Source organism: Nitrososphaerota archaeon (assembly GCA_029785825.1).
Lineage (GTDB): Archaea > Thermoproteota > Nitrososphaeria > Nitrososphaerales > Gagatemarchaeaceae > UBA183.
Genome location: JAFLYY010000001.1, coordinates 1,475,671 through 1,703,262 on the forward strand (window position 1 = coordinate 1,475,671; position 227,592 = coordinate 1,703,262).

Genomic DNA, 227,592 nt, shown 5'->3' on the forward strand with positions numbered 1-227,592 from the left:
GTCAAGGTCGAGGGCAGGGTTGTTGTCAACCAGCCAGTGGAGGTACCTCTCCGTCTCGCTCTTGAAACCCAGTACGTCGAAAGCCCACAGCGAACTGGCTGAATCTCTTATCCATGAAAACCTGTAGTCCCAGTTCCTGTTCCCTCCGAGCGCTTCTGGAAGGGACGTGGTGGCCGCGGCGACCACAGCGCCAGTAGGGGAGTACACCAGTAGCTTCAGCGCGAGCGCGGACCTCAGGAGCTGCGCCCTCCATCGGCCTCTGTACCTGCACTGGGACGCCCAGTCCAGCCAGAAGAGCTCGGTCCGCGCGCGCTGTCGCTCCGTATGGTAGTCGCTTATGCCGCGAGGGGCAGCCTCCCCGTAGCTCAAGACGAAGGTCATCTTCTGCCCCTGGACGATGGCGAAGGTAGAATCGACCCCGTCCTTGGAAAGCTCGAAGGGGACCGACCAGGACATGACCATCTCGTGCTTCCGATTCCGCATCGAAAGCCCCCGCTCGCTGGCCGAAAAGACCGGCGTCTGAGCGCCGTAGTCGAAGGTAGGCTTGAACAAGAACCTCAACTGGGCGGAACCGCTCATGCATGAAACGATGCGGTGTATCTCCGGAGGGGTGGACCATGCGTCTGTGGTGTGAGAGCACGGCATGAAGTCTGTCAGGTGGATGTGGGCCGTCGCCGTCCTGAACTCGGTCCGCAGGATGTTGGTGTCGTCCAGATAGGATTGGGTGGAGAGCGACGAACCCGTCGGTTGGATTAGCCAGCGACCACCCTTCCCCGGGTCCAGTATCGCAGCGAAGATGGACGGCGAGTCGAACCGAGGGAGGCAGCACCAGTCGATTGAACCGTCGTACCCGACGAGGGCCACCGTCCTGGTGTTCCCGATCACGCCATAGCCGCTGATGGGTTTGTACTCCCCAACGGGGGGGACAGAGAAACGCCTCCCAGTGGGCTTCTGGTTCGGACCTTCCCCGCTCATGTGGTGGCCTCACCAGGGATCCTCAGTGGGACGGTCAATGCCCGCCCTGCTGTAGCTGAAGCACGGTCTTCACCGAGTCCCCGCCCTTGGCCGAATAGGCGTCGCTCCATCTAGACAACGGGACCTTGTCTGTGATGAGCTGCTCGAGAAATCCAGGAAAGCGCCTCTTGATGCGAACGAGGTCTGCGGCTCCGTCCCTGAAGTAAGAGATATTGGCGTTCACCGAACCGAAGTAGACCCTGTTCCCCAGGACGAGGTTGGTGAAGACCTTGCCTGCGTCCTCGGTGCCGACTTGGGACCTGTATATCCCTATGTATGAGACGACACCGTTGGTGCCGGAAAGGTTCTGCGCTTCGAGGGCGACCGACGTGGACCCTGTAGCCTCGAGGACGACGTCGAACCTGTCTTCCATGGAAGAGAGCGGGATATCCCCGACATCAACGTAGGCCGCGCCTGTCGCCACCGCGAGCCTCGCCTTCAGGCTCCCCGGAGGCTTCCTTGCCACCGTGGTCACTTTGAGTCCCTTCATCCTGAGCAGCGCGGTCGCCAGGAGCCCCACGGGGCCGGCTCCGAGCACCAGGGCGTTCTGAGGCTTCCACTTCATCCTCCCCGCCTGGATCCCGAAGGCCTGGTTCAGCCCCTTTTCGACTATGGTCAGCGGCTCGAGGAGCACCCCCAGCTCGGACAGCGCCTCGGGGAGCTTGACAACAAAGCGCGAGTCTGTCACTGCGAGCTCGCTGGCGAACCCGTGCAGCCCCTTGATCCCGTGCTCGCTGTAGTGGCCCGTTAGACACATGTCTGACTCACCGCTCCTGCAGTTGAGGCAGTTCTCTGGGCAGTTCCTCCTGACCGTCGGGACCACAAGGTCCCCCGCCTCGAATCCTTTGGACCCCGGGCCTACCTTTTCCACCCTAGAAAGGGACTCGTGGCCGATGGTCAGATACGGCGAGCCAGCAGGAGCTTCACCGTAGAACCCAGAGATGATGTCCACGTCAGTACCACAAACCCCCACCCGATGGACGCGCAATAGGAGCTCGCCGCGCTTGGGGGAAGGCTCGGGCGCCTCCCTCATCGAGAGTGAGTTGGAAGATCCCGGGACTACGGTTATCGCTTTCACGGGCATCACTCAGTTGTAAGGGAACAGGTAGGGGAGCCCGGGCCTGTCGCTCCAGTCGACATAGCACGTCTTCAGCTGGGTGTAGAGCTCGAGCCCGTATCTCGAGCCCTCGGCCCCAAGGCCCGACATCCTGAAGCCCGTGTGCGCTCCCTGCAGCTGCTCCGGACCGACCTGGTTGACGTACGTCTCCCCGAACCTGATCTTGTGCATCGCTTTCATGACGTTCCCGTTGTCCTTGGTGAAGACATAGGAAGCGAGTCCGTATTCTGAGTCGTTCGCCATCTCGACGGCTTGGTCGAAGGACTCCACCTCCAGGACGGGCACTACTGGTCCGAATATCTCCTTCTGTACGAGAGGGGAGTCCTGCTGGACACCGTCGATCACCGTGGGTTCCAGATACCACCCCTTCTTAATCGAAGTAGGGGGGCGCCCACCGAGGACTACTCTTGACCCTTCCCCTTCGGCAAGCTCGACGAACCGCTCGCTGGTCTCCCTTTCCTTCATACTGACCATCGGCCCCAGGTCCGTCCCTTCGGCAAGAGGGTCCCCGATCCTGAGCGCCTTCGACATCTCGACGAACTTCGTGAGGAAACGCCCCTTGACCGACCGGTCGAGGTACATCCGCTCCGAGCTTATGCAGGTCTGGCCACAGTTCCAGTACCTGGCCCATACGGCGCACTTCAGCGCCCACTCCATATCCGCGTCCCGCCAAACGATGAACGGCGCCTTTCCGCCCAACTCTAGTATGAGCTTCCCCAGTTGGTTCGAAGCGCTCTGCATTATCTTGCGGCCTGCTTCAGTGCTCCCCGTCATAGTGACCAGCCCCGTGGCCTTGTTCCCGCAGAGCTCGTCGCCGACCTCCGACCCATCCCCCGTCACCAGGTTCACCACCCCCTTCGGGATGCCGGCTTCTTCGGCTATCTTCACGATCTCCACGGCGCTGAGTGGAGTATTGCTGGATGGCTTCACAACGACAGAGTTGCCGGTTATGAGGGCGGGAGCGAGTTTCCTGGCCACCATGGCCGAAGGGAAGTTCCAGGGGGTGATGGCCGCCACTACCCCTATGGGAAGCTTGAGTATCATGATGGTCTGTCGCGGATTGTCGCTTGGGAGGACATCTCCCTCTATCCTGCGGGCGAACTCGGCGAAATACTCGAAGTGAGACGCCGACCCCTCCACTTCCAGCCTAGACTCGAAAAGCGGTTTGCCCTGCTCCATCGTCAGCACCCTGGCAAGCCTCTCCTTTCGTTCCCTGATTATTCGGGCCATCTTCAGCATGAACGAAGCGCGCTCGAGCGGGGAGAGTTCCTCCCACTTCTTCTGGGCCTTCGCGGCCGAGTCCAAGGCCCTCTTCGCGTCTTCCCTCGTCCCCTTTGGAACGGTCGCGATTACGCTCTCCGTCGTCGGGCTCGCGACGCTGATGGTCTCGTCGGATGTTCCTCTGACCCATTCCCCGTCTATGTACATCAGCTCAGTACGCGGCGCGGACATGACCGTGGTATTCAAGAGGCACCTAGTGTATTTACATCTTGACTTCAGATGCCTAAAGAAGGAGGTCTCGGATTGGGCGACGCTTTCGGGGATGCGGCAGCGGGGGGTGACCTGAGGGGCGACGCCCTGGCAGCCGTCAGGGCGGCCATTGACGCGGCTGACCCCCGCCGGCTCGTTCTGAGGGAGCTTTCGGCCGAGGGGGGCGTTCTCACGGCGGGCGGGTCCAGGGGAGTGCTTGAGGGCTACCGACGGGTAGTGGTCGTAGGCGGGGGGAAGGCCTCGGCGCTGATGGCGGCGGGGGTCGAGAGGGTCCTCGGCGCCCGGGTTGACGGGGGCGTCGTGATAGTGCCCGAATACCAGCGCCCGCTCCCCAAGCTCCGCAAAGTGAAGTTCGCAGAGTCGACCCACCCTCTCCCTTCGGAGAAGGGGGCGAGGGCCGTCAGGGAGATGCTAGGGTTTCTGAGCGGCGTCGGCGCTGGGGACCTTGTCATCGTCCTGGTCTCGGGTGGAGGTTCCGCTCTCATGCCCGCCCCCATAGAAGGGGTCACACTCAAAGAGCTCGAACTCACCACGAGCCTCCTCCTGAGGGCCGGGGCGGAAATCGGGGAGGTCAACTGCGTCAGAAAGCATCTTTCTGAGATAGCAGGTGGGAGGCTGGTCGAGAAGACTAACGGCGCCGAAGTCCTGACGCTGCTCATCTCGGACGTCGTCGGGGACGATCTGAGTTCGGTAGCGTCCGGACCTACGGTCCCGGACCCCACCACGTTCTCTGGAGCCAGGCGCATACTGACTGACCGTGGGATCTGGAGCAGGGTCCCTCAGTCGGTCAGAGATGCAGTCCGGGAAGGGGCAGAAGGGTCAACCGCCGAGACCCCGAAACCAGGCGACAGGGCGTTCAGGAGGGTGACGAACGTCCTCGTCGGGTCCAACGATGTGGCTACCACAGCGGCGAGCGAAGCGCTCAGGGCCCGGGGCTACAGGGTCACCCGCGCTTCTTCGGTTATAGGGGAAGCCAGAGATGTCGGGAAGAGGCTGGCCGCGCTCGCTCGGGCGACTCCAGGCTCCGGACGGTGGGCGGCGGTGTGGGGAGGGGAGACCACCGTGACAGTCAGAGGGAATGGGATAGGAGGGAGGAACCAAGAACTGGCCCTCGCTGCTGCCATCGAGCTCAAGGGGACTTCTGGCATCGCGCTTGTCTCTTTCGGGACGGATGGGGTAGATGGGCCGACGGACGCGGCCGGGGCACTGGCTGACTCCGTCTCCTTCGACAGAGCGAGGGCCATGGGGCTCGACCCGAGGGCACTGCTGGAGAACAACGACTCCCATTCCTTCTTCAGGTCGCTGGGCGACCTAGTCGTGACGGGCCCCACTGGGACGAACGTCAATGACGTGATGTTGGCAATCCGCAGTTGACCTAGGACTTCTTCCAGGTGTCCTTGACGACCCAGACAGGCTCGTCAGGGTCGAAGGTCTCCTGCCCTTTGAAGACGTGCTCCTCTAAGATTCTCTCATCTACGTCTACGCCGATCCCGGGCTTGGAGGAAACGGCGGAGTGCCCCTTCACCACTGGGGTTCCGTTCTTCACAAGCATCCTCTTCCACTCCGGGAACACGTCATAGAACGACTCTTGTACGAGGAAGTTGGGGATGGCGGCGTCGACCTGGAGGGTGGCCGCGTTCTGGATGGGGCCGAAGGCGTTGTGGAACGCCATCTCGACGCCGTAGGCTTCGGCTATGGCGCTCATCTTTTTCGCCTGGGTTATCCCTCCTATGTTCGTGATGTCGGCCTGGAGGAAGTCGGTGAGGTGGTTCGAGCAGACGTATGCCGCGTGCTCTTTGGTGAGTATCCGTTCTCCCAGCGCCACCCTTATCCGGGTCGAAGCCCGGTACTTCCTTAGCCCTTCCACGTTGTCAGGGTGGATAGGCTCCTCTGCGAAAAGAGGCTCGAGAGGCTCGAGCTTCCTCGCAGCCGATATCGCGGAGTTAGGGTTGAACCGCCCGTGGTGCTCTATCAGCAGCTCCACCTTCCCCCTGGTGGCGTCCCTGACAGCCTCGACCCGCTCGTACGCGAGCTCCAGCCCTGGGGCGTCGATCCAGTCGTAGTACCTTCCGAAGGGGTCGAACTTCAGCGCCGTGTACCCCATGGCAGCATACTTCTTGGCCCTGGCCCCGAACTGTGCGGGGGTCACGCAGCCTGAGTACCAGCCGTTGGCGTAAAGCCTCACGGATTTCCTGAATGACCCACCGATAAGCCTGTGGACCGGCTCGCCGAGCTTCTTCCCGACGATGTCCCAGCAGGCGATGTCGAAGGCGCTCAGCGCGGTGGTCGATTCGAATGACACCGGGAGATAGAAGTCATGCTTGTGCCACTCGTGCTGGTTCAGCTCCATGTCGGCGGGGTCCTTGCCCTTGTATAGCCTCCCCACCTCTCTGAGAGACTCCACCACGGGCCTCACCCGGAGGGTCGGGACAGCCTCGCCGTAGCCGACGATTCCATCGGAGGTGGTGAGCCTGAGGATGATGGATATCCCCGCCCAGGTGGCGCCGCCAGCCTTCGTGGGCTCGCCGAGCGTGAATATCTCGAAGTCTGTTATCTTCAACCAGAGCGCCTGTCTTTTTCTCCGTTGCCCTCTATTTCAACCCAGCCTTCTCCACCAGCTCTCGGACCTTGCGCCGCTCGAGGTCAGACAGAGGGGTCTGTGGCGGTCTCACTTCGCCTACAGGGAATCCTGCTGCGCCCATAGCTGCCTTCAGCCCAGCGGGAAAGTAGCCTGTCCCGGCGGCTTCGACGAGGGGGAGCAGGGATTTCTGGGCTCCAAGGGCGTCTTCCGGCCGTCCCTTCTCGAAGAGGTCGAAGATGCTCGAGGAAGTCTTCGGGGCTATGTTGGAGATGCTGATGACCGCGCCTTTCCCTCCTGCCTCCAGGCAAGAATATGCCATGGCGTCAGACCCGGTGAACACCGCCACCTTCTGTCCGACGGCCTCGATGAAAGCCACGAGGTTGAGCATGTTGTACTCGGTGTACTTCATGCCGACGATCATTTTGTCCTCCGCGAGCCTCGACACGACAGAAAGGGGGACGAAGTTGTGGGTCCACTCTGGGATGTTGTAGAGCACCAGCGGGAGGGTTACCCCGCCGTGTATCGACGCGAAATGCCGAAAAAGGCCTTCCTCGTCAACCCTGTAGTAGTACGGAGCGGTAGCCACGACCCCGTCGGCGCCCGCGTCTGCCGCGTCCTTGGCGTATGCTATGGCGTTCTTGGGGGAAGGGTCGGATATCCCCGCCAGGACGGGAATCCTGGAGTTCGTCCTGTCGACGACGACCTCCAGCACGCGCTTCCGCTCTCTCTTGTCCAGGAGGGCGAACTCTCCGGTCGTCCCCAGCGGGAACAGTCCGTCGACCCCGCCATCGATGAGGTAGTCTGTGAGCTCACGCAGTCTATCTTCGTCCACCTCCCCGCTCTTGTCGAACGGAGTAGGCATCGGCGACCATATGCCGCGGAGCTTGAGCGCCAGCATCCATCATCTCCTATAGAGGATACGCCATGGCCCTGGCGGGGGCCCCGTCACATCCTCCGACCTTTATGGGGAGACAGACGAAGAAGACGCGCCCTCCCACCAACCCCGCCAACCCTTCGGCGAGCGACTCGACGATAGGTATCCCGTGAGACAGAAGGGCCAGGTGCGCCACGGGGCGGGGGGCGCCGAACCCTTCAACCGAAAGATAGTCGATTCCGACCGCCTTGACCCTCTTCTTCACCAGCCAGTCGGCGGCGTCCTCGCCCAGGTAGGTGTACTTCCGCCTAGCCTTGGGGTCGCGCCACCTTTTGCTGAACCCCGTGTAGATCAGGACTATGTCCCCCGCCCGGGCCGATGAAGCGTGCAGTTGGAGGTCGGAGCCGGTTATGGCGGACCCCGGGGGCACCTCTGACATGTCGACAACCTCCGCTTCCCCTACGAAGCTCTCGACCGGAAGCTCGTCCAGTGCCTTCCCTCCCTTGACGAAATGTGCGGGAGCGTCGACGTGCGTCCCCGTATGCGACCCTAGCCTCATGAGAGAAAGGTTGACTCCGTCTTTTGCGAGCGTCTTGTACTTCGAGATCTTGGGGACGGCGTCGCCCACGTAGAACGTCATGCCGTTTTCGATGGTCTGGGTGAGGTCCACCGCGCTCCCCGTGCTGACTGCCACGGACACGAAAGCGCACGCCCAGAGACGGGTAATACGCCTTTTCGCGGAACGAAATCCGTAAGAGAAGCCGAACCCCGAGTTGAGTATGGACATTACGCGGAGGTTCTCGTTCGGGGTGAACCTCGACGACACGTGGAGGTATTCTGGGGTGCCTGAGCCGAAGTCGATCATCTTCCCGCACCTGCTTTCCCTGAGCCTTAGAGAAAGAGGGAGATTCGAGAAGGTAGAGGAAGCCACCATCAAGCTGCGCAACCAGGCGATACCTCAGGACGAAGCCGACAGGGCTTCGCTTGCCCTCGCTGACAGCCTTCGGTCCATAGGCGCTGATTTCGTCAGGTGCTGGTTCCCGTGGAGGTTCTTCGAGCCGGTCCCCGTCCCCGAGGCTGACCTTGGCTCGCTGCTCGACTCGGGATACGAGAGATGGCCGACTGACGGGCTGGTCAGGGCGCTCGTTGAACAGGGCATATCTGTCCTGCCCGTCCTCGCCTGCGGCTACGAACGCATGCTGCCACACGGGATGAGCCCGGACGCGGGAGAAGAAGAGTACCTGAAGAGGGTCGAGACACATGCGAGGGTGCTGGTCAGGCACTACAGGGAGAAGGTCAGCACGTGGCAGATAGAGAACGAACCGAACTGGTGGGCGATGCACGAGGCGGGAGGGTGGCGCACAGGGGCGTCATGGCTCGAAGGGCCAAGCTTCAGGGACGTACTGCTCAAAGTCCTCAACGACGCGGTCCACGAAGAGGACCCGCAGGCCAGGACCATGACCAACCTCGAGGCTGACGAAGAGAAGCTCGACGTAGCAGAGTTCGCGAAATACTGCGACGTCGTGGGACTGGACTTCTACCCGAACTACAAGGCTTCGGAGCCGGTCGACGCGGCTGTGATCAGGAAAGCTCGGGACGTGTCCAAGGAGACCGGCAAGCCGGTGATGGTCGCGGAGACCGGCTACCCGAGCGGCCCGTCGCTGCTTGGTTACAGCAAGAAGAAACAGGCGGACTACGTCGAAAGGGCCATGAAAGAGGCATTCTCTCTGGAGGGAGTCACAGCTATAGGCGTCTGGAGGTACCTCGACACCTCCTGGTCTTCGTTCCCGCCGCAGGAAAACCATTTCGGGCTGATAGACGAGAAGGAGGGTCCCAAGGAAGCCTGGTACAGGTACGGTGAAGTGCTGAAGGAGCTGAGGGGCTAAGGGCGCCCGGGATAGGGCTTCAATTCTTTTAACTGCAGGTTCTCAGGCAGGGCCTAAGAGGGCCGGTCGTCTAGTCTGGTAGGATACAGCGGAGCGCGTCTAGTCCCTTGGCAAAGAAATCCAGACTGGGAGAGGTCGGGGGTCCAAATCCCCCCCGGTCCACCTTTCACTTTGGGTGGGACGGACCGATGATTTCTTTGTACCCTAGATAGAGGTTCCCGAACCCGATTACCCCCACCGTGAGGAGGACGAGAACTGTCGCAACGCTTACCGAATTGAGGTTAGGGATGGGGTTCCCGGTGCTCAAAGCCAGGTTGCCCAAGACGGGAAGGCCGACCACCAGTCCTCCGATTATCGCAAATGCTATTCCGCCAAGATAGAGCGTCCGAGCAGCTGCAGAGCGGCCGACATATTTGATCTGTCCAGCGGTGAGCTTCTTCAATCTCATTATGTTGGCAAAGATGGAACCCAGGATCACCTGCATCATCATGGTCCCTATCCCGAAGAAAGTCCCCACGAGGGCAGCGTAGAATATGTTCGGCATCTGGGGCGCAAGGATGAAGACGATTACGCTCGCATAGGCACCGAGCCCCCACCCAGCTATGAAGCCGTGAACGGTGGCGAGTTTCAGGGGCACGGGCTTGGGCCCGTCTTCTGACTCGTGCATTGGGACCCGCTCCGCCTGGGCCGTATGGTGCTGGTCGCCCCCCAAGAGGCGGTCCAGGGGGACATGGATGTCCGAACCTTTGAGCAGGTAATAGCCGGCTAGAAGCATCCCGATTCCTACAATCACGTAGATGTAACCTTCGAGGTTGTAGGCTTCGTATATCGCAGCTAGCCCGGTGAACCCCATCGCCGCCAGAATAGTTCGCTGGATGGTAAATCCGCCGGAGAACATGAACCCGGCCCTCATCCCTCCTCTTGAGCTGTAGCTGCCTATCGAGTAGCTGAAGGTTATCGGCCACGTGTGCTCGTCTGGGGTCAGACCGTGGAGCATCCCAAGGATCACGGCTATGCCCAAAATCGCCGGAATCGCTAGTCCAGACTCGGGGTGAAGGAGCGAGCCCAGGTCAAACATGCCTGGCACCTACCGGGATCGGCCTTCCGTGGGGGCATTTCTCTGGGTGGCTCAGGTGGGCACAGAGCTTCTCCAGGTCGGCCTCGTTGATCGGAGTCGACATGGATGATGATACCCTGCAGGCCTCCTCCAGCGGCAGGCCGTTCCTGACCAGTACCGTCTCGATGAGACGGTGGGTCCTGGTCGCCTTTTTGAAGCAGTCAGCCCCCTCCTCTGACAGCCTGTAGCCGCTCGGGCCCTTCTCGACCAGATTCATACCCATCAGTTTGTCCAGGAACTGAAGCGCGGTCGGGGGGGCTATCTTCATCGTGGCGGCGATATCTTTCACCCTGGCCGGCCAGCCGTCGGAAGACAGGGAGTGGACGGACTCCAGGCAATCCATTTCTCTTCGACTGAGGGCTGAACTCATTTTAGAGCTGACCTAACCAGGTTAGGTAGCGACTAATATAAGCGTGCCGCCGGCACACGCCGGCGGCTGAATCAGCCGACTACTCCAACGCTCCTTCTTCTGGGCTGGTGGGCGTCGGGATACGGCTCACCACCCCGACGGCCGCGAAGACGAACACTGCGGCGAGTATGAAGGTGAGGTAGTAGCCGTCGGACAGGATAGAGACGGAGATGAACCCCGAGGCGAAGGCCCCTAGCATTGCCGCTATGCCGACGACTGCAGAGTACACGCCCAGGGCAGCCCCGGCGCCCTTGCTTTGGATTGTTGTGAACATCATCGTGTTGGCGGAGGTATAGTAGACCGCGAAGGCCACGCCACTTGCCAGAGGGTAGAAGACGAGGGCAGGGAACACAAAGTACGGGTCGCGGACGAAGAGGGCCGCCGCGCCGACCGCGAGGTACATCCATCCCCGGAGCATCAGCCCCTGTATCGACGTGGTGGTCAGGCTTCGCGAACTGACGTATTTCCCAGCGACCCTGAATGCCAACGTCTGGACCGCCAACCCTGCCAGAATCACCCCGAACACCTCTGCCTTGGACGATGTGAACAGGTACATGGCTGGGACGAAGGAGGTGTTGAAGAGGCCGCTTGAGATGTAGAAGAGGATGGTCGACATGTAGAACAGGGGACGGCTCCTCGTCAGCGTCGACCTGATTCCCCTGAAGGCACGCTCGAAGTCGGAGAGGGTAGGAATCGTAACAAAGAACACCGGATTCGTCAGGAGGCGGGTGAAGAAGCTCGGTCGCCTCCTCGCCAGGGTCTCCCTTTCCAGGACGAAAAGGGGCTCTTTGATCATCAGGAGGGCGAGGACCGCCGACACCAGCGATAAGGCGCCCATGGGAACGAAGAGAATGACGAGTTGGCTCGGAAGGGCCCCAGCCCAGATGGTCCCTACGACGTATCCTCCGACGTTGCCCACGCTTGAAATCATTGAGAGCTTCGCGAAGGCGTTCGCCCATCTGGTCTTCATCTCGGTCTCCATTATCAGGAGGTTCATGGGGGTCGCCGAAGCGAAGGAGACGAACGATATCATACCATAGATTGCGATCGTCCCACCAGCCGAGCCGACGAAATAGAAGGACGCCAGGAGCGCGGCTGTCAGGGAATAGCTCAGTGCCACCAGTGCCCTTCTCTTGTGGAGTCGGTCTATGGCCACCCCCCAGAAGAGCGCAGCCGGGATGCTTATCCCGTTGAAGACCGCAGAAGCCAGGCCGCCATAGATGGTGCCAAGGGTCTGGCCGTTGAGTTCCACGAGGTAGAGTAGCACCATCGTCCCCAGCGGACCCGTGGCGAAGGAGACAGGGAAGACGCTGTACAGCCACCTGTCGTGCTTGGCTTTCGGCTCCGCCATGCCCCTCCCCTCCCCGCTTCGGTTCATCTGTTTTGCACCGAAAGGACTGCGTGGAAGACTGAATTAGCGCCCGCGGGGGCCAAGCCCTGATGGCGCGTCCTCGCAGGCTCGTGGCGGTTTCAGTGCCCGACACGGTCCTTGAAGAAAAACAGTCCCCCAGGGAGAAGACGGCGAAGCTGGGCGTGATCGCGAGGGCTTGCGCGATATACGGAGTGGACGTCATCGAGGTATTCAGGGACCCCCGCGGCAGGGGAGAAGGGACCGAGATCCGCAGAATTTTGGAGTATCTCGAAACCCCGCAGTATCTCAGGAGGAGAATCTATCCCATAGACGAGTCGCTGAAATATGCCGGCATCCTTCCTCCTCTCAGGATCCCTTCGCACAAACCGAGGGTCCCGACCGGCTCCATCTCCGTAGGCGAAACGAGAGAAGGGGTCACCAACGCAGACGGAACGGTGGACATCGGGCTCGAGGCGCCCGCGAGGTTTCTAGGAGAAGCAGTCCCCGGAAGTAGGGTGACGGTCAGGATTTCATCGGTGACTCCCCTCGAGGCAAGGATGGCGAGGGCGGATGAAGTGGAGCAATACTGGGGGTACAGAGTGGAGACAGGGTCGCTGGGCCGGGTTACGTCAGACGACAGGTTTGACGTCAAGGTGGCGACTTCGAGGCTCGGCACGCCGCTGGGGGAGGCTCTGGGTCCGCTGAAAGGCGCTCTGGGACAAGCGAAGGGAGTGAAGCTAGTTTTCGGTTCGCCGTCGAGGGGACTACCCGACATCTTCGGGGCCGAGATGTCCAAGTTCGACTTCGTGGTCAACCTCTATCCGCGTCAGGAGGTGAAGACGGTGAGGACGGAAGAGGCAATCTTCGCTGGACTAGCCCTTCTGAGCATCCTTTCAGTCGGGAAAGCTTAAGTGCGAACCGCAAAACGGGCTTCCGGAAAGGAAGGTTTAGCGTGAGTTGGGTCATAGGAAGCATTCCGCGCCCCGTAGAGGTAGCCTTGCATACAGGCCTAGAGGACGCGCCAAGAGCTTCGTCCCCAGGGTAAGGACCTGGCCTAAGGTCGAGGGAGACAAGCCGACCCTCTTAGGATTCCCGGGATACAAGGCCGGGACCGCCCACGTCATAACCGTGGATGACAGGGCGAAGACCCCCAACTTCGGCAAGCCCCTGTTCAACGTCTCGAGCGTCCTCGCGCTCCCCGACGCCCAGGTGGTCGGGTTGAGGCTCTACAGGCATGAAAATGGAGCTGACCGGGCGATAGCGGACGTAAAACAGGCCGGCCAGACTGCAGACAAGATTCCCCTGGACCGGGCCAACAAGGTCGCCGCGGTTGTCTCGTCTGTCCCCAACGACGTTGGGCTTTCCCAGAAGAAGCCCGTGGTAATGGAAGTGGGCGTGTCCGGCGGGGACCTGAAGGCGCAAGCCGAGTTCGTCCTCTCTTTGATGGGGAAGAAGGTGAAGTTCACAGATGCTTTCAAGGCGGGGATGTACGTGGACGTCCTCGGGATCACGAAGGGGAAAGGCTACGAGGGCCCCATAACCAGGTTCGGAGTCAAGAGGAAGCAGCACAAGTCCAGGAAGACCGTCAGGGCGGTGGGGGTGATAGGCCCATGGCACCCAGCGGCCGTGATGTACACTATCGCGAGGGCAGGCCAGATGGGGTTCCACCAAAGGACGGAGTCGGGCAAGAGGATTCTTCTCGTCGGGGACGCCTCGACGAGTCCCATTACCCCTGAGGGGGGTTTCGGGCACTTCGGGGTCGTGAGCGGAGACTACGCGGTAGTGAGAGGTTCGGTGCCTGGACCTGCGAGCAGGTTCGTGATGGTAAGGATGAGGGCAAGAGGGTTCACTAGGAACCAGAACCCGCCTCAGGTCATAGAAGCCAGCACCATGGCGAGGAAGCCATGAAGACCGAAGTCGTTGGCCTGAACGGGAAGCCGTCCGGCGAGGTCGAGATACCCGGGGTCTTCGCCACAGTGCTGAGGCCCGACCTGGTGAAGCGGATGTTCTGGCTCGTAGGCTCGCACGCCCTGCAACCGAAGGGGAGGGATCCCCTTGCTGGGGAGAGGACCACGGCAGAGACGCACAGTCCTCCTACAGGGACAGGGCGCTCCAGGATACCACGGGTGAAGGGAGACAGATATTCGAAGGGTGGACTGGCCGCAGGAGTGGCCAGCGTCGTGAAGGGGAGGCTCCCCCATCCTCCGAGGTCGGAGAAGGTCATCCACCTGGGAGCCAACAGGAAGGAGAACCGCCTGGCGACAGAGTCGGCGATAGCCTATACTGCTAACATTGATGCGGTGAGGGCAAGGGGCCATAAGGTGCCGAAGCTTTCGCTCCCGTTGGTCATAGCAGACGACGTTGAGACGGTGGAGAAGACTGGGGAACTAGTGTCGTTCCTCGAAAAGGTCGACCTGAAGGCTGAGCTTGAGAGAGTCGACAGGAGCACGAAGCGGAACACGGGGAAGAGGCGGCTCAGGGGGAGGGCGTACCGGACCGGGGTCGGTCCCTTGATAGTGGTCACGAACGACAGAGGGGTCGGAAAGGCAGCTGGAGGCATCCCCGGGGTCAGAGTGACGAGGGTCGACAGCCTGAGCGTCCTGGACCTCGCGCCCGGAGGGGTTCCAGGGAGGCTGACCTTGTGGACCGAGTCGGCGCTCGGGGCCCTGCAGTCGAGGACGAAGGGGGCGGCTTCCTAGTTGAGGCTGGAAGACGCGCAGAAGATTTTGAAGAGGCCGTATGTCACAGAAAGGACGTTCGACCAGATCGAGCGAGAGAACAAACTCTGTTTCATTGTAGAGGACAAAGTGACCAAGGTACAGATTGCTAACGCGGTGCAGGCACTCTACGAGGTCGAGGTCGAGGCCGTCAACACCTCCAGGACTATAAGAGGGAAAAAGGCGTTCGTGAGGCTCACTGAAACTGGAAAGGCCGCCGAGCTGGCGACGAAGATGGGGCTGGTGTAGAGCATGGGGAAGAGGATCCTACAGAGAAGGCGTGGAAAGGCAGGAATACAGTTCAGGGCTCCAAGCAGAGGGAAAGTGGCCCCCGTCAGGTATCCAAGGGCCGATTCCGACAGGTCGGCGACCGTCACCGCGATACTCGACGAGAGGGGAAGGAGCGCGCCCCTGGCCCAGTTGAAGGTCGGCCGGGACAAGTACACCTACCTCCCGGCGGTGGCGGGGATGTCGGTCGGTCAGCAGGTCTCCTTGGGGAACGTGGCAGCTGTGCACGAAGGGAACGTAATGCCTCTTTCAAAGATTCCCGAGGGGACGCGGATATGCAACGTGGAACTGAGGCCCGGAGACGGAGGGAAGCTGGTAAGAGCGTCCGGGGCATCGGCGGTCCTGTTCTCCAAGGCGGGAGGGAGAGCCATCCTAAAGCTGCCTTCGGGGAAGAACATCCAGATTCACGACACGTGCAGGGCGACCATAGGAGAGGTGGCCGGAGGCGGGAGGAAGGAGAAGCCATTCCTGACAGCTGGCGCGAGACACCACGCCATGAGAGCCGCAGGGCGTGTCTACCCGCGGATGAGGGGCATTGCGATGGCAGTAGTCTATCACCCATTCGGAGGCGGCAGGCACCAGCATCCGGGGAAGTCGACCAGTACATCAAGAAACGCTCCTCCTGGCAGGAAGGTAGGATTAATAGCGCCGAGGAAGACGGGAAGGAAGAGGTTGGCCAGAACCAGCATGGAGATATCGTAGATGCCCAAGGAGTTCAGGTACAGGGGGAAGTCGATGGAAGAACTCAACGCAATGTCTACCGAGGCCCTTCTCGAGCTTCTGCCGTCCAGGGCCAGGCGCTCCCTCAACAGGGGAGTGTCCGAAGAGAAGAGAAAGCTGCTGGAAGACGCCCGGGCCCTGAAGGATGGGAAGACGGAAGGACAGATCAAGACCCATGCGAGGGACATGATAGTACTACCGACCATGGTCGGGCTCACCATCGCCGTACACAACGGGCGGGAGTTCGTCCCGCTCGAGGTGAAGCCGGAGATGATCGGGAGGTACCTTGGGGAGTACGTGATCACCAACAAGAAGGTCGTGCACGGCACCCCCGGAATCGGCGCGAGCCGGTCAAGCCTCTACGTGCCTTTGAAGTGAGTTGTTCGACCCTGCGTCCTTTGTCAGGGTCGCTGCATTCGGGATAGTCTACGCAGGCATCGAGTACAGATATGTGAACAAATACGAGCGGGAACTGGTCGCCGCTGCGGACGGGGAGGTCGAGAAGCCGGTCCTGTGGGTCATGCTCCCGTACCACCTGTATCTCCTCCTCCCGCTGTTCGTCATCGTATCATACACTCCGTCGCTTACGGCCTGGGCTGGGAACGTGTTCTTCCTGGCGGGGCTGGAGGACATGACCTACTTCGCCTGGAGGAGGACCCTAGTCTCGAAGAGTGACTGGACCACAAAGCTGATGGGGAGCATCAGGGTCGGGCCGATGGAAATCCCCCTATGGTGGCCCCTCGTAGCCGTGGTCGCAGCCGCACTATTCTGGGTCAGGATATAGCTACCTGACATCGGTCTGGGACTGGTCCCTGAGGAAGTTGAGAAGATAGAATGGGCTTCCCATCCCCTTCCCAGTCACGCCGCTCGCCTTCCACCCCGTGAATGACTGTGCGCCGGGCCATGCCCCGGTGGTCGACCCGCCACTCCTGTTGGCGTAAGTGACGCCGAAGCCGATGGTGCCGAAGAACCTCTTGATTTCCCTGGGGTCCCTTGAGAATATCCCTGCCGTGAGGCCGTAGTCGGTGGCGTTCGCCCTGGACAAAGCCTCGTCGAGTGAACTGAACCCGTTCACTACTACGAATGGGACGAATAGTTCGTCCCTGACCAGCCTGCTGTCTTCGGGGACGTCAGCCACGACCGTGGGGGAGACGTAAAACCCCTTGGAGGCGTCCAAGACCCGGCCGCCGGCCACAGCTCTTCCTCCCAACTGTTTCGCATCCTCAACCGCCTTCCTGAAGGTCTCGACCGCCTTGGCGTTGATGACGGGGCCCATGAAGGTCTGTTTCTCCCGCGGGTCACCCACCACGACCTTCTCTACCCGCTCCTTCAGCACCTCGATGAACTTGTCCTTCACCTCTTTTTGGACATATACCCTAGAAGTGGCGCTGCACTTCTGCCCGCCGTAACCGAAAGCCGCCCGGACGGTTCCCTCCACCGCCCTGGAGATATCTGCCTTCGCCGTCACTATGGTCGGGTTCTTGCTCCCCATTTCGAGAAGAATCGGCTTCGGGTAGGGTTGCTCAGAATGGAAGCGCCTGAAAAGTCTCATCCCGACTTCCCTGGAGCCTGTGAAAGCTATACCGTCGACGTCCGGGCTAGTGACGAACTCGTCCTCGAACGCACCGCCCGGGCCGGTGACGAAGTTCACAGCGCCTTCGGAGACCCCGGCGTCCACGTACAACTGGTAGAGCATCAACCCGGTGAGCGGCGCCTCACTGGTCGGCTTGAGGACGACCGAGTTGCCGGTGATTAGGGCCCCCATTGCCATCCCGTTGGCAAGCATGAAAGGAAAGTTGAACGGGGAGATGACGGGCCAGACCCCGAAGGGCTTCAGGACGTCGAGATTCCGCTCCCCAGGGCCGCCAGGTCCCATCTTGATGCAGTACCCCTTTTCCCTCCGCATGACCCCGACGTAGTATCTTACCGCGTCCATTGCTTCCCAGCACTCGGCGAGGGCCTCGAGCCTGTTCTTCCCCACCTCGTATGTTATGGCGGCTGCGATGTCGAACTTTCTCTCGTCGATTAGCTTGGCGTACCTCTCCATGACCCTGACCCTCTCCTGCCAGGGTTTCGAACTCCAGGTCGCGAACCCCTTCCTGGCCGCCTCGATGGAGGCCTTCGCGTGCTCTCTGGTCCCCACCTGGAACCTGCCGACGACTATGGAAGTATCGATGGGGCTCCGGTGCTCGAACTCCCCGGCAGCCGACCAGACCTCCTTTCCCCCGATATACATCGGGTGTCTCTCTCCGAGGTGCGGCTCGAGGCGCCCGAGGGCCGACTCGTACCTGGGGTCAAGGCTCTCGTCTGCGAAGAGCGTTACGTAGGTGACCTTTCTGGCGGACTTCTTTGAGGAGGAACCTTTTGGCATGAAAACAGGCGTCGGTACCCCCGCTAAAATCTTGTCGCCTAACCTTCTCTCACAAGGTGCTGGTGGACCAGCTGGACCCCGAAGACGTTCGAGTATTCCCTGGCGAAGTGGGCCTTGACATCGTCCAGGGGGATTGGGTGCCCGAGGATCTTCTGCATCGAAGTCATGGTCGAGGGGTCGAGGCCACAAGGCCTGATGAGTTCGAAAAACCCGAGCTCGGTGTTGACGTTCAGCGCGAAGCCGTGGTAGGTCACCCAGTCCGTGACCGCCACCCCTATGGACGCCAGCTTCTTTCCTTCGACCCAGATACCCGGATGGCCCTCCACCCTCTCGCCGACGATCCCATAGTCTCGGACGGTGTCGATGACTGACTGCTCGATGTTGCGGACGTGCCTCCGGACATCGTGGTCCGCGAGGAGGACTATGGGATATCCCACGAGCTGGCCCGGGCCGTGATAGGTCGCGTCCCCGCCCCTTTCGACCTGGAAGACAGGGATGCTCTGGGGCTTGATGTTGGTCGGAGATGTCTTGCGACCGAGGGTTATGACATGAGGGTGCTCCACCAGGACGAGGGAGTCTGGTATCTCCCCCCTGGCTCGTTTCGCAGCGAGTTCCCTTTGAAGCTCTAGGGCCCCGCCGTACTCCATCCTCTCGAAGTCGAGGAGGTATCCGTTCATGACCTGAGCTGATGTATCGGATGGCCAGCCGCGGACTCGGACGCCTCCATTATCGCCTCTGGGAGGGTCGGGTGGGGGTGGATGGTCAGGGCGATGTCTTCGACGGTCGCCCCCATTTCGATGGCGAGGGCAGCTTCACTTATCAGGTTCGACGCCTCGGGGCCCACGATCTGGACTCCCAGCACGAGCCCGTCCTGCTCGTTGGAGACTATCTTCACGAAGCCTTCGGGTTCTCCGGCTGACAGCGCCCTTCCAAGGGCAGCGAATTGGAACCTGCTCTTCCTGACCTGATAGCCCGCCTCGACGGCCTTGGCTTCTGTCAGCCCCGCGCTGGCGACTTCTGGGTCGCAGAAGACCGCGTCAGGGACCACCTTCCAGTCCGCTGCCGAAGGGAGCCCCGCTATGCACTCGGCCGCCACGACCCCTTCCTTGGACGCCTTGTGGGCGAGGAGTGGTGGTCCCCTCACATCTCCGATAGCATAGACCCCCGGGACGTTGGTCTGCATCTTTTCGTTGGTAAGCACATACCCCCTGGAGTCGGTCTGTACCCCTATGGCCTGGAGGTTCAGCTTCTCTGTCCTAGGCTTTCGACCAACGCTCACCAGAATCCTGTCGGCAGTGGCGCTCTGCTTCCCTTCTGGGGACTCTATCTCTACTTCGGCCTCTCCTCCTTTCTTCACGATGCGTGACACCTTGGACTTCAGATGGATCTTCACCCCTTTCGACTCGAGCTTCCTGTGGACTACCCTGACCACTTCTGGGTCGCTCCCCGGGAGCAGCTGGTCCATTATCTCGACGATGGTGATGGCGCTCCCAAGTTTCTGGAACATCGAAGCGAACTCCAGGCCGATGGCACCTCCTCCTACTATCATGAGTCGGCCCGGGGCCCCTTTTAGTTCGAGGCCCTCCTTCGAACTTATGACCAGGTCGCCGTCGAATTCCAAGCCGGGGAGGCTCGATGACCTCGTCCCGGTCGCTATCACGAGATTCCTGAAGGCGACATCCTCCTTTCCCTTCGCCGTCGTTACCACAAGCCTCCCGGCGGCCGCGACCTCCGCCTCTCCGGTCAAGACGGTGGCGTGGTACCCCCTGAGGAGGCCCTCCACCCCGCTCACGAGCCTGGAGACCACCTCCCCCTTCCACTTCTGCATCTGGACGAAGTCCACGGAGATGCCTGACGACTTCACCCCGAACCTCTCGGCGTCCTTCACCCTGTCGACCAGCTTCGCGACGGTGATGAGCGACTTCGATGGAATGCACCCGTAGTTCAGACACTCCCCGCCCAGCCTGTCTGCTTCCACCACTACCGTCTTCAGTCCCAGCTGGGCGGCGCGGATGGCACAGACGTAACCCCCTGGTCCGCCGCCTATGATTGCGACATCTGCTTCGATCATGAGGACTCTGACGTCGCGACGTGCTATCGGCTTAAACGTTGCTGGTCCGTACCGGCTAGAGCACTTCGGCCAGGAGCTTCTTGGTGTCCTGGATGGTGTCTATGACCTTGGACGTGAACCTGGCGGCGTAGGCGCCGTCCATAACCCTGTGGTCGAAAGAGAGCGAGAGGTAGGTAGTGTCCCTCACTTCGATCTTCCCGTCACGGACCACCGGCCTCTTTGCAATCTTGTGGAGCCCGAGTATGGCGACCTCAGGGATGTTGATGATCGGGGTGGCGAAGAGCCCTCCTATGGCCCCGACGTTGGTTATAGTGAAGGTCGAGCCTCTGACCTCGTCCAGGGAGAGCTGGCCGCTCCTCGCCCTCTCCGAGAGATTCGAGATCTCTCCAGCCAACTCGAAGATGTCTTTCCTATCGACGTCCCTGACCACGGGGACGACAAGCCCCTGCTCGGTGTCGGTCGCTATCCCGATGTTGTAGTACTTCTTCAGGACGATGTTGCCTGCCTGCTCGTCCAGGGACGAGTTTGCGTAGGGGAATCCCTTGAGGGCCGGGACCAGCGCTTTGATGAAGAACGGAAGGAACGTCAGGTGGACTCCCCTCTTTTCCGCGCTCCCCCTGAAGGCGTCCCGCAGCTGGACGAGCTCGGTCATGTCTGCCTCGTCCACGTGGGTAACCTGGGCGGTTGTCCGGAGGGACTTTGACATCCGATCGGCGATGGTCCTCCTCAGTCCCCGTAGCGGGACCATCTCCTCCCTCGGGCCCGCCTTGACCGCCGACGGAGGCATGGGGACTGTCATGGTTGCTGTCACAGAGCCCGACGCTGACCGCTTCACATCCTCATCTGTGACCCTTCCTGCGGGTCCCGAACCGTGGAGAGCCGAGATGTCCACCCCGAGCTCTCTGGCGAGCCTGCGAGTCGCCGGGGAGGCGATGACCTGACCAGCAGAGACGAGAGGCGGAACAGCACCCTGGGCGGGTACCTGTTGAGGCTGACGGGGCTGAACGGTTGGAGCGGCCACGATCGGACCCGACTCTCCGTCGTCAATCACCATTATCGTCTGGCCGACCTTGGCGACGTCGCCCTCTTTCACAAGCAGCTTCGTGACCTTTCCGCCACGCGGGGACGGAATCTGGACGTTCACCTTGTCTGTCATGACCTCCACTATCGGCTGGTCCTCCTTGACCTGATCCCCTTCCTTCGTCATCCACTTCAGTATCTCCCCTTCGGTAATCCCTTCTCCCAGGTCTGGCAGCTTGAACTCCATTGAGGAGCGCGGCCCTCTGGAGGGTTAAAAACTCTGCATGCTTGCGATGGGGAGCCTAGTACCTGACTAGCTCGAGCGCAGCCTTCGCTATCCCTTCCTTGCTGGGAATGTAGTAGTCCTCGAGCTTCGCGAGTGGTATTGGTATGTCGAAGCCAGTCATCCTCCTGATGGGCGCCCTCAGGTAGTCCAATGCCCTCTCCGCCACTGTGGCCGCGACCTCGGCCCCGACACCGGCAGTCCGGGGCGCTTCGTGGACGACCACCAATCTGCCGGTCTTCCTGACCGAGCCAAGGACGGTGTTGAAGTCTATCGGAGAGACAGTCCGGAGGTCAACCACCTCGGCAGACACTGACTGCTCCGCCTGGAGCTCCTCCGCTGCCTGCGTAGTCGGGATCATCATCGCGCCGTAGGAGACGAGGGTGACGTCACGCCCCTCCCTCGTGACCTTCGCCTTCCCTATGGGGATCATGTACTCCTCTTCAGGGACCTCGGCCTTGGGAGAGTCGTAGATCTTCTTGGGTTCCATGAAGACGACCGGGTCGGGATCTACCAGGGCTGACGCGAGCAGCCCCTTGGCGTCATAAGGGGTCGAGGGGACGACCACCTTGAGGCCTGGAGTGTGCACGAAGTAGGCTTCGGGTGACTCGGAGTGAAGCTCGGGGGGCCTTATCCCCGCCCCGTAGGGGAACCTGATCACCCCTCTGGCTGCGAACCTTCCTCGGGTCCTGTTCCTCATCCTGGCGATGTGACTGAAGATCTGATCGAATGCCGGGAACGTGAAGCCGTCGAACTGGAACTCGGCCACGGGGACCAGGCCTCCGAGAGAGAGCCCGACGAAGATTCCGGCGATGCCCAGCTCGGCGAGCGGGGTGTCGAAGACTCTGTCGGGCCCGAACTCGTCGTAGAGCCCTCGGGTCACCTGGAAGACGCCTCCGTTCTTCGCTACGTCTTCTCCGAAGATCACCACCCTCTTGTCACGTTGCATCCCCTCTCTCAGGGCCATGTTTACCGCGTTCCTGATGTTGACCCCCTGCCTCCCTCCTGTGGCAGTCGGCTCAGGGGCGGATTCTACGGGCCTTGGCTCCGTGCCGAAACGCTCGGACTTCTCGGCGACGAGGGCCTGGGTGAGCGCAGAAAAGGTGTAGTCGAAGATCGTCGACGGCTCAGAGGGCGGGGTGTTGCGGTAGGCGGCGATGGCGTCGCTCAACCTCGCCTGTGCGGACTCGGCCACCACTTCCTTCGACCTGTCGTCCAGGAGCCCCCTGGACCTGAGGTACTTTTCGAACCTGACGATGGGGCCCCGCTTCTCCCAGTCCACGACCTCGTCAGGGGCCTTCAGCTTGTTGGAGACCAGCTCCGCGGTTGTGTGCGGCCCCATCCTGTATGTGGAGTATTCGATGAGCGTCGGGCCGCCTCCCCGGCGCGCCTTGTCGACAGCGTACTTCGTGGCCTCGTACGAAGCGATGGCGTCGTTCCCGTCGACTAGTATCCCCTCGAACCCATAGGCGACAGCCTTCTGGGCTATGGTCTTCGAAGCGGTCTGGGCGCTTCTCTTCACGGATAGGGCCCACTGGTTGTTCTCGACTCCGAAGACTACAGGGAGCTTGTTGACCCCTGCGAAGTTCAGGGCCTCGTGGAAGTCTGCCTTCGACGTTCCGCCGTCTCCGGTCACCACGTAAGCCACCGACTTCTCTCCTTCGAGGCGCTTAGCCATGGCCAGCCCTGCTGCATGTGGGAGCTGCGTCGCGACCGGGACCGCGAGAGGAAGCATGTTCAGGTTTTCGGGTATCTGCATCCCTCTTTCATCTCCCCCCCAGTACAGGAGGAGTTTGAGCGCAGGCATGCCGAATGCGAGCATCCCTGCCGAGTCCCTGTACATCGGGACGTACCAGTCCTGTTTTTCGAGCGCGTTCACAGGTCCGACCTGCGCTGCCTCCTGCCCCTTCCCCGGCGCGTAGGTCCCAATCTCTCTCAGCGTGGAGAGGTTGGTCGCCTTGTCGTCGAAAAGCCTCCCGAAGACGAGCTGCTCGTACATTCTCTTCAGGGTCTCGGATGAAAGGTTGGGGTCCTTCCCTCTGATGGTGCCGTCTGGCGTCAGCCTCTGGAACAGGAAGTCCTTGGCGTCTGTGAATCTGAAGTCCGCCTCGCTGAAAATCCTAGGGACGGCGTCAGTCCCCGCGCTCTTCAGAGAGTCTGCTTCTGTCAAGCGTGACTTTCGGCCGCGGCGCCCATATAAGATTGGTGTCCCTTCCGGTCCTTTTCGACCGCTCTTCTGACGAAGAGTTCGCCGGCCCGGTAACTGCTCCTCACAAGAGGGCCTGACGCGACATAAAGGAACCCCAGCCCCTCCCCAATGGACCTGTAGCGCTCGAACCTGTCTGGGGGAACGTACTCCTCCACCCTGACGTGCCTCGCTGACGGCCTGAGATACTGACCTACGGTGAGGAAATCGACCCCTGCCAACCTCAGGTGCGTCATGGCCTGAGCCACCTCCTCCTCAGACTCCCCCAGCCCCACCATGACGGACGACTTCGTGAAGACGCGGGGGTCGAGTTTCTTTACGTTCCTCAGGACGGAGAGGGATTGCCAGTAGGTCGCCCGTGGGTCCCTCACCTTGCCCGTGAGAGTCATTGTCGTTTCGATGTTATGGGCGATTACGTCAGGCCGTGCTTCGACCACTTTCCTCAGGTCTTGCAAGTCCCCCTGAAAGTCAGGAATCAGGACCTCGACTAGGGTCCGTGGATTCTTCTCTTTCACAAGCCTGATGGTCCTGGCGAAGTGAGAAGCACCTCCGTCAGGCAGGTCGTCCCTGTCGACGGACGTGAGAACAACGTAGGTCAGCCCCATCTGCGACAAGGCAAACGCTACGTTCTCTGGCTCTAACGCGTCGATTACCCCCTGAGGCTTCCCGGGCGTGACCATGCAGAACCTGCAGGCGCGAGAGCAGACGTCCCCCATCAGCATGAGGGTGGCGGTCCCGCCCCCCCAGCACTCATGGATGTTTGGGCAGTGTGCCTCCTCGCAGACCGTGTGGAGGTTCAGGCGCTTGAAGAGTCCCTTGAGGTCCTGGTAGGTTTCCCCGCCCGGAGGCTCTATGGTGAGCCACCTGGGTTTCGGTTCGGCTAGCAAGTTCAGCGGCCCGCGAGGAGTTTCAGCCTGTCAAAATCCTTTGCGGAGAAGGTTCCCTCGCAGGCGCAACATCCTTCGACCTTGAAGCCAGGTTCAAGGTCCCCGTGAAGTAGACACATCATCTTGTTGAACCTGATGTAATCCAGGACCTCGGTCATCGATCGGAGGGCTTCCCGGAATTCCGGCTGGTCTCGGGAGAGTTCTTTCGCTATCTCGTCCGCTGCCTTCGCGACCGTCGAGTCAGCTTCGAGATTCACCATCATCCCTCTCGTCTTCCTGGCGTAGTTGCTCACCGAGGCTTGCGTGACGCCCAGGCGCCTCGCGACCATCTGCTGGGTCATCTGATAGTCATCCTGAAGTCTCCTCGCCACCATGGCTCTGAGGGCTGGTAGAGCGGACTTCGCCACGATTTCGTATGGACTTATCAGCCGGGACATCCAGTTTCAATAACGTATGTTATAGTCTGTTATATAAGCCAATTCTCCGTTGGGAACTCACTTTCTCCACCTCAATCTTTCCAAGGCTGTGAAGCACCGCAAACTTATTGGATGGGGGTCGGCGGTTTCATATTCCTTCTTGGGTTTAGGCGCTTTCATACCCCATGAGGTAGGTTGACCGATTGCAGGGTCAGAACGCTTTCCAGCTGCTTTCTCCGCCTCTGGTCGCGGCCTTGAAGGAGAGGGGATTTGATTCCCCCACAGAGCCCCAGGAGAAGCTGATCCCCATAGTGCGCGAGGGGAAGAATGCGCTCCTGATGGCCCCCACAGGGACGGGAAAGACCGAAGCTGCGCTCCTCCCAATACTGGACGCCCTGGTGAGGGAAGGAGAGTCGAGAGAGAAAGGGACGAAGCTCCTGTACATCACGCCCCTGCGGGCCCTCAACAGAGACATGCTGGACAGGATGCAATGGTGGTGCAAGCGCTTCGACATTAGGCTGGGGGTGAGGCACGGAGACAGTTCTCAGGCGGAGAGGACGAACCTGAGTTTCGCACCCCCGGACATCTTGATTACGACTCCCGAGACGCTACAGATACTCCTCGTCGGGAGAAGGCTCAGGCAGAACCTCTCGAAACTTCGATGGGTCGTTGTGGACGAGGTGCACGAACTCTCCGAGGACAAGAGAGGGAGCCAACTGAGCGTCGCGCTGGAGAGGCTGAGAGACGCCGCCGAAAAGGAGTTCCAGATGGTGGGGCTGTCAGCTACCGTGGGGTCTCCGGAGAAGGTGGCCCAGTTCCTCGTGGGGAGCGGACGGGCCTGCGAGATCGTCCGGGTCCCAGTAGAGAAGAGCCTTTCCCTGAGCGTGTCCTCCCCGAGGCCGACCGGAGACGACAAGGTCCTGGCCGACGCCATCTACTCCTTTCCCGAGGTGGCCGCCAGGCTGAGGACTGTGAGGGATCTGGTAGAGAAGTACCGCTCGGTGCTCGTCTTCACTAATACACGTTCTGAGGCCGAGGCACTGTCAAGCAGGTTCAGGGTTTGGGACCCAGGTTTCCCGATTGCCGTGCACCACAGCTCGCTGTCCAAGGCGACCAGGGAGGCCGTGGAGAAGAGCCTGAAGGAGGGGAAGCTCCTAGGGGTCATCTGCACCAGCAGCCTTGAGCTCGGCATCGACATAGGGTTCCTTGAGTACGTGGTCCAGTACAATTCTCCGAGGCAGGTGACCAGGCTGATTCAGAGGGTGGGGCGGAGCGGCCACAAAGTTGGCGAGGTGTCCAACGGCCTCGTCATCACACAGGACTCCGACGACACCTTAGAGGCAGCGGTCCTGTGCAGGAAGTCAGCCATGGGCGAGCTGGAGCCGCTCGAGCCCGTCTTCAACCCTTACGACGTGGCCATACACCAGGTGGCCGGACTGCTAATCGAACAGAGCAGCTGGAACTTCGACGACGTCATGGCGCTCTTGAAGCGGAGCTATGCCTACGAAGACCTCGACGCCGAGCGGCTCAGGAAGGTCCTGACTTACATGAGGGAGAGATATCCAAGGCTCGCCTATTACAGTGAGTCTGACGGCAAGGTGTTCAGGGCCAGGGATGTCAAGCCTCTCTTCCAGTACTACTTCGACAACCTGTCTATGATTCCCGATGAGAAACAGTACCTGGTCATCGAAGGGGACAACTTCGTCGGCACCCTCGACGAGGCGTTTGTATCAGAGTACGGAGAGGTGGGAGTCAAGTTCGTCGAGGCGGGGAAGTGCTGGAAGATAGAGCAAATCTACGGGAACAAGGTTTACGTGAAGTCGGAAGACGACCCCACGGGCGCCGTCCCCAACTGGGTCGGGGACGAGATCCCGGTCCCCAGAGAGGTGGCGGCGGAGGTCGGGGCCGTCAGGAGGAAATATGCCGAGGAACTGGAGAAGGGGACAGAGTCAGAGTATCTCGACGCGCTGGGGAAGTCCTACCCGGTCCCGAGGGAGTCGATGCAGGAAGCTCTCAAGGAGGTAGCGGAGCAACTCGAGGCAGGGCTGCCTGTACCATCGGAGAGGTTGTTGACGGTGGAGAAATGGGACAAGTACCTTGTCATCCAGGCTGCGTTCGGGCACAGGGTGAACAGGCTGCTGGCCAGGGTCCTAGGGTACCTGATCTCCGAAAGTGTGGGCCAGTCGGTCGCCGTCCACCAAGACCCTTACAGGATTGTGATAGAGGCGGACGTATCCCCATCCGTGGTCATGTCGATGCTCAAGGAGCTGCACAAGCTGGATCTGAAGGCGGCGACCGAGAAAGCGGTGGAGAGGAGCGGGATTTTCAAGAGGCGCCTGATACATGCGGGGAAGAAGTGTGGGGCGATCGCCAAGGACGCCGACTACGCCAGTGTCTCTATCTCGGGGATCGTAGAGGCGCTGAGGGACACCCCGGTCTACGAGGAGGCCATGAGCGTGATTTTCCATGACGACTTCGACCTCCCCGCGGCTACGGACGTGGTGGAGAAGATACGTACAGGAGCGATAGAGGTGAAGCTGGTCGCGTACGAAGGTCTCACGCCCATCGCCAGAATCGGCGTGGAAGAGATAAGCAGGCGAGGAGAGATAGTGTCGCCTGAAAGGCTCAGAGCGCTCCTGAACCAGTCCACCAGGGCAAGGATCAACGAGACTTTTCTCGTCGTGGTCTGCACCGCCTGCTGGAACTTCCTGGAGCTCAGGAAGGTGTCCGACCTTGAGGGGCTTGAGTCGTGCCCTTCCTGCGGGAAGAATTCGCTCGGGCTGTCGACGGACTCGTATGAGAACGTCTTTTCGCTCGCCATGAAAGCGCGTAGCAGGGCCGAGATGAGAGGCGCCAGAGAAAAAGTGGTGGAGGGGCTGAAGAAGTCGGCCGAACTAAGAAAGGAGTACGGCCATGGAGCCGACATGCTGATGGCCGGGAGGGGGATAAGGCTCTCTGACGCGACCGCCCTAGCCGCGAAGATGAGGAAGGAGGGCGCCAACGTCATCGAGCTCGTGATGGAAGGAGAGAGGGACGCGCTGCGTAGACGCTACTTCTTCGCTCCTTCCTGAGCTCGGGAGAGTATGAGGGTCATCAGGGTCCTTTCGTCCACCTCCGCGCGGGTCCTCCAGCCGATGTGGAGCATCCCCTTGTCATCCTGCTCCAGGTATCCCCTCTTCACGTACCTGTCCAGCGAGTAGTCGACACGCCATCGCGGGAACTTTTCCCTCAGGAACTGCTCTGCCTCCCGCCTCGCCGCCCTCCCGGACTTCGAGTTCACAAAGGCGATGGTGGCCGCCAGCACCGCCAGGTCGTCAATCCTGATGCCCGAAGTCTCCGCTTCGCTCACCGTCGGGGGCTCCTTGAACCTCAGTAGGAACCTGGTCGAGTCATCCGACCCATCGGGCCCCTTCACCTCGAAGACTTCCAGGCCCATTGGAGCCACGTCCTCAGACAGCACTTCGAGGATCTTGCGGTAGTCCTTCCCCAGGTGTCGCCTCACCTCCCACCCTTTGACGCCCGGGTTCCGTCCCCGCTGGAGTACCAGGACCTGGAATGCCCTCCTTACCTTCCTCTCCAGCAGCGCCCTGTCTCCCCGCTCTGACTCCATCAACCCTCACCTGTAATCGATATCGCCACGGACCTCGGAGTGCCTTTCGCCTTCTCCGCCAGGGCCATTGTCCAAATCTTTCCTGTGAGGGGCTCGGTCTTGAGGAGCGCCCTCCCCTCGGTTATCAGGAACGCCATCAGATAGGCCCTCCTCACGCGGTCCTCGAAGGCCTCTGCGCCTACGAAATCGCGGTAGTCAACCCACTCGCCGTTAGACTTCCGGGTAAGTTCGTCGTAGAGCCGTTCGAGGCCGACTTCGAACTCCTCCTTGGTGAAGACTCCAAGGCTGACCAGGTCGGAGTACTCCACCGTCCCCGGCCTCACCCCGTAGGTCCCGAACTGGTCCTTGAACCGCTCGGACAACGGCGTCAGCTCCCTCCAATAGACGAAAGCCCTCTCGAGGCCCCTGGGAGACAGCTGGTCCACCTGGGCGACAGGGTGCCAGCTCTTCACGAATGCGTCGGTAAGCGCCTCCTTCGGAAGGAGCTTCACCTTAAGCTGTATGAGGAGCGGGTCGATGAAGAGCGCCGAAGCGCGCGATTTCAGCCATTGGTCTTGGAGCTTGACGATCTGGGCAAGCTCGAGCATCGCCTGGGAGTCGACGAGGAGTTCGTCGAGTAACTTGAGTTCCGGGAGGCGCTGCTTCAGAAGGAGTATCTTCTCTCTGATATCGACATCGAAAGGGTTGGCGGAGCTGGTCTCAACTGACCTGCAGAGTTCAATCACCCTCAGATAGTCGTCGAGCTTTGTCTGGACCAGCTCACTTCAGCTCCTTGACCTCTGACGATCCGTGGACCGCTTGGACCGTGATCACGTGAGCGCTCCTGTCGAAGACTGTGAGGATGGATGGGGTAATCACTATGTACTGGGAGGCTTCCCTCTGTTTCATCTGGGAGAGTATCATCTTGAACATGGCCTCCCTGTTCCTGGGGTCCATGTGGATGTCGAACTCGTCCATGGCCCGCAGGGGCGAGACTATCCTAGCCTGCAGCGAAAGTATGAATGCCATCAGGGCCACGGACCTCTCGCCACCGCTCTGGGTGAAAGGGTCAAGAGTCGTGGGCGCGCCTCCTCGGAACCCCACATACAGGTCCAGGCCGGCCTCTTCTATAGCGTCCGCCTGTTCGAACTTTATGAAGCCGCTGGCGTCCGCGGCCGACAGGACCGCCTGGTATGACGGGTCTACGGCCTCCACCAGGTCCTCTATGGCCCTCTTCCAGACGTCCTTCCTCGACTCGAGCTCGGAAAGCATGACCTTCTTGTTCTCCTGCAGCTTAGCCAGCTTGACCTTCAGCTCTTCTATGTTCCCGGAGTAGTCGTTGTAGATCTTCTCCGCGTCGTCTGGGACGTCTTGCATCTTTTGGATGTGGGCCGAGACCAGCTTTAGCTCTTCAGAGACCTCGTATGGCTGCCGCGAGGTCTCCATCCTTGTTCCTGCCTTCTCTAGGTCTGGGGCTAGCTTGCCGAGCTCCTCCCTGTACTCCTTCGCGCTCCGCTCGAGGTCGCGGAGGTCAGACTCCATCACCCTTATCCTGTACGACAGGACTTCGGCTTTCACTCTGAACGAGACGAAGCTCTCGATGGTCCGCCCGATTAGCTCTTCTGTCCTAGTTATCTCCGGCTGCAGCGAAGAGACCTCTCTGTCCAACTCCCCCTTCCGGCGCTGGGCGTCCTCCTCAGCCGTCCGCCCCTTTTCCCCGATGTAGTCTGCCAGCTCCTTGAGCCTCTTTGTCCCTTTGTTTGAAGGGACAATGAGCACCTCATCTATGGCGCTGGAGAGACCCGTGAGGTCTTCCTTGATCGAGCGGTAGGTGTCCCGTGCCGATTCGTCTTTCGCTTTCTCCGACTCCGCCCTCACAAGGGCATAGTACAGCTTCCTGAGTTCGACCTGCTTGTCCAGAAGGGTCTGGTGTGTCTCCTCGGCGTCCCCGGCCACCTCCGCCTGCTGCGACTTCAGGTCCTCGAGGGCCCTCGTCTTGGAAAGGATCTTCTCCTCCGCTCCCTGCAGGGCCTTCGCCAACTTGGTCTCTGAGCTCCAGAGCAGCTCCTTGCTGAGGAGGTCTCTGTGCTCCAGTAGTCCCCTCTTCTCCTGATAGCGGTCGTACACCTGCTTCCAGTATTCGAGCGCCTGGTTGGCGTTGTCGATGAGCTGCAACAGAGAGCTCTCTTCCCCCACCAGCCCGCTCAGTTCCTGCTCGGCAAGGACTATCCTCTGCCTGTATTCTGAGAACCCCACCGCCTCCTCCACCATCCTCAGCCGCTCCTGGGGCGCGACGGCCCCCAGCTCCTCAATCATACCCTGGTGCATTATGATGAGGAGGTTGTCGGGATTGATACCGAACTCTCTCAACAGTCTGACGACCTCACTCTTGTCGATTTCCTTGTAGTCGGCTTCGAACCAGTATGACCCGTCCCGCCTGAGGTACCTGCTCAGCATGAACGTGTCTGACTTCGAGTAAGGAATCGGGCGTTGGCCGCTCTTGGGTGAGTTGTCAAAGATGAGGGATACCCTGGCTATGTCTTTCCCCCTCCTGATGAGGTCTGAGAGCTTCCTAGAGCGCTCGGTGTACGCCTGGCCGAATGCCACAGATATCGCGAGTAGGACCGAGGACTTCCCCGCCCCGTTAGGGCCTACGATGAGGTTGAGCCCTTCGCGGAGTGGTATACGGGCGTACTCATAACTCATGAAGTTCTCCAGGATTATCTCCTTGACCGTCGTGAGGTGCGAAGGCCTCTCCTGGGAGACTTCTCTTACGCTTCGCGACAAAACGCAGGCCGCACAATCCCTAGACGCTTTTAGACATTGCTGACAGGAGGGGGTGGAATCACTTTCGCGATACCCTCTCCTATCACACCTTAAATCGCCGGAAGCGTCTCAGAGGCTGATGTCAGCCCATTCATTCGAGGCGCTCGCCCCGGCTGTCAGGGGGCTCCTCGCTGAGACGGGGATCACCACTCCTACCCCTCCTCAGGCCCAGGCCTGGCCCCTGATATCCAGAGGAGAGGATGCCCTGGTGGTGGCGCCCACAGGCTCCGGGAAGACCGAAGCGGCCCTGCTCCCTCTTCTCAGCAGGATTGTCTCGGAGGGGCACGGGGAAGGCATCTCTTTGCTATACATCACCCCGATGCGGGCGCTGAACCGGGACATGCTGAAGCGGCTGCAATCGTGGTGCGCCAGGCTGGGACTCACTGTAGACATCAGGCACGGTGACACTCCCCAGGCGCAGCGTGCGAAGCAGTCGGCACACCCCCCCGACGTTTTGGTGACCACCCCTGAGACCCTTCAGGCTATCCTTCCAGGAAGAAGGATGAGGGAGAACCTATCTCATCTGAAGGGTGTAGTGGTCGATGAGCTGCACAACCTCGTCGAGAGCAAGCGCGGCGTACAGCTCTGCGTGGGGCTGCAGAGGCTCAGAAAGGTTGCCCCTGGTTATCAGCTGGTCGCCCTTTCCGCCACCGTGGGCACTCCCAAGGTAGCAGCAGAGTTCCTCTTCGGTGATGGGAAGAGGACCCTGGTCGAGGCCAAGGCGCCCAAGGAGTTCGCATATGCCATCGAATACCCTGTCCCAGACCCGTCCACTCAGGCAGCCGCCAAGGAGACATATTCAGCCCCCGATCTAGCCGCGAGGCTTTCGAAGATCAATTCGCTGATAGACGCCCACACTTCGACCTTGATCTTCGTCAACAGCAGGACCGTCGCAGAGATGCTGGGAGAGAAGCTGGCCCGCCTGAGGAAGGACATAGGAGTGCACCACGGTTCGCTTCCGAGGGAAGAGCGGGAGCGGGTCGAGCAGGCGTTCAAGGCCGGAGAGCTCAGAGCCCTAGTGTGCACGAGCACCCTGGAGCTCGGGATCGACGTCGGGTCGGTGGACCTGGTCGTCCAGTACATGTCTCCCAGGCAGGTGACCAGCTTAGTCCAGAGAGTGGGGAGAAGCGGCCATAAGCTGGGGAGGGTGTCGAAGGGGATTCTCGTGGCGGTGTCAGCTGACGACATATTGGAATCGTCAGCGAGCATAAACTCGGCGGCCAGGGGGGAAATCGAGCCCACGCGCCCTTACTCGAACTCGCTCGACGTCCTCGCGCACCAAATCGCGGGATATCTGATGGACTTCGAGACGATGGATGTGGACAGCATGCTGGCGGAGCTCAGGAAGGCGGAGCCTTTCGCGCGGCTCACCGAAGACGCGTTCATGCGCACGGCCGCCTATCTCGCGGAGCTCAGGAAACTGAGGCTCGACGGAAGAATCCTGTCTAGGACGCGTCTGACCAGGGAGTACTATTACGAGAACCTGTCCATGATACCTGACGAGACGAGGTATCTCGTGGTCGACGTATCCACCAACCAGACCGTGGGCATCCTTGGCGAGGAGTTCGTCCTCCTGAGGGCGAAGGCGGGCATTCATTTCGTGATCAAGGGGAAGGTGTGGCAGGTGGAGCAGATAGCCGACGACAGAAAGATCTACGTCACCCCGGTGGAGGACCCCTTGGCCGCCGTCCCTGGTTGGGACGGAGAGATGCTCCCCATCCCCTATGAGCTGGCTTTGCAGACGGGGAAGCTCAGGCGGGAGATCTCCGCTGCTTTGGACTCCGGGCCCGAAGCGATAGAAAGCCTGGGAAGGCTGATCCCCGGGGACAGCGCAGCGAGGGCCATGGTGATTGACGAGATAGCGGAACACAAGAAGATGGGTGCGCCCGTCCCTTCGGACAGGCTCGTACTCTTCGAGGGGTTCGGCCGATACCTGATAGTACACCTGTGTTTCGGCGAGTCGGTCAACAGGACTTTCGCCTACGTCTTCGAAGAGATCCTTTCGAGGAGGGGCCTGGTGAGGGTGTGGTGGCTCGACGGCTACCGGCTGCTCATGGAGCTTACGGCAGACACCGAGGATCTGGACCTCGGTGCGATGGCGAAGGAACTGATGGGGCTGACACCGGACGAGCTCGAAAAGACCTATGCCGTCGCCGCCCAGAGGAACTTCCCCTTCCCAGCCAGGGTGAAGTTCGTCGCCGAGAGGTTCGGCGCCCTCAAGCGCGGGAAGCTGATCGCCCACCCGAACCTCTGCTCCCTCCCGACGAGGTTCGAGAAGACCCCGATCTTCGAGGAGGCCCTTCAGGAGACAGGCAGGGACCTGATAGACATGGGGAAAGGTAGGCAGATCTTGGTCGCCGTGGCGGCGGGGGAGGTGGCGGTCGAGACATTCCACGCCGGAGAGAGGCCAACCCCCATCGCATACGGCCTCCTTTACAGGTACCTGGAGGTGCCAGAGGCGGTCGCACCGGACTCCCTGGGGAAATCGTCGTACCAGCGGATGAAAGCAAGCATCTTCGGCACTGGGGTGAGCCTCCTATGTGTAAAGTGTGGGAGAGACCAAGAGGAGTCAACCGTCGGGGAGCTCCCGGAGGAACCCCGCTGCGCCGGCTGCGGGTCCGGGCTCCTAGTCCCCTGTTACTGGGGGACCGCTAAGCTGGCAGACTTGGTGAAGAGGCGGGAAGCGAAGTCACCCCTCACCGAAGAGGAACGCTCGGAGCTCTCCCGGGCGAGGAGGGGGGCAGACTTGGTGCTCTCTTATGGCAAGAAGGCCGTGGTGGCGCAGACCGTGTATGGGATAGGACCCCAGACCGCTTCAAGGATACTCGCTGAGATGCACGACGACGAGGAGGCGTTCTACAGGGACCTCCTAGAGGCGAAAATCCGCTTCGTAACGACGCGGCAGTACTGGGGGAGCTGAAAAAGCAATTAACGTGAGGCCGGGGGGCAAGACGGGTTGGTCCTAGCAGGGAAGGTCTTCCTCGTGAGGGAGAACTATGACATAGGCACCCTCACAGAGAAGCTGAAGTCGTTCAGGATAGAAACAGAGACGAGCGTCGAGGGGAAGGACTTCAAACTGGTGACGGAGATAACCGACCTCAGCGTGGGCAAGGAGACCCTGGAGGGGAAGTTCTCCTTCGACTCAGTGTTCGTCGTCCCCCACAGGGGGGAGCCCCTGCCCGTCCCGCGCACCTACGAAGCTCCTTTCACGTTCAACATGTATAATGACAGGATGTTCCTTGCGGTCTATGACAAGAAGAACAGGGCGAACAGCATCGCCAACGAGATGAGCAAAGCTGTGTTCATGAGTCTGGGCCAAATCGTGGAGGCCAGGATAGACCCGGAGACTCTGAGGAAGTTCCACGAAGCGAACTTCGAAGACACCAAGGTCATATTCTACTCGGATGTGGACCTACCGAACATTACCAAGTTGTCTCTATATGGAGCAGAGCTGGGCAACACGAGCCTCTATAGCGACTACCTGACCCACGGGAAACTCTGGTACATAGTGTTCAAGAGCAAGGCATACGGGTACGTGTTCGGGCTCACGCGAAACTGCATCCTGACGGGGTTCAGCAAGATGGAGCTGTCGGAGTTCAAGAACTTCCTGGACGGTCAGGTCCTCCCGCTGATCGCATAGTTTGCTGAAGATAATCCCCGGCGAGGCTGCGTTGGTCTTCTCGAAGGAAGATTCGAGGACACTCCTCATATCAGATCTGCACCTCGGGCTCGAGAAGGAGTTGGCGAAGAAGGGGTTCCGACTACCAGCCTACTCGGTGAGAATGGTGGAGAGGTTGAAGATAATCGCGGACGACCACGGGATCGAGCGGTTGGTGGTGCTCGGGGACGTGAAGCACACCGTGGGGAAGGTGGAAGACATCGACTGGGGGGTAGTCCCCTGGTTCTTCGACACCATGCTCGACCTGTTCGAGGCCGTTGAGGTTGTGCCGGGGAACCACGACGGCAACATCAGGACGGTCCTCCCACAGCGGATCCTGTTGCACCCGTCCCATGGGACGGTCATCGGGAGAGGCAGGGGGAGGATCGGGGTAGCCCATGGACATGCCTGGCCCTCGGAAGAGGCCATAGCGACGAGGAACTTGGTGATAGGGCACTCCCACTTTACCTATGAGATGCGCGACGCACTTGGCTCAAGGACAAGGGAATCCGTCTGGGTGACTGCGGAGTACGACGTGGCGGACCTGATGATGGGAGCCGGCTACGAATCGACGCTCGGTGGGAAAGGGAAGCTCATCGTGATGCCGCCCTTCAACAGGCTGGTGGGAGGACAGCCAATAAACAGAAACAGGTCGTTCGAATTCGGTCCCATCCTCTCTTCAAGGTCGTTGAGCCTTTCTCAGGCTGACATATTCTTGATGGACGGGACGCGTGTCACCTGAGGTTTAACCGCCGATGGCGCTCGTGATCAGTCGCTCGAGTGACGCTTCTCCGACCGCGCCGATGACCGCGTCCATGGGCTTCCCCTCCTTGAAGACCATGAAGGTCGGGATGGAGAAGACCTGGTATCGCGATGAGATGCTCATCTCATCGTCTACGTTCAGCTTCCCAAACGTGACCTTCCCAGAATACTTGGTGGCCAATTTCTCTACCACTGGCTCCATGATTTTGCACGGCCCACACCATGCAGCCCAATAGTCCACTAGGACGGGCGTGGGTCCCGACACAACCCTGTCGAAGTTCTCTTCCGTGAGCTTCATAATCCGGTCTGCATGACTATGCCCCTGCGACATATCAGATTCGCCTCAGCGGACCTTAGTGGATATTTAAAATTGGGGCCAGGTCGCAAAGATTTGACTTGACAGAAAGAACCGTCGAGAAGGTCGCAAGGAGGCTGTCAGCTGCAGAGCCGGCATCGGTCGGATTACGGCTTGCCGCCGTGTCGATGATCTTCCGCAACCCCAAACACCCCGAGGTGTTACTGATCAAAAGAGCCGAGAGGACTGGAGATCCCTGGTCGGGCCAAATAGCGTTCCCAGGGGGGAAGATGCAGTCGGGAGACGGCACCGCCAGGAACACCGCAGTCCGAGAGACCCTTGAAGAAATAGGAGTGGACCTCAACAGGTCGGCGAAGTTTCTTGGCTATGGTGAGCTGACCACCACTCATACCGGGACAATGGAAGTCGTCCCGTCCATTTTCCTCCTCAGAGACGAGGTCGCAGTCAGACCAAACAGCGAAGTGGCTTCGTTCCGCTGGATTGGCATCGACGAGATGCTGTCGCCGAAGTCGCGGTCAAGCCATAGCCTGGAGGTCGGCGGAAGGTCGGTAGACATGCCCGCAGTCCTCGTGGAAGACTATCTGATCTGGGGGCTGACACATCGGATCGTCATGTCAGTATTGAGCCCACCCTGAGGCCGCTCCTGATGTCAGCCCGGAAGGCGGGGGTTCAGTCCCGGGTTGTTTTCGCTTCAGCCGAAGCCCCTATCAGTCCTTGGAATATTCACGGATTTCCGTCAGTATCTTCGGGTTGTCTTGCAGGAACTCGGCCAAACGCTCGAACATCCGCAGGGTGCTTGGATGGACGTGGTGCTCTATCCCCTCGGTGTCAACGTAAGCTGTCGTGTCATCCACGCCCAGCATGGAGATCAAGGTCGAAATGACCTCGTGCCTCTTGATGACCGAGCGCGCGACCTTCTCTCCGGAGGATGTGAGTCTCATCCCCCTGTACCTCTTGTGCTCGAGAAACCCCTTGTCAGCTAAGCTCTTTATCATGTTTGAGACGGTAGGCGGCTTTACTGCGAGTCTATCGGAGATGTCGGCAGCGCTGACGTAGCCTTTCTCTTCGTTGAGGTTGTAGATTGCCTCCAGGTAGTCCTCGACGCGCGAAATATCCCTTCTCGATTGGGTGAGCGCGGCCATGCTCACTGGTGCGAACCCCCGCCATCTGATAAAAGGGTTCCGAGCGCCGCAGGTTTGGGGACCGAGTGTTCTAAGACTGACAAACCTATGTTTTGTCTATCTAACTTATATACGAATGGCTAAAATGTGACCGCGCTTGAGACGGACGTGGAGGAGGGCCCCGAACGACCAAGGGGGACCCCCCATAGGGGAAGAGCAGCGGGTTTCGGGGAGCAGGCGCCCGCCGTTGCGGTTCCTGCTCTGGGCGGGGCCCGCCCTCATGGTGTCCATCGCATATATGGACCCAGGGAATTACGGGACCGACATCGTCGCGGGGGCCGGTTATCAGTACACCCTCCTTTGGGCGGGGTGGCTGGCTTCGGGGATGGCCATGCTCCTGCAGTATCTTTCGGGGAAGCTTGGTATTGCCTCGGGCCGCTCGCTCCCCGAGCTGGTCAGGTCATCGCTCAGGCAGAGGAGATACGTCATACCGTTCTGGTTGGCGTCGGAGGCGGCTGCAGCAGCCACGGACCTGGCGGAGTACCTTGGCACCGTCCTGGGGCTGAACATCCTGAGCGGCTTCATGGGGCACCCAATCCCGCTGATTTACTGCGCCATCTTCGGAGCCCTTGACGTCATCCTTCTGCTCACGATGATGACCAGGCGGTTCCGCCTGGTTGAGCAGTACTTCGCCCTGCTCATCAGCATCTTGGTCGTCGGAATCTTCTACAATCTGTTCGTCGTGAAACCAGACCTGACCCGGGCGGTGATAGGGTCAGTCATTCCTCTGGCGCCTGACAACGCCGCCCTCCTGATAGTGGTCGGGATGATCGGGGCCACGGTTATGCCTCATGCCCTCTTCGTCCACTCGTGGCTAACCAAGAACAAGATGGACATGATGGGAGGTGGAATCGACGGCGCGCCCGCCCTTTCAATCACCGACTCTCTGGGGAGCGGCGGGCCGACGCCCAGGGCCCACCCGTTGGAAGAGAAGAGGAAGACCAACAGGCTTCACAGGAACGAGACGATAGTCGCGCTCACCGTAGCCGGGGCCGTAAACGCGGGGATCCTGCTGGTGGCTGTTCCCCTGTTTCATGGGACAGGGGTGAACGTGGACCTGACTGTCGGGGGTTTCATCTCCAGCCTGGCCCAGATCTACGGCCCCCTCATCGGGATACTTTTCGCCCTCACCCTCCTGGCCTCGGGATTGTCATCCTCCGCCCTCGGGACGATTGCAGGACAGGTCATAATGGAAGGGCTCATCGGAAAGAGGTGGAACGTCTGGGCCAGGAGGCTTATCACGAGATTCGTGAACGTGTTCCCCACGACCGTAGCCATAATCCTTGGGCTTAGCCCTCTCCTGCTCCTCGTCTACAGCCAGGTCATCCTCAGCCTGATGATCCCGCTCCCGATGATTCCTCTCGTGTACTACACATCCAAGAGCAAGTTCATGGGGGAGCTCGTGAACGGCAAGGCGATGGTGGTTCTTGCGATAGTCACCGTCGCCGTCATACTGGGGTTCAACGGATACCTGGTCACCGCGTTCTTCTGATGGGACCCGCCACTTCTGTCATCGCTTCGGAGACTCATCCAGGGCCGCCCTCTGTCGCCCGACTTCTCCTAACTCGAATGGGAAGACAACCCACTCCGAGACCGTTTCTAAGAAATAGTCCGGTTCCTCCCTGCTCCAGGGCTTCCTGAACATCACCGCAGTCTCCAGAGACTTTGGACCCTGAGCGAAAAGGTACTTCCTCATGAATGCCAAGGTGTCACCCTCGTCGACCAGGTCGTCGACCAACAGGACGTCCTTCCCGGCGACGCCCTCAGTAAGGGTCGAGAGGATCTTTGGAGGAGTCCTCTTCCCGATGTCGTTATAGGACTTCACGTTCACGAAATCAATCTTCACGTTCAGATGGTCTGAGACCACCATAGCCACGGGGATCCCTCCCCTCGCGATTCCCACCACTAGGTCGTAGTGCCTGCCGTTGGCGCGCACCTTCTCGGCGAGAGCCTCGGCAAGGTTACCGTACTCTGACCAGCCGATGTACCTGAAGTTGGGCATCCGTCGGTGTCGCCCTCCTTACGTAGTTAACTGTTAGAAAGAAACTTCACGGGATGATGTGAAGGCGTGGGCCGGGGCGGAGTCGGACCGCCGACTTTGGCGCGCGGATCGCTTCGCCGTGTAAGGGCGACGTCATAACCAGGCTAGACCACCGGCCCGAAGGGCGCGACCGTCCATCAGTAATAAGGCTTGGAGCGGCGAGGAGGCGAATCAGATTTTAACAGCCAACCAGAGGCAGAACACGGGATGACCAAGCCAGCGAAGATTGTCTCCGTGACCGCGAGGGAGGTGCTCGACTCGAGAGGGAACCCGACCGTGGAGGTAGAGGTGTGGACTAACGTAACCAGCGGCCGGGCAAGCGTCCCGTCCGGGGCGTCGACCGGAAGGCACGAAGCGCTCGAGCTGAGAGACGGGGACCCGGAGCGGTTCCACGGGAAAGGGGTGTCCAAAGCGGTGTACAACGCGGCGCATATCCTGGGTCCCAGGCTCAGGGGGCTTGACCCTACCAAGCAGAGGGTGGTTGACGACACGATGATCCGACTTGACGGGACATCGAACAAGGGAAAGCTGGGGGCCAACTCGATACTCGCCGTTTCCATGGCCACCGCCAGAGCCGCGGCAAACGGGGAGGGGGTCAGCCTGTTCGAGAAGCTCAGAAGAGCGAAGTCGTACACCCTCCCAGTTCCCATGATGAACGTCATCAACGGTGGGGAGCATGCGGGCAACGAACTTGCGGTCCAGGAGTTCCTCATCGAGCCGGTGCACGCGGGCTCGTGCTCAGAAGCGATACGGGTAGGTTCGGAAGTCTATCAGTCACTGAAGTCTGTCCTTACGGAGAAGTATGGGAGAGGAGCCATAAATGTAGGCGACGAGGGAGGGTTTGCACCCCCTCTGAGGTCGACCCGCGATGCCCTTGGGGCCATACGCGAAGCCATAACCAAGTCAGGGCACGGGGAAGCGGACGTGCGGCTAGGCATAGATGCCGCGGCCTCGGAGTTCTTCAATGAAAGGACGGGGAGGTATAGTATTGACGGGAAAACCTTGGAACAGGACGCGTTGGAAGACTTCTACTCGTCCTTGCGCGACGAGTTCGGACTGCTCACCCTGGAGGATCCCTTTGATGAAGAGGCTTTCGACTCGTTTTCTTCGATAACCAAGAGGCTCGGCACCAGAACGAGAGTGATTGGGGATGACATATATGTCACGAATGTACAGCGAATCAAGAAAGGAATCCAGACTGGGGCGACCAACGCCGTCCTCATCAAGTTGAACCAGATTGGCACCTTGTCGGAGACGGAAGACGCTGTCGAACTTGCGCGAGGTGCTGGTTGGACCGTAGTGGTCTCCCATCGGTCAGGAGAGACCGAGGATCCGTTCATAGCGCATCTGGCGACGGCCTTCGAATCGGATTTCATCAAGACCGGCGCTCCCGCAAGAGGAGAGAGGGTCGCCAAGTACAACGAACTCCTCCGGATAGAAGAAGGGCTCGGTTCAAAGGCCAGGTACGCTGGGAAGAAGTTCTAGACAGGCGCAGGGGGTGGGACGCTCGCCCGTCCTTGTCGGACGGGTTTCGAACCCACGAGTCCCGTTAGAGACACAGGCTTAGCAAGCTTGCGCCCGCGCGGCTGCGCCTTACCAGGCTCCCCGTCTAGGACTCTAGGCTACCCCTGCGCGAGAGCCAGCCGATTTCTGGACGATAAAAACTTGAGCGGCGGTAGCTCCTCCGGAGTTCTCCACCGCTCTCCGCCCCCATCTCACCAGGCTGGGAATCCCCCACGTAGACGAGGCAGCGTGGCCACGTCGCCATAGGGCTGCTCCCTCCCGGACCTCGCCCGGTTCGGCAATCAAGAGTCAAGCCCTCTCCTTCGAGAGGGCTGCCCCTCATGACCGCCCACCCCGGCGTGAGTTCGTCTTCCCTGCCCGGCGCGGGTGACGAGGAAGATGGCTTTACCCGGAGGTTACTGGCCTCTGCGTGAAGCCGGTTTCAGCACTCTCGAGGACGGCTACCCCTCGGACCCTACCCACCGCCGAACAGGTCGCCTGTAAGGGCTCGCTTTAAGTTTACCACACATGTCGAGTGGAACCTTCGAGACGGCTCGTGGCGCCGTGCAGGAGTGGGTCAGACCTCAGCGGGTAGCGACTTATGGCAGACGTGTGTGCTCCGCAATCGTGGCTTTCATCCTGCAGACGCTGCAGAGGCCGCCTGAAGATGGCTTTCCACACCGGGAACAGGGGACGGATTCCTTCTCCGGAGCACGGGCATAGTGAGAAACCACGTCCAAGCTCGACCTGAACATTACGTTCTTGATCCCTGGGTGTTTGGACTCCAATACGTTGAGGTGGTCCCTGACCTCGCTCCTCAGCCCTTCGTGCATATAGGGACAGCTAACGCTCTGGAACGGGACCCCTGCCTGATAGGCAAAGAGGGCGACCTCGGCCTCGTATATCTCCATGAATGGCTTAACCCTCCTCACAGGGAAGCTGTCATCAGCATAGGCCGGGTCGAGCCACCCGAGGCGGGCTACATCTCCGTGCATCAGGTTCAACATGAAGGTCTGGACGTAATCGTCCAAGTTGTGGGCAGTGGCCACCAACGAAGCCCTGACTCGGGTGGCTGCTTCGTCGATAGCCCTCCTTCTGAAGACACCACAGAAGCTGCATGACGAGACGTCCCGCTCCTCTTTCCAGTCGAGGGCCTCGTCGAGCGAGAAACCGAACAACTCCTTATAGGACAAGGTTACGTGTTCGATTCCCAGCTCTCGGGTCATGCGTTCGGCGTGCTCTATAGCCTCATCTCTGTAGCCCGCGACCCCTTCGTCTATCGATATCGCGACCAGGGGGTTCCTCCGTCCGGCGTAGAGCTCCGCGAGGACCTTGAGCAGCGAAAGGCTGTCCTTCCCCCCCGACACTGCCACTGCCACCTTTTCCCTCGGCCCAATCATCTTATACCTGGAGATTGTCCGCCGCGTCTTCTCGACTATTGACTCCATGAAGCACGACTTGCAGAGGGTCTCTCCAGAGTACTGCTTGGTATAGAACCCGCTCCCCCTGCAGCGTACGCATTCCATCTGCCGCCGTATGAGTGAAGGTCAGTATAAAGTCCCAACGCTTAAAGCGATAACGGCTTCCAGCCGACTTTGTGCAGCCTGAGAAGTACAAGAAAATCGAGTTCCAGTGGGGCCTGGTCCTTCTCAGGACCAAGCGATTCCAGTCCATCATGGATAGGCTGGGTTCTAGTAGGATTTCAAAGCCGACCGGGTGGCTCCTACTCTATGCGATGCCTGCCGCTGCCGCCTCGGGGTTCTATCTTTTCTTGAGCGAGTTGGGTATCCTGCTTTCCCCACGTGGGCAGGAGGTAGCGTCATTCGTGAGGACCCTGGGACCTCTGGCGAACATCGGAATACCCGGGATCAACCCCTACCTCCCTCTAGTCTACGGTTGGGTCGCTCTTGTTGTTGCAATGGTCGTCCACGAAGGAGCCCATGGCGTGATAGCCCGGAGCCTAGGCCTCCCGGTGAAGTCTTCTGGGCTGCTCTTCTTCCTCTTCGTCCCCGTCGGGGCATTCGTAGAAGTAGACGAGGGAGCGATGAAAGCCGCGCCCCACTCGCATTCGGGGAGGGTACTCGGGGCGGGCGCAGGAATCAACGTGCTCGTGGCGCTGCTGTGCCTCATCCTCCTCTTCGGCGTCACATCGACTATGCATCCAAAGGTAGACGGAGTAGCCATCGTCGGGGTCACTCAGGGATACCCAGCCCAGAAAGCGGGCATGACAGCGGGAGAGTTCATCCTGGCGGTCGACGGCGTTCACTACAGCGAACCTTCACAGCTGTCGAGTGCCTCATGGTACAAGATAGGAGAGAACGTTACGATGACAATATGGCACGGAGGGGCCATCAGTAACTACAGCCTGACCGTAGCGTCCCTCGAACTTAACAACACCCAGACGGGCCAGATCAGCGTCGTCCCGTACATCGGAGTGCAGATTATAGGGTACTCCGGACTGCAGCAGACGGCTTCTACCTACGCAGGGTCGTTCTTCACGAGGCCGGCTCTGTACTTGTGTATCCCCACGATACCCAACTGCGAGTCTGTCGTCCCGTTCTCCGGGAGCTTGGCACCCTACTATTCGTCGGCCCTGGGGGCAGGGTTGGTCCCTGTCGCTTCCCTGCTCTACTGGCTCTTCTTCATAGACTTCAACCTGGCCATATTCAACGCGCTCCCGATATACCCCCTGGACGGCGGGCAGGCCTTCTTGGTCGGGGTGAGGGCGCTGGGACGAGGGAAGTGGAGTGAAACGACCCTCATGCGGATAACCACTCTGGCCACCGTGGTCGTGGTCGCAGTCCTCTTCGGGGTCATCGCGGGGCCCTACTTCTTCTAGGGCGACCCGGCACGCCGACGGGGTGGCTCGTTAAATATCGGACGGGCGTTGACCGGTGATGTCGAGCATTCCACCTCCGCCGGGGGTCGAGAACCAGATTCAACAGTTCGCTCAGCAGTTCGTGACTACGACTACGTTCCTCCTCGGCGTCATAGATAACACCGTAATTGACGTCATGAGGGTGGCTTATGTTTCGCTGCTGATAGTCGGTATACTCCTGTATTACACCCACTCGGCTCAGAGGCTGGGGAAAGATCTGATAAAGGGTGGAGTGGCTTTGGCCATAATCTCAGAGTTCCTTGTCCCCTGGCTCGTCAAGCTCTGAGAGAGTATCTCAGCAACGCCACGATTCCTCCAAAGGAGGACACCTGCTTGCCGAACTCCATGGAAGAGTCGGCCAAGTACACGTTCCCCCCTTTCCCCTCAATAGTGTTCAGTGTGTCGACGAGCTGCGCCTCGTCCACCCCCGAAGCGAACACGTCGTCAGAAACCGCGCAGGCCTCCACGGCGCCTGTCGGAGCTGCCTCGGCGACCCTGGGAAGGGTGTAGGTAACCTTCGGATCTCCTGTTGAGACCCGTTTCACCACTTCCGCGACGAGCCGCTGCATCTCGACCATGACCGAGTCTCTGGCCAGCGACTGGAAGCCAGGGGTCTTGATGAGGGCCCGGACACCGTCGGAGCCTGTGATGTCCATCCCCTCTATTATCGCTACTTCTTTGCCCTTCAGCCTCTCCCTGACCTGGTTGGCCACGGCGTTCTTGAAGTTCCCGGGTCCGGCCAAGACGATTTTGTCTCCATCCTGGTAGACTTGGGCGACCGTCTCGGCGACCTTAGACAGGTAGGGTCGAGGACTCTGCTCTTCACCCATCTTCCCCCCGAGGCCTGACTCTGTCGTGGCCACGACTGACAGGTGCGAGCCGCTGAGCGTGCCAATCCCTGCATCCCTCCTGTCAACGGCGACGAGGATGAACCTCGCTGTGGAGCCTTCTGGCTGTCTGACGAGCCGGATGTCCAGCGGGGTCCACGTGCGCTTCCGAATCGTCAGGGCATGTCCAGGCGAGAGGGTAACTGAGTGGGACCCTGCCTTCGTCACGGTCTCGTCGCTGGCTTCGACTATTGTCCCCCTTACCCTGATCCTTTCGATGCTGCTGTCAAGGTGGATTTGATTCACGGAAAGAGCCAGAGCCACTTTGACCCTCTCGCCTCTGTCCGGCCTGGAGTACTCGTCCTCATTCTTGATGACCCGCGAGCTTCTGGTGACAATCACATCCCCCTTTGCGATCAGGCGCCGCAGGACCCAGAGGTCTTCCGCTGACTCGATTGTAAGAGAGCAGTAGCCGTGCTTCGGGTTGAACTCGTTTACAATCATTCTTGTCGCCCACCCGTGATCCCTATGTGGCGTGTCGTCACTATCCTGCGCCTCCCGTCAAGCTCTTCGGTCAGCTGCGCTACGGAACTCCATACGAAGCGCTTCCATGGGTCGTCGCCCTGCGCCGAGTCCCTAGTCAAGGCTGAGGAAGCCCTGCCCCCCCTCCTGAAGACGAATGCTTTCACACCCCTCCCGACCAACCTGATTACCTGCTGCTTATCAGTGAGAGGGCCATAAAACCTGCAGCACCTTTCGAGGAGTTGTCTATTGGAAGGATCACGACGCTCCGGCCACGGCGGCCCGGTTACTCGAGCCCGAGGTCTCTGAAAGTCCCGATTCTGACATCGTCTGGGACCGAGTTCAGTTCGCCAGTCCGATGGCCGATTATCCCCTTCACACCAACTCTAGCAGCCGACTCCACCAGCCTCTGGGTCACAATTCCGTCGAAGATCAGGTACTGGGCACCGCCAGTCCCTTCCATCTTCTGGACGAGCTCGCTAATGGGGAACCTCCCGATTTCCTGGAGCCCGGTATCGAGGAGTACGGCTTCCAGTGTCCCGTTGAGGTTCGGATAGATTTCGCGCGTCTTGACCACTACCGGCTCGTCAGGCTCTTCTTGGGCCTTCGAGGGCGGGGCTTCTGTCGTTCCTCCCCTCTGCCTTCTCTGGGGAGCTTGCGGCTCGACCTTTTCCGCCTTTAGGAGGTTGATTACGTCAATAGGAGTGAGATCCTCGACCTCTTTCCCTGTGGGGGCGTGTAGGACTTTCTCTACATGCATGACCTGGGCGAGCTCCTTCTCAATGAGCTCCCCTCCCCTGTCGCCGTCGAGCACCGCTATCAGCCTCTTCTTCTTCCCCAGTTCGATAATCGAGTCTGGGACGCTGGTACCCTCCAGTGCCACGACGTTCTCTATCCCAGCCCTCAGGAAAAGAACTACGTCCGCCCGTCCCTCCACTAGGTAGACCAACTCGGAGGAGTAGACCCCTGGTCCGGCTGGTAGGTTCTCCAGCCCGTAGTTAATGACCTTAGCCCTCTTGGTGGACTCCGTGACGTCCTTCAGAAGGTTCTCCCCCTCGCTGGAGGTCTTGGAGCTCCAGTCTCTAACTATGAGCTTGGCCCTGTCCACTATTTGCTTCCTCTTGACGGCTCTCACGTCCTCGATGTTCCCGACGGTGAAATGAGCGCTGCAGGGTCCGACCTTATCTACGCTCTCCACCGCCGCCGCGATGAGAGCAGCCGTTCCTATGTCGGTTGACATCGGGATTATGACCTCTCCCCTGGTCCTGTCGTTCTTGGACTCGAGGTTAATTTCTATTCTGCCGACCTTCCAGCTCTTCTGGAGCTCGTTGAGGTTCATCTCAGGGCCGAAGAGACCTTCAGTCTGGCCGAAAATCGCGCCGATTACGTCGGCCCTTTCTACGACCCCGTCTACTTCAAACCTGAGTCTGACTAGATACTTTACTATACCTGAATCTGGCAACTCCCTTCTCTCCGTTCACTTTCTGTTTCACTCGTGCTTAACGGTGTTAATCGTTAATTGAATCACACCGATTTTATCGGGGATATAAACTTCGTGTTTTCTTTGCGTGCCATTAATGAAATGGTCGAGTCAGCCGTTGTCCCCTCCGCTGCGGGACCGCGTCTCTCCCAGCCCATATAGGCCGCCGGACGCTTCGTTCCAACCAATGTCGTCGGCCTTCACGAACCTCTCGAGGTTCTCGATGTGGAGGAAGACGCCTCTTGAAGCCGTCTCCAGCCTTTTGCGCTCGCTCAGGGAGGTAGCCACCCCCTCGCGACCCAGTTTCTTCGTATATTTCGATGCCAGCCTTGCGCCCTCGCTGTCCAGGTCTGTTAGTATGATGACCTTCGTTGAGCCTTTCAGGGCCCACGGCCCGCTTCTGCCAAGGAGGGAGACGGTGACCATCTGGCCGCGGTACCCCAGCTTCCTCAGCGCCCTGCTGTCCCTCTGCCCCTCTACCAGGACGGCCCACCCCTCTTCAGATCTGTCGTTGAGGGACCTGACAAACTCCGAGAGGAAGGCTTTGAAGGCCTGGTAGACCCTTTCTCGCCTGTCGATCACCCGGTCCACCTTTTGGAGAGTGTTGCCCGTCTCTGACGAGCCCGGATCATGTCCCAGCTTTCAGCGGGGAGCATCACCGAGCCTCTTCAACGGGCAAACGGCTCCCGTCTGTCGCGCGGCTGGGTAAACCATCCGCTCATCAAAGCGTCTCCGCCTTCGCAGGTGGCCGTTTGCCGCGCTTTAGAACGAAAGCCGTCTGCGGCGGAAGCTCCCCGGCGCTATTTTAGGAGTTCGTACAGCACCGAAAGGTCTAGCTCGAACCCTGAGACTGGGACCCCCATCCCGAAGGCTTCGATGGCTTCGGGTTTCAGCTCCCCTACGAAACCGAGCTCCGTCTCTCCCACTCTGATTCCAGCGCACCTTCCCTGGGTGAAGGCCCAGTGGTCTACTGCGGGAGTCGCGATTTCCTCCTCTGAGACAAGGCGGCAGAGCGCGTCCAGGTACATCTTTGCTTCGGTGAATGACGACTGAGAGTGCGCCACCAGGCATCCCAGGTGCCAGGACTCGGCTACACCGCTTTCGGACCTTGAATAGGTTCTGCCGACTTCGTAGACCTTCTGAGGATAGTCGGACTTCACATTCCCAGTGAGCGCGGCCATGAGCGAAGGGATGAGCGAGTCCCTTAGCAGGGAATGATCCAAGCTCTTAGGGTCCTGGACCGCCACCCTGTCTGACGAAGGTCGCCGGAACAAGGAGTAAAGTGACTTCTCGTCGACCAACTCGTAGGTCATGAGCTCTACCATCCCTTCCTCCGCCATGACAGTGGACACCAAGTCGAGGAATTCTTCGAAGGGGTTGAAGGCACCTGGTTGCCCGCTCGGCGGATACACCGGTGCTATCTTGTCCAACCCATAGCCAAGGGCGACCTCTTCGGCAACATCTACCCGGTGCAGGAGATCGACTCTGTACCTCGGCCCCAAGGCTTTCCCTCCGCTCACGCCCATCCTGCTCTTCGCCAGAGCGCGAAGAACCTCCTTGCGAGACAGGTCGAGGCCCAGGACCGACCTGACCAGACCCAGGTCCAGGGGGATCCCTATGGGGGTGAGGTCGGGGGTAGCTCTCGCTCCGCTCTCATACTTCACCAAGACCGTCTTCAGGTTTCCGCCTGCCTCCGCCAGCGTGGTCGCCATGACAGCTAGCACGTCGTCCCCCGCAGCCAGATCCGTGCTCGTGACGTCCACGAAAAGGCGTTTCGTCTTCGTCGTCACCCTCGTCGCGTTTCCATTGATAATCGGCGGGAAGGATAGAACCGTCCCCTTCGAGTCACAAATTACTGGGAAGATCGTCCCCCCCGGGAGGGTTGGCCCATATGCCCGCCCCTCACTGGTGCTTGTCAGTATCGAGGCCATCGAGGAAGGCTCTTTCGCTCCCAGGGGGACGAACTCGAACGAAGCCGGCACCCCCCTGTAATACAATGGCGGGGAGATTGCGTCCATGTCGTGGAGGCCGATGGCTACCCTCTTCCGCTTCCTCCCGAGGCCGTTGTGTAGGTCCTCCTGGAGCGAGATCACCTGCCTGACATCTTCGTCGTCTAGTTCCAGACCCGCAACGACACAACAAGCGATGTATGGTCTTACGGACGAGAGTCTCCGGTCTACGCTCACGAACACCCCAGACGGCTTGGTGCGGAACATAGGTAGCCCCACTTCCTTACCAAGCAGCCCCCTCATGGCCCGCGCGATGCCGTAGTCCGTACCCAAGTCGGGCCTGTTTGGGCTGTACTCCACCCTGATGAAGTCAGTCCCGACCTCTTCGATATCCAGGCCGATGTAGGGGAGACGGTCGACTATCTTCCTCCGATTCCCCCCGACCATCTTCGTAAAGCGAGGGAACTCTAATCTAACTACCGGCAAGCTCTCTCCTGTTCCTGAGCCACGAGAGGTCAGACCCGTATAGGGCCCTCATATCGTCCAGGCCATACCTCATCAACATCAGCCGTTCTATCCCAGGTCCCCAGGCCAAGACCGGCACCCTTACCCCCAGAGGGACTGTGACCTCCGGGCGGAAGACCCCAGATCCTCCCAATTCAATCCAGCTTTTGAAAGCCCTTGAGTATCCCATCACCTGCAACGAGGGTTCAGTGTAGGGGAAGTATGTGGGCCATAGCTTCACGTCGGCCATCCCCAGCTTCTTGTAGAACTCTGTGAGGAACCCCATCAGATGCCTGACGTTGAGCCCGTTGCCTACCATGATCCCGTCCATGTGGTGGAACTCGGCGAGGTGTTTGTAGTCGAGGTTTTCATTTCTGTAAACCTTTGAAACGGCGAAGACCCGAGTCTCTCTTTCCTTCGACTCCGAAAGGGCCTTGACAGTCAGAACCGTGTTGTGAGTCCTGAGGACGAGGCGCCTCGCCTCGTCAATGCGCCAACTGTAGCCCCAGCCCCTGCTCCCCGTCTTCCATCCATCTTCGTGTGTAGCCGCGACGTTAGCGACGAGCCCCTTCCTAGCGAGACCCTTGTCAGACAGCCCAGCGAGGTAGAAGGTATCCTGCATCTCCCTGCCTGGGTGGTCCTGCGGGATGAAGAGGGCATCGAAGTTCCAGAAAGCCGGATAGACGCTCCCTCCCTCGAGCTCGGTGAACCCCATCGAGATGTAAGTCTCCCTGACCTCCTTGATGAAGTCCCTTACGGGGTGCCTCCGGCCCGGGTAGAATCGGGGTGCCTTGGCTTCCACGTCGATAGGCCTGAGCTTACTCTTCTTCCAGGACCCCGTGGTCAGGGCTTCTGTGGTCAGCCGGTCTAAGAACTCGCCCCCAGCGTCGGTTGCGGAGGCGCGCCTGCCATCGTCGGTGATGACTACCGTCGTGCTTCGGTTCTCCACCCGCCTGACTATCCCGCGCTTGAGCATGTCGGGAAGGAGGGAAGCCTGATCCGGCGGAAGCTCCCCCTCAGGCCTCCCGTCCTTCAACGACCCCAAAAGGGAACGGAGAGCCTTGGGTCCCTCTGCATTTCCGATCCTCACGGCAGGGACCGATTCTCCGTCCACCCTGACCCATCCGCTCCCCCTGGCCCTTCCTAGAGCGGCCGAGAACTCTTCAGGGGAGGCGAAGGCACCCTTGAGGTCCTCGACGGTTAGCAGACTCGTAGACTCGCTCACCTTGCGGACGAGCTCGAGTTCCGGGGGCTCTTTTTCGACCTCCAGCCTCCGTTCAACCGTGTTCCCGATGGTGATCAATCCCTTGGAAGAGAGCCACTGGAGGGCTCTCCTCACCTGGTCCTCGTTCAGTGAGGTGGCGCTGACAATCACTTCGAAGGGAGCCGACGAGAGGGGAGCCAGTACGGACAGAACCTTCCTCTCGAGGGGGTGGAGGGCGCTGGGCATGTATTGTTACCTTCCCTTCGAAGATAAGTAGTTCCTGCTCTTCGCTAGGAGGTCCTCGGCGTCCTTCGTCATGGCGTCTCGCTTCCTGCGGTGCTCTTCTAGGTATGTCTTGACGAGCCCGGTGACCTCCTGCTTGCACCCTCCGCAGAGCCGAGTCCCTCTGGTACACTCCTGGTTGACGATCTCCACGTGATGGTCATCCTTTGCGAAGTGGAAGCGGTAAAGGTCATAGACCGGGCAGATGTCAGGCCTACCGCCCAGGCGGCGCTGCTCCTCGACTGTGTCCCTCCCGCCAGTGAACGCGGTCGAGATTTTCTTGGAGGCGTCCTTCGACCCGCTTTCCAGCGTGATGAGGGAGTCGGCCGCCCTCTTGGACATCTTGTCGGAGCCGTTAAGGCTCAGCATAAGGCGGTGATAGATCGAAGAAGGAGGGACGAAGCCATACTCCTCGTGATACCTCGCAGCAAGGTCCCTCGAGAGCCTGATGTGAGGGTCCTGGTCAGCCCCGACCGGGACCAGCACCGGCTTGGGCCCGCCCAGCTCGGGGAGCTGCGGCATCAAGATGTCTCCCGCTTGGTACAGCGCTGACATGTAGAGTCCTATCTGCCTCTCGCCGTAGATGGCCCTGAGCATATTGTTGGTGACCCCCTTCGAGAACACGGTCCCGAGTTGCAACACTTTCAGGTTCTCGCTCTGGAGATAGACCACCGCCCTGTCGGGGTCTAGGCCGAGTGCGAGTATGTCGGCCACGTTCCTGATAGCGATCTTGGAGGTCTGCTGGAACGAAAGCCCGTTGTCTGCGTAGGCTTCGACGTCGGCGATGGCGTAGTAGACCGTCGCTTTTTCCGACAAGGACTGAAAATACACCATGTCGTCGGCTGTCATCTTCGTTCCGAGATGGAAATCCCCCGTGGGCTTAATGCCGCTCATTACGGCGTAGGGCCTATGGGCGTCGATGGCGTCGAGGACTCTACCAAGGTCCCGCTGACCGAAGTCGATTCCGCGGCTGAGGTGAGGGCTGGGGGTCCTGAAGCGCGAGAGGAGTGAGGCTACTGGCTCGATTCCGAACTCAGACTGGAGTCTGGCATAATCCTTGACCGAACTGGTCCCCCATGGGTCGAGCCTTTCCTTCTCCACACTACTTTCGCCTGGCCGCCTTCGGATATAACCACTCCTCGAGGGCCTCCTTCAGCCGGTTAGGTTCCCAATGACCCTTCCCTGCGGGTCGATCTCGCCCTTCCTTATCCTCGTTGAAGATATCGGCTCGGAGTCTTCAGCCAGCACGTAATTCACGACCACCACCTTGAGGGGAGGGAACCCCTTCTTCCTGCGAAGGGCGTTTGCCAAGGAGACCCTCTTGGCGGTCTCTCTGCTGACCACGATTGCCTCCACCTCGGGGGATGCTATCCCCGGCCCGAAGTAGTCGTCAAGCTTCGCTACCAGATGCTGCCTTCCAGGGAACCTCTCGCTGATGAGCGCCTCTAGCGCCATCACCCTTTCCTTGTAGCCCTGGTCAGGGGTTTTCCCCTCACTTCGGGCGAATTCATCTGAGGTCACCCCAATGACCACGCGCTCCCCTACCTCGAAGCTCTTGGTGATCAGGGCCAGGTGACCCAGATGGAGATGGTCGAACGTCCCTCCGGTAGCCACCGTCTTGAACTTCAATGCCTCCGCCACTCTCCACAAATCAGTTGAAATAGCACAGGCGCTGCAGGTGGCACAAACACCATAAAGGATTTGTGAAAGAATGATACTAGTCCCCGAAGAGTACAGGAAATCTGGCCAGATCACGAACCAAGTGAAGGCTGTGGTCAGGTCGGCTGTGAAGCCCGGGGTGGGTCTTCTTGAGATCTGCGACTTGGTGAAGACAGAGGTCGAGTCGAGAGGAGGGAGCCTGGCTTTCCCCACTGGGGTAGGAGTCAACGAGATGACAGCCCACTACGCGCCCCAGAACGGAGACGCCACGACCGTCAGGGAGGGGGATCTGGTCAAGGTGGACTTCGGCGTCCACATAGACGGTTACGTGACCGACACGTCTGTGAGTGTGACTTTCAACCCAGAGTACAACCTCCTCCTGGAAGCGACTGAGAGATCTCTCGAGGCGGCCGTGGCCACCGCGAGGCGGGAGCCGAGGACGGGGGAGATAGGGAGAGAGATTCACCGAGAGGCTGCCAGGTTCGGGTTCAAGACCATAGAGAACCTGACAGGACACACTGTGGACAGATGGGTGGTCCACGCGGGGAAGAGCATCCCTAACCTGTACATGCCAGGTATGCAGTCCCTCAAGAAGGGCGACGTCTTCGCCATCGAGCCATTCCTTACGTTGGGCTCGGCGGCGGGGTACGTGGTCGATGGAGATTCGAGGACGATTTTCTCGATAGTGGCAAGGAAGAAGACCGGAGTGCCTGAGCTCGACGGGTTCGCCGATAGGGTCTGGGCTGAGCGCAAGACGCTCCCCTTCACCCCCCGCTGGTATGCCGAAGAATACGGGAGCAGGAGGCTCCCGGAAATCATCGACCGGCTGGTGGCCAAGAGGATTGCCAAGGCTTATCCCGTTCTGGTGGAGGCTTCAGGGAGTCCCGTGGCGCAGTTCGAGCACACCATGGCCCTCGACGACGGGGGCCTTACAGTCCTAACCTGATGGCTTCTGACCTTCGGCGTAGACCAAGCTGACCCTGGTCGAGTTACCGCACTTCGAGCATTTCGCCGCCTCCTTGGTGACGTAGTCGCCGACAGCGAAGGCCCTCTTGGTCTTCTGACCGCAGGCGGGACACTCTTCAATTGTGTAGACTAAGAGCTTGGTCTTTTTGTCAGGACCGGGAACGGAGCTCATCATTGTGCCACACCGAGGGTGTTGCCTATGCCTGCGACGACGACGTCGTCCCCTTCCTTCGTCTTCTCCTCTATCACCCTGTTGAGGACCTGGGTGACCTTGTCGGCCGCTTCTGCTATCTCCTTCCTCATTACGGTGATCGCTTCAAGTAGGCTCTGTTTCACGAGGATGGCATATAGGGGAACCTTCGCCTTGGTGGCAGCCTCTTCAATCTGGAACTTCTCGACCCCGATGCCTCCGATTGCAGCACCCACCCCTTCCGCTATCTCGCCTGTCTTCTCCCCTTCCAGCTTCAGAGCCGCGTCAATCATCACTATGGCGCTCGGCTTCACTCCCATCTCACCGACAATCTTCTGTATGGCCACCCCGGGCTGGCCCACATAGGCCATGGGTCCGTCCGCCTTCAGCACGTAGAGGTTCCTCCCTTTGTACTCGGTGACCGCCATCACAGTGTCCTTGGCAACGACTCTCTTGTCCTTGCCGGCCATTAGCCTGGAGACAACGACTGGCCCGATGCCATCACCGACCGGCTGCCCCATCTTGAACGAGTCGGTGGCGTTGAGCAGTGCGTCAGCTTCTTGGATTATCATCGGCATCAGCATCTGGAGCTGTACGAGTGTGAAGTACGAGTTGGTCTTCTTCCCAAGCAGATAGAAGTGGCGGACAATCTTGTGTATCTGGTTCAGTGACGTAGCGACCTCGAGGAGGTTCTCCGAAATAGATACGGTCACCGGATTGTTCTGGTTCAGAAGCGCCCCCACCTCTGCCCTGACCCGGTCGTTGTTGGTAGTGACTATGTGGTCTACCTTGCCGACAAGGCCGTTCGGGTCCATGTCCACCGGCATTATCGTGACGTAGTCCAAGAACTGGTCGACCCTCTGGGTCGGGTCGTTGGGAGCCTTTCCCACATTCACCAAGTAGTCGATGGCGTCCTTCCTCGCCTTGTCTTTCATCACCTTGAGCTTATTCAGCCCCCTGCTGATTTCGCTGAGTGCCAGATATGACTGAATCCTGGTCTGGTAGAGGAACGTCAGTGCGAAGAAGGCAATCCAGATCAGAGTGACCAGAGACGAGGTGTCGAACCCTGGGACCGCCTGTAGAACGTTACTGGAAGGGACAAACACTAGACTTTCAAAAATTGAAGCCGCGAACCCGGACTTAAATGTTCTGTATGAATGACTCGATTCTTTGATTGTGAAAGGCGCCGGCACCTCGGCTTCCCGACTCCTCTCGGAAGTCAGTAGCACCGGGGCGACGCGCGGTTTGACTTCTCCCCCTCTTGCGAGTCTGGGTTCGGAACGAGTCCAGGTCGGACCCACGCGCTATGGCCGGCTGAATGGCTCTTTTTTCGCAGGGGATTTAACTGTTTCAGCCGTCCCGTGCAAGATACCATGATTTGAGAGAGAATTGCCTCCTCCGTGATCGTGGAAACGGGTTCGCCGCGGACCTAGGCGCAGGATGGTTCGGCCTCATCGAGTGATGCTTTCTGGGAAGATACAGTCGCCGATGAAGCCCTTAAGAAAACGCGCGATAGGCCCAGAGAACCGTGCAGAGGAAGCTCCTGGACATCCTAGCCTGCCCCATAGACAAGCATTATCCGCTTGATATGCTCGAGTTCAGCCTTAGGGGCGGAGACGTGATTGTCGAGGGCGTCCTCGTCTGTTCCAAGTGCGGGAGGTACTACCCCATAATAGACGAAATCCCAGTCATGCTCCCAGACAGCCTGAGGAACAGGGAGGAAGACCTCGCGTTCCTAGAGAGGTGGAACCTGAAGCTCCCGGAGAAGGTGGTCCATGGGGGCAAGCCCTGGAGCCTATGACTCCTCCCGAAAACACCCACGAAACCCTAAAGCCACCAGTGGGTCGCCCCGGGGGCCGTGATGGGGGTATAGCCCAGATGGTATCCATGCGAATGGTTACTCGGGCAGCCAGGCAGGGCGACAGGCTCCAGTGAGACCAATGGCTGACACGGAAACGTGGATGACTTGACATTGGAGCTGCCGAAGAGACCTGTAGACCGTCGGTTCAAATCCGACTACCCCCACCACCCAACGTGCGCGTCGAAGGGATATTCAGCCGGGAAAAGAACAGCTGGGGCTAGGTTACGCCACCCAGTTTGAGGCCCGCCGCTAGGTTCTCGGCCTGGATCGCCGTTTGCCTCGCCACTTTGCTTCTTACGGCGCCTAACTTCCCCAGCCTGCTTGGGCAGTCACTCGGGGACACCTTCGGCAGCGTCTTCCCCGCCATCCCCTTCGCTGCACTCTTACTCCTCATCCTCGCCCTAAGGTGGGGAGAGCTACGGGACCTCCTCCTGAAGGAGGAAGGATGGAAGTCCGAGCCTACGACAAGGGTGATTGGAGTGGGAACCATCGTCGCGCTCGCCCTCTTGGAGCCCGTCACAGGCCAGAATGTGGCAGCGGCAGGAATAGCGGTAGTCCTTACCGTCTATGCGGCATCTTTGGCCGTCAACCCTCTCACGAAACGGTTCCTCCTCCCCTACGCCGCGATATATGCTACCGGAGTAGGTGCCCCCACTGTCCTCCAGTGGGCCTTCGGAGAGCCGCTCGCCTATCTATCTTCAGCCATCTCTTCGAGGCTCATCGACGTCTTGGGTTTCCCTGTCGCGTGGCATGGGACAGAGTTTCAGTTCGTCTCCAGAACCGGGGGTGTGATAAGCGGGGTCGTTGCCCCCGGCTGCTCCAGTATCATCTCCGTCACTACCTTCCTGGGGCTGCTGGCTCTCATGCACCTGGACATGAAGAAGGATTTCCGCTCTACGGCGACCCTGGCCCTCGCAGGGATAGCGGCGCTGACCATACTCAACGCTGTCAGGATAATGGTGTTGTTGTGGGTCGGTTACGTGGACGGTTCGGCCGCGTTCTGGGGGGTGCACAACTGGGTGGGATATGCGTTCTTCCTCGGGTTCTATCTCGCGGTGCTCCCCGTCTACTCCAAGATGGGGAGGGGACCGCGGGCATTTCCCCCGATGCCGGAAATGCCGTACACGCCCTAAATCAGATCCGGTTACTTGCCGTCCGAGCGTTTCGTATCTTACGGAGGTCGTGCCAGAATGCGCCTTTGAGGCCGGGGTTACGGAGGACCGCTGCCGGATGGTAGGCGCTGAGGTATCTCCTCCCTTGCATCTTTACGACCTTTCCTCTGACGCTCCCCAGGGAATCAACCCCCAACAGGGTTCTTGATGCGGTCCTCCCCAGAAGGACAACAAAGTCAGGGTCAACGAGCTCCAGCTCTCGGGAGAGATACGCGCCTCTGCAGATGTCGATTTCGTTCCTGGTCGGAAGCCTATTCTTCGGAGGCCTGCACTTCACGACGTTCGAGATGTAAGCCTGCTCACTCGCCACCCCGACCGAGTCGAGGGCCGAACGCAATATCCTTCCCCCTCTACCCACGAACGGCCTGCCGCTGAGGTCTTCTTCCCTCCCCGGCGCCTCCCCCACCAAGACTATCTTGGACCGTCCGGATCCCTCGCCGGGAACCGCGTTGGTCCTTCCTTTTGCCAGAGGGCAGAGGTGGCAGTTCCTCACCTCGACTGCCAGTGCCTCGAGCGTGTCGGTCTTCAACGGCGGTTCGACCGTGGTTCTCCTTCTCCGGTTAATTAATGGAGCCCGACGTGTAACCTCACCTTCGGTGGAACCTTGGGACGCATAGGACGAAAGTTCTTCCAGCGGTACACTCCGACTGTGGCGAAAGAGCTGATAGGGTCGCTGCTCGTAAGGAGGATAGACGGAGAGACCCTTTCAGGCGTAATCGTCGAAACGGAAGCTTACCGAGGACGGGAAGACCCCGCGAGCCACGCCTATAGAGGCAAGACCCCCAGAAACGAAGTCATGTTCGGGCCGCCCGGTCATGCCTACGTCTATTTCACGATGGGGATGCATTACTGCCTCAACGTAACCACGGAACCGGTGGGAAATGCGGCAGCTGTCCTCCTGAGGGCGATCGAGCCCGCCAAAGGTATGGGACTTATGTCTAAGAACAGGGGGATCGCGGACGTCCAGAGGCTCGCCTCTGGGCCTGGCAACCTGACCAAGGCGATGGCGATCGACAGGAGCCTCAATGGGGAAGACCTAGTGACGTCTGACAGGCTGTTCCTCGAGAGCGGCAGGCCGGAGGCGTCCATACTGGCGACTTCCAGGGTCGGCGTGTCGGCGGGGAGGTCGAACCCCTGGCGGTTCTTCTTGGAGGGGAGCAGGTTCGTCTCAAGAGCGCGGCCGGCGGCCGCCCCCAGAACCCATAACTAACTCAGGCTTGGACCGAAAAATGTGGGGTCGTCGGCTAGTCTGGTCTAGGCTTCAAGCCTTGGGTGCCCCCGCGGGCCGAGTTCGCTTGAGATCCCCGGTTCAAATCCGGGCGACCCCACTAAAACACAATCAAAGCTTCGACATTCCTCGTATCGCCGGGGACCTGCCGGCTAACCCTACGCCTTCCGCGAGCCAAATAGTCTGCACCTTCGGCTGGGTCTCCCCGGACTTTACCGACCATGTCGTCGCATGTGTTGATGTCAGACAGAAGACTTTGATTGCAGAAGTCGGCGTGGCATCGGCTGGGCACGTCCGCCTAGCAGCAGAAAATCTTTTGACTATCTGTCCACATAGGTTGATATAGTTACTCTAGCCAAGCTGAATGGGTTGCAGGCTGCGCCCCGCCGGGTCAAGACCATTTACAGCGTGATCGCTTCTCCACAGAGACTTGAGATTCTGAGGATTCTCAACATCAAAGGGCCCCTGACCTACAGCGCCCTGAAGACCCTGGCCGGGTTCAAATCGAAAAAGGAGTCGGGGAAATTCGCGTATCACCTCAGGAAGCTAGTGAAACAGCTGCTCATCCAGTTGAACCGGCAGGAACGCAAATACACGGTCACCAACCTAGGGAGGCTGGTCCTTAACCTGACAAGGCAGATAGAGGAGCAATCGCTGGTAGAAAGCGGCAAGCTCTATGTCAGGACATCCCATCAGACCATGGAAGAGTTCAACGCAAACAAGATACTCCAGTCGCTGGTGAAGGAGGCCGGGATGCCGGTGGAGCTGGCCCAGAAGATAACCAGCGAAACCGAGTCGAGGCTCTACAAGTTCCAGACCCAGTACCTTACGGCCCCCCTCATCCGCGAGATAGTCAACGCTCTTCTGGTCGAGCATAGCATGGAGGAGTACAGGCACAAGCTCACCAGGCTCGGGATGCCGATCTATGACGTCACCCAGCTCCTGGGGAAGGTGGGAGACGACGGCGGGAACGTGGAGGCGCTAGTCCATCAGACGGGGAAGCAGGTCTTCTCAGAATACCTTCTGCTGGAGCAGCTTCCCAGAGACGTGGCCGACGCTCACCTTTCAGGGGACATTCATATCACGAATGCGGGTTCCTGGGGGCTCACTCCCGACACAGTCTTCGTAGACCTCCTTTCGATGAAGCCAGCTGGGCTTAACCCCAAGGGGAAGATTGCTAATGCTTCGATGATTCCTGGCCCAGAGAATGCCGAGAGGGCCCTGGGGATAGTCCTCAACCTCGCCTCCATGCTCACCAGGGAGGTCTCCGATGAAGTGGCCTTCAGGAACTTCATCCAGTATGTGGGTCCGTTCTGCAAGTCGAGGGGGAAGAGGGAACTGGAATCGCTGCTGCTGCGGTTCTTCGAGACGGTCGGGTCTCCGGTGGCGGGCGCCGTCGGTCCAGCCATCAGCCTTGACCTGAACCCCTACAAGCACGACGATGTGGGCCGGGAAGTCCTGGACAAGGTCGTGGATGCGGCTTTGGGCGCCTATAGGACCTACGTCGAAGAGACCCCCAGGCCAGAAGTCAGGCTCCTGCTTGCCAAGCCGAACAGGGTCGACGAGACCCAGACCCTGAAGGATGCCGCTTCGATAATCTTCAACGGCGGGAGGATAGCTTTCTTCTCCACCGACCAGAGGAGGAGCTTTCTAGGACTGAACGCCAATGTCCTGTCCCCGGAATCTCAGGCGGACAACGTAAGCGTCCTGTATGGGCTCAGCCTGAACCTCCCAAGGCTCGCCTACGACTCCAACCAGGACGAGACATACTTCAGGGCGAAGCTCGCCCTTCTCATCGGGGTGGCGTCAGATGCCTTGTCAACGAGGAGGAGGCTGATTGAGAGGACTCTCAAGAGGGGACTCCTGCCTTCGCTCGCGTCGGGATCCGACGGGGTCACCTCCGACACCATGCCCCTCATCATGAACATGGTAGGGCTCGACGAGACCCTGGCCAGTTTGATACGGGACCCGACTACGGCTTCAAGGTACGACCTTGCCGAGAAAATAGTTGGGACGGCAACACAGGTTGCAGAAGACAAGTCCACCAAGATAGACAGGCTCGGGGTGGCCATGCTTGATCTGGATGGAGCGTCTAGGCTCGCGAGCTTAGACGCGGAGAAGTATGGGAAAGCCAACATTCAGCCCCTCATGAAAGGAGCATACACCCAGGCTCCTAGGCTCCAACTAGCGGACCTGGAGGTCCCAGAGAAAGTAGACTATATGGCAAAGTTAGCCGCGGGCCTTCACGGCGGCATGTCAGTGGCACTCGACGGATCAGCGGAAGAAGTCAGAGGGATTTACAACCTGATACTCAACGCGACCCCCAAACTCCCCTACTTCAAAGTGGACAGGACGATTTCGGTCTGCAGGAACTGCGGAGCGAAGCTCCCGCAAGGCGCAACCAGGTGTCCCCATTGCAGGTCGGTTGCCATGTCGCAGTATTCGACCGCGTCCTAGGGCCGCGAACGTGCTTTACTTTTTGTCAACAAGAGTTTACCGCTGAGCACTTCATGTCAGTCCCCGACGCCGTGACCCTCCAGTTCGAAGGTCAACTAAGAGTCAGCCAAGCCTGAAATATATGCTATGGGCGATGGGTGGGAGGCAGAAGTTATGACGTCAATCGTTGAGAATCCACGAGACTCTCCGGATGTAGGAGAGGAAGTCAAGGGGGAGGTCAAAATCCCGGTGGAGACCCTAGCTGCGTTCGGAGGAGACGAACTGCGAGCTCGGGTCTTCTATGAGAAGTATGCGTTGAGAGACGCGTCGGGCAGGCAGACCGAGAAGGTTCCAGCCGACATGTGGCGGAGGGTAGCCCAGGAACTTGCTTCTGTCGAGAAAGATGAGGCAACGAAGAAGGAGTGGGCAGGTAGGTTCTACTGGTTGCTTGAGAACTACCGGTTCGTCCCGGGAGGGAGGGTTCTGTTCGGGGCTGGACAGACGCGCAAGTCCACGCTGTTGAACTGTTACTTCTTCAAAATCCGTGAAGATTCGATTGAAGCCATCTTTGACTGGTGCAAGGAGGCGGCCAGGACCTACAGCTTCGGTGGCGGGGTGGGGACAGACATCTCCGTCCTGCGGCCCAGAGGGGCCCCAGTGAACAACTCGGCCATCTATAGTTCCGGGTCGGTCTCATTCATGGAGCTCCTCTCCACCACCACGGGGACCATCGGCCAGGCCGGGAGGCGCGGAGCCCTGATGATCACTATCCGGGTGGACCACCCGGACGTGATGGACTTCATCAACGTGAAGAAGGACCTCAAGAGAGTCAACTACGCCAACATTTCAGTGAAGATAAGCGACGACTTCATGAGGGCCGTGGAGACAGACGGGGACTTCCTCCTCCATTTCAAGAACGAGAAGGTAGAAGTGAACCGGACCGTGAGGGCGAGGGAAGTCTGGAAGTCCCTCATCAAGGGGTCCTGGCAGTCTGCCGAGCCCGGGGTCCTGTTCTGGGACGCCATCAAACGGGAGTCGACCACAGAGTACAACGGCATGGAGGTCCAGGGGGTAAACCCGTGCAGCGAGCAGACCCTTGAGAGCTATGGGTGTTGCTGCCTCGGGTCGGTCAACCTCAGCGCTTTCGTGAAGGACCCGTTCACTGAGAGGGCGAGCATAGACTGGGACCAGCTCACTAGGGCCGCCCAGTACGGCGTGAGGTTCCTGGACAATGTCCTCGACTACAACGCGGAGAGGCACCCCCTAAGCCAGCAGAAGGACGCATCCCTCTGGAGCAGGAGGATTGGGGTGGGAATAACGGGGCTGGGAGACATGCTGATCAAGCTCGGCCTGAAGTACGACGACGACTCAACCATTGAGTTCGTCGACCACCTGTTCGAGAAGATCAAGAACGTCTTCTACGGTTACTCCACTGAGCTTGCGAAGGAGAAGGGGAGCTTTCCCGCCTTCGACGCGGCCAAGCACCTAGCGCAGCCATTCATCTCCAGACTTGATGAGAACGTCAAGGAGAAGATCAAAGCCCAAGGGATAAGGAATGCCGCCGTCACGACAATCCCTCCGGTGGGGTCTGGGTCGATACTGGCGGGGACAAGCAGTGGTGTGGAACCGGTGTTCGCCCTCTTCTACACGAGGAGGAGCAAGTCCCTCAGTGAGGGGGAGTTCAAGGTCTTCCACCCACTGGTGAGGGAGTACACAGCCGCGACCGGGGCGAAGGAAGAAGGCCAGCTCCCGAACTACTTCGTCACCGCCCACGAAATCAGGCCCGAGATGAGAGTGAAGATGCAGGCCACCATCCAGAAGCACATCGACACGGCCATATCGAGCACTGTGAACCTTCCTGAGGAAATCACCCCCGAAGAGGTCGAGAAGATCTACCTGCTCGCCTGGAAGATGGGGTGCAAGGGCATAACCGTGTACAGGGAAGGGAGCAGGGAAGGAATCCTGGAGACCGAGAAGGTGGCAAAGAAGACCGAAGTACCGAGGGCGGCGGCTGCCTTCGAAAGGCCCAAGGTGATGGAGGGAAAGACCATGAAGTTGAAGCTCCCCCAGGGGAGCATCTACCTCACGGCAAATCTCGAGGACGGAGAAATCAGGGAGGTCTTCGTCACCCTAGGCAAGTCGGGAGCCGACGAGAATGCCGACGCTGCCGCGTTGGGCCGCCTGATCAGCCTCTACCTCCAGCACGGAGGGGACATCAGGAACGTAATCTCCACCCTGAAGGGGATCAAGGGGAAGTACGTTTCCTGGGATGGTGGGACTCAGCTCCAGTCAATCCCTGACGCTATCGCGAAGGCTCTGGAAATCCTGACCCTGAACCACGTGGTGAAGGAGTCCGGGTTCGTGGCCGAGCCGAAGCATGGAGCGGGACCTAGCACGGGAACCTGTCCAGACTGTCATGAAAGCACTCTCGTGTTTGAGAACGGGTGTTACCACTGCAACACGTGCGGCTACAGCAAATGTGAGTGAGCCCCTGAGCGAGGGGCTCTCACCCCCGCCCGACTGAGACGGTGAAAATGCGGCTAACCTCGGCCATTAGGTCTGTAGTCGCTCTGGGCGTAGACAGAAGTCACGAAGTCAGCTTCAGTATCGCCCTGGCGACTTCGCCGTCAGACTGCTCGAGGGCCGCCACTGCCTTTTCCTTTGACGCCCCCGTCTGCTGCTGGACCAGAAGGATGTCCTCCTCGTTGAACGTCTTCTTCTCTAATTCGACCTCCTCGACCTCCCCCATGACTTGGAACACCCGCTGCCCCTGGGCGTTGACCTCCGACACCGATGCCGCAGTGATGTGCAACTCCTTGTCGGGGGTCCTGATAACGACCTCCTGGACGTTCGGAATCTCTTTCATATTGATTCCGAGACGATCCATCATGCGCCGCGCGTTCCTGTTGTCCATCTTCATTGCTCTAGGCCTGCTCTGACCTTGACGGCGACCCCCGACTTAAACAATGCCATGTGAGCCCCTGAAAGCACGGCCGTGCCGACCCCCACTACCCTACCTTTTCCGTCGACCACCGCGACCTCCCCCCTCGGCCTGACGTCCTTCCCGACGCGGCTGACGAATTTGCAGAACACGGATTTCCCTCCCTTCACGAATTGGACGGCGTCGTCGGAGACATGGACGCAGTTCTGGCGGAAGCGGGGGCTTCTGGAGAGCATCGCGGCGCCGTAAACGGTGAGGGCAAAGGCTCCATTGGCCTTAACGGTGGCGAAGAGCATCCCTTCGTGGTGCACGAGCTTCACTCTCCCAGACCTCCGTGAGAAATACAAGCGAAAGCCCTGGCGTGGTAGGACTCGGCTCACCCCCTCCCCGAACAGGTAGTCTACCATGAGGGATAGCCTCCTAATATCAGAGGGTAGGCTCAACGCGGGAGCCGGGCAGCGGGACAATAAAAGCGCGGTCGCATCCTCGTAAGCGTTCATCTAGGCATTTGGCGCGGGGCAAGGCGATGACCCCCATGAGCATCAAAGTGCTGCGGCTCGGTCAGAGGTATGTCCGGGACGACAGGACCCTCACCCACCTGTGCCTCGTCTCAAGAGCCATGGGGGCGGAGTGCATCTACCTCGAAGATGCTGAGAAGGACGTCACGGCCACCCTTGAGGAAGTGAACAGGACCTGGGGAGGCGACTTCCGGGCGGTGTTGGGGAGGCCATGGAGAGAGGTAATCAAGGAGGCAAAGAGGGAAGGCAGACGTGTGGTCCACCTCACCATGTACGGGATACCCATACAGGAAGCAGTCGTACAGCTGAGGGGTCTGGACAAGGTCCTGCTGGTAGTCGGGGGACCCAAGGTCCCTGGGAAGATGTATCACGAGGCTGACTTCAACGTCGCCGTGACCTCCCAACCCCACTCTGAGGTCGCGGCCCTGGCTATAGCCCTGCATGAGATGCAGTCCGGAGAAGAGCTTAAGAGGACGTTTGAAAAAAGTAAACTAAGAATCTTGCCAACCCCTCGGGGCAAGAAGGTTGTAGAAAATTGAAAATCGAATATGAAGATACCTTTGTGAAGGTAGCGGGACTCATCGGGGGTCCTGATTACATCAGGGTGGCTAGGGCGCTGCTCAACAATGAGAACGCGACCGACGAAGAGATCGCGTCGGCTACGGGGCTCAAGATAAAGACGGTCAGGAAGGCGCTCTATGATCTATTCGGCCGCAGCCTGATCACGGGCGTCAGGGTGAGGGACCCGAAGAGGGGATGGTTCGTCTACAGGTGGAAGGCCCAGAGAGACCAGACTGATGGCTTCATCCAGACCCAGAGGAGAAAGGTGCTGAACAGGCTGAGGCAGCGGCTCGAGTACGAAGAGCTGCACGAGTTCTACCATTGCGGGACGCCCACCTGCCTGACCAGGACCTTCGAGGACGCCATGGAGAACTTCTTCAAGTGTCCCACCTGCGGGAAAGCGCTCAACAGGCTGGACAACACGGAGCTAAAGGACGCCCTTCGGTGGAAGATCAACCAACTGGATGAGGAACTGTCCAAGTGATCCCCTCCGAAGAGGAGGCGGTCGCGCTTCACAGGAAGCACGGCAGCGACGAGAGAATAATCCGCCATTGCGAAGCGGTGGCCTGGGTCGCCAGGGTTCTCGCCGAAGAGTTCGAGCGCGGCGGGAGGAAGGTCGACGGGAAGGCGGTAATCGCCGCTGCGGCGCTGCATGATATCGGCAGGTCTCAAGTCCAGACAGTCAGACATGGGGTCGAAGGCGCTGAAATCGCGAAGAACGAGGGAGTCGACGCCAGAGTGGTGGAGATTATTAGGAGACATGTGGGGGCAGGAATCTCGGCCGAGGAAGCGAAGGACTTGGGGCTCCCGGACTTCGACTACATCCCGAGGACCGTGGAGGAGAGGATAGTCTGCTTCGCGGACAAGCTGGTAGATGGGGACAAGGTGAGGCCGTTCGAGGCGGAGGTGCACAGGTTCGTCGCCAAGAAGCACGATGTAGCCAGGCTCATGAGACTGAAACGAGAGCTCCAAGAAGAGCTAGGCGAAGACCCGGAAAAGGTCGTGTTCGACAAGATAAAATAATCATGGGCGATACGGCCGAAGGTTGGCCTCATGCGTCTGCAAGGTTTGCAGGCACAAAGACTACGAAAGCTGTTCGAAGTGCACGTGCTGCAAGTACCAGCGGGCGGCCTGCATACAGGTGCAGGTCTAGCGACCTGCAGGCAAGACTTAAGGGATAACCGTTAGGAGGCTTCTTTAGCGAGGTGGGGAAGCCAGACCCCCTGTGGGGGTAAGGATCATCCCGGCGGGCTCATAACCCGCAGAGCGGAGATCGGGCGAGAGCTCGACCGTGCGTTCAAAAGGGGAGTGATCCCCTGAAATTCCTCCCCTCGCTATCTCTCACCACTCTCGCTACGCATTTTACAACCCCTTTCGAGGGTGGATATGTTTGACCGGCGATTCTACGAAGTCAGTCCATGGAGGGGAACGCCTCGACCCTCAGACAGGCTCGCTGACCGTCCCGATCTATGAGACATCCACCTTCGGATTTTCGAGGGCCGAAGACGTCCCCGTGGCCGTCGCCGGCTCAGGAGAGAAGGGGTACACCTACTCCAGGTGGGACAATCCGACGGTGGTGGCTCTGGAGAAGAAACTGGCCGTCTTCGAGCGCGGTGGCGCCGGCGCTGCCTTCTCGTCCGGGATGGCCGCCATTACCACTGCTGTCTTCGCATTCTTGAAGAAGGGGGCGCACATCCTGGCGATAAGAGACCTCTATGGCGGCACCTTCGGACTCCTCAACGACATCCTCCCTGAGCTCGGCTTCCAAACCGACTTGGTGGACACCACCGACCATGGGGCCCTCGAAAGGGGGCTGAAGAAGAGCACCAGGATCGTCTACATCGAAAGTCCGACCAACCCAACGCTGAAGGTGGTCGACATTGCGAAGGCTGCGAAACTGGCGCACTCCAACGGAGCGCTCCTCATGGTGGACAACACCTTCGCGTCTCCCATCAACCAGAACCCCTTAGACCTGGGGGCTGACGTGGTGCTGCACAGTGCCACCAAGTATCTGAACGGCCATGCGGACCTTATCGCGGGCGCCGCTGTAGCAAGCAAGGGTGACATACAGAGAATTAAGACGATGAGGCGCGATTTCGGCGGGACCCTTGACCCCCTCCCGGCCTGGCTCATCCTCCGAGGGATGAAGACCATGGCAATCAGGGTGAGACAACAGAACGCGAACGCTATGGCGCTGGCCGAGTTTCTGTCGAACCATAGAAAGGTCGAGGCCGTGCACTACCCGGGCCTCCGGAACCACCCCCAGCACCTGCTGGCGAAGAAGCAGATGAGGGGGTTCGGCGGGATGCTGAGCTTCGTGATCAAGGGGACCACGAGAGATGCAATGCGTTTCACAGAGTCGGTGAAGGTCGCGACGCTAGCCGCGAGCCTTGGCGGGGTGGAGACCCTGGTCTCTCAGCCCTACAACATGACGCATACTCAGATGTCAGCCAAGGAAAGGGCGAAGACCGGTATCCCCGACACGCTGGTCAGGGTCTCCGTAGGGATAGAGGATTTGGACGACCTGATTGGGGACTTCAGACAGGCGCTGGCTGCATCGGGGTCCTGAGCCATCCTCCGACCGCTTCCGACTCCCTATACGCCTCGCGACCGTACCTGATTAGGGGCTTCGTCAGGTGCCTGTTCGCTCTGGGGGAAGATATGTAGGTCCCCTCCGGCAGCCCGCAGCTCGCCGAGGTCACCTCGAGTTTCTCCAGATTGAGGACCCTCGGGTGCAGGGATGTGGGCCTCCTGACACCGCCGTAGGCGCGGACCCTGTCCCCCGGCTTTAGAAGCCTGACGGATCGCCTGAGGTCCCCTGTGGGCTCGTAGGCAGCAGCCAGACGCCGTTCCCCTTCCACGTCCAGCGTGACATATGTATGGCCCCCCTGACCAACCTCCACCCGCTCGACTTTCCCTTCTGCCCACCCCGACGAATAGGCCTTCCAGTTGAGGGGCTTCCCCAAGTGCGCGTCAGTGTGCTGGTTGGACGCATACACCATGTGGCCCTCGAGCGGCTCCCCGGAGACCAGCGCCTCGAGGGCCCTTAACACGTTCGTCGGCGAGTCCCCCCTCACCCCGGCGAAGACAGGATCTGGGCCATGGGGGGCCACTAGGGCCTTCTTCTTCTGGTGGTCGTAACTGTTGAAGGTGTGCGGAAACATCCGGATGTCCATCTCCTTCACCGACGAGCTGTCGATGAGGCGTCTGGTCCCCCAGTGGTCCCTCCTGCGGTAGGCGATGCATTCGTAGGTGTGGTCGAAGCGCTCGTCGAACCCGAAAGACGCTGCAGCCCCGACGAGCCCCATCCCGTTCCCAAGCTCGAAAGACCTCGCTCCGACCTCCTTCAGGAGCTTCCTCACTCTGCAGGGGTTGACGACGCCCGTTAGAGCGTCGAGGTAGAGCGGCTCGAACGATTTCGCCTTCGAAGGGTCGTCTAGGAAGACCATCCCCGAGTTCGCCCCACCTTCGACGTCTGAGAACTCCTCCACCTTCGCAGACAGCGCGGCGAAGGCGACTTCGGCGTCGGAAGCTTCCACCGTAAAACAGACAGCGGCGTTCCCTCGGGTCTTGAAAGGGATGTTGGGGTTGAGCCTGACCAGCCTTGGATACGGCAGAACGGTGACGGCAGGTGGGAGATCGACGGCGATGCGGTAGGCAAGGTATGTAGTGCAGTAACCCCGCGAGGAATCAGTGTCGTCGATGCCTACTAGGAACCGCATGCCCGTCGGACCATATCTCACGATTATTTGAGGATAGGATAATCGCGCTACGCGTCGACGACGATCATGGTGAGGGTGCTCCTCACTTTGTCAAGGCGGCGTATGCTCCAAGTGATGGTCTCCTTGACCTTCTCCATAGTATCGGCCTCGACCCGGGCGACAATGTCGTAGACCCCGTAGACGACGTAAACCTCTTTGACGTTGGGGATCTCGCGGAGCTTCTTGAGGAGGTCCTCCTCAGCCCCAAGGTCGGCGTTTACTAGCACAAAAGCCTGGGGGATTTTCGGTCACTTCCTCTGCCTCCCCTTGTACCGTGTGCCGTAATAACCATTTGCCCCCTTATCAAGTCCCAGAGCGTAGCTGTATCTGCAGAGTAGTCCCTAGCTACGAGTTGCAGACCATCTCTACGAGGATGGTACCGCTAACTTCTCGGACACCCCTTCAACCGTGTTCTTCACCATGTCGGGCGCGGTGAGCGACAGAAGGTCGGTCAACGACATGCACGTGACCAGTTCTGTCAGGTTTTCCATTGCGAGTGCCTAGTGGGCAGCGATGCAAGGAAGGCGCGAATATCAACGCGTCGTGGCTTATCAGCTTCATCCCTGGAGGGGCGCTGCTCTCTCACCGACACCACCTTAAGGGGGCAACATCTGGCCTGAAGTGGACATGCTCGGGGTTTTCGCTCTTGAGATGGGCCAGGACGACCCCACCAAGTGCACAGCGCGGAAGATGATCAATATGGATTTGGCGAGGGCGGTGAGCAGGAAGTTCCACGCGTCAGACAAGACCATTGTCCTCAACCCCTTCGCCCACCGGGTACTCTCCCCACCTGACAGGGTGGCCAAGAGCGTACTTGTGGTGGACGCGTCGTGGAACCAAGCCCAGGAGGTCTTCTTCAGGAAGCTCGGAGGGAAGCATAGGAGGCTCCCCATCCTCCTGGCAGGGAACCCGACCAATTATTCGAGGGCCGGAGTGCTGAGCTCACTCGAGGCCGTGGCGGCGACCATGTACATCCTCGGAGAAGTGGAAGAGGCATCACGATACCTGAGCATCTACAAATGGGGCCCCACCTTTCTGGCCCTGAATGAGGAGCCGCTGGAGGAGTACCGAAAGTCGCGGACCGAAGGGAAAGTCATTAGGGCACAAAGGGAGTACTTCCCTCAACTCTTCGAGCCCGAGTCGTTTCGCCAGGCGGATTGAGTCTTCTCGTAATCCCCGTTCGATTGTGGTACCTCTACACCTCCCCGATAAATGCACCAGCCGCGTCTAGGCCTGTATTCATCTGAGTCCCGACCGCGCGGGTGCCCACGCCGTGGAAGTGCGGGAGTTCAGCGCTATGGAACGTCAGGAAATGGTTATCAGGCGCCAGGCTGACGGACAGTTGACGCGAGCCGGTGGACGGGCCACGGGGATCTCCTGGGGAAGTTCCTCCCTCGCAGCAGGATGCACGGCGCCAGGAGGCGCGACCAGAGATGGTCGGCTCCAGAACAGAAACGGGACCCGGCCCATCAAGCGCGATGATAGGGCGACCTTGAGGTCGATGGGACACGGGATGAAACGGCTGACCCGTGCAGAGCAAGGCCAAACATGGCCGATGAGATGCCTGCAAGAGGCCAGGGTAGGCCGCTGAGCGGAATCCCGTCTAGAACAGAAGGAGGACTACGGCCGGCACGGGTCGAAGTGGCCCCGGGCGAGGGAAACCCGCTCGGGGTTGCCGATTAAAACCTCGATGAGACACCGCGCCCTTTGTATTCTACTTCGGGAGGCAACCTTCGGGTATCAAATCCCCTAATCTGAGGCGCAAAACATCTTGAAGCTCGCGGCGAACTCATGTGAAGGCTTCGCGGGGGTGCTAGCCGCGCGTAGAAGCCGCCGACGCTATTCAACTGGCGAGGAGGGCGCGGGTGGACGAGCGAGGTTCTACAACGCAGCAGAGTCATCAAGCGGTCGCATAGGCCAGGAAATACATCCAGAAGATTATGCGGGTGAGCCTCCTCAGTGGCTTCTTAGGATCACGCGTCGCGAAGACATCAGATTGCGAGTACCACATCACGCTGAACAACTGTTACTTCTGCAGGACCCTGACTTACGCCGATTTGTTCAGGCGTCTCCGGGGGCCTCGACGGTGTCTGCGGGACCGTCTTCAAGCTCAAGGCTGACTGCGCCGAAGTGGGGTGCAGGAGTATGGAGACAGGAATTGCGAGTTCAGGCTACACATGATTGATTGAAGGCCCGAAAGGCAGCCAAGTAGCACCAGAGCTCATGTAGACGCAGCGTCCGTAACGCGCTTAAACTCGGAGTAAGGGAGAAAGACGTTGCACAGATTCGCGCATGTAGCTGACGTCCATCTTGGAGCCCACCGGGAGCCGGCACTCCAGAAACTCGAGCTGCAGATTTTTGACGCCACCATGATGAAATGCATCGAGCTCGGGATGGACTTCGTTCTGATCTGCGGGGACCTGTTCCATGTCGGGATTCCAGACCTAGAGGTGGTCGACGCGGCACTGAAGAGCATGATCGCAGTGAAGAATCAGGGCATTCCCATCTACGCCGTATATGGAAGCCACGACTATACTCCCAACGGTACGTCAGTCATCGATATACTGAACACGGCCGGGGTGCTGACCAACGTGTTCAAACCGAGCTTCGAGGGTGAGGCCCTAAGGCTCGGGGTCACGGTAGACGAGAAGACGGGGGCTAAAATCGCAGGAATCTCCGCGCGCAAGATCGGGCTCGAAAGCCGATACTTCCAAGCCCTGGATAGAGCGGCTCTTGAGAGGGAGCTGGGACTCAAAATATTCGCATTCCACAGCGGGCTCACGGAGTTGAAGCCGGACCATCTGAATGCCATGGACACCGTGGATGCGGAGCTCCTGCCGAGGGGCTTCGATTACTATGCGGGCGGCCACATACATGAGAGGGGAGAGTACAGCCTCCCTGGGATGGAGAATATTGTGTTCCCCGGCCCGCTGTTTACGGGCTATGGTAAGGACCTAGAGGCGACGGCGAAGGGTGAAAGGCGGGGGTTCTACATCGTCGAGTTCGACGCGCATGTCACAGCCAAGACGTTCGTCCCCATGGACTCTTTTGAAGGAGTCTTCAGGGAGTACGACCTCGGCGGCCTGAACGCCCCTGAGGCGGGCGCCATGATCTTGGAGGACGTCAAGGGGATAGACGTGGGAGGCAAACTGGTGGTCATAAGAACCCATGGAGAGCTCATAGGAGGGAAGCCGTCCGAGGTCGGGTTAGCGCGTGTCAAGGCCGTCCTCTCCGAGCGAGGTGCCCTTCACGTCTACCTCAACAGGAGCGGACTGAGTTCGAGGGAGCAGACAGGCCCTGTTTTCTCCGGGGAGGAGCCTGCGTCCATCGAGAAGAAACTGCTCGAGGGAGAGGCAGCCAAGGTCCAGGTCGGAGACGAACACCTTCGCGGTCAGTCCGGGGCAGCCGTCGGGATGGAGCTCCTGAGGCTCTGGCGTCAGCCCCCGAAACTGGGGGAGGCCAAGAAGGACTACACCGCGAGGATGGTCAGGGAGGGGATGCACACCCTGACACGGGAGGAGCAGAAGTGATAGTCAAAGAGCTCGAGCTCACGAACATCAGGAGTCATGGGCACTCCATAATCCGGTTCCCTCTCGGCAGGACCTTGCTTGAAGGAGACATAGGCTCGGGAAAGTCCAGCATCCTAGTAGCCATGGAGTTCGCCCTGTTCGGCCTTGGTTCGGATTCGGGGGCTTCGGTGCTGAGGCTCGGCCAGGACAGCGGGGAGGTGAGGATGGCCTTCGACGTGGACGGCTCGGAGTATGAGGTCACCAGGAGGCTTCAGAGGAAGGCGGGGAGGATTCAGCAGTCAGATGGAGTGCTCAAAACACCCGGCGAGACTCTGAACCTTTCTCCGAGCGAGCTGAAGGAGAAGATACTTGAGATTCTCGAGTTCAACGAGGCGCCTGACCCGAAGGCCCAGAGCTGGGTCTACAGATATGCGGTTTATACCCCCCAGGAAGAGATGAAGAGCATCCTCGCTCTCGCCTCTGAGCAGAGGCTGCAAGTCCTAAGGAGGGCGTTCAGGGTGGAAGACTACAAGGTTGCAGTGACCAACGCGGAAGATGCTTCCAAGCAGATCAGGATAGACGCAAGCAAGCAGGATGGAATAGCGATGGGGATGACCGAGCTCCGGGAAGTGGTCGAGAGGCTCCAGAAAGAGGAGGAGAAGCGCAGAACCGGTCTCTCGGAGCTGGAGGGAGAGGAGACGCGCATCGAAGAAGAAGTCCGTCTCGTGAAGGACGAGCGGGAGGCGCTGCAGAAACGCGAACTGAACCTCCAAGGAGTCAAGGCAGAGAAGGAGTATTACGAACGGCTTGAATCCGAAGCGGCTGCCGACTTTGCCGCGGCGAAGGTCGAAGCCGCCGAACTGAAAGGGGCCCTCAAGGCCATCGACGTCGAGCTGGCCAGCTCCGAGCTCGAGCGACCGCCTTCGGCAGACTCGCTCCCTGATTTGAAGCGGAGAGAACGTGCCTTCGAAGTGAAGGAGAAGAAGCTGACCGAGCTGAAGGCCGCAGCAGAGACAAAGTTGTCCGATTATGAATCGGTGATGAGGAGTGGTGTCTGCCCGGTGTGCGACAGGCCGGTGGAGGCCCATGACTTCGATGAAAGGAGATCGGAGAAGGGCGCCGAGAGGGACCACTTCGCCGGGGAGCTCCGGGCGGTCGAGAGCGAAATCAAGGCGCTCCGTGAGAGGATAGAGCGCGTCGAGTCATATAAGGAGGCCTCGAGAGAGTTGGCCCAGAGGAAAGCCGAGCGCTCGCGATTGAAGGCCGACCTGGAGAAGAAGGCACAGGCCATGCACAAGTTCGAAAAACGGGTCAACTTCGCGAAGAATTCGCTTCGACAGGTCGCGGAGCAGTTGAGAGAACTGCATGGGGTCGAAGAGGGCATCCAAACGGCAGAGAAGAATCTGACCAAGACGGAGGAGAAGCTCAGAGACGTTAGAGATAGGCTCGTAAAGACCAGGGGTCTGCTCGAGGAAGCCCAGAAGAGACAGACGGAGATCGCCATCGAAGTGGTGGCTAAGGAGGAGGCGTCGAACAGAGGAAGGAGGCTCAGGGAAAGAGAGGTCTGGCTGAGCGACTATTTCGTGCCTACTGTGAAGATCATCGAGAAGTCGGTTTTGGCCACCGTCAATCAGGAGTTCGACGCCCTATTCAAGAAGTGGTTCGGGCTGCTTGTGGACGAGCCCGAGAAGGAGGTCAGGGTGGACGAGGACTTCGCTCCGGTGGTCACTCAGGCCGGCTACGAACAGGACGTCAGGTACCTCAGTGGCGGAGAAAGGACGAGCGTCGCTCTCGCCTACAGGCTCGCTCTCAACGTCCTCGCCCAGAGGATGTCCATCGGGATGAAGTCGAACCTCCTGATCCTGGACGAGCCCACTGACGGGTTCAGCCAAGCGCAGCTCGGGACAGTGAGAGAGGTGCTGGACGACGTGGGGTGCCTGCAGATGATAATCGTCTCCCACGACAAGGAACTGGAGAGTTTCGCAGATCAGATATTCAAGGTCGAGAAGATGGCGGGCGAGTCGACGGTCAGGATGCCGTAAGCGGAGCCTGAGCCTTGAAAGGACGCGGACCGTCAGCTAAATAGACAGTGGGAGAACACTCACCCTGTTGCGAGCTGTCGTCTACGACGGGGCCCTTTCCTGCAGGGACATCCCGCCTCCTCGCGGGACAGGAGAGGCGGTCATGGCTGTGAGAAGTGCCGGGATTTGCGGGACCGACTTGGCAATAAAGTCGGGAAAACTCTCGGTTCCGACCCCGCTGGTGCTTGGGCATGAGATTCTTGGGACCGTCGTCAGCGCGCCCGGCGGGAAGCCCGAATTAGTCGGCAAGAGGGCCGTGACAGAGATCAACGTTTCCTGCGGAAAGTGTGCTTATTGCAGAATGGGCCTGAGGACTCATTGCGAGAGGGTCGAGGCGCTCGGGATACGCAGGGACGGCGGCTTCGCCGAACAGGTGTCCACCCCGGCTGAAAACATCCACCTCGTCCCCGACTCCGTAAGCGACGACGAAGCCGTCTTCGTCGAGCCCCTCGCAGCTTGCGTCCAGATGACCAAGGTGACACAGATAGATCGTGGGTCGACCATCGTAGTGGTAGGCGTCGGGAGGATGGGGCTCCTTGCCCTACAGGTCCTCAAGCTCAGCGCCCCACAGGTCCTGGTCGCCATCGGCCACAAAGGGGTGAAACTTGAGATGGCGCGCCGGCTGGGCGTTCACGCGTTCGACTCGGAGGAAACCGCGAGGGTCTTCGACCTGACAGGCGGGATAAAGTTCGACAACGTAGTCGAAGCGACCGGGACTCCGGAGGGTCTGTCCCTGGCGATGGACCTAGTGAGGCCCCGGGGGACCCTCCACCTCAAGAGCACCCATGGGGTCCCGGTGAAGTTTGATGCGACCAAGGTTGCGGTAGACGAACTCAGAGTCCAGGGATCTAGGTGCGGGCCCTTCGAGGAGGCGATAGAACTCATATGCCAGGGAGACGTCAAAGTGGAGGAGATGATAACCCATAGGTTCCCCCTGGATAAGTGTGAGGAAGCGTTCGAGTCCGCCGCTTCAAGCTCGGGCATCAAGACCGTCTTCGAAGTCTAAGAGCTTCGTCGGGCTCGACCGGGAGCGACCAGTACGGGTTTAAGAGCGGAAGCGTCCATTCCCAAGTCCTTTGCCGAAGAGAATCGCTTGGCTCTCGAACGTGATGGCACCGTCCGTGACCGGGCTAGAGGAGGACGAGGCGAAGTCCATCGAGGTCGTGGAGAGCCCTCCCGCCTGGATGTGCTTAGCGTGCCGGGGAGCGAATCTCCTCTGCGGCAAGCCCAGGTGCCCTGTCATCGTGAAAGCCCAGGCGCTGGCCAGGCAGGGCCCATCGATGGCTACAAACGAGATCCTCGGCTCCTCTCCACCTGGCGTGTTTGTGGGGAGGCTCGGGTACCCGAAGGTCTCCATAGGTCCGATGGTCCCGCCGCAATTCGGGGACACCGCGGTGCTGGACACCCCGGAGGAGTGGCTAGGGAGGCCCATAGACCAGATCGTGGGCTACAGGTACTCCCTCGTCAGGGGGAACTCCAGGGCGAGCGTGGAAGACGCTCAGGACCCGGGGAGGTTCCTGTCCTCCCTCCAGGAGCTGGCCATGGCCGCGAGACCCGTTGACACAGAGCTCAGACTGACGAAGGCGCCCAGAAGGATCCTGACCCTCAGTGAGGACACACAGCCCTACGGTCCGTCAGGCCCACTCGACAGGTTCAAGATTGACAACCCGTCAGTCGACAGGCGGGTCCAGAAGGCCTACTATGACAGAGACCTAGACGCGACCGGAGCCATAGGCGAGCTGTACAGGAAGGGGGTACTGATCACCAGAATACAGAAGGCGTTCTCTCTTGGGATGTTCGGATTCGGCACCAGGAGGAAGATAGTCCCCACCAGATGGAGCATCACCGCGGTAGACAGCTCAATAAGCTTAGATTTGGTAGAGAAAGTCAAGCGCCATCCTACCATCGACGAGTACAGAGTCTACAGCTTCGGCGTCTACGACAACCAGTACGTCGCCATGCTCCTCCCCGAGCCCTGGAGATTCGAATGGATGGAGGCCTGGTTTCCAAACACCACCTGGAATCAGTTCACCACCGCCCCTTACATGATAGGCGACCACGAAGAGTACTTCGGCAGGACGAAGTATGCACGAGTGGGGGGGTGCTACTATTCGACGCGGCTTGCGGTGACGGAAGCCCTAGAAAGGGAGGGGAAGCAAGCGGCCGCCATAGTCCTACGAGAGACGTATCCCGGGTTCATCATGCCACTTGGGGTGTGGAACGTGAGGGAGAGCATAAGGGCCCTCATGAGGCAGCCGTTCGAAAAGCACGAGACGTTCAGAGGTGCGATGGACTCGGCGCTGTCGAAGATGAGGATACCCAAAGCGAAGTGGAAGCGGGAGAGCACGCTTATCTCCCGCGAGCTGACCCAGACTAAAATCAATGCCTATTGAGAACGAATGTTAATCTGGCCCTGCCGGTGGGCAGTTATGATGACCAGGAAGCTGTACTGGGAAGATATGTATCTGCGCGAATTCGAAGCGGAAGCCGAGTTGGTTGATGGCAACAGGGTCATCCTGGATTCGACTGCGTTCAGTCCCAGGGGCGGTGGACTGGTCTCCGACGTGGGGAGCCTGAATGGGGCGAGAGTAATGGAGGCCATAAAGGAGGGGGATAACATCATCCACCTGCTCGAGGAACCTGCGGAACTGCGAGTGGGGGACAAGGTTCACGGCGCCCTGGACTGGAATAGGAGGCACAGGATCATGAGGATGCACACGTCGGCGCACATACTCAGCGCGATAGTCAACGGAGAGGCTGGGGCGCTCATCACTGGCAACCAGATAAGCCCAGACAAGTCGCGGGTCGACTTTAACCTCGAAAATTTTGACAGAGGCAAGATGTCCCACTACATCGACAGGGTCAACGAAGCGGTGAGGAGGGAGCTTGACGTCACGACATTCTTCATGAAAAGGGAGGAAGCCCTGGCCAACCCGGGCTTCGTCAAGCTCGCCAACGCTATGCCTCCGTCGCTGGAGGAACTCCGCATCGTTCAGATAGGCGACGTAGACACACAAGCCGACGGCGGGGTCCATGTGAAGAACACCCGGGAAATCGGGAAGGTAGTCGGCCTTGAAATCGACAACAAGGGGAAAAACAACAGGCGGCTTTACTTCGGGGTAGAGCCCTGACAATCGAGAACCACTCGCCGGATTGGTGTCTCATGGCATTCTCTGAGACACCTAGCGCCGGAGTTCTCATATTGGAACTCGGAACCGACTAGCGGGTACAGCACGCCGACTGAGCCGATGGTTCTGAGTTCTTCCCGAACACTATCTACGCCGCGAAACCCACACGGGCATCCTCTTCGCAGTACAGTTACCGCAGTAGGTCTTCATGGCCCTGCTAGCCTCGTCGAAAATTGTCGTAGAATGCGACATGCACACCTGCGCCCGGCATTCTGCGCATGTAGCTACCGCGTGGCCCTTGCATACCGAACATCTTGCCATTCGTTCACCCCCAATTTCTCTGCGTCATACGGGCACGCCCCCTTGCTTCGTCGAGCTGCAAAGAGTTCGTCGGAGTTTGGGCGGTGCAGGTAAGACGCAGTGCTCCAGAACCTTAACCTGTTAATAAAGAGGAGGGTCAGATTGGTAGCTTCACGTCTCCCGGATAGATGTGAACGCCCCTGAGCTCCAGGGCCCTCGAGAACTCTTTCGCCCTGTCGGCCGGAACGAACGCGCTCATTGACTTCGAATTCCCTTCGCCGTCGCAGACAACGAGTGCTGCGGTCTTGTTCTTCCCCTGGACCACCTTCTGGAGCATCTCTTCCCCCACCGGGGTCCACTCGGAGGCCCCGAGCTTGAGGAAGAGCATGGGATAGCAGGGGCCTGCGACTGCCTCTAGCGTCGCGACGGCCCTGTCCACCCTCTTCCTGCCCGTGCTGACCGCCATGAAATAGTCCACCCTCTCAACCTCCAAAGTAAAGAAGCGCGAAGACACCTGCGATTGCGAGGATCCCAGCCAACTGGTCAAGCTCAAGGCGTTCCCTCAGGAGTACTAGCCCATACCCCGCGGCTACGGCCCCGCCCATTCCCGAAAGGGCAGCAACCATCGGGAGAAAGCCGGTCCCTGTGATGATCCCATAAGTGAAGGAGAGGAATCGGGCGGCTTCCAGGATACCCATGGCGAGTACGGTGCCCGAGAAGTCAACCAGGCTGGGCTTGATGTCCTGACCGAGTACAGGAGCGAGGGCGGACCCAGCAGACTCTGCAACACCCCGCAGCATCAGGGCCAGCAGGACGACGAGGGTGACCACGTGCGAGTGAGCGACGGTCTTGTAGGACCCCAACTTCTCCGACTGGCTTCTCGACAGGTAGTCGGAAGTCCCCCAACAGAGGGCCGCGACTAGGCCTGCTGCCATTGGGATGTATGCCAAGTGGACAGACCATTCCCCTCCTCGCTCGACTTTAAGAGCCATCTGCCTTCTGGGCGCCGCGGTTGAAGATAGACGCCGAGGTGCAAGTAGGGGCGCCCTCGGAGGCAGCAGAGCTGTCGAAGAGGGCTGAGGAGTACGGATTCGATTGCTTCTGGGTGAACGAGACGAAGCACGACCCGTTCATCCAGCTCTCGCTCGCTGCCCAGTCGACTCGGAGGATTTCCCTCGGGACCTCCATAGCCCTCGCCTTCACGAGGAGCCCCACCACCCTGGCATACACCGCCTGGGACCTCCAGAGCTTGTCGGCCGGGAGGCTGATACTGGGACTTGGTAGTCAGGTGAAGGGACATATCGAAAGGAGGTTCGGGATGAAGTGGGATGCTCCCGCCCCGAAAATGAAAGACGAAGTCCTCGCAATGAAGGCGGTTTGGGAGAGTTGGCAGGAAGGGAAGACGCTCGGTTACCACGGCAGATACTTCAGGCTAGATCTGATGACCCCTTTCTTCAACCCCGGCCCGGTGGAGCACCCCGAGATACCTGTCTACGTCGCAGGGGTCAACCCGGTGATGTGCAGGATCGCAGGGGAGATTGCGGAGGGGCTCCACGTGCATCCTCTGCACACCGTAAGATACCTGAACGAGGTGGTGAGTCCCGCGCTGGAGGCCGGGGCGGCCAAGACAGGACGGAGAGGGCGGGCCGCGGCTGCGGCTTCGGTGTTCGCTGCAGTAGGTGAAACAAGAGAAGAGATACGGAGTGTCAGGGAAGCATACAGAGGACAGATATCATTCTATGCGTCAACGCGGAGCTACAGGCGCGTCATGGAACTGCACGGGTGGGGAGACGTCTGCGACAGACTCCATGGGCTTTCGACCAGGGGGGATTGGGGTAAGATGCCGTCAGAAATCACGGATGACATCCTGAACGAGTTCGTGGTGGAAGGAACATGGGACGACATCGGGAGGACGGTTAGAGGCAGATATGAGAACATCCTAGACAGGGTTAGGCTATACCTTCCCTTCGACGGAAGCGAAAACTGGAAGCGGGTGGTACGGGGGTTCAGAGCCTGACGCTGATTTCCACGGCGTCCCCGGCGTCGGTTCCCCAGTTAGACGGCGCCTCCCTGTAGGCGCTCCTGTATTGTCCCGACTCCCTTACGTACTCCAGATAGGGTCCGACCTCGGCGGCGTGGGACTTCACGTTATCGGCGACCACCACGCTCCCCTTGTGCAGCAGTCGTTCAACAGAATTCAAGTAAGTGAGATAGTCCTCCTTTACTGCGTCGAGAAAGACCATGTCGAGCCTCCCATCCAGCGTTGGGAGTACCCTCAGTGCATCGCCTACGACCACCTCGATTCTGTCAGAGAGTCCTGCATTCTCGAAGTTGGACCGCGCGGCCCTAGCCATGTCTTCCCGGATTTCTACGCAGGTGAGCTTGCCCCTTGCGTCTAGGTGCCTCGCCATCCTGACTGCGCTGTAGCCTACGTTGGTGCCGACCTCCAGTATGGAGGACGGCCTGTGAGCCGCGACTACCTCGTCGAGCAGAATGCCCCTCTTCGGGCCTATGATGGGCCACCCCTTTACAGGGGCAGCATCTTCAATGGACTTCAGGAGCTGCTCTGGCGTCACGGGTGCGGTCAGCCTTCTCCGAAGTGTAAACCTACCGGTGGCCCTCATTTCCGGGACAAGCTTTTAGTAGCGGAAAGCAGTCTTTCGGAATCGGATGTCTTCAGAGCAGGTTGACGTGAAGGAACTGCAGCGTCAGATTTCGAAGATCGTTGACCCCGAGATAGGCATGCCCATAGTCGAGATGAACCTCATTGACAAGCTGGACGTCAAGGAGGGAGAGGTGGACGTCGAATATCATGCGACCACCCAGTTCTGCCCCCCCGTGTTCGCTCTAAAGATTTCTCAGGATTTGAAAGACAGTCTGACGCAAGTGAAGGGAGTGAAGTCTGTGAGGGTCGTGGTCACAGGGCACTACTTCGCTGACGCCATCAATAGACAGGTGAACAAACCGCTCACCGGCGCTGAGCCCAATCCCACAGAACAGGCCCCGAAACAATAGTCAGAGTAGGGTAAGGGCGGCGGACAGGGCCCCGAGTTTCGCCGTCACCTCGTCAGATGCCCCCGAGAGGACCACTGCGTCTCCGTTGGCCAGCTTCAGGTGCTCGCGGAGCGAGCCCCATGAAGGACCGGGGAAGTCTCTTTCGCAGTCAGCGGAGCCACTAGGGATGGTGAACCTCCCCTCCTTGATCACAAGGGTGGTCGCACCGGCTGCCCCTACCCCTATAGCCGCGTCCCTCTGCTCAAGCCCGCCCCTTACCGCCCGCCCCCCTTCCTTCACAGCCAGGCCGACTTGGATGGATCCCATGGTGATAGCGGACCGTTCAACTGTGACGAGTGGGGAGAACTTGGCTGCGAGCGACTGGAGGGCGCTCATCCCGGGCTTCGTCAGGTAGCACCCTGATGCGTTTGCCCCCGCGTATCCACCCTCGCGGAGCTTCTTGATGATCGTGCGAGCAGGCCCTTCCTTGAGGCCGGCCTTGGTGGCGAGGGCCTGTCGGCCGATAAGCCCGCTTTCTCCTATGGTCAAAAAAGCCAGAACCACGTGGGCCTTCCCATAAGAAGGAGAAGGCCCAATAGAAGGCCGAACTGCCAACCGAAGCAGACCACGGAACGACTGCAACGCCGCCGACTTTCGTTCGGTCTCTTTATCATGTTTCGTCAGGGAGGAGAAGGCCTCGCGAACCCTTTTTATGCTGGATGGATTATCCATCCAAGATGCGAGGAGCCAGTGACGTGGCAGTCGTCGCGGCGTTCTCGGCACTGATTATAGGGTCAGACCTCGCGCTTTCGGGCCCGGAATTCTCCAACATCAAGCTCCTAGACACGTTGGTCTTCGTCTCCGCTTACCTGTTCGGGTTCCGGGTCGGGGCGGCGGTTGCAGTGGTCTCCGAGACAGCGTGGAGTTTCGTCAGCCCCATAGGGATGGCGGGGGCCATAACACCCTTCCTGGTCACCGGCGAACTCCTCTTCGCGCTAGCAGGGTGGGCCGCTTCGCGCGCCTGGGGTAAGAAGGTGGGGGTCCTGTCGGTCAACTCCGTCTTCATCGGGGCGTCCCTCGCCATCTGTGCGTTCCTCTGGGACCTTGAGACCAACGCCGCCACCGCACTGATTTCCTACTGGCCCTCCCTTGGGATTCCTCAACTCCTGGGGACGATGTTCAATCCGTTTACCCTGCTCTTCTCAATCGCCCATGAGGGGAGCGACTTCGCCTTTGGGATTCTCGTCGCACCTGCGCTCATTACCGTCATTCCCAGGGCCCTGGGGAGGCACCCCTGATGCCTGCCAAGGGGACGTTCTGGGGGGTCGTCGCAGTCCTTGCAGCCCTCCTGATACTGAGCTCAACCGCGACCGTGGTCTATTACGGGAGATACGAGGCCGCTGCTTCCCAGAACCAGACCTATGCAGGGGAGCTAAAGACTGCGCTCGCGAGCTACAGGACTCTCGAGGGCTCCTATGACAGCAGCCTGTCAGACTTCAACGAGACGATATCGTTACTAGCGACTGCGGTCGCCAATCTCAACACCAGCACCCCGGCCTATCAGGAGGCGAGCGTCGCCTTGTCCACCCTGTGGGGCGAGTATCAGGCACTTGCGAGCTCGGTCGGGGAAACCCATTTGATCTATGGAGTGCACATGCTGGTTGACTACGGGAATGGGACGAGGGTCTGGTACAACGACACGGCGGCCCAACCCGGGTGGAACGCCTATGTCGTCGCCCTAGTCCTTCTCGACGGACGAGTGCAGGCCACGTGGTACCCCCAGTACGGCGAGCACTATGTGACCGGAATCGGAGGGGTGTCCGACTCGCAGTCTGAGTACTGGTTCCTCCTTACCTACAACAGCTCCTCATCCTGGCAGGTGGCCCAAGCAGGAGCAGATGCGATACCTGCGGTCAACGGGACAACATTCGCCTGGATCTACTGCACAGAGAATTCAGACTACCTCCCCACCTGCCCGCTCCCCTAAGTCGGGGAGGATGTCAGCAAAGCAGAAGCCGTCTCAAGATTACCTCTCCTCTCTTCACGCCAATCTCTCCGCCGAATATCGGTCCACCGTAGACAAACATGCAGAACTCTCCATTCTCATCGCGTGGGTCAACACCTGTGGGGAATTCGGAGTGGAATGATTCGAAGTCCATTCCACAGAGCCTGCCGTCGAGGACCTTGGAATCCAAGGCGCAGACGATGGCTTTGAACCGAAGGCGGAGGAATATGTGGGCCAGTTTCCGGGTGTCCTTCATCCAGAGGGGAAATATCCCGGCCATGTCGAGCTTCGAGGGCAGCTTCTCGTGGTAGTCCCTGACGTCCTTGAGAAACAGAGCGCCGGACGGCAAGGGCGTCGGAGATGCGCCTCTCGTACTCGGCATTTGAAGCGCTTTTCGATATCCAGACCTCGTCGAAGGGGAGGCGTAGCCTATCCGCCTGGGCATTCAAGAGGGCCGCCCTGACCCCGTGCATGCTTATCCTGTCGAAACCCCTGGTCAGTGTGGTCATGAGAGGTGTTATCTCGAAGTCCTTGGACTTGGCCATCATAGAGCGCGAGCGCGCTGTCTTTTCCCCCACTCCAGGAAAGTACAGCGGCAGGAGATAACCGCCGTTTGCCGGCAGATTCTGGCCATAAGGCTCCCATTCGACGAAAGGTCAAGGGTTGCGGCGCTGAGTTCGGGGATTGTCGCCACGGCGGAGAAGTTCCCTCGGGCGAACTAGGTTAGGCGTAAAGATCACAATTGTTGCGTCTGCTGCGACCAAGTATGGCTATGACGGCCATGGCAAGCCATTCTGGTCATTCGCGATACTGAGGTTTCAGAACCACTGGTTGTAACCCTGTTCCACAGGAACCGCCACGGGGTTCCCTGGCTGCTACTCTGCGGTTGACTCTCGCTCGTTCGCGCTCAGCCGACGGCAAACAAGGATGGAGGCCCCCTGAACCTCATCCCCTTTGGACCGTCGATCCTGATGTGTCTGCGCCTGTTCATGAGGAAGATGCGAGCGCCTTCGCCAGTTGAACAGGGGAATCAATGTTTGATGACAAGGGGCTAAAACGCCAACCACCTGCGCGACTGCTTAAGTGCCTGGATGGACGGCTCGGTCCGTTGAACCCGTCGCAGGGGAAGATGCGTGCTGAGGTCGTCGCGCTCATCCTGGACTCCAAGCCCGAGGAGGCGATAAGAGTCCTCAGCCGCTGGTACAGGATTTCAGAACCTAGGCTCGGGGTGGGAGTCTTCGAAGGGAAGACAAAGGGGGTGGCTGCGGTGTATTCGCCGAGGAGGAAGGAGATTCTGGCCGCGAATAGAGAGTTCTTGTATGACCCCTTCGTCATAATACATGAGTTCTACCATCACCTCAGGTCCGTCAGTGGGAAGCACAGGGGGACCGAAAAGCAGGCTGACAGGTTCGCCCTGGAGTTCATCGCCGCCTACCGGCTGACGGTGCTCGGGACCGTATAGGGGCCGGCCGCGGACGGTCTCTCGTCGTCTTTCGTAGTCCCGATATAGCCGCGCCATCTCACCTTTCCCATTGGGTTACAGCGTCCCTTCTGTTTTTCCTACGCTCCTCTCGTACTCGACCATCTGTCCTGCATGGCACCCTTCGCAGACTAGTCGACTCGGTCGGCAAACCCAGAGTGTTAGGGTCCCGGGCAAAAGGTTTAGAGAACTGCGCCGACTAACCACACTGCTGGTTTGTCTAGACGGCTACCTGTGGCTACGCAGGTCGGGGGGGCTGGAAGCTGCATTTTTTGTCAAATCGCGTCCAAGCGGTCTCCTTCGAATATCGTGTATGAGGACGAGAGATATATCGCCTTTCTCGACATATTTCCCTTCTCCAGGGGCCACACGCTAGTCTGTCCCAAGGAGCACGGCGAGACAATCTGGGACATGAAGGAGGGCGATATCGCAGAGCTGTTCCAGGTCGCGTCAAAGATCTCGAAGGCCGCGGTGGCGGCCATGGAGGCTGACGGGTTCAGGTTCGTCCAGAACAACGGCGAGGCGGCCAACCAAGTGGTCGCCCATGTGCACGTGCACGTGATCCCAGTCAAGATGGCGGACAAAGGGAGGTTCTCAGGAAGGCAGCGCTTCACGGCTGCCGAGATGGATGAGGTGGCGCGGTCGATTCGGGCCGAGATGGCGAAGGTCTAGGTAATGAAGAGGGATATCGTGGTGAGTGAATAGTCGGTGTTCGGCCCCGTTATCAGGTAGAGCGTGTAGACCCCGGGCCCGTAGTCGTTGACGAGCTGTTCCAGTGGGAACGCTATATCGACGGCGCCGGAGTTGAAGGTCCATTTGTCTGCACAGACCGTGGTACCGCTGAGGAACTGGCTACAGGTACCAAGGACGTTGCGGGGAAGGACTCCGCCTATGAACGTCCCAGGAGTGTATTCGTGGGGCCCGGCGTTCAGCTGGGACCTAGTCTGTGCCGCCGGAGGGCTGTCGTAAAAGACATAGACCGAGCCGGGGACGGGGCTCCCGGATACCGGGGTACCCTGCATCGATACGTAGTAAGGAGATGGGGCGCTAGATCCGCTCATGGTCAGATTCAGGTTGATGTAATAATTCTGGAACTCCTCGTCGAAGAAGACGTAGGTGCTGTTGTATGAAATTCCTATCGAGACGTAGTTGTGGAGGGGGTTCAGGATGTTGTCCCTATGCCCGTTGTTGCAACAGGCTGCGTCGTTGTACACCATTAGGTGCTCCAGGTTGTTGATGGCGCCCTCCAGAGCCGAGAGCTGACCGAAGGGGCTCGGGCCGTATGTCTGGTACGCTATGTTCTCGTAGTCGGCGCCGGTCCCCCCCAAGAGGGTGTAGCGCATGTAGGGCTTGTACCCCTGCGTGTCGAAATGGCTGAAGTACTGGTAGTAGATCATGGAGTCGGCGTGCTGCTGGGCGGCCTGGTTGAAGTCGAGCGCCACCGGACCAGTTCCATTGGCAGCCCTGTCGGTGTTGATGAGAGAGAGGGCGTACTGGACGAGCGTGCAGTAGTCGGGAGGGTAAGCCACGTCGGCGGACCCGTTTATGATGTCTGGCGCAGCCAAAGGCTTGATTGCCACGACACTGGAGCAGTTGCCGACCGAGGTCGCGGTCGTGACCCCTCCCGCTATCGTGGACACTCCGGGGCTGGCGAACGTGAGCTGGGAGAACACCGAGTATCCCTGTTTGAGCGTTGTCGACAGATAGGGAGCGACTATTATGAACCCTGCCATAAGGATCAGGGCGACGAGTATTAGGCCCGCGGCCCTCCAACCGTTCCGCTGCGGAGCTGGGGGGACCGAGGGCTGGCCTCCAGGCGGAAACGAGCGGAGGTATTCTTGCCCTATCTTCAAGTTAGGGGAGAAGACATCCCGTCAGGGTATTAAACGAAATGGGATTCAAAACCGTTCAACGGTATTGAATGTCAGAAGGGGGAGGTCGTGGTCTAAGCCGCAGTTTGATTTCGGACCGCTGAGCTATGCGGTGAGCCCTTCCCCTTCGTCCTGGACGAACACACCTGCTGGTATCTCTGGGAAGCTCTCTCGCATCCTCTGCTCTGCGACGGCCGAGGCTTCCTCGAGGACCTTCTGGGCGTCTTCGTTCGCTGCGTCGAAGTTGAGTGATATCCCGCCGGTGGTGCTCGCATCGACTAGTACGCTGCTGAGCAGGCTGGAGATTTCGCTGATTTCCTTGTCCGCTTCGGGGAGCGCGCTGGTCAGACCCTCCTTCATGTTCTTGATGACCGACACGGCAGGAGCGAGCGTGTTCGCGATTTCGCCCAAGTCCGTGATTGTTCCCAGTCTCAGCGATATCTGCTCCATGGCGAGTTGGGCCTGAGTGACCATCTTCCCCATCTTCCTCACTTCCGCGAGCTCGTTGGCATAGACCGCCGCGTGCTGCGCGTCGTGCTTTGCCAGCGACGAAACCACGTTCTTGAAGATGGTCGAATCCCGCTGCTTAATCTTGCTCACAGTGCCGTCGAGCTGTGAAATCAGGAGTCGAATCTGCCGGTTAGCTTGCTCTATCTGCGACTTCAGTGGCGTCGGCGGCCTCACTGTCCCCCTGAGTCTATCTACTAGGCCAGGGCTCTGGTCCCTCTTTTGCCACTTGGATGAAAAGCTCATGCTTGCCTACAAAGGAGCCCGGGGATGCAATATACCGGGGGCTCTAATCCACATGCCATTTTGAAGAAATAAAGTTGACAGCACTGTCGTGTCGGCTGATGCATATTCGTCGGACGTGACTTTAACATCACGTGAGTGCTGTTTAGCCTAGCAAGCGGTCTAGGTCAGACACGATGCTTGGCCGTTGTTCAGAAACAGACATACGTGCGTTCCAGCGGCAAGAACCGGAACAACGGAACGTGACAGAGGCTGGGCCCCCAAGCTCGCCCTGCGTGGAGAAATCATGCCGACGTCGAGAAGGTTCCGGGAACCCCGACCGTGGAAATCCGGTAGCCTGGCGCAAGGGTGAATTCCCAGAGAGCCAATGCTTTTGAACTTCCCCGCCGTTACGCCTCCTGATGAAACCACAGAGCGACGAGATGCGGTGCCCGAAGTGTGGGAGGCCCGACCTACGCGATACTGGCCAGAAGATTGTGTGCATGGTATGTGGATATGCACTTTCGCCGGGAGAGAGCGACAAGTACAGACTCTACAAGCTTCTGAAGGAAGAGGAGAAGGGAAGTCGTGGCAAAGGCTCCGGCAGAGCCTGAAGCGTCGACCAACCGTTTAACTCTAGGCGCAGAGTCGAGGAAAAGCATGGCGGTCAAGGCGAGCCCGATTTCGAAGACAGCGGCGGTCCTCATTATACTGATGGGTGCCTTCGTCCTGTTCACAGGGCTGGTGGCCGGGGACCTTGCCAGTGACGTCGCTGGAACTGCGTTCATCGTCCTTGGGGTCGCCCTCTATGGCCTCCTGTCCAGGTTCACGAGGAAGTTGAAAGGGGAAGTCGTCGACGCCGGCCGTTGACTATCGAAAGCTGCGCGGGTGATAGTCTCCGCTCCAGGTCCTCCGTCCAAATCTTGGCGCCGAGGAGCCTAGATTTCCTTGCACACCACGGCCCGTCGTTTATCACCGAGGCCCTGCCATGGCTGGAGGGAAGGCTCAGGTTGGCAGAGGAAAGAATTGACTCTTAGCCAGGAGGTAAGACCGCCGTCGGCGAACTATCGCCCCCGTAGCCGCTGGGACGTGATCGTAGTCGGATGTGGCATAATGGGTGCAGCGGCGAGCTACAACATCGCGACGAAGGGTTTCAGAGTTCTCAACATCGAAAGATTTGGGGTGAACCATGAGCACGGTTCGTCGCACGGGAGGACACGGATTTTCAGGACGGCCTACTATGAAGACCCACGATACGTACCGCTCCTCCGGCGAGCCTTCGAGGCGTGGAAGGGGTTAGAGTTGAAGTCAGGTAAGACGCTGCTGAAAATGACAGGGGGCCTTATGATAGGGAGGCCAGGCGGGGAGTTGGTGGCTGGGACGCTGAAGGCAGCCCGGACCCATGGGATACCCTACGAACTCATGACGGCGTCGGAGGCGGAGGGGCGCTTCGGGGCGTTCAGGCTAGATGAAGGATTTGTGGCCGTGCACGAGCAGAGGGCGGGGGTCCTGCTTGCTGAGGAGTGTGTCCGTGCATTCGTGGGGCTGGGGAGCGAGGCGGGGTGCGAATACAGGTTCTCTGAGGAGGTCAGGGGGTGGAGGGCACGAACGCATGGTGTGGAGGTCGAGACCCAGTTCGGGACCCAGTCGGCCGACAGGCTCGTCTTCTGCGCCGGGGCTTGGAGCGGCCCCTTGCTCAAGGGGGTAGTCCCCCTTGGGGTGGAGAGGCAGGTCCCTCTCTGGTTCTCATCAGGAGGAGAGGAGAAGTTCACTTCGCAGAAGATGCCTGTCTTCATAGCGGAGGAGAGCGATGGCGTCGTCTACTATGGAGTCCCGGACTTGGGGCACGGAGTCAAGGTGGCCAGGCATCATGGCGGCAAGGTGGGGGAACCAGACAAAGTGAGGAGAGAAGTGACTGAGGAAGACATAACCCCCGTAAGGTCCTTCGCGTCACGCAGGCTGAAGGGGCTGGATGGTCCCCCAATATCATCTACGACTTGCCTCTACACCAACACGCCGGACTTCAACTTCGCTGTAGGTCCCTATCCAGACGACGGCAGGGTCTTGGTCGTGAGTGGAGGCTCGGGGCACGGGTTCAAGTTCGCCAGCGTCATAGGCGAAGTGGTGTCGAGCCTGGTCTCGGAGGAGAAGCTTGACTACGACATCTCGTTCCTCAGCCTGGCCAGGTTCGGCCAGAAGGGCTCAGACTGAACTGGAAGCGGCACCTTCCTTAAAATGGCCGACCTAGTCCTTCGTGTTGAATCCTGACGACCGCCCCGAGAGGCGGATGAAAATCAGGCGTTGCGCGTGGACTGGGTCACCGGGGCCTCACGCTAGGGGCGAGGCCGCCTGTGACGACTGGCCTGCACCCGGAGACTCGGTCTTGACGCGACCGTCGAGGGCCCAGAGGTTTTTCATAAGGGCGAAGACAGCTGCGGAGATGACCATGAGGACCCCGACCACCTCGTACATCCTTGCGACCCCAAAGGTCGCGATGAGGATCCCACCGGTCGCGATAGAAGGCGGCCCGCCTATGAAGCTCAACAGGCCGTCCACTGCGAAGTAACGCCCACGCATGGCGGTCGGCACCAGGCCCTGGGCCGATGACAACCAGACGTTCCCGCTGAAGCTGATGGCGAAGCCGACGGCTACGATGGCCGCCATAGCGACCGGGGTGGCGGGGAAGGCACCCATCAAGAGTGTAAGCATGCCGACACCTCCTCCATAGCAGAGGACCCATACCTTGCCCGCGTGCCTGATAGCCCCGGTCTTCCCCACGAGCAGAGATCCGGTCGCGTTCCCAACCACAAAGGCGGCGAGCACGACGCCAAAGAGGATGGCGCCCCCTCCCAGGGCAAAGACGACATAAAGCACCAGGAAGGCATTGGCCATGCCGAACAGGAAGTTGAAGACCAGCGCTGAGACAGAGAGTTGCAGCAGGCCCCGCTGGGTGACGAGCCAGCTGAACCCCTCTTTGATTTCCGTTCCCATCTTTCGCTCCCTGTCGACCGTGCGCTTCTGCTTGGCTGCGTAGCGGAGTATGAGTAGGGAGAAGACAAGGGCTGCTGAATATCCCACGAATCCGTATCCGAAAGCCAGAGCAGCCCCTGCCACGGCCATCATGGCCCCGCCCAACGCGTTGGAAGCAGATCCTACGAGGTTGAAGCCCGCCATCGTCACCCCGTTGGCGTCGGCGATCGCATCCGCGCTCACCAGGTCCGGGAGGACCGAGTAGGACGTCGACCTGTTCAGTTCCCCGGCCGAGTTCCAGACTACGGCCACAGCCACGACTGCTAAGAGCTGGAACCCATAGAGAGCTGTGACCACTGCGAGCAGGCCGAAGCTCGCCGCCCTGACGGAGTTCGCTAACACTAGGAGTTTCCTACGGTCATGGCGGTCCACCAGGACACCTGCCGGCAGGGTGGTGACCACGGCAGCTAGGGTCTCCGCCACTCCGACAATCGTGACATAGAACGCTGACTGGCTCAGGCTGTTGGCTGATTTGGCCACCAGTAGGAGGATGGCCACGTTGACCACCGCGCTGGCGGTCCGTCCAGAGAGGTTCATCCCAAAGTAGCTGAGGAAGCTCCGAGTTTTGAGGAATCCCCGCGACGCGGTACCCATTATTCCCGTTTATCCCGTTAGGGGGGCGGATAACTCTTCGAGTGCCGGGCGAGCATGGGGCGGACTAGGGTCCCGCCCAGTCGTCCAGCTTCGAGGGCCCGGAGACGGAGCGCTGGATGTCAGCCACGCGGACGCCTATGAGCCTGACTGGCTTCCCGTTCGTCTCGAACTCGTCGAGAAGCGCATCGACGGCCTCGATGAGGGGGGCGTCGCTGTCTGTGTGACTGACCAAAGTCTTCTCCCGAGTGTGGGTCTCGAAGCCCCTGCCGAACCTTATCTTGATTCCGGCGACCTTGTAGGAGTACCCCGCAGACCTGACCCGTCTCATGAGCTCGGCCACGCCGTCGGCGGCCTCCCGCCTGACCTCCCGGAACTCCCTGACGTCGTCTTTGAACGTCCTCTCGACACTGAGGGACTTCGGTATCTCTTGCTGTCTCACATCCACTCTCTCCAGTCCGTGAATCACTCCCCAGAGCCAGACACCGTTCTTGCCGAACCAAGAAGTGAGCTGCTTCCCCTCAAGTTGCTGCAGCTGGGCTATCGTGGAGACCCCCTTCTCGGAGAGGAATTCCCTTGTCTTCGTGCCGATTCCAGGGACCACAGACACTTGGAGGGGCGCAAGGAAGCGAGCAACGCCGTCGAAAGGTACTACCGTCAGGCCATCGGGCTTGTTTCTGTCGGACGCGATTTTGGCTGACGATTTGTTGGGAGCGACCCCGATGGAACAGGACAGCCCGTGCCTCTCTTTCACCGCCTTCTTGACCTCCACGGCCACCCTCCTGCCCGACTCTTCGTCAGTCGCCCTGCTAGTGACGTCGAGGTAAGCCTCGTCAACGCTACCCTGTTCGAACTTGTCGGCGAACCCCTTGAGGGTGGACATGACCTCCTCCGACGTGCGCTCGTAGAGCTCCCAGTCTGGCGGTATGTATCTCGCCTGGGGGCAGAACCTGTATGCCTGTGAAATCGGCATTCCTGACCTGAGGCCGAACTTGCGCGCCTCGTATGAGCAGGCTACCACGACACCTCTCCCCTTCCCGCCTTCGGGGTCCGCTCCGACCACGACAGGGAGTCCTTTCAGCTCAGGGTGCTCCCTGACCTCGGCTGACACGTAGAAGGCGTCCAGGTCAACATGAAGGATAGTCCGGTGCGGGGGTTGCAACTGTCAGCTACGTCCCGAAGAGTGTCTGCTGCTCGGCTCCCTGGCCCTTCCAGTCGAGCTCCATCAGGCCTAGAAGCCTGCGGAACTCGTTCGCTGACTCCGGGCTGAAGCCGGCGAAATGATTGTTGAAGAAGACGTACCCCGACTCGAACTTCTTGGAGTTCTCTTTGACGGCGGCGGCCCAGCGCTTCAGGTCGCCAGACCTGTCCTTCTGAATCCCGTTGAACTCGGTGATCTCCCTGTCCCCCACCATCCTCAGGTAGACGAAGTCTGCCGTGACTTCCGGGGGGGACTCCACAAACTGGTTCAGGGTCCACACCATCGCGATGTTGCTCGTCCTGAGAAGGGAATAGACTTCTGGGTTGAACCAAGACTTGTGTCGGAACTCAATAGCGTGCCTGAACTCGGGGCTGAGCTGGGAAACGAACCCCTTGAGGGCCCCCTCGTGGGTGCTGAGCTTGATGGAAGGTGGGAGCTGGATCACTATGGGTCCCAGCTTGTCCTTCAGCTTGCTGAGAACGCCATAGAAGTAGACAAGGGTCGACTCAGAGTCTTTGAGTTTCCTCTCGTGGGTTATCTTTTTCGGGAGCTTCGGGGAAAAGAGGAACCCCGAAGGCGTGCCGCTCCTCCATTGGTTGACCATAAGGTGGTTAGGTATCCTGTAGAAACTGGAGTCGATTTCGACGCAGTTGAACACCTTGGAGTAGTAGGAGAGGTAGTCCTTCGGAGGCACCCCCTTGGGGTAGAAAATCCCCTGCCAGTCCTTGTAAGACCAGCCGCTACAGCCTATCCTGAGGTTCTCGAGGTCCAACCAGGGGAAGCCCTTCCCAGTAGCGCAGAGCGTTCGCCATATTTATTTAGATGGAACCAAGGTCGCGCTCGTACTCCCTTGTCTCAGGGGAACCCCGACATCAGGCAGCAGGTTGACGCCAACAGAGGAATAGCGAAGAAGCTGGAGTTGCTCATCCCAGGCCTCAGAGGATACAGGAGCAAGGAAGACCTTAGGGCGTCCGACGCGCTCCTTCGGAATCAGGTAGCGGACAGACTGGACAAGGTAAAGGATAACCTGCAACAGCTCAGGAAGCAGGTCGCCGCGGCAGGTGACTTCAACAACCTCACGACGGTCGGGTCGCTGATATCTCAGGTGCAGGGGCTCAGCGGAGAGGTGAGGCACTCAGGGCAAGGGTACTCCGGGTGGGTGGCCCCAATTCAGATCAATGATGACAAGCTGAACAGGCTATACGACTACGACTACGCCTTCGTGAGCCTGGTCTTCCAGTTCGATGACGCCACGTCCCCTGGGAAGCTCAGCTACGACAGCTCAGCCCCGAACACGGTCCAGACGGTGATGGGCGGGTTCGCGAGGACCGTGGCTGACATCAAGCAGAAGTGGTCTCAGAGGATGGAGGCAATAGAGGGCATAGCCCTCGGACAGTGATTGTGATGGTGTTCGGAAAGAAGAGCGACGCTGTCCCAGCGACCGGAGGGAGCGTGTTCGGCTCCACCACATTCGCCTGGGATGACAAGGACAAACAGCCTGCGCCCGGCGTCTACAACGTCCTCTGGAAGGCGCCACGCCAAATCAGGCTAAACGACAACGTAGTGGTGAGGGAGGACGAGATTGCTGTGTTCTACAGGGACGGGAAGGCGCTGACCTACTTCGACCAGCCCAACAGATACGCTCTGACGGACTTCAACGCTCCGGTGGTCGGGAAGTTGCTGAAGTTCTTCAGTGGTGTCACCCAATGGGCAGAAGTCTATTTCGTGCCGAAGAGGTATCTCGACGGGAAATACGGGAGCACCCAGCCCTACCAGTTCACAGACCCGACCTTTGGGATAATCAACCTCCGCGTGTTCGGTGAGTACAGGTGGAAGATATCCTCGCCCGAGCTCTTCATCAACCAGTTTGTCGGGACGTTCGGAGCGGACACCTCCGACGACGTCGAAGGGAGGGTGAAGGAGCAGGTCGTCATCCTGATCTACAACGCCCTCGGGAAGATGAAGCAACAGGGGCTGAAGGTGACCGACCTGGCCGCCAGCCTCACCAACATAGAACAGGAGGTCCTGGCCGCGGCACCCGACCACCTTGGACAGTATGGGATTGAGATCAACAAGATTTCGGGGCTGACAATAAGCCTCCCCGACGAGGTGCAGAAAGCCATCGACACGCGGTCCGAGATGCAGGTCCTGGGGGTGAACTATATGCAATATCAGACAGGGAAGGCGATAGACGACGCCGCGAAGAACCCCAGCGGAGGCGCAGGGGTCTTCGCAGGACTCGGGGCCGGCATTGGTGCTGGTTCTGCCATTGGCGGGCAGATGGCCCAGGGGATGAACCAGAACGTACAGTCCCGGAGCTGCCCCAACTGCGGGTCCATCATCTCTGCTACAGCGAAGTTCTGTCCCAACTGTGGAGTGACCATGCCCTCCCAGCAGGGTCCCCAGGCCCCGGCGGGGGCGAGCAAGTTCTGTCCCAACTGTGGGAGCCCTGTCGCAGCCGGGTCGAAGTTCTGCAACAGCTGTGGGACCAAGCTCTAGGTGGTTATGGTGTTCTGCCCAAAGTGCGGCGCGCAACTTCCCGATGACGCGGGATTCTGCTATAAGTGTGGAGCCAAGGTGGGGCTTGTGACCCAGCAGGCTCCCAAGCAGAGCCAGGACGTGATTGCCCCCATGGGTGCCAAGAGCCTAAAGTGCCCGAGCTGCGGAGCGCCAATCAGCCCCGCGTTCGGAGAGATGTTCATAACCTGTCAGTACTGCGGGAGCAGCGTTTCGCTCGGAGACGGGGGGTGGAAGAGCATCGACAAGCACACCATGCTCCCTGTCAAGATTTCTCAGGAGGACGATGTCCTGAAGGAGGTCCGCGGGTTGATGGACAAGGGGCTGCTCCACAGGCATCTGCAGGAGTCTTCGACCCTGGAAGAGGCGAACCTTGCCATGGTCCCATACTGGCTCATGCCGGTCTCTGCTAGGACGTCCCTGGTCGCGGTCGACATGGCTGCCGAGGCCGGTCAGATTGCCACCACGGCGGCGCTGGCTGGGATCCTGGGAGGGGCCATGAGCAACAACAGAGGATGGGGTGGGGGAGGAGGCGGATTGATGGGAGGAATGCTTCTAGGGACCATGATGGGGGGTGGAGGCTTCGGCGGCGGAGGCCAGGGGACTAAGCGCGCCTATGAGATGGACAACGACTACAACTTTCCCATAGTGGGGATGAAAGCCCTGACCGATTACCAGCCCAAGGACTACCAGTTCAAGCTGGAGGACAGGGTGATTTTCGATCAGAGCAAGGTTAAGGGGATTAAGGTGCTCAACGGAGATGTGGGCGAAGAGGTTGCGAAGACCCAAGCCAAAACCCTCGTCGACCAGCTCCAGTCGGATAAAGCTCACGCCGCCCATCACATGATACAACAGCTCTCGACCCAGTCTGACGTGGGGGAAGCCGAGCTCCTTCACGCCCCCGTGTGGTTCGTCAGATACCAGCACAAGAACGGGAAAATCGTGCTTGTGATTGACGCCAACTCCGGCGGCGTCATAAACAGCATAGGTCTTTAGAGCGCCGAACCCAGAAATAACGGGGCGTCAGCCGGTTCGCCATGGCTGAACGAAGGCAGAAAGTGCCCATAAACATCCCAAGTGACGTCTGGCAGCCCCTCATGGAGATCAGGGCCCAGTTGGACTCCGAATGTCCGGGGAAGCCCACCCCCATCGAAGAGCTCCTGCGGGAAGTTGTGGGCCACTATGAGCGGTGCGACAGGGCCGCCGAAGAAGTCGAGGATTTCTGCAAGAGGGCCCAGACCTGGAAGAAACGCTGAGCCGCAGACGGCAACGATGCGAGTCTTCGCCCGGCCGGGATCTACCTGTTGAGCGGCCTGAACTCGAAACCGCATTTGACGCACACCCTCATCCCGGGTGCGTCGGTGATTACCTGCCTCGTCATACACCTGGGACACTCGACTGACATGCTTGCGTGCTTGATTGAACCGGAATGCTCCGCTCGGACCTTGTTTATGGCGTCGCTGTAGGCGTCACGCCTGAATCCCCTAGCCATGGAATATGTAGGACCTCCCCCCAGAAAAAGTTGTCCTATTTGACCTCGTCCAGTGTGAAGGTGAACCTGGCCCCCGCAAACTCGCCTGTGCTCACCCTTTCCCAAGTCACCTTGTAGGTCTTGGTGACGTTAGCACCCACGATGCTGATTTGTTTGGGGACATCCGAGAAGAGCCTCTCCACCTTGGCAGGGTCCTTGGTGAAGATGAGGCTCCTCCTCCGCTTCATCAGGTACTTTACTGCCACATTCTGGTGGGCGTGCCCCTCGACAGGAATCTTCTCTGTCCCAATGTCTATGGTGAAGGCTCTTTTCGCCATTTCCTGGGTTCGAGTCAGTGTCTTCCGTGGTAAATAGCTCTGGGGTCAAGGCGAATACACCAGTAACTCGAATGGGTGGAAGCGGCACCGAGGCTCCGATGCCTAGGGTTTCTTGATATTCGTGACCAGGAGCTTGAACTGCAGTGTCTTCCCTGCCATTGGGTGCTTCCCCGCCCTACCGTAGGCCTTCTCGGGCGGGAGAGTGACTTCCTTGGTCTCGTTGACTTTCATCCCGAGCAGGGCCTCCTCGAACCCGCTGATCACCTGGTGTCGCCCCAGGACCACCTGCAGAGGTCTGTAGTCGCGGGCCGGGCTGAACAACCCTGACTTCATGGCTTCGGGCTTCATGCTGGTGTCGAAGACCTTCCCTCCAGGGAACCTCCCCACGTAGTGAACGGACACCGTGTCCCCTACCTGGGCGCTTGCTTCGCTCATAGGACTTGAGCTGGCTGCAGGATGTAGTTAAGGAATGAGCCGCCCCTCGCTGTTTTCGTCTGCCAGCCAGCGTCGGTGGGAGTCCTCCTTCCCCGTCCTGTTCCGGCTTCGAGTCGCATTTGGGCGTTGGCTCGCGTTCAGGCGTCGGTGCGCCTTCAGGCTTCGGGCGCTTCGTCGGTCGAGTCTGGTGCTAAGCATGGAGCTCCACACCGCGCTCGGTCGAAGAAGGGCCCTCAGCCCTCTTTCGTACCTCGGCCTTCGTGCGTTCCAACCCCCACCTGCGCTTCTCTGCCATCCCAGGACGTGGTCGTCGGACCACACCGGGCTCTGGCGAGCACAAGGCTCTGCTTCTGATCCAGGGGCAGCCCGGAATATTCCCGGCCTCGCGCGTTGCAGGCGTCGACTCGGACTGCGCCCCAGGCCATCGGCGAAGCCAACAGCGAGAGAGCTACCAGCATACTAGTTCGTGAACCTGTTATCCATGTTTGACTCTTGTTGCTGACAAAGAACGAATTTTCTGTTGACCAGGTTATCACGGCCGAGGGGTGCCCAGTGGAGCAGAGCACCGAGTTGTGCGTTTGGCCATGAGCGGGCAGCCGTAGATGTAGACTGCTCATCCCAAGGAAGAAATCGGGTGGCGACCGAGGGGGCCGTGGCCGAATCTGAAGTCCACAGCACGATGAAGTCTGTGGTGAGGCTCGAACTCGAACGGGATGGGTACGCCGTGGTAGAGGAGCCGACGGTCGCTCCGGGCGAGAAGGTGCACTGGACCTCCTACAGACCAGACCTTCTGGGTTACAGGACAAAGGGCGACGAGGAGGAGCTGATGATAGTAGAGTGCGAAACTCGGCCAAACATGAAGCGGCTCGGGGCCAAGAACTTCTCCAGCGTGTGGTTCGAGGCACATCTCTATGGCCAGGGGACGCTGAGGAAGATACTGGTCGTGCCGCAGGGTAGGCTGCGCGCAGTAGACATGCCAGTCAAGGGAGGGTGGGAGGTCTGGGTCGTGGGGCGGCGCACAATTATGGCTAGGTTCCCGAAGCCGGATATGGCGCCTGCGGCCGACGTTTCTCGAAATCGATAACTGTAGCAATTGATTTATAGTCCTCGCGCGATTAAATCAATCACTCGTCCGGCCAGGAAAAGGATGGATTCGCGGGGACGATGAGGCGCCTGGGAAAGCCTTGGCGCCTGGGACGACCCCGCGAGCGGGATGGTGGCGCGTAGAGCCGGGGTCACCCGGACTTCACGGAAGCCAGACCGAGGGCGAACCGGGGCGGCGGCAATGAAGGAACGCTACGGGGCCGCCGTCGGAGGAAAGCCACATCCCTCCTGAAAGCCGGGCGAGTCAGCCAAATATCGCGTAGGGGATACCCCGAAGCGGGGACCGATGGTGCTCTTCCGGGACAGGGTCGAGGCGGGGAGGAAGCTCGGGCAAGCTCTAGCATACTGCAAAGGGGAAGGCGTCGTGGTGTTGGGGATACCCAGGGGAGGGGTCGTTGTTGCCAACGAGGTAGCTCGAACGCTCGGAGCCCCTCTCGACGTCGTGGTCACGAGGAAGATTGAAGCGCCCGGGGAGCCAGAATATGCCCTTGGGGCTGTCACACAGGAGGGGGAAGTGTTGATGGACAGGCGGGCGAGCGAGTCTCTGGGAGCGACGGTGTCATACCTCGACGCGCAGATTCGCCTGAAAAGGGAAGAGGTCCGGAATCGGATGCGGAGGTTGCGAGGCAACGCGCCCTACCCCGCGCTCGGTGGGAAGACCGTGGTGATAGTTGATGACGGCATAGCGACTGGGAGCTCGGTCAGCGCAGCTGTGATGTCGGTGAAGAAGAGAAAGCCGAAGGAGGTCGTGGTCGCCGTCCCGGTCGCCCCGGAGGACGCCGTCCAGTCGTTGTCGGAGGACGGAACGAGGGTGGTTTGCCTCTCAACCCCCGGGCCGTTTCTGGCGATAGGGGAGTTCTATGCAGACTTCGGTCAGGTGGAGGATCTCGAAGTGAAGCGCATCCTCGACGAGAGTGCGGCCAGGCGCCGCTGAGAGAAAGTTTGCCGATGCACTCTAGGCGACCTGGGACGAAGGAAGACGTGGCCAGGTTCAGGGACGACCTCCATCGGCTGACAGCGCGGGCCTGCGAACATGACGATCAGACAGTACGGGCGAAGGTGCTCGAGACTGCAGACATGCTGGTGGGACTCTACAAGAAGAACCTGGTTAAGATCAACCACTCCGCACTTGAGCTGGTCTGCGCCAGGAGCCTGATCAAGGAGGGGTACGATGTGAGGGTGGAACAGAGGCTCGACAGGGCGCTGGTCTGCGACGTAGTGGGGAAAAGAGGGGACGGGGAGCTTGTTGTGGAGATCGAGACCGGGTTCATCCCCCCCGAGGCTGCATTGGATCCGTCAGCCTACGCCCGGAGCAGAATATCCAGCAAGATAGCTAGGTATAGCAAGTTCGCTGGGAAGTTCGCCCTGGGGACCACCCCCTCGTACGTTCTGGACCTCCCCGAGTTCTTCGTCAAGCCTCCCCGTAGCAGGACCGTGGAGGAGGCGGCTGAAATCAAGGCGCTCACTGATGTTACGTACCACAAGCCTGAAATCTCGATTGACGAATTGATGCAGGCCAGGTTGCATGCAATCTTCCTGATAGACGTTGATTCTGCTACCACTAGAGAGGTCGACCCCGACACCTATGCCAGGAGTGCCCTGGTCCTTCTCGACTGGCACCGGATTGTTCAAGGCTTAAATCCGCGCTGATTCGCAATCAGGCGCGGGTTCAATTTTCGCAGAAATCGGCAGAATGAAAGGACCCGGCTTTAGGAGTGTCACTCATTATGGCTGAGCGTTCGAGTGGGAGGGCCGCTCTTGCCGAGGCGCTCTTCCGCATTGGGGCCCTTAGATTCGGCAAGTTCACGCTCGCCAGCGGAAAGACCAGCTCCTACTATCTCGACCTGAGGGTGGTACCCAGCGACCCCCAGGCTTACGGGTTGGCGATTGGGGCCTATCTGGCGATGGTTCGTGAGATGGCGGAGCGGAGCTTCGACGTCGTGGGTGGGGTGGCTACCGCCGGGATAGCCATCTCCTCGCCCATGGCTTACGTCCTCAAGAAACCTATGGTCTACGTTCGGAGCGAGCAGAAGGCGCATGGCCTGGGGAAGCTCGTCGAGGGTGCTGTCAGGCCCGGATGGAAAGCACTGGTGGTCGACGATCTGATCACCGACGGAGGAAGCAAGGTCGTAGCGGTCGAGGCCCTGAGGAAGGCAGGGTGTGTGGTCAATGACGTGATGGTACTGGTCGACAGGCTCGAAGGCGGCAAGACGACCCTGGATAGGGTCGGGGTGAAGCTTAGGTCGTTCACCGACATCAAGGATCTGGTGGGGACGCTGTACGCCCAGGAGAAGGTTACCAAGGCGGACTATGAAGCCGTGCTGAAACAGATGGGGACGAAGTAGCCTGGAAGCGCTTGCAATAGAGGTGAAAATGGGGAATTTGCATCTCGCTAACCCCACGGTGCTTGCATCAGGCGTGCATGGGAGCTCCCTCGAGAAGGTCATCCGCGCCTTGAGGGTAGGTGCTGGCGCCGCGGTCACGAAGTCAATCGGCCAGGCGCCGAGGGAAGGGTATCCAGAGCCTATCCTGGTAGATGTGGAAGGGGGCGTGGTGAACGCGGCCGGGCTCCCAAATCCAGGTGCCGAGAAGTTCTCGGAGCAGCTGGCGCAGGTCAAAGGGAAGGGACTGCCGATTTTCGTCTCGGTGTTCGGAGGGGACGAGGAGGAGTTCGCCAATGTGGTAAGAGCTCTGGACGGGAATGACTTCGCTGGCTTCGAGTTGAACCTCAGCTGCCCTCATGTGTCTGGGGTGGGGACCGAGGTTGGGCATCGCCCTGACCTGGTTGGCAGGGTGACCAAGGCAGTAAAAGCGGCGACGGCGAAGCCGGTCTTCGCGAAGCTCTCTCCCAACACGGAGAGGCTGACCGAGGTGGCGAGCGCCGCCATAGATGCTGGGATTGACGGACTGACCGCCATCAACACGGTGAAGGCTTACCCCATCGACGTGGAAAGTGGGGGGGCTGCCCTCTCGAACGGCTTCGGAGGGCTCTCCGGGCCCGCCATAGGCCCCATCGCCCTGCGCTGTGTCTACGAGCTCAGGGAAGAGTTCGGCGTGCCTATAATGGGGTGCGGAGGGGTGGCCACCTGGGAGGACGCGGTGCGGTTTTTCATAGCAGGGGCTGACGCGGTGCAGTTGGGGACCTCGACAATCAGCAGGTTCGACCGGTTCAACGATGTGAACCTCGGGATTATATCGTATCTCGAGCGCAAAGGATTCCGGAGCCTGGCCGACTTGGTCGGAGGGGCTCATCCGGGGGGGCGACGGACGTGAGTTTCAAAGGGCGGATTCTCGACTCCGCGAGCAGGAGGCGGTCCAGACTGGTGCTCGCACTTGACTTCGCCGGTTCCTACGACGCGAGACTGGCCAAGGCTGAACACGTGCTTGGCCTCGTAAAGGAACATGTCGCCGCCGTGAAAGTCAACCACCATCTGCTCCTCCCCTATGGGCTAGACGGCCTCGGGAGGATCGTCGACGTCTGCCGAGCGGGAGGGATTCCGCTCGTCGCTGACCTGAAGATGAATGACATCGAAGCGACCAACCTGAACATGTTCGACTCTCTGTTAGCCTACGGCTTCGACGCGGTCATCGCCAACCCCTTCGTCGGGAGGGAAGAGGGATTGGGGAAGGTGGTGGAGCGTGCCCATGCGAACAAGGGCGGCGTCATCTTCCTTGTCTACATGAGCCACAGCGGGGCATCCGAAGGGTACGGCCTCCGCCTCGAAGGAGGGGAGCCTCTCTACCGGGTGTTCGCACAGAGGGCGAGGGAGTGGGGAGCAGACGGGGTGGTGGTGTCGGCGAAGTCGGCCGAAAAGATAGCCGAAACCAGAGAGATAGTGGGGAAGGGATGTCTGATCTTCTCCCCGGGGGTGGGCGCCCAGGGAGGGGATGCCTCTGCCGCGACGGGAGCTGACTTTACCATCGTCGGGAGGTCCATCACAGAGTCCTCTGACCCGGGGAAGGTAGCCCGGAAATTGAAGTCGCCCTAGCAACTGATCTATGGCTGGGCCGTGTAATAGTCCCAGATCTTCTGTTGCGCTTCCTTGACGTAGTTGATCTCGTCTGCCGAGAGATTCGGGTCTGCAGCCCTAGAGAAGGGCCGTCTGAGGCCTGCGGGAAGGTCGTCATCGCAGAAGAAGCCTCCTCCTGGGAACCCCGTGTCCTTCCTGACTATGATGGCGGCGAACCCCGGGGCCCCTTTAGCGTACTCGTCTCTGTCAACGGCGACGATCGAATCGAAGAGGGGTCGCCCCCTGGAGACACCTAAGATATTCATCAGTTGGCCGTAGGTGAGGGTACTCCGGGCCCTGGCTGCCTTCACAAGCTCCTGCCTCAGCTCATCAAGCCCTGGTAAGGTGTGCTCACCGCAACCGCCGTTTGGAAGGCGCCTCAGGGTTGAAGGGCTCCTCAGAAAGGGTACTCTGGAGGGTGTTTCCGAGGCAGATGAGCGGGACGGCAGGCATAGATGTGTCTCCGGTCTCCCTCGTTATAATAGCCATCTTAGACGGCGTCAGGAATCCAGGAGTTTGGCCACTTTGAACTGGTCCCCGACGATGGACCTCATGTTCAGGAGGCCGTAGGGTTTACCCCCGTCAGTCACGAAGATGGTCCTGATCCGGTGCTTCGCCATCAGTTTGACCCCTTCTGACAGAGGTGAGTCGGCGTCTATGGACACCATGGGCGAGGTCATGATCTTCCTCACGGGGATGGTCGAGGAGATGAGGTCGTCAGCAGCTACCCTGTAGAGAACGTCTCGCTCGGTGAGGATTCCTTTCGGTTCACCTTTGATGAGGATCAGTATGTTTCCAGCCCCCTTCTCTCGCATCATCTGGGCGGCCCTCAGGACAGACTCGTTGGCGTCTATCGTCAGAGGATCCGTCTTGACGAAACTCCTCACGGTGGGCGCCTTAGTCTCGGCGGCCTCAATCCAGAAGGCCAGGGAGTAGTGGCAGCTCGGGCACTCTTCCGGCGTGTTTTCCCCCTCGAAGACGTATCCGCAGCGGTAGCACTGCCATTTCGTCATCCCATGTGAAATCAGGTCCGTAGTATATTAAGAACTCGCGGCCTAACTGGTTGGGGGAAACGGTTGGCCGGTCGCGGGACCGCTCCCTGGGACGGTCGCGATCAGCCTCCTGGCCTTCTGCTGGCAGAGTGATGCCTTGTCAGTGTATCCCCTCCAGGCGGTGTAGTTCTGCTCGACCTTAGCGAGAAGCAATAGGATGTCGGCTGCCTGGAGGTAGCGGCTCACGGCCGTCTCCCCGTTCCCCGACTTCGCGTCAGCTTCCGCATCCTTGACCAACTGATCCGCGTACCACCCAAGTTTCTGGGCACGGGACATTGGCGGCCTCGGAGCTGACTGCATGATTTGCAGGCTGCGCCTTAGGGCAAAAGAATGGGTGGTCGAAATTCCTAGACGGTTTTGAGAAGGGCCAGAAGCGGGGGCGGGAGCGAGCCGAATCGGACCGTGGTGCCGACATTGATGTCACTTGTGGACGCGAAACCTGCTTTAGCCTCGATTACAAAGTTTGCCGCAGATGTGGGGGTGTACTTTGGGCACTGGTCTCCCAGGAGGAAGCATGGCTGGGCCCCCGTCACGACGTATACAACGCGCCCCGTCCCACCAGTGACGTTGAGCCAGATCATGTCAAGGCTGGTGTTGGTGTCATACATCCAGAACGACCACACACCGTAACCGGGGAAGGCGAAAAGCATGGTTGTGGTGTTTGTCACCTTCTTGTTCATCAACCCGGCCGCTCGCTCGGCCGGAGTGGTGGCAGTGTAGTTGAAGAACCACGTCCTGCCATCAACCGTGAAAGAGCTAGGGACGGCCGTCGTCATGCTCCCGGGCCCCACGCTGGACAGATAGGCGTCGTTGACCACGAGAAGAGCGGCCACTAGCACCACCGCAGCCACGGCCATGCCTGCGACATTCCCTCTGGGGGTCATAGATCTAGGTCCGCCGGGGCGGTATTTCTGGAAGATGCGTAAAGCCCATTCAGCCGCTGACCGCCATCGGCAAAGGGGGAATCAAAGACGACGCGGGACCTTCGCGCACGTCAGAACTATCGAGACAATCAGGTAACAATTCTGAGACTCTCGGACCGGGGGCTGAGACTTTGTTATCAGCCCAGCTAATAGTGACGCCATCTTGTCACTGACTTCGGTCTCGGGGGACAAAGCTACGACCCTGTCGGAGGCGATAGGCGGTGACCAGCGCGAGGGCGAATGTGACCGCGCTTGTTTTAAAAGGAGGAAGCGGTGAAAGAGAATCGGATTATCTTTGGTGAGCCGCGAGAGTAGTTTCGGAGGCGACGGCGGATCAGGCATGAGTGCGAGGGACGCCGAAGTCGTACGAGCGATAGCGGAAGAAGAGCTGTCGGTCTTCACATTCGACGGGCTGAGACGCATTACAGGTACTCATCCCGAAACGCTGTCAAGGACGCTGGAACGGCTCGAAGACGACGGCATGGTGGTCAAGTCCCCTGGTGGGTACAGCCTCACAGGCAGGGCCAGGGAGACACTCGAACTCAGCCCGGTCGGGACTGGACCCAAGAGCGTCTCAATCCTCCACACTTACCTTCCCTATGCGGCCAGCGCCGGCAAGATCGTTGGAGCTCTGAAGGGGAGATGGTTCGACAATGTCAGATGGGTCGGCATGTCAGAGGGAGAGGATGGACCCATCATGAAGTGGGTCACAGAAGACGGCTCTGCGCTGATAGACGTGAAGTTCGGCTCCGGCCAGCTTGACATCGAAGCGAAGGTCGCCAGCGAGGCCGACCTCTCCAAAGCCGTCAGAGGAGCCCACCAACTCATGGGGAAGATATCGAAACTCTATGCCAGCCCGAGGAGCGGGAAACCAACCTTGATGCGCATGGGGTATTCCACTCCTTACGCGATGTGAGCAGCTAGTTCCCGAACCCGCTCAACAAGTAGCTGCCGGAGCGCACCTCTGATGGTGAATCTGACAGGATGACAGGAGCAGAAGGTGTGCAGCTGCTACGGTCTTTTTCAAACGCTGTAGCTGAACTGGCAGACAACGTCTCGCCTTCGGTGGTGAGAGTAAGCGCCGGTAGGAGGAGTGGAACCGGCGTCGTCTGGTCCGGAGATGGTCTCATCGTGACAGCTTTCCATGTGGTCGGGCAGTCCGAGTCTCCCTCGGTCGTCCTGGGTGACGGAAGGGAACTCGAAGCGAAGGTGGTAGGCAGGGACCAGTATGCTGACGTGGCCCTGTTGAAGGTCGACGCGTTGGGGCTCTCGCCGTTGAGCCTTCGGACCGCTGACCGCGTCAGGGTGGGTGAGTTCGTGCTCGCGTTGGCGAACGCCATGGACAAGAAGCCGTCCGCAACGTCTGGAATAGTCACAGGGGCTAGTAGGAGGATGAGGGGGTTGTGGGGCGTGATGATCGAAGATGCAGTGGTCACCGACGCCAAGTTGAACCCAGGGTACTCGGGTGGCCCGCTGGTAGACGCTTCTGGACGGATGGTCGGGATGAATGTAGCTTACTTTGCAGGGAGGGGGGCGGCTGTGTCCGTCGAGGTGTTGAAAGAGACCGTGGAGAGGCTGTCCAGAGACGGGAGGGTGAAGAAGGGATTCCTGGGGGTCGTGGTCGAACCCATCGAGCTCCCAGAGGAGTTGGCGAAATCTCCCGATGTGAGCCAGGGAACAGGGCTCCTCGTGAGAGCCGTCGACCCGGGGTCCCCTGCAAGAGCGGCTGGGGTCGCTATCGGTGACATAATCCTGAAGCTGGGAGAGGCGCAGGCCATAGACGAGTATGAGCTCCACAAGGCCCTGGCCTCAGATGTAGTCGGCAAGCTGGTCACCCTGAAGGTCCTCAGGGGCGAGAAGGCCACGGAGTTCGGCGTGACCCCGAGGGAGGTCGAGGGGTAGATGCGCAGGCAGCGGGCTTCGTTTCCCAGGGAACCGGGTTTCCCCCATCCTGGAGGACCGAGAGAACCTCTCCCTCCAATCCGCCCGCCTCCCTTCTAGGCAGGGCCTGGCTGGGTTGATTAGGGCGGGCCCGGAGGCTCCGGACGTGAGCGAAATCAAGGCGAAGACCCGCCATGGCGAGATGAGCGTCGACCAGCTGGCTGAAATCCAGCCCGGAATGGCGGCAGTCATGAAAGAGGTCGGAGACAGGTTCACTCAGACCTACTACGCGGCCAAGGGCGGCAACTGGAAGCTGGCCGCACACCACCTGAACCAAGTCAGGGCAGAGTTCAGGAAGGCCAAAGTCACGAGGCCGAAGTTCGCTGACGACCTAGATGCATATGATAAGGAGTTCCTGCTACCCCTCTTCGAGTCAATCCGCGACCAGGAGTGGATAAAGTTCGAGTCGGCGTTCAAGAATGGAGAGGCTGGATCTGACCTCTACCACGACAAGAGAGGATACCCGCACATCAGGTATGTCCTATCAAAGGAGCCTCGATCGAACCTATTCCTTGGCTCCCCTGAGAAGTTCGTCAGGGAGTCCGGTACGGGTGTCTAGCGCCTCGACTGTCTCCGGCTCTTTGCTCGGGGACGGACCAAGATTTTTTTCGGCCTCGGCCCCAACCCCAGTATTGTCTTCTCGTAGTCGGCCCAACTCACTCCGAGCTTCTGGGCCACCATCCTCTCGATAATCGTGGCGAACTCGTGCTCGCTCCTGTATGGGGCCTTGGGGTGGTCCCCTGGTTCCGCGTCGACCGGGTGGAGGTTCATCCTCCTTTCGGCCTCGAAGTTCACGTCGAAGGCGACCACCTCCCTGTCAGTTATTCCGTGAGCTCTGCATAGCTCGTACTCTACCATCTCGTGGAGCGCTACCAGAAAGACATACCTCTGGTCCCTCATCTTGCTCACCCTTATCTCAGCCGGTTTGCCCGGAATCCAGTCCCCGACAGTCTCGTACCTCTGCTTCCTGTGAGGCACCTGGGCGACTGTGAAGATGGGTTTGATGTCTGCCCGTCTGACCATCCCTCTGGGACGGAGCAGGTTGGAGTGCGCCCTGGGGAAGCCGGTGCCGGGTCTGAGGGGGACGCGCCTGAAGCTCTGAGATGACATAAGTCGAGTGCCTGCCCGGCCAGGGGCCCCTAAGGGATAGGCTGTCAAAACGGCGCTCCTCTTTAGTAAACCAAAGTTAAGCGCCCTACTTGACGGCGTCTCTTTGTGTCCGCATCGTCGACCGTCGATGGCGTCTAGCATAGTTATTCGCCAATCGACTAACGAGTCGACCCCTTGTTGAGGCTATAATCCGACTAGGAGTCCGGTACAGATGAAGCGGACAGATGGTTTGCCTCTTGAGTACCGGCTCTGTAGCGTATACGAAGTCCCGAAGGTACCATGGGAAGCATTCGCTCGAGTCACAAGAGAAAGATAGGCGACAGAGTGAAAACCAGAGCCGTTGATCCGCTTCCGCCTCCACTCATTGGGGCTCCTTGAGCCTGCGGGGTTCGTCGATCTCTGTCGCGCGAAGGCGAAGCCGGTGCTGGCTCTGGACGGGGCTAATCCCTCTTGAATTCGAGGGCGGCCGAGTTGATGCAATAGCGGAGCCCTGTGGGCTTCGGGCCGTCGTCGAAGACGTGCCCGAGATGGACGCCGCACGCCCTGCATGACACCTCGGTCCTGACCATCCCCAGGCTGCGGTCAGCCTCCTCGTTGATTGCTTCCTTCGAGACAGGCTGGAAGAAGCTAGGCCACCCGGTCCCTGACTCGAACTTGGTGCCTGAGTTGAAGAGGGGGACGCCACAGACCACGCATGTGTAAGTACCCTTTTCGTGGTTGTCCCAGTACTTGCCCGTGAATGGTGCCTCGGTTCCCTTGAGGAAACAGACGTTCACCGCCTCCCTATCCAACTGTGCCTTCTTCTTCGCCATCTCTTCCTTACTGAGCATTACTTCGAAACTGCCGGAAGACGAGTATAAAGTTTCGATTGGTGAAACTTCAGAACGGCCCGGATAGTTTTAAGAGTCTCTCCATATGGTATATCCCAGGAATCCTTGGCCAAGTTCTCCTCTGCGCAACAGGGGTGGAAGGAGCAGACCGGGAGCATCATGGCCGTAGAGACTTCGAAGCTTTTCGTCGGGAAGACGAATGCCAGGAAATCCCCCGGAGACGTTGGAGACCTTGTCGACTCCATTAAGGAGAAAGGGATACTCGAACCCGTCCTCGTCAGGCCCATAGGCGGTAGGTACGAGCTGGTTGTCGGGTCGAGAAGGTTCGAGGCCGCCAAGATTGTGGGGCTGAAGAAGATGCCCGCCATAGTCAGGCCTATGACTGACGAGGAGGCAATCGTAGTCTCCCTCGTGGAGAACATTCAGAGGAGAGACATCGAGCCCGAGGAAGAGTACGACGCCATCATAGCCCTAAGGAAGGTCAATCCGCGTGCCTATGGTTCGTCGGATCAGATAGCAAAGGCGCTGGGAAAGTCGAGGAGGTACGTTGACGACAGAATAAACGCCGTCGAGGCGATCCGCACGATAAGGAAGGAGACAAGAGCAGACATAGCAGTAAAACATGCGCCGCTCCAGAGCGAGAGGAAGGAGGGAGTCCTCCCGGTCAGGCATGCGACGTTCCTGCATCGGGCTGAGGAAGCGCCCACGGTCCAGGAGCTTCCCAAGAGGGAGAGGGCCACCCAGTTGAAGGAGTTGGCTGAGACCATTGCGCCGCTACCGACCCCCGAGGCTGAGAATGTGGTGAGCCATTTCGTGATGGCCCCCCAGCGCCCTGTGGAGGACATCAAGAAAGAGGCGTCGTATCTCCACGCCGTCAAGCTTGAGATATTGTTGGATCCTAGGGTGGCAGACGGCCTGAGGAAGGCCGCTGAGGAAAGGAACACCACCATGGAAGCGGTCGCCTCGCTGGCCATTCACTCATGGCTGAGGCAGCAGCGCTACGCGTAGGAGCACTACAAGAAACCGTCGCACGTGGAGCCTGGGAGGACTGGAGCCTGGTATCGGTAGTCGGCTTGGGGTCGCGCTGCCTGAGATTCGTGTTGTATCGCATGTGGCGATTCACAGCTGCCACCGGGGAAAGGGGATGCCACCTAGGCGTTCTAATCGAGATGAGGAAGGCCGAATCGCTTGTGCAGGGGTTCGAACCCACTATCTGATTCCGGAAAGGAAGACTGGGTCCGCGTTCTCGTGGGCGTTCGGCCTTACCGCCGCTGCTTCATGAGCTCGCCAATCTCCCTGTCTAGCCTGACCACCTCGCTCTGGTAACGCTCCATCTCCGACTGGTCCCTGTCTATGCTCTGTCTCTTGCTGGTAATCTTCGCCTTCAGGTCGGTGAGGGACCTGTTCGCGGCGTCCATGGACGAGTTGAGCGTCCGCATCTTGCCGTCCATGTCTGTCTTCTGCGCCTGGAGGTCAGCGTACTGCTTCTCCGTGTTAGCAAGCTGAGCCTGGAGACCACGGAGCTCCTGCTCCTGCTTCCTGACACGTTCGTAGTACTCGTTCGCCTTGGTCTCGTTATTCCTTCTCCGTTCCTGGGCGCCTGTAAGCTGGTAGCTCACGGGCACGACCTGCCAACTTCGATATTTATCCCTGACAAGAAGGGCTCGGGCTGGAAGTTGACCCCAAGAGCGAAGCTGTTGGTCGCGCTCCCCGTGATTGCGGCCCTGGTAATCGTTCTCGTCTATTTCAGGCTCTTCGACGACCCCGTCATCATCGTGGTCATCTTTGTCCTCTACGTCGCCGTGAGCCTGTGGAACAGGCGGAAGTTCGGGAAGCAGGCACCTAGGAGCTGATGCGGTCCCGCTCCTATGGGAGACGAAACCTGTCGTAGGGCTCGATGAGGTCGAGCTCCCTTTCCCTTTCTCTGGAGTCGGGGCACACCGCTTCCAACTTCTTTTTGAACGCGCGGGAGTGGTTGAACTCTACCAAGTGCGTTAGCTCGTGGAGGATGACATATTCCCGGAGCCGCTCCGGGAGCGCGGCCAGTTGCCAGCTGAACGACAATCTGCCGCTGCGGGTGCAATACCCCCACTTGTTGATTTCCCTCACATCCACTCTTGTGGGTTTGGCGCCGACCTTCGGAGCCAGCTCCGCCACCCTACGGACGACATATGCCGAGCTCTCCCGGAGAAACCACCTGCGGACCAGCTCCCTTAGCGCCCGACTGTCGCTGGTCTGCACTTCGACGACCCCCCTCGCGGGATCGGGAACGAAGCGGTCGGAAGCGCCGTCCCTGTACACCACCCGGAGCAGCTCCCCGCTGAGCATAACCATGTTCCCGTCGAGGACCCTCTTGGTCCGTGACACACGCACATACTCCCTTCGCAACCATGGCGCCTTTTCCCTGATCGCCGCCTCGACGTCGACCCGCCGTCCCCGTGGGAGGGTCACCTCCAGCGTCAGGTCGGGGAGGAAGCGGAAGTAGGTGTACCTCCGGCTCGTCCCTTTGACGACAGAATACACCACTCTCCAGGGGCGGAGGTCGAAGGATGGCACGGCCGTGTCTCCTCTGTGACTGTAGTTAACTCTGGGGCGCTCCGGTTCTGTCTAACTGACGGTTGACGTGCGACCTACATCATGAGGACTCCCCTTCTCAGCGCAGATATCGAGTGTCTTCTTCTCCCCTAGCCCGGGGAAGCATCGCCATGAGTTGCCCCAGTTGGAAGCTCGCCGAACCGTGGCGACCTGTTTTCGGGGCGAGCGACGTCGTTTAAGTGTGGATAGTCCCGCAGCCATGAAAGGCATGAAGCTCCCAGGGCTAACCAAGCCCCCCAGGGTCTTCGTCGACGCTAAGATACTGAACATGCACGACCCATCCCTCCCGAAAGAAGCATACGTCGGCTACGTCGTCGAAGGAAAGGGGAGGCGCAATGTCAGGAAGGTAGTGGCGAAAGAGAGTGACGACGCAGAAGTGCTCGCGATAATGTTCGCCATTGAGGAACTGAAGGGCTCGTTGGGGAGGTTCACCGTGGTGTGCGACCATGAGTCGGTCGTTTCAGAAGCGAGAAGGGACTCGGTTAAGAAGCCGAGTGACCTGCTGAAATCCCTCCGGGAGGTGCTCCGTGCCAATCCGAAGATACGGCTCGAAGCGCTCCTGTCGAACCCGGCGCACCAGGTAGTCACGGAGTATGTCAACGCCTTGAAGGCAGGGACTACGAGGTAGCCTGGTTCCGGGCATGGGTCCGGCTCCTGAAGTACCCGACAAGAGAGATTGCCCCTCTCGTCAGGCGGAAGTTGATCCGCCACCACTCCACGCCGGCATCATCCGCGAGAGAGCCGCGGGTCGGCATCCATGTGTAAGAATCCGCGCTTCTCTTTTCCGAGCCTGATGAGCACCCCTCGCTAGGTCTCCTGATCTTCCTTCGTCATGCGCCCCACAGAAGTCCTCTATGACTAGGGCGTTTCCAAAGCCTGAAAAGTGGTCCGGGTCGACCCTTTGCCGACCGAGGTTGGCTAACCCTGTTGTGCGTGACATTCTGAAACGGCATATGCAGGTCTGGGCGCTTGGGCACTCGATGGCAGTGCTCGGATGGGACACTGAGACGCATATGCCAGAGGCAGGGTCGAAGCCTAGGGGAATAGCGTCCGGTCAGCTGGCGGTCCTGGCACAGAAGGCGACGGTGAGCCTCGAGCCACTGGTGAAGAAGGCCGAGAAGGCGAGGGATCTGGACGACAGGGAGAAAGGGATCGTAAGGGTGCTTCGGAGAAGCCTCGACTATTACCTGAAGGTTCCTCCCGAACTCGTGGACGAGATTCAACGAGTGACCACGGAAGCCACCGTGGTGTGGAGGACTGCTCGCAAGAAGTCTGACTTTCGGCTGTTCAGGCCGCACTTGGAGAGAATCGTAGGGCTGGAGAGAGAGGTAGCTGACAGGCTGGGGTACTCGGGGCACCCCTACAACGCTCTGCTAGACCTCTTCGAGGAAGGATTCACGGTAAATGACGCCGATGGGGTCTACGCGGCTCTGATTCCAAAGAGCAGACGCATTCTCGATAAGGTGACGGCCGAAGGGATTTACCCACCGAAGCACCCGTTGGAGTCGGTGGCTTATGATACAGACGCCATGATTCGGGTGAACGAGGACGTAGTCAAGCTCCTGAAGATGCCTGCCGACAGGTTCAGGGTAGATGTTTCCACCCACCCGTTCACCACCCAGATAGCGTCGGACGACGTGAGGATTACCACTAGGTACGAGGGGAAATCATTCAAGGAATCCCTTTTCAGCACGATTCACGAAAGTGGGCACGCAATCTACGGCCTTGGAATCGGCGCAAAACTGGCGTATACGCCACTCGCCGACGGTGCCTCCTACGGAGTCCACGAGTCACAATCGCGATTCTGGGAGAACGTGGTCGGCAGAAGCAGAGAATTCGTCAGGCTCCTCCGCCCGACGCTCGGAACGAACCTCCCGTTCGTCAGGCGCTACGACGATGAACAGCTCTACCTCTATTTCAACACAGTAAGGAAGAGTTTCATCAGAGTGGAAGCCGACGAGTTGACCTACAACTTCCACACCGCCGTGAGATATGACGTCGAGAAGAAGATAATCGCAGGCGAGGTGAAGGTAGGCGAAGTGCCGGAAATCTGGAACGACACCTTCGATGAATATCTGGGAGTCAGGCCGGGGAACGACGCCGAGGGGGCATTGCAGGACGTCCACTGGAGCGGAGGTTCCTTCGGGTACTTCGCGACGTACACGCTGGGGAACATAGTGGCCGCTATGATTTGGCACAAGATGAAGGATGGAGGAACGATACGCGAGTCCTTGGATAAGGGCGACGTAGTCAGCCTCAAGCAATGGTTAGGAACGAACATCCACAGGTACGGCGCCACGTACCCTCCCAAAGCATTCCAGACCAAAGTCTTCGGAGAGGCGTACAACCCCAACAGACTGTTAGCGTATTTCGAAAAGAAGTTCCTGGCGTAACACAACGACCGGCACGAACTTAGTGTCTACTGGATGGAAGAAGAAGCACTAATTTTAAATAGTATATCACTTAGAGTGATATACTAGGTGACATGAACATGGCAGACAAGACATGGAAGGAAAGTCCCCGTGAAGACGAGGAACAAGAATCGAAGTCGCTGGCGCTGCCCGGTTTCGGGGCCGGCGTGCTATTCGAAGACTTCATGAGACCGTTCGACGAACTCGTGCGGCCGCTGTTCCCGAGCTCTTTCGGCTCTCTCTGGACTGAGTTCGGAGGGAAAGAGCCTAGCATTGACGTACAAGACAGAGGAGACCACTACGTACTGACAGCGGAACTCCCTGGCTTCGACCGGAAGGATGTCGAGGTCGAAGTCAGCGACAGGGTGCTCGAGTTGAAAGGCGAGAAGAAGACGGACAAAGAGAGCGAGGACGGCACCCAGATACGGAGTTCAAAGTCCTACGTCCAGAGGTCCCTGACCCTCCCTGAGGAGATCGTCTCTCAGAAGGTCACCGGGGCTATGAAGAACGGTGTCCTCGAGCTCAAGCTCCCCAAGAAGGAGCCGGGGCTCGCTGACCGGTACAGGAAGGTGGACCTGAAGTAGGGGAGACCCTACTTCTTTTTTGCTAAAGGGAACCCAAGATGGAGAGCGAAGAACTGAACAGGATACTCCAGGTAGTCGAGAACCCGGTTAGAAAGAAGATCATCAAGCGGCTGAGTCAGGAGCCCGCCTACCAGCTGCAGCTCTCCAAGGAGCTAGGCCTAGGTCAGTCTCTGGTGGCCAAGCACCTGAAGATTATGAGTAATGCCGGCCTGGTTACCAGGTCGCAGGAGGATAGCGAGAGCGGCGGACCGAAGACGTGGAAGTACTCCCTGGTGAAGGGCGTCTCGATAACAATGGACCTCGGTCCCAATCTTTTCATCGAAAGGGGATCTTTGTTCGGACTGGGGCCGAAAAGGAAGAGGTCGGAAGCAGTCCAGAGATTCAGGGACCGCGTTGAAGAGGCCGTCTCCAGTGCGGACGACGCAAAAAAGCTCGTCAAGCTCTCGGGAGTCCTGGACGACGTGGACGGCAGGATGGAAGAGATCGAAGATGAGAGGACAGAGCTGCTTGCCGTGAGGAACCTTGCCATGAGCGAGGCCGCCAGGGTGGCCAGCAGGTTCGAAGAGGTGGACACCCGGAAGGTGCTTCTTCACGTGCTCGACGAGCATGACCGCGAGGTAGGACGCATTTCCGAAGCGCTGAACCTCAGGGAGTTCTCCGTAAGGTCGATTCTGCGAGAGTTGGAGGATTTCCTTGAATGAGTGCCGGCAGGCGCCGGCCATATCCCTAAATGCGTCAGTACTGCCCTTGATAGCTGGTGTCTAACATGCCGTATGATGAAGAAGTGAAGAAGATCAACGAAAAGAAGTTCGAAGAGATGCTTAAGCAGCAAAAGCCTCAGAAGAGCAGTCAGGAGCCCTCCGGGAAGCCCGTAGAGTTGACAGATGCCAACTTCGTCCGGGTAGTCAAGAGCCACCCGTTGGTGGTGGTCGACTTCTGGGCACCCTGGTGCGGACCCTGCAGGATGGTGTCTCCGGTGCTCGAAGAACTCGCCTCGGAGATGGTCGGCCTAGCGACCTTCGGGAAGCTCAATGTTGACGATAACCCGGCTATCTCGCAGCAGTTCGAGATTCAGGGAATCCCCACCATCATGGTCTTCAAGGACGGAGAGCCGGTGGATGGGCTGGTGGGAGCGGCGCCGAAGCAAATGATCGAGGCCAAGATAAGGCCATATGTATCTGGAGCCAAAGGCTCACCTTACCAGTAGAATCAGGGACTTTCCTTTGACGTGACGTAGGCGAGGCGGGCGTATGGCCTCACGGCCTGAAGTATCTTCAGTTCTGCCTTCCGCAGATGCTCCTCATAGGTGGACCGCTTCATCCCCTGTTTGAGGGCGATTTCGTCTATGGTAGCGCCTTTGGGCATCTCGTAGTATCCCATCTGGAGGGCCGAAATGAACGCAGACAGTTGCTTCTTGGTCAGAGTACCGAGAAACTCATCCACGGGGACCGTGATGGCCCCTCTCGCCGACTCCCTGGCGACCACTGATTTCCGCTCCACTTCCACCTTGGACACCTTCGAAAGGGCGGCCATCGCCTCGCTCAGCGCGTCGTTGGTGAAGGCCAGCAGGCGACAGTATTCGAACCCGCCATGATAGCTGACCGGCATCACAGAGATGCACCCTGCCCACTCTATCTTGGCTACAGTAGAGTTGTCAGTGGCGCACTTGCAGCTGATGACAGCCTCCAAGTTCCTAGGCGAGTACCTGTTGAACCTGATGAGGCGCGCCCCGAGCCCCTTCAGCATCTCCCTCAGGGCTGAGTCGAGCTTCTCGGCGTCATCAACCTTGGATGCCTGGAACTCCAAGATATCGACCTGGAGATTGCACCACCTCTGGAAGGTCACGGATGGGAACATCTTGGAGAGGCCGCAGAACGGGAGGGTGTGATCGAGCCTGAGATCGACGTCGAACACGCCTCAGCCGACTTGGATGCCCCGCTTAACGCTTTCCGAGGTTCCGAAGAGACATCCGAGAGGCAGGCGTCAGAAGACTCTTCCTCTCCCGTTCCACTGCGGCTTGTCTTGCGCGCGTATTCACATTTGTTCGTGGACAAGATGACGCTCCGCAAATCGACGTCGTGAACTCGGTGCCTTTACTTATCTGAAGGGAAGAGTTCCTCGTACAACGAGACGTCGGAGAAGATAGGGCTCGATGCCATGCCACTCTGCTCCCAAAGGGCCTCGGGAGAGATGGGCTTCATTTCAAGCCCAGCCAAGGTCATCACAAGCCAGTGGAATGGCATCTGCTGCCCCTGGTACCGTCCCTCGTGTTGTATGGCAGCCCTCATCACGCCCCTGTAGTACTCCCTGAGGTCCACGTCGTTTGAATCGGGGTAACTTTTCGGAAAGCCGGTAGCGAACAGGACGGTCGAATCAGAGGGGAGCTCTGTGGTCTCTTCAGACTCGAACTCCTGGTCGACGGCCCAGTCGGTTTCGACGTCGGGGATTCCAAACCTCTTCTTCAGGCCTTCAATCAACAATGAGGAGTCCCTGCGGCCACTTAATCAAACGTCATTTTTGAAAACGGATGAAGAGAGCGTTCATCGGCGTTGAACGGCACTAAAGGGCCGAATGAAAAAGCGTCAGGAGAGATACGGCGCCGTCAGTTGGGCCACGAGGTCTACGGATTCCAGAACATAGGAGCCGTCGCTCCCGATGCCCTCTACTGTGACGTGGTAGGTCTGCCCCGGCGAGACAGAGGCCGTAGACTGGAGGGTGATGTTCGCTATGCTGTCCAGTCCGGGTGCGAAGGGCCCAGGGACTCTCCCCGCCGAGGCGTTCCCCACGAAGAGACGGATGCTCGAGAGAGGTGTGGACCCCTGCACGTCCAGTTTCAGCGTGAGGTAGTCCGGGGTAGCCACCCCAAGCTGATCCGTGGTGTTCATCGTGACGAGCTCCGCGGAGACTATTGAGAAGTGCGGGCATGTGGTTTGTAAGGGTGTGCACGAGGTCGGAGAGGCAGGGAGCGACTGAATCTGGTACCCCACAGTAGTGGCTTCATAGTTGAGCACCAACCCCACCCCAATCACCAGGGCAGTGCAGAGCGCGAAGACCACCAAGCCTCTGGCGTACACAAAGTGCGGTCAGGCGAACCGGGATATCTCCCTTACGATTGCTGTGAGGGTGGCGGCTCCAGGATCTTCCTCAACAGTTCCAGAGATATGTTCCCGCCGGAGACAACCAAGACCACCCTGTCTCCTAGGCCGGGCGCCTTGGCCAGAAGGGGGGCGAGCGGCGCGGAACCCGACGGCTCAGCGACAATCCGGGCTGTGTTGACCATGGCCTTGGTGGCAGCGAGTAACCACTCTTCTGAAACTGCTATGGCGGAGTCGACGTACCTTGAACAAGCCTGAAGGGCGAGTGACCCCAGAGCTTGGGGTATGAGGCCATCTGCCAAGGAAGGTTGGGAAGGGACATTCACCACCTTGTTCGCCTTCAGGGCGGCAGTGAGCTTCGGGGCGTTTTTTGGCTCGACGCCGATTACCCTCGCGCTAACACCTCTCTCCTTGAGGGCGGTCGCGACCCCCGAGATGAGGCCACCTCCTCCCACTGGTACGAGGACCGAGTCGAAGTCGCTGAGTTGCTCGGAAATCTCCATCCCGCAGGTTCCCTGCCCGGCGACCACCTCTGGGTCGTCGAAGGGATGAATGAAAGCCGCTCCGGTAGCCCTAGCTATCTCCTTCGCCTTCGCTTCGCGTTCCTCGCTGAACCGCCCCGCCCTCACCACGTCTGCTCCGTAGTCCTGGATTGCCTCTACCTTTTCCCTCACCGCCGTCTCGGGGACTACGATGGTGCATCTCTTCCCGAGCAGTTTTGAGGAATAGGCTACTGCGATGCCGTGATTCCCTGAAGAGGCTGCGACAACATCACTTTCTTTTACCTCAGAGATCTTGTTGTAAGCTCCCCTGATCTTGAAGACCTTAATGGGCTGAAAGCACTCCAACTTGAGGTACACCTCTCGCCCCGTAAGGCGTGAGAGCGAAGGAGATTCGACCAGAGGGGTCCTGCTGGCGACTCCCGCGATCCTTTCGGCGGCTGCCTCTATCTCCCTAAGGTGGGGGAACGTTCCCTGCTCCATCTGCCTCCCCTCCTCGCCCGGGCTAGAAAAGCGGGTTCGCCAGAGCACCGTATGTGTTGGATGGATTCGCCGTCTGTGAGGACCCACTCTGCGAGACCGGAAAGCGTAGAGGGCCTGCGCTTCACAGTGCTTTAACCAGGACTTTCGCTGATTTCCGACTCTGAGTATCCTAGGACGTCGGTAGATCCGGCGTCAATCTTGACCTGGATTAGATGCCGCTTGATCAGGAGGACCCCAGCCGCCAGCTTCACGTCGGCCTTCACACTCCAGATGCCATTGTCGCTCATCACCTCGACGAACTTCACCCTGCCGAGCCTCTTGCCGTATCGTTTCTCCATCCATGACTTCGCCACCTGCTCGGCGTCGTCCGTGGTTGCAAGCAGAGACACAACCTCCACATAGTCACTCTCGCTATATCGCCGCGGGCGTGATTCGTTTGAACAACAGGTTAGGAAAACTGAACTGAGAAGAGTCTAGCCACCCTTAATGGGTCCGATAAAGACCCCCATCAGTTAGGGCAATCTGACCCGTCCCTTGGAACATTATGTTTCCAACGGGCCGTTGGCGGCATGTTCCGTCTCGCTGGCGCATCCACTTCGGTGCGGACTAGCACATAAGAGGAGGAAACGAACCCTCCAGGGGGCCGCACCAGCCACGGTGGACATCATGTCAAATCCGATCTTCTGTTTCAGGAAGTATATGATGTCGTTGTGGGGGTTGTGGTGGGTATTTCGCGCGGAGGTCGACACTGTCGGAGAGCCGCCCTGTCGGACCTTGATTTTTTGGTGCCGGCCGAGTATAAGTGGAGGCTAACCAGCTTGGTGCAGGAAAAACGGGCTGGTCAGCTCAACCTCTGATGGATGAGCTGACCTTCTGCGCCACGTCAGGCGGAATCGACTGCATGCCGTGCGTCAGCTTAGCGTGCACCGCCGCCAGTTGCGTCACTTCATCCCTGGAGGAGGCACCTTTCACTTCGAAGCCACACTTCATGCCGATGTCCTTGCATTTGAACTCGTAAGCTGCCAAGTTCTAGTCGGACTTTTTGCTCGCTGAAGTGGTAAAAGGATTCAGCCGGCGGGCGCCGGCTAGTGGCGGAGCGGAATCGCCCGGGCCACGGCCGATGCTACTTCGGTTCATGCTCGTCCTTCCTTCTTTTCTCGTCGCTTTCCTTCAACTTACGCTATGCGAACGTCTGGCGGGCCCAGATAGTCAGGGCACCTTCGGTAATCACCAGACGTGAGTCGTCAATATATCGACCGGGGAGGCGAGGTCCGGACGTGAGCGACTTCGCACTGAGAGTCGAGCGTGGGCAGTCGGTTACACTATCAGACGTCGACGGCGACCTCGTCCTAGAAGGGGGGGTCGTCGTCCCGGCCGCAGGGGTCGTGACAGTCCGGGGTGACGTCCATGTAAGGCAGAGGTCGGTTGTGAAAGGGAGCCTGGAGGCCGAGTCGGTCATGGGGGACGGCGACCTGCAAGTGGAAGGAGACTTTGAAGCGGAGGAGGTTAGGCTGGGCGACGGTGCGAGCTTGGAGGTGAGAGGGAACCTGAAATCGGAGAGCGTTGACGTGCCCAACCAGCTGGAGGTCGGAGGAAGAACCGACGTCAGTGACATGCGCGTCGGAGGGACCGCCATCTTGTCAGGAGAAGCTGCGGCTGAGAATGTGAAGGTCGGAGGGACGCTGAAAGCTAGCTCAACGCTGAAGGCTGAAGACGTCAAAGTAGGAGGGACTCTTGAGGTGAAGGCTCTGGTCTGTGAAGATGTGACCGTCGGAGGGAGCCTGAAGGCAGAGACCATAGACGCGGAGGGGGTGAAAGTGGGCGGAACTGCCCAGATAACGGGAGAGACGAGAATCGAAGACCTGGTGGTCGGGGGGACGGCTGAGGTCGGAAGCGGCACCATAGAGGACGCCAGGGTCGGAGGAACCCTGAGCTCGTCAGGTGGAATCTCGTTCGAAGATGTGGACGTCGGCGGGCGCGTGTCGCTGGCGTCAGGGAAGGGCGGGAGCATATCGGTGGGAGGGACTCTGGAGGTCAGCCGCGACCTCGTCTTGGATGAGGACCTTGACGTGGGCGGCACGGTCAAGATAGGAGGAGACTTGAAGGCCGAAGACATCTCCGTCGGAGGGGGGCTCGAAGCCGCGAGCGCCCTCGCAGAAGGGAAACTTGAGACGGGACGAGACCTCCTCACAATCAGGGGGTCGAAGGCAGAGGATGTGGAGATAGGAAGGCGCGGGAAGGTGAAGGGACCGATAGTGGGCGGGAGGGTCAGGATCAGGGACAACGCGATAGCCGAGGACATTCATGCGGAGGACCTGTGGTTGGGAGACAAATGCTCTGCCCGGGACATCTACATCCGACGGGGCGAAATCGGGAACGGCTGCGTCGTGTCCGGGAGGGTGCTGTATACTGAGGCTCTTAGGCTTGGAAGAGGCGTAAGCCTGACCATTCAGCCTGAGAAGGTGACGGAACTCCCGAATCCGCCGCTATGAGCAAGGTCAAGAGGTCGAAGCTTGACATATATTGTTCGTTGCTCCGCGCGATAGACTCCTACGGCGGGTCGGGGCGCATCACGCACCTCTCTTACGCATCCAACACCCCCTTGGACAGGACGAGGAAATACCTGCAGTTTCTCGCCGGCAGGGGGTTGCTTAGGGCCGACGAAGGGGAAGATGGCACTGACTACGTTATGACTCCGAGAGGCTACGAGTTCATGAGGGCCTATGCTGTGGTGGGCGCAATAATCGACGCCGACAAGGGCGACTAAGCGCGGTTGACCGAGTGTGCCAGGCTATGAAACGGTTTGAGACGCGGCATCCCGCCTAGCTCTGGCGGGCAGGCGCAGTGGAGAGTCTGGAGGACTTCAAGGCCGCGATTATCTCCTTGCAGAACGCCGGTAGGTCCGCGGGGGACCGCGAGGTAATGATGTTCCTGTCGTTCACCACGGGTCGGTCGACGTATCTGGCGCCGGCGTTGACCACGTCCTCCTTGATTGAGCTGAAGCAGGTCATAGAAAGATCCTTGGCCAGCCCGGCTGACGCGAGGACCCACCCAGCGTGGCAGATGGCCGCTACCACCTTCCCTCTGGCGTGCATCTCCTTCACAAAACCGAGGAGCGAAGGATAGCGCCTCATGTAGTCAGGGGCGTAGCCTCCGGGGATGATTACGGCGTCGAAGGCGTCGGGCTTTGCTTGGTCGACAGGCATGTCAGGTTTCGCTTCCAGGCCGTGTTTCCCTCTGTAAAGCACGCCCGAGCCTGTCCCCAGCACGGTAATCTCCGCGTCCGCCTCCTTCAGCCGGTAGTAAGGGTACCAGAACTCGAGGTCCTCGTAGAGGCTTTCCACCAAGATGGCTACTTTTCTGCCTGACAGCGACATGACCTGCAGATACCGTTCTGCCGATATAAGGGGTTGCGATCAGGAAGGGCAACGGAGTCTGCGGGCGTCCTCGGGGTCTCCGTTCTCCCATATGGGGGCGGGACTCCTGATTCGAGCGGCTTCACGTGGGCCGATGTTATGGAATGCCCACCCTAAGCCCGGTTGAATTGGTGGAGAGAGTCGAGGTCTCAGAACGGGCGGCGACATTGTGAGAATCGAGATATGGAAACGGTTCTTCAGCAGAATCGCCGGTGACCGCCTCGCCGGCATCTACCGCGCCTCCACCAGTGGATATGGCTGGAGGCGGCAGAGAGGAACATAACGGACTTCTTCGGGGTCCCCAATTCGCGCTCCGAATCTCCGGGGCGCTGCCCTTCGCGTCTACGTAACTTTCCCATTCCCTTTTGTCGTGGGTCAGAGACGGAAGGTAACGTTACATGCAGCCGTGGGTGGATCGTTGTTCTTGTTGGCTGCGTAGTCCATGGATGTGCCGTGGGCGTGCATGTGGACTGTGGGGTGCTGCGCTTCACCGCCCTAATCGCGATGCGACCGTTAGGCGCTTATCGGCCCGGCGGCTGCGACACCCCCCGTTGTTGTTTTGGAATATCATCGCTGAGGTCTTCAGCAGCCGGCGACGTTAGTGGGAGTCACGAAAATGAGTCGTCTGCTGCGAGCGACAGATGTATTACATAACACTCAGCGCTGTAGTCAGCCGTGCAGACTCCGGACATCGTTCGGTGGCTGAAGGACTATATCGGACCCGTCAATTCGGCCCTCGAAGAGTTGTGCCCGCCTGGAGGCGCCACCCCACTTGAGAGGGCAGCCTTCGACGCACTGTCCGTAGGCGGTAAGAGGGTCCGCGGTACCCTGGCGCTGCTCTGGTGCGAGATGTACTCGGGGGACTATAAGCCGGCTATCAACCTCGCGGCGGCCTATGAGCTCGCCCACGCAAGCGCCCTCATCCAAGATGACATCATCGACCGCTCCGAGATGCGGAGGGGGGAGAAATCGATAGGGGCGAGATATGGCCTTGCCACTGCGCTGCTTGCATCAGACCTGCTACTCTTCAACGTCCCGAAGATGGTCGCCAGGTATGAGAACCTAGAGAGCAGGAGGCTCGCGAGAGTCCTCGACCTGCTCGGAGAGGCGTGCAGGGCGACCACCTGGGGGGAGTTCATAGACATGGAGATGGCCGGCGACGGGGAGGCCTCGGAAGGGCGCTATGAAGAGATGATCAGGCTCAAGACATCCAGCCTGCTGAGCGCTCCCTGCGCCAGCGGGGCGCTGGTAGGAGGGGCGTCTGACGAGGGAGCGGCGCTAGCAGAGAGGTTCGGGGAGGAGGTGGGGATGGCCTACCAAATCCAGGACGATGCCCTTGACCTTGTTGGCGACGAGTCGGAGCTCGGGAAGCCTGTGTTTACGGACATGAGGGGCGGAAAGAAGAGCGTGGTCCTAATGCACTGCATGGATCGATGTGGGAGCGAGGACAAGGCGTTCATACGTGGCCTCATGAACCGGACAGGGGCCTACGGCAAGCCAGAGATAGAGAGACTGAGGCGACTTATCAGAGAGCGAGGTTCCCTCGCCTATGCACGGAAGGAGGTCGAGCGCCACACAGAAGAGGCGAAGCGCATCCTCGGCCCCACCCCAGAAGGCACCGTGAGGTCGCGCCTCCTTGAGCTGACGGACTACTTGGCAGCGAGATACTACTGACCAGCAACGGCGAATAGAAACCTTCCTTCTTGGACGTCCCATGCTCATCCGTTCGGGGGAAAGCCATTGTGGTTTTCGGAGGACGCCCCGTGGTCTCCGCCGACGCCGACAACAGGACTCTCGAAGGGGATGCGGAATGTGCCGGCGAGGCGGGGGCCCACGTGGGCGACCTTATGAGGCGGAAGTATAGGGTCGGGATGCTCGAGGGCTCGGCGAATGTGACCGGGGCGGCTGGCGTGCCGCTAATAAGCCCCCAAAGCCGGCTTCGACCGTTGGCCAAGAGTTTAGGGTCGCCGGAGGAAATTGCCCAGACGATAAAGAGGCTTTACGAGCGCGGGCTTGTCTCTGGCGTAGGCGGGAACGCCAGCGTGATTGTCCGGCCGAAGGAGCAGGTCTTGATCACCCCAGCAGGGTTCTTCAAGGGCGGGGTCGCAAGTGGTGACATTGTAAAGGTGAACTTAGACGGGAAGGTGTCCGGAGGCGGCACCCCTTCGAGCGAACTTCCCACCCACCTCTTGGCCTACAGGCTGAGGGGCGACATCTGCGCCATCGTCCATGCCCACCCACCAGCCGCAGTGGGGCTCGTCACAGCTGGACTTCAGATACCGGTCATGACCCCCGAGCACGCAGTCATGGTCAGACGTCTGGAGACTGTTGACTTCGCCACCCCAGGAGCGGCTGGCGCGGCGGCCGTGGCCGAGAGCTTGAAGGTATGCGACGTGGTGGGGGTACGGAACCATGGCTTCTTCTCGCTCGGAAAAGACCTGCACGAAGCGGCGTCCAGGCTCGAGGTCCTCGAAGAGAGCGCCAGGGTTTACCTCGCGGGGAAGCTGGCCGGAGGCGTCACCGGGTTGACAGAGGTGGAGCAGAAGAGAATCAGAGGGGCGTACGGCCGCGAGTAGCCAAGCAGGCGTCGATACTTCCCGTCTGGGCAGGGCTAGAGCCCTAGCGTTCACCTCCCTCGGCCATTTCATAAACGACGGCTCGGTCTTCCTCCTTCCTCTGATCGTCGATCTTCTTGGAAGCCAGCACGGAGCCACACACTTTGAACAGGCAATTCTGCTCTTCTTGTTCTACTTCAGCTCGATGGCGTCCAGTGTTTTTGTCGGCAGGCGGGCAGACAAGACAGGGGCGCCCGGGATGTTGATGGCAGTCGGGATTGCGTGTCTGGGGGTGGGGCTGATCGGGTTCTTTGCTACAATGATCTACACGGCAGGCACCGAGCTCTTCACCCTGGCCCTGCTCTTCGACTCCGTCATGGGGTTCGGGAGCGCGTTCTATCATCCCCTAGGAGGGAGCATCCTGCAGTCCTCGTTCGACCGCGACAACACTGGAAGGGCCCTGGGCTTGAACGGGGCCCTGGGGAGCGTCGGCAGAGCGCTGTACCCGCTGATTTACGGGGCAGCAGTCTTGATGGTCACGATACCCGACTCGGTGGCGGCCTTTGGGCTTGTCGGTGTCGTTGCGGCGGTTCTCATATGGGTCGGACTCGGGGCGGCCAGGACGGGCAGGAAGCAGGAGGGACGAGAAGGTCAACCTCTCCGGAGGTCGCTCACCAGGCCGATGGTAATCCTGATGATAATCACCTTCATCAGGTCGGCGGCGATATTCGGGGTTGCCGCGTACGTACAGATATTCCTCACCGCCCAGAGGGGAGTGGGAGTAGGGTCCCTTCTTGGAGTCCTGACGGCTATCTACTTCGCTCCAGCCATCGTGGGGCAGCCTCTGTTCGGATGGCTCATGGACAGAGTCGACCATAGGCTGATTATGGCTGTATCAGCGGCCGGCGCCTCCACATCCATTGTGGGCTTCGTCAGCGCGGGTGGAGCCATGAGCTACGCCTTCCTCTCCCTCTTCGGATTCTTCGCGTACACAGGGTTTCCAGTACTGCTGTCCCTCGCGGCGGACTATGCGCCTGCTGGAGCCTCGAGCCTGGGCAACTCACTGGTCTGGGGGTTGGGGACCACAGGGGGGAATGCGCTGGGTCCCCTGATGGTATACGCGTTGGTGCTCAACGACTACGGCAGGCTCGGCGCTACCTTCGAGTATATGGCTGTCTTGGCGCTGGTTTCCGCTGTAGGCGCGGTTCTGATTCCGAAACCCAAGGAGAGAAAAAGCGATCCCGGGACAGAGGTGAGGCTCGTCGAGAGGACCGCGTGATAAGACAATCCCGAAATCGTCAAAGCGCCTTCGGGGGCTTCAGATGCTTCCGTAAGAGGTACGGAGCGACGTGCGTCCCGTACTTCTCCTTCAGGCTCTTCGGAAGAAAACGGTATGCTCTGACCACCTTCCTGCATTTCGGTGCGCCGCACCTGCACTTCATCCTGAAACCGGGCCAGTCCACGTCGGTGGAGTAGTCAAATGTCAGTTCCTCCCACTTCCGGATATCCCTGGCGGCTATGACTGACATGCCCGAGACCACACAGGTGGGCTCGCAGGAGTGGTTCAGATACCATTCGATTCCGTTCTTCTTCGGCACGATGTATCTGTCGTAGTCGACCTGTATAGTGTATGGCCACACGTCATGTGGTATGTTCCAAATCCACTTCGTCTTCCCCTGGAACCTGACCACCACCTCCGAACGCCTGATGGCTCGCGCCGCGAAAATCCCCTTTCCTTTGGGCCCCGCGTCTCCCACCTTGAAGCGAGTCAAGGACCTTTACCTCCTCGAATGGGCACTCTCGGGCGCTCAGGGAGGAACCGGAACATCAACGCGACGCAGACCAGCGTCCCGACGAGACTTGCCAATATGGGGGCATCGTAGCCCAGATACTGGTAGAGGAACCCCCCGATTATCGGCGCTGGGAAGGCGACCAGCCCCCTAAAGGCTGCCACCTTCCCCCCAACCCCTCCTCGAGTCTTCGGTGGGGCGTGGGTCATCAGGAGGGAGGAGACCCCCGGGACCCAGGTGGTGACCGAGACCCCGAAGACGACGGAGAAGACTAGGAACTCGGAAAGGCTGTTCGAGAACATCCAGCCAGTCATCAGCACGGTTCCAAGGGCTTCGGAGGCTATCAGAGTCTTCTTCGGCCCGAGCCGGATCAGGAGCCGAGTGGCAGGGTATTGTGAAGCCAGCATGGCCAGGTACCACACTGCCACCAGGAGACCTATCTCTTGTGGGGAGAAGTGGAACTGATCTTGGGCCATGGCATAGATGATGTTGGAGCTGATGCCGAAGGCGAAGGCATCGGTTGCGAGCGCGCCGTAGTATCCCCATGCCGACCTTGGGAACGTGAACGCCTCTCTGAGCGAGAATCTCGGACCCTGTTCGGGCTCAGCGGTCATGGTGTGCTTCGTCTCCGAGAGTTCCCTCCAGTAGAGAAAAAGGTCCAGTGACTCGAGAAGCGCGGCCGCGGCGAAGATTGCCAGGTAACCAGTGGTTCCAGCCACCGAGCCCGCCAGGGCAGGGGACACCACGCCGGGGACAGTCCCCAGGAAGAACACCAAGCTGTAGGCGACGTCCATCTTGTGGGGGTCGAGGGCGACCGACTCTGCAACCATGGCCTGTGATGCGGGGCTTCCCATAATCGACACGCCGTAGAGGATGAACGCAACGAGGACCAGATACCGGTTCCCAGTTAACGCGGTCCCCACGAAGCATAGCATGGATGCTACTGTAGTCGCGCTTCCCAGCATAATCGAGCCCTTTCTGCTGTGGAGGTCAGAGTAGTGGCCGGCGAGAGGCTGGATGAAAGTTGCACCTGCGCCCGAGAAGCGGCTTCCCACAGCCTGGAGAATCCCAATGGCTGGAATTCCGAGCCCGATGGATAGGGGGAAGAGCTGGAGGGCAAAGTTGAGCATGCCGATGTAGACCCCAGAGACTAGACCGGTGACCGCGATTACCCTGATGTTCCTGTTCAGCAACAGCACACGGGAGACGCCGAGCACGCCCTGCTTCTGGTTGTCCACTTGGAAGCCGCCGCGAAGGGCGGTCAAGAGCCCGGGTTATCCTTTGCAGCTCATAGCACACAAGACGCCCATGTCGGTCTGCGCCGCGGCGCCTGCGATTCGGTCGGGGGTTCGGCTCTCCAGGGCGGATGTCCAATGCGAAGTACTCCAGCCGGGGAGCGCAAGGGGGGAGAGGGACGTGCACATCCTGGTCAAGAGTACGTCGGGATGGCGGAGACGTTCCCCAGCGGCTAGAACCGGCTCGCTAGGAACGGCTGATGTCGGGAGCGTAGTCCAGCTCAGGGTTATCTGAGACTTCATGGTGACTTGTTTCGCGGCCTTAAGGCCGCGCTCTTCTGGCGTATGTCAGTACGGTGCCGTCCGCTTCCCCCAAGTATATAACAGGCCTCGGAAGGCGCTTCTCGAAACCGCATCCGAGAAATGCCCCATGACTGTGAAAATCGATGAAAACAAGGTATTCAGGATAATCGAGACCAAGAATCCCAAGGTGATTCTGGTCAACGCCCCCGGGGGTCTGCTGAGGCAGACCAAGGAGCTGATGGAGCGGGTGAGAGAGAGATATGGTGTGACTGCCATTCTGTCGGGAGACAGCTGTTTCGGCATCTGTGACACTGTCGACGATGAAGTGGGAAAACTTCAAGCGGATTTGGCGTTACATATTGGGCACAACGCGGCTATCGAACGGGCCGGCGAGTACACTTACCTGATTGATGCCGTTGACGACGTGGAGTTCGCTGGAGTGATAGAGAAGGCCACGAAAGCTCTCGCCCCCTACAGGCGCGTAGGGCTAGCCACGTTCAGCCAGCACCTCCATCAGCTCCGCCCCGTGAGGGAGGCCCTGGAGGCCAGGGGATTCCAGGTCAGGGTAGGGAAGGGCAACAAGCTAATGCTTGAAGGGCAAGTCTTCGGCTGCGACTTCTCCACCGCATTCCCGATCCGGGACGAAGTGGACGCGTTCGCCCTCCTAGGGGAGAGCGAATTCCACGCGGTGGGGCTGGCGCTGGCGACAGGGAAACCCACCTTCATGCTGGACCCATACATGGAAGAGGTGACCGACATGAAGGAGGCTGCAGAGGAGAGGTTGAAGAAGGCGATACTCGCAGTTTACAAGGCCAGGGACGCGAGGGTCTTCGGAGTCATCACCGGGCTGAAGGAGGGACAGAAGATGCTCGGGAGGAGCAGGTGGATATCAAAGCGACTCGAAATGAACGGGAGAAAGGTAATCCAATTAGCTATGAGCGAGGTGACCGCCGAGCGACTTGCACCGCACCGGGAGATAGAGGCGTTCGTCCAGACAGCGTGCCCGCGGATTTCCATTGATGGGTTCACCTTCGACAGGCCGGTCCTTTCGATCCCCCAGGCGGACGCACTAGTTGCGCTTATTGAGGGGAGGGAAATGGGGGAGTTCCTTGAGCGCGCGAAGTGGATTGAGCTCACGGTGGGGCTGATTAAGAAATGAAAGAGGCAAAGAGGGTCCAGGGGGTCCTCCCGGGAGACAGGCTGGCGGTGTCTGAGGAGTTCCTCCCAGGCTCCCACACCTACGACTCTTCGGGGCTAATCAGATCCTTGACGGCGGGGTCTGTGGTGAAGGACGCAAAGAGCATGGAGATATCGGTTAAGCCGGCAGCGGAGCCCGAACTGTTCAGGGTGGACGATTGGGTCACCGGACAGGTAGAGGCAACCCAGGCGAACTCGGCCAATGTGCATATCTTCTTCCATAACGGAAAGCCCAACCACAAGGACTTCTCCGGGATGCTCTCGCTCAGGGGGTTGTCTGGGGGCGGGAGGGGGGAGAGAGGGGCAAGGAGGACGACCCCGGTGAAGTCGGGGGACATAGTCAGGTGCAGGGTGTTCAGCCTGGTCAATGGTATCATCCACCTCAACATCGACGAGCCAGACATGGGGGTGGTGTCAGCGCTCTGCGGCATCTGTGGGAAGCCCCTCCAAAGGGGGAGCGCGACGAAGGTGAAGTGCGACGAGTGCGGCAACGTCGAGGATAGGAAGCGGACAAGGGATTTCGGGACCGTTCCGATAGAGCCTTAGTCGGAAGCCGACCTACTTGAGACGAGTGTTCCTATTTCCTTAAAAGCTCGAGACAGGGGGCCCGTCAGGCAAAATGCAGGTCCAGACCATCAGTGAAGACGAGAAGGGGCTTACGGTCGAGATCACAGGGGAGGACTACTCACTCGCGGAAATCGTCCACCATGAGCTCCTAGAGGAGAAGAGCGTCACCTTCGCAGGGGTAATCCCTCCGCACCCATTGATCAAGAAGCTGGTACTGAAGGTCAGGGCCCAGAGGATGAAGCCCGAGAAGGCTTTCGCAAACAGTGTCGAAAGGGCGATGGAGACCACCAAGGAGCTCTACGGCGGAGTGAAGAAAGCACTCGGTGGTGGATCTTCGTGACGCTGAAGTTCTGTCCCAAATGCGGAACCAGACTCAAGCTCAAGGAAGACAAGAGCGCTAAAGGTGTAAAGACGCTAACGTTTCTCTGCGAGAATTGTGGTTGGAAAGACCCGAAAGCCGGTAAGACCGTGACCCAGGCGACCGAGGAAGAACTGTCAGCCACGCCGCAGATTAAGGTGGTCGGGGAGAGAGAGGAGAAGCTCAACTCTCTTCCCACGACAAAGATAGAGTGCCCGAAGTGCGGTCACAACGAAGCGTTCTGGTGGTTCCTTCAGACGAGGAGCGGAGACGAACCTCCGACCCAGTTCTACCGCTGTGTGAAATGCAACCACACGTGGAGATCATACAGCTGACTTTCGTCCTTTGGCGCCGAATCAAACTAGGCTCCAACGTTCACTGACTCGTTATTGTGGGATGGAGAAGGCGAGAGTCGGCGTCGGGTACAAGTCGCTGACCGGCAGTGAAACAGCCTTCGTGAGACCCGACGCCAGGTTCTCGACTGCGAGCGTCTTCAAGATCTTCGTCTTGGTCGACTTCTTCCGGCGCTGCTTGGAGCGTAATCTCGACCCTGACACCCGCGTCCCCCTCAAGGACGCTGACAGGTCCCCCGGCTCGGGGGTCCTGCAGTACCTGGGAGAAGGCGCTGCGCTCCGGCTCCGGGACTATGGCAGACTGATGATGATAATCAGTGACAACACGGCAGCGGATGTCCTCTTCGATTATCTGGGCCCAGACAGCGTGGCTGACACGGTCTCGTGGCTCGGGCTCGAGAATACTGTCGTGAAGTCTGGCTGCAAGGACATCCTAACCTACGAACAGGGCACTGCTGAAGTGAAGCGCAAACTCGGGCTTCTTGGGCTGGACTCAAGGAGGCTCGACCGTCAGGAGGCTCTTGCCCTCCTCAGGAAGAACATCCACAGACTCTCTGGGGTCCGCCCCCTAAAGGAGCTCGAAGCGTCCCTCTCCGACGAAGAGAGAAAGGCCCCCTCAAACAAGTTCTGTGAGGACGACCTTACCTCTCCCAGGGACCTGATTACGACTCTGGAGCGGGTCTACAGCGAACGGGTTCTCGGGAAGTTCACTGGGGAGTTCCTCGATATCATGGCCATGTGCGAGACGGGTCTGAACAGAATAAGGCGGGGCATTCCCCGGGACGCGATGCTGGCTCACAAGACCGGGACGGTAAGGGGGGTGGTCAACGATGCCGGCATAGTGATCAGGGGCCGGGAAGCCTACGCCCTAGTGGTCCTGGTGAATGGGATTCAGGCAGGTGCAAGTGGAGGCTGCGTGAGGAAGGGAGAGAAGATCATAGCCGACATCTCCGCAATGGCGTGGAAGGCGGAGAAGGCGCGGAGTTAGAAACCATCAAGCGGATTGCACCGCCGTTCAGACGTCGTCTCTGGTAAGGATTTCCACGGCGTCTCCTCCCGCTATCAGGATGTCGGCACTGGCCGCGGGGATGGAAGCCACGTCTTCTGCGTCGAAGGGCCCGTAGCGTCTCATGTCGAGACCCACCAGCTCGTTGACGTGTCTGACGAACCTCACGGTTACGTTCCTCTGGTTCTCGGTCGCGTGAGCGAACTCGACGAAGGACGGCTGGCCGGAAGAGACGGCATCTACCAGGGTCTGGAAACGCCTCTGGAATCTCTGCTCTGCTGAGCACACATACCTCTCCTCGGGGAGGAGCTGCAGGACTGCGTTCTGTTTCATAGCCTTTCTCGTCCTCACCTTTAGGAGCTGGCTCACCATCGACTCGATGAGCCTAGTCTGGGTGGCGGCCAGCCTGACGGCGACCTCGGAGGCCCCCGCCCCCGCCGACCTCTTGAGCTTCTGGCTGTACTCGGAGACCTCTGAGTAGAAGTCCCCGGAGAGGGGTAAGAGCCCAGTCGACTGGTTCTCCGAGTCGAGGGTCCTTCTCAGACGGTCGAGGGTGGCCTCAGGCATCTGGAACGACCTCCCCTAGGCCTCTTGTTAAAATCTGAACGGCGGCGTAGGTCGGTAGTTCGACGGTCGAGGACCTGAACGGCCCAAACTCCTTGTGTCTGACGCTAAACCGTGGATAGAATGACACCGTAACTGTCACGGGCTTCTGTGTGAGGACGACCGGGTCTGTCTGAGGGTCGAACTCTTCCATTGATCCCACCCTCATCTTCGACATCCCCGTGTTCCCGTGGAGGGTTCCTGCCAGCCTGAATACCCTGTGAATGTCGGTAGTCACAGAGGAATCCACCAAGGCGCGCTGAGACGATATCGCTTCTGACACGAGCTTCTGGAAGGTTCCCTGGTACACCTCCCTCCGCTTGTCGACGTACCCTGTTATCCTCTTGGTCCATCCTGCGCCCTGGAGGCCGGGCTGCGCCCGCCGCCGGAGGGTCGACGCTATCGTCTGGGTTAGGGGAAGCGAAGACCCCCTAACGTACTCGGCAACTTCTCCCCGCGCCACCTGATCGAGCTGGTCGAATCTGGCGTCGAACACATGGAGGTGGTATCCTCTGTTCCCGGAAAAGTAGACTCTGACCGCCCCTGGGTCGACTCCAAAGTCGTCGGTGAGGAAACCCACGACTCGTCGGGTGTGGTCCGCGGCGGCCTCGAGGCAGGTCTGACAGGTTCCGTGGAACTCGGCCGTGGGTCCTCCGCACTTCGAGCACCTCGCGGCCCGGGGAAGCTTCCCTGAAGTGAAACATTTCTCGCAGTACCAGACGTCGTGCCCTCTCTTACACGCAGTGGGGATGTCTGTGGCGTCGATGTCGAAAATCAGCTCCGCCCCCAGCCATCCCTTCTCCTCAATGGGTCTAGTTGGGAGCTCATAGCGGGCATTGGAACAGTAAACCGACGATGGAGAGTGCTTCACAATCTCCGCAAGCGCTTCCCCTTCGCTCTTGAATGAGAGGTGCCTTATCATCCCTCCCCCGAATAGGATGTAGCCGAACTCCCTGGATGCAATCTCCCCCGGGAATTCAATGGTCGACCGGCCTTTCTCGAAGTAGAACTGCTTGTAGGCCATGCGCAGGAAGGCGGAAGTCTTTTCGTTCATCCGAAACGACTGCATCATCAGGCGCGGAAGATAAAGAATCCGTGTCGCCGGGGACAGGCGTGGAGAGCCACAGGGTCGGAAGAGACAAGGTCCACTATCTCTGGAGCCGAGATCACAGACCGGTCCTCCGGATTGTCCCCGGGGATGAGGTCGCCTTCGAGATAAACGACGTCAGCTCCTGGCAGGTGACCAGGGACTCCGTCGCCGAAAGACCAAGGTTCGACCAGTCCAAGCTCTATCCCCTGTCAGGACCAGTGCACGTCGAGGGGGCTGAGCCCGGGGACACCCTCCTGGTGGACGTTCTTGGGGTAGAGAACGACGACTTTGGGTGGTCCATCATACTTCCCGGGGAAGGACTCCTCGAGGAGTTCCAGGAACCGTACCTGTACAAATGGAATCTCGTCCGGAAAGACTATGCCCTCTTCGAGAAAGGGATCAAGGTCCCCCTGCGTCCTTTCTGTGGCGTGATGGGGGTGGCACCCCCGGAGCATGGCGCCTGGGCCGTGATGCCTCCAGGAAAACATGGTGGGAATTTGGACATCAAACACCTTACAACAGGGAGCAGGCTGGAGCTCCCTGTCTGGGTGGACGGGGCGCTTTTCTCCACTGGGGACCTGCACGCAGCCATGGGAGATGGCGAGGTCTGCGTGAGTGCCATCGAATCCGCCGGGAGAGCCAGGTTCAGGTTCGGCTTGGCGAAGGAAACCGGACTGCGGTGGCCGAGGTACTATTCAAAGGGGGAGCAGCAGTCGAAGAGAGGGTACTATGTGACCACCGGCATCGGCCCTGACCTCATGACGGCCTCCAAGTCTGCCGTCCGAGGAATGATTGACCATCTAATTGGGGCCTATGACATTAGGCGGGAAGAGGCGTATATCCTCTGCAGCGTCGCGGCAGACCTCAAGATACACGAGGTGGTAGACGCCCCCAACTGGGTCGTAGGTGCCTCCATCCCGCTGGACATCTTCCCCTGAAGAGAAACTCATTCCCCTGTAGGGCCTTCGTGCCGTCACCCTACCCGGGCTGTTATATCGGGCGCGGGGCCCTTAGCGGTCGCCTTGAGGATCCCCCTTGAGTCGTACCTGAAGTATGGGGCCATGAAGGTGTACTCGCTGGTGGTCGGCCTTCCTTTCTCTCCTCTCGACTTCGACCTCGGTCGGCTCGCCCGGGGCGAGTGGAATGCGTCGGTGGACAGGTTCCGACTCTGGTATCTTCCTTCGGAGAGTGATGCTGAAAGCCCTCAGTGCTATCTGATGGTCCGCAAGCTCGATCCGCGGGATGGCGTACTGCTCTACTGTCATGCGGTGGTCAACCTGAGCGGGGACGGTTCATCGAACTTCGACCTCGGGATTATGAGCAATGATGAGGTGAGAGCCAATGCCATGCTCAGGTCGGTGCTAGGCGTCCCACCTTCCTATCATAGGAGGAAACATGTCCGGGTCATCGAAGATAGATGGAGGGGCGACAAAGCGACGGTTATGCGGTTCCTGGCCAACGTCCACTCTGCGTTGGCGAGCGGTAACCCAGACTTACGAGGGAAGGATCGTCCTCTGGAAATCCGGCCTTCTCCCGAGATGATGGGCGAGCTGAAGCGCGGTATGGCCGCCTGGTGGGGCCGGCCGGGCGATGGGGTTGGATACCCCTAAAAGACCGACCTCACTGCATGAGCATCTTGACCGTGGGGGGGAGCCGATGCATCTCGCTTCTGCTCCTTCCCCTCCTCTTGCATGTCCCCGTCCTTGCCCCGCCAGTGCTACCATCAGGATTGACCGAGAGCCCGGTCATCCTTTCCTCCGGGTACTATGTCTACTTCCCCATAGATGCCTACATGAACGGGACCGTGGTCAGCTATTCTCTGACGAGCAACGCGAGCGTCACCACTGCCTTCTTGACGTCTACTCAGCTCGCTGAGTTCGGTTCCGGGCAGGTCTTCAGCTCCATGGCCTATCATAACGGCTCGAGCGACTCCCAGACTTTACAGGTCACCGCCGGCTCCTATGACATACTCGTCTATGCGTATGACGACGGCGTCAACGCGACCCTGTCGCTGACGGTCTACCCCAACAACCCGTTGGGGCTCGGGCCCCTCGCTCCTCCAGAGCCATCGGGTATAGCGACTTACGGGATTGCGAACCAGTCGGGGACCGACACACCCTATGCAGTAGCCTCGACCGATGTGGTGGGGGTCGCTGTCGTATCCGCCCTGGATGCGTACAACGCCACGGCCGGGTCCGTAGGAGCGAACCCGTCGGGAGCGACTTTGCAATTGAACTCGATGCTGGTCGTGGACGAACGGGGAGGCGGGAGCCAGGTCTACTGGTGCCAGAATACCCCAGACTTCGTTACTGCGACGTCACAGGTAGCTCTTGCCGACAATGTCTGGAACTCCAGCGTCAGCGGCTTTCTCTCGAATGAATCCGTCACATCGGAGGGAGGGGGCGGGTATGTGTCGGTACTCCAGCAGCAGGGAGCCACTGAATACTACTACGCCTATGAGAAATCCAACTATACTTACTCGCTCCCACTAGCGATTGCGCTCTTCGTAAACGCGACTGCCGTTCCGGGGACCGGGGTCCTAGTGCAGTTTGGGGCGCAGATGAGTGGTGTGGTGAGGACAGACTGGTTCGATAACGTCACGATTCACGACCCATCGGTCACCGACGCCTACTTCTTCACTGCCGGAAACTACACAACCCCAACCGGCACCTTCTACGATACGGAGTTGGTCTTTGGGGGAGAGGGAGGAGGAGAGTCTACCATGTTCACCCGGTTGTCGGCGGGCCTCGGGCTGTACTATGCTAACGGCACCTCCACATACCTGAACGCGTTCCCATCGTATTTCAGCTTCGGCCAAGACACAGCCGAGTCCGCGGGGGACATCGCTGTTCAGTACCTGGGAGAAGGCAGGGCAGAGGTATCTGTGGGGACCCCCGATTATACCTACCTTGGGGCGGCTTCGGGGACGTTCTCCCTCCAGGCGGTGGAGGCGCTCCTCGCGTCTCCGGGGACCAATTCTACCGTGTTGTCGGAGTCGAGTTCTTCCACCGTAGGAAGTGGAATCCCCGAGTTCCCCTACCAACTCGCGGGCGTCGCGATATTCGCAGCCCTGGTTTCCCTCTCCTATCTCAGAGCCAGGAGGAAAATCATCTACTCGCCAAACGGCCTCCGGACTTCCAACCAGAAGGAGGTTCATCAAGGGACATGAAGCCGTCGCGGTGGGGGTATCCGTGTCGTTGGCCATGGCCCTTGTTGCCCTGGCGCCTTGGGAGGAAGGGGCACGTCTACTTGGGTTCTTCTTCCTCGTAGACTGACTCGTACTTCTCTGTCTTGGGGACAATGCAGAGGAACTCTGCGTCCCCCTTCCCGGTGTTCCTGTACCAATGAAAGACCCCCTTTGGGATGAAGACCGAGTCCCCGGCCTTCACTTCGTGGACTTCGTTCCCAATCCCCACTTCGTATCTCCCCCTCAGGACGTACTGTTCGTGTTCGATGTCAGGGTGGTAATGCCTTGGGATGCTCCCTCCGGACTCGATGGTGAACTTCCGCATCTCGAAGTTGGGGACCCCATCGCGCCGGTCTAGGAGCCATTCTATCTCCGTTTTCACCGCCTTCTGCACCTTCTCTGGCCTGACGGTCCCCGCTGGTTTAACAGTCGTGGTTCTTCTGAGTCACATCCTGATTTTTTAACGTGCCGTCGTACGCCTGTGACAGTAAAGCTTGAGACGCGACTACGACAAACGGGTCCTCTGTGACCCTGAGTCGTCGACCCGGGGGCGGACCGAGGCCGGGCTTTGGAAGATCGGTGTCACTCCGCTCCTTTCCTGGCTCTCTGGGGGATTCACACCCGCGACCTCGAAGCCAGTGGGGGTGAAGGCCTCTCCACTCGGCAAGGATGACCTGTCTGGTTGAAGAGAGGTCGGCTAAGCAGTGCTAGCCGGGTCCTTCCGGTCCGTTCGTGCATCCGGGATTTTTTCTGGTCCCCTCACTACTGGGACAGGGGTGACGGGCCGCGTGATGCCTCTCCGACGCCCAAGCACTGAAGGACTAACCAAGATTGTTAGGCTCGTGAACATAAGCCCGAGGACGGAAGCCAGGAACATAGCGACGTAAGCAGACTGCGCCAGCAAGTTCGCAGATACTTCGCCGATTCCGACCGCTGACACGAAGAGTGTTGATATGAAGAGCACTGACCAGTGATAGGGGGTCAAGTTGCTTCCGCTAGTCCGATGAGTTGTAATGAGCCGGCCCCGAAGGTTGACCCTTCTCCGAGGGCGTTCATGACAAGGGAAAAATTGCTCCGCTGATAATAACTGAGATGGACCCGGAATCCATAGGCTATCGGTGACCCTCTAGAGGAACTTCCCTGCTTTCATCACCCTGACGACTGCCTCCGGGGACAGAGCTCGGATGTCCTTCAGGGGATTCCCCTTGACCAACACCAAGTCCGCCCGGTACCCTGGTTTGAGCACCCCCGCGTCCTCCAGCCCCATGCACTCGGCCGCCCTCGACGTTGCCGCCACCAGGGCTTCCCTGTTCCCAAGGAACTTCGCCTCCTCGGCGATTTCCTCGAAGTTCCGCCCGTGCGGTCTCGCCGCGTCCCCCACTATGTCAGACCCCATCACGACCTTCACCCCCTTCTCCTTGGCGACCGTCATGTCGTCGGACAGGTGCCTTTTCACCATCTCGTTGTACTTGTTCTTGTAGGCGGGATTGGAGTAGGTCACCAGCGTAGGGACGTAGTAAGTCCCCTTCCTGCTCATCTCCGAGGCGAGTGCTTCCGTAAGCCCTAGCCCGTGCTCGATGGAATCGACCCCGCAGGCGACCGCCCTCTCTATCGCCTCCTCCCCGTAAGCGTGGGCCGCGACCTTGAGCCCAAGCCGCTTCGACTCGTCTACGATGGCGCGGGTCTCTTCTTCTGTGAAGTTCGGCTTGACTTTCACTCCGCGGGAGAAGGCTCCCGACGCATAGAACTTCACGACCTTCCCACCGTCCCTCGCCACCATCCTGACCGCCCTCCGGCACTCCCAGGGGCCGTCGCAGAAATATGAGTACGACGCGAGCTCCTGTGCCAGTTTCAGAGGAAAAGCAGGCGGGTCGTCGTCCCCTCCTGTCAGAGCCAGCGCCCTGGAGCAGGACACGACTTCAGGGCCCTCGATAGATCCCTCTGCCACCGCCTGCGCCAGATAGACCCCTCCCTTCGTTCCCAGATCGCGGACGGCTGTAAAACCGGCATGCAGGAGCCTCTTTAGGTCTCCTGCCCCCCGGAGGACGGCGAGCGCGTCGGGGACCATCGCCCAGTCGTTGACCCCCTGGCCTTTGGAGGAGTAGAAGTGGACGTGGGCGTCCATCAGCCCCGGTATGATGGTGATGTCTTCTATCTCCATCTTCTTCGCACCTCTGGGCTCCTCCACCGAACCCCTCTCTCCGAACTCGAGCACCACCCCTTTCTCTGTGTCTACCTTGACCTCGATGTGGGGATGGAGAACCTTCCCATCGAACGCCCTCCCCTTGATGATGAGGATCGACAAGCCCCGAAGGCCGCACCCGGCATGGGCACCCAATAACATCTGCGCCGGCATCATGCAGGACAGTCTGAGGCGTCAGACGCCCGGTTCGGCTTATGCCGGGCCACAACCCTTCTTCGCGCAAGACTTCTCAGCATAAATGCAGATCACGGCACGGTTCCTATCGATACCCATCTCTCGTACTTCTCGCGGCTGCTTGGCTCTCGACTGGCGGAAGCCGGTCAGGGACGCCCCAGAAGAACGAGAAGCGTTGAAGAGAAGACGATAAGACCAAAGGGCCCGCGCGTGCCCCTTCCTGTATGCCCCCGCCAAGGGACAGGTGGATTGAAAACCGCCGCCACGTCAGGAACTACCCTCATCGCAGGTCGGTCCACATCCCGCGGTCGACCTTGAAATCGCTTCCGAGGGTCTGTGCGGCCTGCGGCCAATCAGACGAGGGGCAGTTGGTGGTAGACCACGTCAATAGAGACTCTCTCGACAACAGACGGCGGAACCTCCGGGTCCTTTGCCGGAGTTGCCATAGAGACAAGACGCCAGTTGATTCTCCATTCAGAGGGTTTGTCGAATACGACGCCCGGAGGGCTGACCAAGCGAAGCGCTCTTGCTTCGTACTGGGATGACCAGCGCGTGATAATCTTCAGGCATGTTTACTGGCCAGGTCGGCCGATGTCAGGCGTTACGGAGTGCCGGAACGTCATCTTTGGAGACTTGAGAGCTTGCCCTTCACCTTGCCTAGCGAGGCCGCGTCCCGGGCGGTGACCCCTCGCGTGACTGGGGGTGTGTAGTCGTTTCTCAATAGCAGCATGGCTCTAGTTGAACTCTCCGAGCCTCTTCATGACCGTCATCGCCCTGAGGGTAATCATCTTGCTCGAATGCCCGGGCCGCTCCAGAGAGAACGGAGTGTAGTGCTTCTCGTACTTGGACCGCCACCGGGGCCACCTCTCGTCGTGGAAGTCCGGATGCACCGCATCCAATGCCCACCTGCCATCCTCCCCCCGCTTCCGCTCCAGCCGTGATATCGCAGGCTTCATGCGGCGGTCGTCGCCATACCCCAGCGCCGTCATGAATTCGAGGCCAACGAGGACGTCATAGTAATAGTGGTAGGGGAAATGGAACCGGAGCCATGGTTCGTAGCGGGATCCCTGCTTAGACAACCTCCTCTCCAAGAAGAATGCGGCCCCTCTCTCCACGGCCGCCTTCATCCCTCTGCTCCACCTCTGTTTCGGGTACGCCGCGAAGGCGCTCATCCCCTCCCAGGCGTCGATGGTCCCGGTCTTCGATGGGAAGCAGTGCCATCCACCGTCTGGCTTTTGCCTCCTGACTAGGAGGTCGAGGGCGCTCCTCACCCTCGGGTCGTCGATGTAGCCGAACTTGATTAGGGCCCTTGCGGTGTTCCCTATCAGACAGTGCTCGCTCTCCTTCGCCCCCGGGGTGTCGAACCCTCCATCGTCCCTCGCGTACGTCTCCGCCCAGAGCGAGCAAGATTTCGCGACTCTCGGGTCGTCCCGCGTAACTCCCAAGTCAGACAGCGTCAGGAGCATCCAGTTGGTGGAGATGTACTTTGGGAGGTAGAGGTTGTTCTCATCTCCGAGCCAGCGGCCGTCAGGCCGCTGCTTAGAGAGTATCTCGGCCGCCCACCCCGCTTTCGTGGCCCTCGCCCTCGCCTCCTCGACGTCCTTCGAACTCGCCCCGTCTACCAAATCCCTCATCGCCAAGTATCGAACCGCCGGCTGGGACGGTTCGAGCAGCCAGTCCAATGCGTTCTTCAACGCGCGACATCGGCGAACGGGTTTTATGAATTGACCGATTGCGAAGTGGGAGCCTCGTGAGGTTCGCGGTGTCTCTGAAATCCTGTTAGTGAGCCCATCGATTCTCTCTGCCCGATGTCGGTCCGCCCGCCTCCTCCTTGAAGCCGGGGGGCCCGGAGACAGCAGCCAACATCGATAGTGCGAGGAAGATCACCCCCGCCGCCAGAAGGACCACAGCGGCGATGCGATTCTCAATCGCGACGACTGCCGTTATCAGGAACACGAGCCCGATTGAAAGAGAGTACTCCCTCATCCAGTTTGGAAACTTCGACCGACTTCGCCCTTCCAGCCTGTCGCGCGGTCCCCATATTGGCTTTCGTCAGTCAAGGCTCCGGCACGGACGAGTCAGGCTTAGCCATTTTGGGTTTAACCAGATGCCGGACCTAGATGCGTTGTGCGTAAGAAGTGGCATAGCCGGCGCGATCGTCTTAGTCGGCGTCGTCATGGTCGAAGTAGACCTGCGCCGCTTCGGAGTCCAGCACTAACGCGCTCGCGCCGGAGGAACAGAACTTCTTAATCGGTCGGGGGCGGTAGCCCCCTCGTTGCGCTTCGAGGTCTCGCTGGTCGTCCGAACATCCCGGAACAGGGCCTATGCCGCATACACCGACTTCGAAGCCATGCCGAAGTGGTCGAAGCAGATGAGAGCGGTGACGGTGACAAGGAATGAGGGAGGGCGGGTCACCATAGGTATCACTATGGCGTCAGGCAAGCGGGCATCCAGGGACATACGACTCGTCACCCCTGCAAGGGTCGAGTCTGATGGGGAGACTAGGTTCACTTTGGCCAAAAGCACAGTGGAATTTGAAGAAACGACCGGGGGGACCAGGGTGACTGCTCTACTGGAGGTCAGATTCAAGGGGCACTGGGGGTGGATTTTGAAGACCAGAGGGAAGATGGAGGCCGAGGCGTCGGCCATGGAAGAGTTGGAGGCGTTTGCCAAGTACGCAGAAAGCACCCTCTAACGTGCCCGTGGGTCGCTCAGGAAATGGTTTCAAAGAGCGGGCATATGCTTCGGGGCGACTGACTGCCGGACATCGGTAAAGCGACGTCGAGATGCCTGTGAAGGAACTGGCTGAGGGGCGCCGCTGGACGGGCGGTTACTTGGAAGGAGTCCTGGCCCCGAATCCGTGCTTGGAGTCGTGTAGGTTCAAGTCGGGTCGGACATGTAGCTTGGGTGGCGGAAATCAAGAGGAGCGAGACCGGCCAAGCCCTTCGCACGGGTGAAAGGCGTCGCCGAGGAGCAGAAAGGGGTCGGTGTTCTGGGCGTCACGAAAACTGATCTAGTAAACGGTTCTAGACTCGCCGACTTCTCCGGGTTCGACGGCTTCGGTGACGGATGGGCTTTGGCCAGCTCCCTCGGCGACCGTCAGGTCCTGTTGAAGAACTTAGAGAGCTCTTCCAGCCCGAGAACCAAGGTTTCTTCGTCGACTGTGAAGCAGAGCCGGAACGTCTTGGGAGCGCCGAAGAAGTCACCGGGCGAGACGAGGACCCCTGTCTTGGCGAAGAGCTCCCTCGCCAAGGTAACCGAACCAGGGCCATTCCTGTAGCGAACTAAGCAGAACGGTGTCACCCCGATCTCGGCAGAAACTCCTTCGGTTTCGGCCAGGAACTTCCTTACGAGCCTCGTGTTGGCCGAGAGCAACTTGCGCGCGCGGTCCGCGAACCTTTGCCTGTTCTTGAGGACCTGGGTCGCAATCCACAGCGAATACTCGGAGTCGTGGCCACTCACCGACCATTTCGCGTACAACAGCCTCTTGGAACTTCGTTTGTCAGCTACTACCCACCCGACCCGGAGCCTTCCCAGGCCGAAGAACTTCGTCATGGTGCTGCAAACGACCGCGCCAGGGATCTTTCCGAAGACTGTCGCCTGCGGACCAGAAGAAGCGAATCCTTTGTAGGTCTCGTTGACGAAGACAACTGTTCCCTTCGATGCTATCCAGTCCGTGTAGCTTCCGTCCAGCAGTCGTCCCGTGGGATTATTGGGATCAGTTAGGCCGACAATCACCCCGCCCCCGCGAGAGGACGCGAGGCTGCTTGACACCTCCAGTCCGAGGGCTTTCGGCACTGTGAACATGGCGGGATAGTTAGGCCGGGGGACCAGCGCCTTGCGACCGGCGCCAAGGGTGGAATAGACAAGGAAGATGGCCTCGGAAGCGCCTGCCGTGGGCACGACGTTTTCGGGTTCGACCCCGTAGAGGGTCGCGACCTCCTCGGCAAACTCCAGCTCGCGGAAGTGGTCGTTCTTCTCGAGACCGTAGTCGTGGTAGGCAGTGTCCACTCCCATCTCCGACAGGTCGGGCTCGCTCAGGCCGCTTGAAGAAAGATTGTACTTCGCTTTCGGCCCCAGGCCGAGCACCCAACTGAACAGTCTGTCTTCTGTGGGGTTCAAGTGACCACCGTCAGTGGACCTGTGGCGGCTGGCTGCGCATCCCGTACTTGAGCTTCACGGCGAGCAGGAGGCTGAGGAGGACGAAGTTGGTCGCATTCCAGACCGTCACCGATAGGAGCTGGAGGTAGAACCCATAGGCGAGCCAGAGGACGGTGCCTCCCAGAGAGAAGAAGTTGAAGGTCAGGCTAATCTCCTGGGCGTCCTTGAGCTTCCAGACCCTGAAGATCTGGGGGACATAGCCGGTCGCGACCATGAACCCCGCCACGAGGCCGACGAGTTCGATGCTGGAAACCAATCAGTGGAGGCGCTCCAGGGTCGAGCCAAAAACATTAGGGTTCAGGGAGCGGTGTTCGATGGCGCGAACCGGAACGAGCGGCGGTCGGTGGCTCTGGCGGGCGAACTCTTCGTTTTTCGGTCTGTTTGGTGGGTTCGTCCCCCAGGTCGCTCGCTCTCTTGTACTCGGAGCAGCCAGGGTTTTCCTGCTCTTCCTCAGACGGCTTCGGGCGAGGTATTCCAGGTCGGCCACTGTCGTCTGACGAAACAGGTTTTCAACCCAAACCCTGGTGGGCTGTCTTCCTTGGAGCTCTCAACGCAGGGACGGAACCTCACCGCTGCCGTCGTCGGCGGGCTGGTGGTCGGGACGGCCCTGGCCTTTGTAACATTAGACGGCATTCCCCTGACCGTACTCCTCCTCCAGTACAATGGGCTGGTGGCGGCGGGATGGGTGTGGCAGCTGGTCACGTCGATAATCGTGGCACCCCCGACATGGCAGGGCGCGGTCGACGTGGGGTTCAACGCCATGGCGCTGCTCTGGCTCGACGGGTTCTTTTCTCTGGCATATAGCAAGAACCAGTACTACGGCGTCTTCTTATTGACAGCCGTCGCGGGGAACATTGCGAGTCTGGCTAACGGGCCCAGAGAGCTCAGCTTCGGAGCTTCGGGCGGGATCTTCGGGCTCCTCGCAGGAGTCATAACGTTCGACCTGGCCACAAACCGGAGGCTCAACCTCGCTCTCATCGCCTGGTTCACAGTCGTCTTCGTCTTCAGCAGTTTTCTTTTCGCGCGCGTGGACTGGCTCGCCCACGTCGGAGGGGCGCTCGTCGGCCTGGCGTTAGGATATGCGGTGGGTGTCCGGAGAAGATCGGAAGAGACGAGTTCTCAGTAGCCGGCACTGGTGGGGGCTGGCCCCCCTTCATCCGAGGTCGGGTTCTAATCGGTTCAGACGTTGAACCGTGCTTTCGTTAGAGCCTCGCCGATTCTTATCGCGGCCCTCTGGCAAGGCAGTCAGGGGTCGAACGTTTGGCGGTCCGCTTCTCGCGGACGCCTGCCGGAGAACACCGCTGTTCGGCCGGGTGGGTGCTTGAGTCTTCCACCTCGCCTTCGACTATGTTTGAAGAGACAAGACGTGGTTGAAGTCAACAATGGCGTTGAACGATGCGTTCGGATTTTGTTCTGTAGACCGTCTGTCGAGCGACGGTTCGGCGACCACTCGGGCCCTTGGGTACCATGTACAACTTAGCCTGATCTCCTTTTCGAGCCATTCTATCTTCTCGCGTTTCCTCCTCCAGAAGAGGTTCTCCCAGCGATAGTGGAAAGCGAGGTCCCCATACCCTGGATAACTTGCATTGAAGAAACCGAGCACCCTCTCGGCCGGGACCAGGCGCCTATCGAACAGCAGGCGCGACATGATCTTCCTCTCCCAGGGAGGGACAAGCTCGAGCGCATCGAAGAAATAGAAGTTCTCGTACAGGATTCCCTGTAGTGAGGCCGATGCCGTATAGTTTGTCTAGCTCCTTCGCGACGGCCTGTCCGGGGTAGCCCCTCAGTGCGACCTCATCGACTGCCCCATCAGCGAACTGCTCGGATATCTTCGTGACCGATTTCGCCCGGCACCCCACCTTTAGGAGCCTGAGCTCGTCTACCTTCGATTTGGCGACGGTGCCTGGAGGCCAGAAGACTGAGTGGGTGCGCCCGTCGAACGACATTCTCTGGCCGAAGCTGAAGAACAGGTTCTCCAACATCTGTGCTGCCCTCCGGATGGTCGCGTTCTGGAGGGCGATGTATATCATCAAAGACTCGTAGAGGGAGTTTGCTGCGCGGGGTTCATCCCCCTCCATCGCCTGATGGGACCCCGAAGACGCTCGTCGCCAGCGTATCTCGTCGTGAACTCCGAGATATCCTAATCGAAGTTGAACATCCAGCGGACCTCCGCCACTAGTTCGTCGAAGTACTCCTGGTTCAGGCTGTCTCTCGAAAAGACAGCCAACCTCGCGCTAGGCCTGCTGGTCGTCCCTTCGTTCCTGAACTTGAGGCCTGGGGCTTCCCCCTTCCAAAGCATGGTCGCCCAACAGCGCCCCTCCTCCCATGTGGTGTTGGAAGAAGGGAAGTGTGAGGGTTTGTGGAAGTTGGCGCCGAAGTTGTATGGGGGACGAGGCATCAGGAGGAGGGACTTGTTCTCGGAAAGGTTCGTCAAGAGATGATTGTCTGTCCGAGTTCGCTCGCCGAACCGCACAGTTTCGAACCCACCAGGGACTGCTCGATCATCAGGTTGACCCGGCTTCCGAGGTCCCCCAGCGTCCTTGTGTCAGTCCGCAGACCAAACACCGGCTTGTACTTTGAGTATGCATAACCGCAGTCCCAGGCGAGCTCGCTGTTACAGTCAGAGCCCTCCAGCAGGGCGACCAAGGCATCGCATTCGTTCAGGGACCGAACCTTCTCCCTGAAAAGGGCCGGCCAAACATCTTCTCGCCCCGACGTGAGATTCTCCCTGACACCTTTCGCCCCTGGAGGGAACTTGACGTCGAGACCCAGGGCGGAGAGGTTTCGCTTGAGTTCTTTGGTGGACTTCCACTCTGTAGCCGTGAAGTATGGTGCTGTAAGGTGCACCTTGTGTATGCTTCTCCGCAAGGTGGGAGGTGCGTAGTAGGTCTTGGTAACACCCGATTCGTCAATCTTTGCTATGGCACGGGCCACCTGGTTCCGAAGGGCACCGAAATCGCCGCACGTTGTGCTTTCGAACAGGCACTCCTTCAGAAGGGGGTTCAGCGAGCCCCGGATGTCCGTCCTCAGGCACAGGACGAGCTTGTCCCTCGCATAGGCGTATCCTGTCTCCCAGGCCGTCCCCGAACTCACTTCCCCAGCCGCACCCTCGCCAAGCATGACGACCCCCTGAGAGATATCGACGCCCTCTCTGTCGGAGATGAAGACCGCCTTCCGCAGGTCGCCTCCCGGAGGGTTGGCCCGCAGGGCCCCCTCCGACTCATGCCCTGGGTTGTAGACACCGGCCCCCGCTTCGCTGAGAAGAGACTCCACCTGCTCGTCCCACCATCTGCCTTGGACTGTGAACAAACCACCCCCGTTCAGGTAGAACCTAACCTTGCTTGGCACCGATAGTTCACGACTCGAAGATTATTTCAGTATTGCCGCGGGCTGCCCTGGCATAACCCGGCTGAAGACCGTCGGCCAGGCACGTTCTTCATGCTGGCCCCGAGGAAGCCGAGGTGCTCTGAAACTCCTTCTCCTCCCACATGTCATACGCTGTCGCCGAAGACGATGCCTGGGTGACGATAGCCAAAGCGGTCGCAACGTGCATGAGGCTTAGTGCACCCACGAAAGCGCCACCCCAAGAGAGCATCAACCCGACTCCAAGGACTATCCCTAGAGCCACTTGGAAGAGGGCCAGATACCATGTCGCCCTCGTGATTCGTTTGATCCTGCTGGGGCATGACGAGCGGGCAGCACCTCTGTAGACCTCAAAGGCCAGGCCGAGGATCACCAGAGCTGTGCTGACATGGACAGCGAGGTTCACCTCGTCCCCCAGCGGCGAAAAGAGGATGAAAATTATCTGGAAGAAAGCGACCCAGATTATCAGGTACATCGGCTTCCAGAGCTCCATGGCGTAGGAGATGCGTGCTTCGTGCTTTAAAGGCGAAAGGGCCAGCGACTCCCGCTCGTCTTGGTTATCGAAGGCGTGATGTTCGCTTTCACCTTTGGACTTCCACTGCAACTTTCGTCAGCTCCGACCGTTGGGAGCTGCCGGGCCGTTGCTCCAGCCGTGGCGCTCGCTTTTTCTATGGCCCGGAGCCGGTTTCTTGGAGATGCGGTTCGAAGAGACGAAGGAGTTCGAAGGAGACGCGACAGAAGTCTGGAAGCGGGCTTCTGCCGTCACCGAGATCCCAAAGTATTGGCGTGGGACTCGGACGCTTGAGGTGACGGGCGAGAGCCGAGGCGCGGCGCGCGTCAAGATCAGATTCGCATTCGGCGGATCAGGAGAGGCAGACATCTCCACTGACGAAGCGAAGCGGGTGCTTACGATCGACTACACGGCAGGTCCATTCACAGGGAAGCAGACGGTCGAAGTAGCCGACAGAAAAATAATCACCGTGTGGGATGTGAAGTTCAGGGGAGCCTTTCGCCTCGTGTCGAGATGGAACGAAAAGCACTTCAAGTCGGGAACGGCGCATGCTTTGGAGAGGCTTACGAATCCTGGGAACCAGGCCTGACGGTCGACTGGTTGCGCCCCTTCCTGTGAAACCGCGAGCTGATTGTATGGATACCTTCACCAAAGACCTGACCTGTTCAAGAACGAAACGCCCAACGCTTAATATCCAACCCGGAAGAGCCTCCGCGAAGGCTGCCATCGATTGTTCCTGGCCAAAAGCGCAAGCACAACCGAATGGAGAGCCATCTCCGCTGCCGTCAAGACCCTAGTCGAGGAGGCAACCTTCGACGCGACAAGCGAAGGTTTGACATTCAGGGCCATGGACCCGTCTCATGTAGCTCTGGTCGACCTCACCCTACCTAATTCGTCTTTTTCCTCTTACTCTTGCCAGAAACCCACCAAGTTCAGCGTCAGGGTCGAAGACCTAGTGAAGCTCGTCGGAAGAGGCGATTCTAGAGACAGTCTCGAGATTCGTGATACCGAAGAAGACAGCCTGGCTTTCACCTTTCAGAACGGATACAAGCGCGAGTTCACTATCCACCTGATAGAAAGCACTGCTGCCTCTGCCCCTCTGCCAAAGCTCGAGTTGGAGACAAAAGCCACCCTCACGAAGTCGATACTAGACAAGATCCTCGCAGATATGTCAGTGGTGGCCGACCAGGTCACGATTCAGGCGACCAAGGACAAACTCACTTTCAGTGGCAAGTCTGACATTGGAAAAGCCGATGTGTCTTTGAGTAAGAACGATGCGGACGTGCTGAAACTTGAGTCTTCTGCAGACAGCAAAGCGTCGTTCAGCATCGAATATATTCAAAGCATCTTGAAAGCGCTTTCCAGTATCGCAGATACCGTGGACTTGGCGTACAGCTCGAAGAAACCGCTCGTGCTAACCTTCGCCCTCAATTCACAGGGAGCTAAGCTTCTTTTCTATCTGGCTCCCAGAGTTAGCAGCGACTAACTGCCATTCTGGCCGCACTCCAGCCGCTTGGGGAAGCCTGAGCCCCAGATCAGGACGACGCTGCCTTTTCGGTTCCTTCACTGAATTCCCGCTCGTGGGGTCAGGCAAGCTTCAGCGGGGGCCGGCGGAGGAGGAGCCCCTTTGCATCCTCCTAGCCAGTGCGTAAGCCACGGCGACCATCGCGGTCAAAACCGCTATCGCCAGGGTCGAGAACGGGAACTCTGATATCCCATGGCCGCTCGTGGCGCTCGCGGTCGAGCTGCTCGTCGTGGACGAGCGCACGGTCGTGGTATGACTGGTCGTCGTCTGGGTTGACGAAGTCGATGTGCTGGTGGTAACCGAGCTCGAGGTCGATGTCGTTATCGTGGAAGTCGTGGAGAGGGTGGTCGACGTGGTACTGGTCGAAGACGTAGTAACCGAAGTGGTACTCGTCGAAGATGTGGTGATCGTCCCGGATACTGTGCTCCCTGAGGTGTAATTGACACCGCCGTTTACTATCCAAAGGTTCTGCCCCCCTCCTGCGACAGGTGGGACGGTCACCGTAGTATTCCAGAAGCCCTCGGCGTTGGCGGTGGTGCCGCTACCCATCTCGACCGCGGTGGAGAGGCGCGTCCCTATCCAGAAAGTGACAGTAGAACCTGCGTATGAGTTGTTCCCCGCGATGTAAAGCGTCCCGCCGACCTGGGCCTTGACTGGGGGAAGATCCTTCACGGTAATCGAGCCGACTGTCCCAGTGGTCCCCGTGTCGTTGCCGTAAAGCTGGCCTTTGACTAAAGCCCCATCCGTGGTGTCGACCGGCTTCCCCGAGGAACTGTAAGACACGATTTCAGCTATCCCACGGCTGAACTCCTTGAACACCGGTGAGTTCAGGGCCTCCTGGTTGGCGTTGATGACGGTACCTGGGTGGCTGGCGTTGACCGCGAAGAGGAGAATGGGGATGGCGACATATGGACCGTAGGGCGCGGAGGGATTGATCACCTGCCTAGTGTCGACCATGGGGCATGTCCCGGAGGCGTAGAGTCCATGGGCGGTACATCCGGCGGTGAACGAACCACTCCCTGTTGGGACGCTCTTGATCCACATGACTGTGGTGGTTGTGTTGACCCCGAGCCACGGATGAGTCGTGTAGGTGGCGTTGATGTCCACATAGCTGTTGGCCGGGAACCCTCCCCCACTCACGGTGACTGCAGCCCCGGCAGGCCCCATCGTAGTGCTGAAGAATACAGCGACAAGCCCCGGCTGAGGATTGACGGTGCCGAGGGTTGAAGCCACGGCCCCTGTGGAGCCATCGTAGATTTTGACGAAGTGGTACGAGCCGCTGATGGCTATGGCGATGGGTCCCGCGACGACTGGGACCCCGGACCTCGTGGAGCCGATGTAGAAGGTCTCTGTCTTGCCCAGCCCGACGCTCCCAGAGACCGCCTTCCAGGCATCGGTGGTATTGCTGAAATCGGCGGTGTTGAAAGTGGGCCCGTACTGGACATCATTGGTCCCGATATCGGCGAACCCGTTGGTGCTCATGTAGAGCTGGAACTGGGCGCCCGAGAAGGTCACGCCCGCCAGGTCGATGGCGAAGACCCCGGCTGGCGAGAGAGCGACGCCGTCCTTAGAGGTCACCAGGCTGCTACCGGCTATCACCGACTCGTTGGATGAAGCGATGTTGAGCGCCGAGGGACGGGGAACGGAATTCACGTCCCCTATCTGGGCGTTTCCAGTGGACGCATGGGTGGTGCCTGCGGAGATAGCAGGCAGAAGGGCAGAGAAGACAAGGATGAGTGCGATGGATGACCCCGACAGGCGAAGCCGCCCGGCGGTCGGGCCGTTCATGTAGAGATGTGAGAAGCAGGCGTCCTTTAACGCTTGTCTTCGACGCTTATCTTGGGAACGGCTATGCCGGAAGCTCTGAGGTCGTCTTCGGCCGAGCCAAGCTTAAATGCACGGGAGGAAACGGGGGCAATCCGCTTCAGTGAGAAGTTGAAGTTTCCAAAAGAGATTCGCAGGAACTGCCCTTGGTGCAACAAGCACACCATACATTCCGTGTCGCTCTACAAGAGAGGGAAGGAACGCGCAGGATCGTGGGGTGCCAGGAGGCAGGCCGGCAGGAAGCGCGGTTACGGTGGACAAAAGTTCCCCGAACTGATACGCACGGCCAAAACCACCAAGAAGGCGACTTTGAGGCTGAAATGCCGGGAGTGCAACCGCGAGATGATGACCGATGGAATCAGGCTGAGGAAGGCGGAGATAGCGGCGTGAAGCGCGACAGGGAGCCCATCCCCAAGACGAGGAGTGCCTTCCTGCTCGTCAAGTGCCCTGACTGTGGAGAGGAGAGGATACTCTTCTCGAACGCGGCAAAGGATGTGGGATGCCAAGGGTGCGGGAGGAAACTCGCCGAGAGCCGTGGCGGCAAGTCTGTGGTCCTTGCCACTATCGTGAAGCGACTGGGTTAAGCCAGCCGCCCAGTTCTAGGCATCGAAGAACTTCAATCAGCAATGCGCCGTGGCGTATCCTGAGGACGCAAGTATGCCCTGGGACTGCTCCCAGAGGGTCGGACGGATTGTAGCACTTTATGATTTAGACGATGATGGTGCGGCAGGGGGCCATCTCGGACCAAAACGACAAATACCACTAAAATCCTCGACTTCACATGAGCCAGGAGAGGCCCCTTCCGGACCCGGGCGAGATTGTCGTCTGCACGGTCAGGGAGATTACGTCTCATGGTATCTACGTCAACCTAGACCAGTATGATGGCACCAATGGGTTCCTCCACGTCTCCGAGATATCTACCGGGTGGGTCAGAAACATCGACAGAGTGGCGAAGGTCTCTCAGAAGCTCATATTGAAGGTCGTCAGGATCAACAGGATGAGGAGGGAGATCGACCTCTCGCTTAGGCAGGTCACCAATGAGGAAAGGCGCCAGAAGGTCATAGACTGGAAGAGGGAGGAGAGGGCGCTGACCATCGTCCAGGCGGCAGGAAAGAAGCTAGGAGTAGACGAGCCGGGAGAGAGGCAACTGAGACGCAAGCTGGAGGAGGGGTTCGGGACCCTATACGTGTCTCTTGAGACCGCCGCAAAAAGAGGGGCGGAGGCGCTAGCGCCTGCAGGGCTGTCGGACAGGGAGGCGAAGGCGGTGGCTGAGCTAGCTGCGGAGAAGATAATCCCCCCGAAGTACGAGGTTGGGGCGCTCGTAGAGGTGTCATCGAGGTCCCCTGAGGGGATAGAACAAGTCAAGAAGACGCTGGTTGCGGCCGCCAGCGGACAGTCGGCGGAGGTCCATATCACCTACGCCGGCGCGCCACACTATAGAATCAGAATAACGGCGGACGACTACAAGCAGGCTGAGAAGGTCATGGACTCGGTTCTCGAGAAGATCAAGGATGGGGTCGGGAAGCATGATGCCTTCAGCTTCAAGCGCGAGATATCAAGGAAGTATGGCGGTAGTTAATGAAGAGCTTGATGCTGAAGTGTGGCAGGTGCGGCAGATACACTCTGGCTGAGCAGTGCCGGAGCTGTGGAGAGAGGACTGTCACGGTCCACCCGGCGAGATACTCGCCTGACGACAGATATGCGAGATATCGGACCCAACTGGCGTATGCAGACAGAGCCGACCCAACGGTTGCCGTCTGACGGGGCGGTCGGTGGCCCACTAAGTGTAGTTGCCTGGTACGAGCTGGTAGAGCAGGATTGTGTTAAAGCATTGGAGGCTCGCGTCTCCAGGACATGGGTTGCCGGCCGAGGTCCCGTTGATTCCGGATTCAGCCGCCCCAAAGCTGGGTGAGACGTAAGCCAGTCTGAAAGGTCCCGAGCTGTCAGAGGGGAAGTTGAACGTACCTGGGTAGGAGAAGGCCTCGTAGGGGGGCGCACCGTTGCTCGCCTGCTGGTAGGACTGCGAGAAGGAGCAATAGAACACTTGAGCGCAGATGGTCCCGGTGTTGGCCGAACTGGGAACGATCCATCCGGCGAGGTTGAACGGCAGTAGCTGGCCGAAGAGGCTGTCCTGCATTGCGTAGGGGGTCAGGTTGAAGTCGTCAGTCCCGATGCATGTGCTCGTCCCGGCCGAGGGGCATTCGAGGTAGAGCGACTCGTTCAGACCACCGATGCGTATGAACCATTGCTTCTTGCTTTCGTCCCCGCCACCCGCGGTGAAGCCTCCGCTGGCGGGAACCTGCAGGATGAAGAAGTTTGTTGTCCCAGTAGTTTGAGATACGACCGGCATGATGCTCCCAGTGATGAAGATGGCGACGTAGGTTGGCCTACCACCCCCCATCTTTTCGGCCATAGCCGCTGCCTGGGTGACGTTGGACATCAGGAGCCGGCCGACCTGTGCTATCTGGGTGCTGTTGATGGTGGCGTTGTCCACCACGGTAGTCCTGTTCCCCATGACCGCAAACCAGTAACCGTAGTCCCACCAAGCGATTATGACGGAATTTGTTGGGGTGTTCTGTCTCGTCCACTGGAGGGTTTGGATCCAATCGTTGAACGCTGCCCTAGAGTAGATAGTGGCCCCGTTGACCAGACTCACTCCGGAGTCGGCTGGACTGTTGTCACAGAAGAGTTGGCCGCTGGTGGTGCAGGGGATGGGGTTGGGAATCCAATAGGAACCGGCTGGGAGGACGAGGAGTGCTATCACGGCTATCGAAAAGACCACCTTCATCTCGCTGCGCGAGGTCGGGGCCTGCTTCTTCTTGACCAGGGCGATGGTGTTCGGTTTGGCTATGGCGAAGGCGAGCTCGGCGAATCCTATTCCACCGAGTATTCCTAGTGCTATAGAGGAGTAAACGAGGAGGCGGGAGAAAGCTGCGGAGAAATAGATCCCGGACAGCCCAAAGACCAGGGCGTAAACCATCGGCAGCCCCTTCCGCCTGAATGCCACCAGGGCCCCGGCGATAGCGAAGGCCATGATTATAGCATATGAGGTGAAGTAGTCGCCACCGGTAGGGACGGCCTGTTCAGCCACAGACTGGAGCAAGGGGCTGGAAGTCCGCGACCAGGGGGCGATGACTGCCAGGTACCTTCCCGAGAGGCTGCCGACGGCGCCGAAGCTTAGCAGTGCGACGCCGGCTAGGACAAAAGCGAACAGGAATTTGATGAGCGTCGACCGGTACTCGGTGGGTTTCGTCCAGGTCTTAATCCACTGGGCAACCAGTAGGAAGGCCGTTCCTCCGATCAGACCGAGTCCGACAGGGTTGGTGACTATCTCCACCCCCGGCCTGGGGAATATGGCGCTGAAGAAGAGGGCCGAGGCCGTGAACGATAGCGCGGGGAGGGTGTACTGAGAAAGGTCGAGGTCCAGGAAGGGAAGGACCATGAAGACGAGTGCGAAGCCGTCGGTGAAGAAGTCGCCTCCGCCCCAGGCTGTGTTCGCGTATCCTATCATGATGCCCGCGGCCAGGGCGCGGAGCACCTTGCTCCGGGCACCCCTCTCCTTATCGAAGACCGTGAGCATGAAGTAACTCGCGGCGACGAATAGGAGTATTGCCAGCGGTTCTGACTTGAACCACCCCAAGTTCCCTCTCTCAATCAGGGGCGGAGAAACGGCGAAGACGAGGGCGGCGAAGAGGCCTGCCGCGTCCCCTGCGATTTTCCTCACTAGAAAATAGAAGAGGACGGCGGTGAGCGCCCCGAAGAAGACCGGCAGAACTATCAAGAGATTGTAAAGCGTTATCGGGACTCCGAAGACATCGTGGACCAGGAGGTAGAGCATGGCTCCGGCGACCTGGAGCCCTCCCTGCGAGGTAGCGGCCACGTTCCGTCCCCATGGGAACCAGGTCTGGATGTCGTGCCAGAAGAAGTAACCCTGCAAATTGTGGCAGGCGGTGTAGACCGTCGGGCCGCAGTTGGGGGGGTTGGCAAAGAAAGCTGCGTAAAGCCCCTCTTGATGAGCGAGGTTGACTATGTGCTGGGCCGCGTAGTAGTCATAGTAGGGGTCGAATTCGTTCAGATAGAACCCGTACTTCGCCGCGTAGGCTCTTATGAGGACGGCGATGGTGAACACGATTGAGAGTACCATGGACAGCATGATAGCCCGGCGCGAAATGGTCGGGCGCCTCAGCGTTGCGCGCAGGGCGTCAGAGGTACCCAAATCTGGGGGTGCGAGTCTGTTTGGGCTATTTTAACCGTCTCTTTTTTGGACTCGGCAGCTTGGGTCGCAGGCCCGTATAGTTTTCCCTGACGTGGGTCCCGGCGCGTTCTCTTAGGTAGAATTATCTAGCTCTGTGGCTTCCTTCTGGTCCCGAAGGGCAGTTGGTCTGTTTCTACTGCTTTTTCAACAGCTTCTCTAGAAAAGCGGCGTATGACTTCGCGTCGAGGAGCGACGTCCTCTCGACGGCAAGGTTCAAGGGTTCCACCTCCACCAGCCACCCATCCCCATAGGGGGACTTGTTCACCAGCTCGGGGTGGGTGTCGAGGCTGTCGTTGGCCTTCGTTACTTTGCCTGATATGGGAGAATAGACTTCTGAGACAGCCTTTATCGACTCCACTGTTCCCATGGATTTGCTCTGTTGCACGTTACCCCCTGGCTTCGGAATGGTGACGTAGACTATATCATTCAGGGTCTTGGCCGCGTAGTCGGTGATCCCAACCCTCACGGTCCCGCCCTCGACCTTAGCCCATTCGTGCTCTTCTGTATAGAACAGGTCTTCGGGGACGCGGTAGCCCTGGACGTCCAACGGGCAAGCGCCACCCCGTGGGTCTAATTACGTTTCTCCCTCTTCCATCCGTAGAGTCTCTCGTCATAGAAGGGGGGCTTGACGGTCATCCCAGGCTGGCCCGTGCCCCTGATGATGACGCTCACTCTCGAGCCGGGCTCGGTCCTGTCGGTCTCCACCCTACAGAGTGCCACCCCTTTGCGGAGGATGGGGGAGAAGGTGCCGCTGGTAACTGTCCCTAATCTCTCGGAGCCATTGACCACGTCGAACCCGTGCCTTGGAATGCCCGAATCGAGGACGAGCCCTCTCCTGACCAAGTGGGGGGGCGACCTGGCGCGTTCTTTCAGCGCCTCTGAGCCGACATACCCCTCCTTTCCGGTGGTGAGAACCCAGGCCAGATCGGCTTCGAACGGATCGGTGTCTTGGTCGATGTCGGAGCCATGAAGCGGTAAACCTGCCTCCAGCCTAAGAGAGTCCCGGGCGCTGAGACCACATGGGACCGAAGTCTCGGCGAGCTTCTCCCAGACCTTCATCGCCCCTTCAGGCCTCTCGGCGGTGGCACCGTAAACGATGACTTCGAACCCGTCCTCCCCCGTGTAGCCCGTCCTGGAGACAATCGCCTTTGACCCTGCGACCTCGGTCTCCGCACACCTGAAGCGTTTGACCTGGGTGAGGTCGAGGAAAGTAAGCGGTTGGAGGGAGGAAATAGCCTGCGGGCCCTGGATGGCGATCATGGCAGTAGACCCGGTTCTGTCGTCGATGGAGAAGTCCCGAGGAGCACGAGACTCCATGTGTTTGATGTCAGCCGTGGCGTTGGCAGCGTTCACCACGACGATGTACCTGTCGTCGGCCAGCTTCTCGATTATCAGATCGTCGATGATTCCGCCCTGGTCGTTAAGAAAGAGGGTGTAGAATGCCTTCCCCGGAGGCTGGGAAGCGACAGCGGTAGGGACGAGCCCTTCGAGGAACCTAGTCGCGGCGGGCCCCCCGATGCTGAGCCTCGCCATGTGCGATACGTCGAATATCCCTGAGGTGTTCCTGACGGCGAGGTGTTCGTCAATGGTCGCAGAGTACCACAGCGGCATATCATAGCCTGCGAACTCGGCGAGCTTGGCATGCTTTGAGTGGTAGCCGTAGAGCTGGGTAGTCCTGAGCATGGCGGCCCGCGGACCCCCGACTCTATTTAAGGGGGGAGAGCCCGACGGCCTCGGACTTGATTTCTCTGGTCCCCGTGAAAGTCCCAGTCAGGAAGACTAGGTTCAATCTGACGGCTCTGATAGACGGGAAGGTCGGGGACGAGCTTAGGGACGGCGACGTGTTGGTGATCTCGAGCAAGTTCGTCGCCATGGCGGAAGGGAGGGTGGTGAAGCTGAAGACGGTGAATCCAGGGGCGGCTGCGAGGGAGCTGGCGGAGAAGTACATGATGGACCCGAGGCTCTGTGAAGTAGTCGTCCGTGAATCGGACAGGCTCCTCGGGGGGATTCCGGGATTCCTTCTCGCAAGCAAGGACGGGCTTCTGACCCCCAACGCAGGGATTGACAAGTCGAACGTCGCCCACGGCGCTATCATCCTCTACCCTCGGAGGCCCGAGGAGTCAGCTAGGACCATCAGAGAGGCGCTGAGGTTCTCCAAGGGGGTATCGATCGGGGTCGTAATCTGCGACAGTAGGCTCTCCCCTACACGGAGGGGGACCACCGGGGTCGCTGTCGCCGCGTCGGGAATAGAGGCCGTACAAGACATGAGGGGGAGGACTGACCTGTTCGGCAATGTCCTCAAGGTGACATCGCAGGCGGTGGCCGACGACCTGAGCTCAGCGGCGGAGGTGCTGATGGGGGAGTCGGACGAGTCTACGCCAATCATACTTGTCAGGGGTCTGAAGAGGAGCATCAGGAAGGACGCCGAGTATGGGGGCCGCGGATTCGCCATTTCGGTTGATGATGATGTCTTTCTCCGGAGCCTGGGGTATTCGGGGCGCGAATACGCCTAAATGCACGTCTCGGCGCGGTGGGGCGTTGACTTACGAGATTGCTTGCAACGCCTGTGGAGCGCCGTTGTATTCTGGTTTCGATCTGAGGTCCCCAGCCGACGTCCTGAAGGCGTCGGAGTTCCGGTGCAGGAAGTGCGGCGTGAAGCTTGCTACCGTGAAGTTCGCGGTCGAAGTCAGGAAGATAGACGGCTCTTTCGATTAGGCAGAGCAGGCGCGCCTTTCGTTTTGGGGGGCCGGTAGAAATGGGCCCGGGGTACACTCTGGTAATCTGTGAGAAGCCCGACGCCGCCCGGAGGGTGGCCGATGCTCTCTCTGGGGGAAGGAGCCGGCCTGAGACGGTTGGAGGAACCACGGCATTCAGGTTCGTCCGGAAAGGAGAAGAGTTTGTGGTCTGCGCCGCCCAAGGACACCTCTATGGAGTCTCTGATCCCTGTGAAGAGAGAGTGGTCTATCCCGTCTTCGACGTAGAGTGGTACATCCTGGACCAGCTGGATAAGGACAGCACTGGGGCAGAGAGAAGAATCGCTGCTGTGAGGAGGCTGGCAACGGGGGCGACCAGGTTCGTCAACGCCTGTGACTTCGACGTTGAGGGAGAGACCATAGGGTTCAACCTGTTGAAGTACGCCTGCGGGGGGAAGGAGAGGGACGCGCTGAGGGCGAAGTTCTCGACTCTCACGGAAGAAGACTTGGTGAGGGCCTTTGATGGACTGGAGCATCAGTGGTCCCAAGGGCTAGCGAAGGCAGGGAGGGCGAGGCACGCCATAGACTTCCTGTGGGGAATTAACCTTTCCAGAGCGTTGTCGCAGTCACCGCTGGGAGGCGGGACGCAGTACAGGACAATCAGTGTTGGGAGGGTGCAGGGACCGACCCTCGGGTTCATTGTGGAGCGGGAACGGGAGATACTCGGGTTCGTGCCTGTCCCATACTGGAAGGTTATGGGGACATTCGAGAAGAAAGGAAAGAGGATTGTGGCGCCCTATGCCGAAGAGAGGGTTCCCGTACGGGCTGTTGCGGAGCGGGCGCAGCGTGATTGCCTTGGAGGAGTCGGGGTGGTGGAGTGGGTGAGGAAGAGTTTGACCCTGGCGAATCCGCCAGTCCTGTTTAACATAGGCGACCTGCAGAAGGAGGCATACAGGGCGTTCGGGTTCCCGCCCGGGAGGACGATGCGGATTGCCGAGCGGCTGTACCTTGATGCGTTGATATCGTATCCGCGAACCGGCAGCCAAAAGCTCCCCCCGTCCATCGACTGCCGAAAGATAGTCAGAGGGATAGAGAGGATGCCCGAATATGCAACCGTGGCCTCGGAGGTCCTGAAGTCGGGGGCGAGGCCGGCGGAGGGAAGCAAATCTGACCCAGCTCACCCCGCAATCCACCCGACCGGAGAGAAACCGAGGCACGCCCTGGGCGCTGCGGAATCATCACTCCTGGACCTAATCATCCGGAGGTTCCTAGCCGCCTTCGGCCCCCCTGCCAGGAAAGAGACGGTCGAAGCATCGCTGGCTGTTGGGGTGCATAGATTCAGGGCGGCAGGGAGCAGGACGCTGTCCGCAGGTTGGATGAAGCAATATGGAAGATATGCGGCATCCAGGGACGTCGAGCTCCCACAGATAGAGGAGGGGGAGAGGTTCAGAGTAGGGGATGTGAAGGTGGAGGAGAAGTTCGGGCAAAGGCCGCCGAGGTACAGCCAGAGCACTCTCCTGGAGAAGATGGAAAGGGAGGGGATAGGGACGAAGGCGACGCGGGCGGACATCGTCGGGACTGTGCTTGGAAGGGGATATGCGTCAGGGGAGTGGCTCGAAGTGACAGAGCTCGGATTCGCTGTGGCGGAGGCTATCGAAAAATACGCCCCTTCGATCGCAGGAACGGGGCTGACTAGAGAGATAGAAGAGAGGCTCGCCGCCGTAGAGGAGGGGAAGGAAACCGAAGCATCCCTGGTCAGGGAGACAATCAGAGCCCTATCGGAGCAGCTGGCGGAGCTAAGCGCCAATGAGGAGTGGGTCGGGAGAGAGCTTGGGTCGGCCCTCTCCGCCGTGGCCCCAAAACAGACGGCCCTGGGGATATGCCCGGTCTGCAAGACGGGGGAACTGAAGGTCGTACGTTCCAGGACAACGAAGAAACGGTTCGCAGGATGCTCGAACTACCCGTCGAGGTGTAGGGCGTCAGCCCCTCTTCCGCAGAGGGGGAGCATTAGGGCCACGGCGAAACCGTGCGAGCGTTGCTCTTGGCCCGTCGTATATGTGGCTGGAGGGAGGCACCCTTGGAAGCTCTGTGTCAACCCTGCCTGTCCGGGGAGGAACAAGTCATGAAATGCGACGTCTGTGGGCGGGAGGGGGTGTCGGACCTCTGCGCCGGCCATGGCGCCGCGAGGGAGAACCTGAAGGCAGCCTATCCTCTATGGGTTAGGGCGTATGGGGGGATGGAATGGAAGGACTATTTGGATAACGTTATACATAACGTTCAAACGGGCCGATGGGTAAAAGAGGTAGCAGTGCTACTGCGTGGTGGTTAGATGCTAAGAGAAGCGATTCGGCTGGCGTACAGGAAGAGCGTGGGGACCCTAAAGGACGGGGTAGAGGGGCTCAGCTCTTCGGTCACCCAGGGAGGCGGCATGGTCCCGATTCTCTACGTGGTGTTCCTGGTCTGCCTGATGTCGGGGTTCATCGATGCGCTGGCATATCCTGTCCCCAATCAGAGCTACATTCCCCTCCCGAGCACGGTCGCCATGACAATACCAGAGGCCGTGGTAGACGCCATGATCATACTGCTGGGAGGCGCAGGTATCTATCTGACGTACATGAGCGGGAGGCAGACGGCGAAGTCCAGGGCGGTCAACCTCTACCTTGGGCTGGCGCTGTTAATGCTCGTAGTTTCGCTCTTCGCCGGCATACAGATGGCTATACTGAAAGGGTTCGGATAGATAGAGTTCCTCCTGGCCAGGCGGACCCCCTAACGGCCCTGACAATGAGCGTCGCTCCATCGGATTGGGCGGAAGCTGTCACGTCAGAGAGCCCGGAGATGGGCCTTGCAGAGCCTGTCTTGGGGAGCCCCTCCCGCCTGTACATGCTCAGAAGGACCACCTTTGAGTTGGTCCGGGCAAAGTAGGAGAGACTTGCCAGGGTGAAAGCCGCCTTCCTCCCCCGGGAACTCCCGTCCTCGGCTGCGAGGAGGTGATATAGGCTGTTCAGGCTATCCACGATTATCACGTCCTGGTGGAAGCCGAAAAGTCCGGAGAGGTCGTCTTCGATGGGGAGGCCGGGGCTAGGTACCCTGAGAACAGATGTGCGAGCGCCGTTCCCGAGGGGAGAGAGGACATAATCGGCATTGGAGGCATAGAAGGCGTCGAGGTCAAGGATGGCGCAGGTGGACCCTGTGGCGGCGACGAGCCCGAGCGTAGTTCGGGCGAACTCGAGGTTGGGACGTCTCCCGTCGAGGAGGAATGTCACGGTCTTCCCTACAAGCGGCCCAAAAAAGGACCGTGACTGCTCAGCGCTAAAGCTCAATAGAGTAACAGGGGATATCTAAGTTCATATTTGAAACTGGGCCGTATCTGCGTGGTGACGTCGAAGGCAAACGCCTACTTCGCCCTGGCGACGCGACTAAGGAAGGCTGGGCTCCCCTTCTCGAGCGCCCTTCCTGACTCGGACCTCGAGGACTGCGATCTGGTGCTCACTACCGCGGGGGAAGCAGGAGGGTTCGGGGGAAGGGGTATGTCGTTGGAGAGCCTGGATGCGGACCCGGGAGTATTCAAGGGGCAAGTTCTTTCTCGTCTCAAAGAAGAAAGGGAGGTGGTCCTGGTTGGGGTCGACCCAGGGGAAAGGATTGGTCTTGCTGCCTTCTATGGTCAGACTGAGCTGGCTTTCGACACCCTTGGTTCACGAGCGGCGGTCTGCTCCAGGGTGAAGGCATTCGCCAAAGGGATCCCAAGGAGCAGGTTGCTGGTGAGGGTTGGGGACGGCGACAGGCGCCTGGCGGGGAAACTAGTGGAAGAACTCGTGGGGGAGGTCCCTGAAGCCACCGTAGAGCTCGTGGATGAGTCTGGAACCTCTGCGGGAGGCTCGAAAACTCGTGGGATGCAGCGGGATGAAATCGCGGCTGCGAGGATAGCATTCAGGAAGGGAGAGGTCGTCAGTCCCGGGACCAGAAACCGCGGCTAAGTGATTCGATGGACCCCGGGGTCATGTCCCCCACGACCAAGTCTTTGCTGAGCCATGACGGCATCAGCTCCTTCGCCGCCGGGCTCCCGAACCTTTCGTCCAAGAAGAAGACCAGTCCCCTCTTCCCTGGGTTCCGGACGTGCCTGCCGGCGGCCTGGTAGGCTCGGCGCAGCGCCGGGAGCCGGGACAACATGAGAAAAGAGTCCCGCTCCCCGACCCTCTTCAGGCAGGCGTACTCGGCGTACATCACTGGTGAGGGTGGAGGGAGGGCGAGCCCCACCACCACGATTGACCCCATGAGCCCGCCTTCGAAGTCTTCCCCCTCAGAGAAACGCCCCCCTTGGACGGCAAAGAGAACGGAGTCGGCCGAAGACCTGAAGGAATCGAATATGTCGGTGGCCTGGGCGTTGGAGAGGCCTGGGGCCTCGGTCACCATGTTCCTCCCCACCACCCTCTTCTTGACCAGGTCGAATACGGCACCCAGGACGGCATAGGATGGGGCGAACACGCCGACCCCGGAAGCAGTGGACCTGATTACAGCCGCCACGCGATCCGCTATCTTCGAGTACATCTGTGGAGTCCTTTGTTTGTAACGGGTGGAGGTCCCGGTGTCGACGGCTGTCTTCACGGTGACTAATGGTTCGGTTGACGCGTGATAGGTCCTGACAGACCCGGGATTGAGGCCAATAGACCTGGCAAAGACTGCAGATGGGCTGACTGTGGCCGAGAGGAGGACTGCGCTCCTGAACTCCCTGAGATAGTCTGAGGTATCTCTGACAGGGTCCGGATCAATGAGGCCGAAAGACTCCTCCCACTTCACCAAGATGGACTGCCCTGACGACGAGAGTTTGGAGAGGAACTCGCCGACCCGAAGGATGAGGGAAGGAAGTCTCCGCTCGTAGACAACGGAACTCCAGGCTGTCCCCGAGCTCGCGCTCAACTCGTAGGCGAGGTTTTGTAACCAAGCGACTCCCCGATCGTGGCGGAACCTGGCCAGGACGTCATCCCTGTCGAGCATCCACCCCGTCCGCTCCTTCGCTACCTCCGAAAAGATGTGCAGTAGCGACGTCAGCGACGACGCAGCTTCTTCCATCAGCATGGCCTTCGCCTCTCGGATAGCTCCCTCGACCTGGTCCATGGTGAGAGTCGCAGAACTTAGGCCCCTGTAGAACTCCCTGAGGTTATGCGCTTCATCTACCGCCAGTATGACCTTCTTCCTCTCCAGCGAGTTGCGGTCGAAGAGGAGTGGGGATGCCTTGGGGTCGAAGGCATATTGATAGGGGACCACAGCCACGACGGCCTGGGCGACAGCGAGTCTCGCCACCTCGTAGGGGCAGACATAGGCTGCCTCGGACCGACGTATCAACTCGGTCTGGCTCGGAGCCAGGAGGAGGACGTCTTTCACCAAGGCGTCGAACCCATTCGTGAGTGTGACGTTCATGAAATAAGAGCAGAGGTTGTTGCTCACGTTGAATGTGCAGTACCATCCGAAGGACTCCTGAGGGACCGCCCTCCCCCGCCTGAGGAGGCAGTAATCATACTTGGAAAGCATGCAAGCCCCAGCGAAGGGGTGCTTCGGCTGGAGTCGAGAGATCTCCTCAACCACCCTGTTGACTTGGCGCTTGGTCCTGCAGGCGTAGACCACCTTGCACCCCGTCTCCTCGGCCGCAGCCAGGGCTCCGGCGAGGACGGCCGCGGTCTTGCCGAAACCGCTCATCGCCTCGGCCACCAAGACCTCACCGTCGAGGCATGCACTATAGACCCGCTGAGCCAACTCCTTTTGGCCCGGTCGGTATGACGGGTAGGCGAACCTCCCTTCTATTCCCACGCGATATAGGGGGCCCTGCCTATTTAGCGCCCAACATCGTCGGCGATGGTGGCGAGAAACCGGGGGTCATTGAAAAGCCTGACTGACGCCCTCGCCACTGCGTCCCTCCTCTCCGTTGAGGTGTAAACTCTTAGGATGTCCATGAACCCGGCTATGGACCCGACTAGGGAGAGGTCGGTCAGTGGTATCGCCCTGAGAACTCGCTTCCTCCCTTCGGCCCTGAGCAGACCAATGGTCTTGAGGACCTCCTTCGAGTATGTGTAGGGGACCGATGGGGTCGTCGGGACGTCGAGGAAGAGGTCCCCCGGGTTTGTCCCCGCTGCCCTAGCGATTCCGGAGACCGCCCGGCCCCTGGCTTCTTCGTCGGAGAACACGCTCCCAACCTTTACCTCCCTCCTCTGGATGACTCGTTCGAAGGCGCACTTCACCAAGCGCCTGTCGCGGAAGCCGAGGGCTAACCGCCTCGCTTCTCGTAGGGTCGAGTTGGAGGGCTCGAGGGTGACCAGTTTGTGGAGGACCACCTCGTCTGTGAGATCAAGGTAGCTTTCCATGTCTGTTAGGTCGGTCAACCCGAGCACTTCGTCGGCGAGCTTCATGGCGCGGATGAGCATTAGCTCAGCAGCCCGGACTGTCCTGTGGAAGTAGACGGCCTTGAACATCTCGTAGCGGGCGAGCAGGAGCGCCTCGTAGGCGTATAGGGCCGCATCGTCAATCACCAGATGCCCCCCGGCTACGTGGAGAGAATCAATCACCCGCTGAGTGTCGACCTTGCCGTACTCAACTCCGGTAAAGTAAGAGTCGCGAGGGAGATAGTCCATCATGTCGGCACTGAGGCTTCCTGCGATCATCTCGTTCATGAATGGCGGCTTGGATCTCAGCTGCCCTACGGCGAACTCAGACATACTCTTCGGAGAGAACCCGTTCCTGCGGAGAATGTCGCCGACCGAGGTCTTGAGTATCACCCGTTGGGAGATGTCCTCGTGCGACCTGATCTTCCCCCCAGAGAGGACTTCCTCGTACATGTGTGAGAAGGGGCCGTGCCCCACGTCGTGGAGAAGCGCCGCTACTCTCACTTCCTGCACCTCGTCCCCCTCCAACTGAGAGGTGCGCACCAGCGACTCTGCGATCTGACCGGCGACGTGCATCGTCCCCACCACGTGCTCGAACCTGGTGTGGGTGGCGCCTGGGTAGACGAGGTAGGACCCCGCAAGTTGATGGATCCGCCGGAGACGCTGGACGAAGGGAGAGTCGATGAGTTCCTTCTCTACGGCGGTCATCCTGACATACCCGTGGACCGGATCCCTGATTTCTGCAACGGGGCGCGGCTTCAACCGGCCTTGGAGCCGCCCGGCCGTCTTAAATGGTTCTACGCTTCACTTCCATGACCGTTGAGACGATGGAGGCGATCGACTTCCCAACGTCTTCGATGTCCCTGTCGGCGTCGATGACAGTCCACCCGAACTTCGCGGCCAGTCTGAGATAGGCACCGCGTGCCTTCTCCTGGAGCTGCCGGTTGCTCTCATAGGAGTCCTTTCCCCTTCCCCTCCGGGGCATGACATTTTCCAAGGGTGCGTCGAGAACGAGGGTGACGTCAGGCTCAGGGAGGCCCGACTCGAGAGACATCAGCCATTTCAAGTCGAGACCTATTGAAATCCCGTATGCCAGGTTAGATCCGCTGTATCTGTCGACTATGACTGCGTCGGTTTTCGAGATGAATTCCTGCAGCTCTGCCTTCTTCTCCCATCTGTTGGCCGCGTAGAGCATGGCCCTTGCCTGCGGGGGGTAGGACACCCTCCCAGCTAGGAACCTGCGGATCTCCTTCCCGATGGCCGTCTCATAGGCGGGGAATGACAGGGCGCGGCTTGAGAGCCCTTCGGCCCGAAGGTGCGACAACAGGAGGGATGTCTGCGTCATCTTGCCGACGGCGTCTACCCCCTCAATGGCCACGAAAGCGCCAAGAGGACGGCTCATGAACCGGGGCGCTCCCAGAGCCCCTAAATCCGTTTTGTTCATGCGATCATCGATAGGACCAACAGGGCCGCAATTGCGGCCACCGCAAACCGGAAGTACCTGCTGGAAAACCTCGAACTCGACTGCGTTATGGCTGCGAACTCCTCCAGTGCCTTCGACCCGAACACGTTGACCCTGCTGGTCTTCTTTACGGAGCCGTACTCGGCTGGAGCGAGTCTTGAGTCGGCGAGCTTCGCGAGCTTCACTCCGAGCTCTGCGATGGAAGCGACGGGTGTTGCCTCGCCTAGGGCCTCGTATCCCCTCTCCACAGTCAGTCCTCTTGCTGCGAGGTTGTGGCTGTCAGAGGTACAGAGTTCGACGAGTGTGTATCCGGCAGACTCGAGGGCTGTGGCCACCTGAGCCCTGAGTGTTGGGACTGCGTTGTTGGCGTCAGCGAGTATCAACGCGAACTTTGAACCTCTTGACCGCAGCATGAAGAGGGCAATGCCATTCTCTGTGATGTCACTGTGCGCCGAGAACCCCACCTCGCTCGAATGGGCATATGCAACGTCGAAGGCCTCGGGGGTGGCCCTCTTCATTTCCCTGAAGAGCTCTTTCCAACCGGGGTCCGTGGTCTCGGGAGTCTCCAGGTCGCGGGCAATCGAATTGTGGGCGTCCACCACAGATGCGTCGAATCCCGCTTCCAATGCCTGGCGAGAAAGGTCTGTCTCGACTCTGGTATCAAGGTCGTCGGAACCGAAGGGGGCGAAGGAGATGGTTAGGAGCATGTCGTCGGAGAAGGATGAAGCACTGACGGTGGCCTTGCCGACCCGGGAGTGGATGGGTCCACGCAGGAGCGAGTCGCTGGCCGACGGGATGGACTTCGCTAGCTCCTTGAGTTCAGAGGCGTACTTCTGTGTGTCTGCCCTAGTAGCAAGATTCCGCTCGTGCCCTCCGGGGCGGTGCAGCGTCATGGTTCTCCCAAGGTCGCGGAACTCCCTGGAGATGACCCCCGGGAGGTCGTAGCTGCCGACGGGATGGAAGGGACCGGGGTGGACACCGGGAAACACGAGGAACGTGTCCCCCGTGCTGGTCCTGAACCGGAAGACCTCCGTTTCCACCTCCACCACCTCCGAGTGGGCGGCGATAATCTCCTCCAAGTCGCTGGCGTCTCCGGCGGTCCAGGTCTTCATGAACGCCTGGAAGAGGTGAAGGGCACCGTAACCGAGGCTTGTCTTTGATCTCTTCAGAAGAAGAGGAAAAGCGAAGATGACTCCTAGAGAAAGCGCCCCTGAGATTAGTGCAATTGTGTCCAAGTGGGCGGAGAGCTCGGTATACCTGAGGATGAAGAGGGTGGAAGCCGGATGGATGGCCGCCAGGGCGAGGGAGAGGGCGCTTTTCCTAGTGAAGACCCCATAGATGATGAGATATTCCAGCCCGGTGCAGACGAAAGCGCCATACAGATAGATGTTGGTGAGTGGGTCCGAGGACCGGACTGCCCAGGCGTAGGTTGCGCCTACTAGGATGAGGATAAGCCAGAGGACTCCGCCGGCGAGGACCAGGGCCAGCGTCCGGCGGAAGCTCGCGAAGCTCCGCTTGTCTTCAAGGCGAAGGGCGCCCGAGACGACGGCAGCGGAGAGTACGGCAGCGGAAAGCGACAAAGCGAAGGTTATGGCGGCGCCTGACCAACTGGAGAGGAGCGAGATGGTTAGCGAGACTGCTCCGACGTACACAAGAAGGCGTGGGGCCGAAGGGAGGACAAAGAGGTGCCTGTATCTGCTTGCTAGGGCTTCGGTGGCCGCGTTTCGGCTCGAGTCACGCGAAGAAGGCGTTGAGGACAATCGAGACCGCTATCAAGGCAATCGACCCGATGAGGACTATCTCCGGCCTGATCTTCACGCCCTGGGTTTCTTCGTTGAAGAAGGTGAGAAGACCTGCGCTAGATGCCGGCATCGGGGCGTTGTCTTTCTTGCTCATCGAAGGGCTCGACTCCTCCGACGCTTCTTAAGCCTAACGCCTCGTCTCAGACGAACCCGGTTTCAGTGAGCCGGGTGACTACCTTGCCCCAAAACCTCCCGCTCATGGTTATGGCGGCAGCCAGCATGATGAGAATGGCCCCGCCCTCGAATGCGATCGCGGGCAAGACGGTGGCGATGGAGACCAGGATGAAGACCGCAACAAATGGGAGTACGGTGGACGTCTGTCTGATGCTGAACTGTGCGGCCATCGTCAGGTCGTCCCCCTTGACCTGGATTGGGGCGACGTAGGCGGCCCAAAGTATCTCCAAGACGAAGGACCCAGGGACGACGGCCACAACTACCGCGAGGGCTCCGAGTGCCTCGCCATGTCCTAGCATGTAGAGAGCCGCGTCCGCCACCGCGAAGGGGACGAGGATGAGCATTAGGGATGCCACTCTTGACATTATCAAGTGCCTGAAGTAGGTGGCGGCCGGAAGGGACGTCAGAGAGAGCCAAATCCGCTCGTTGGTTATGGCAGACTGTGATAGGAAAAACGATAGGAATGCCAAGGCGATGGACACGCCGATGGCGGCCGGGACCGAGTCGGAGCCCCCTGTGAACGGCTGCGGAGACCCGGTGTAGAAGAACACAAAAACAAAGTAGGCAGCCGCCGCCGCGCAAGTGGTGATGATGACCCAGCGGAGTCTTACCCGCCTCGAGACGTACCTTGAACTTCCGGCCATGTTCATCCTGCCTGCGAGGGAGATCGAGGAGAGGTTCATCGAATATATCGCACCTATAGGGCTCGTTCCTGCGTAGCTCGTCGGTGACTTCACGTCGGTGGAAGTCGACCTCACCAGGCTCCGCATCATGTCGAGCTCTATCCTGGACAGCCCCCTGAAGGCGGACGCTGTGGTCACTACCGCAAGTGCGACCAGAGTAGCCGTCCCGCCCAATATGTTTCCGTTGAAGGCCGAACCAGGGGTCAATGGAAAGCCCGTGAAGGCGAAGAGGGTCCAGATGGCGAGGGCCGCCGAGAGCCCCGCCCTCACCCTGGCGGTCATGGCTGGGGCGATCACTCCCAGTGAAGTAGCCGTCAACGCCAGAGCCATCAGGTCGACCAGTATGAGAGCGGAGTGGAATGACTCGTAGAAGTAGCCGAACATGAGCAGTATAGTAACTCCGAATGTGATGAACTGCGAGAAGAAGATGGATGCTGACAGGTCCCTCGTCGAGAGAGGGAGAGTGAAAAGATAGTCCCGGTCTGACTTCAGAACCATCACGCCTCCGGTGGCCAAGGCCATCGCGAGGAAGAGGGCGATTATCGCAGTCCCATAGTAGCTGAGGATGATGCCTCCAGTCTGGGCCGGGATGGCTCGAGAGACCCCGACATAGTACACCAAGAGGACCGCCATCAGTATTAGGAACGGTCTGGAGTAGCGGGTCCGGATGATGAACTTCAGGAGGCTAAGCTGCACCGGTCATCATCCTCGCCACCACCTTCTCTATGGGCTCCTCTGGCGTCCCCTTCTTCCTGAGCTCCTCAATGGTCCCCTCCCACAGGAACATCCCCTTCGATATCATCACGACGCTGTCTGTCAGTCTGTTGGCGATAGACATTATGTGAGTGGAGATGAGGTGTGTCCCCTCCAGCCTGTCGAGGAGGCCAATCACCGTCTCCTGGGTGGGGATGTCGAGGTAGTTGAGAGGCTCATCGAGTAGGAGGACCTTGGGAGAGTGAATCAGAGAAAGGGCGATGGCAAGTTTCTGTGTGTTACCTCTCGAAAGCCTCCCCACGTTCGACCGCTCGTACTGCCTGAGGTCGAGCTCGTCCAAAAGGAAGTCAGTCCGTCCCCTGACGTCTGTGACACCCCTGAGGGCACCGATGTATTCTAGGTTCTCCCTCACCGAAAGCATCCTGTAGGGGAGCGCGTCCTCGGGAAGGTACCCCACCGCCGACTTCGCCGCCCTGCTGTCGGGAGGAGAACCGAGGATTTTGACGGAACCCGAGTCCGGGCGCAGAGAGCCGATGAGCAGTTTGAGCGTGGTCGACTTCCCGGCGCCGTTAGGTCCCAGCAGCGCGAACCTCCCTCCTATTGGGATTTCGAAGCTCAAGTCGTTCAGAGCCGGGATTGAGCCGTAAGCCTTGCTGACGTGGGAGAGCTGGATACAGAGCCCGTTCGACGTGGCCATTGGCGTTTCACCTTCGCGAGCTCGGCGTATAAACAGACGGGCTGAGTTCCTCCAAATGTATAATTAACGTGAGAAATCTTCACGCCCCATGTCGTCGTATGAGTCAGAGTTCAATTCGGTGACCGACGAAATCCGCGCCCACGAACGGTGGTTCTCACAGAGCCTCCCGATGATAGCCAGTGAGAACCTCGCCTCCGAGCCGGTGCGAAAGGTCCTGTCCTCGGATCTGGGCCACAGGTACGCCGAAGGGTGGCCCGGGGAGAGGGTCTACGCTGGATGCAAATACATCGACCAGATTGAGCTTCGGGCAATCGCCCTCGGAAAGAAGCTGTTCAGGGCGGAGCACCTCGACGTCAGGCCGGTGTCCGGAGTCAACGCGAACTTGGCCGTCTACTCGGCACTCACGTCTGCAGGAGACATGATGGTGGCTATGTCTGTACCCAACGGAGGACACATCTCTCATGGGAAGAAGGATTTCGGTGGGACGGCCGGGTTGGTTCACTCCCTCGATGTGTCATATTTCGCGTTCGACAAGGAAGCGATGAACATAGATGTGGACGCGACGAAGAAACGTATCGCCGCTCTTCCATCGCTTAAGCTAGCGATGTTTGGGTGTAGCCTGTTCCTGTTCCCGCACCCAGTCAAAGAACTCGCACAAGCCATCCACGACAAGGGAGGGTCCATCTGCTACGATGCGGCTCACGTAGCCGGGCTCATAGCGGGCGGAGAGTTTCAGGACCCACTCAGGGAAGGGGCCCAGGTGATGACGATGAGCACCCACAAAGTCCTCTTCGGGCCTCAGGGAGGAGCCATAGCGTCGACCGCGGAGTTGGCAGAGCCGCTGAAGAAGGCGGTCTTCCCAGGGACGACGAGTAGCCACCACCTCAATAACGTGGCGGCCAAGGCCATGGTCTTCGCGGAGTTCCTTCAGTTCGGCCAGAAGTACGCCAAAGACGTCGTAGCAAACGCCCAGACATTGGCGGGGAGACTCGCCGAGCTTGGCGAGAAGGTGCTGGGAGAGAAGGGCGGCTACACCATGTCACACCAAGTGGCACTCGACGTGATGCGGTATACTGATGGCGGGGTCATTGAGAAACGTTTAGAGGATCAGAACATCATCTGCAACCGAGAGCCCATCCCCGGCGACCTGCAGGCGGGAAGGCACTACATGAACCCGGGGGGAATCAGGCTGGGTGTCTCCGAACTGACGAGGCTGGGGATGGGGAGGTCCGAGATGAAGGAAGTTGCAGAGTTGGTGCACCTGGGCCTGGGCGGGGCGAAGAAGGAGGAGGTCGTTGAGAGGATAAAGGAGCTCAGGAAGGGGTTCCAGAAGGTCAAGTATTCTTTCAGGGACACACCTGCTTATTCATTCGGCTAGAGCGGGCTTCAAGAAGTCGGTCAACTCGAGCTGATCAGCCTTCCTCGGACCCTGGAAGAGCTGGTCCAACTCCCTCTGGAGCATATCCAGCCGGCTCCTGAGATATGAGTCGACGTCGTAGTCGCGGGCGAGCTTCTGGGCGATGTAGAGGTATTTTTCGACCGATGCCCGGGTGAGCGTCCCTTTGATTTCCCCACCGCAGCTTGGGCACTTGGCCGCGAGAGGCGGGCGTCGCAGGGTCAAGCCGCAGCTCCTGCATTTGAAGGCCTGGGTGGCGTACTTCTTCGCGTTCCCCATGATGTCCCTGATGAGGTGGGTCTTGATGATGGATTCCACCACGTCCCGGGTCGACACCGCTTCCACCAGGGAAGCGACTTCTATCTGCTTCGCGATTTTCTCGTTGAGCGTCCGAAGGGTGGAGTAGGACGCCCTGGGGCGCTTAATCGTTATAGAGCTGGTGGGGTGGGTGAATCTGTAGCCGTAGAACTGCGTGTCGCTCTCAAGGCGCGACCCGATGCTCTCTATCATAGCAGCGACCGAAGCCGCCGGCGGGGATTCTAGGGTCTTCTCGTAGAACTCGAGGGGATAGGATGCAACGATGTCGAAGTTGTGGGCCTGCTCGTCGACTTCGGCAGGGAGAATCACCGGTTGGATGAGCAGTGGTGTATCCATGTACCCACCGATTTGCGCCGGGACGTACTGGAGCGAGAAGTTCAGCAACGCGTCGAGCAGCAGGAGGAGAGAGTCCCCGTCCCCGTCGCAGTCCCGCCTCTTCGCCGAGTGCCAGTAGGGGTTGGCGAGGCAGACCTCCGTGGCGGAGAAACCGACGATCCTTCCTACGACTCCCACAGACGTATGAGGCGCGAGCCCGATGATGAGCTTCCCCAGCAAGTCGTCAGGCTTTGCCACGTGGTAGAATGTGTCGAGACCGTAGAGACTCTGCAGCTCGTCGTCGACGCACTGAGCCATTTTGACAAGGTCGTTCCCGATGTCGGCTGGGACGATGATGTCCTGGGGCTTTAGTTCAAGGACTTGGTCGTCTCGTTGAAGCGGTGCTCCGTCGGTGTCGCGCTCGTATCCGAGGCGGAAGAGGGTCCCCAAATCCCCCTTTACGTCCCTGGGCCTGAAATGCGTAAGGGGCTCGTTAGTCGCGTCAATCCGCAGGGTGCCGTCCTTGTAGACGAACACCCCGTGCCTGCTCCTGATGATTCCCTTTTCCAGGGCCTCGGGGACCTTCGAGACGCTCGTCAGTCCCCTCACACACTTCACCGGTTTGGTAGACGAGTAGGGGATTTTCGCCCTGATGCCTTCTAGTTTCGAGCGGAAATCGAAGTCGAACTTGGAGTAGGGGAGGGTCTTCGTCTTGCAGTTCGGGCACGCTATATCCTGAGTGGCGGCGCTGCACCTTGGGCAGGCCATGTAAGGCTCGGTCTCCTCTCCGCAGACCTGACATCTCGCGTCGAGCCGCCTCTCTCCGCATTTCCGGCAGTACAGGTTGATGACCTCGATTTCTACCCGGCCTACCTTGGCGGCTGAGAAGACATCCCTCATCGACCCCCCCTCGTATCCGACCGGGAAGAGCGCGTGCACCGGAGGCTTCATCCGCCTCATCATGGCCTTCTCTGGTCTCCCCACCCTGATACCAATGGTGGTGGTGCTCTGGCGCCCCAGCTGTATCCCTGAGAGGTGCCTTACGTAATCGGGGTCTTCGACGGGGATCATGAGATCGGGTTCGTCGAGCCTGAGGAGGGTCCGGAGGACGAGTGCAGCATCCCCTCGTACCACGGCTGTGCCCCCTTCCATTGTGTGTTCGATTAAACATGTATTGAGGACCCAGCGTGTGTGGGGGACCTCGGCGTCGATGACGACGGTATGGCCTTCCAACTTTGCGCTCTTCCTCAGTCCGGCTAGGTCGGATGATCCCACCCGGTCTAAGCGAGGGGTGTGGAAGGGATGGAGTGGTATGCCGAGCGACCTGGAGATTGCGATAGCCTCTGCGGCCGTGGGGAACGTTGTCGGGGAAGCCGCGAGCGCTCGCGCTCTTTCCAGCGCCAGGCCTGTGGCTGCGAGGAGATTATCGGCTCCTGGAATCCCGGCTAGCGCCTTCGCTAGGTCTTGAGCCCACCACTCGGGAACGTAGGGCGATGGTTGGAGTGGCTTGTTGTTTTCTAGAAAGTCCCCGTAGCTGATGAGGACGTCACCGAGGTCGATAACCTTGGACAGGGCGTCGTGTATCTCTTCCGCTTGGGCCACGGTGTTCACCCTGACCACGCTTCCGTCTTTTGTCAGGATGGTGGGCCCCTCGATTGAGTCGACGAAAGCTATGGTCGCCGCCTTTCCTGGTAGGTCGACCTTCACTTGGGTCCCGGTGACCACCGGATAGTCGAGCAGGGTCGCCACCGCGGGATGAATCCCAATGGTCGAGAGACCGGTGTTAATCGACCTGCCGTAACGGAGCCTAAATCCCCCCTTGCTTCTCGGCATGGACAGGACGGCCCTTCCTGAGATTACCTCTTCAAAATGGGCGCCCGCCTTCTCCGTCTCGTTCGTGGTCTGCTGTGTCCCCCCCTTAATCTGCGCGAGGAACTCCCAGCCCGTGATGTTGAGGCTCGAGAGCTTCTTTGAAAGCTTGTGGGCGCGGCCGATTACCCCGTCGTTGAGCACTCTGAGGGCTCCGCCGCGCAACCTGTCTGTGGCGACCCGCTTTAGGTTCCGATGGACCACCACCTCGACGGGATCTGTCTCTATTCCGTCGATTTCTACCGGGAGGTTCGATATGGCGCGCCGGATGTCTTCGTCGGTGACCTTATACTGGAAGTTGCCGACGTCGCGCTCGTATATTCTGAGCTCTTCGGCGAAACGGTCAATCTCTTCCTGGCGGGCGCGGTAGTTGCTCAGGCCGAGCTTCTTGGCCGTCGCGTCCGCTATCACCAGTGAGAAGCCGGCTTCGGTCCCGCCCGCTGACCTCATCGGCCCTGCGTAGGAGACTGACGCGTAGTCGCTGTTGTCGTCGTTCTGTTTTATCGTGACTCCTGAGATCCCTTCCAGGGGCGCAACGGTGACCCCGTCGGTCATCACAGCGAGGCCGGCCCTGACGCCATAGCTGAGCGCTTCGTGCCTCTCGAGAGCCCCGAACTTCCCTAGCGCGATTTCCTGTGATATGGTGAGGGCCGCCCTCTCCTTGGATGTGGTATGGAGGAGCTCGCGGAGCCGATCAACCAGACCCTCGAATTGGTCCAGGCGGAGCATTTGATTGACCCGGTCTGCTAGGTCGAAGACGGTTTTGCTTTCCACCACCCCGACTGGATCGTGCCCCATCAGCCTCGCGGTCGAGGCCGTGCTGTGAGCCGCTTCGTATTGCGAGAGGATGTCGCGGTAGTACGAATCGAGGTGGCTAGGGAACGGGGCGAGGGTCCTGACTCGGTCCCAGGCGAGGTCGGCAGAGAAAGACATCCGTCGTGCGGGACACCAAGATGGTCTTAAGGACTGCGCGCCATGGCGTTGTCTACTTGACGGCTGGTGGAGGTTGGTCGTTTCGACGCAAGAAGCGCGCCGACCACCAGTTAGACAGGGCCGTGGCTTTCGTGGTCGAGGACCATGTACGGCCTATAGGGCTGCTTTAGCCTTCTGAAGACTCCTCGATGGGTTCGAACTGTAGCGGAGCCCGGGGCGGATGAGAGTCTCCTATTCTGGGAATCGTGTTTGCGAAGCCGGTCAGTTGGTGAGCGACAGACTCTTGTCCCTCTCGTAGAGGGACAGGAGTCCCTCTGAGGTGCATCGCCTATCGAAGGGCTCCAGTACCGACGAGCACGTCTCAGCCAGGAGCCTGATGTAGCGCCAGGCGTCATATCTCGCCTGGTCGTCGAGCATAACGAGGGGGGTCGCCCTCTTCGAGTCCTTCCCCCTGTAATCCGTTATGACGTATCGTATCCCCTCGCCGGCGTGCAGCGACGCCCCCGCGGCGACCAATTGCTTGAGCGCCGCCTGCTGGACCGTCAGTGTGTTGTACTCCCCCGGTGCTTTCGAGAGGTTCGAGGTGAAGGCGAGGTCTGAGGCTGGCGTTTCGTGCCTCTCGAAGGCCCTGGCGTACCCTAGGAAGATTTCGATGCACTCGGGAATGCTGTCTTTGGCCCCGGCCACGGAACCGGCGTGGGCCAAGACCCCCAGGATGCTCATCTGGCACTCCCTGAACGCCTGTGGTGTGTCGTGGCGGCGGGCCTCGACCCCCCTGACCTTCAGTTCGCCGTTCTTGTGGGCGCCAAAATATCTGTTTAGGGTGGGGAGCCCGGCATCGACCTTCGACGGGAGGAAGGCCACCCATTTGTAGATTCCTTCGAATGAGGTGGCGAAGCCTGTCCCTGTCTCAACCGCCTCCTTGAGATCGAGGAAATCGGCCTCCTCGGCCCCGCCCTTCCGGACCCACAGAGAGTCTATGATGCCGTGTATCACCTCGAAGCCTCTGCCCTCTGCAATCCTGGCCGCGTCCATCAGGATTTTCCTATCCCAAGCGCATACTGCGATATGGGCGTCTATGCGCCCGAACTTTGCGTTGCTGAAGCCAAGATACCCGAATGTGGTCACCCCCAGCCATTTGAGGGCGACCTGTCGGGCATTGTACATTTCGCGGACCCTTTTGTCCGGCTCGGCGTCTCTGAGTTCCTTGTAGCGGAGCCTCTTCTTTACTATGATTTCTATCGCGAGTGGGACAATTCCCTTCTTTCTGCACACGTTCCACCCGAGCTCGGGGACTCGGTTATTGGAATCAGGGCAGCAGGCGCATCTGACCGTCTCGGCCGAGATGTTTTTCCTGTACATTATGTTCGGATAGAGGGCAGAAAAGTCCAGCTCCCCGACGCCTTCGTACACGCCCACCCTCGGCTCGAAGATAAAGCCCCCACGATCGGCGGTCAGCAGTTCGCTCCTGTCCTTGAAGCGCTCCGCCAGTGTGGGCTTCCAGGGGACGAGGAGCCCCATCTTGAACGCGTGGTAGAGCTGCAGGCTGGAGAGGGCCCTCCCGATGCTGGCCCTGCTTGAGGTGTGGAGGGGCATGCGGCATATCCTGCTGAGCTCGAAGAGCCCTTCGAACCCAGCTTCCGAGTAGACGAAGGATGTGTTGGTGTCGATGTGGATCCGGCCCCGGAGTTTTATGGCCGAAGGCTTGTAATGGATTTGGCCGTAGCTGAAGTAGGAGGTGCCTGCCTTGAAAGGAAGCTTCATGACCGTGTCATCCCTGCCCAGTGTGAAGTCGGCGGCGACGCCGACGGTTTTGGCCTTCCTAATCAGATATGGGAACAGGAATGTGTCTCCGTCGTTGGTCAGGATAAAATCCGGGTCGGCTTCGCGCACAGCCCTCGCCAGTGCGAGAAGACTGTCGGCCTCATTCCTGTCATCTATTATGGTAGTGCCTTCGTCGTTCGTCAGTACCATTGATTCGATTCTGTCTGTGAGTCTTGGTAGCTTCCCCTTCTTGGCCACTTCCACCTTGAGTTCGACCTTCCTCAGGGGAGGAATGGGATAGTCGTAGGCCCAGATGTCGTCTTCGGGCGTCCATTCCAGTGTGCCGCCCCTTTGCTCCACCTCACAGAGGGCGAGGGGGAAGAGACCCTTCTCGTAGAGATAGCTCTGGGCGGGGGGGACGTCTGCGTTGTAGAGCCTGAACGTCCCGAATGGTCCGAGCCGCTCTATCCGGCCGGCGACATGCTGGGCCCTCTTGGCGTCCCTGAGCTTCGCCTCCAAGACCTCGGTTGTCGTGTTGTCGGTCACCCGCTCGCGCCTCTGGACGAGCCTAGTCCATGCTAGTTCATCGCGGAGGGTGTGGGCCGGGACTGTGAAGTCGGACCTGTTATCTGTCCCTATGAAAATTGACGGGGCCCAGCTGTCGACCAGTCTGACTGCTTCGCCGTCTTCCCGCTTCAGCCAGACGACCATCTCCCCAGGGCCGTCGGGGTAGAGGTCAAGTATCCAGCCGCGCGTCTTTCGTCACCTTCAGTCTCTCTACCTCGGCCGCCAGCCAGACTATTGTCTTGTGCTGCATGAGCAGGAGGCTCATGAATAGGGCCTCGGCAGGGAAAGGAGAATCTCTGGCCTGGATGGCTGGGAAATACTCGTAGCTGAGACCGAGCATCTCCTTGAAGAGTGTTCTGTCGTCTGCCCGGAGCGCGTCGGCGAAGCGCTGCCAGCTGTCCATCTCGTCGGTAATTTCGTCGTCGGAGAGGGTCAAGGGACAGCCTCCCTTCTGACCTCCGCTGCGGTTCGGCTGAGGGTCCTGTAGTGATGGAATATGATTGCCATGACCATACCTTCGAACCTCGATGTCCTGACCGCTGCTGACGAGGCCGACGTGTATAGCCTCGCAGAGCTGAGCATCTCGTCGAAGGCCGTCTTGTCCTCCTTCGGGAGCGCCTTTTTGAACGACCTCCATTCAGCCGCCTCCTGGGCTTCTGCTATCCGAAACGAGGGGACGGTGCGGCCCATCAGTGGAAGGCCCCCTTCCTCGTAGCCTTCAGTAACTGGCTCAATTTGAAGGTGGAAGACTCGGGAAGTTTGTTCCTGTGCTCGAGCCTCTCTGCCCTGATGTTGTCCCCATCGGCGGACATGGCGATTGTGGCGTCAGCCCATGACATGACGGTGACGTCATGTGTGTTTGGCCTAGCCAAGGTCGCGAATACCAGGGCGTGATTCTTCGTCTCCTCCAGCCCCGCCTGGACGGCGTCTAGAACCCGCCTCGCTTCCCTTTCTTCCATCCCGGGCTCGTTGAAAGTGCCAAGGATGTCAGATACGACCACGAGCTTCGCTCCATAGTCTTCGACCACGTGTGCCAGGTGCTCTGAGACGAGCGAAGCGAGTTGATAGAAGGTGAAGACGCGGCAGGAGGCCACCCTCCTCATGGCAGAGGTGGGCCTGAGGCCCTGCTGCCTCGCGAAGGATGAAAAGAGATACGGGTCGGACTGATTGCCTCCGTCTATGAAAACGGCGGCAGAGTCGAGCCCTCCTGACTCAACTGGGAGTTGGGCCCTGAACGCGACAAGTTCTGCCACGGCTGACGATGGGGCCCCGCTGAGCACGACCAGCCTCTTCTCTGACAGGGGCCTCAGGAGCGAATCGAACCCAGGGAGGCCGAGAGAGAAGTGGGGAATTGAGGATGCACGCCTGAAGAATGGCTCGGCCTGCCGCACTCCCGCGGCCTCCACGACCGCGCCAGACCACTCCTCAGGGATGGGGACGAGTGTGCGTTCAGCGTTCTCTTCGAGAGGCCTGCCGCACTCCCTGCAGAGCCCGACGGGGAGCGTGTCCGGCCCCGAGCTCCGCCTTATCTCGAAGACGTGGCATCTAGAACAGTGGTAGACGAAGCGCTCTCTGTTTCCGGTCTCCTGCTCATAGAGATATCGCAGCCCGGTCATTGCGTGCACATCAAACGTCACGTGGAATTTAACGTGGAACTGGTGCGGCGTCCACTTTGGACAGAGGGAGGCCGGCGAAAGTGACCGGGACTGATTCAATGTTATAAAGCGAAGTTGGGGCTCGCCGTGCCCATGCGGGGGTCGCCCAGCCTGGTCAACGGCGTGAGGCTCAGGACCTCATCCCTTAGGGGTTCGAGGGTTCGAATCCCTCCCCCCGCACTAAATTCAGAAGTACGACCTTTTCATATTGCTTCGAGAACGGTTGGGGACCCGCTATGCTGCCATCTGGGATGGAATGTTGGGCTTATCAGAATGCCCTATCTTGCTACCTGACTGATACCACTCTAGAAGGCCGACGCTTGGGCTCTGCTGAGAGAGCTATGTTGGATGTTGCCTCTCGCCTTCCGTTAAAAGAGGGGCATGCAAGGGGAAAAGCAGATGGGAAAGCGCGGGAACGCGGGGACTTTTGCGGCGACGCTGGTCCGGGACAGCCTCGGGCTGCCTTCGGGCTCGCTGGAAGGATCGGATGTGCCTCGGAGACTCGTCTCCGAAGTCGAATCAATCATGCTAGGAGGAGAGCCCAGAGACATGGAACGGCTCTTGCTGGAGGAGAAGATTGCGGCCCTCTTGCCGAGAATCGAACGCGACTCCCTTGAGTCGAATGGGTACTTCGTCAGGAAGGAGCGGTGGCCGTCAGGAGCGGAGTTCGCCGTCGCCCTTACCCATGACGTCGACAACATCAGCAGGCCCTGGGAGCACATACTGAAGGTACAGGATAGGTTCGACCTACGCGACGTGAATCTGGCACGACGGGGTCGCCTCTCTCTCTACAACAACCTGCACTACATTGCAGAGAAGGAGAGGGAGGCCGGGTTCAGGTCGAGCTTCTACCTGATGTCCGCCAACTATCCTCTCGGTGAACTGAAGGGGGAAATGGAACGCCTGTTGGCCGGAGGATGGGACGTCGGCCTCCATGGCGACTTTGGGACGCATGATTCCCTAGCGCAGATGAAGCGAGCAGTAGCCAGCTTCCGGAGCGAGCTCGGGTTCAGGCCAGTCGGGGTAAGAGAGCATTATCTGAAGTTCGACTACGCGAGGTCGTGGCATGTGATGGATGCGGCGGGGTTCGATTACGACACCACGGTGGGCAATACCGACAGGCTTGGGTTCAGGCTCGGGCTGGCGACTCCGTTCCACCCTCCCGATGCTGGGTGGCGGCCGTTGAGACTTTTGGAGCTCCCCCTTTCGCTAATGGACACGACACTTTGGGGGTATCTTCGCAGGTCTGAGGAGGGAGGGATGCGGGACGTGCTCCGCTCCCTGGGGATGGTCAGCCGCGTCGGCGGTCTGTTCACCCTTCTTTGGCACCAAGAGGCGGTGCGGATGAAGGGAGGGAGGATGTATTGGAAAGTGCTCGAGATTCTGAGTGGGATGCGTAAGAGGTGTTTTGTGGGGTCGGGGGCAGATATCGCGCGGTGGTGGAAGGAGCGAGAAGTAGCGCTAAGGACCACCGGCAGCCTGATTACTCTTGGTTCTCGGCCCCCCAGAGGGTTGACGTTGAGCCTCGGAGTGAAGAGGGGGCAGGGGATTAAGGTCGTCCATGGTTCTTTCATGAAAGTGAAGGGGCAGCCGGGAGAGCCCTTCGACAGGTACCGGGTGTTGCCCGCGGATGAGGGGTTCGGGCTCGAGGTGGCAAAGTGATCAAGCGCGTTCTGGTGACCGGGGCCGGAGGGCTTGCAGGAGTGAACTTCGCCCGGGCCCTCCGTATCTCGTCGATGCGTTACTACCTCGTGGGGACAGACTTCAACAGGTACCATGTGCTCTACCCTGACGTCGACGCCAGGTATCTCACGCCCCGGCACAGTGACAGGTTGTTCGTTTCCCGCCTAGCTGAGATAGCGAAGAAAGAACGAGTCGATTTCGTGCACCCCCAGCCGTCGAGCGAGGCATATGTCGTATCGTCGAAGCGGAGGTTCATCCCGTGTCGGACTCTCCTTCCTCCGGCTAGCGTGATGAGAGTCGGCCAAGACAAGTTGCTCTCTCAGGAGAAGTTGGAGGCGGCGGGTATCCCCGTAGCCAAGACGGCTGAAGTCTCAGGGCGCCATGATGTAAAGCGGGCCTTCTCGAAGATGCCCTCGCCCCTCTGGGTGAGAGCCAGACATGGAGCAGGGGGGAGGTTGAGCCTGCTCTGCAGGAGTGCCGCCGAAGCTCAGCTTTGGATCGACCTCTGGGTCGCCCGCGGAAACAGGTATGACGAGTTCGTCGTGCAAGAGTACCTCCCTGGCAGGAACATCGCCTGGGACAGCGTCTGGTATGAAGGCAATCTTGTCACTTCCTACTCCCGTGAACGCCTCGAGTATCCCTTCAAACATGTATCCCCTTCGGGAATCACTGGGACCCCCTCGGTGTCCAGGACTGTCCACGACAGGGCGGTGAACGAAGTGGGGGAGCTAGCGGTCAGAGTGATAGACCCTTCCCCTAGTGGGGCATACTCGGTCGACATCAAGGAGTCGGCGAGTGGGCGGCCCTGTGTGACAGAAGTCGATCCCGGTAAGTTCCATTCTACTATGCCGCTGTGGGGCTACATCGCGGTCAAGCACCTGCACCTCCCGGAGTACGCGAACCTTGCAGATGTCTATGTGAGGCTCGGCCTCGGAGAGGAGCTCGGAGACGTCCCTCCCAAGACCGACCTTATTCCTGACGGCTACTACCTCCTCAGGGACATGGATGTGGGGGCGTACTTGTGGAGAGAGGAAGACGGGATGAAGAAAGAGAAAATCCTCTGAGGAGGCAGCATCCCTCGACGGGGGTTCTTCTGCGTCGTGCTAGTCTTTCGCCGCTCGGAGAGGGGCGGGATGCGTTGCCCACTCCAGCGGTTTCGTTTAGCAATGGAGGGGGAAACCCCGTTAGTGATAAGAGACAAAGACCGGGTTCTTACCGAATCATGCGGCCCTGGAGGCGGCTGGTGGCGATTGTGGGGTCTGGGTGGACGGGTGAGGCTTGGGGGCGGGTTTCCCTGTTATGGCCGAATAGGCTGCCCAGCCTTGGTCCGTCAAGTGGTACCTTGCCGGGTTCCCGAAGAGATCAACCTTGTATTCCACGAAGCCGAGTGATGTGAGCTGCCTAACCACCCAGAGTGTGGTCCATTCAGAACTTTCGTTGATGGCGTCGTCTAGCTCTGGGTTGCTCATCCCGTTTTTGCTCTTGGTCATGGCGCCCAAGGCGTTCATAAGGTGGGGTGAAGACGCCACCCTCCCCAGCACCTTCCGCTGACCATCGGGGTCGGCGGGCCAAACCCATAGGCCCTTCGGCATGGAGGTAGCCGATTGGGCGTCGGTTCATAAATCCTGCGCGGTGCGATTTAATTGCGTTCACGAGCTTATCAACTGTTTTTAGTTTTGTCAAAGAAGTAAACCGTTGAATGTTGTGATGGTGGAAACCATGGAAGTGGTAACTGAATACGCTGACCAGAGGACAGAGCTCGAGGAGAAGATCAGGTCTCTCGAGGCCGAAAAGGCCTCGCTCCTTGCCGACGTCGCCTCCCTGAAGGAGAAGATAGCCGCCTTCGAGTTGGAGAAGTCTGCCAACGCCCTAGAAAGCGAGGTGCAGGCGCTCCGGACGGAGAAGGCGGTCCTGGAAGAGAAGGCGGCGTCATATGAGGCGGAGGCTGGATACACTCTCCCGCCCATCGGGACCGAAGGAATCTAGGCTATCTCAGCCTGGATGCCTTCTGCTCGAGTTCGCCCTTTTCTTTTCTGAGGTAACGGACGAACTCTTCGAGGTCGGCGAGTTTTTCCTGCATGTGCCTCACGTCGTTTTCCTTAGCAGTCCGGTCCATTGAAGCTTCTAACTCTCTCTGCTGCTGTTCCATGTCGGCGACCTTCGAGGTGAGTGATTCGTTCCCCTTTTTGACAGCGGTTAGCTCGTCCTGTATCGACCGTAGTTGCTCCTCGGCTACAATTAGGTACCTCTGCTTGCTGATGACGGTAGGGAACTTGGTCCCGCATTTGGAACAGGTATACATGCCCACTCGTCGCTCGGTCATGCCGCGCTCTCCCTTCACCGGCTCTACGATGACGTTGAAGGTGCGCGTCGGGATGGATTCCTTGTTCCCGCATTTCGGGCAGCTGGGCAATCGGCCGTCTAGTGGCTGAGAATGTGTTAAAGCTTTGCCTGGCGACTGGCCCTATGACTCTCTGATTGATTCGAGTTCGGAGACTGCGGACCAGAGGGTCACCCTGGCGAAAGAAGGCATGTTTGGGTCCTGCGCTACCTCGTCGAGGAGGCTGATGGCGTTCGCTGCCCTTACCGCTACGCTCTGTTTGGCGTCCTGCAGCATCAATATGGAGTCCTTGACAATCTTCCTGATGTTGCGCGGGGTGATGCTGGAGTCTGAAATCTGCTGAAGGCTCACCACTGCCTTCGAGAGTTTTGCCTCGTTCTCTTGCTGCTTTTTCATCTTGGCGCTCAACACGGTTACCTCTTAGGTCGGGTCGGGGCACGGTTCGGTGGGATTAAGTGCTTTTCGAACTGCCGCCTTTAATACGCACTAGTGGGGCGTCGCTGTATTGAGCGGGGCATCCAGAGACAAGATGAAAGTGGCCGCGAATCTCGTAAGCCGAGGCGCCACGATGCTCGCAGAGCCGTGCCCCCAGGACGGGGGAATACAGGTCCGCTACCGCGGTAAGGTGTACTGCGCGGTCCATGATGATCTTTCTCTGATATCCAAAGCGGCTGCTGTGTCCTATGACACGGTGGTGGCCCAGATGAGAGAGGTACTCCTAGGAAGGCTGAACGAAGTCACATCGGCATTGGGAGTCGAGGAGGACCCGTCGAAACAGGAACGGTTGGTGTCTCTCGCGGCAAAGCTGTTCGAACTACTGCAGAAGCTCCCGAAGTAGTTAAATCAGAACCTGCTTCGTTTATGGAGGCCGTGGCGCTCAGGCTGGGCCAGAAGGCACCGGAGTTTTCCCTCCCGGACGCAGACAGGAACAATAGGTCCCTGGGTGAGTTCAAGAAGGAAGGCGTTGTGATTGTTGCCTTCTTCCCCTTCGCCTTCTCAGGCGTATGCGATAGGGAGATGTGCACATTCAGAGATGGATTAGGCCGACTGCAGGCGGCCGGCGCGCGGTTGGTAGGCGTGAGCGTGGACAGCTCCTACTCCCTGAAGGCATTCGCCCAGACCTACAACCTGCAGTTTCCCCTACTAAGCGATTTCAATAGGAGGGTCGTCAGGCTCTATGGAGTCCTACAGGACCCCTGGGTGGGCCTCGGCTACAAGGGGGTGTCCAAGCGCGCTGTGTTCATCATAGACAAGAGGGGGATGCTGAAATACAGATGGGTGACGGACACCCCCTCGGATGAACCTCCGTACGCTGAAGTGATGAAAGTGGCTCAGAAACTGGCCGCGTGAGAGCCGGGTTTTTATACGGGAAGGCGTCTTCTTCGATTGTCTTGAGCCAGGGCACGGAGATCAAGCCGATTGTGCAGCTAACCGCGAAAGCCAGTGAAGAGTTGAAGCTCTATCTCCAGAGGCAAGGGAGGCCGGGCGCGGCGCTGAGGATATTCGTGACCGCGGGCGGGTGCTCGGGGCTCTCCTATGGGATGGTTGTGGACGAGAAGCTCTCCGACGACGATTATGTAATTGATGTAGGCGGCGCCAAGGTCGCAGTAGATAGGTCCAGCGCTCCTTTTATCGCCGGGTCGACCGTAGACTACAGGTCGGAGAAGCTGATGGGAGGAGGCTTCGTGGTCGACAACCCCAACGCTGTCTCGACCTGTGGATGCGGCGAGTCGTTCAAGACCGTGTAGGTCTCTTTCCGCGACCCTCTGTGGTTCGGCAGATTTGCGGCGATGGCTGCTAGACCTAGTAATCTCGTGATTGCCCACCCATGAACTGTGGTTCAATCGGGTAAGCAGGACGTCCCTAGCTTGTTGCGAGCACCCCAGGTAGCTGGGAGCCGTAAGATTGTTGGCCCAGAGTCGGGGCTTTAACGCCGATGATGGCTAGACCGTCCATCCCGACTTGCAGCCGACCAGGTAACTTGACCTGTGTGCCATTTAGCTTAGGCGCCGGGTGTAGGATTCGAACCCACGCGACCCGAAGGTCACGGGCTGACTGGTCTTTGATCTCGAGTTGCGGACCCGCTTAGGCCTGGCGGGTTGCCCGCGCATTAACCACTCTGCCAACCCGGCGCGGAGGAAGCCTGACATCAACCACTATTATTTCTTTGAGAGGGGAGTTTCGCCACCAGCGCTCTCCTCAGGAACCAGATTGTGGTCTCCCATGCCTCCTCTGCGGCGACCCGGTTGTAGCGATCTTTCAAGTTCTCGTTGAAGAAGTCGTGGTGGGTGTTCGGGATTGTCTTGACCAGCAGGTCGATTCCGTGCGTCAGGGCGGCGTCCATGAAGGCGGGCATAAGTGGATTCATGAGCTCGTCGTGGCTGGCACAGATCACCAGTGTTGGGATTGCTGCCCCTCGGAAGGCAGATAGATTCGGCGGCTCTGCGCAGTACGCAACCGCGGCATCTGGGTGTCCCGGCTTAGTCGCTGCCATTAGTGAGAGCCCCCCGCCGAGGGAGAACCCGAGGGTGGCTACCCTCTCGTGTTTCGCCTTTGCGTCCCTGATTGCGTCGATGACGATTTCCAGCATCCCATCCCTGAATCCCTGATCGTACAAGAGCGACAAGACATCCTGGACTTCGGGGCCGACGCCCTTCCTCGCGATTTCGCGAGCCACTTTCCTCTTGTCGCGTCGCTCCTCCAGCGACAAACCCCACACGACGTCCATGGCTCTCTGGATGTTAGGGGGTGTAAGAAGAGACTCATACCCTTTGTAGAGAGACGGGGCGATGGCTGTAAATCCAGATTTACGGAGGCGTTTACAGACATTCCTGATGTGCGCGTCGGCCCCCCAGACCTCGTGCAGGACGATGACACAAGGTCGACTCCCAAGATAGGAACCTTGTGGACCCAACAAGCGACCGCTGGGGAGGCTCTTGTTTAAATCGAATGCCGGCTCGGGAGTGTTTCCGTGATGAAGGTTTCTCTCGTTTGGGCAAGCCCTTCTCCGGAAAGGACTATTGCGATTGCCATGAGGAGATGTTACAGCACGAAACCCATAGAAGACATCGAGGCGGAGCTCGAGCTGAGAGGGGCAGAATACTGGAAGTACCTCCTTACGAAGGCCCTCCAGGATAAATCCTTGGATGTCCTTGAGCATTTTACTATGACCCTGCTTGTCGAGGAAACCGGGGACGCCGAGGTCGGGGGGCTCCTCCAAGGTTTCCCGTACTTACGCGCGACCCACCTCAAAGACTCCGACTGGCTCGTGTCGTTGAACTCCAGGACGCTGGTCGAGTTGTGGCGGAACCCGATTGGGAAGCAGTTCGCTGGCCTAGTCGTGTCAGAACTTGACACCAGGTCCGTCTGTCCGGTCTTCAATGAAGTCGCTTTTGGAGGGCACACCCGTGCGGGTTAAGCTCCTATACAGTACCGATCTGGCCGCCCTCAAGAGGGCCGTGTCTCAGAAGGGCGTGGCCTTCGACTCTGGGGTTATGTTGGACCACGTCGTGTACATGTTCGAGATAGAGGATTGCAGCAGAGTGACGACCCATCAATTGGTCCGTCACAGGGCAGCTTCATACGATCAGGAGTCGCAGCGGTTCTCGGCCGCCACCAGAGAGGGGGTGATTACTCCACCGACCATCCAGTCCAACGAGGTTGCGTACAAGGCCTATGACGAGGCCCTCAGGGGTGTCTACTCCGCCTATGAGAAGATGGTAGCAGCAGGGGTCCCTAAGGAAGACGCCAGGTACATCCTCCCCAGTGCCATCAAGACGAAGCTAATCGTTACACTAAGTGCACGGAGTTTGATGCACATGGTTTGGCAGCGGACCGCCCTCCAGGCCCAGTGGGAGATTAGGGAACTCGCCACGGTTCTGCACCGCCTTGCCAAGGAAGCCACCCCTGAACTCTGGACAAAGATCATAGAGAGATAGCGATGGTCAAGACGTTCGGCACTGCGGGAGTCAGGGGAGTGTTCAACTCCACTCAGACCCCGGAACAAGTATACAGGCTTGCTGAAACAATTGCCTTTGCGTCTGGAAGAGGGAGATATGGTGTGGGGTGGGATGGGCGGAAGACGTCCGCCCTCCTCGCGAGGACCGTCCTGGCTGCCGTCAGTGCCGCCGGGAGTGACGCTGATGTGTTCGGCCTCGTACCCACTCCAGTCCTCGCATATGGGACCAGGTCGCGATCGTGTGTGGCGGGCTTCGCCGTCACAGCTTCCCATAACCCCCCTGAATTCTCCGGTGTGAAGGTCTTCAACCGTTATGGTATGGAACTCCCGAAGTCTGACGAGGAGAGGATAGAGCGGGCCATGGCCGTGGAGGTGATGAAGGCAGGGGGGACGTTCGGTGAGTTGGTCCCTGACGAGGAAGTGATTGACGATTATGTCGATGCGATGACGTCTCGTTATCCGCGGGCCGCCCAGCCCCTGCGCGTCGCCGTGGACTGCGCCAGTGGCCCGGGAGGGCTTGTCACCCCTCTCGTAATGAAGGCGTTGGGGCACGAGGTGGTGCCGGTGAACGCCCAAGTCTCCTGGCGCTTCCCTGCGAGGCCCCCGGAGCCCACTGCGACCAACCTTGTGGATTTCGCTGCGATGGTCCCGACCCTAGGGGTCGACTTCGGGTTCGCCCATGACGGAGACGCCGACAGACTCGTCATGGTTGATGCCATGGGTAACGTGGTTCCTGATTCGATTCTCAACGTGCTAGCGCTACGCGGACTCGGGTTGGCCAACGGCACGGCGGTCATATCTGAGAACACTTCGAACGCCGTCGCCGACGAAGCCGAGAAGCTCGGTTTGCGGGTGCTCAGGAGCTGTGTGGGGAAGACCTTCGCCGTATTAGCAGCTGAAGGCGGGGTCTTCGCAGCCGAACCGAGCAAGATCGTGGACCCGAAATGGGGACTTTGGGAAGATGGGATTAATGCGTCGGCCCTAATCGCGACCCTGCTCTCCTCTAACCGGGGGCTCCTTGGGAGCGTGACCCAGGAAGTCAAGTGGAAGTATCGGCAGATGAACCTCCGAGTCCCGGTGAGAATGGATTTCCTGGCCGCCGAGGCGAAGGAGTCGTTCAGGCGGCTCGGCATAGCCGAAGAGAGGACTCTGGATGGATTGAAGCTTGTGCTCGAAGATGGTTCCTGGGTGATGTTCAGACCGTCAGGGACCGAGCCGATAACCCGGCTCTATTGCGAGTCGCGCGACGTGCAGGTGCTAGATGCGCTGGTCCAGCTTGGGACACAGTGCGTGGAGTCGTCGAGAGACACCCGTATCGCTGCATAGGCCTACGGCCTCCTTGCGTGATGAGGGACTCGATAAATACGCCTGAGGTGTGCGCCGTTTTGTGTCGGAGCCCAAGGCTATAGCGAAAGTGCTGGCGTCAGGGTACATGCTTGACGCCAGGGCCTTCGATATGATTAGTTCGCTCCCGGCGGGGACCGACGCCGATGGTCTGGTGGAGAAGCTCCTTGAGCAGAAGGCGGCGATGCCAACAGAAGCGAGAGTCATCACTGAGGACGACGTTGCGAGATTAATCCCCCGCGAGGCACCGCCAGTCCGCGAGGCACCCGAAGAACGCGCTCCGGCAGAGCTCGAGGTCCTTTCCGACCCGACGCAGGCCATAGCACCCGCTGAGGGAGCTGAGGGTTTCGGCAAGCTCTTCCATGACAGATATCGTCGGCTCTTTTCCATAGTACAAGAGCGACTCGACACCCGGGAGAGCGCGACCGTGGCGACCACCAAGAACCTGGCACCAGGAAAGAAGGTCATGGTAGCCGGATTACTGGCAGACCGTTCGAGCAGGAGAGGAAGCGTTGAGATCAGGGTCGACGACCCGACGGGCACCCTGAAAGCGGCCTGCCAAGACGCGCTGGTGGAGAAGGCGGCTTTGGAGGCTCCCTTGGACAGCATGGTGGTGGTTGAAGTTGCGCGCGCGAAGTCTGGGTCATTGTTCGTCGATTCCCTTGTTCTTCCCGACGTCCCTGGGCACCGGGTCGTCTCCGCCTCTCACCGCGTCTATGCGGTCCTTCTCTCAGACCTGCACATAGGGAGCAGGATGTTCCTGGCTGACGACTTCCACCGTTTCATTCAGTGGCTCAATGGGAACCTAGGAGACAGGGATATAGTCGGCCGCATCAAGTATCTGGTAGTAGCCGGGGACTTGATCGATGGGGTCGGGGTCTACCCAGGCCAGGAGTTCCAGCTCGCGGAAAGGGATCCGAAGAAGCAGTACGAAATGGCTGGTGAGCTCCTCGCTCGGGTGCCCAACCACATCCAGATTGTCCTCTCCCCCGGCAACCATGACACTGTGAGGCAGGCCCTTCCGCAGCCTGCGGTCCCCATAGACATGGCCGAGTCGCTCTATGCGATGGACAACGTCAGATGGGTCGGAGATCCCGCCTATGTCAAACTACATGGGGTGAGCTTTCTGCTCTACCATGGAAAGAGCCTAGATGACGTCATAGCTACGACGCCGAACCTGGCCTACGACAGGCCGACAGACGCCATGAAGCTCCTCCTCAGGGCGAGGCACCTCGCGCCCACCTATGGGAAGAGAACCGCCCTCTCGCCCGAGGTTCGGGACTACATGGTAGTGGACCGGGTCCCTGATGTCTTTCATGCAGGACATGTGCACACCTATGGGGAGCTCACCTACAGGGGGACGTTGTTAGTTAATTCAGGGACGTGGCAGGCACAGACCAATTTCCAGATGAATATGGGGCTCGAGCCCACGCCCAGCGTCGTCCCTGTGGTGGACCTTTCCCGGCTCGAAGTGGTGCGACGCAACTTCGGCGCAGCAGGGTTTGCTTCCTAGCTGGTGGCGCCGAATGTCGGGTCTTCCGACAGCGTCTTCTCGAGCGTTTCTTCGTCTATCAGGAGCTGAATTTTCTTCGTCCTACCCCGCCTCCCCTTGCTGACCACCGAGGCCTCAACGAGCCCCAGGAGATCGAGGTCCCCGAGTATCCCACTAAGCCTTCGTTGTGTCAGGACCTCCAGCCCGAGCTTCTTGCAGAGGTTACTGTAGGCAAGATAGAGTTCTCCGGTGTTCGTCCCTCCTTTGAATCTAGAGACCGCGAGGAGTATTGCTTTGTTCTGGACCGGGAGGGACCTGATCGCTTCGTCTATCCTGTCGACTTCCATCTTATCGGAGGCCTTTTTGATGCAGGTATCGTCAATCTCTTTGAGACCCTCGCGTTCCGCTACCTCCCCCGCTATCCTCAGGAGGTCGATGGCCCGCCTCGCGTCGCCATGCTCCGATCCTGCCATGGCAGCACACAGATTGATGGCTGCGGGAGAGGCGACTCCTGGCCTGAATGCCACGCCCGCCCTCTCTGTAAGTATCTCCCTGAGCTCTTCGACGGCATATGGTGGGAAGACGAGCTCTTCTTCGCTGAGGCTGCTCAGGACCCGGGGGTCGAGCCCTTCTTTGAACTTCAGGTCGTTCGAAATCCCTACCATTGCGAGAAACCCGGGTGACAGTTTGTTTCCAGAGCGGGTGAAGGCATAGAGTATGTCATCGCCAAAGAGCTTCACAAGATAATCTATCTCGTCGAGGACCAGGACCACTTTCTTCTTGTTGGTCCTTATGTTCTCCGAAATCCTGTCTATGACCTCCCCTATCGCAAGGCCTGTGAGTGGTATCTGTTTGTCCTTACTCAGATTGAGTGCGCGTGCGAAATCTGCAAGTGTTCTGTACTCGCCGTCTGCCAGACGGGTGTTGACATAAGCGAGGACCAGGTTTGGGTTGTTGGCTTCGGCCTTGAGCTTCGCAAGGACATAGTTGGTGACTGCTGTCTTTCCAGTCCCGGTCTTTCCGTAGAGTAGGAGGTTCGAGGGCTTCGAGCCTCTGAGGATTGGCGCGAGGATTTGGGCGACGGCCCTAGTCTGGGGGTCGCGGAACGGGAGATGGACGGGGACATAATCGGGACTGAGGGCGTCCCTGTTGACGAAAAGTGGCTTACCTTCCTTCGCCCTGCGAAAAATCTCGTCGATGGCCTCGGACAATTGTGAACAGTGGAAACACTGGTCTAGATAGGTGTTTTTGGTTTGCCACCGTACGCCCCCATCGTGGTTAGGGGTTGCGCGCCCAATAACTAGCTAGAAGCATGATATATATCACCATAGTTAATGGAAAAGAGAAATTAGTCCTGCCCCGTCGGTTGGGTGAACACGGCTGTCGACGCCAAGATCGGACTTGGTTTGTTCTTCGTCTCGGCGGCCCTTTCTGTATTCGCGACCCCGGCCGCGGTGTGTGGCATCTACGTGGGCGCCTCGGGCCCTATTGGCGGCGGCCCCTCTTAACCGGGAGCGCCCTCGCCCTATTTTTGGAACGGAATGGCGGAAGCTTTCTGAAGCGCCCGCTCTATTTGTCTCGCGTTGAATTTCCATTCGCCGTTCTGGCGCATGTTGTAGGGTATAGTGAACCAAAACGCTTCTGTGGGTTTGACGAAGCTCAACTCCGGCTTTGATGGTAGGTTTGGGGCGGCCAGGTCGATGTAGCTTGACATATTGACCATGTCAGCCACTGGCACGTAAAGCATTGTGACGTAGTCTCCGTTTCGGAGCAGGTCTTCCACCCAGAGAAAGGGTATCTTGCTTACCGCCGCCTGTACCTCTTTGAACTCCTGCCTGCCGAGCCCTCTGAAGGCCAATCGGGTGATGACTGTGGAGTGGACTGGTCTTTTGACTAGGTCTTGGGCCCACCGGATACGATAGGACGGAACCAGGTTCCATTTCTGTATGTGCGTGCGATAGTGATATTCAAGGGTCTTCTGGTGCAGCTTGAGTTTCCTGGCAATATCCGTGAGGTGCTGGAGCGAGTCTTTTTGGAGCTCCTTTATCACGAGAAGGTCGTAGAGGTCGAAGTCGGCAATCCTGGGTTTGGGCTCGGCAGGAAACAGGGATGGTGGCTGGTCAGCTACCTTGTCCCATTCGACTTCCCACCTCCCTGATCTGAAGTTGAAGAACCGGGGGTCCATGGCCTTGTGCTTGCTGGCCGCGACTTGCTCCAAGTCGAACCCTCTGAGGATGCCTTTGGCCACGAGGTCGGAGAGGAAGCCCCTGTATTGCTCCGTCGTTCCTTCAGGAAGGGCGAAGAGTGTGACGTAGTTCCCTTGCGGTACGAGTTTGCCAAAGTATGTGAGATACCCTACCTCGTTCATCGCCTTGAGTATCTGGGGGGCCACACCATAGTACGGCTTCGTGAAGTCGAGGGAGCCCCAGTGAAGAGAAAGTCCGAGTTTGTCGAAGTCGACTTCTGCGTGGAATTTGAACCCTAGGCGCCCGAAGCGCTTCTTGATTTTGTACCTTATGGTCTCTTGGTGCGCGCCCGTCATGCGGGAGATTTGGGCTACGTTCCTGGGTCCTGCCTGGCCGATGGCGGCGATGATCTTTGCTTCGAGATTGGGTGATTCATCTCTGAGTTTCTGAATTGACTTCGCACGAGACAACGGTGTTTTAGTTAGTCTACGATTGAGTAATTAAATGTGCTATGCTTTGTGCTTGGTAAAACCCGGGGGGCACCCCCAGCCATGCCCCTCGTGGTTCGAGGGACTCATCCGTCTCGGGGCCGGCGCTTATCTTGGTCCTCGTGTCCCCTGGGCGCGCTTTCCCTTCCTGAAGACGCCGTCTGGATCTGTGGTGCCGTTATGAAGTGGCCGCGTCTACCTTTCGGCGATTTGGGCGGGCTTCAGGTACACCCGTCGGTACACCCAGGAGTTCCCGAATTTCTCCCGTCTGATCTGTTGTCTGTCCGCTAGGCGAGACAGATAGGTAGAGATGGTGCTCAGTTTCACGGGCTGGCCGTATTTCTCTTCGATCTCCCTAGCCACGTCGGATGACGAAAAGTCTCCTGTCGCGAACGTGGTTTCCAGGAGCGTCTGCACTCTGCCGAAGAACGTCAGTTGGTCGGGGGCCTGAACCCGTGGTTCGGCAGCAAGGTCCATCATTTCGAGAGCGTCCATTGTCCGCATCAGGTCGCTCCTTGTTACTGGTCCTTCGATGGTGTGAAAGGTCTTGCGTCTGTGGTCGTCCTCTAGTTCGAACTTTACCCGTCTAATCAAACCCAGTATGCTTGCCACTTGGGGTGCCCCATTTAGCGCTGGCTGGTGTGAACTTGTGAACTGCGTAGTCAGTTAGTTTGACTTCGGTATGATAGCAGCAGGTGGGTTCACAGCGGTTCACAGCGGCCTCGCTGAAGGCTGGGAGAAAAGGGCTCTGAACTGGTTCCATTGGAAACAGAGGGGTCGGAATCGGGCCGTTCACAGGTTCTAAGACTGGAATGGCTCCAGTGGAAACACTGGGCTCCAGGGCGGGGTGACTTGCCGTCGTCCCTCGCCTTTGTTCACAGTCGCCCCCCCACCCCGCCGTTTCCAATGGAGTTTGGTTCCTGAGCGGGTCGGCGGTCGGTGTGGTTACTGTCGAGTTCTTGTGATTACGTATTAGACCCCAAGGCATATCTGTCGTGACCGGCAATCGAGAGCGGGCTCCTTTACTTACGTAATGACATCACATCCCTGGGGCCCCTTTACAATGGAAACAAACGAAAAAGAGGGGAGGGAGGGACTTCTTTGAAAGCCGGCCCTCAACAGGACTTCCACGCCGAGCCTTCGCAAACTCTGCCTGGGGCGTCCCCGAGGACGACGATCCTAACAACAGCCAAGAAGAAACCGTCATAAACGGAGGCATCCACTCGTAGCAGCCAGTTCGAACGCACGGGGGTACAACCCCCTCACACAATCAAAACAAGCAGCACGATTCAAAGGCCCCGAAACACCACCTGGTCCCTCTAGCATCGAACCAAACGAGTGGCCTTTACCCGAGCGAGTTTCCCCTCTTTGACCACACGCCCAGCAGAAGCACGCCCCTCACGGCGCTTCCTCCACTTGCCCCAACCCCATTTGTTGACGAACCTCGCCAGCAAGGACGGGTCAACGCCCCGCATAAGAGACTTGGGGCCCACAGGAGAAAAACAACACTCGTCAGCGCCTATCTCCGAGCCGTCGCCGTTACTATCTCTCGGAGGGTCGTCTCATATCCGCTCGATTGGAGAAGGTTACCAACGACGAGCAGGTCGGCGCCGGCCCCTGCAGCTCTGCTAGCGGCCTCGGCATCTGTGATGCCGCCTCCTACAATCAGAATCCCATCATAAGCCCTCCTAACCGCGTCGATGGTCTCTCCTGGTATCGGCGTGCCAGCGCCGCTTCCTGCCTCGAGATACAACGTTCTCATACCAAGGTACTTGGCAGCTAATGCATAGATGACAGCCAGCCCCGGCTTGGTTGGAGGCATGTTGTTGACCTGACCGATGAATGCAGTCGTACTGTTGTTGCCGAAAACGAGGTACCCCATAGGGATGCTCTCAATCCTGCTTTTATGGACTTCAACGGCCCCAATCGCCTGTGCCCCTATGATGAAGTAGGGGTTAGTAGAGTTGAGCAGCGAACTGAAGAGGATCGCATCTGCGTGCCGGGAGACACCCGTGATGTTACCAGGGAAAAGAACCACAGGAACTCGGCGTGATTTGGTGTGACTAGGATGTGACCCCACGTGATTCTTAATCGCCTTCACGACCCCATCAACCTTGCTCTGGTTAGCAAGGGTCGACCCTCCGACCAGAATTAATGAAGCGCCCGCCTCTATCGCCTTACCTGCGGTATCAGCCGCCTGTTTAGGCGTAAAATTTTCAGGATCTAAAAGCGCAGCGACGGCCGGTCCATTCCTGGTTTTGTCAAGGAGATAACGCTCAACGGGTCCGACGGCTATCAAATCATGCCCCAGCTTTGGCATAGTCGTCTACAAAGGTGTTGTAGACGTCTATGTCTGCCCTCTTCGCCTGGTATCTCAGTTCTCTACCCGCATGCAGAGGACAAGTTGGGTTGCCACATGTGACGCGAAATACATAGTCCTGTGATGCTTCGTCCTGATCCGACGTGATACGGATGGAGATTAGACCACATCTGGGACACGCGAACACCTTCGGCAATGTCTTGTGCACTATACGAAGGGTCTTCTTCCGTCTCCTACCCATTTCCCGCTCGCCCACCCGTCTACCAACTGAAGTAGATAAGGTAACATCAAACGGCCATTTCCCACAAGCTACAAATATTTCATGGTGGCTACAGTAATCCACACATTTTTCTGTTTCCCTCCATAATACTACACATTACTGCACATGCGCAGCCTGGATGTTTTAATACATATTTAGCGGACAGAGGAAATAATGAGCCTGCCACAATCACTAATCGAGCAGTCTACGCTGACACCCAGGCAACTTGAGAGCCTGCAGCTCTATGTCAGAGTCGCCTTGGGTGAAATGAAGTACAGAGACGCGGCCTCTTTAGCGACCAAGAGCCGAACGCGCGGAGCGAGAGATAAACCCCTAACCATCGGATCTTACTTTCGCACGGTCCAACAAGCCCGGGAGAACGTTAGGAGGTCCATAATCACACTACTAATCGGGGTTTGGACCGGAGTAGTTAGGCCAGAGGATGTCCGTCGACTGTTGGACATCGCCGGGACTGGATTCAGAGAGCTCTCCGAGGAAGAAAGCGAGAAATTGGCCAGGGTGTTGCACGCCCTTGTGAGAAACATTGTGATGTGATTACGTGACGAATCACACGTCTCTCAGTTCGCGACCAGTGCCTTGCTGCCGAACGCTCGCAGACGCCAGACGCACGGCGCCGTAGGCACAAGGATTAGGAGAAAGACACCCTCACGAACTCCGGGCCGATCAGACTTGCCTCCCTCCATCGTCCCCATGAATGGAACAATGAGACTGCCAGATTACTCAGCACTAGGGTCTCTGCGGTCTGGAATGTTAACGCATCACCACTGCCTTAGGCTGCAATCATTCCACCTTCTTGTCGCCCACGCCTAGAACACCACTCCACGGTAAACGTCACACTTATATCACAACTACCCATCACGAACATCACACATGGTCGACTACGCGACTTACGGACTCCTGACCGCCTCGTTCTTCTTCGTGGCCCTGTCATTCGCTTTGCTCTTCCGATATAGACAGCTGTCACAGAGGATAAACACCTCTACTGAAATCGGCCAAGACCTTTGGTCCTCACTAGAGCAACGTCTCAAGAAGCAAGACGAGCGAATACTCGACGTCGTGACAAGGATGGAGGTGATTCAGGCTAGGGTGATGTCCGCCGCCGCATCTTCTGCAGCGCTCTCTCCGCTCCCACAAGTCGTCCCGCACAAGGCACTGACGCACGAGAAATCCGAGCCCGAAGCAACTTTCATCACAAGACAGCCAAAGTCACAGGGGTCACAGGCATCACAAGATCTTCCTAACGCTCACATGGCCCCCAAAGTACCAGACGAAACGCAATTAGCCGTACTTCGACTTCTTCGTGATGGTCCTAAGAACACCAGGACGCTCACGGACGAGGTGCAGAAGTCCCGAGAGCACACCGCACGTATAATGAAAGAGCTGTTTGGCGCGGGCCTAGTGACTCGGAACAACACCTCGAAGCCGTTCATCTACCAGCTGACCGAGGAGGGGCGCCGCTACATTTCTAACGCGCCGACTGACAACCGACAACCGACAACCGATTCACGCCCTCTGTGAATCCCTCGACTCTCAGAAACCACCGGGCTTTCACACGGTTGGATAATCACGCGCGGCTTGCACCTTCTTGAACGCGGACTACACGTATTATCCTGGGTTGGGGTGTTTAGACACGACGGCCCGACTCCGCGCTTCTTTACGCATGACTGCCACATACAGAGGGCCGCCCTTCGACACGAACAGACGGTCGACCCGCCACCCCGTCCCCTCGGACAGCTCCCTCATCTCCTTGGGGGACACTAGGAGGTAGTCGAACCACTTCCCCACATATGTGCGGTACCTTGCCCTGATCCTGACTTGCCCTGACATCCTTCCCTTTGCCCTGTTCTGCTCCTGGTACTTGATATGAACTGGGTCGTCTGACTTGTAGGGATCGACACTCGAGCAGACAATCGTCGCTTCGGCTGTGGTCATCCTATGCAGCCTCTTCAGGAGGCGTCTCGCTCTCGCCCTACTTCCAAACAGTCCGAAGTTGTTCCCATACATGACGACGGAATCAAACGACCGCGGTGGGAAGCCGATATCCCCGAAAGCAAGCAGGCGCGCCTTCCGGAGGCCTCTGGCTCTGGCTACCTTCAAAGCCAGAGGAGAAGTGTCGATGCCAGTGACGTCGAAGCCCTGGCGCCGCTGGAGATAGATCCCCACCCTACCGGCCCCGCAACCTACATCCAACACCCGCCCCTTCATGAAGGCCACCCCCTTCCGCTCTACTGCGGGCCAATCCTTCAGGGGCGCGAAGTACATGGCTGGCGCCTCAGCGGAGGGATCCACCAGACCATCGTCTCTCTCAATGACCTCGTTTCCCAGGCGCCCCACGAAGTAGTCCCACACCTCATGACCATACGCATCCGAGTCGCCCGCGCGCAAGGGCATAGCAAGGCCAACAGGGCTCTATCAGCATTGCACACACATCGTCTGTGTCAAACGGATGCCCCTCTTTACCTGCCCTCGCCCCGACGTCTATAGCAACGCCGAGGAATTGGAGGGTAGCCTGAACCCAGAAAGGACGCTCTGAAGCCGCGAACAGTTAAGAATCGAGTTCGGTCGGTGGCGGCCGAGTGCCACGGTGGCTCAGTGGCTAGAGCGCCACCTTGGTATGCAATACCCAAAGAGGTGGATGTCGTGGGTCCGAATCCCACCCGTGGCTCTCATATCCGGCCTTTCAACCTTGGACTATGGTGCCGAGGGAGGGAGCCGCGCCGCAGAGAGGCTTCGCGCCCTCGACCCCCAGATTTCACATCCCAGCCCAGGATTATGAGTTTCACCCTCTCGGGTGTAGCCTGGTGCCATAACTAGGCTAGGCCACCTCGGCACACGCACGCCGTCGAAGCATGGAGATAAAAGCCTCATCATGGAAAAACAGATACATCCCAGCAACGCTTAATATCAGACTCGGGGTCGCAGCTTCCAAGTTGTTCCCACTTCTAACCTTGAACGGTTACTACAGCTTCATCAGTACGACCATGATCGTCCTCTTCGTCGCCGCCTTGGTGATAATCTTCGTCTACGAATACGAAATGCTGAGACGCTCGAAGACCTAGGTTCGGCCCCCGAGCCTTTCTATTACGCTTAGGCTGGAGAGCTGAAGGACCCACGAACCCATCTTGGTCGGCTTCGGCGCCACCCCAACCAGCCTGAGTCTCTCTCCGGCTTGGATACCAGAGACCCTCCCTGAAAGGTCTCTCCAGGCCACCAGTTTGATGTCACCTGCATCGTCTCCTACAACCAGCTCTCCCTTCCTGACCATGGTCCCATCCCTCAGTTTGACGTCGTCTACGCTCCCATGCGAAAGCGCAATCACCTCGAACATCAACTGAGCGTCCTCTTCCTTCGCCTTCAGCAGCTTGGTTACGAGCTCATCGAATCCTGGGAACTCATCGTCGTCAAATGCCCGAAGCGACTCTGTGGTCCTGCAGTAGAGCCTCCCCTCGACGACCTCGTCGGGGACCACCTCGATCAAGTCCCCTTGGACAGGCTCTTTGACCCCCTTCCCAAGCTCCACCATCCTGACCTTCCTGTCTCTGCCCACGCCCAAAATCACCTTGGCCGTGGAAGTGGAGGTTGTGGCGGCTACTCTCAGCTCCAATCTCGGGGCGTGTTCACCCACTAGAATCTCGCTCCCGGCATCGCCGTGGATTTCGAAGTCCCCGCCGTTGGAGCGCCTCGCTCTGACGTTGGTGATCAATATTTTCTGACCACGTTTTAGTTCGGGCCGCGACGTCGGGCTCCAGATGACTACACGCGTCTCTTTGGCGCCCTCCCGGCCCAGCCCGAACTGGAAGAGGGATCCCTCGGACCCGTCAGACCGCACGAATTCACTATAGCGCGGTTCCGAGCCGACCGCACCCTCCAGAGCGACAAACGACTCTTCCTTCACAAGGGCGGGGAGCTTCTGGACCAGGCTTGAAATCGAAGGGAGCTTCGCCAGTACCTTCTCGTCTGTCACGACTTCCACTCTTCCTCGCTTCCCGAGATTGAGGTTAGGTTTGCCATCTAGCCCTTGTTTGACATACGCGCTCGCCACCCTGACTGGTGTATCCGCCCTGAGGCTCAATCTCCCAATGGCTTCCAGCCCCTCCTCCCAAACCGTAAGGCGGACCGAGCCCTGGCCGTCGAACAACACGAGTCGCCTATACTTCCCGGTTCCGCCGTCTTTCTTGTTAAACACCGCTTCAGGATAGACCGCCAGGACTCTGGCCACAACAGTCACGTCGTTCGCTCCGATGTAGAGATCCTTGATGGCAAGGTCAGCCGAGATGCTTTCTTTGCGTAGTGATACACCGAGCTCCCCAGCCACGAGGAAGAGCGCGCCCTGGTCGGTGAGATACCCTGCTCCTACGGTTCGCTTCTTCTCTTCGACGCGGCGCACGACCTCGTCCCGGCTGAATTCAGGTTTCTTTTGTAGAAGGTCAGCCATCAGCATCTCGAAGTCGTACATGCCTAGGCTTTCGTAGCAGCCGAGTTGACGGCGGCTACGGCCTCTTCCACGATGTCAAGGCCTTCATCCATCACGTCTTCGGCGATATTCAGGGGAGGTACCAGCCGAAGCGTGTTCCGTCCTGCCGTGATGACAAGGACGCCGCGCTGGAAGCAGTAGTCGACAATACGTTTGACCTCGGCTTCACCTCGTGCCTTGCTCTTCTTGTCCTTAACGATCTCCACTCCCAGGAACAACCCCTTCCCTCTCACATCCCCGACGATTTCATATTTCTCCTTCATTTCTAACAGACGTTTCTTTGCCCTCCCACCGACGCGATTCGCATTCTCCATCAGCTTCTCCGACTTCATCACATCGAGGGTAGCCAAGGCCGCCTGGACGGCTACCGGGTTCGCCCCGAACGTAGACGCATGCTGGCCTGGCTTCCAAGTCTCCATAACCTCAGCCCTGGCTATGGTCGCGCTGAGCGGCAGTCCCGACGCTATCCCCTTCGCGATGGTGACCACATCCGGAATGATGCCATAATGTTCTATGCCGAGGAACTTCCCTGTTCTCCCGACACCTGTCTGAATCTCGTCTGAGACGAACAGGACACCCTCCTTACGGAGGAACTCCATCTTCTTGAAGTAGTCAGGGGGGGCTGGTACGTACCCTCCCTCGCCCTGTATCGACTCGAAGAAGTATGCTGCCACATCATCGACATTGACGAACTTCTCTAGATATTGCTCTTTGAAATAGTCAACGCAATAGTAATCGCACTCGGGGAAAGTCTGCTTCCAGGGGCACCGATAACAATACGGGAACGGGAAGTGCACCACGTCAGGGATCAAGGGTAGCGAGCCTTTTCGTTGCATGGGTTTGCTTGCCGTAAGGCTGAGGGCGCCCATGGTCCTACCATGGAATGCTCCCGAATGCGCCAGGAAGAGAGGACGCTTCGTCGCATTCCTGGTCAGCTTCATAGCGGCTTCGATGGCCTCGGCGCCGCTGTTGCCGTAGTAGACCATCTTCCGGCCATCCCCAGGTATGAGGGGGAGGAGTTTCTCCGAGAGCTCAACGAGGTTGCTGTAGTAGAAGTCGGTGTAGGAGAAGTGGATGAACTTCTCAGCCTGGTCCTTGATGGCCTGAACCACCTCCGGGTGGGTCGACCCGGTGCTGAGGACCGCAATACCTGCCGCGAAGTCGATGAATTGGTTCCCATCGACGTCCTTCACTAGTGATCCGTGGGCAGATTCCACGACAAGGGGATAGAACCTTGAGATGGACGGCGACACAAACTTGGCTGTGTTCTTTACCACCAGACTGGCTTTGGGACCCGGGAGCTTCCCTTCGACCCTTGCAAACTTTCTCGACTTCAAAGAAACCAACATTTTTCGCCTGCTTAGTGGGTCTAAAACCCTTTACCCAAATTCCAGCATAAAAGAAGACCCCGGAGTCGAAACTGACTACACAGGGATTGAAAGCTCTATCTCCAGCACGGGGAGGTTGAGCTGTCTCCCATCCCTCGACGTAACACTCTCACCATCGATGGTGATGTTGGAAATCTGGACGTTACTCATGAAGCGCTTCCTCAGCACTTGGGCGACCTCCACTGACATGTTGATGGCTTCTCCCCTGGCTCTGAGGACAACCTGTCTCGCACCGCCGTTGAACATGGTGATGCAGGCAGTCACGTAATTGAGAAGAGGCTTGCTTTGGCCGACGATTACCGTCTTCCTCTCTTCTGACACTAGTCTTCAGGGCCGCGACTCAGCCTATAAATGCTCCCCTGGTTGGTCTTGTTCCGCTCTTTGCCTCAGCAGCACATCGCTGACATCCTACAGACTAGCCCGCCGCGACTATCGACCGAGGCACCACGATAGCATATAAACGGACGTGGAACGGGCCGCAGACAGGGGTCGTCGGCTAGTCTGGTCTAGGCTTCAAGCCTCGGGTAGATTCGGGCTTTTAGCCCGCCTCGAGACCGCTTGAGATCGCTGGTTCAAATCCGGCCGACCCCATCCTAATCACCCGGCAATCCGCCAAGGAAACAATGTGAGTCGAAGCGTAACTCGTAGCTGGCGCAACGCCAATCGATAGAGGAGCATTTCGAGGGGCGCCTTACCTGTTGCCGAAGAACCGATCAGATGATCCAGGCTTCTGGCTCGACGTCTCTCCGCTCGAATCCCAGCTTGGAGGCCTTGTATCTCACGTCGCCATAGAGAGAGGCGTCCCCCTCTTCCCGGTAGACAGAGTCTACCACCCTCCCCAGCGAGTCCCCCTTCATGATACCGCTCCCACTGTCCCCTCCGACAACGATCAGGTTCTGACTCCTGAACACGAACGGGAGACGATCCAACGTGTTGTAGGCATAGAGCCCTGCCCACATCGCCTTGAGCGCGGCCCCCTGAAAGCCAGGAAAGTAGGCAGATAGGACGGGAAGCACGTCATGGCGATAGTACTCCGTTTCCGCTTGGTATTTCTCAAGGTCGTGCGCCGGTACGTCGATGAACTGGCGGTTAATTTCATCCTCACACCCGACCCAAAAGCAGCCTTCTTCGCTAACCGGCTTGAAATGCACCCCAGCCTTCGGAAGGATGATCATGGGCGCCAGGCCAAGAGAGTTGAAACCCTTGGCATGAAACAGTCGCTCCACGTCTGGTCCCTTCGCATGGACGCTGAACAACTGCCTTTTCTTCGCTTTCACATGGCCGTCTATGCCTACCGGTTCCAGCAACTCGTTCAACCACGCACCTCCGGCGAGGACGACCGAGTCGGCAAGAATAGGCGCCTCGGCGCCTGAGATGGCGACCCCGTCGATCTTTGTCTCTTGCCAGACGTGCGGTTCTCCCTCAATCCCTAGCCTCTTGGTCGGACCCACCATCAACGCCCCCACATCCGAGTTGAGGAGGAACTTTCCCCCAGCTTTCGCAAAACCGTCAGCGTAGAACCCTGCGAGCTTCTCCGGGTCGACCCTCCCACACTTTGGGCCGAAGACGGCACCATCGATGCTCGGGAGAGTCATCATCCTTGCATCCTCGTTTGCCCCGAACTGGGTCACCATTCCCGGTAACATGCGTCCAAGGGACTCTCGATCATACTTGGTGGTTTCGACCCCGTTGGATCTCATCCTCTTCAGGAACGGCTCGCTTTTTTCCAACTGTGTCTGGTCCATCAGCCAAAGGTATCCAATCTTCTGCAGACCAACGTCCACTTTGAGCTCCTCCTGTAGGTGGAGATAGAACTCAATGGAACTGTCTGCTAGCACTTGGTTGTCAGAGGAAGAAAACGTGTTCCGAAACATGGAGTTGCTCCTCCCCGTGTTCCCTTGAGCCACCGCGCCAAACCTATCTACGACTACCATCTTCTTGCTCGGATTATTCTTCTGGAGGTGGTAGGCTGAGGCGAGCCCCATTATCCCTGCCCCCACTATGACGACATCATAACGCGTGGGCATCCACGGCTTGGTCTTGGGTTTGTTAAAAAAGCCCTTCGCAGGCGCGGCATGCCTGATGGATGGGAAGGGGCCGACAGAAAGTTTCTTCGGGGTTCACGCCGGAGGCTACACCAAGAGCCAAAGCCATGCCCATGGCGAGGACCTAGCGACACTCGTGGACGCGCTGAAACCTAAGCCAACCGAACTCGTACTGGACGTGGCTACCGGGACCGGGTTCACGGCGATGGCCCTAGCACCCTACGTCAGCCATGTGACAGGAATCGACGTGACCGCCGAGATGTTGGACGAGGCCAGAAAACTGGCCCACAACGGGGGAGTGCTGAATGTCAGCTTCGAACTTGGCGATGCCCAAGCGACCAAGTTCGCCGACTGGACGTACGACATCGTCACAACGCGCAGGGCCGCACATCATTTCCAAGACGTGCCCCGATTCCTCCGGGAAGCTTACAGGGTTCTCAGGCCGAAGGGAAGACTCGGCATCGTGGACATGTCTCCACCTGAAGGAACGGAGGCGTTCTGCAACCAAATCGAGAGGCTCCGGGACGGCAGCCACATCGAAGCCTTCACGCCGAACGCGTGGAAATCGATGGTAGCGGAGGCCGGTTTTCAAACGCAATTTTCCGAAGTCGTTGGAGAGCAGGTGACCTTCGAGCGGTGGCTCTATCCCATCGAACTAGGTGGGAAGGAAGAGGTTGCCGTCCGCACGGCTTGGCGCTCAGCCAGGCAGGAGACAAGACTCCAACTGAACGCCGACTATTCCAACGAGGTCAAAAGCTGGACGAAATCTCGGATTGTCTTGGTAGCGGTGAAATGAGCTGACAGGAACTGGGCCACCCAAGCCGCCCGTGACCCGAGTCATAGGTCACATCGATCTCGACTACTTTTACGCTCAGGTCGAGGAGGTAGAGGACCCCTCGCTCAAGCAGAGACCAGTGATGGTTTGCGTCTTCTCAGGAAGAACCGAAGACAGCGGTGTAGTTGCGACGGCGAACTATAGGGCTAGGGAGTTCGGGGTTCACTCTGCGATGCCAATCGTCCAAGCGAAGAAGAAGCTCGAGGGGAGGGATCCGGCGATAATCAGGATGGATCACGAGAAGTACGAAGTCATCTCGGTTAGGATAATGGACGCGCTGGAGAACATGGTGGACACCCTCGAGCCCACAGGCATCGACGAGGCCTTCTTCGAGCTGACTTCTTCTACCGCCGGCGACTACGCCCAGGCACGGGAGAGGGCCGGAGCCATAAAGAAAGCGATATTCGACGGCGAGCATCTTACTAGCTCTGTGGGACTGGGTCGGAGCAAGGCCGTAGCCAAACTCGGGTCTGATATGTCGAAACCGAACGGACTGACCGTCGTCCTTCCCGAGGATACCGCGAAGTTCCTCGCGCCGATTCCGGCGTCTAAACTCTATGGCGTGGGACCGAAGACGTCCGCATCCCTCGCGGAAATGGGGATTTCGACCGTGGCCGAGCTCGTAACGGCCGAGCCCGCGGAGCTCGAGAAGAGGTTCGGTAGGAAATTCAGGGGCTACCTCCTCGCCGCTGCGACCGGGACAGACGACAGCGAAGTAGTGGAGGGGCTCGAGCCGACCCAGTTCAGTCGGATCGTCACACTGAAGCATGACACCAGGGACCTCAACGAGATTCTCGACCAGTTGTCCAGTGGCATCGACTATGTCCACGAAAAACTCGTCACTACGTCGAAGTCGTTCAAAACCATCACCGCGATAGGCATCCTGACCGACCTGTCTACTAGGACGAAGAGCAGGTCGTTGGAGGTCTCCCTCGACGACCCCACGACTCTGAGGGGTTCCATCCTTTCGCTCTTCGAGGAGCTCGGAAAATCGACAGGAACGGACTTCCGGAGGGTCGGAATACGCGTTTCTGGCCTCTCCACCACAGGGATTCAGGGCTCGCTCAACGAATTCCTCCGCCCAGCCAGATGACACACATGTCTGATCAAAGAGACTCTCTAAGGCGAGGACTCCCCGAACTCGAGGGGTACGGACCGAAACTCGACAGGGCGATAGATGCCGTCCTCTCTGGGAGCATCAAGGAGGCGCGCTTCTTGCCTAGCGGAAGGAAGGTGATAACGGTAGTGGGGAGGCTCGGCGACGAGTTCCTCGACCCAGAGAAGCCATACTGCTCTTGCAGCAACTTCTTCTTCCGCGTGCTGGGCGGGAGCGAAGCGACATGCTACCATCTCTTAGGATACGTGGTGGCCGCGAAAGCCGGGAAGATAGACGTGACCGAGTTCGGCGATGACGAGTATGGGGATTATCTCTCGGCCACAGTCCACGACGTCTTCGAGGTCCTGCGCAGAAGCGGCAGCTAAAAGGGCAGGGAAGAGCCAGCGGCGAGATTCGATCTCGCGACCCCCTGCTCTCTCACATGAGATACAAGGCAGGTGCTGGAGTCGGTTTCCCTCTAACCAGGCTGAGCTACGCTGGCCCGACAGCGCTCGCCCCGAGCTCTCTTTATCATCTTTGTTACCCGCAATACAACTTAAACTACCCGGGTCCTCAAACCCCACATGGAGTATCACAGGCTAGGAAGTACGGGGGAGAAAATATCCACCATAGGGATGGGGACCTGGAGGATAGGCTCCTATGCCACCCCAGACGAGAGGGCGAACCAGGTGAATGCCCTAAAGAGAGGGGTTGAGCTGGGCATAACACACATCGACACCGCCGAGATGTATCACTCGGGACGGTCCGAGGAGGTTGTCGGGGAAGCAGTCAAAGACATCCGCAAGGATGTCTTCATAGCTTCGAAGGTAGCTCCCGGGCACCTCCACCACGACGACGTGATTGCCGCATGTAAAGGGAGCTTGAAGAGGCTTGGGATCAGTTATGTGGACCTGTACATGGTCCATTGGCCCGACTCCAAAGTCCCAATCAAGGAGACGATGTCGGCGATGGAGAAACTCGTGGAGGACGGACTGACCAGGTTCATCGGCGTGAGCAACTTCAGCGTGGCTGAGACCGAAGCGGCAAGGACAGCCCTGTCGAAGAGCGAACTCGTCTCCAACCAAGTCGAGTATTCACTGGCAACCCGCACCGTCGAGGCGGACATGCTCCCTTATTGCTCAAAGGAAAAACTAACGCTCATAGCCTACAGCCCACTCGCCCGGGGGAACATAACAAACTCGATCCCCGAAGCGCTACTCCGGAAGTACAAAATGACTCCCGCACAGGTGATGCTCAACTGGGTCACCCGGAACGAAAACGTCGTGGCGATACCCAAGGCAACCAAGACTGCCCACCTAGAAGAGAACGCGGCGTCGGTGTCAAGGAGGTTTGCACCCAACGAGTACGAACAATTGTCGAAGATATAGGGTCTTATTCTGTTGGCAGCGGGAACAGACATCTGGAACAGCAGTTGTACGCCATCTCCAGGCTGCTTTCAGAGTCGATGTAACCGTCGCACCACACGCAGCGGTTACGGACAAGGACTGCCTGCATGGTAACTAACGCCGCGGCCCTGATATATAAAATACCACAAACGCCGTGCGGCGATTCTACGTTAAGCGAACTATTTCGTAATATGGTGCATCCGCACCAGATCCTTTTCGAATTGCTTCAGGTTCGCGGGGATTTTGGTGGCGATGGAGTCCTTGAGGGCCATCCCCTTGTCCTTCTTCGACTTCCAGACTTGGGCGTTGAACTCGATTATGCTCTGGCTCACCTTCTCGCTCACATCGAACCTCTGAGGTTTGGGGAACCTCTCTAGATGAATGCTCTGGGCTCCGTAGAGCTTCCTCCAGACCGAGTCCGTGATGTACGGGGTGATTGGTGCAACGAGGAGCAGCATGCTCCTAACTACGGTGTGCAAGGTATACCACGCGGCTTCCTGCTCCTCTTTGGTCGCCCCGTCACCATAGGCCCTCCCCTTGGCCATCTCAAGGTAATGCGACGCGAAGACGTTCCAGAGGAACTCTCTCACCTTGGTTGAGACAGTGAACACATCAAAGCGGCCATAGGCCTCGACACAGTCCTCGGTCAGCTTTCCGAGCTCGTTGAGCACCCACTTGTCCGTCCAAGTCAAATCTGCTTTTTCGGGGATGGGGAATGAACTGATGAACCGGCACGTGTTCCAGAGCTTAGTCAGAAACTTCCCCGCCCCCAGAATCCTCTCCTCGCTGAATCTGAAGTCGTATCCGAGGCCTGCTTCCGATGCGCCCCAGAACCTGAAGGCGTCCGCTCCAGATCTAGCCAAGAGGGGTTCCACGTCCAAGAAGTTGCCGAGGCTCTTGCTCATCTTCCTTCCTTGGGAGTCCTGCCCCATACCCCCTATCCAAGCGTGCTCAAACGGCTCTTTTCCTGTAAGTTGGTAGGATTTCAGCAGGCTGTAGTAGAGCCACGTCCTCACGATGTCCTTCCCCTGCATCCTAACGGTGGCGGGAAAGGTCAGGCTGTGGAACCTGCCGCTCTTGAGGCGCTTCGAAATGTACAGTGGCGAGAGGCTCGAATCCATCCAGGTGTCGAACGTCCTAGTCTCACCCACGAACTTCAAGTTCCCACACTTCTTGCACTTCTTGAAGGGTGCCTCGTCTCTCCAGGGCCTATAGTAGACCCCTGGCTTGGGGAGGTGTGGCGTGCCGCACTTGCTACAGTACCAGACAGGTATTTCGGTTGCGTAGTATCTGCGCCTGGAGATAGGATAGTCTGTGGTCAGCACATCTATCCAGTCATAGAGGATCTGGCGATGCATGGCCGGATGGAATTCTATCTTCTTGGCAAGCTTCTTCAGCGCAGGCTTGAACTCTAACTGCTTAAGATAATACTCCTCCATAGGGATTATCTCTATGGGCGTCTTGCTCCGGTCGCAGAGTGGGGTTCTGTGCTGGATTTGCTCCACTTTTGTGGCCACACCCGCATCCTGCAGGTCTTGGATTATCTGAGACCTGGCGTCCTTTATCGAAGTCCCGGTGTACTTGCCCGTCACGGCTGTCATCTTGCCATCCATGTCGACGGCCACGATCTCCTTCAGCTTGAATTCCCTGACGAGCATAACGTCGTTGTAGTCGCCGTAACTGCAGACCATCACCACCCCACTTCCGAATTTGGGGTCCACGCTCTTATGCGCCTTGATGGGAACCTCCCGGTTGTAAATCGGGACGATGGCTGTCTTCCCGACGAATTTCTTGTACCGGGCGTCAGACGGGTTGACCACCAGCATCTGGCAGGCGGCCAGCAGCTCGGGTCTTGTAGTGGCCACCGACAACTCTGCCTTGCCGTCTTTCACCCTGAAGGCGTTAGTGACCAGGAAAGTCGGGAGCTCCTCATATTCAATCTCCGCATCCGCGATGGTCGTGGCGCAGTCGGGGCAATAGTTGTTCGGCCTGTTTGCCACATAAATCAGCCCCTTTTTCCAGAGCTCAATGAAAGACCACTGGGTGAGCTTTCGATATTCCTCCGAGTCCGTCCTATACTTGTTGTAGTAATCCCCGGAAATCCCCAACGTCTTGAGGAGGCCTATCATGTACGCCTCTAGGTCGTCCAGCGCGTGTTTGCAGAGGTTGATGAACTCCTCCCGCGGGGTCTTCCTCATCTGGACTCTGTACTTCCTTTCGGCGAAGATTTCCACCGGGAGGCCGTTCCGGTCGATTCCGATGGGGTAGAGCACGTTCAACCCCCGCATCCGGGCTGACCGCGCAACCATGTCAATCTGGGTGTATTGAGTCAGGGCCCCGGGATGCCATGGCTTCCCGGAAGGATACGGCGGCGGTGTATCCATAATGAAGTTAAGATTCTTATTGTTTGATGGTTTAAATTCAAAAATTCTTTCATATTCCCAAGTTTGCCTCATTTCAGCCTCCAGCTTCGGGTCCCACGAAGTGGCCTCAAGCTTCGCCGAGAACTGTGGCTGCAAACGAATGCAGGCTGTCCTATGAGAGAGTATATGAACTTAGGACAGATCTCTTACGATTCTGATCTGGAACGTCCTTCTACTGGGCGTAGATTGAGGGGTCATTCACCCCCGCATCCTTGAAAGCGAGCTTTCTCCTACGGCAGTTTGAACAACGCCCGCAATGGACAGGGAGTTTTCGCCCCTTTACACTCTTGAAACCATACCCTGCGTAGCAGCTGTAGGTGTACTCCCAAGGGATTCCGAGTTTTTCGCCCAATTCAACCACCCTGTCTTTGTCATAGGAGATCAGCGGTGCAAGCAGCTTGTATCCTCCATGGTGGGTCGCGCGCTCCGCGGCCTGGTTCATCTCTGCCAAGAACTCGGGGGTGTTGTCCTTCATCGCAACCGGAGTCTCCCTGCGGATCCCGATGTAGACGTCATATCGTTCTCCTTTCGAGATGTAGAACGACTCGGCGTGGGAAAGGCCCACGAACAGCAGAATCGCATTGCGGCACGGGTCCCACCACTTCAGGATTCTCTGTCTGGCCTTCTCAGGATCCCACAAATCGGCATCGGCAGTCTCTGCGATTTCCTTTTCCGGGTGAGTCAGAACCGACGTACTGATGTCTCCGAGCCACTGCAGGTCGATCAACTTCAGAGGGACATCGAGCTGTTTGGAAATCTGCTTGATGCAGAACGCCTCATACTCATATGTCCGCTGCTTGTAGTTGGCGAATATCAGGAGCTGGTTCTTCGGCTTCAGCACTTTATTGACGTAGTATGTGGTGGTGACAGAGTCTACTCCGCCTGAAATCATGTTCACCGCGCTCCTATGCTGGCTCAAGCTATGCGCCCACCCTCCGCTGCGGAATCTTAAGCTTAACCAAAGAACGATACAAGATATAGGGAAGTATGAGGTCGCTGATGGTCACTCCCACCAGCAGTAACGGCAAAAGCCCAAGGAAAGTCACTCCGGGCGTCGCGAAGGCTATCAGCCATGCAAGGTAGGTGCCAAGCAGGAGGGCATTGATGGCCAGCCCCACAAAAAAAGACTTCTTGCCGACGACATAGGCGACGGCTAGGAGCGCCGTGGAAACAATTGGGGAGAGAATCACATCGGGAAGTCCGATGGGAGAAAACAGGTAATTCCCGACCGTCACCGCGACGAAGTTGCCCAGCAAGGTCCCGGCGGGCCAGTGCTTCGTCATCCCTTTGAGGACGTTCGCCACCCTGACGTTCAGTTGCAGGAATGAAAGGTATGGGAAGACCACAATCAAAGCCACATACAGCGCGGCATAAACTGCCGCCAGTGATAACTCAGCTGTTCTTTTCACTATCTATCTCCCCCAACACCGGGATTTGTATGGCGGATCGGGTTGAGGTCACTCACCCGCCGTATCCGGCGCGCACCGGGATCAATTTAAGCGATTTATCGGAATTTCTGGTCCAGTTCCGCCCTCTCGCTGTCGGGGAGTTCCCAATCTCCCGCAGCCGCGTTTTCCCTGACATGTTCAGCCCTCGACGCCCGCGGGATAGGGAAAACACTAGGTTTCCCTACGAGCCACTGAAGCGCAACTTGTGCCTTGGTCTTGTTGTGGTTCAAACTGACAGAATCCAGTCTGGAGTCGGGCAAGAGCTTCCCGTGCCCTAGAGGATAGTACGCCAGGAGAGCTATTTTCTGCGCCTCACAATACTGCAGTATGCCCGATTCAACATTTCGGTGAATCAGGCTGTAGTCGAGCTGGACGGCGCTCAACTCCGACTTCGGAAGGGCCGATTGGGCCTCCCTGATCTGGTCCAAGGTGAAGTTGCTGACTCCCACATGCATAAGTTTCCCGTCTTCGATCAGCGTCTCCATCGCCCCCATCGTTTCGGCTAGGGGGACCTTCGGATTGGGCCAGTGGATTTGATACAAGTCAACATACGTCGTCCCCAGCCGTTTGAGGCTCTTATCGAACGCTCTGATCAGAGCGTCCCGGCGGAGGTGGTTTGGCAACACCTTTGTCGCCAGGAAGATGCTTTCTCTCTTTCTGCCTGCAAGGGCCTTCGCGACCAGCTGTTCCGACTGGTATAATTCAGCAGTGTCTACAAGAGTGATGCCTGCGTCCAGCCCGGCCGCAATCGCCTCGACCTTGGCCTGTACGCCTCTCCTCCACCCAAGGAACCCTGTCATAATCCAGAGTGGGTCATAATAGGTACCCATCCCTATAGCCGACACCTTCCTGCCTGTCCCGGCGAACTCCTTCAGCTTCACTTTCCCAACTGCCGCCGCCGCCTACAGATAAAGAAGAAATCGGGCCCGGCTACTTGCCAAGCCCAAGGTTGAGGCCGTGTTTCACGGCCACGCTGGCTCCGCCCGCGCCCGCCGTCCCTACGGTCCCGGTCCCAGCATAGAGGGAGAGGTGTGCTTTCAGCACCTCGTAGGCATGAGAGGCATTTGGCACATGAGCCATGGCCACGTGCAAGCCTGGTGGGACCGTCTGAGCCGCGTGGGCCAGTACGGAGGCGTCACCTGTAGCCGCGGCAGTGCTGGCTGTTGCGGCCAGTCCGCCGAGCAACGCGACGACCAAAGTCGATACCATGTTTCTTCGATGACCGCTGTTCCGCGGCCGAGTTATTCCATCGGTTTTGAAAGGCTGTACAACTGTTTGCTACGTGGATGATCTCGCGTCCTCGGATGCCAGCACCTCCTTTGGGAGGAGCGAATAGAGGTCAGGATGCTCCGCCTTCAGCTTCGAGAAAGTCGGGGGGAAAAGCCCGTTCCGGCGGGCCCGCCGGACGTTGTACTCAACGAACCTCCTCATGGCGCTCGTCTCGCCCGCTACGGCTACGAAAGCCCTGATCTTCTCGATTGCGGCATCGTCGTCGAGCTTCTTGACGTTCACCAAGAATGGGGCGAGGACTAGCCACGTAAGGCGATGCCTCCCGTCGGCCACAGGGTGCGCGAGGAGGTCCTCGACGTAGAGATATCCCTTGTTGGTCCTCGGCCTGGGGGATGGCACATACCGCAGGACCTCGTCCTTCACTTCGCTGAGCTGTTTAGGCAGCGGTGCCCTCCTCAGGTTCCTCACCCCTTCGGCTATGGCCGCCAGCGCGCATCCCGCAAAGAGGTCATTGAGCAGGTTGTCACTTATCATGACCACCCCTCCACCGAGTTCTTGTCTGGCGAGCTTCCACTTGGGTTCCCTGGATAGCCCGTACTTCGAGACCAACGAAAGGTATACCTCAAACGGGACCGAGTAATTCGGCCGGCTGGTTCCGTTCCCTGCCTCAGGGACGACCGCGCCGAAGCACTCCGACATGACCGCGACCTTGTTCCCGGGGCCCTCTTTGACGAAGAACTCCCTGGCGCGCTCTGCCTCCTTCTTGGAAAAACGCGATGTCAGAACGGGGTCTTGGCTGGCGACAAAGGCGGAGGCGAAGAAACTGGAGAACTCAACCAGTTCGGAGATGCTGGGCTCGTACTTGACCCTGCCAAGTGAGCTGAGGAGCCTATGCTGGGCGTGATAGACGACGTCTCGGCTTGCGAGGCTGTCCTCCATCGGGATGAAACCGAAGAACTTCCTCGACTTGGGTGCGAAAGGGTACCTCAACTCAAGGTCAGAGAGGAGGGGGGTCCCGTAGGGCAACCTGTCGTACCAGCCCCCTGGCGGCTTTAAGGCCTCGCTACTCTTGTTTCGCCGTCGACACTATCGAAAGCACGTCCCTGTCTCTGAGGACATAATTTGTGGGGAGGTGCAACCCCGTCCTTACATCTATGGCATAGAGGAGTCCCTTGACCAGGTCGGAGTGTATGTCCCTGGCCAAATCCTCAACCGTGGATCCGCTGGGGAGAAGGTAGACGTCCGGGAGTATCCTCCCATTCTTGTCGGACAGTTTCTGCGGGTCGTGGACGGGATAGACCGCGTTTTCCCTGAGTAGCTTGAAGATGACCGAGTTAAGCGCGAACTGCACCCCTGTCCGCAGATACTCTCCGAAGACCTTGCGCTTGATGTAGGCGAGAGCGGTCCTCTGAGCGTCGTTGAGGTCCTGGGGTCTCAGTATCTCGAACCTTTCCTCTCCTGGGACGTATCTGATCAGCCCCTTGGATTCCGCCCGCCGCAGGGTGAGCTCAGCCTCTCCACTGGTGGGGACGACGATGAGTCCTTTGTACTTCTCTCTGATTTTCTTGAAGTTCTCTGCGGCATAAGGGAGATCCATCTTGTTGGCTATCAGCAGGGTAGGTTTGGAGTATTCCCTCAGGGCCCAGCAGAAGTCCTTGGTCTCACTCTCGCTCCACGAATCGAATGCCTTCTCTTCGATCATCGCCTCTCTCATGGCCGCGATTACGTGTTCCTTCCTCACTCCAATCCCATGCATGACCTCTTCCACGGCCGCTGGTACCCCGTAGCCGGGGGTCTTCGACAACTTCGATATCTTCGGCAGATTCTGGGCGAAGAGCTTGTTGTACCATAGCACCAGCTCCAACTCGACGTCGGCGAAATCAGCCATGGGGTCCCCTGTCCCCGGCTCGCTAATCTTCCCGTCCTTGTCCACGCTCCCGGATGCATCAACGACGTGAAGGAGCGCGTCAGACTGGGCGGCCACGCTGAGGAACTGGTTTCCGAGCCCCTTCCCCATCCAGGCCCCCTTTATCAGGCCCGGAAGGTCCGTCACCTCCACCGGGATAAATCGCCAGCCGTCTTCGCACTTTGAATTGGCTGGGTTGTCCGCCACACCAAACTCCTTATGGACGCAGAGGGTGACGACGCTCGCCACTCCGGTCTCGGGCACCTTCGTGGTGAACGGGTAGTTGGAGACCTCCCCTGCAAGCAACGTCATGGAGTTGAACAGTGTCGTCTTCCCCGCGTTGGTCTTCCCGATCAGCCCTATCCTGATGGGCGTTTATCTCACCTGCCCCAAGGGATGTATCTCCGGATAAAACCGTTTGTGCGGGACCCGAATCACGTAGAAGGAGCCGATAGCCAAGCCCTTACAGCCTCGTACCAGAATACTGCGGCAGCCGCGGCAAGCACTATGGCGAACCATCCCAGCACACGTATCAGCCCGAAGTACGGGACACTGTCGAAGGCCAAGTATCCGGCGAAAACGGTGAAGATCACCGCGTAAAAGACGAATCTGGGCACTATCAGCGTACCGAGTCTCAAGAAGTCCCGCATCACATCCACTCTTACCTCTCCGATGACCTCGTATTCGCCATTGTTCTCTGAGACGAGGCCGAGCTCTTTTAGCTTGTTGAGGTGATACTGGGCAAGAGAGGGGTTAGACATCAGGAGAGCCCTCTGCACCTCCCTTACGCCTACTTTGCGGTTCTTGATGGCGTAGATGTACACTCTCAGAGTGTTGCCTTTGAGTTCGGCGTCCACCACCCCGGGAGCACGCTTCTCAGTGGGCGGGGACTTCGACCCTTGACTCGCTGGCTTACTCAAGTATCGACCCACCAGGAACCTACTTCTATCTCCACGTTCAAAAACGTTGGTTGATAATGCCGTGCCGGGGCATCTCTCACGTGAGCAGCAAGGCGGACCAAGAATGAAACTGAAGACGAAGGCGATGACCTACGGTGTAGCTGGACTGGCCCTGGCGAGTGCAATCATCTTCTCGGGTTCGTCACTGGGGCTCCTGGGCGTCGGCACATCTGGAGTTCTCTCGGTCCTCCTCACGGATCCCCCGTCAGTCCCTCCCGGAGTCACGGCCATCTACATCACCTACTCTAACGTGGCGGTCCACGCCGAAGGCTTCGGCAACTCGGGCTGGATTGCCATGTCTGGCCACGGGACCATCGACACGATGAAGTTGGGTACATTAAACCTGAGCGAGACGATATCGAGCGGCGCGATTCCTTCCTTCGTCTACAACCAGGTGGCTTTCACAATCGCCGGCGCGGCGGTCGAGTTCTATCATCAAAACTATTCCGCCACGGTGACCTCAGGGAGGCTCACAATCCCATTTGTAGGAGGGCTGAGGATTAACTCTTCAAACCCTGCTGCTGCACTCGTCGACATCCAGCCGACCGTCCTCAACCTCGGGGGAAGGTCGAACCCCTCGTTCACTCTCACCGCAGGCGCGAAGGCGCTTCAAGTGCCCTCGAACGAAGTGAGCATGTCAACGAGGGTCGTGGGACACGAGTTCGCTCTAGATGGTCACGGCTGGTTCACCGCCTTCAGAGCGACTCACACGGACAGCCTGAACAGCTCGAGCGCGGTGCTGACTCCCACCTCCCTGTCGCTTCAGCTCATGAACACGGGACAAGACCCGGTAACCTTCCGTACGGTCATGGTGGCGTCCAACACAAACGCCTCTGAGGGCGACGACAGCTACCTGAGCTCAATCGTCAGCAACGTGCTCTTCGTCGTCCAACCCAACGGCTCACTACAGCTACTCACCGGTCCTCCTGGGCAGGTCCAGGCGTCTTTCGAAGGCCCTGGCTTCACCCTCGCCCCAGGAGCGACGCAGGTGCTCTCTTACTCTGGAAGCCTGGCGACCCTCCTCGGAGGGCAGATTGTCTCAGGAGATACCTACTATGTAGTGGTGGTGGGGGCCGGCATCATCAGCGTCCAGGCCGTGGTCGCGTCCTAACTCCTGTAGCGGAGGATCGCAGCTATCCCGCCGAAGCTCTTGAACATGCTCCCTTCTTCCGTCCCCGAAGAGATCACTTCAACTTTCGAGCCCACTTGGAACGCCATCTCCTCGAGCACGTCGACCAGGTCCCGCTCTGTCACATCGTAGTCAGTCGCTCTGCAGTTGGCGCAAGGAGCCGCTGCCATTTCTTGGCGTTCCAGGACCTTCCTAGACGCCTGGACGGTCTGGGTGTTCACCGTGCCACATTTCTTGCAGGTCGCATCGAGCCTGATCATGTCGAGGTCGTCGGAGACCATGACTACTTCGGTGCTGGCCTTCTGAAGTGCATCGATTACTCTTGGGAGCCCGTAGACGGCCAGCCCCCCCTGCCGGTTGACCTCGCCCAGGAACTTCTGGACGAGTCGCTTTTCTTCCACAAGCCTGACGTCCTTCAGGATGTCCGTCGACTTCTCGACCAGCTCTCTGATCCCCTCCCTTCCCGAATAGCCGAGGTCTAGGACCCCCAGAATCTTCTTCTGCAGCTCATAGTGCAGATACCCTCCCTTCAGGAACTCGTCTTTCGTGGGCCCGGGACCGCCAACTATGAGCCCAGTGACCTTGTTGTTGTTCAAGAACGCCTGCGTTGCGTGCTCACCGACTCTGTTGAAGAAGTATGTCAGCTCCATCTCCCTCCCTCTCTCGTAGCGCCTGGCCGACTGACCTCCCTTGCGGGTCTTGCCTGAAATCCCCGAGGTCATAACGTCGATTATCTCGAGGCTTCCTCCGCTCAGTATCCCCATGCCTACATCGCTCGTGTCCAGCGCGAGGAGTCCGTACACCTTGTCCTCCCTGAGCATTTCCTTGAGGTACTCCACCCTGAAATGATCGTCGCAGGCGTAGAGGTATTGGATTACCGGCTTGGGTGGGATGATTTCCCACACGTTAACCACTTCGCTCCCAGGGCCGTTGGTCGGAAGCGCTCCTGCGAAGATTACGAGCCCCGTTTCCGGGGCTGTCCTGTAGAGTTTCAGCCTCTGCATCGTCTTGGTCAGAGCATCTTGGACGTGGTTCCTCGTTGTGTCGGACTTGATGTTGCCAGCGGTCCCCCATTCCTCTCTCAGGTTGGCTATCGCTTCGTGGATGGCCTTCTTCGAAGGGATGTAGAGTGACACCAACTCCGTCCCCCTCCCTTCCTTGCTGCTCAGCTCCGAGATGAGCTTCCTTACCTTGTATAGCCTAACAGAGTCCGTCTTAGACAACGCAGAACTTCCTCTAAGTCAGGCCACGGCGGGCACGTAAACCGAGGGAGTTGGCATTGTAATGACCAAAATCTCCCTTACCCATTTATAAAACCTACCAACCACCAACTACCCCGAAAGGAGGAACAGAAAGTGAAAATCGTGTTGCGGATCGGCGGATCTGTCCTGGGAGCTCCTCCGTCTGCCGGGCTCGTGAACGGCTACTCCGAAGTCGTGTCAGACCTCAACTATGAAGGGAATTACGTGGCAGTGGTAGTCGGGGGCGGAGGGATTGCCCGGGAGTACATCAAGTCGGCGGCCCAGATGGGGCTTTCGCCCTACCAGCAAGACACGGTGGCGATACACGCTTCGAGGCTCAACGCGAGGCTGGTGGCCATGAAGCTCGGGGGGGTGAGCAGCGTCCCCACGTCCATCGATGGAATGCTGCAGCGCTTGGCTCGCAACAGGGTGGCTGTGATGGGGGGGTTGAAACCGGGCATCACCACCGACACAGTAGCGGCCATAGTGGCGGAAAGATGGAGGGCCGACCTCCTTGTCAAAGCGTCAGATCAGAGCGGAATCTACACCGAGGACCCGAGGGTCAACAAGAAGGCGAAGAAGCTCGATAGAATCAACTACGAGAAGGCTAAGCAGATACTCGGGGGCGCGCATCGGCCGGGGATACACAGCATAGTGGACCCGGTGGCGGTTGACCGGCTCCTCGAATCGAGGGTGAAGCTGATAGTACTCAACGGCGCAGAACCCAAGGGGGTCATCAGGGCGGTCCACGGTGAGAGGGTAGGCACCCTGGTGACTTGAAGGAGTGAACAGCCGCCGAAATTGGTAGCGGACATAGTTTACGTCACACTCGCAGCCGCGGTCTTCGTTTCGTTCTGGTCCTCGCTGGTCGAAGCGACATATCTCACCTTGAGGCCCTTCTCGCTGAGCTCGGCCATAGGGGGCAGTTCGTCAGGGCCGGCTAAGGCGCTCGCCATAGCGAACGAAAAGACGAAACTAGTGAGTGTCACCACCTTCACAGACACCATTTCGAGCGTAGTGCTCGCGACCACGATGGGCCTGATTCTCTCCGGCTATTTCGGCCCCGTCGGGTGGGTGTACAGCACGATAGGAGGCTCTTTCGTCATCATGGTGCTGCTCTATCTGTTGCCGAAAGCGATAGGCATCGAAAACGCACTGAAGATGTCAGTCGTCCTCGCTCCTACCACAAAGGTGGTGGTCGACACGCTGTCTCCGTTTGCCGTCCCCCTGACAAAGGTTGCCCGTAAGCTGTCAGAGAAGCTCGTCGGAATGCCCGGTTACAGAGAAGTGGACCTGGCCGACGAGTTCGAGGATGTCGTCACCATGCTGGAGAAGGCGGGGCACATAGAACCGAACTCGGGGAGGCTCCTGCGGACTGCTCTGGCTTCGTCGAGGAGAACCGACGCCGTCGACGCAATGACGCCCGAGAAGGAGATCATCTCCATCCCGAAAAGCGCCACGGTCTTCGACGCGCTCAAAGCCATGAGCGAGACGCAACATCCGCGCATGCCCGTCTTCGACAATGACAGGAACGAGTACATAGGTGCCGTGACCTTCAGGACCATCTCGAAGGCGATATCCCGGGACCTGATCGATTCGAACATCAGAGACTACATCATCCAGCCGGCCCACGTTCTGAAGGACGACGCCCTCGCGACGGTGATTGAGAAGATGCAGGACGCCGGAACGACCATCGCCTTCGTCTATGACAGAGACGAGACGATAGGGATGATTACCCTGTCCGACATACTCGAACGCCTGCTCGGCGTTAAGGTCTAACGGGATTCCTCGGGACCGCTAGCGAGTTGAGTTCGTCGAAGTCTATCGCGCCTTCTGTCAGCGTGTCATAGGTCCCTTTTTCGAGCACTTCCCGGGACGCCTGTTTCACGAGCCCCATGGCGGCATAGGACGCTGTGGGGCCGAAGCTCACCCTGGCGACTCCGAGCTTTCTGAGCTCAGGCACAGGAGGGAGCCCTTTGGCACCATGGATGTAATCTTCGATGTTTATCCCGACCGCACCAGCTTCAACCACGGCCCTCGCGCTCTTGGCCACTTCCTCAGGGTTGTCCCCGAACCCCCCCACCAGGTCGGCGCTCAAGGGGACGGTGAGGACACCCGAGATTCTTCTTATGGCGGCGACGAAGTCGCCGCGCGGAATCCCTTCGGCGTCTGGATGGCCCAACGAGACGAGCATCCCGGCACTCGAAGTCGCAACTACCGGAAACCCTTCATTTTCGAAGACCCACGAGCTGGGCACGTCGCACGCGTTGGGAAGCACGAGCACGTCCTTCCTGTCATGAAGCCCGCGGAACGCCTCGGCTTTCTCGGCCTGGTCCATCTCACGAGGGTGACGGCAGGCGTCCTAAACCGTTCTGATGGACTCGATGGGTCGCCGTCGTCGAGGATACGTGCACCTTCCCATGCTCGGCCAGCTTCTCCTCAGAGTCGAATTCGGCTCCGCAGGTCGCGCCTGACCTCCCAATCAACCATCGAATGTCCCGGGAGAGACAAGCCTCACTTCAGGCTTGCAGGCCTTGCACCTCTTCGCCTCGAACTCACGCGCCGCCGTGGCGACACTATCGACCCAGAAGTAACTTCCCTGCTTGCGTCCTTTTATGACGACCTTATCATTGAACCTGTCGGTCGTGATGCACTTGGCGTTGACCTTGTGCACGAGGGGGTCGCGCGCAGAGTCAGTTATGACGATGTATCCTTCATCTGCGAGCCTGACCTTCCGGAGCTCGTCGACGCTCTCTATCTCCTTCGATTGGACCATGCCTAGTTCCTAACGGCACCCATTGAAATAGCTGTCTCGGTTATTGGATCTAGCGGGATAGGGGAACGCGTCTACCCCACAATGGACAAAGCGGACGGGATGCTTACTCCCCGCTACGACTACAAAACATCATCGCTTACAGTTCTTAGTGGCTCTCCCGAGAGGCACGCACCACTCCTCATTTCTGCTTCGCATCAAACGCGGCGGAAATCGCTTTCGCCACCAACCCCTGTCCCTAACCAGGAAGACCACCTTCTTGTGCGTCTCGCTGTCTAACGTTACCGCGACATACTCGTCGTGGTCGTGCTCCTCGAAGGCTTGTCTCTTGGCAGAACCCGCGACAGGAAACGATGACGCCCTCGACGACTTTCGGTAAGCCCGCCCACATCCACCGCTAGACCATTAATGGGCCGGCGTTGGCTGAAGTTCTTAAGATGTGGAGGAGTGTCGAGCGCATATCACACTGCACGATGACTCTGCATATAGTATTATGCGAGGACAATGGGAATGGACACGGGGCTACGCGACTGTGGACCTATGTCCGAGTCCATACCCACTTGTCCTAGTCGGCTATTAAATCGGCCAACTCCCCGAAGAACTTCTCGCATTCGTCGAAACTCCCGACCTTCATTAGCACCAAGTCGTCAGGATTGACATGCAAGATATCCCCCACGAAGTTGGTCTCCCCTGCAATTCGCCCATTGTCACCCATGAAGAAGTTGGAGTAGGTGCCATTTCTTACTCTCCTCTCGGCCTCAGCCTTGTTCTTGCTTGGTATCTTGACTGCCATCACTCTGCCGCCCGACCCGAGCGAGCTTGCAATCACCCCTTCTTTCGTGTTGGCAAAGGCCCCGCTCACATCCACCACATAGAAACTTCCGAGCTTCGAAGGGTACTTCGGGAGATATGTGCCGCCAATCCTGTCGCGACTCTGAATAACAAGCCCGACCGTTACAAGGATGGCGATGAGCACATAGTAGGGCTGCACCACCTCGCCGAGGAGGATGTTTGCTAGGAGCAAGCTAATGAAAGGCGAAGAGAAATAGACGTTGGTTACTACCGTTGTCTTGAGCAGCCTGAAGGCGTAGAAGTACATGAAGAATCCGACGATGTTGTCTGCTGAGATGAAGAGGATGACTCCGATGTCGGCGAGGCTGAGCGCCCTGAACTGGGCACCCATGCTGAGAAACGCGACGGCGAAGACCACGAAGAGGGCGACATTGAATATCAGTAACTCGCTCGAAAGGTCAAAGACATATCTTTTCATCAGTAGTGACGACAATGCGTACGCAAACGCCGCAAGGAGAAGGAGGAGTATGATAGGAAGGTCTGGAGCGCCAAAAAACCCGAGGGGGTTTCCACCCGTGAGTGCCACGAATATGCCGAAGAACGCAAGGGCAAGGGCGACAACCTGATTTCTGGTGAGCCTCTCTCGTAGTAGTGTAGGAATCAAGGCCAGCATAAGCAAAGGCGAAGTCCTGAAGACCACTGTGGCGAGCGCGGCCGTCACATAGTGTTCGGCATAGAGTACCACCACCTCGAACGGCAGGTAGACAAGCAGTCCGACGAAAGCTACGAGGGCCAGTCTCCTGGGTTGTGTGAAGTAGGATGCCGCCTCCTTCCGCTTTCCTGCAACTAGGGTGGTTGTCGCTGCGACGACGATGCCAAGGAGATATGTGAGGAAGAAGAACTCGACAAGGTTCGCTTCCTTCGCCCATGATAGGACCACCGGCACCAGGGCTCCGGTGAACAGCGAAGTCACAAGGCAGAAGTAGCCGACCGTCTTGATTCTCAATCGGCGGGCCCGCGCTGGACGTGAGGTCCTCTTAAGGGCAGAGGCAGGTAGAGCAGACGCTCCCATGTTTGCATCAGCAATGGGATACTTCCGTCACGACGTTCGCCAAAGCGAGGGGCTTGTACCTTGCCATCTCCACACCTGTTCATTGTCCTCTTCGTGCAGTCTACGAACGAATGCTCTTCAGGACTGTTGTTGTGCTCATCCCCATGACCATCCAGCCGGCCCAACCCGAAGGTCTCAGGGGTCATGTCTCAACATCAGAACCTTCCCCCTATACTGGACGAAGAAGCAACTTGGAACCTGAAGCGCCCTCATGATCGGGTCCACGTCGTGGTTGCCTCATGAAGAATCTCCCGCCATTCTCGCTTACCGGGAGGATGCCACTCGGTGTATCTACAAGGGCTGTCACACACCTTAGCTTCTTGACCAAGCGCTATAGCCAAGTGACGGCGTGATAAAAGAGACCCAGACGATTCGACGGGGGTTGGCCGATGCGATTCATCCAATCACACACAATCCTTCGTCCATGAAAGCATCCCCATCAAGTTAGGGGGTCCGCCATACACAAAATCTTCCGGCCCCGTCGATTTCCGGGTAAACAACGGGGCGATTTCTGGCTTATTTCGGTCAGGAGACCCTCAAATTGAGCTGGAAATGGGGATGCGGGGGGTGGGATTCGAACAAGCCTACCCCCGACAGTGGACATGATTGATGGGGATTAGCCCGCTCCTACATACATTCAACACTCTGCGTATAGAGCAGAATCGGGTCCACTCCGAGCCTGTCTGACGGGCCAAACGGGCTCCGTTGTCGCCGGACCCTGGAGACGTCAGGTGATGGGATTGCAGTCACGGCGCCTATCGATCACAATTCCCACGAAGGCATCTATCACAATTCCGGGTCCCGTCCTTAATCAGTATCCACCCGGTCTGCCTTCCGACCCTCTTCACTTTGCTCACCGATAGACCTGGCAATCAGGAGGCGTTCGCACTCATCAAGGTAGGATTGATGCTGGGTTATCTTCAGTTCATTTGAGATAAGCTCCTCAGGAGCCGCTACAAGTAACCGAACTACGCGAGCGCTTGAACCGGCGGTTTTCAACCCTTAAATCCAAAGGTCGCACATGGTTTGATGAGAAATGTTCGTCGAAATCATGAACATCATCGCAGGACTAGTCTTGGCTGCGGGCATCGTCACAAGCCTGCCTGCCGTGGGACCAAGCATCGGAAAGGTCGCGAAATGGCTAGGCGGCTTTCAGACAATCATCGGAATCATAGCCATCATCGTCGGAATCCTGTACTTCGGACTACAAGGGATCGTGGCCATAGTTGCTGGACTGATACTGGCTCTTGGAATCCTGCCGAGCATACCAGCCGTGGGGAAGAGCCTCGAAAAGCTCGCGAAGTGGCTAGGTAGATTCCAAACAATCATCGGCATCATAGCACTCGTCATCGGCATCTGGGGACTAGTCTAGCCTGCACTCGAGGAGCTCTAGGCGGGAGCCCCTCGAATCCCATCTTTGTGATGGTCGAATCGGTCCTGCCGTCGAGAGGTTCATCTGCGCGGCTGCGGGGAGTTCATTTCGCGATTCCTCTCACGCGAGGTCAGGAACATGAAGAACCGAAGTCACCATGAAGAGGCCAGTCTCCTTTCATATGCGTGCGCCCTCTCCGTCTCTCACACGCGCACACGTGGGCACAAACAGACAGGCATGAAGCCACGAACTAACGGAATCGAACGCAACGGCAAAGAAAAGAGAGGGATATTGGTGCGGGGGGTGGGATTCGAACCCACGAACCCCTGAGGGACGGGATGCCCCATCCGAAGCGAGGCCGGATCTTGAGTCGGGCTATCGTGTCCCGCACATTTAGCCAAGCTTTGTTACCCCCGCGCCGGTGGCGCTCCGCAGGGTTCCGATAAAGAGTCACTGCTGGACGGCCGCGACCCTGCTCGTCTTCCTCAACAGGCGGTGCGAGGAAATCTCGATTATGATGTTGCAGTACCTCGCCAGCTGACCGAAGTAAGACACCAGGACCCTGGTGTACCCCAACCCTCCAGTGGCCAGCATCTCCTCGGTCACCTGCTTCTCTAGCTGCATCGCCTCCTCAACAAGGGCTGACGACTCTCCGATGAGCTTGATGTCAGCGGTCAGAAAACTCTCTATCGTGGTGTTGAAAGCCTCCCGGGTCTTTCTAGCCAACCTCTGGAGGCTTGCGACCACCTTGGGATTCATCTTCGTCCCCAGCCCCCGGAGCCTCACCAACTCCTCTGCGACGTCCTGTATTATCCCCCCGATTTCATCCAAGGTTTTTGCCGATACCCTGTCCCCAGACGCATGGAGAGGCGATTCGATGCCTATCTCCGAGGCCAGTTCTCTCCTGTTGAGCGCGACCAGAAGCTGCCTCAATATCAGCCAGTAGAGCTCCTCTATCTCTTCCTGTGCCCTTCCCACCTCATTGAGTTTTCCGGTCTGCCTCAGGTCCAGGCTGTCCATAACATGGTCCAGGCTCTGGGACACCAATATCTGGAGCCGCTTGATTAGATAGTCCACCGGGAATCTCGTGGGGTCGATGAGGCTCTGCGAGACGATGCGCTTGTCGTCTGATTCGACGACCTCCAGCCCTCTGAGGCGCCTGACGGTCTCAACGACTCTGTCTGCCGTCTTCTGTCCTAGGGGTTCCTTCCCAACCACCTCAATGGTGTCGAATCCCAACGCGTACGCGCCGACGACCAGCTTTGCTAGCATTTCGTCGCCTCCTGCTTGTTCCACCCTGATGACGGCCCTTGTTGCCTCTTTGCCGCGCCCGGCTGGGATCAACCTCAACGTTCCGTCGACTTCCTCCCGGAACAGGATGCTGTCGCCCAGCTTCAGGCCCATCCGTCGTGCATAGTCTTTAGGGATAGACACCGAGAACGAGAAATCGCCAACTCTCTGGACCTTCCTGAGCTCGTCCATCTGCAAATACTAACTACTAGTAAGTATCTTAAATACTATACTCTTAAACAGCCAACTCGCCGCCTCGCCTATCAGGCAGAAACCGGATGAAGCGGGACGATTTCTCATGGATGATAGGCGGCGTCCAAGGAAGTGGCGTAGACACGTCGGCGAACATCTTCGCGAGGGCCGCGGCTGAAGGAGGGCTCTTCGTCTTCGGCAAGAGAGAGTATTACTCTAACATCAAAGGGGAGCACAGTTACTTCCAGGTCAGGGTCTCCGGGACTCCAATCAGATCACACGTCGACACGGTCGACATGCTGGCTACATTCGAAGAGGAGACAATCTTCAGGCACGCCCTCGAGGTCAGAAAGGAGGGGGGGATAATCTACGATCCTGACCAGGATTCGAAGCGGCTGGACCAGATGCCCACCATCGAAGCTAACGTCAAACAGACGCTCGTCGCCGAGCTCTCAAAGGCGGGGCTTTCGCTTGATGTCAGTGGGGTTATCGAGCTTGCGAGAAGGCGGGGCGTCCATATTTATCCGGTCCCCTATACCAGCATCCTGAAGGAGGTCGGAGCGAAGCACGGAGAGACCTCCCTCAGCACCCTCCAGAGGATGCTCAACGTAATGGCCGTTGCTTCATCCTTCGCCATACTGTCCTTCGACGAAGACCTCGTGAAAAACTCGGTCAGGAAGTGGTTCAAATCCAAACCCAAGGTCGCCGAGATGAACGCAGACGCCGTGGGGGCGGCCTACGACCACGTCGAGCAAAAGTACGCCGGGAGCTTCGCCTACAGGCTATCTCCAGTCAAGGCCGACGGGGACAGACTGTTCATCCGGGGGAATTCGGTGGTCGCCATGGCCAAGGAGCTCGCTGGGTGCAGGCTCCAGACCTACTATCCTATCACGCCAGCCAGCGACGAGAGCGAGTACCTCGAGGCCCATTCTGAGATACCGCTTGACGGCTCTGCAGCCCAGGACAACCCCCAGATGGGCGAGGCGGCGGCCATGAAGAAAGGGAGCATCGCCGTCGTCCAGTCGGAGGACGAGATTGCGGCCGTGACCATGGCCATAGGCGGAGGGCTGGCCGGGGTACGCTCCTCCACCTCCACCTCGGGTCCGGGATTCTCTCTGATGGCCGAAGGCCTGGGCTACGCCGGGATGAACGAAGTTCCTATTGTCGTCACGCTCTATTCACGTGGGGGCCCGAGCACGGGCCTCCCCACGCGCCACGAGCAGGGAGACCTCAGGTTTGCTCTTCATGCGGGCCACGGGGAGTTCCCAAGGCTGGTCCTCGCCAGTGGGGACCTGGAAGAAGCGTTCTACGACACCGTGCGGGCCTTCAACTACTCTGAGATATATCAGACGCCTGTTATCCACATAGTCGACAAGGCCCTCGCCAACTCCGATGGCACCATCCCCATGCTTGACGTGAACAGGATCAAAATCAACAGGGGGCTTTACCTCAAGGAGATTACCAACGCGGTCAACGGCGAGTTCGAACGCTTCGCACACACCGCGAACGGCATCTCTCCTCGTCCCCCAATAGGGACTAAAGGCGGGGTCTATTGGCACACAGGTGACGAGCACGACGTGCACGGCCACATCAGCGAAGACCCGACCAACCGTGACCTCATGATGGAGAAGAGGATGGGGAAGCTCGTCCTGGCCGACAGGGAGATTCCGATTTCTGAGAGGCTCAACTTTTTCGGCCCGGAAAAGGCAGACATCACAGTGGTAAGCTGGGGGTCCACCAAAGGCGCCATACTCGACGCTATGGATTGGCTGGAGCAGGACGGCATCAGCGTCAACTTCATTCAGATCAAGCTCATCAACCCCTTCCCCACAGAATACATGACCAACGTCCTCTCTAGGGCGAAGAAGGTGGTGGGCATCGAGATGAACTACTCTGCGCAGCTGATCGGGGTGGTCCGCGAGCAGACCTGCATCCCCATCGAACAACTGGTCGTCAAATACAACGGAAGGCCGATGTCGTCAGAGGAGGTATACGATGCCTTGAAGGCGATTCAAGAAGGGACGGCTCCGACAAAGGTGGTCCTGAGGCATGGCGCTTAAGCTCTCGGACCTTAAGACGACGGCGCACAACGACTGGTGCCCTGGCTGCGGCGACTTTGGAATCCTAAACGCCGTCCAGATGGCCTTGGCCGAGATGAACGCGGACCCGAACAACACGGTAGTGGTCTCTGGGGTGGGGTGCTCCTCCAAGTCGCCCCATTTCATCAAGACATACGGTGTCCACACTCTTCATGGCCGCGCCGTCCCATTCGCAACTGGGATAAAACTCGCCAACCCGAACCTCGAAGTCGTGGTCGAAGGTGGGGACGGCGACGGCATGGGAATTGGGGCTGGTCACTTCGTTAATTCGGGGAGGAGGAACCTCGATATGCTTTACATCGTCCACGACAACGAGGTCTACGGCCTCACCAAGGGGCAGGCGTCCCCCACCCTCGGACTGGGGAAGAAGACCAAGTCTCTCTACTCACCGAACGTCAACCAGGCGATCAACCCCCTGATGCTCGCCATCGCTTCGGGTTACACTTGGGTGGCCAGGGGATATTCCTACGACGTCCGCCACCTGAAGGACCTGATCATCAAGGGGATCAGGCACAAGGGGTACGCGTTCCTCGATGTGCTGCAGCCCTGCCCGACCTATAACGACCTCCTCACCAAGGAATACTGGGCTGGAGAAGGGAATCTGGATACTATGGGGAAACAGCAGCCGAGGACCTACAAGCTGGAGGAAACCGGGTACGACGGCATAGTCCACAACGGCGACGAGGCAGAGATGGAGAAGAAAGTCCAGCAGGCAATCTTGAAGGCATTCGAGTTCGGGGACCACACTCCCATCGGGGTCTTCTACCAGAACGAGTTCGTGTCCACCTATGAGGAGCGCCTCGCAGCACGCAGCCCATCCTACAAGACAAACCCACCAGCGGCCCAGGATATCGCCCGGCCTGACGGGACGCCACTGGCTAACATCAACAGGCTCATCGACGACCTAAGGATTTAGGACAGCCTCTGAGATTCAAGGGAGGGAAGGTTGGCCCTCCACTTGCCAGTTCTATGTTGGTCGAGCTGCGCCTCGCCTCAACCGCCTTTCGAGACCACTTGCGTCTCACGGTTAAATCGTCCAGGAATCGCGCTCCCCTTCCATGATAGTGGCGGTAGGCACGAAGAACCCTGCTAAGGTCGAAGGAATCAGGAGGGGGTTCTCGAAGTACTACCCGGACGCCGAACTCACTCCCGTCGACGCTTCCAGGGTGACCAAAGCCCAGCCCAGGGGGCTCGAGGAGATGGTGGTGGGAGCCACCGCCCGGGCTAAGTTCGCCCTTTCGAAGGCTGGCGGCGTCTTCGGGGTCGGGGTCGAGGCGGGGATATTCACAATCGGGGGCGTCTACTTTGACAACCAATTCGCGGCAATAGTCGACCCTTCGGGGAGGGTGTCCCTCGGCCACTCGGCTGGCTACTCCCTTCCGAGAGAGGCGATGAACTCTCTTTTTGAAAAGGGGTCAGAGCTCGAGCGCTGGGCAGAGGAGGTCAGCGGCATCGGCGAGATTGGAGACAAAGGCGGGTTAGTGAGGTTCCTGACCAAAGGGGAGATATCAAGGGCGGACCTGACGGAACAGTGCGTCGTCACCGCCCTGATTCCACGGCTCAACCAAGGGATCTACGGGCTCTGAAGCACCCCTCGATGTAGGGGCCGGATTAATAACCACCCGTCAAGGCCGGGGCCCATGCGTATCTCTCCCGCAGCCGTCAGGGCCCTCCCAAAGGCCGATCTCCACAGCCACATCGACGGGTCCATCTCTCCGAGAGAGCTCTTCCGCATAGCAAGAAAGCACCACAGGAAGATAATCACCCCCGAGGGCGCGGAGCTGGAAAGTGTCTCCGCTTTCATGAGACACATCAAGGGAGACGGGTACGTCTCGATGCTCGACGACATCATCCGCCGCTTTTATCCCGTAACCAGACTGCTGCAGACGGAGGAAGCGATCCGCGAGGCGGGGATCTCATATTTGAAGGGGCAGAACGACGACGGGGTCGTCTACGCCGAGGGGAGGTTCGCGCCACAGTACCATACCATCGAGGGGCTCTCTCTGGGTAACGTCATCTCCAGCATGGCCGAAGGGCTCGCCGAAGGCGCTGAGCGGTACGGAGTGGAGACCTCTCTGATAGTCGCCATAGGAAGGGAGTCGCCTCCCGGGCTGGGCGAAGAGGTGGCTAAGGCTGCAGCCAAGAGTGGCGTTGCTGTCGCCCTGGACCTCGGCGGACCCGAAGCGGGGAACCCGCCGGAAAAGTTCGAAAGGGCTTTCAGGCTCGCCGCTTCGTCGGGGCTGAAGGTGACGATACACGCAGGCGAGGATGCGGGGTCCCGGAAGCAGGACGTCGCGAACATGAAGACCGCACTGGCGATGGGAGCCGACAGGCTGGGTCACGCCGTCCGTCTGTCGCATGAAAGGAGTCTGATTTCGACAGTCTTGGAGAGGTCGGCCGGAATCGAGATGAACCCGGTCTCAAATCTGGTCCTCGGCAAAATCAAGACCACGAGGGACCTAGGCATAGACCGGCTCCTAAAGGAGGGAGTGTCGGTCTCTCTCAACTCCGACGATCCTTCCCTTTGGACGGGGGGAAACCTCTCGGAGGTGTACTCGAGGGTTTGCCTGGAGTACGGATTCGGGATGGACCAGGTCGACACCCTCGCTGAGAACGCCTTCAGGTCCTCCTTCGCAAGCAGGCGAGTCAAGGAACAACTGATCGAGCGCTACCGTGAGGCGAGACGGCACATCCGTTGAGCCAGCGGAGAACCCATCTCACCCTTAAGAACGGTCTGTCCGGGAGCGTCCCCACTCCTAGAAATGCAGCCCAGCAGCGAGTCGCAGGAACTGGCGACAGGTTCGCTCATCGGTCAGATCGAGTCAGGCCGCATCACTTGGTCCCACATCAAGGTCCTCGTCCTGTCAGGAGCAGGGGTCTTCATGGACGGCTACGACCTGTTCATCATAGGGGTCGCCATCCTGTTCATACCATACGTCAGTGGCGCGTTCGACACAGCCCTGATAACGTCGGCCGCCCTTTTGGGCGCCGTCTTCGGGGCGGTGCTCTTTGGGAACCTCGCCGACAGACTCGGCAGGAAGAAGCTCTACGTCGCCGACCTACTGTTCTTCGTCGTCTTCGCAGCGGCCTCCGCGTTCTCTCAGAACCTGTGGGAGCTCTATCTCTTTAGGTTCCTCCTGGGGATTGGAATAGGCGCCGATTATCCCATCAGCGCCTCATACGTCACCGAGTTCGTAAGCAACAGGCATCGCGGGAAGCTGATCGCCTCGGTCTTCTCGTTCCAGGGCCTTGGTCTAATCAGCGCAGTAGTCGTCAGTGTAGTCCTGGTCCAGGCGCACCTCGGCCCCGACGTCTGGCGATGGATGCTCCTCTCTGGGGTTATCCCCGCCCTGGTCGCGCTAACGGCCAGGACCAAGATGCCTGAGACCCCACGCTGGTATCTCTCTCGTGGCCGGGCGGACGAGGCGCGGAAGGTGATGTCTGGATTCTTCGGATACCAGGTCCCTGAAGAGACTCTCGAGGCCATCAACGAAAGGGTCTCGGTCAGAGAGCTACTCCTCTCTCCCTACTCGCGGCGGGTCTTTTTCACCTCGGCGAGCTGGTTCCTCGTAGACGTGGGGGTCTACGGCATAGGAATACTCACCCCATTCCTGATTGCTGACATCTACGGACCGACCCGTCCTCTCCTGGCTTCGGTGGTCACGTCGGGCGAGCTGTTCGTCTTTGCGGGGATCGGTTACCTCTGCGCCATCGCATTAGCGGACGTTGTCGGCCGCAAGCCTCTGCAGACGGTAGGGTTCTTCGGGATGGCCATCCCTCTGCTCGCTGCAGCCATCCTTCACGCTTCCACTCTCCTCCTGCTGGCGATTCCCATCGCGGTGTTCTACATCTTCGAAAACGCCGGTCCGAACACGACCACATGGATCTATCCGGTGGAACTCTTCCCGACGAGACTCAGGGGAACGGGCCACGGCCTGGCGGCCACGGTGGGGAAGATTGGCGCCGTGGTAGCGACCTTCTTCCTTCCACTGATCTACGCAGCTCTTGGCCGGGATGCGATGCTCGCATTTGTCGGCGTGGCCTGCCTCGCTGGCGGGGTGCTGACCTACTTCATGGGGATAGAGACCAAGCGGCTCTCCCTGGACGACGTTTCCGAGATCTTCAAGTCGTTCTATGACACCTTCGACAGGATTTCGGCCAACCTTCTAGCCGCCGCCGAACTCCTCCACGACAGACTAGCTGCGATGTCCAGTCCCGGCGCAACCGTCGACATCGCGAGCCTCGCGGCAGGAATCAAGGAGCTAGAGCACACCGGAGACGAACTGATACACGAGGCCTTCGTCAAACTCGACAAAAAGTTCGTGGCCCCCATAGACAGGGACGACATCACGAAGCTACTCAAGACCCTGGACGACACGCTCGATTTCATCGACGCCTCCACATCGAGGATGGAAGTGTACAAGGTCGACCATGTCACCCCCGAGACGCTGAAGTTTTCAGAACTCATCCTCGGCCAGGTCAGGGAGATCAGGAAGGCCATCACCTCGCTAAAAGGGAGTGGGGCGACCGCCGTCATAGACGGAGCCGCCATCAAGATGCACGAGCTGGAGAATGAGGCTGACGACCTTCTCCACAGATGCCTGAGGTCCTTGTTTGCCTCCCCGGAGCCCGGCACATCGCCCTTCGACATCATCAAACAGAAGGAGGTCTACGAGTACCTCGAGAGCACGACTGACAAATCCGAAGACGTAGCAGACGTCCTACGGAGCCTCTTGGTCAAGTACTCCCTGTGACCTCCCCGGCCCGTAAGCCGGACCGTGCTCCTCGACCCAGACTGACACGAAGGCCTATCAGTCGGCCGCCCGGACATGCCAGGCATGAGCAAACCCGAAGGGAAGTTGGAGCTCGTGGGTGCGGTGGCCTTCCTGATCTTGGTCGGCCTGGTGGCCTTCCTCTTCCCTGCATATGCCCTGGCCTTATTCGCACCGGTCGCCGGATGGGTTGTCTATCGGGATCATGAGAAAATCTCCCGACTTGAGAAGGAACTAGCAGGCAAAGGGTCCGAGACGAAGCCCTAGCCTTCCCCGCTTGGCCGCCCGGGGAGTTGCCGAACCCCTGAGAATCTACCGCGGCACCTCGGAGGAAGGTTGGCTGGAATGGCGCATTTTCACATGGGAATGCATATATACGAACCCCTGACCGTGGGCGTTTCTGCGCATTAATTGGCGGCGTCTGCCTCGAGCAAAAGGGCCGAGCCCTGACGCGGTGAAACGCACGACCTCCAGGTGC

Annotated in this window: 243 protein-coding genes, 13 tRNA genes, 1 rRNA gene and 2 other RNA genes (1 of these 259 only partly in view); 126 read left to right on the plus strand and 133 right to left on the minus strand. The window is 59.0% G+C overall.

Annotated elements, in window-relative coordinates; translation table 11 throughout:
- The 3 genes in view from JRN21_07880 to aldA are tightly spaced (at most 34 nt apart) and all read right to left on the minus strand, a layout consistent with a single transcriptional unit that may run on beyond the window.
- Positions 1-975: the 5' portion of a glycoside hydrolase family 15 protein gene (locus JRN21_07880; GenBank protein MDG6989226.1), read on the minus strand. Its footprint begins 912 nt before the window's first position; only the first 975 of its 1,887 coding nucleotides appear in the window; the start codon lies at positions 973-975; its stop codon lies off the left edge, out of view.
- 34 nt (positions 976-1,009) lie between these two features.
- Positions 1,010-2,092, minus strand: coding sequence for a glucose 1-dehydrogenase (locus JRN21_07885; GenBank protein ID MDG6989227.1), 1,083 nt, complete (start codon positions 2,090-2,092; stop codon positions 1,010-1,012).
- Positions 2,093-2,101: 9 nt separating this feature from the next.
- A complete protein-coding gene (gene aldA, locus JRN21_07890) occupies positions 2,102-3,583 on the minus strand; it encodes an aldehyde dehydrogenase (protein ID MDG6989228.1) in 1,482 nt (493 codons plus the stop codon).
- Between the two features lie 72 nt (positions 3,584-3,655).
- Here aldA and JRN21_07895 point away from each other — a divergent pair, with 72 nt between their 5' ends.
- Positions 3,656-4,996 carry a glycerate kinase gene (locus JRN21_07895; GenBank protein MDG6989229.1) on the plus strand — a complete coding sequence of 447 codons (1,341 nt, stop codon included), beginning with the start codon at positions 3,656-3,658 and terminating at the stop codon, positions 4,994-4,996.
- 1 nt (position 4,997) lies between these two features.
- Here JRN21_07895 and JRN21_07900 read toward each other — a convergent pair whose 3' ends face one another.
- From JRN21_07900 to JRN21_07910, 3 genes are read right to left on the minus strand one after another with little or no spacing between them, the layout of a single operon-like run.
- Positions 4,998-6,182 carry a mandelate racemase/muconate lactonizing enzyme family protein gene (locus JRN21_07900; GenBank protein ID MDG6989230.1) on the minus strand — a complete coding sequence of 395 codons (1,185 nt, stop codon included), beginning with the start codon at positions 6,180-6,182 and terminating at the stop codon, positions 4,998-5,000.
- A gap of 31 nt (positions 6,183-6,213) precedes the next feature.
- Positions 6,214-7,101: a dihydrodipicolinate synthase family protein gene (locus JRN21_07905; GenBank protein ID MDG6989231.1), complete on the minus strand. Its 888-nt coding sequence runs from the start codon at positions 7,099-7,101 to the stop codon at positions 6,214-6,216.
- Positions 7,102-7,111: 10 nt separating this feature from the next.
- Entirely contained in the window at positions 7,112-7,777 is a 666-nt protein-coding gene (locus JRN21_07910; protein MDG6989232.1) for a cyclase family protein, read from the minus strand.
- A 73-nt stretch (positions 7,778-7,850) separates the two neighbouring features.
- Here JRN21_07910 and JRN21_07915 point away from each other — a divergent pair, with 73 nt between their 5' ends.
- Together JRN21_07915 and JRN21_07920 are read left to right on the plus strand one after the other, a co-directional pair.
- Positions 7,851-8,963 carry a hypothetical protein gene (locus tag JRN21_07915; GenBank protein MDG6989233.1) on the plus strand — a complete coding sequence of 371 codons (1,113 nt, stop codon included), beginning with the start codon at positions 7,851-7,853 and terminating at the stop codon, positions 8,961-8,963.
- A gap of 59 nt (positions 8,964-9,022) precedes the next feature.
- Positions 9,023-9,125 (plus strand) — tRNA-Ala (locus JRN21_07920).
- A 4-nt stretch (positions 9,126-9,129) separates the two neighbouring features.
- Here the strand turns inward: JRN21_07920 and JRN21_07925 are convergent.
- From JRN21_07925 to JRN21_07935, 3 genes are all read right to left on the minus strand, one after another.
- On the minus strand, positions 9,130-10,041 hold the full coding sequence (locus JRN21_07925) for a hypothetical protein (protein MDG6989234.1): 912 nt from the start codon (positions 10,039-10,041) through the stop codon (positions 9,130-9,132).
- Entirely contained in the window at positions 10,034-10,423 is a 390-nt protein-coding gene (locus JRN21_07930; GenBank protein MDG6989235.1) for a metal-dependent transcriptional regulator, read from the minus strand. The genes JRN21_07925 and JRN21_07930 overlap by 8 nt, the downstream gene beginning before the upstream one ends.
- Positions 10,424-10,529: 106 nt before the next feature.
- Complete coding sequence (locus JRN21_07935) at positions 10,530-11,840, minus strand: hypothetical protein (protein ID MDG6989236.1); 1,311 nt, start codon at positions 11,838-11,840, stop codon at positions 10,530-10,532.
- 89 nt (positions 11,841-11,929) lie between these two features.
- Here JRN21_07935 and JRN21_07940 point away from each other — a divergent pair, with 89 nt between their 5' ends.
- The 7 genes from JRN21_07940 to JRN21_07970 are packed head-to-tail and all read left to right on the plus strand — an operon-like array spanning position 11,930 to position 16,349.
- Positions 11,930-12,751: a methylase gene (locus JRN21_07940; protein MDG6989237.1), complete on the plus strand. Its 822-nt coding sequence runs from the start codon at positions 11,930-11,932 to the stop codon at positions 12,749-12,751.
- A 46-nt stretch (positions 12,752-12,797) separates the two neighbouring features.
- Positions 12,798-13,748 carry a 50S ribosomal protein L3 gene (gene rplC / locus JRN21_07945; protein ID MDG6989238.1) on the plus strand — a complete coding sequence of 317 codons (951 nt, stop codon included), beginning with the start codon at positions 12,798-12,800 and terminating at the stop codon, positions 13,746-13,748.
- The gene (locus tag JRN21_07950; protein MDG6989239.1) at positions 13,745-14,539 is read left to right on the plus strand and encodes a 50S ribosomal protein L4; all 795 of its coding nucleotides are present in this window, start codon (positions 13,745-13,747) and stop codon (positions 14,537-14,539) included. Before rplC ends, JRN21_07950 begins: the two co-directional genes overlap by 4 nt.
- On the plus strand, positions 14,540-14,806 hold the full coding sequence (locus JRN21_07955; protein MDG6989240.1) for a 50S ribosomal protein L23: 267 nt from the start codon (positions 14,540-14,542) through the stop codon (positions 14,804-14,806). It begins immediately after the preceding gene.
- Between the two features lie 3 nt (positions 14,807-14,809).
- Positions 14,810-15,547, plus strand: a complete 738-nt coding sequence (locus JRN21_07960; GenBank protein MDG6989241.1) for a 50S ribosomal protein L2 — start codon at positions 14,810-14,812, stop codon at positions 15,545-15,547.
- On the plus strand, positions 15,548-15,943 hold the full coding sequence (locus JRN21_07965) for a 30S ribosomal protein S19 (GenBank protein ID MDG6989242.1): 396 nt from the start codon (positions 15,548-15,550) through the stop codon (positions 15,941-15,943).
- A 1-nt stretch (position 15,944) separates the two neighbouring features.
- A complete protein-coding gene (locus JRN21_07970) occupies positions 15,945-16,349 on the plus strand; it encodes a hypothetical protein (protein ID MDG6989243.1) in 405 nt (134 codons plus the stop codon).
- On the opposite strand, the gene JRN21_07975 is transcribed toward JRN21_07970, so the two are convergent.
- From JRN21_07975 to JRN21_08005, 7 genes are read right to left on the minus strand one after another with little or no spacing between them, the layout of a single operon-like run.
- Complete coding sequence (locus tag JRN21_07975) at positions 16,350-17,936, minus strand: aldehyde dehydrogenase family protein (protein MDG6989244.1); 1,587 nt, start codon at positions 17,934-17,936, stop codon at positions 16,350-16,352.
- Between the two features lie 38 nt (positions 17,937-17,974).
- The gene (lipB, locus tag JRN21_07980) at positions 17,975-18,613 is read right to left on the minus strand and encodes a lipoyl(octanoyl) transferase LipB (protein ID MDG6989245.1); all 639 of its coding nucleotides are present in this window, start codon (positions 18,611-18,613) and stop codon (positions 17,975-17,977) included.
- Complete coding sequence (gene lpdA, locus JRN21_07985) at positions 18,610-20,007, minus strand: dihydrolipoyl dehydrogenase (protein ID MDG6989246.1); 1,398 nt, start codon at positions 20,005-20,007, stop codon at positions 18,610-18,612. Before lpdA ends, lipB begins: the two co-directional genes overlap by 4 nt.
- A 55-nt stretch (positions 20,008-20,062) precedes the next feature.
- Positions 20,063-21,274, minus strand: coding sequence for a 2-oxo acid dehydrogenase subunit E2 (locus JRN21_07990; GenBank protein MDG6989247.1), 1,212 nt, complete (start codon positions 21,272-21,274; stop codon positions 20,063-20,065).
- 55 nt (positions 21,275-21,329) lie between these two features.
- A complete protein-coding gene (locus tag JRN21_07995; protein MDG6989248.1) occupies positions 21,330-23,480 on the minus strand; it encodes a pyruvate dehydrogenase (acetyl-transferring) E1 component subunit alpha in 2,151 nt (716 codons plus the stop codon).
- Entirely contained in the window at positions 23,477-24,409 is a 933-nt protein-coding gene (gene lipA, locus JRN21_08000) for a lipoyl synthase (GenBank protein MDG6989249.1), read from the minus strand. The genes JRN21_07995 and lipA overlap by 4 nt, the downstream gene beginning before the upstream one ends.
- Positions 24,406-24,840: a hypothetical protein gene (locus JRN21_08005; protein MDG6989250.1), complete on the minus strand. Its 435-nt coding sequence runs from the start codon at positions 24,838-24,840 to the stop codon at positions 24,406-24,408. Before JRN21_08005 ends, lipA begins: the two co-directional genes overlap by 4 nt.
- 182 nt (positions 24,841-25,022) lie before the next feature.
- Here JRN21_08005 and JRN21_08010 point away from each other — a divergent pair, with 182 nt between their 5' ends.
- Complete coding sequence (locus JRN21_08010) at positions 25,023-27,890, plus strand: DEAD/DEAH box helicase (GenBank protein ID MDG6989251.1); 2,868 nt, start codon at positions 25,023-25,025, stop codon at positions 27,888-27,890.
- Here the strand turns inward: JRN21_08010 and JRN21_08015 are convergent.
- From JRN21_08015 to JRN21_08025, 3 genes are read right to left on the minus strand one after another with little or no spacing between them, the layout of a single operon-like run.
- On the minus strand, positions 27,869-28,429 hold the full coding sequence (locus JRN21_08015; GenBank protein ID MDG6989252.1) for a hypothetical protein: 561 nt from the start codon (positions 28,427-28,429) through the stop codon (positions 27,869-27,871). The two genes, JRN21_08010 and JRN21_08015, sit on opposite strands and share 22 nt — an antisense overlap.
- Positions 28,429-29,154: a hypothetical protein gene (locus JRN21_08020; GenBank protein MDG6989253.1), complete on the minus strand. Its 726-nt coding sequence runs from the start codon at positions 29,152-29,154 to the stop codon at positions 28,429-28,431. The genes JRN21_08015 and JRN21_08020 overlap by 1 nt, the downstream gene beginning before the upstream one ends.
- A gap of 34 nt (positions 29,155-29,188) precedes the next feature.
- Positions 29,189-31,195 carry an AAA family ATPase gene (locus JRN21_08025; protein MDG6989254.1) on the minus strand — a complete coding sequence of 669 codons (2,007 nt, stop codon included), beginning with the start codon at positions 31,193-31,195 and terminating at the stop codon, positions 29,189-29,191.
- Between the two features lie 118 nt (positions 31,196-31,313).
- On the opposite strand from JRN21_08025, the gene JRN21_08030 reads away from it, so the two are divergent.
- Genes JRN21_08030 through JRN21_08040 form a run of 3 tightly spaced genes read left to right on the plus strand, consistent with a single transcriptional unit; the run spans position 31,314 to position 35,634 of the window.
- Positions 31,314-34,154 carry a DEAD/DEAH box helicase gene (locus JRN21_08030; protein MDG6989255.1) on the plus strand — a complete coding sequence of 947 codons (2,841 nt, stop codon included), beginning with the start codon at positions 31,314-31,316 and terminating at the stop codon, positions 34,152-34,154.
- Positions 34,155-34,190: 36 nt separating this feature from the next.
- Entirely contained in the window at positions 34,191-34,874 is a 684-nt protein-coding gene (locus JRN21_08035) for a hypothetical protein (GenBank protein ID MDG6989256.1), read from the plus strand.
- Position 34,875: 1 nt separating this feature from the next.
- Positions 34,876-35,634, plus strand: coding sequence for a metallophosphoesterase family protein (locus JRN21_08040; GenBank protein MDG6989257.1), 759 nt, complete (start codon positions 34,876-34,878; stop codon positions 35,632-35,634).
- 3 nt (positions 35,635-35,637) lie between these two features.
- Here JRN21_08040 and trxA (JRN21_08045) read toward each other — a convergent pair whose 3' ends face one another.
- Positions 35,638-35,985, minus strand: a complete 348-nt coding sequence (gene trxA / locus JRN21_08045; GenBank protein ID MDG6989258.1) for a thioredoxin — start codon at positions 35,983-35,985, stop codon at positions 35,638-35,640.
- A 65-nt stretch (positions 35,986-36,050) separates the two neighbouring features.
- Here trxA (JRN21_08045) and JRN21_08050 point away from each other — a divergent pair, with 65 nt between their 5' ends.
- Positions 36,051-36,605, plus strand: coding sequence for a CoA pyrophosphatase (locus JRN21_08050; protein ID MDG6989259.1), 555 nt, complete (start codon positions 36,051-36,053; stop codon positions 36,603-36,605).
- Positions 36,606-36,677: 72 nt separating this feature from the next.
- Here JRN21_08050 and JRN21_08055 read toward each other — a convergent pair whose 3' ends face one another.
- Complete coding sequence (locus JRN21_08055) at positions 36,678-37,118, minus strand: MarR family transcriptional regulator (protein MDG6989260.1); 441 nt, start codon at positions 37,116-37,118, stop codon at positions 36,678-36,680.
- A 130-nt stretch (positions 37,119-37,248) separates the two neighbouring features.
- Here JRN21_08055 and JRN21_08060 point away from each other — a divergent pair, with 130 nt between their 5' ends.
- Positions 37,249-38,643, plus strand: a complete 1,395-nt coding sequence (locus JRN21_08060; GenBank protein ID MDG6989261.1) for an Nramp family divalent metal transporter — start codon at positions 37,249-37,251, stop codon at positions 38,641-38,643.
- Between the two features lie 18 nt (positions 38,644-38,661).
- Here the strand turns inward: JRN21_08060 and JRN21_08065 are convergent, their stop codons facing one another.
- Positions 38,662-39,153 (minus strand): phosphoribosyltransferase, encoded by a 492-nt coding sequence (locus JRN21_08065; GenBank protein ID MDG6989262.1) that lies wholly within the window; start codon positions 39,151-39,153, stop codon positions 38,662-38,664.
- Positions 39,154-39,220: 67 nt separating this feature from the next.
- A tRNA-Val gene (locus JRN21_08070) sits at positions 39,221-39,311 on the minus strand.
- Positions 39,312-39,399: 88 nt separating this feature from the next.
- On the opposite strand from JRN21_08070, the gene eno reads away from it, so the two are divergent.
- On the plus strand, positions 39,400-40,677 hold the full coding sequence (gene eno / locus JRN21_08075) for a phosphopyruvate hydratase (GenBank protein ID MDG6989263.1): 1,278 nt from the start codon (positions 39,400-39,402) through the stop codon (positions 40,675-40,677).
- Positions 40,678-40,682: 5 nt separating this feature from the next.
- Here eno and JRN21_08080 read toward each other — a convergent pair.
- The 3 genes from JRN21_08080 to JRN21_08090 form a co-directional block, all read right to left on the minus strand.
- Positions 40,683-40,824: transfer RNA gene (locus JRN21_08080), tRNA-Ser, on the minus strand.
- Between the two features lie 41 nt (positions 40,825-40,865).
- Positions 40,866-41,180: signal recognition particle sRNA (ffs, locus tag JRN21_08085), an RNA gene on the minus strand.
- A 114-nt stretch (positions 41,181-41,294) separates the two neighbouring features.
- Positions 41,295-42,221 (minus strand): TIGR00269 family protein, encoded by a 927-nt coding sequence (locus JRN21_08090; protein ID MDG6989264.1) that lies wholly within the window; start codon positions 42,219-42,221, stop codon positions 41,295-41,297.
- A gap of 71 nt (positions 42,222-42,292) precedes the next feature.
- On the opposite strand from JRN21_08090, the gene JRN21_08095 reads away from it, so the two are divergent.
- On the plus strand, positions 42,293-43,534 hold the full coding sequence (locus JRN21_08095; GenBank protein ID MDG6989265.1) for a site-2 protease family protein: 1,242 nt from the start codon (positions 42,293-42,295) through the stop codon (positions 43,532-43,534).
- 58 nt (positions 43,535-43,592) lie between these two features.
- Positions 43,593-43,859 (plus strand): hypothetical protein, encoded by a 267-nt coding sequence (locus tag JRN21_08100; protein MDG6989266.1) that lies wholly within the window; start codon positions 43,593-43,595, stop codon positions 43,857-43,859.
- Here the strand turns inward: JRN21_08100 and JRN21_08105 are convergent.
- The 8 genes from JRN21_08105 to JRN21_08140 form a co-directional block, all read right to left on the minus strand.
- Positions 43,849-44,904 (minus strand): pelota family protein, encoded by a 1,056-nt coding sequence (locus JRN21_08105; GenBank protein ID MDG6989267.1) that lies wholly within the window; start codon positions 44,902-44,904, stop codon positions 43,849-43,851. The two genes, JRN21_08100 and JRN21_08105, sit on opposite strands and share 11 nt — an antisense overlap.
- Positions 44,901-45,104: a hypothetical protein gene (locus tag JRN21_08110; protein MDG6989268.1), complete on the minus strand. Its 204-nt coding sequence runs from the start codon at positions 45,102-45,104 to the stop codon at positions 44,901-44,903. Before JRN21_08110 ends, JRN21_08105 begins: the two co-directional genes overlap by 4 nt.
- 104 nt (positions 45,105-45,208) lie before the next feature.
- The gene (locus tag JRN21_08115) at positions 45,209-46,384 is read right to left on the minus strand and encodes a DNA primase (GenBank protein MDG6989269.1); all 1,176 of its coding nucleotides are present in this window, start codon (positions 46,382-46,384) and stop codon (positions 45,209-45,211) included.
- Positions 46,385-46,513: 129 nt separating this feature from the next.
- Positions 46,514-46,984 carry a hypothetical protein gene (locus JRN21_08120; protein ID MDG6989270.1) on the minus strand — a complete coding sequence of 157 codons (471 nt, stop codon included), beginning with the start codon at positions 46,982-46,984 and terminating at the stop codon, positions 46,514-46,516.
- 218 nt (positions 46,985-47,202) lie between these two features.
- Complete coding sequence (locus JRN21_08125) at positions 47,203-48,798, minus strand: phenylalanine--tRNA ligase subunit beta (protein MDG6989271.1); 1,596 nt, start codon at positions 48,796-48,798, stop codon at positions 47,203-47,205.
- 25 nt (positions 48,799-48,823) lie between these two features.
- Positions 48,824-50,305 (minus strand): phenylalanine--tRNA ligase subunit alpha, encoded by a 1,482-nt coding sequence (locus JRN21_08130; protein ID MDG6989272.1) that lies wholly within the window; start codon positions 50,303-50,305, stop codon positions 48,824-48,826.
- A gap of 6 nt (positions 50,306-50,311) precedes the next feature.
- Positions 50,312-51,442 carry a tryptophan--tRNA ligase gene (trpS, locus tag JRN21_08135; protein ID MDG6989273.1) on the minus strand — a complete coding sequence of 377 codons (1,131 nt, stop codon included), beginning with the start codon at positions 51,440-51,442 and terminating at the stop codon, positions 50,312-50,314.
- Positions 51,443-51,493: 51 nt separating this feature from the next.
- Positions 51,494-51,970 carry a pantetheine-phosphate adenylyltransferase gene (locus tag JRN21_08140; GenBank protein MDG6989274.1) on the minus strand — a complete coding sequence of 159 codons (477 nt, stop codon included), beginning with the start codon at positions 51,968-51,970 and terminating at the stop codon, positions 51,494-51,496.
- Positions 51,971-52,052: 82 nt separating this feature from the next.
- Here JRN21_08140 and JRN21_08145 point away from each other — a divergent pair, with 82 nt between their 5' ends.
- A complete protein-coding gene (locus tag JRN21_08145; protein MDG6989275.1) occupies positions 52,053-52,946 on the plus strand; it encodes a type II methionyl aminopeptidase in 894 nt (297 codons plus the stop codon).
- On the opposite strand, the gene JRN21_08150 is transcribed toward JRN21_08145, so the two are convergent.
- The 3 genes from JRN21_08150 to rrf all read right to left on the minus strand — a co-directional run bounded on the left by JRN21_08150 (position 52,938) and on the right by rrf (position 54,474).
- Entirely contained in the window at positions 52,938-53,138 is a 201-nt protein-coding gene (locus JRN21_08150; protein MDG6989276.1) for a hypothetical protein, read from the minus strand. The genes JRN21_08145 and JRN21_08150 overlap by 9 nt on opposite strands.
- Positions 53,138-54,205: a DUF1512 domain-containing protein gene (locus tag JRN21_08155; protein ID MDG6989277.1), complete on the minus strand. Its 1,068-nt coding sequence runs from the start codon at positions 54,203-54,205 to the stop codon at positions 53,138-53,140. Before JRN21_08155 ends, JRN21_08150 begins: the two co-directional genes overlap by 1 nt.
- Before the next feature lie 132 nt (positions 54,206-54,337).
- Positions 54,338-54,474 (minus strand): 5S ribosomal RNA (gene rrf / locus JRN21_08160).
- A gap of 210 nt (positions 54,475-54,684) precedes the next feature.
- Between rrf and JRN21_08165 the strand changes: the two genes are divergently transcribed.
- The 3 genes from JRN21_08165 (at position 54,685) to JRN21_08175 (ending at position 56,150) form a co-directional block, all read left to right on the plus strand.
- Entirely contained in the window at positions 54,685-54,957 is a 273-nt protein-coding gene (locus JRN21_08165; protein ID MDG6989278.1) for a Trm112 family protein, read from the plus strand.
- A gap of 102 nt (positions 54,958-55,059) precedes the next feature.
- Positions 55,060-55,184, plus strand: a tRNA-Trp gene (locus JRN21_08170).
- Positions 55,185-55,304: 120 nt separating this feature from the next.
- The gene (locus JRN21_08175; GenBank protein MDG6989279.1) at positions 55,305-56,150 is read left to right on the plus strand and encodes an exosortase/archaeosortase family protein; all 846 of its coding nucleotides are present in this window, start codon (positions 55,305-55,307) and stop codon (positions 56,148-56,150) included.
- A 1-nt stretch (position 56,151) separates the two neighbouring features.
- Here JRN21_08175 and JRN21_08180 read toward each other — a convergent pair whose 3' ends face one another.
- Positions 56,152-56,718: a uracil-DNA glycosylase gene (locus JRN21_08180; GenBank protein MDG6989280.1), complete on the minus strand. Its 567-nt coding sequence runs from the start codon at positions 56,716-56,718 to the stop codon at positions 56,152-56,154.
- Between the two features lie 84 nt (positions 56,719-56,802).
- Between JRN21_08180 and JRN21_08185 the strand changes: the two genes are divergently transcribed.
- The 4 genes from JRN21_08185 to JRN21_08200 all read left to right on the plus strand — a co-directional run bounded on the left by JRN21_08185 (position 56,803) and on the right by JRN21_08200 (position 62,340).
- On the plus strand, positions 56,803-57,399 hold the full coding sequence (locus JRN21_08185) for a DNA-3-methyladenine glycosylase (protein MDG6989281.1): 597 nt from the start codon (positions 56,803-56,805) through the stop codon (positions 57,397-57,399).
- Between the two features lie 23 nt (positions 57,400-57,422).
- Positions 57,423-57,517 (plus strand) — tRNA-Pro (locus tag JRN21_08190).
- A gap of 269 nt (positions 57,518-57,786) precedes the next feature.
- Positions 57,787-59,874, plus strand: coding sequence for an ArsR family transcriptional regulator (locus tag JRN21_08195; GenBank protein MDG6989282.1), 2,088 nt, complete (start codon positions 57,787-57,789; stop codon positions 59,872-59,874).
- Between the two features lie 153 nt (positions 59,875-60,027).
- Positions 60,028-62,340 carry an adenosylcobalamin-dependent ribonucleoside-diphosphate reductase gene (locus JRN21_08200; protein ID MDG6989283.1) on the plus strand — a complete coding sequence of 771 codons (2,313 nt, stop codon included), beginning with the start codon at positions 60,028-60,030 and terminating at the stop codon, positions 62,338-62,340.
- Between the two features lie 100 nt (positions 62,341-62,440).
- On the opposite strand, the gene JRN21_08205 is transcribed toward JRN21_08200, so the two are convergent.
- Both JRN21_08205 and JRN21_08210 read right to left on the minus strand, forming a co-directional pair.
- Positions 62,441-62,773, minus strand: a complete 333-nt coding sequence (locus JRN21_08205; protein MDG6989284.1) for a transcription factor — start codon at positions 62,771-62,773, stop codon at positions 62,441-62,443.
- Complete coding sequence (locus JRN21_08210; GenBank protein ID MDG6989285.1) at positions 62,770-63,114, minus strand: queuine tRNA-ribosyltransferase; 345 nt, start codon at positions 63,112-63,114, stop codon at positions 62,770-62,772. Before JRN21_08210 ends, JRN21_08205 begins: the two co-directional genes overlap by 4 nt.
- A 206-nt stretch (positions 63,115-63,320) precedes the next feature.
- On the opposite strand from JRN21_08210, the gene JRN21_08215 reads away from it, so the two are divergent.
- The 5 genes from JRN21_08215 (at position 63,321) to JRN21_08235 (ending at position 66,442) form a co-directional block, all read left to right on the plus strand.
- Positions 63,321-63,851 carry a tRNA (cytidine(56)-2'-O)-methyltransferase gene (locus JRN21_08215; GenBank protein ID MDG6989286.1) on the plus strand — a complete coding sequence of 177 codons (531 nt, stop codon included), beginning with the start codon at positions 63,321-63,323 and terminating at the stop codon, positions 63,849-63,851.
- Entirely contained in the window at positions 63,848-64,357 is a 510-nt protein-coding gene (locus JRN21_08220) for a transcription factor (GenBank protein ID MDG6989287.1), read from the plus strand. Before JRN21_08215 ends, JRN21_08220 begins: the two co-directional genes overlap by 4 nt.
- Positions 64,354-64,896, plus strand: coding sequence for an HDIG domain-containing protein (locus JRN21_08225; GenBank protein ID MDG6989288.1), 543 nt, complete (start codon positions 64,354-64,356; stop codon positions 64,894-64,896). The genes JRN21_08220 and JRN21_08225 overlap by 4 nt, the downstream gene beginning before the upstream one ends.
- A gap of 176 nt (positions 64,897-65,072) precedes the next feature.
- A tRNA-Met gene (locus JRN21_08230) sits at positions 65,073-65,210 on the plus strand.
- A 53-nt stretch (positions 65,211-65,263) separates the two neighbouring features.
- On the plus strand, positions 65,264-66,442 hold the full coding sequence (locus tag JRN21_08235; protein MDG6989289.1) for a PLP-dependent transferase: 1,179 nt from the start codon (positions 65,264-65,266) through the stop codon (positions 66,440-66,442).
- On the opposite strand, the gene JRN21_08240 is transcribed toward JRN21_08235, so the two are convergent.
- Positions 66,411-67,595: a DUF1743 domain-containing protein gene (locus tag JRN21_08240; GenBank protein MDG6989290.1), complete on the minus strand. Its 1,185-nt coding sequence runs from the start codon at positions 67,593-67,595 to the stop codon at positions 66,411-66,413. The genes JRN21_08235 and JRN21_08240 overlap by 32 nt on opposite strands.
- 47 nt (positions 67,596-67,642) lie before the next feature.
- Complete coding sequence (locus JRN21_08245) at positions 67,643-67,876, minus strand: Lrp/AsnC ligand binding domain-containing protein (protein MDG6989291.1); 234 nt, start codon at positions 67,874-67,876, stop codon at positions 67,643-67,645.
- Positions 67,877-68,261: 385 nt separating this feature from the next.
- Between JRN21_08245 and JRN21_08250 the strand changes: the two genes are divergently transcribed.
- From JRN21_08250 to JRN21_08280, 7 genes are all read left to right on the plus strand, one after another.
- Positions 68,262-68,795, plus strand: coding sequence for a DUF367 family protein (locus tag JRN21_08250; protein MDG6989292.1), 534 nt, complete (start codon positions 68,262-68,264; stop codon positions 68,793-68,795).
- Between the two features lie 186 nt (positions 68,796-68,981).
- An RNA gene (gene rnpB, locus JRN21_08255) (RNase P RNA component) lies at positions 68,982-69,269 on the plus strand.
- Positions 69,270-69,910: 641 nt separating this feature from the next.
- Positions 69,911-71,164: a DNA repair exonuclease gene (locus tag JRN21_08260; protein MDG6989293.1), complete on the plus strand. Its 1,254-nt coding sequence runs from the start codon at positions 69,911-69,913 to the stop codon at positions 71,162-71,164.
- Positions 71,161-73,185 (plus strand): hypothetical protein, encoded by a 2,025-nt coding sequence (locus JRN21_08265; GenBank protein ID MDG6989294.1) that lies wholly within the window; start codon positions 71,161-71,163, stop codon positions 73,183-73,185. The genes JRN21_08260 and JRN21_08265 overlap by 4 nt, the downstream gene beginning before the upstream one ends.
- A gap of 67 nt (positions 73,186-73,252) precedes the next feature.
- Positions 73,253-74,230, plus strand: coding sequence for an alcohol dehydrogenase catalytic domain-containing protein (locus tag JRN21_08270; protein ID MDG6989295.1), 978 nt, complete (start codon positions 73,253-73,255; stop codon positions 74,228-74,230).
- A 70-nt stretch (positions 74,231-74,300) separates the two neighbouring features.
- The gene (locus JRN21_08275) at positions 74,301-75,617 is read left to right on the plus strand and encodes a hypothetical protein (protein MDG6989296.1); all 1,317 of its coding nucleotides are present in this window, start codon (positions 74,301-74,303) and stop codon (positions 75,615-75,617) included.
- A 36-nt stretch (positions 75,618-75,653) separates the two neighbouring features.
- Complete coding sequence (locus JRN21_08280) at positions 75,654-76,355, plus strand: alanyl-tRNA editing protein (protein ID MDG6989297.1); 702 nt, start codon at positions 75,654-75,656, stop codon at positions 76,353-76,355.
- Between the two features lie 454 nt (positions 76,356-76,809).
- Here the strand turns inward: JRN21_08280 and JRN21_08285 are convergent, their stop codons facing one another.
- The gene (locus tag JRN21_08285; protein MDG6989298.1) at positions 76,810-77,130 is read right to left on the minus strand and encodes a hypothetical protein; all 321 of its coding nucleotides are present in this window, start codon (positions 77,128-77,130) and stop codon (positions 76,810-76,812) included.
- 4 nt (positions 77,131-77,134) lie between these two features.
- Entirely contained in the window at positions 77,135-77,602 is a 468-nt protein-coding gene (locus JRN21_08290; protein MDG6989299.1) for a hypothetical protein, read from the minus strand.
- Positions 77,603-77,664: 62 nt separating this feature from the next.
- On the opposite strand from JRN21_08290, the gene JRN21_08295 reads away from it, so the two are divergent.
- Positions 77,665-78,669: a TIGR03617 family F420-dependent LLM class oxidoreductase gene (locus JRN21_08295; protein ID MDG6989300.1), complete on the plus strand. Its 1,005-nt coding sequence runs from the start codon at positions 77,665-77,667 to the stop codon at positions 78,667-78,669.
- On the opposite strand, the gene JRN21_08300 is transcribed toward JRN21_08295, so the two are convergent.
- Positions 78,659-79,228, minus strand: a complete 570-nt coding sequence (locus JRN21_08300; protein MDG6989301.1) for an O-methyltransferase — start codon at positions 79,226-79,228, stop codon at positions 78,659-78,661. The two genes, JRN21_08295 and JRN21_08300, sit on opposite strands and share 11 nt — an antisense overlap.
- 136 nt (positions 79,229-79,364) lie before the next feature.
- Here JRN21_08300 and JRN21_08305 point away from each other — a divergent pair, with 136 nt between their 5' ends.
- A complete protein-coding gene (locus JRN21_08305) occupies positions 79,365-79,667 on the plus strand; it encodes a DUF59 domain-containing protein (GenBank protein MDG6989302.1) in 303 nt (100 codons plus the stop codon).
- On the opposite strand, the gene JRN21_08310 is transcribed toward JRN21_08305, so the two are convergent.
- On the minus strand, positions 79,668-80,195 hold the full coding sequence (locus JRN21_08310; GenBank protein MDG6989303.1) for a hypothetical protein: 528 nt from the start codon (positions 80,193-80,195) through the stop codon (positions 79,668-79,670).
- 188 nt (positions 80,196-80,383) lie between these two features.
- On the opposite strand from JRN21_08310, the gene JRN21_08315 reads away from it, so the two are divergent.
- Both JRN21_08315 and JRN21_08320 read left to right on the plus strand, forming a co-directional pair.
- On the plus strand, positions 80,384-80,944 hold the full coding sequence (locus JRN21_08315) for a hypothetical protein (protein ID MDG6989304.1): 561 nt from the start codon (positions 80,384-80,386) through the stop codon (positions 80,942-80,944).
- Positions 80,944-81,633, plus strand: coding sequence for a hypothetical protein (locus JRN21_08320; GenBank protein ID MDG6989305.1), 690 nt, complete (start codon positions 80,944-80,946; stop codon positions 81,631-81,633). The genes JRN21_08315 and JRN21_08320 overlap by 1 nt, the downstream gene beginning before the upstream one ends.
- Positions 81,634-81,646: 13 nt before the next feature.
- Here JRN21_08320 and JRN21_08325 read toward each other — a convergent pair whose 3' ends face one another.
- The gene (locus tag JRN21_08325) at positions 81,647-82,000 is read right to left on the minus strand and encodes a hypothetical protein (GenBank protein MDG6989306.1); all 354 of its coding nucleotides are present in this window, start codon (positions 81,998-82,000) and stop codon (positions 81,647-81,649) included.
- Positions 82,001-82,011: 11 nt separating this feature from the next.
- Here JRN21_08325 and JRN21_08330 point away from each other — a divergent pair, with 11 nt between their 5' ends.
- From JRN21_08330 to JRN21_08340, 3 genes are all read left to right on the plus strand, one after another.
- Entirely contained in the window at positions 82,012-82,257 is a 246-nt protein-coding gene (locus JRN21_08330; GenBank protein ID MDG6989307.1) for a hypothetical protein, read from the plus strand.
- 502 nt (positions 82,258-82,759) lie between these two features.
- Entirely contained in the window at positions 82,760-83,113 is a 354-nt protein-coding gene (locus tag JRN21_08335; GenBank protein ID MDG6989308.1) for a hypothetical protein, read from the plus strand.
- 252 nt (positions 83,114-83,365) lie between these two features.
- The gene (locus JRN21_08340) at positions 83,366-83,803 is read left to right on the plus strand and encodes an HIT domain-containing protein (protein ID MDG6989309.1); all 438 of its coding nucleotides are present in this window, start codon (positions 83,366-83,368) and stop codon (positions 83,801-83,803) included.
- Here the strand turns inward: JRN21_08340 and JRN21_08345 are convergent.
- Both JRN21_08345 and JRN21_08350 read right to left on the minus strand, forming a co-directional pair.
- A complete protein-coding gene (locus tag JRN21_08345) occupies positions 83,800-84,984 on the minus strand; it encodes a CAP domain-containing protein (protein ID MDG6989310.1) in 1,185 nt (394 codons plus the stop codon). The genes JRN21_08340 and JRN21_08345 overlap by 4 nt on opposite strands.
- Before the next feature lie 123 nt (positions 84,985-85,107).
- Positions 85,108-85,755: a hypothetical protein gene (locus tag JRN21_08350; protein ID MDG6989311.1), complete on the minus strand. Its 648-nt coding sequence runs from the start codon at positions 85,753-85,755 to the stop codon at positions 85,108-85,110.
- 398 nt (positions 85,756-86,153) lie between these two features.
- On the opposite strand from JRN21_08350, the gene JRN21_08355 reads away from it, so the two are divergent.
- The 3 genes from JRN21_08355 (at position 86,154) to solA (ending at position 87,942) form a co-directional block, all read left to right on the plus strand.
- The gene (locus JRN21_08355) at positions 86,154-86,345 is read left to right on the plus strand and encodes a hypothetical protein (GenBank protein MDG6989312.1); all 192 of its coding nucleotides are present in this window, start codon (positions 86,154-86,156) and stop codon (positions 86,343-86,345) included.
- 46 nt (positions 86,346-86,391) lie between these two features.
- Positions 86,392-86,601 carry a hypothetical protein gene (locus tag JRN21_08360; protein MDG6989313.1) on the plus strand — a complete coding sequence of 70 codons (210 nt, stop codon included), beginning with the start codon at positions 86,392-86,394 and terminating at the stop codon, positions 86,599-86,601.
- A 156-nt stretch (positions 86,602-86,757) separates the two neighbouring features.
- Positions 86,758-87,942, plus strand: coding sequence for an N-methyl-L-tryptophan oxidase (gene solA / locus JRN21_08365; GenBank protein MDG6989314.1), 1,185 nt, complete (start codon positions 86,758-86,760; stop codon positions 87,940-87,942).
- A gap of 117 nt (positions 87,943-88,059) precedes the next feature.
- Here the strand turns inward: solA and JRN21_08370 are convergent, their stop codons facing one another.
- The 3 genes from JRN21_08370 to JRN21_08380 form a co-directional block, all read right to left on the minus strand.
- Positions 88,060-89,355, minus strand: coding sequence for an MFS transporter (locus tag JRN21_08370; protein MDG6989315.1), 1,296 nt, complete (start codon positions 89,353-89,355; stop codon positions 88,060-88,062).
- A 64-nt stretch (positions 89,356-89,419) separates the two neighbouring features.
- Positions 89,420-90,514: a DNA polymerase IV gene (gene dinB / locus JRN21_08375; protein ID MDG6989316.1), complete on the minus strand. Its 1,095-nt coding sequence runs from the start codon at positions 90,512-90,514 to the stop codon at positions 89,420-89,422.
- 7 nt (positions 90,515-90,521) lie between these two features.
- Positions 90,522-91,325: a DUF72 domain-containing protein gene (locus tag JRN21_08380; GenBank protein ID MDG6989317.1), complete on the minus strand. Its 804-nt coding sequence runs from the start codon at positions 91,323-91,325 to the stop codon at positions 90,522-90,524.
- 78 nt (positions 91,326-91,403) lie between these two features.
- On the opposite strand from JRN21_08380, the gene JRN21_08385 reads away from it, so the two are divergent.
- The 4 genes from JRN21_08385 to JRN21_08400 are packed head-to-tail and all read left to right on the plus strand — an operon-like array spanning position 91,404 to position 94,326.
- A complete protein-coding gene (locus JRN21_08385) occupies positions 91,404-91,952 on the plus strand; it encodes a hypothetical protein (protein ID MDG6989318.1) in 549 nt (182 codons plus the stop codon).
- Positions 91,953-91,957: 5 nt separating this feature from the next.
- The gene (locus JRN21_08390) at positions 91,958-93,052 is read left to right on the plus strand and encodes an SPFH domain-containing protein (GenBank protein MDG6989319.1); all 1,095 of its coding nucleotides are present in this window, start codon (positions 91,958-91,960) and stop codon (positions 93,050-93,052) included.
- Positions 93,053-93,058: 6 nt separating this feature from the next.
- Positions 93,059-94,066 (plus strand): zinc ribbon domain-containing protein, encoded by a 1,008-nt coding sequence (locus JRN21_08395; GenBank protein ID MDG6989320.1) that lies wholly within the window; start codon positions 93,059-93,061, stop codon positions 94,064-94,066.
- 41 nt (positions 94,067-94,107) lie between these two features.
- Complete coding sequence (locus JRN21_08400) at positions 94,108-94,326, plus strand: hypothetical protein (GenBank protein MDG6989321.1); 219 nt, start codon at positions 94,108-94,110, stop codon at positions 94,324-94,326.
- Between the two features lie 41 nt (positions 94,327-94,367).
- Here the strand turns inward: JRN21_08400 and JRN21_08405 are convergent, their stop codons facing one another.
- From JRN21_08405 to JRN21_08415, 3 genes are all read right to left on the minus strand, one after another.
- Positions 94,368-94,562: a hypothetical protein gene (locus JRN21_08405; protein MDG6989322.1), complete on the minus strand. Its 195-nt coding sequence runs from the start codon at positions 94,560-94,562 to the stop codon at positions 94,368-94,370.
- A gap of 35 nt (positions 94,563-94,597) precedes the next feature.
- The gene (locus tag JRN21_08410) at positions 94,598-94,879 is read right to left on the minus strand and encodes a hypothetical protein (protein MDG6989323.1); all 282 of its coding nucleotides are present in this window, start codon (positions 94,877-94,879) and stop codon (positions 94,598-94,600) included.
- A gap of 102 nt (positions 94,880-94,981) precedes the next feature.
- Entirely contained in the window at positions 94,982-95,314 is a 333-nt protein-coding gene (locus tag JRN21_08415; GenBank protein ID MDG6989324.1) for an FKBP-type peptidyl-prolyl cis-trans isomerase, read from the minus strand.
- A gap of 634 nt (positions 95,315-95,948) precedes the next feature.
- On the opposite strand from JRN21_08415, the gene JRN21_08420 reads away from it, so the two are divergent.
- The 6 genes from JRN21_08420 (at position 95,949) to JRN21_08445 (ending at position 100,407) form a co-directional block, all read left to right on the plus strand.
- On the plus strand, positions 95,949-96,398 hold the full coding sequence (locus JRN21_08420; GenBank protein ID MDG6989325.1) for a hypothetical protein: 450 nt from the start codon (positions 95,949-95,951) through the stop codon (positions 96,396-96,398).
- A gap of 306 nt (positions 96,399-96,704) precedes the next feature.
- Entirely contained in the window at positions 96,705-97,352 is a 648-nt protein-coding gene (locus JRN21_08425; GenBank protein MDG6989326.1) for a phosphoribosyltransferase, read from the plus strand.
- Between the two features lie 14 nt (positions 97,353-97,366).
- Entirely contained in the window at positions 97,367-98,068 is a 702-nt protein-coding gene (locus JRN21_08430) for a hypothetical protein (protein ID MDG6989327.1), read from the plus strand.
- Positions 98,069-98,145: 77 nt separating this feature from the next.
- A complete protein-coding gene (locus tag JRN21_08435) occupies positions 98,146-98,763 on the plus strand; it encodes an orotate phosphoribosyltransferase (protein ID MDG6989328.1) in 618 nt (205 codons plus the stop codon).
- A 37-nt stretch (positions 98,764-98,800) separates the two neighbouring features.
- Positions 98,801-99,691, plus strand: coding sequence for a dihydroorotate dehydrogenase (locus JRN21_08440; protein MDG6989329.1), 891 nt, complete (start codon positions 98,801-98,803; stop codon positions 99,689-99,691).
- Positions 99,688-100,407 carry an orotidine 5'-phosphate decarboxylase gene (locus JRN21_08445; GenBank protein MDG6989330.1) on the plus strand — a complete coding sequence of 240 codons (720 nt, stop codon included), beginning with the start codon at positions 99,688-99,690 and terminating at the stop codon, positions 100,405-100,407. Before JRN21_08440 ends, JRN21_08445 begins: the two co-directional genes overlap by 4 nt.
- Before the next feature lie 8 nt (positions 100,408-100,415).
- Here JRN21_08445 and JRN21_08450 read toward each other — a convergent pair whose 3' ends face one another.
- From JRN21_08450 to JRN21_08465, 4 genes are all read right to left on the minus strand, one after another.
- The gene (locus JRN21_08450; GenBank protein MDG6989331.1) at positions 100,416-100,739 is read right to left on the minus strand and encodes a hypothetical protein; all 324 of its coding nucleotides are present in this window, start codon (positions 100,737-100,739) and stop codon (positions 100,416-100,418) included.
- Between the two features lie 189 nt (positions 100,740-100,928).
- On the minus strand, positions 100,929-101,441 hold the full coding sequence (locus tag JRN21_08455) for a CBS domain-containing protein (protein ID MDG6989332.1): 513 nt from the start codon (positions 101,439-101,441) through the stop codon (positions 100,929-100,931).
- A gap of 42 nt (positions 101,442-101,483) precedes the next feature.
- The gene (locus JRN21_08460; GenBank protein MDG6989333.1) at positions 101,484-101,756 is read right to left on the minus strand and encodes a hypothetical protein; all 273 of its coding nucleotides are present in this window, start codon (positions 101,754-101,756) and stop codon (positions 101,484-101,486) included.
- A gap of 71 nt (positions 101,757-101,827) precedes the next feature.
- Positions 101,828-102,364 carry a DUF192 domain-containing protein gene (locus tag JRN21_08465; GenBank protein ID MDG6989334.1) on the minus strand — a complete coding sequence of 179 codons (537 nt, stop codon included), beginning with the start codon at positions 102,362-102,364 and terminating at the stop codon, positions 101,828-101,830.
- A gap of 334 nt (positions 102,365-102,698) precedes the next feature.
- Here JRN21_08465 and JRN21_08470 point away from each other — a divergent pair, with 334 nt between their 5' ends.
- From JRN21_08470 to JRN21_08480, 3 genes are all read left to right on the plus strand, one after another.
- The gene (locus JRN21_08470; GenBank protein MDG6989335.1) at positions 102,699-103,319 is read left to right on the plus strand and encodes a hypothetical protein; all 621 of its coding nucleotides are present in this window, start codon (positions 102,699-102,701) and stop codon (positions 103,317-103,319) included.
- A 68-nt stretch (positions 103,320-103,387) separates the two neighbouring features.
- Positions 103,388-104,305 carry a trypsin-like peptidase domain-containing protein gene (locus JRN21_08475; GenBank protein MDG6989336.1) on the plus strand — a complete coding sequence of 306 codons (918 nt, stop codon included), beginning with the start codon at positions 103,388-103,390 and terminating at the stop codon, positions 104,303-104,305.
- A gap of 145 nt (positions 104,306-104,450) precedes the next feature.
- Positions 104,451-104,903 (plus strand): hypothetical protein, encoded by a 453-nt coding sequence (locus JRN21_08480; GenBank protein ID MDG6989337.1) that lies wholly within the window; start codon positions 104,451-104,453, stop codon positions 104,901-104,903.
- Here the strand turns inward: JRN21_08480 and JRN21_08485 are convergent.
- Positions 104,900-105,454: a hypothetical protein gene (locus JRN21_08485; protein MDG6989338.1), complete on the minus strand. Its 555-nt coding sequence runs from the start codon at positions 105,452-105,454 to the stop codon at positions 104,900-104,902. The two genes, JRN21_08480 and JRN21_08485, sit on opposite strands and share 4 nt — an antisense overlap.
- A 440-nt stretch (positions 105,455-105,894) precedes the next feature.
- Positions 105,895-106,284, minus strand: coding sequence for a peptide-methionine (R)-S-oxide reductase MsrB (gene msrB, locus JRN21_08490; protein ID MDG6989339.1), 390 nt, complete (start codon positions 106,282-106,284; stop codon positions 105,895-105,897).
- Positions 106,285-106,389: 105 nt separating this feature from the next.
- On the opposite strand from msrB, the gene JRN21_08495 reads away from it, so the two are divergent.
- A complete protein-coding gene (locus tag JRN21_08495; GenBank protein ID MDG6989340.1) occupies positions 106,390-107,292 on the plus strand; it encodes a ParB/RepB/Spo0J family partition protein in 903 nt (300 codons plus the stop codon).
- Between the two features lie 254 nt (positions 107,293-107,546).
- Here the strand turns inward: JRN21_08495 and JRN21_08500 are convergent, their stop codons facing one another.
- Positions 107,547-107,903: a hypothetical protein gene (locus JRN21_08500; GenBank protein MDG6989341.1), complete on the minus strand. Its 357-nt coding sequence runs from the start codon at positions 107,901-107,903 to the stop codon at positions 107,547-107,549.
- Positions 107,904-107,960: 57 nt separating this feature from the next.
- On the opposite strand from JRN21_08500, the gene JRN21_08505 reads away from it, so the two are divergent.
- A complete protein-coding gene (locus JRN21_08505; GenBank protein ID MDG6989342.1) occupies positions 107,961-108,137 on the plus strand; it encodes a hypothetical protein in 177 nt (58 codons plus the stop codon).
- 13 nt (positions 108,138-108,150) lie between these two features.
- On the opposite strand, the gene JRN21_08510 is transcribed toward JRN21_08505, so the two are convergent.
- Positions 108,151-108,840, minus strand: a complete 690-nt coding sequence (locus JRN21_08510) for a M48 family metallopeptidase (GenBank protein MDG6989343.1) — start codon at positions 108,838-108,840, stop codon at positions 108,151-108,153.
- A 247-nt stretch (positions 108,841-109,087) separates the two neighbouring features.
- On the opposite strand from JRN21_08510, the gene JRN21_08515 reads away from it, so the two are divergent.
- The 5 genes from JRN21_08515 (at position 109,088) to trxA (JRN21_08535) (ending at position 113,081) form a co-directional block, all read left to right on the plus strand.
- Complete coding sequence (locus JRN21_08515) at positions 109,088-109,507, plus strand: hypothetical protein (GenBank protein ID MDG6989344.1); 420 nt, start codon at positions 109,088-109,090, stop codon at positions 109,505-109,507.
- A 226-nt stretch (positions 109,508-109,733) separates the two neighbouring features.
- Positions 109,734-111,272 (plus strand): carboxypeptidase M32, encoded by a 1,539-nt coding sequence (locus JRN21_08520; GenBank protein MDG6989345.1) that lies wholly within the window; start codon positions 109,734-109,736, stop codon positions 111,270-111,272.
- Between the two features lie 92 nt (positions 111,273-111,364).
- Positions 111,365-111,874, plus strand: a complete 510-nt coding sequence (locus tag JRN21_08525; GenBank protein MDG6989346.1) for an Hsp20/alpha crystallin family protein — start codon at positions 111,365-111,367, stop codon at positions 111,872-111,874.
- A 38-nt stretch (positions 111,875-111,912) separates the two neighbouring features.
- Positions 111,913-112,575: an ArsR family transcriptional regulator gene (locus JRN21_08530; protein MDG6989347.1), complete on the plus strand. Its 663-nt coding sequence runs from the start codon at positions 111,913-111,915 to the stop codon at positions 112,573-112,575.
- 116 nt (positions 112,576-112,691) lie between these two features.
- Complete coding sequence (gene trxA, locus JRN21_08535; GenBank protein ID MDG6989348.1) at positions 112,692-113,081, plus strand: thioredoxin; 390 nt, start codon at positions 112,692-112,694, stop codon at positions 113,079-113,081.
- 2 nt (positions 113,082-113,083) lie between these two features.
- On the opposite strand, the gene JRN21_08540 is transcribed toward trxA (JRN21_08535), so the two are convergent.
- The 6 genes from JRN21_08540 to JRN21_08565 all read right to left on the minus strand — a co-directional run bounded on the left by JRN21_08540 (position 113,084) and on the right by JRN21_08565 (position 116,942).
- Positions 113,084-113,788: a helix-turn-helix domain-containing protein gene (locus tag JRN21_08540; GenBank protein ID MDG6989349.1), complete on the minus strand. Its 705-nt coding sequence runs from the start codon at positions 113,786-113,788 to the stop codon at positions 113,084-113,086.
- Between the two features lie 179 nt (positions 113,789-113,967).
- Complete coding sequence (locus JRN21_08545) at positions 113,968-114,351, minus strand: hypothetical protein (protein ID MDG6989350.1); 384 nt, start codon at positions 114,349-114,351, stop codon at positions 113,968-113,970.
- 105 nt (positions 114,352-114,456) lie between these two features.
- Positions 114,457-114,948 carry a hypothetical protein gene (locus JRN21_08550; GenBank protein MDG6989351.1) on the minus strand — a complete coding sequence of 164 codons (492 nt, stop codon included), beginning with the start codon at positions 114,946-114,948 and terminating at the stop codon, positions 114,457-114,459.
- Positions 114,949-114,980: 32 nt separating this feature from the next.
- Positions 114,981-115,952: a threonine/serine dehydratase gene (locus JRN21_08555; GenBank protein MDG6989352.1), complete on the minus strand. Its 972-nt coding sequence runs from the start codon at positions 115,950-115,952 to the stop codon at positions 114,981-114,983.
- Between the two features lie 131 nt (positions 115,953-116,083).
- Positions 116,084-116,341, minus strand: a complete 258-nt coding sequence (locus JRN21_08560; protein MDG6989353.1) for a hypothetical protein — start codon at positions 116,339-116,341, stop codon at positions 116,084-116,086.
- A 457-nt stretch (positions 116,342-116,798) separates the two neighbouring features.
- Complete coding sequence (locus tag JRN21_08565) at positions 116,799-116,942, minus strand: DUF1059 domain-containing protein (protein MDG6989354.1); 144 nt, start codon at positions 116,940-116,942, stop codon at positions 116,799-116,801.
- 287 nt (positions 116,943-117,229) lie between these two features.
- Here JRN21_08565 and JRN21_08570 point away from each other — a divergent pair, with 287 nt between their 5' ends.
- On the plus strand, positions 117,230-118,444 hold the full coding sequence (locus JRN21_08570) for a polymer-forming cytoskeletal protein (GenBank protein MDG6989355.1): 1,215 nt from the start codon (positions 117,230-117,232) through the stop codon (positions 118,442-118,444).
- Positions 118,441-118,719: a hypothetical protein gene (locus JRN21_08575; protein MDG6989356.1), complete on the plus strand. Its 279-nt coding sequence runs from the start codon at positions 118,441-118,443 to the stop codon at positions 118,717-118,719. Before JRN21_08570 ends, JRN21_08575 begins: the two co-directional genes overlap by 4 nt.
- A 55-nt stretch (positions 118,720-118,774) precedes the next feature.
- Here the strand turns inward: JRN21_08575 and JRN21_08580 are convergent, their stop codons facing one another.
- Positions 118,775-119,329 (minus strand): type 1 glutamine amidotransferase, encoded by a 555-nt coding sequence (locus JRN21_08580; GenBank protein MDG6989357.1) that lies wholly within the window; start codon positions 119,327-119,329, stop codon positions 118,775-118,777.
- Between the two features lie 714 nt (positions 119,330-120,043).
- Here JRN21_08580 and JRN21_08585 point away from each other — a divergent pair.
- From JRN21_08585 to JRN21_08595, 3 genes are all read left to right on the plus strand, one after another.
- Complete coding sequence (locus JRN21_08585) at positions 120,044-121,042, plus strand: polyprenyl synthetase family protein (GenBank protein ID MDG6989358.1); 999 nt, start codon at positions 120,044-120,046, stop codon at positions 121,040-121,042.
- A gap of 272 nt (positions 121,043-121,314) precedes the next feature.
- Positions 121,315-121,944, plus strand: a complete 630-nt coding sequence (locus JRN21_08590) for a class II aldolase/adducin family protein (protein MDG6989359.1) — start codon at positions 121,315-121,317, stop codon at positions 121,942-121,944.
- A 25-nt stretch (positions 121,945-121,969) separates the two neighbouring features.
- Positions 121,970-123,202 (plus strand): MFS transporter, encoded by a 1,233-nt coding sequence (locus JRN21_08595; protein ID MDG6989360.1) that lies wholly within the window; start codon positions 121,970-121,972, stop codon positions 123,200-123,202.
- A 19-nt stretch (positions 123,203-123,221) separates the two neighbouring features.
- On the opposite strand, the gene JRN21_08600 is transcribed toward JRN21_08595, so the two are convergent.
- Together JRN21_08600 and JRN21_08605 are read right to left on the minus strand one after the other, a co-directional pair.
- Positions 123,222-123,695 (minus strand): SET domain-containing protein-lysine N-methyltransferase, encoded by a 474-nt coding sequence (locus JRN21_08600; protein MDG6989361.1) that lies wholly within the window; start codon positions 123,693-123,695, stop codon positions 123,222-123,224.
- The gene (locus JRN21_08605) at positions 123,692-124,978 is read right to left on the minus strand and encodes an MFS transporter (GenBank protein MDG6989362.1); all 1,287 of its coding nucleotides are present in this window, start codon (positions 124,976-124,978) and stop codon (positions 123,692-123,694) included. Before JRN21_08605 ends, JRN21_08600 begins: the two co-directional genes overlap by 4 nt.
- 406 nt (positions 124,979-125,384) lie before the next feature.
- Here JRN21_08605 and dph2 point away from each other — a divergent pair, with 406 nt between their 5' ends.
- The 5 genes from dph2 to JRN21_08630 all read left to right on the plus strand — a co-directional run bounded on the left by dph2 (position 125,385) and on the right by JRN21_08630 (position 128,714).
- Positions 125,385-126,410, plus strand: coding sequence for a diphthamide biosynthesis enzyme Dph2 (gene dph2, locus JRN21_08610; GenBank protein ID MDG6989363.1), 1,026 nt, complete (start codon positions 125,385-125,387; stop codon positions 126,408-126,410).
- Positions 126,407-126,994, plus strand: a complete 588-nt coding sequence (locus JRN21_08615) for an exosome complex RNA-binding protein Csl4 (GenBank protein MDG6989364.1) — start codon at positions 126,407-126,409, stop codon at positions 126,992-126,994. The genes dph2 and JRN21_08615 overlap by 4 nt, the downstream gene beginning before the upstream one ends.
- 73 nt (positions 126,995-127,067) lie before the next feature.
- Entirely contained in the window at positions 127,068-127,355 is a 288-nt protein-coding gene (locus JRN21_08620; GenBank protein MDG6989365.1) for a hypothetical protein, read from the plus strand.
- Positions 127,356-127,357: 2 nt separating this feature from the next.
- On the plus strand, positions 127,358-127,708 hold the full coding sequence (locus tag JRN21_08625; protein MDG6989366.1) for a transcription factor S: 351 nt from the start codon (positions 127,358-127,360) through the stop codon (positions 127,706-127,708).
- Between the two features lie 61 nt (positions 127,709-127,769).
- A complete protein-coding gene (locus JRN21_08630; protein MDG6989367.1) occupies positions 127,770-128,714 on the plus strand; it encodes a serine hydrolase in 945 nt (314 codons plus the stop codon).
- A gap of 27 nt (positions 128,715-128,741) precedes the next feature.
- Here JRN21_08630 and JRN21_08635 read toward each other — a convergent pair whose 3' ends face one another.
- Entirely contained in the window at positions 128,742-129,299 is a 558-nt protein-coding gene (locus JRN21_08635) for a DNA replication complex GINS family protein (protein ID MDG6989368.1), read from the minus strand.
- Positions 129,292-130,359 (minus strand): hypothetical protein, encoded by a 1,068-nt coding sequence (locus tag JRN21_08640; protein MDG6989369.1) that lies wholly within the window; start codon positions 130,357-130,359, stop codon positions 129,292-129,294. The genes JRN21_08635 and JRN21_08640 overlap by 8 nt, the downstream gene beginning before the upstream one ends.
- Between JRN21_08640 and JRN21_08645 the strand changes: the two genes are divergently transcribed.
- From JRN21_08645 to JRN21_08655, 3 genes are all read left to right on the plus strand, one after another.
- Complete coding sequence (locus JRN21_08645) at positions 130,293-131,363, plus strand: acetamidase/formamidase family protein (GenBank protein ID MDG6989370.1); 1,071 nt, start codon at positions 130,293-130,295, stop codon at positions 131,361-131,363. The two genes, JRN21_08640 and JRN21_08645, sit on opposite strands and share 67 nt — an antisense overlap.
- A gap of 84 nt (positions 131,364-131,447) precedes the next feature.
- Positions 131,448-132,035: a hypothetical protein gene (locus JRN21_08650; protein ID MDG6989371.1), complete on the plus strand. Its 588-nt coding sequence runs from the start codon at positions 131,448-131,450 to the stop codon at positions 132,033-132,035.
- Positions 132,036-132,052: 17 nt separating this feature from the next.
- Positions 132,053-133,594, plus strand: coding sequence for a thermopsin family protease (locus JRN21_08655; protein MDG6989372.1), 1,542 nt, complete (start codon positions 132,053-132,055; stop codon positions 133,592-133,594).
- Between the two features lie 76 nt (positions 133,595-133,670).
- Here the strand turns inward: JRN21_08655 and JRN21_08660 are convergent, their stop codons facing one another.
- Complete coding sequence (locus tag JRN21_08660; protein MDG6989373.1) at positions 133,671-133,937, minus strand: cupin domain-containing protein; 267 nt, start codon at positions 133,935-133,937, stop codon at positions 133,671-133,673.
- 801 nt (positions 133,938-134,738) lie between these two features.
- Positions 134,739-135,917, minus strand: a complete 1,179-nt coding sequence (locus JRN21_08665) for an amidohydrolase family protein (GenBank protein MDG6989374.1) — start codon at positions 135,915-135,917, stop codon at positions 134,739-134,741.
- 296 nt (positions 135,918-136,213) lie between these two features.
- Here JRN21_08665 and JRN21_08670 point away from each other — a divergent pair, with 296 nt between their 5' ends.
- Positions 136,214-136,534 carry an HNH endonuclease gene (locus JRN21_08670; GenBank protein MDG6989375.1) on the plus strand — a complete coding sequence of 107 codons (321 nt, stop codon included), beginning with the start codon at positions 136,214-136,216 and terminating at the stop codon, positions 136,532-136,534.
- A gap of 189 nt (positions 136,535-136,723) precedes the next feature.
- Here the strand turns inward: JRN21_08670 and JRN21_08675 are convergent, their stop codons facing one another.
- Both JRN21_08675 and JRN21_08680 read right to left on the minus strand, forming a co-directional pair.
- Positions 136,724-137,683 (minus strand): hypothetical protein, encoded by a 960-nt coding sequence (locus JRN21_08675; GenBank protein MDG6989376.1) that lies wholly within the window; start codon positions 137,681-137,683, stop codon positions 136,724-136,726.
- Between the two features lie 85 nt (positions 137,684-137,768).
- Positions 137,769-137,975 (minus strand): hypothetical protein, encoded by a 207-nt coding sequence (locus JRN21_08680; GenBank protein ID MDG6989377.1) that lies wholly within the window; start codon positions 137,973-137,975, stop codon positions 137,769-137,771.
- Between the two features lie 289 nt (positions 137,976-138,264).
- Here JRN21_08680 and JRN21_08685 point away from each other — a divergent pair, with 289 nt between their 5' ends.
- Positions 138,265-138,684, plus strand: coding sequence for an SRPBCC family protein (locus JRN21_08685; protein ID MDG6989378.1), 420 nt, complete (start codon positions 138,265-138,267; stop codon positions 138,682-138,684).
- Positions 138,685-139,088: 404 nt separating this feature from the next.
- Here JRN21_08685 and JRN21_08690 read toward each other — a convergent pair whose 3' ends face one another.
- The gene (locus JRN21_08690; protein ID MDG6989379.1) at positions 139,089-140,111 is read right to left on the minus strand and encodes a pyridoxal phosphate-dependent aminotransferase; all 1,023 of its coding nucleotides are present in this window, start codon (positions 140,109-140,111) and stop codon (positions 139,089-139,091) included.
- A gap of 10 nt (positions 140,112-140,121) precedes the next feature.
- Positions 140,122-140,406 (minus strand): hypothetical protein, encoded by a 285-nt coding sequence (locus JRN21_08695; GenBank protein ID MDG6989380.1) that lies wholly within the window; start codon positions 140,404-140,406, stop codon positions 140,122-140,124.
- 282 nt (positions 140,407-140,688) lie between these two features.
- Between JRN21_08695 and JRN21_08700 the strand changes: the two genes are divergently transcribed.
- On the plus strand, positions 140,689-141,276 hold the full coding sequence (locus tag JRN21_08700) for a rhomboid family intramembrane serine protease (protein MDG6989381.1): 588 nt from the start codon (positions 140,689-140,691) through the stop codon (positions 141,274-141,276).
- A 219-nt stretch (positions 141,277-141,495) separates the two neighbouring features.
- Here JRN21_08700 and JRN21_08705 read toward each other — a convergent pair whose 3' ends face one another.
- The 5 genes from JRN21_08705 to JRN21_08725 form a co-directional block, all read right to left on the minus strand.
- On the minus strand, positions 141,496-141,798 hold the full coding sequence (locus JRN21_08705) for a hypothetical protein (protein ID MDG6989382.1): 303 nt from the start codon (positions 141,796-141,798) through the stop codon (positions 141,496-141,498).
- Positions 141,776-142,228, minus strand: a complete 453-nt coding sequence (locus JRN21_08710) for a hypothetical protein (GenBank protein MDG6989383.1) — start codon at positions 142,226-142,228, stop codon at positions 141,776-141,778. The genes JRN21_08705 and JRN21_08710 overlap by 23 nt, the downstream gene beginning before the upstream one ends.
- A 62-nt stretch (positions 142,229-142,290) precedes the next feature.
- Positions 142,291-142,584 (minus strand): hypothetical protein, encoded by a 294-nt coding sequence (locus JRN21_08715; protein ID MDG6989384.1) that lies wholly within the window; start codon positions 142,582-142,584, stop codon positions 142,291-142,293.
- A complete protein-coding gene (locus JRN21_08720; protein ID MDG6989385.1) occupies positions 142,581-143,498 on the minus strand; it encodes a nucleoside 2-deoxyribosyltransferase in 918 nt (305 codons plus the stop codon). Before JRN21_08720 ends, JRN21_08715 begins: the two co-directional genes overlap by 4 nt.
- An 88-nt stretch (positions 143,499-143,586) precedes the next feature.
- Positions 143,587-144,117, minus strand: coding sequence for a hypothetical protein (locus tag JRN21_08725; protein MDG6989386.1), 531 nt, complete (start codon positions 144,115-144,117; stop codon positions 143,587-143,589).
- Between the two features lie 91 nt (positions 144,118-144,208).
- Here JRN21_08725 and JRN21_08730 point away from each other — a divergent pair, with 91 nt between their 5' ends.
- Together JRN21_08730 and pcn are read left to right on the plus strand one after the other, a co-directional pair.
- The gene (locus tag JRN21_08730; protein ID MDG6989387.1) at positions 144,209-144,613 is read left to right on the plus strand and encodes an SRPBCC family protein; all 405 of its coding nucleotides are present in this window, start codon (positions 144,209-144,211) and stop codon (positions 144,611-144,613) included.
- A 141-nt stretch (positions 144,614-144,754) separates the two neighbouring features.
- The gene (gene pcn / locus JRN21_08735; GenBank protein ID MDG6989388.1) at positions 144,755-145,510 is read left to right on the plus strand and encodes a proliferating cell nuclear antigen (pcna); all 756 of its coding nucleotides are present in this window, start codon (positions 144,755-144,757) and stop codon (positions 145,508-145,510) included.
- A 111-nt stretch (positions 145,511-145,621) separates the two neighbouring features.
- Here pcn and JRN21_08740 read toward each other — a convergent pair whose 3' ends face one another.
- Positions 145,622-147,337: a hypothetical protein gene (locus tag JRN21_08740; protein ID MDG6989389.1), complete on the minus strand. Its 1,716-nt coding sequence runs from the start codon at positions 147,335-147,337 to the stop codon at positions 145,622-145,624.
- Positions 147,338-147,484: 147 nt separating this feature from the next.
- Here JRN21_08740 and JRN21_08745 point away from each other — a divergent pair, with 147 nt between their 5' ends.
- The 4 genes from JRN21_08745 to JRN21_08760 all read left to right on the plus strand — a co-directional run bounded on the left by JRN21_08745 (position 147,485) and on the right by JRN21_08760 (position 149,134).
- Positions 147,485-147,763 carry a 50S ribosomal protein L44e gene (locus tag JRN21_08745; GenBank protein ID MDG6989390.1) on the plus strand — a complete coding sequence of 93 codons (279 nt, stop codon included), beginning with the start codon at positions 147,485-147,487 and terminating at the stop codon, positions 147,761-147,763.
- Positions 147,694-147,957, plus strand: coding sequence for a 30S ribosomal protein S27e (locus JRN21_08750; GenBank protein MDG6989391.1), 264 nt, complete (start codon positions 147,694-147,696; stop codon positions 147,955-147,957). The genes JRN21_08745 and JRN21_08750 overlap by 70 nt, the downstream gene beginning before the upstream one ends.
- A 197-nt stretch (positions 147,958-148,154) precedes the next feature.
- Positions 148,155-148,952 (plus strand): translation initiation factor IF-2 subunit alpha, encoded by a 798-nt coding sequence (locus JRN21_08755; protein MDG6989392.1) that lies wholly within the window; start codon positions 148,155-148,157, stop codon positions 148,950-148,952.
- Positions 148,952-149,134, plus strand: a complete 183-nt coding sequence (locus tag JRN21_08760) for an RNA-protein complex protein Nop10 (GenBank protein ID MDG6989393.1) — start codon at positions 148,952-148,954, stop codon at positions 149,132-149,134. Before JRN21_08755 ends, JRN21_08760 begins: the two co-directional genes overlap by 1 nt.
- Before the next feature lie 19 nt (positions 149,135-149,153).
- Here JRN21_08760 and JRN21_08765 read toward each other — a convergent pair whose 3' ends face one another.
- From JRN21_08765 to gcvT, 3 genes are all read right to left on the minus strand, one after another.
- Positions 149,154-151,589, minus strand: a complete 2,436-nt coding sequence (locus JRN21_08765; protein ID MDG6989394.1) for a hypothetical protein — start codon at positions 151,587-151,589, stop codon at positions 149,154-149,156.
- Between the two features lie 172 nt (positions 151,590-151,761).
- A complete protein-coding gene (gene gcvH / locus JRN21_08770; GenBank protein ID MDG6989395.1) occupies positions 151,762-152,175 on the minus strand; it encodes a glycine cleavage system protein GcvH in 414 nt (137 codons plus the stop codon).
- A 23-nt stretch (positions 152,176-152,198) separates the two neighbouring features.
- Positions 152,199-153,311 carry a glycine cleavage system aminomethyltransferase GcvT gene (gene gcvT, locus JRN21_08775; protein ID MDG6989396.1) on the minus strand — a complete coding sequence of 371 codons (1,113 nt, stop codon included), beginning with the start codon at positions 153,309-153,311 and terminating at the stop codon, positions 152,199-152,201.
- 56 nt (positions 153,312-153,367) lie between these two features.
- Between gcvT and cofE the strand changes: the two genes are divergently transcribed.
- The 4 genes from cofE to JRN21_08795 all read left to right on the plus strand — a co-directional run bounded on the left by cofE (position 153,368) and on the right by JRN21_08795 (position 157,058).
- Positions 153,368-154,141 carry a coenzyme F420-0:L-glutamate ligase gene (gene cofE, locus JRN21_08780; GenBank protein ID MDG6989397.1) on the plus strand — a complete coding sequence of 258 codons (774 nt, stop codon included), beginning with the start codon at positions 153,368-153,370 and terminating at the stop codon, positions 154,139-154,141.
- A 25-nt stretch (positions 154,142-154,166) separates the two neighbouring features.
- Entirely contained in the window at positions 154,167-154,343 is a 177-nt protein-coding gene (locus JRN21_08785) for a hypothetical protein (protein MDG6989398.1), read from the plus strand.
- A 40-nt stretch (positions 154,344-154,383) separates the two neighbouring features.
- Positions 154,384-156,447 (plus strand): DNA topoisomerase I, encoded by a 2,064-nt coding sequence (gene topA, locus JRN21_08790; GenBank protein ID MDG6989399.1) that lies wholly within the window; start codon positions 154,384-154,386, stop codon positions 156,445-156,447.
- A gap of 203 nt (positions 156,448-156,650) precedes the next feature.
- On the plus strand, positions 156,651-157,058 hold the full coding sequence (locus JRN21_08795) for a hypothetical protein (protein ID MDG6989400.1): 408 nt from the start codon (positions 156,651-156,653) through the stop codon (positions 157,056-157,058).
- Here JRN21_08795 and JRN21_08800 read toward each other — a convergent pair.
- On the minus strand, positions 157,036-157,641 hold the full coding sequence (locus tag JRN21_08800; GenBank protein ID MDG6989401.1) for a hypothetical protein: 606 nt from the start codon (positions 157,639-157,641) through the stop codon (positions 157,036-157,038). The genes JRN21_08795 and JRN21_08800 overlap by 23 nt on opposite strands.
- Before the next feature lie 54 nt (positions 157,642-157,695).
- On the opposite strand from JRN21_08800, the gene JRN21_08805 reads away from it, so the two are divergent.
- Positions 157,696-158,295, plus strand: a complete 600-nt coding sequence (locus JRN21_08805; GenBank protein ID MDG6989402.1) for a hypothetical protein — start codon at positions 157,696-157,698, stop codon at positions 158,293-158,295.
- Here JRN21_08805 and JRN21_08810 read toward each other — a convergent pair.
- From JRN21_08810 to JRN21_08840, 7 genes are read right to left on the minus strand one after another with little or no spacing between them, the layout of a single operon-like run.
- Positions 158,267-160,123, minus strand: a complete 1,857-nt coding sequence (locus JRN21_08810; protein ID MDG6989403.1) for an ATP-dependent DNA helicase — start codon at positions 160,121-160,123, stop codon at positions 158,267-158,269. The genes JRN21_08805 and JRN21_08810 overlap by 29 nt on opposite strands.
- Before the next feature lie 23 nt (positions 160,124-160,146).
- Positions 160,147-161,454: an HD domain-containing protein gene (locus tag JRN21_08815; GenBank protein MDG6989404.1), complete on the minus strand. Its 1,308-nt coding sequence runs from the start codon at positions 161,452-161,454 to the stop codon at positions 160,147-160,149.
- A gap of 25 nt (positions 161,455-161,479) precedes the next feature.
- Positions 161,480-162,094: a dTMP kinase gene (gene tmk, locus JRN21_08820; GenBank protein ID MDG6989405.1), complete on the minus strand. Its 615-nt coding sequence runs from the start codon at positions 162,092-162,094 to the stop codon at positions 161,480-161,482.
- Positions 162,095-162,132: 38 nt separating this feature from the next.
- Complete coding sequence (locus JRN21_08825) at positions 162,133-163,914, minus strand: DUF2070 family protein (GenBank protein ID MDG6989406.1); 1,782 nt, start codon at positions 163,912-163,914, stop codon at positions 162,133-162,135.
- Positions 163,889-164,050 carry a preprotein translocase subunit Sec61beta gene (locus JRN21_08830; protein ID MDG6989407.1) on the minus strand — a complete coding sequence of 54 codons (162 nt, stop codon included), beginning with the start codon at positions 164,048-164,050 and terminating at the stop codon, positions 163,889-163,891. Before JRN21_08830 ends, JRN21_08825 begins: the two co-directional genes overlap by 26 nt.
- Positions 164,051-164,096: 46 nt before the next feature.
- Positions 164,097-165,509 carry a hypothetical protein gene (locus tag JRN21_08835; GenBank protein MDG6989408.1) on the minus strand — a complete coding sequence of 471 codons (1,413 nt, stop codon included), beginning with the start codon at positions 165,507-165,509 and terminating at the stop codon, positions 164,097-164,099.
- Complete coding sequence (locus JRN21_08840) at positions 165,499-166,224, minus strand: ABC transporter ATP-binding protein (GenBank protein ID MDG6989409.1); 726 nt, start codon at positions 166,222-166,224, stop codon at positions 165,499-165,501. The genes JRN21_08835 and JRN21_08840 overlap by 11 nt, the downstream gene beginning before the upstream one ends.
- A gap of 88 nt (positions 166,225-166,312) precedes the next feature.
- Here JRN21_08840 and JRN21_08845 point away from each other — a divergent pair, with 88 nt between their 5' ends.
- Positions 166,313-167,602 carry a serine hydroxymethyltransferase gene (locus tag JRN21_08845; protein MDG6989410.1) on the plus strand — a complete coding sequence of 430 codons (1,290 nt, stop codon included), beginning with the start codon at positions 166,313-166,315 and terminating at the stop codon, positions 167,600-167,602.
- On the opposite strand, the gene polC is transcribed toward JRN21_08845, so the two are convergent.
- The 5 genes from polC to JRN21_08870 all read right to left on the minus strand — a co-directional run bounded on the left by polC (position 167,591) and on the right by JRN21_08870 (position 175,002).
- The gene (polC, locus tag JRN21_08850) at positions 167,591-171,055 is read right to left on the minus strand and encodes a DNA polymerase II large subunit (GenBank protein ID MDG6989411.1); all 3,465 of its coding nucleotides are present in this window, start codon (positions 171,053-171,055) and stop codon (positions 167,591-167,593) included. The two genes, JRN21_08845 and polC, sit on opposite strands and share 12 nt — an antisense overlap.
- Positions 171,056-171,316: 261 nt before the next feature.
- Positions 171,317-173,530 (minus strand): hypothetical protein, encoded by a 2,214-nt coding sequence (locus JRN21_08855; GenBank protein ID MDG6989412.1) that lies wholly within the window; start codon positions 173,528-173,530, stop codon positions 171,317-171,319.
- 25 nt (positions 173,531-173,555) lie between these two features.
- Entirely contained in the window at positions 173,556-173,822 is a 267-nt protein-coding gene (locus tag JRN21_08860) for a hypothetical protein (protein MDG6989413.1), read from the minus strand.
- Entirely contained in the window at positions 173,819-174,076 is a 258-nt protein-coding gene (locus JRN21_08865) for a hypothetical protein (protein MDG6989414.1), read from the minus strand. The genes JRN21_08860 and JRN21_08865 overlap by 4 nt, the downstream gene beginning before the upstream one ends.
- Complete coding sequence (locus JRN21_08870; GenBank protein MDG6989415.1) at positions 174,076-175,002, minus strand: hypothetical protein; 927 nt, start codon at positions 175,000-175,002, stop codon at positions 174,076-174,078. Before JRN21_08870 ends, JRN21_08865 begins: the two co-directional genes overlap by 1 nt.
- 134 nt (positions 175,003-175,136) lie before the next feature.
- On the opposite strand from JRN21_08870, the gene JRN21_08875 reads away from it, so the two are divergent.
- From JRN21_08875 to JRN21_08885, 3 genes are all read left to right on the plus strand, one after another.
- Positions 175,137-175,221: transfer RNA gene (locus JRN21_08875), tRNA-Leu, on the plus strand.
- 219 nt (positions 175,222-175,440) lie between these two features.
- A complete protein-coding gene (locus JRN21_08880; GenBank protein MDG6989416.1) occupies positions 175,441-176,703 on the plus strand; it encodes a hypothetical protein in 1,263 nt (420 codons plus the stop codon).
- Positions 176,700-177,788 carry a hypothetical protein gene (locus tag JRN21_08885; protein ID MDG6989417.1) on the plus strand — a complete coding sequence of 363 codons (1,089 nt, stop codon included), beginning with the start codon at positions 176,700-176,702 and terminating at the stop codon, positions 177,786-177,788. Before JRN21_08880 ends, JRN21_08885 begins: the two co-directional genes overlap by 4 nt.
- Positions 177,789-177,944: 156 nt before the next feature.
- On the opposite strand, the gene JRN21_08890 is transcribed toward JRN21_08885, so the two are convergent.
- Positions 177,945-178,316 (minus strand): hypothetical protein, encoded by a 372-nt coding sequence (locus tag JRN21_08890; GenBank protein MDG6989418.1) that lies wholly within the window; start codon positions 178,314-178,316, stop codon positions 177,945-177,947.
- A 103-nt stretch (positions 178,317-178,419) separates the two neighbouring features.
- Between JRN21_08890 and JRN21_08895 the strand changes: the two genes are divergently transcribed.
- Positions 178,420-178,710: a hypothetical protein gene (locus tag JRN21_08895; GenBank protein ID MDG6989419.1), complete on the plus strand. Its 291-nt coding sequence runs from the start codon at positions 178,420-178,422 to the stop codon at positions 178,708-178,710.
- Position 178,711: 1 nt separating this feature from the next.
- Here the strand turns inward: JRN21_08895 and JRN21_08900 are convergent, their stop codons facing one another.
- A complete protein-coding gene (locus JRN21_08900) occupies positions 178,712-179,137 on the minus strand; it encodes a hypothetical protein (GenBank protein MDG6989420.1) in 426 nt (141 codons plus the stop codon).
- A gap of 51 nt (positions 179,138-179,188) precedes the next feature.
- Complete coding sequence (locus JRN21_08905) at positions 179,189-179,461, minus strand: UPF0147 family protein (protein MDG6989421.1); 273 nt, start codon at positions 179,459-179,461, stop codon at positions 179,189-179,191.
- 109 nt (positions 179,462-179,570) lie between these two features.
- On the opposite strand from JRN21_08905, the gene JRN21_08910 reads away from it, so the two are divergent.
- From JRN21_08910 to JRN21_08920, 3 genes are read left to right on the plus strand one after another with little or no spacing between them, the layout of a single operon-like run.
- The gene (locus JRN21_08910) at positions 179,571-179,903 is read left to right on the plus strand and encodes a hypothetical protein (protein MDG6989422.1); all 333 of its coding nucleotides are present in this window, start codon (positions 179,571-179,573) and stop codon (positions 179,901-179,903) included.
- Positions 179,904-179,935: 32 nt separating this feature from the next.
- Positions 179,936-180,415, plus strand: coding sequence for a redoxin domain-containing protein (locus JRN21_08915; GenBank protein MDG6989423.1), 480 nt, complete (start codon positions 179,936-179,938; stop codon positions 180,413-180,415).
- Between the two features lie 35 nt (positions 180,416-180,450).
- The gene (locus JRN21_08920; protein ID MDG6989424.1) at positions 180,451-180,813 is read left to right on the plus strand and encodes an iron-sulfur cluster assembly accessory protein; all 363 of its coding nucleotides are present in this window, start codon (positions 180,451-180,453) and stop codon (positions 180,811-180,813) included.
- A 259-nt stretch (positions 180,814-181,072) separates the two neighbouring features.
- Here the strand turns inward: JRN21_08920 and JRN21_08925 are convergent.
- Positions 181,073-181,197 (minus strand) — tRNA-Ser (locus tag JRN21_08925).
- A gap of 17 nt (positions 181,198-181,214) precedes the next feature.
- A complete protein-coding gene (locus JRN21_08930; protein ID MDG6989425.1) occupies positions 181,215-181,979 on the minus strand; it encodes a dienelactone hydrolase family protein in 765 nt (254 codons plus the stop codon).
- Positions 181,980-182,039: 60 nt separating this feature from the next.
- On the opposite strand from JRN21_08930, the gene JRN21_08935 reads away from it, so the two are divergent.
- The 4 genes from JRN21_08935 (at position 182,040) to JRN21_08950 (ending at position 185,880) form a co-directional block, all read left to right on the plus strand.
- Positions 182,040-182,483, plus strand: coding sequence for an FAD-dependent thymidylate synthase (locus JRN21_08935; GenBank protein ID MDG6989426.1), 444 nt, complete (start codon positions 182,040-182,042; stop codon positions 182,481-182,483).
- A complete protein-coding gene (thyX, locus tag JRN21_08940) occupies positions 182,473-183,003 on the plus strand; it encodes an FAD-dependent thymidylate synthase (GenBank protein MDG6989427.1) in 531 nt (176 codons plus the stop codon). The genes JRN21_08935 and thyX overlap by 11 nt, the downstream gene beginning before the upstream one ends.
- A 2-nt stretch (positions 183,004-183,005) precedes the next feature.
- Positions 183,006-184,349, plus strand: coding sequence for a hypothetical protein (locus JRN21_08945; GenBank protein ID MDG6989428.1), 1,344 nt, complete (start codon positions 183,006-183,008; stop codon positions 184,347-184,349).
- Between the two features lie 61 nt (positions 184,350-184,410).
- Positions 184,411-185,880: a DNA-directed DNA polymerase II small subunit gene (locus JRN21_08950; GenBank protein ID MDG6989429.1), complete on the plus strand. Its 1,470-nt coding sequence runs from the start codon at positions 184,411-184,413 to the stop codon at positions 185,878-185,880.
- On the opposite strand, the gene JRN21_08955 is transcribed toward JRN21_08950, so the two are convergent.
- The 5 genes from JRN21_08955 to JRN21_08975 form a co-directional block, all read right to left on the minus strand.
- Positions 185,877-187,070 (minus strand): AAA family ATPase, encoded by a 1,194-nt coding sequence (locus JRN21_08955; GenBank protein MDG6989430.1) that lies wholly within the window; start codon positions 187,068-187,070, stop codon positions 185,877-185,879. The genes JRN21_08950 and JRN21_08955 overlap by 4 nt on opposite strands.
- Before the next feature lie 314 nt (positions 187,071-187,384).
- On the minus strand, positions 187,385-188,515 hold the full coding sequence (locus JRN21_08960) for an Lrp/AsnC family transcriptional regulator (GenBank protein MDG6989431.1): 1,131 nt from the start codon (positions 188,513-188,515) through the stop codon (positions 187,385-187,387).
- Positions 188,516-188,728: 213 nt separating this feature from the next.
- Complete coding sequence (locus tag JRN21_08965) at positions 188,729-189,127, minus strand: BlaI/MecI/CopY family transcriptional regulator (protein ID MDG6989432.1); 399 nt, start codon at positions 189,125-189,127, stop codon at positions 188,729-188,731.
- 925 nt (positions 189,128-190,052) lie between these two features.
- Positions 190,053-190,853, minus strand: coding sequence for a geranylgeranylglyceryl/heptaprenylglyceryl phosphate synthase (locus tag JRN21_08970; protein MDG6989433.1), 801 nt, complete (start codon positions 190,851-190,853; stop codon positions 190,053-190,055).
- On the minus strand, positions 190,834-191,109 hold the full coding sequence (locus JRN21_08975) for a hypothetical protein (GenBank protein MDG6989434.1): 276 nt from the start codon (positions 191,107-191,109) through the stop codon (positions 190,834-190,836). The genes JRN21_08970 and JRN21_08975 overlap by 20 nt, the downstream gene beginning before the upstream one ends.
- Positions 191,110-191,286: 177 nt before the next feature.
- Here JRN21_08975 and JRN21_08980 point away from each other — a divergent pair, with 177 nt between their 5' ends.
- Together JRN21_08980 and JRN21_08985 are read left to right on the plus strand one after the other, a co-directional pair.
- Complete coding sequence (locus tag JRN21_08980) at positions 191,287-191,667, plus strand: hypothetical protein (protein ID MDG6989435.1); 381 nt, start codon at positions 191,287-191,289, stop codon at positions 191,665-191,667.
- 336 nt (positions 191,668-192,003) lie between these two features.
- Complete coding sequence (locus tag JRN21_08985) at positions 192,004-192,651, plus strand: winged helix-turn-helix transcriptional regulator (protein ID MDG6989436.1); 648 nt, start codon at positions 192,004-192,006, stop codon at positions 192,649-192,651.
- Between the two features lie 87 nt (positions 192,652-192,738).
- Here the strand turns inward: JRN21_08985 and JRN21_08990 are convergent, their stop codons facing one another.
- Positions 192,739-193,518, minus strand: a complete 780-nt coding sequence (locus JRN21_08990; GenBank protein MDG6989437.1) for a class I SAM-dependent methyltransferase — start codon at positions 193,516-193,518, stop codon at positions 192,739-192,741.
- A 193-nt stretch (positions 193,519-193,711) separates the two neighbouring features.
- Here JRN21_08990 and JRN21_08995 point away from each other — a divergent pair.
- A tRNA-Thr gene (locus tag JRN21_08995) sits at positions 193,712-193,798 on the plus strand.
- A 29-nt stretch (positions 193,799-193,827) separates the two neighbouring features.
- Here JRN21_08995 and JRN21_09000 read toward each other — a convergent pair.
- The 4 genes from JRN21_09000 to albA all read right to left on the minus strand — a co-directional run bounded on the left by JRN21_09000 (position 193,828) and on the right by albA (position 197,316).
- A tRNA-Met gene (locus tag JRN21_09000) sits at positions 193,828-193,963 on the minus strand.
- A 225-nt stretch (positions 193,964-194,188) separates the two neighbouring features.
- Entirely contained in the window at positions 194,189-195,589 is a 1,401-nt protein-coding gene (locus tag JRN21_09005) for a hypothetical protein (GenBank protein ID MDG6989438.1), read from the minus strand.
- A gap of 2 nt (positions 195,590-195,591) precedes the next feature.
- Entirely contained in the window at positions 195,592-196,956 is a 1,365-nt protein-coding gene (locus JRN21_09010) for an aminotransferase class III-fold pyridoxal phosphate-dependent enzyme (protein ID MDG6989439.1), read from the minus strand.
- A 75-nt stretch (positions 196,957-197,031) separates the two neighbouring features.
- A complete protein-coding gene (gene albA / locus JRN21_09015; protein MDG6989440.1) occupies positions 197,032-197,316 on the minus strand; it encodes a DNA-binding protein Alba in 285 nt (94 codons plus the stop codon).
- Between the two features lie 164 nt (positions 197,317-197,480).
- Between albA and JRN21_09020 the strand changes: the two genes are divergently transcribed.
- Positions 197,481-197,586 (plus strand) — tRNA-Pro (locus tag JRN21_09020).
- A gap of 122 nt (positions 197,587-197,708) precedes the next feature.
- On the opposite strand, the gene JRN21_09025 is transcribed toward JRN21_09020, so the two are convergent.
- Complete coding sequence (locus tag JRN21_09025) at positions 197,709-199,022, minus strand: FAD-binding oxidoreductase (GenBank protein ID MDG6989441.1); 1,314 nt, start codon at positions 199,020-199,022, stop codon at positions 197,709-197,711.
- Between the two features lie 55 nt (positions 199,023-199,077).
- On the opposite strand from JRN21_09025, the gene JRN21_09030 reads away from it, so the two are divergent.
- The 3 genes from JRN21_09030 to JRN21_09040 are packed head-to-tail and all read left to right on the plus strand — an operon-like array spanning position 199,078 to position 201,357.
- Entirely contained in the window at positions 199,078-199,836 is a 759-nt protein-coding gene (locus tag JRN21_09030) for a methyltransferase domain-containing protein (protein ID MDG6989442.1), read from the plus strand.
- Positions 199,837-199,867: 31 nt separating this feature from the next.
- Entirely contained in the window at positions 199,868-200,968 is a 1,101-nt protein-coding gene (locus JRN21_09035; GenBank protein MDG6989443.1) for a DNA polymerase IV, read from the plus strand.
- 5 nt (positions 200,969-200,973) lie between these two features.
- The gene (locus tag JRN21_09040; GenBank protein MDG6989444.1) at positions 200,974-201,357 is read left to right on the plus strand and encodes a hypothetical protein; all 384 of its coding nucleotides are present in this window, start codon (positions 200,974-200,976) and stop codon (positions 201,355-201,357) included.
- Between the two features lie 13 nt (positions 201,358-201,370).
- Here JRN21_09040 and JRN21_09045 read toward each other — a convergent pair.
- Positions 201,371-201,473, minus strand: a tRNA-Thr gene (locus tag JRN21_09045).
- Between the two features lie 82 nt (positions 201,474-201,555).
- Between JRN21_09045 and JRN21_09050 the strand changes: the two genes are divergently transcribed.
- Entirely contained in the window at positions 201,556-202,359 is an 804-nt protein-coding gene (locus tag JRN21_09050) for an aldo/keto reductase (protein MDG6989445.1), read from the plus strand.
- Between the two features lie 197 nt (positions 202,360-202,556).
- Here JRN21_09050 and JRN21_09055 read toward each other — a convergent pair whose 3' ends face one another.
- The 8 genes from JRN21_09055 to JRN21_09090 form a co-directional block, all read right to left on the minus strand.
- Positions 202,557-204,896 carry a valine--tRNA ligase gene (locus JRN21_09055; GenBank protein MDG6989446.1) on the minus strand — a complete coding sequence of 780 codons (2,340 nt, stop codon included), beginning with the start codon at positions 204,894-204,896 and terminating at the stop codon, positions 202,557-202,559.
- 76 nt (positions 204,897-204,972) lie between these two features.
- Positions 204,973-205,692 (minus strand): 7-cyano-7-deazaguanine synthase, encoded by a 720-nt coding sequence (locus tag JRN21_09060; protein ID MDG6989447.1) that lies wholly within the window; start codon positions 205,690-205,692, stop codon positions 204,973-204,975.
- Between the two features lie 28 nt (positions 205,693-205,720).
- On the minus strand, positions 205,721-206,209 hold the full coding sequence (locus tag JRN21_09065; GenBank protein MDG6989448.1) for a QueT transporter family protein: 489 nt from the start codon (positions 206,207-206,209) through the stop codon (positions 205,721-205,723).
- Positions 206,210-206,304: 95 nt separating this feature from the next.
- Positions 206,305-207,078 (minus strand): aldo/keto reductase, encoded by a 774-nt coding sequence (locus JRN21_09070; protein MDG6989449.1) that lies wholly within the window; start codon positions 207,076-207,078, stop codon positions 206,305-206,307.
- A 100-nt stretch (positions 207,079-207,178) separates the two neighbouring features.
- Complete coding sequence (locus JRN21_09075; GenBank protein ID MDG6989450.1) at positions 207,179-207,457, minus strand: hypothetical protein; 279 nt, start codon at positions 207,455-207,457, stop codon at positions 207,179-207,181.
- 69 nt (positions 207,458-207,526) lie between these two features.
- Positions 207,527-208,504, minus strand: a complete 978-nt coding sequence (gene priX / locus JRN21_09080) for a DNA primase noncatalytic subunit PriX (GenBank protein ID MDG6989451.1) — start codon at positions 208,502-208,504, stop codon at positions 207,527-207,529.
- A 37-nt stretch (positions 208,505-208,541) separates the two neighbouring features.
- Entirely contained in the window at positions 208,542-209,753 is a 1,212-nt protein-coding gene (ychF, locus tag JRN21_09085) for a redox-regulated ATPase YchF (protein MDG6989452.1), read from the minus strand.
- A gap of 65 nt (positions 209,754-209,818) precedes the next feature.
- Complete coding sequence (locus tag JRN21_09090; protein ID MDG6989453.1) at positions 209,819-210,241, minus strand: hypothetical protein; 423 nt, start codon at positions 210,239-210,241, stop codon at positions 209,819-209,821.
- Positions 210,242-210,407: 166 nt separating this feature from the next.
- On the opposite strand from JRN21_09090, the gene JRN21_09095 reads away from it, so the two are divergent.
- Positions 210,408-211,454: a hypothetical protein gene (locus JRN21_09095; protein ID MDG6989454.1), complete on the plus strand. Its 1,047-nt coding sequence runs from the start codon at positions 210,408-210,410 to the stop codon at positions 211,452-211,454.
- Here JRN21_09095 and JRN21_09100 read toward each other — a convergent pair.
- Positions 211,451-212,695: a peptide chain release factor aRF-1 gene (locus tag JRN21_09100; GenBank protein MDG6989455.1), complete on the minus strand. Its 1,245-nt coding sequence runs from the start codon at positions 212,693-212,695 to the stop codon at positions 211,451-211,453. The genes JRN21_09095 and JRN21_09100 overlap by 4 nt on opposite strands.
- Before the next feature lie 132 nt (positions 212,696-212,827).
- On the opposite strand from JRN21_09100, the gene pyrH reads away from it, so the two are divergent.
- Both pyrH and JRN21_09110 read left to right on the plus strand, forming a co-directional pair.
- Positions 212,828-213,493, plus strand: coding sequence for a UMP kinase (gene pyrH / locus JRN21_09105; GenBank protein ID MDG6989456.1), 666 nt, complete (start codon positions 212,828-212,830; stop codon positions 213,491-213,493).
- A 21-nt stretch (positions 213,494-213,514) separates the two neighbouring features.
- Positions 213,515-214,492, plus strand: coding sequence for a CBS domain-containing protein (locus JRN21_09110; protein MDG6989457.1), 978 nt, complete (start codon positions 213,515-213,517; stop codon positions 214,490-214,492).
- Here JRN21_09110 and JRN21_09115 read toward each other — a convergent pair.
- The 3 genes from JRN21_09115 to JRN21_09125 all read right to left on the minus strand — a co-directional run bounded on the left by JRN21_09115 (position 214,482) and on the right by JRN21_09125 (position 217,284).
- Entirely contained in the window at positions 214,482-215,051 is a 570-nt protein-coding gene (locus tag JRN21_09115; GenBank protein ID MDG6989458.1) for an isocitrate lyase/phosphoenolpyruvate mutase family protein, read from the minus strand. The genes JRN21_09110 and JRN21_09115 overlap by 11 nt on opposite strands.
- A 144-nt stretch (positions 215,052-215,195) precedes the next feature.
- A complete protein-coding gene (locus tag JRN21_09120) occupies positions 215,196-215,489 on the minus strand; it encodes a hypothetical protein (protein MDG6989459.1) in 294 nt (97 codons plus the stop codon).
- Positions 215,490-216,051: 562 nt separating this feature from the next.
- Positions 216,052-217,284 carry an EamA family transporter gene (locus JRN21_09125; GenBank protein MDG6989460.1) on the minus strand — a complete coding sequence of 411 codons (1,233 nt, stop codon included), beginning with the start codon at positions 217,282-217,284 and terminating at the stop codon, positions 216,052-216,054.
- Positions 217,285-218,440: 1,156 nt separating this feature from the next.
- Here JRN21_09125 and JRN21_09130 point away from each other — a divergent pair.
- The gene (locus JRN21_09130) at positions 218,441-218,761 is read left to right on the plus strand and encodes a hypothetical protein (GenBank protein MDG6989461.1); all 321 of its coding nucleotides are present in this window, start codon (positions 218,441-218,443) and stop codon (positions 218,759-218,761) included.
- Positions 218,762-219,053: 292 nt separating this feature from the next.
- On the opposite strand, the gene JRN21_09135 is transcribed toward JRN21_09130, so the two are convergent.
- A tRNA-Leu gene (locus JRN21_09135) sits at positions 219,054-219,178 on the minus strand.
- 33 nt (positions 219,179-219,211) lie between these two features.
- Positions 219,212-220,243 (minus strand): phosphate uptake regulator PhoU, encoded by a 1,032-nt coding sequence (locus tag JRN21_09140; GenBank protein MDG6989462.1) that lies wholly within the window; start codon positions 220,241-220,243, stop codon positions 219,212-219,214.
- A gap of 86 nt (positions 220,244-220,329) precedes the next feature.
- Between JRN21_09140 and JRN21_09145 the strand changes: the two genes are divergently transcribed.
- The 6 genes from JRN21_09145 to JRN21_09170 all read left to right on the plus strand — a co-directional run bounded on the left by JRN21_09145 (position 220,330) and on the right by JRN21_09170 (position 227,381).
- On the plus strand, positions 220,330-222,303 hold the full coding sequence (locus tag JRN21_09145; GenBank protein MDG6989463.1) for a 2-oxoacid:acceptor oxidoreductase subunit alpha: 1,974 nt from the start codon (positions 220,330-220,332) through the stop codon (positions 222,301-222,303).
- Positions 222,293-223,258: a 2-oxoacid:ferredoxin oxidoreductase subunit beta gene (locus JRN21_09150; protein ID MDG6989464.1), complete on the plus strand. Its 966-nt coding sequence runs from the start codon at positions 222,293-222,295 to the stop codon at positions 223,256-223,258. The genes JRN21_09145 and JRN21_09150 overlap by 11 nt, the downstream gene beginning before the upstream one ends.
- A gap of 142 nt (positions 223,259-223,400) precedes the next feature.
- Positions 223,401-223,928 carry an inosine/xanthosine triphosphatase gene (gene yjjX / locus JRN21_09155; GenBank protein ID MDG6989465.1) on the plus strand — a complete coding sequence of 176 codons (528 nt, stop codon included), beginning with the start codon at positions 223,401-223,403 and terminating at the stop codon, positions 223,926-223,928.
- A 54-nt stretch (positions 223,929-223,982) separates the two neighbouring features.
- Positions 223,983-225,041: an adenosine deaminase gene (gene add, locus JRN21_09160; GenBank protein MDG6989466.1), complete on the plus strand. Its 1,059-nt coding sequence runs from the start codon at positions 223,983-223,985 to the stop codon at positions 225,039-225,041.
- A 63-nt stretch (positions 225,042-225,104) separates the two neighbouring features.
- Entirely contained in the window at positions 225,105-227,096 is a 1,992-nt protein-coding gene (locus tag JRN21_09165) for an MFS transporter (protein MDG6989467.1), read from the plus strand.
- Between the two features lie 84 nt (positions 227,097-227,180).
- On the plus strand, positions 227,181-227,381 hold the full coding sequence (locus tag JRN21_09170; GenBank protein ID MDG6989468.1) for a hypothetical protein: 201 nt from the start codon (positions 227,181-227,183) through the stop codon (positions 227,379-227,381).
- Positions 227,382-227,592 lie beyond the last annotated feature (211 nt).

Coding starts and splice junctions, on each gene's coding strand:
- aldA (MDG6989228.1), bottom strand. CDS start 3,583: ATGTCCGCGCCGCGTACTGAGCTGATGTACATAGACGGGGAATGGGTC.
- JRN21_07905 (MDG6989231.1), bottom strand. CDS start 7,101: ATGCTGGCGCTCAAGCTCCGCGGCATATGGTCGCCGATGCCTACTCCG.
- JRN21_07925 (MDG6989234.1), bottom strand. CDS start 10,041: ATGTTTGACCTGGGCTCGCTCCTTCACCCCGAGTCTGGACTAGCGATT.
- JRN21_07930 (MDG6989235.1), bottom strand. CDS start 10,423: ATGGATTGCCTGGAGTCCGTCCACTCCCTGTCTTCCGACGGCTGGCCG.
- JRN21_07935 (MDG6989236.1), bottom strand. CDS start 11,840: ATGGCGGAGCCGAAAGCCAAGCACGACAGGTGGCTGTACAGCGTCTTC.
- JRN21_07940 (MDG6989237.1), top strand. CDS start 11,930: ATGGCGCGTCCTCGCAGGCTCGTGGCGGTTTCAGTGCCCGACACGGTC.
- JRN21_07950 (MDG6989239.1), top strand. CDS start 13,745: ATGAAGACCGAAGTCGTTGGCCTGAACGGGAAGCCGTCCGGCGAGGTC.
- JRN21_07960 (MDG6989241.1), top strand. CDS start 14,810: ATGGGGAAGAGGATCCTACAGAGAAGGCGTGGAAAGGCAGGAATACAG.
- JRN21_07965 (MDG6989242.1), top strand. CDS start 15,548: ATGCCCAAGGAGTTCAGGTACAGGGGGAAGTCGATGGAAGAACTCAAC.
- JRN21_07975 (MDG6989244.1), bottom strand. CDS start 17,936: ATGCCAAAAGGTTCCTCCTCAAAGAAGTCCGCCAGAAAGGTCACCTAC.
- lipB (MDG6989245.1), bottom strand. CDS start 18,613: ATGAACGGATACCTCCTCGACTTCGAGAGGATGGAGTACGGCGGGGCC.
- lpdA (MDG6989246.1), bottom strand. CDS start 20,007: ATGATCGAAGCAGATGTCGCAATCATAGGCGGCGGACCAGGGGGTTAC.
- JRN21_07990 (MDG6989247.1), bottom strand. CDS start 21,274: ATGGAGTTCAAGCTGCCAGACCTGGGAGAAGGGATTACCGAAGGGGAG.
- JRN21_08005 (MDG6989250.1), bottom strand. CDS start 24,840: ATGTCCCGGCTGATAAGTCCATACGAAATCGTGGCGAAGTCCGCTCTA.
- JRN21_08015 (MDG6989252.1), bottom strand. CDS start 28,429: ATGGAGTCAGAGCGGGGAGACAGGGCGCTGCTGGAGAGGAAGGTAAGG.
- JRN21_08030 (MDG6989255.1), top strand. CDS start 31,314: ATGTCAGCCCATTCATTCGAGGCGCTCGCCCCGGCTGTCAGGGGGCTC.
- trxA (MDG6989258.1), bottom strand. CDS start 35,985: ATGTCGCAGGGGCATAGTCATGCAGACCGGATTATGAAGCTCACGGAA.
- JRN21_08065 (MDG6989262.1), bottom strand. CDS start 39,153: ATGCCCAACTTCAGGTACATCGGCTGGTCAGAGTACGGTAACCTTGCC.
- eno (MDG6989263.1), top strand. CDS start 39,400: ATGACCAAGCCAGCGAAGATTGTCTCCGTGACCGCGAGGGAGGTGCTC.
- JRN21_08090 (MDG6989264.1), bottom strand. CDS start 42,221: ATGGAATGCGTACGCTGCAGGGGGAGCGGGTTCTATACCAAGCAGTAC.
- JRN21_08100 (MDG6989266.1), top strand. CDS start 43,593: ATGTCGAGCATTCCACCTCCGCCGGGGGTCGAGAACCAGATTCAACAG.
- JRN21_08105 (MDG6989267.1), bottom strand. CDS start 44,904: ATGATTGTAAACGAGTTCAACCCGAAGCACGGCTACTGCTCTCTTACA.
- JRN21_08125 (MDG6989271.1), bottom strand. CDS start 48,798: ATGGTCGGGGGGAATCGGAGGAAGATAGTCGACCGTCTCCCCTACATC.
- JRN21_08130 (MDG6989272.1), bottom strand. CDS start 50,305: ATGCCCAGCGCCCTCCACCCCCTCGAGAGGAAGGTTCTGTCCGTACTG.
- JRN21_08145 (MDG6989275.1), top strand. CDS start 52,053: ATGATACTAGTCCCCGAAGAGTACAGGAAATCTGGCCAGATCACGAAC.
- JRN21_08150 (MDG6989276.1), bottom strand. CDS start 53,138: ATGAGCTCCGTTCCCGGTCCTGACAAAAAGACCAAGCTCTTAGTCTAC.
- JRN21_08200 (MDG6989283.1), top strand. CDS start 60,028: ATGACGTCAATCGTTGAGAATCCACGAGACTCTCCGGATGTAGGAGAG.
- JRN21_08205 (MDG6989284.1), bottom strand. CDS start 62,773: ATGAAGATGGACAACAGGAACGCGCGGCGCATGATGGATCGTCTCGGA.
- JRN21_08215 (MDG6989286.1), top strand. CDS start 63,321: ATGACCCCCATGAGCATCAAAGTGCTGCGGCTCGGTCAGAGGTATGTC.
- JRN21_08240 (MDG6989290.1), bottom strand. CDS start 67,595: ATGCGGTTCCTAGTAGGCATCGACGACACTGATTCCTCGCGGGGTTAC.
- JRN21_08250 (MDG6989292.1), top strand. CDS start 68,262: ATGCTCGGGGTTTTCGCTCTTGAGATGGGCCAGGACGACCCCACCAAG.
- JRN21_08280 (MDG6989297.1), top strand. CDS start 75,654: ATGATGACCAGGAAGCTGTACTGGGAAGATATGTATCTGCGCGAATTC.
- JRN21_08315 (MDG6989304.1), top strand. CDS start 80,384: ATGCGAGGAGCCAGTGACGTGGCAGTCGTCGCGGCGTTCTCGGCACTG.
- JRN21_08320 (MDG6989305.1), top strand. CDS start 80,944: ATGCCTGCCAAGGGGACGTTCTGGGGGGTCGTCGCAGTCCTTGCAGCC.
- JRN21_08330 (MDG6989307.1), top strand. CDS start 82,012: ATGCGCCTCTCGTACTCGGCATTTGAAGCGCTTTTCGATATCCAGACC.
- JRN21_08350 (MDG6989311.1), bottom strand. CDS start 85,755: ATGAGCTTTTCATCCAAGTGGCAAAAGAGGGACCAGAGCCCTGGCCTA.
- JRN21_08355 (MDG6989312.1), top strand. CDS start 86,154: ATGAAACCACAGAGCGACGAGATGCGGTGCCCGAAGTGTGGGAGGCCC.
- JRN21_08360 (MDG6989313.1), top strand. CDS start 86,392: ATGGCGGTCAAGGCGAGCCCGATTTCGAAGACAGCGGCGGTCCTCATT.
- JRN21_08370 (MDG6989315.1), bottom strand. CDS start 89,355: ATGGGTACCGCGTCGCGGGGATTCCTCAAAACTCGGAGCTTCCTCAGC.
- JRN21_08390 (MDG6989319.1), top strand. CDS start 91,958: ATGGTGTTCGGAAAGAAGAGCGACGCTGTCCCAGCGACCGGAGGGAGC.
- JRN21_08395 (MDG6989320.1), top strand. CDS start 93,059: ATGGTGTTCTGCCCAAAGTGCGGCGCGCAACTTCCCGATGACGCGGGA.
- JRN21_08400 (MDG6989321.1), top strand. CDS start 94,108: ATGGCTGAACGAAGGCAGAAAGTGCCCATAAACATCCCAAGTGACGTC.
- JRN21_08405 (MDG6989322.1), bottom strand. CDS start 94,562: ATGGCTAGGGGATTCAGGCGTGACGCCTACAGCGACGCCATAAACAAG.
- JRN21_08410 (MDG6989323.1), bottom strand. CDS start 94,879: ATGGCGAAAAGAGCCTTCACCATAGACATTGGGACAGAGAAGATTCCT.
- JRN21_08415 (MDG6989324.1), bottom strand. CDS start 95,314: ATGAGCGAAGCAAGCGCCCAGGTAGGGGACACGGTGTCCGTTCACTAC.
- JRN21_08425 (MDG6989326.1), top strand. CDS start 96,705: ATGGTGCTCTTCCGGGACAGGGTCGAGGCGGGGAGGAAGCTCGGGCAA.
- JRN21_08430 (MDG6989327.1), top strand. CDS start 97,367: ATGCACTCTAGGCGACCTGGGACGAAGGAAGACGTGGCCAGGTTCAGG.
- JRN21_08435 (MDG6989328.1), top strand. CDS start 98,146: ATGGCTGAGCGTTCGAGTGGGAGGGCCGCTCTTGCCGAGGCGCTCTTC.
- JRN21_08455 (MDG6989332.1), bottom strand. CDS start 101,441: ATGACGAAATGGCAGTGCTACCGCTGCGGATACGTCTTCGAGGGGGAA.
- JRN21_08460 (MDG6989333.1), bottom strand. CDS start 101,756: ATGTCCCGTGCCCAGAAACTTGGGTGGTACGCGGATCAGTTGGTCAAG.
- JRN21_08465 (MDG6989334.1), bottom strand. CDS start 102,364: ATGACCCCCAGAGGGAATGTCGCAGGCATGGCCGTGGCTGCGGTGGTG.
- JRN21_08475 (MDG6989336.1), top strand. CDS start 103,388: ATGACAGGAGCAGAAGGTGTGCAGCTGCTACGGTCTTTTTCAAACGCT.
- JRN21_08485 (MDG6989338.1), bottom strand. CDS start 105,454: ATGTCATCTCAGAGCTTCAGGCGCGTCCCCCTCAGACCCGGCACCGGC.
- msrB (MDG6989339.1), bottom strand. CDS start 106,284: ATGCTCAGTAAGGAAGAGATGGCGAAGAAGAAGGCACAGTTGGATAGG.
- JRN21_08515 (MDG6989344.1), top strand. CDS start 109,088: ATGAAGCTCCCAGGGCTAACCAAGCCCCCCAGGGTCTTCGTCGACGCT.
- JRN21_08520 (MDG6989345.1), top strand. CDS start 109,734: ATGACTAGGGCGTTTCCAAAGCCTGAAAAGTGGTCCGGGTCGACCCTT.
- JRN21_08525 (MDG6989346.1), top strand. CDS start 111,365: ATGAACATGGCAGACAAGACATGGAAGGAAAGTCCCCGTGAAGACGAG.
- JRN21_08530 (MDG6989347.1), top strand. CDS start 111,913: ATGGAGAGCGAAGAACTGAACAGGATACTCCAGGTAGTCGAGAACCCG.
- trxA (MDG6989348.1), top strand. CDS start 112,692: ATGCTTAAGCAGCAAAAGCCTCAGAAGAGCAGTCAGGAGCCCTCCGGG.
- JRN21_08555 (MDG6989352.1), bottom strand. CDS start 115,952: ATGGAGCAGGGAACGTTCCCCCACCTTAGGGAGATAGAGGCAGCCGCC.
- JRN21_08565 (MDG6989354.1), bottom strand. CDS start 116,942: ATGAAGTGTGGCTTCGAAGTGAAAGGTGCCTCCTCCAGGGATGAAGTG.
- JRN21_08575 (MDG6989356.1), top strand. CDS start 118,441: ATGAGCAAGGTCAAGAGGTCGAAGCTTGACATATATTGTTCGTTGCTC.
- JRN21_08580 (MDG6989357.1), bottom strand. CDS start 119,329: ATGTCGCTGTCAGGCAGAAAAGTAGCCATCTTGGTGGAAAGCCTCTAC.
- JRN21_08615 (MDG6989364.1), top strand. CDS start 126,407: ATGAAAGAGGCAAAGAGGGTCCAGGGGGTCCTCCCGGGAGACAGGCTG.
- JRN21_08620 (MDG6989365.1), top strand. CDS start 127,068: ATGCAGGTCCAGACCATCAGTGAAGACGAGAAGGGGCTTACGGTCGAG.
- JRN21_08630 (MDG6989367.1), top strand. CDS start 127,770: ATGGAGAAGGCGAGAGTCGGCGTCGGGTACAAGTCGCTGACCGGCAGT.
- JRN21_08635 (MDG6989368.1), bottom strand. CDS start 129,299: ATGCCTGAGGCCACCCTCGACCGTCTGAGAAGGACCCTCGACTCGGAG.
- JRN21_08645 (MDG6989370.1), top strand. CDS start 130,293: ATGCAATCTCCCCCGGGAATTCAATGGTCGACCGGCCTTTCTCGAAGT.
- JRN21_08640 (MDG6989369.1), bottom strand. CDS start 130,359: ATGGCCTACAAGCAGTTCTACTTCGAGAAAGGCCGGTCGACCATTGAA.
- JRN21_08655 (MDG6989372.1), top strand. CDS start 132,053: ATGAGCATCTTGACCGTGGGGGGGAGCCGATGCATCTCGCTTCTGCTC.
- JRN21_08660 (MDG6989373.1), bottom strand. CDS start 133,937: ATGCGGAAGTTCACCATCGAGTCCGGAGGGAGCATCCCAAGGCATTAC.
- JRN21_08670 (MDG6989375.1), top strand. CDS start 136,214: ATGCCCCCGCCAAGGGACAGGTGGATTGAAAACCGCCGCCACGTCAGG.
- JRN21_08680 (MDG6989377.1), bottom strand. CDS start 137,975: ATGAGGGAGTACTCTCTTTCAATCGGGCTCGTGTTCCTGATAACGGCA.
- JRN21_08705 (MDG6989382.1), bottom strand. CDS start 141,798: ATGTCGCGCCTGCTGTTCGATAGGCGCCTGGTCCCGGCCGAGAGGGTG.
- JRN21_08710 (MDG6989383.1), bottom strand. CDS start 142,228: ATGGAGGGGGATGAACCCCGCGCAGCAAACTCCCTCTACGAGTCTTTG.
- JRN21_08730 (MDG6989387.1), top strand. CDS start 144,209: ATGCGGTTCGAAGAGACGAAGGAGTTCGAAGGAGACGCGACAGAAGTC.
- JRN21_08740 (MDG6989389.1), bottom strand. CDS start 147,337: ATGAACGGCCCGACCGCCGGGCGGCTTCGCCTGTCGGGGTCATCCATC.
- JRN21_08750 (MDG6989391.1), top strand. CDS start 147,694: ATGCCGGGAGTGCAACCGCGAGATGATGACCGATGGAATCAGGCTGAG.
- JRN21_08755 (MDG6989392.1), top strand. CDS start 148,155: ATGAGCCAGGAGAGGCCCCTTCCGGACCCGGGCGAGATTGTCGTCTGC.
- JRN21_08760 (MDG6989393.1), top strand. CDS start 148,952: ATGAAGAGCTTGATGCTGAAGTGTGGCAGGTGCGGCAGATACACTCTG.
- gcvT (MDG6989396.1), bottom strand. CDS start 153,311: ATGCTCAGGACTACCCAGCTCTACGGCTACCACTCAAAGCATGCCAAG.
- topA (MDG6989399.1), top strand. CDS start 154,384: ATGGGCCCGGGGTACACTCTGGTAATCTGTGAGAAGCCCGACGCCGCC.
- JRN21_08795 (MDG6989400.1), top strand. CDS start 156,651: ATGCTAAGAGAAGCGATTCGGCTGGCGTACAGGAAGAGCGTGGGGACC.
- tmk (MDG6989405.1), bottom strand. CDS start 162,094: ATGAGCCGTCCTCTTGGCGCTTTCGTGGCCATTGAGGGGGTAGACGCC.
- JRN21_08830 (MDG6989407.1), bottom strand. CDS start 164,050: ATGAGCAAGAAAGACAACGCCCCGATGCCGGCATCTAGCGCAGGTCTT.
- JRN21_08840 (MDG6989409.1), bottom strand. CDS start 166,224: ATGGCCACGTCGAACGGGCTCTGTATCCAGCTCTCCCACGTCAGCAAG.
- JRN21_08845 (MDG6989410.1), top strand. CDS start 166,313: ATGTCGTCGTATGAGTCAGAGTTCAATTCGGTGACCGACGAAATCCGC.
- polC (MDG6989411.1), bottom strand. CDS start 171,055: ATGTCTTTCTCTGCCGACCTCGCCTGGGACCGAGTCAGGACCCTCGCC.
- JRN21_08855 (MDG6989412.1), bottom strand. CDS start 173,530: ATGGTCGTCTGGCTGAAGCGGGAAGACGGCGAAGCAGTCAGACTGGTC.
- JRN21_08865 (MDG6989414.1), bottom strand. CDS start 174,076: ATGGGCCGCACCGTCCCCTCGTTTCGGATAGCAGAAGCCCAGGAGGCG.
- JRN21_08870 (MDG6989415.1), bottom strand. CDS start 175,002: ATGACCGGGCTGCGATATCTCTATGAGCAGGAGACCGGAAACAGAGAG.
- JRN21_08880 (MDG6989416.1), top strand. CDS start 175,441: ATGGGAAAGCGCGGGAACGCGGGGACTTTTGCGGCGACGCTGGTCCGG.
- JRN21_08890 (MDG6989418.1), bottom strand. CDS start 178,316: ATGCCGAAGGGCCTATGGGTTTGGCCCGCCGACCCCGATGGTCAGCGG.
- JRN21_08905 (MDG6989421.1), bottom strand. CDS start 179,461: ATGAAAAAGCAGCAAGAGAACGAGGCAAAACTCTCGAAGGCAGTGGTG.
- JRN21_08935 (MDG6989426.1), top strand. CDS start 182,040: ATGAAGGTTTCTCTCGTTTGGGCAAGCCCTTCTCCGGAAAGGACTATT.
- JRN21_08945 (MDG6989428.1), top strand. CDS start 183,006: ATGGTCAAGACGTTCGGCACTGCGGGAGTCAGGGGAGTGTTCAACTCC.
- JRN21_08970 (MDG6989433.1), bottom strand. CDS start 190,853: ATGCCAAAGCTGGGGCATGATTTGATAGCCGTCGGACCCGTTGAGCGT.
- JRN21_08980 (MDG6989435.1), top strand. CDS start 191,287: ATGAGCCTGCCACAATCACTAATCGAGCAGTCTACGCTGACACCCAGG.
- JRN21_08985 (MDG6989436.1), top strand. CDS start 192,004: ATGGTCGACTACGCGACTTACGGACTCCTGACCGCCTCGTTCTTCTTC.
- JRN21_09005 (MDG6989438.1), bottom strand. CDS start 195,589: ATGTACGACTTCGAGATGCTGATGGCTGACCTTCTACAAAAGAAACCT.
- JRN21_09010 (MDG6989439.1), bottom strand. CDS start 196,956: ATGTTGGTTTCTTTGAAGTCGAGAAAGTTTGCAAGGGTCGAAGGGAAG.
- JRN21_09025 (MDG6989441.1), bottom strand. CDS start 199,022: ATGCCCACGCGTTATGATGTCGTCATAGTGGGGGCAGGGATAATGGGG.
- JRN21_09030 (MDG6989442.1), top strand. CDS start 199,078: ATGGATGGGAAGGGGCCGACAGAAAGTTTCTTCGGGGTTCACGCCGGA.
- JRN21_09040 (MDG6989444.1), top strand. CDS start 200,974: ATGTCTGATCAAAGAGACTCTCTAAGGCGAGGACTCCCCGAACTCGAG.
- JRN21_09050 (MDG6989445.1), top strand. CDS start 201,556: ATGGAGTATCACAGGCTAGGAAGTACGGGGGAGAAAATATCCACCATA.
- JRN21_09060 (MDG6989447.1), bottom strand. CDS start 205,692: ATGATTTCAGGCGGAGTAGACTCTGTCACCACCACATACTACGTCAAT.
- JRN21_09070 (MDG6989449.1), bottom strand. CDS start 207,078: ATGGGTACCTATTATGACCCACTCTGGATTATGACAGGGTTCCTTGGG.
- JRN21_09075 (MDG6989450.1), bottom strand. CDS start 207,457: ATGGTATCGACTTTGGTCGTCGCGTTGCTCGGCGGACTGGCCGCAACA.
- JRN21_09095 (MDG6989454.1), top strand. CDS start 210,408: ATGAAACTGAAGACGAAGGCGATGACCTACGGTGTAGCTGGACTGGCC.
- JRN21_09115 (MDG6989458.1), bottom strand. CDS start 215,051: ATGGACCAGGCCGAGAAAGCCGAGGCGTTCCGCGGGCTTCATGACAGG.
- JRN21_09120 (MDG6989459.1), bottom strand. CDS start 215,489: ATGGTCCAATCGAAGGAGATAGAGAGCGTCGACGAGCTCCGGAAGGTC.
- JRN21_09130 (MDG6989461.1), top strand. CDS start 218,441: ATGAACATCATCGCAGGACTAGTCTTGGCTGCGGGCATCGTCACAAGC.
- JRN21_09140 (MDG6989462.1), bottom strand. CDS start 220,243: ATGGACGAGCTCAGGAAGGTCCAGAGAGTTGGCGATTTCTCGTTCTCG.
- JRN21_09145 (MDG6989463.1), top strand. CDS start 220,330: ATGAAGCGGGACGATTTCTCATGGATGATAGGCGGCGTCCAAGGAAGT.
- JRN21_09150 (MDG6989464.1), top strand. CDS start 222,293: ATGGCGCTTAAGCTCTCGGACCTTAAGACGACGGCGCACAACGACTGG.
- yjjX (MDG6989465.1), top strand. CDS start 223,401: ATGATAGTGGCGGTAGGCACGAAGAACCCTGCTAAGGTCGAAGGAATC.
- add (MDG6989466.1), top strand. CDS start 223,983: ATGCGTATCTCTCCCGCAGCCGTCAGGGCCCTCCCAAAGGCCGATCTC.
- JRN21_09165 (MDG6989467.1), top strand. CDS start 225,105: ATGCAGCCCAGCAGCGAGTCGCAGGAACTGGCGACAGGTTCGCTCATC.
- JRN21_09170 (MDG6989468.1), top strand. CDS start 227,181: ATGAGCAAACCCGAAGGGAAGTTGGAGCTCGTGGGTGCGGTGGCCTTC.